We start from the raw sequence: 230,686 nt of genomic DNA, 5'->3' as shown, positions 1-230,686 counted from the left end.
ACGAGGACCAACTGTCCATCGGCGAATTCCAGAGCGTCATGATGGGCATAGACATTGTCGAGATCGACCTGTCTGAAGCGGGCGACACGGCTCTTCGTGCGGCTCGCCGGAAGGATGGGATAATTCGACTCGAACTTGACCTCATCATCGAAGGCGATTTCCGTTCCGGGGCGGAGGCACACCGCCACTCCCGGATTATCAAGAGCGGCAAAGCCCTTTGTCATGGAGTTTGGGAATCTCGACGAGATCAGCTTGTCGCCAGCTTTTGCATCTCTGGAGGCGACGTTCTCAAGACTGTAGTCGCACATGCCATGGTCTCCTGTACAAGCGGTGAATCACCGCGTCACAACAATTGACCCGTCCGAGCGAAGTTCCTCGAGAAACGCATTAAATCAGCAGGACAGAAAATAGGCAGGGCAGACTAATGCCCGCGCGCAGACGTATCTTTCGCGATGGCTTTGGCTGTGGCCGCCAGCTCGCGATAGAGATTGGCGAGAGCGGCATTCTTCTTCCGCGTCTCTTCCTCGACGGCGAGTTCTGCCAGCAGCTCATGATCGGCTGCTTTGCGTGTCAGGGTCTCGATATCTTGTACGGTCTGCATCCAGGCCCTCCATGGTCGAAGGACGGGAACGTCATGATCGCTCCCCTATCGTCGATGCGCCAGTAATCGAAAAGCAGCATGCACCCATTAGGCGGATCGTGCGCACCAACTTTTCGTGATCATTGCGGCAACTGCCCACCCAAATGTCATGTGCAGGTCACCCGCGAGTGGATGAACGCGTTATGACCAAAGCCCTGCCGGCCGCGAGCACGATTTGGCCATCGCTGTCATATTTTCTGCGTATTTTACGACGTTTCTTCTGGCGTACGAGCTTTCTCTCTTGCGTGGGCATCAGGAAAGAATAATTTGCTGCTAATGGGCGGCAGTTGGGGCGTGATGTTGAGGCGGTTGAGCAACACTCTGAGATGGCGGGCGGCGTGGCTGCTGTCGCTTGTCTATGTGTTGGCGACACTCGCGCCTGCGGCAGCCAACGCTCTGGCGATCTCGCCGACCTCGCTGGCGCATCATGCCGGAGCGCAGGCGATGCTGGCGCATTCAGAGCAAATGAGCGTCTATGCGCGGGCGAACGCCAAGGCAGACGGCCATCACCATCATCACGATCAGGCTCAGGTATCTCACCAGCAGGGCCATTCTCATGGGCATGACCATGCCCCAGCCAAGGGCCATCTAGGCGACCTTCAGTGCTGCGGTCTCGCCTGTATCAGTGCGCTACCCGCAAGCCTGTCGGGCGTGCAAGGACCCGACGTGCCGCAGAGTATCCGCCTTGCCCTGAGCATGGCCGAAGCTGACGGCCGTGCCCCCGTGCAGCTTTATCGTCCTCCGATTTCCTGACTGCTGATCTGTTCGCCCGTGCGCCCTTCGGGGGTGCGAACGCGTGTCCTGTCATCAGTCGAGGAAACTTTCATGTCTACGCCATCTTTGGCGGAGCGCGCTGCCGCCTTGCGCCTGCTCGGTCCGGCGATTGCTCTGCTGTCGGTGATGCTGCCTATCGCCGGCTGCGCGCCGCTGCCGCCTCCGTTTATCGGAGCCGACCCAATTGATTCTGCCTCGCCGGTCGCGTTGACCAGCTATCGCTCGGGCTTGAGCGGTTATCGTTCGCAGCGCCCGGTCGATCCCGGCTCATGGATCGAACAGAACCAGCGCGTCGCGCCGGAAAACAACCGGTAGGGCGCGCGATGCTGGATGTGATCTCCCATGTGATGCGACGCCGGAGACCGGTTCTCGCACTGGCCGCGCTATCCTCGATCTCGGTCGCCGGATGCGCACAATTTTCACCCGACGGCGGGATGGCCTTTGTGGCGTCAGCCGTGCAGCAGGAGACCGGCAAGAGCATTGCTCCGGTCAGGACGCAGGACGAGGCATACTCCGCGCGCGAAACAGTCGACAAACTCCTGAAGCGGGAGCTTTCGGCGGAGAGCGCCGTTCAGATCGCGCTCCTCAACAACCGCGGCTTGCAGGCACGCTTCAACGAGCTTGCCCTTGCCGAAGCGCGCCGGATCGGCGACAGCCTGCCGCCGAATCCGGGCCTTTCGCTTTCGCGGATGTCCGGCGCATTCGAGATCGAGATCGAACGTCGCATCGTCGCCGAGGTCATCGGTCTTGCGACCCTGCCGTTCCGGTCGGAGCTCGCGGCGGCGCGGTTCCGCGAGGCGCAGTTGCAGACGGTCCTTGCGACGTTGGGGACGGCGGTCGAAACGCGCCGCACCTACTACCGCGCCGTAGCGAGTCGCGAGCTGGTCAGGTTTCTGCAACAGGCGCAGGAGGCTGCAGCGACGACGACAAAGTTCGCCGCCCGTCTTGGCGAAACCGGCGCGATGAACAAGCTCGATCAGGCTCGCGAGCTTGCATTCTATGCAGAATTGAGCGGGCAGCTGGCCAGTGCGCGGCAGCGGGCATTGTCGGATCGGGAGGCCCTGATCCGGCGGCTGGGACTTTGGGGTGAGGACTTGGCGCTCAAGCTGCCGAACGCGTTGCCGGCATTGCCGCGAAAGGCGCGGTCGCTTGCGCATGTCGAGGTGGAGGCGATCCGGCGGCGTGTCGATCTGCAGATCGGCCGTATGGAGCTCGATGCATTGCGCAAATCGTACGGCCTGACGCAAGCCACCCGCGTCGTCAGCTTTCTCGATGCCGGCTACACCGAGAAGGTGTTGAAGGACAGGGCAACAGGCGAGCGGAACAGGGAGCGCGGCTTCGAGCTCGATCTGGAGATTCCGATCTTCGATTTCGGCGAAGTCAAAGTACGAGAGGCCGAGGCGATCTACATGGCCGGGGTCAACCGCCTGCTCGAACGGGCCGTCAATGCCCGTTCCGAGGCGCGCGATGCATATCGCGTCTATCGATCCAGCTACGATATCGCCAATCACTATACGCGGGAGGTGCTGCCGCTGCGCAAGATCATCACCGACGAAAGCCAGCTTCGCTACAACGGCATGCTGATCGACGTCTTCACGCTGTTGAATGAGGCTCGGCAGCGGATCGTTGCGACGACGGAAGCAATCAACGCCCGGCGCGAATTCTGGCTCGCGGCGACCAACCTTGATGCTGCGATCACGGTTGGCGGAATTGCCCCAGGCGAGAGCGGGGGTGTGCAGATGACGGCCGCTGCTGCGGCGGGTGCAGGACATTGAAGGAGAAGGCAGATGATGTCTCGACGCGGGTTATTGGGGTCTGCGGCGCTGCTCGCTGGTGCATCCGCCGTCAGCGGACGTGTACAGGCGGCCAGCATTCCGGAGGCGCCGACGACGACAACCAACACGATGCAGCCGCCCTTGGTGCCGACCACGGGACCTGACTATCAGCCGGTGGTGACGCTGAACGGCTGGACGTTGCCCTGGCGAATGAACGGCGACTGGAAGGAATTCCATCTCGTCGCCGAACCCGTGGTGCGGGAGATGGCGCCTGGCATGAAGGCGCATTTGTGGGGCTACAATGGTCAGTCTCCCGGTCCGACGATCGAGGCCGTGGAGGGCGACAAGGTGCGCATCTTCGTCACCAACAGATTGCCCGAGCACACGACCATTCACTGGCACGGCATGCTGTTGCCGAACGGAATGGACGGCGTCGGCGGATTGACCCAGCCGCACATCAAGCCCGGCAAGACGTTCGTGTATGAGTTCGAGCTGCGCAAGAGTGGTACGTTCATGTATCACCCGCACGCCGACGAAATGGTGCAGATGGCGATGGGTATGATGGGCTTCTTCGTCGTTCATCCGAAGGATCCGGCCTTCATGCGCGTCGATCGGGATTTCGTCTTCCTGCTCAGTGCCTACGATATCGACCCCGGCACCTACGTCCCGAAGGTTGCCGAGATGACCGATTTCAACATGTGGACATTCAATACGCGCGTCTTTCCCGGAATAGACCATCTCGTTGCGGCAAAGAACGACCGTGTGCGGGTGCGTGTCGGCAATCTGACGATGACGAACCACCCGATCCATATGCATGGTTATCATTTCGAAGTCACATGCACCGATGGCGGCTGGGTCCGGCCGGAGGCGCGTTGGCCCGAGGTAACGATTGATATCCCCGTCGGCGCGATGCGGGCATACGAGTTTGTCGCGACCGATGCAGGCGACTGGGCGTTGCATTGTCACAAGTCGCACCATGCGATGAACGCGATGGGACATGACATCCGCAATTTCATCGGCGTGCAGAAACGGGACCTCGTGCGTTCGGTCAAGAAGCTTGCTCCGGACTACATGGCGATGGGCAGCGCCGGCATGGCGGATATGGGCGATATGGAGATGCCGCTGCCGGACAACACGTTGCCGATGATGACCGGGTTCGGTCAGTTCGGTCCGCTGGAGATGGGCGGCATGTTCACGGTGATGAAGGTGCGCGAAGGATTGGCACGCAACGACTATGCCGATCCTGGATGGTTCAAGCATCCGCCGGGGACGGTCGCCTATGAAATCGACAGCCCCGCTGCTGCGCCTGTGCGCAAGAGCGAGCAAGGCAAAGACAAGAGCATCGAAATCAACGTGATGAAGCCAAAGGGCAATCACCAGCATCACCACTAAGAGGAATGACCGATGAAAATGAGCCTATCCATCGCGATTGGCGCTTATCTGTTGAGCACGGTTGCTGTGATCGCCGGACCTGGGCCTACCGGATCTGGGTCTGCTGGTCACCGCCACGGCCATGCCACCTTTTCCGCAGGCGAGCCTGGTGATCCGAAGCGGACGGCGCGCATCGTCCAGGTGGTGATGCGCGAAGCGGATGGGAAAATGCTGTTCGTGCCAGACCGGCTCGAGCTGAAGAAGGGTGAGCAGGTCAAGTTCGTGCTGCGCAACAACGGCGACATCGAGCACGAATTCGTGCTCGCAACGGCAGCCGAAAATCTCAAACATGCTGAGGCGATGAAAAAGAATCCGGATATGGAGCACGACGATCCGAATGCCAAGCGCGTCCAATCGAAGAAGTCGGATGAGCTGGTGTGGAAATTCACCAAGGCTGGCGAGTTCGAATACGGCTGCCTGATCCCGGGTCATCGTGAGGCGGGGATGGTCGGCGTCGTCATCGTCAAGTGACGTGTGGTCTTCATCAAACATCATAGGACATAGAAAAGGATAAGACATGAAACGTCGTATCGTTCTCGTTGTGTTGTCGTCTCTTGCTGCAAGCGTGTTCGCGTCCGCCGGCGCATCTGCGCAAACCGTGCTGGTCGACGGCTCCGTTGAAAAGATCGATCAGGCCGCGGCGAAGATCACCTTGAACCACGGCCCGATCAAGAATCTCGATATGGACGCCATGAAGATGGTGTTCCGCGTCAAGGATCCGGAGATGTTGAAGGGATTGAAGGTCGGGCAGCGGATCAAGTTCGAGGCCGACCGTGTCAATGGTCAGATCACGGTCACCCGTATCGAGCCGGGGGAGGGCACTACCCAGAAGAAGAAAGGCCGATGAGAGAGGCTTTGAACCGGAAGCCGGATCGTTTGCCGCGGTTTGTTGCGCTGTGCGGAACATGGGAGGCGGATGCGAACAGGCAGCCTGTTTTCCATGATCGATCCGGCGGTACCGATCGTGCTAAAGCATGACCTACACGAAGCGAGGTGTTCGCGGCCCGGTGTTTTTCCAGGCCGCGAACGAGGGGAGGCATAATGAAGCTGTTTTGGTCGTCACGGTCGCCGTTCGTCCGCAAGGTGATGGTCGCCGTCCATGAGATTGGCGTCGCTGATCGTATCGAGACCCAGCGGGTCGTGGTGTCTGCCAACAATCCGAATGCGGAGGTGATGGCGATCAATCCGCTGAACAAGATCCCGACGTTGATCCGCGACGACGGTTCTGCGATCTACGACTCGCGGGTGATCTGCGAATTCCTCGACCAGGTTTATGGGAAGAAGACGCTGTTTCCGTCCGACCCGGCTCGGCGCTGGGAGGCGCTGCGACGTCAGGCGCTGGGTGATGGCCTGATGGAAGTGATCGTGTTGCTGCTTGGCGAACGCGCTCGCGCCGAAGGGCTGCGATCCGAGCCACATTTGTCGACACACCAGCTCAAGATCAAGACGACCTTGGATTGTCTTGAGCGCGAAGCACCGCCACCGCCTGCCGATACGGTCGATATCGGCGATATCGCAATCGCCTCGGGCTTGTCACATCTCGACTTCCGTTTTGCGGCGGATAACTGGCGGCAAGGACGGGCCAAGCTGGCGGCCTGGCACGCGGCTATGGCTGGCCGGCCCTCGATGAAGGCGACTGAATTCGCCGATGTCTACTAAGCCGTGTGATTTGCACCCGCGCCCGGCGAGATTGCTGCCGAGGCGCGGGCTCTGAGCGGCGCTAGCTCTTCATTCTGAGCCTGCCCATATAATACCGCTTGCCGAGCGGCACGCCTTTCAAGCGCAGGATGTCGTAAGTCGTTGCGGCGTGGAAGTAAAAGTTCGGCAGCGAGAACGACATCAGGAAGTTCTCCGCCGTGAATGGCAGCGTGCGGTCTCCCATCTTGAACACCATGTCACGCCCTTCAAGCGCATTGACCGCATCGCGCGAGAGGTTGGACAGCTCTTTCTCCGTGTCGGTGACGAGCGCCTGCAAACCCGCGTAGTCGAGTTGGTTCATCGTCGGCGGCGTGAAGACACCGTTCTTCGCGGCTTCGATAGCACCGCGCGAATGATGGGCCACCGAGATGATCTGAAATCGAAACGGCAGCATGTCAGGCGCGAGGCGGGTTTCGACGATCTGCTCCGGATCGACATTGTTCTCGCGGAAATAGGTGAGGCCGCGGTCGAGCACCACGCTGACCGCGCCCAAGGTCTGAAGGTAATTCGCCACGCTGGCGTCGTAGAGTGAAAAGGCCATGCCCCCTCCCGATATGTTTCTGTCGGGGAGGATAATTTCAGCGTCTGCGCGGCAAATCAAACACGAAAGTGCCAGCGTGACCTATTCGATCGTCAATTTTAGGCTCTTGATCAGTGGGGACCAACGGTTTGTCTCCGCCAGGATGAAGGCATCCAGCTCGGCCGGCGTCGACGTCGCAAGCTCGATCGCCGTCAAGCGCTCACCGAGATCGGGAGATTTCAGGATGCGCTTCATTTCGGCATTCAGTTTGTCGATGATGGGGTTCGGTGTGCCTGCCGGAGCGAGCAGGCCGAACCATTCGGTCGTCACCACATCGAAGCCCTGTTCCTTGAATGTCGGGACTTCCGGAATCGAGGGGTATCGTGTCTCGGACGAGACGGCGAGCGCCTTCAAGGCGCCGGCTTTGTACTGTGGCAGCGCTTGACCGACGGTGCCGAACTGCATCGGCAGATGCCCGGCGATCAGATCGTTCATTGCGGGCGTGCCGCCACGATAGATGATGTGTGTCATTTCCACCTTTGCCGTGGCTTTGAACTGCTCTGCGGTGAGATGGGTCATAGTGCCGACGCCGGCGGAGGCGAAGTTCAGTCCCTTATCCTGGGTCTTGGCGTAGGCCACCAGTTCCTTCAGGTTGTTGGGCGGAAACGAAGGATGGGCATAGAGAACGACCGGCGCGCGAGCCAGCAGCGACACGGAGGCGAAGTCCTTCCGCGGATCGAACGGTAGTTTGGCACTGAGGCTTGGGTTGGTTGTGTGGCTGGAAACGGCGATCATCAACGTATAGCCATCCGGCGGCGCCTTGGCCAAGGCTGTGGTGCCGATGATGGTGCTTGCGCCTGCGCGGTTCTCCACCACCACCGGCTTGCCCCACGCTTCGTTTAGTTTCTGCGCGATTGTTCGGCCGAGAACGTCGACGGAACCGCCAGGCGGGAAGGGCACAATGATCTGAATGCCGCGTTCTGGATAGGTGTCGGCTGATTGCGCGGATGCTGTTGTCGCCACGATCGCTGCAGAGATCAGCGCCGCTGCGAATCCGATGATGCATCGTGCTAACGTGCCAATCGGCGTGAGCTTGCCTGCGACGAGATCATCCATCGCTGCTCTCCCTGATTGTCGTTTTGTTCGTTGTTCGCCGCTCGTTGTGTTTTTGCGGAGGCGTTGAGCGATCATGACTCAACTTTGTTGGTTGATCACCACGTTTCTCGCCAGTTTGATGGGTTCGTTTTACGAGGCGGCACAAAGCAAAGGGCCCTCGCATTGCGAGGGCCCGATGTTCGTCTGAATGTTCCTTGGGCTGGTCCGGGTTTACTCTGCCGCCTGCTGGCTCACCCCTTCAGGGGGCATGTGCGGCACGCTGCCGTGCAGCTTGAGCGGGCGGTTGCCGGTCAGCTTGCGGAGCAGCACGTAGAACACCGGCGTCAGGAAGATGCCGAATGCCGTGACGCCGATCATGCCCGCGAACACCGCGACACCCATCGCCTGTCGCATTTCGGCGCCGGCGCCGGTCGAGGTGACCAGCGGCACCACGCCCATGATGAACGCCATCGACGTCATCAGAATCGGGCGCAGCCGTAAGCGGCTCGCCTCGATCGCAGCCTCGATCGGCTTGCGCCCGGCGAATTCGAGTTCGCGGGCGAACTCGACGATTAGGATTGCATTCTTGGCCGACAGGCCGACCAGCACCATCAAACCGATTTGTGTGAACACGTTGTTGTCTCCATTGGAGATCCAGACGCCGAAGATGGCCGCAAACAGGCCCATCGGCACGATCAGAAGGATCGCAAGCGGCAGCGTGAGGCTTTCGTACTGAGCGGCCAGCACCAGAAACACCAGCAAGATCGCAAGCGGAAACACGATGATGGCCGAGTTGCCGGCGAGAACTTCCTGATAGGTCAGATCCGTCCACTCGAAGCTGAAGCCCTTCGGCAGGCTTTCGTCGGCGACGCGCTGGATCGCTGCCTGGGCTTCGCCCGACGAGTAACCCGGACTTGCGCCGCCGTTGACGTCCGCCGTGAGGAAGCCGTTGTAGCGCATCGCACGCTCTGGCCCCGCGCTTGCCTTCACGCGCAACAGAGCCGAGAGCTGGATCATCTCGCCGGATGCCGAACGAACCTTGAGCTGGCCGACGTCATCGGCCCGAGCGCGGAACGGAGCGTCGGCCTGGACGCGAACGGAATAGGTGCGTCCGAACCGGTTGAAGTCGTTGACGTACAGCGATCCGAGATAGATCTGCATGGTGTCGAACACGTCCGTCACCGGGATGCCGAGCTGCCGCGCCTTGGTTCGATCGATGTCTGCATAGAGCTGCGGGACATTGACCTGGAAGCTCGAGAACAGGCCTGCGAGCTCCGGTGCTTGCGCGGCCTTGGCGAGGAAGGCCTTGGTTGCATCGTTCAGCGCGTCATAGCCGAGGCCGGCCTGATCCTCGATCTGCAGCTTGAAGCCGCCGATCGTGCCTAGCCCTTCCACCGGCGGCGGCGGGAACATGGCGATGAATGCTTCCTGGATCGACGCGAACTTGACGTTGAGCGTCCGTGCCAACGCGTTGCCCGACAGTTCGGGCGAGCGACGCTCCGCAAACGGCTTGAGCGTCACGAACACGATGCCGGCGTTGGCGCTGTTGGTGAAGCCGTTGATCGACAGGCCGGGGAAAGCGACGGCGCTTTCGACGCCGGGCTCCTTCAGGGCGATGTCGCTCATACGGCGGATCACCTCCTCGGTCCGATCCAGCGTCGCGCCGTCCGGCAGTTGCGCGAAGCCGACCAGATACTGCTTGTCCTGACCGGGCACGAAGCCGCCCGGCACAGCCTTGAACAGACCGAAGGTCGCAACCAGGACGACGGCGTAGATCCCGAGCATGATCGCCTTGCGTGAGATCGCGCCGCGGACGCTGTTGCCGTAGGAAATGCCTGCGCTCCTGAAACCCTTGTTGAAGGCCCTGAAGAACCAGCCGAAGCCCTTGTCCATTGCGCGCGTCAGGGCGTCCTTCGGTGCATCGTGCGACCGCAGAAGCTGCGCCGCCATCGCCGGGGACAGGGTGAGGGAGTTGATCGCCGAGATCACTGTCGAGATTGCGATGGTGAGTGCGAACTGCTTGTAGAACTGGCCGGTAAGGCCGGTGATGAAAGCGAGCGGCACGAACACAGCCACCAACACCAGGGCGATGGCGATGATCGGTCCGGAAACTTCCTGCATGGCGCGATAGGTGGCTTCGCGCGGCGACAGACCTTCTTCGATATTGCGCTCGACGTTCTCGACCACGACGATAGCGTCGTCCACGACGATGCCGATCGCGAGCACGAGACCGAACAGGCTGAGGGCATTGATGGAGAATCCCAACAGGTACATGACCGCGAACGTGCCGACGATCGACACCGGAACCGCCAGCAGCGGAATGATCGACGCCCGCCATGTCTGCAGGAACAGGATCACCACCAGCACCACCAGCACGACGGCTTCGAGCAGCGTGTGGACCACCGCCTCGATCGAGGCGCGGATGAACTGCGTCGGGTCATAGACGATCCGGTAGTCCACGCCTTCCGGCATGTTCTTCTGGATTTCTGCCATCGTCCGGCGAACGTCGTCGGAGATCTGGATCGCGTTCGAACCCGGGGCCTGGAAGATGCCGAGCGCGACCGCCGACTTGTTGTCGAGCAGCGAGCGCAACGCGTATTCCGAAGCGCCAAGTTCGATACGGGCGACATCGCGCAGGCGGGTGACTTCACCCTGGGTGCCGCCCTTGACGATGATGTCGCCGAACTCTTCCTCGGTCTGCAGCCGGCCTTGGGCGTTGATCGACAGTTGCAAGTCAGTGTCGGGAAGGCCGGGCGATGCGCCGACCACGCCGGCGGCGGCCTGCACGTTCTGAGCGCGGATTTCCCGGACGACGTCGCTGGCGGACAGGCCGCGCTCGGCAACCTTCTGCGGATCGAGCCAGATGCGCATCGAGTAATCGCCGCCGCCGAACAATTGCACCTGGCCGATGCCGTTCAGCCGGGCGAGGCGGTCCTTGACGTTCAGCAGGCCGTAGTTGCGCAGATAGGTGACATCATAACGATCGTTCGGCGACAACAGGTGAACGACCATGGTCAGGTTGGGCGAGCTCTTGACCGTGGTGATGCCGAGGCGGCGAACCTCCTCCGGCAGCCGCGGTTCGGCCTGCGAGACGCGGTTTTGAACGAGCTGCTGCGCCTTGTCCGGATCGACGCCGAGCTTGAAGGTGACGGTCAGCGTCATCTGGCCATCGGTCGTGGCCTGGCTGCTCATGTAGAGCATGCCTTCGACGCCGTTGATCTGCTCTTCGATGGGAGTCGAGACGGTTTCGGCGATGACCTTCGGGTTGGCACCGGGATACTGCGCACGCACCACGACCGATGGTGGCGAAACCTCCGGATATTCGGAGATCGGCATGACCCGCATCGCCAGCAAGCCGGCCAGAAAGATCAGGACTGAGAGAACGCCCGCAAAAATCGGACGATCGACAAAGAATTTGGAGATGTTCATGACACGAAAGCCCCGCGGCGCATCTTCCTCGAGGCCATCCATTGGCCCTCGGTACGGAAGCTGCCCGAATGATCGGCTGGCGTGGCGATGGGCTTCACGAAGCCTGATCCGGCCGCGCCAGAGATGTGAATGTGCTGTTACGTCAGGCTGCCGCCTGACGCCTACTGTCCGGCTTGGACCGCAGCGACGGAGGAGCCGTCCATGCTGACCTGTTCGGGAGCCACCACGGCGCCAGGGCGAACCCGCTGCAAGCCTTTGACTACGATGCGTTCACCTTCCTTGAGGCCGCTGGTCACGACGCGCAGGCCTTCGGCCGTCTCTCCGAGGGTGATCTCCCGGTAGCTTGCCTTGTTGTCCGCGTCGACGACGATGACGAACTTCTTGTCCTGATCTGTGCCGACAGCTCGCTCGCTCACCATCAATGCCTGTTGCGGTTCGGCGTGCCCCATGCGAATGCGTGCGAACTGGCCCGGCATCAACGTACCGTCGGCATTGTCGAACTTGGCGCGAACGCGCACCGTGCCGCTGCGTACGTCGACTTGGTTGTCGATCAGTTGCAAGCCGCCTCGGTATGGCGTGCCGTCGGTCATGGTCGTGCCCATCTGCACAGGGATGCGTTCGATCCCGCGCAGAGCCGTGGCATCCACCCCATTGGACTGGAGCGCACGCATCACGACCCGTTCATCCGCATTGAAGCTTGCGTAGATCGGGTTGACCGAGACGAGTGTGGTCAGCAGCGGCGCGGTAGGGCCTGCCGCAACGAGATTGCCGACGGTGATCTCAAGCTTGCCGACGCGCCCGTCAACCGGCGCGCGGACCTTGGTGTAATCGAGGTTCAGTTGCGCTGATTGCAGGGCGGCCTGGGCCGCGCGCAGATTGGCTTCCGCTTCGCGTTGCGCGTTCACGCGCTGATCGTAATCGCGCTGTGAAATCGTTCGCGAATCCCAGAGCTGTTGACCGCGATCGAGATCGTTCTTGGTCAGGGCAATGCGAGCTTGCATCGCCAGCACCTGGGCTTGCGCGCGCTCGACCTCGGCGGCGAAAGGAGCCGGGTCGATCGTGACAAGCAGGTCTCCCTGCTTGACCAGAGCGCCTTCGCGGAAGTGGATTGCTTGAATGGCGCCCGCCACCCGTGGCCGGAGCTCGACCCGCTCGATCGCTTCGAGACGGCCGGAGAACTCATCCCAGGTCACGGCATTCCGCTTCTCGACGGTTGCAACCGAGACCGCAACGGCCGGAGTTGCCGCGGGCGGATTGTTTGCGTTCGCTGGGCTCTTCGGCAGGGCGAACAGAATGGCTGCGCTGATGCCGATGCCTGCCAGCACCGTTCCGAGCGCCCAATTCCGATAACGAGACAGATAAGACATGGTGGCTCCTCGGGGCGTCACGTTGGAATGAGTTGAGGGGATACCGACCGCCGCAACTGGGCTGCGCAATCGGAGAAAAAGTGAACGAACTGCTCGCGCAGCACGGAAGCCCAGCCCTGCGAGCTGCAATCGCAACAGCAGAGCGCTCCCGGCCAGGCTGTCGGAGCGGGAAGCACATGGCTGCGGACAAAGACACCCGATTGCTGCAAACGCTCGGCGTATTTCAGGCTCTCGTCGCGCATCGGATCATCCTGCGCCGTGACGATCAGCGCCGGCGCGATTCCGGCCAGGCGCGTGGCTTCGAGTGGGGCCGCATAGGGGTGTGAGGCCTTGTCGGCGGAGCCGAGATAGTGCTGCCAGCCGTCGGCCCATTTGCAGCCGGCGGCGCCCGCATCGGCTTGGCGGACCGAGCCGGTGGCAAGGCAAGGATCGAGCATCGGCGACAGCAGGATTTGTCCTGCGAGCCGCGGGGTGCGCTGGTCGCGAGCCATCATGGCGAGGCTTGCCGCGAGATTGCCGCCAGCTTCTTCGCCGGCCACGAAAACCCGCGACGTCTTTCCGCTCCAGCGGTCGCGGGTTTCGTGCAGGGTCTTGAGTGCGGCGAAAATCGTCTCCAGCGCCTCGGGAAACTGCTGCCGGGGCGCGAGCGGATATTCGGTCGAGACGACAACGGCACCCGCGTCCGCCATCAGCTTGGGGATCGCCGGATACTCGTCCATCGAGCCGTCGCAAAAGGCGCCGCCGTGCAAGTGGAGCACCAGTGGCGCCGAACGCGGCGCCTTAGGGCGGCGGTAGACGCGGGCTTCCAGTTGCCCGGCTTCCGCAACCTGAATGGCTGCCTCGGTTGTGGTGATCGCCATGATCCAGCCTTGCCTGACTGAACATCGCCATATTGCGATGCAGAATCGTGCTTAGGCGGAGAGAATTAATTGGCGCTGCAGATCCAATAAATATCGGTTAGAGAACATCATTGTTTCTGGATATAAACAATAGAGCATTTCTAATCGACGAAGAATGAATGTTACCTTGCGGCGCACAACAATGAAATCCTATTTCAGTTGCGCCGCCAAATGTCGGCGCGAGACTTGAGGTTTTTCCATGGACCAGCTTGCGGCCATGCGCGCGTTCATTCGGGTGGTGGAGGCCGGCACCTTTACATCGGCAGCCGAGTCACTGCGGATGCCGAAGCCCACCGTCACCAAACTCATTCAGTCGCTGGAGACGCATGTGAGCGCCAAGCTGCTGAATCGCACCACGCGGCGGGTGACCGTGACTCCCGATGGGGCAGCTTACTACGAAAGAGCGCTGCGGCTGATCACCGAACTTGAAGAACTCGACGGCAGCATGGCGATGTCGCGGCTCAACCCGAAAGGGCGGCTGCGCGTAGACGTCGGCACCTCGCTTGCGATCCTCGTCATTATTCCAGCCCTGGCCAGTTTCTACGAGCGCTATCCGGAGATTCAGATCGATCTCGGCGTCACCGATCGGCCGGTGGATCTGGTCGGCGAGAATGTCGATTGCGTCATTCGCGGCGGCAACCTGTCCGATCAATCGCTGATCGCGCGTCGTATTGCTGAGATGAATTTCATTACCTGCGCTTCGCCGTCGTATCTGCAGAAACATGGCGAGCCTCAGCATCCGTCAGACCTGAAGAACGGCCATCACGTCGTCAACTTCTTTCACCCGCGTTCCGGCAAGCCGCTACCGCCGGATTTCGTGCTGGACAATCAGCGCGTCGAGATCGATGCGAATTATCAGATCGCGGTGAATGACAGTCTCGCTTATGTAACGGCCGGCGTCGAAGGCCTGGGCATTGTCCAGGCTCCGTTCTTCATGTTGCATCAGGAGTTGCAGTCAGGGCGGCTGGTGCAGATCCTGAAAGGATGGAAATCCGAACCGATCAGCATCTACGTCGTCTATCCACCGAACCGGCATCTGAGTAACAAGCTGCGTGTATTCGTCGATTGGGTGGCCGATCTGTTTGCAAGCCATAGCCTGCTGCGCGTGAGCTGAGGGCGCGTCCGCGCTCTATCCGCGTTCAGGAACAAAAAGGGGCAGGCAAAAGAAAACGCGGGCCGTGATAGCCCGCGTTTTCCAGATTTCGTGCTTGCGAACGCGGGAAGACCCGCATTCAACCCGCTTAGCTGTAGATTTCGAACAGGCCTGCGCCGCCCTGACCACCGCCGATGCACATGGTCACGACGCCCCACTTGGCTTTGCGACGCGCACCTTCCTGCAGGATGTGGCCGGTGAGACGAGCCCCGGTCATGCCGAACGGATGGCCGATTGCGATCGAGCCGCCGTTCACGTTGTACTTGGCCGGGTCGATGCCAAGCTTGTCGCGCGAGTAGAGGCACTGGCTGGCGAACGCCTCGTTCAGCTCCCAGATGTCAATGTCATCGACCTTGAGGCCGTGACGTTTCAGAAGCTTCGGCACGGCGAACACCGGACCAATGCCCATTTCGTCCGGCTCGCAACCCGCGACCGCCCAGGCCACGAAACGGCCCATCGGCTTCAGGCCACGACGCTCGGCTTCCTTGGCTTCCATCAGGACCACGGCGGCCGCTCCGTCCGAGAGCTGGCTGGCATTGCCGGCGGTGATGTACTTGCCCGGGCCCTTGACCGGATCGAGCTTGGCCAGGCCTTCCAGGGTCGTGTCCGGACGGTTGCACTCGTCGCGGTTGACCTCGTAGTCGACGATGCTCTCTTCCTTCGTCTCCTTGTTGACCACCTTCATCTTGGTCTTCATCGGGACGATTTCGTCCTTGAACTTGTTGGCCTGCTGGGCGGCCGCCATCCGGCGCTGCGACTCGAGCGAGTACTCATCCTGATACTCGCGGCTGATCTTGTAGCGCTCGGCGACGATGTCGGCGGTGTCGATCATCGCCATGTAGATGTCGGGCGCATACTTCAGGAGCTCGGCGTCCTGCGCGTCCTTCGGCATGCCGCCGCCCGGAATCGAGATGCTTTCCACGCCGCCAGCGACGATGCAGTCGGCCCCGTCGGAGCGAATGTGGTTGGCAGCCATGGCGATGGTCTGCAGGCCCGACGAGCAGAAGCGGTTGACCGACACGCCGGCCGTGGTCTTCGGCATGCCGGCGAGCAACGCTGCCTCGCGACCGATGTTGCGGGCGCCGTGCGCGCAGTTGCCGAGGTAGCAGTCCTCGACATAATCTTTTTCCACGCCGGCGCGCTCGACCGCGTGCTTGATCGCGTGCGCAGCCATCGTCATCGGCGCGGTCATATTGAACCCGCCGCGGCCGGACTTCGCCAGTCCTGTGCGGGCATAAGAAACGATAACGGCTTCACGCATGTTTTTGATCTCCCTTCAGAAGACGTTGATTATGACTTGCCCGCCCAGCGCTGACAATTCAAAGGGCTGACAATTCGATCCGATTTGGCCGAAGCGACAAAATGTTGCGGTCAGACGACTGGCAAATCCCGGGCTTTCGTGGCGGGACATTGATGCCAACCGGTGTAAACGACAAGTCCCCTTTGGCGCATTGCGGTACGCAAATTTCCCCGGCAGTTTCGCCTGGCAAAACAGTTGTTGCGCGAGCCGGCCGTTCGATGTCCGCGCGGCGCGAGCAGACTTTCGCGTGGTCAACCCGCTGCCGGTCATTGAACAACTCCCGTCTTCGTTCCGCCGTCCGGGCGCATTCGCGTCTCCGAAATCGAAAATAGTCGAATGATTTGAAATCGTTCGACCGCGTCGATAGGGTCGTTGGAAATCGCTTCGACGGTCGGGTCAGGGCGAGTCATAGGGAGATCAAGAAATGTTCCGACGAGTGTTTTCTATTCTGCTCGCCGCCTCGGCGGCGTTGTGGACGAACGCGGTGTTCGCGCAGGATTATCCGACACGGCCCATCAAGATGATCGTGCCGTTCCCGGCCGGGGGGACCCGCGGATATCTTTGCCCGCGCGATCAGCCAACGGATGCAGGAGGTGCTGGGGCAGCCTGTCATTCTCGACAACCGAAGCGGTGTAGGTGGGGTGACCGGCATCGATGCGGTCGCGAAAGCGGAGCCCGATGGGTACACGATCGGGATCGGCAGCGCCGGGCCGCTCGCGATCAGTTCCAGCCTGCTGAAGACCGTACCTTACGACGCGACCAAGGATCTCGCGCCAATCGTCCTCGTGGTGCGTGTGCCTGAGATCGCCGTCGTCGCATCGAATGTTCCGGCGAAGAATTCGGCCGAACTCGTCGCCTTGGCTAAGGCTTCACCGGGCAAGATCAACTTCGCCTCCACCGGCACCGGCGGGACGACGCATCTGGCAGCCGAACTCTACAAGATCAAGGCGGGCATTAATATCGTGCACATTCCTTATCGGGGGGCAGCACCCGCGGTCACCGATCTGCTGGGCAATCAGGTGCAGATGATGTTTGCCGATATCCCGGTGCTGCTGCCGCATGTGCAGGCCGGCGTTCTGAAGCCGATCGGGATCGCCAGCGAAAGCCGCGCGCCGGCGCTGCCGGACGTACCGACCTTCACGGAGCAGGGTGTTCCGGGCGTCAATGCCGACAACTGGTATGGCCTCGTTGCGCCGCTGAAAACGCCGCCGGCCATCATCGCTAAACTGAATCAGGCCGTGAACGACGCGCTCAAGACCGCGGAGGTGAAGAAGCAGCTTGAGCCGCAGGGCGCCATCGTCGCGGGTGGGTCGCCAGAGGATTTCGGCAAGCACCTGGCTTCGGAAAAAGCCAAGTGGGCCGAGATCATCAAGGCTGCGGGCGTCGAGCTTCAGTAGCAAGACCGCGTTGGTCAACCCAGACCGCACTGGACCAATGACGCCGCGAATTCAGCCGAGTTCGCGGCGTCATGTTTTTGCTCCTTAAAAAACCTGACTTGAGAGGGGCGAGGAGTGAAGGGCCTCTGAACAGCTTAGAGCGCTTTGGCCTGCCGCAGCCGGGCGATTGCGGCGGCGTCGTATCCGAGCTCCTGCAGGACGGCGTCCGTGTCCGCACCCAGTGTCGGAGGCGGCGAGGTGATCTCCGCTGCGCCGTGGGCCAGCTTGAATGCCGCGGCGGGGACCGTGAATTCTCCCGCTACGCCCGGGACATTGTTGTGCCGGTGCAGGAATGGCCGGCTGCCGATCTGCGGATCGGATAATGCCTCGGGAAGGGCGCGCACGCGGGCGGCAGGGACGTGATTGGCCTGCAGAAACGCCTCCCACTCGTCTGCGGTTCGCGTGCGGAGGATGTCGGCAAGCTCCGCCATTTCGCGAGGCTTGTCGTCGTGCCGCTGGTCGTTGTTGTCCTTGGCCATCTCCGGCCGTCCCAGAAGCTGCCAGAGCCGCCGCTGCTGCCGCAGATTGCTGGCGCCGAGCATCAAGAGCCCGTCTTTGGTCTCGAAGCAGCAGTTGGTCGCGTGCGGATGGCTATTGCCGTTCGGTTGCGGCGGCTGACCGGTACGCAGGTAGCCGGTGACATGCGAGGCTGCCAGCATCAATGCGACATCGTTCATCGCCAGATCGATATGCTGGCCTTGCTGGGTGCGTTCACGTTGGAACAGGGCGCTGGACAGAGCGAATGCGGCCATCGTGCCGGTCGCATAGTCGATCGCCGGGGCACCGATCTTGATCGGATTGGTCTCGCGGGTTCCGGTCATCGCCATCAGCCCGGTGGTCGCCTGGATCACGAAGTCATAGGCGGTCTGATTGCCGCGCGGCCCGCTGTGTCCGAAGGCGGAGATCGAGCAGTAGATCAGCTTCGGTTGAATGGCGATGAGATCGTCATACCCAAGCCCGAGCGCAGCGAAGGCGCCGGGGCGGTAATTCTCGACCAGAACGTCTGCGGTCGCGATCAGACGCTTGAACACCTCGCGCCCCTGTTCGGTTTTCAGGTTCAATGTAACGGACCGCTTGTTCGATGCTTGCGACAGATAGTAGACGCCCATGCCCTCGCGGTTGAGCTGCCGGTCGCTGCCGCTCATGCGGCTTTGGTCCGGCTCGTTCGGGTCTTCGATCTTGATGACGTCGGCGCCGAACAAGGCCAGTTGATAGGTGGCGAACGGACCGGCCAGGACGTGAGTGGCGTCGATGACTCGAATGCCTTCGAACGGACGCATGGGAGCTCTCCTGTTCTTTCGTTCTTCTTGCTGCTGGAGCGCAGGATGGCCGCTTATAGCGAATGATTGGCAGTTGCGCTGCAAGGGAACGCCTTGGTGCCGCACCCGCCTTACATTCGGCATGGATAGTGTAGCAATATCGTCTGGTTTGCCGACCTTGGGGTTGACCTGGGAAAAGCTGATGACTACCCAGACAGAAGGCCGTAGGAACGCGCTTCGATGCGATTTGCTTTGAGCAAGCTTGAGACGATCCGCTGGCGTCCATGTGTGACGCTGGTGTGTCTCATTGCGTTCCTTGTCGTGGGCGTCGCGCATGCTGGCAGCCATCTCGACCTGACCGCCGGCAAGCCCTGCGCGGAGGTCGTGCTGAGCGCGAGCGGCGGCGATGCCGATGATAACGTTCAGGCCGCCGCCGAGGTTTGCCTGGTCTGCGTGCTTGCCGCGGTCGAAATCGATAGCTCTCCGGTGATTGTCGGAGAGATGGCGCCGGATGTTCAATCGCCGCCGCTGCCGGCCCTGCATGTCGTTTCGCGGCCGGCGGAAAGTCCTCCTCCCATAGCCTGAACTATCGCTCACGCCTGCGCATCTTTGCGCGCGTGATGCTGTGGCGTTCGATCGCTTAGGCGATCGGCGTCTGTCGCTCATTCCCAGATCTTTGGCGAAAGCGCAGGGTCATGGTCGCGCGTCTTCCAATAGCCTTATTCTGCCTCGCGGCAGCAACTGCCTTCCCTGTGCCTGGCCAAGCGTCCGATGCACCGCTCTCGCTGACGCGGGCCTTGCAGCGGGCGCTGGCGGCCAATCCGCGGTTGACGGCGGCTGAGCGCGACATCGGCATCGCTTCGGGGCGCCGAATCCAGGCTGGGGCACTTCCCAATCCTGATGCCTCGTTCGAGGTCGATAACGTCGCCGGAAGCGGGACTTACCGCGGAACGCGCTCTGCGGAGACCACCCTGCAGCTCGGGCAACTGGTCGAGCTTCCAGGAAAGCGCGCCGCGCGCATGGCAATTGGCGATGCGGAAATCGATAGCGCCCGCTGGCAGCGAGAGGCATTGCGCCTGGAGATTCTATCGGAAACGGCGACGGCCTTCTTCAACATCCTCGGCGCGCAGCGGCGTGTCCAGATCTTCAACACCCAGATTGCGGCGCTGGACCGTTTGACGCCACTGTTACAACGGCGCGTCGATGCGGGGGCCGCTTCGATCGCCGAAACCGCCCGCAGCCAGGTTGCTGTGGATCTCGTGAAAGCGGAGCGTGAGCGGGCGCGTACGGCGCTCGCCATCCATCGTCGCGAACTCGCTTCTCTGATGGGAAGGGACGCTCCTGATTTCGGACAGGCGCTGGGTGATCTGGTGCTGAACAGCAGCCTGCCGCCGTTCCGCACCATCCTCGCGACGCTCAGCAACAATCCGCAGCTGATCCGCTGGACCGCCGTCCGCGCGCAGCGTGATGCCGAATTGATTGCGGCGCGACTGAAACCCTATCCCGACGTCAGGCTGACGGCGGGGTGGCGACATTATCGCGACACCAACGACAATGCCGTGCGTCTTGGCGTTTCGATCCCGCTTCCCGTTTTCGATCAGAACCGCGGCGGCGTGATCGAGGCGCACGAAGCGCGCGCCAAAGTGGATGCGGAGCAGATGGCCGCGCGCGCAGCGCTGACGCTGACGCTCGGGCGTACCTACGAGACCATGGTTGGCTCGGCCAACGAGGTGAAACTGCTGCGCGGCTCGGCGATCGAGAATTCCCGGCGTGCGCTGGAGGCGATCGAAAGCGGTTATGCGCAGGGTCGCTTTACATTGCTCGAGTTGCTCGATGCGCAGGCCACAGCAACCCAGGCGTCACTGCGCGAGATGGAAGCGTTGATCAACTATCACACGTCTATTGCCGTTCTTGAGGGGCTGACCGGAGTGCCGCTCGGTCTCGGTCGGCGGGAGAGAGGCCGATGAGCAGAAGTCTTCGTAATATCATTGTCGTCGCGGCGATTGCCATCGCCGTTGTGATCGTCGCGTTCAGCCTCGCCCGCAATGATGGCACGGCGGCGATCGATCGCGGACACGGTGACCACGCCCACGGCGACGGCGTGGAATTGAGCGATGCGAAAGTAGCCGCGGCCAATATCGAACTGCTCAAAGCCAGTCCGCAGACGCTGCGCGACACGTTGGTCTTGAATGGGCTGCTGTTGCCGAATCAGGAGATGATGGTGCAGGTCTCACCGCGGTTCGCCGGCGTGGTGCGCGAAGTATCCAAGCGGATTGGCGATCGGGTCGCCAAGAACGACGTTCTGGCGCGTATCGAAAGCAATCAAAGTCTGACGACCTACGAACTCCGGACCTCGATTGCCGGCACGGTGATCGATCGCCAACTCGCGATCGGCGAATACGTTACCGAACAGAAGGCCGCCTTCACGGTGGCGGATCTGTCGACGGTGTGGGTCGATTTCTCCGTGCATCGGCGCGACACCAAACGCGTGCAGGTCGGCGACAAGGTGCTGGTGGACCCTGCGGACGGCGATGCACCGGCCGAAGCAACGATTTCCTATGTGTCTCCGGTCGGATCGACCGACACGCAAAGCACGCTCGCGCGGGCTGTGCTCGACAACAAGACTCAGCGTTTCAAGCCAGGTCTGTTCGTCACCGGACGCGTCACCCTTTCGGCAAAGAACGTACCTGTGGCAGTTCGCAACACGGCGCTGCAGACGGTCGAGAATCGGCCGGTCGTGTTCGTCCGCACCGGAGACAAGTTCGAGGCCCGCGACGTTGAATTGGGCGAGCGCGATAGCGAGTGGGTCGAGGTGCTGTTCGGCGTGCTGGAAGGCGACGTTTATGCTGGGCGGAACAGCTTCGTCATCAAGGCCGAGATCGGCAAGGGGGCTGCATCCCATGATCATTGACCGGCGCGGGTGGCATCTGCAGGAGCGGCCATGATCGAGCGCATTCTCGACCTGTCAATCCGCCAGCGCTGGCTGGTGATGCTGGTGACTCTCGGCCTGGCGATTTTCGGTGCGTGGAATTTCACCAAGCTGCCGATCGATGCGGTGCCTGACATCACCAACGTCCAGGTTCAGATCAACGCCGTTGCTCCCGGCTATTCGCCATTGGAGGTCGAGCAGCGGCTAACCTTCCCGATCGAGCTTAATATGGGGGGATTGCCGCACCTGAACTACACCCGCTCGTTGTCGCGCTATGGATTGAGCCAAGTGACTGTCGTGTTCAACGATGGCACGGACATCTATTTTGCGCGCCAGCTCGTCAATGAGCGGATTCAGCAGGCGAAAGATCAGCTGCCGGCGGGGATCGAATTGGCGATGGGGCCGATCTCGACTGGCCTTGGCGAAATCTTCATGTTCAGCGTCGAGGCGAAGCCCGGCGCGAAATCGCCGTCCGGTGCGCCGTTTACGCCGACCGACCTGAAGACCATCCAAGATTGGATCATCAAACCACAGCTTCGCACCGTTCCCGGTGTGGTTGAGGTCAATACGATCGGTGGCTTCGAGCGGCAGTTCCATGTGCTGCCCGATCCCACCAAACTGATGGCTTACAAGCTGGGCTTTCGCGACGTGATGACGGCGCTTGCCGCCAACAACGCGAACGTCGGCGCAGGCTATATCGAACGGAACGGCGAGCAGTATCTGGTCCGCACGCCGGGGCAGGTCGCTACCATCGACGAGATCAAGGACGTCGTGATCGGCTCACGGGGAGGCATCCCTGTCCGGGTCAGCGACGTCGCCGATGTTCGCGAGGGAACGGAACTGCGCACGGGGGCTGGCACGCTGAACGGCGAGGAGGCGGTGATCGGCACCGCGATGCTGCTGATCGGTGAGAACAGCAGGACGGTGGCTCAGAGAGTGGGACAGAAGCTCGATGCGATCGCCAAGTCGCTTCCGGAGGGTGTCGTTGCGCGCGCCGTCTACGACCGGACTCATTTGGTCGAAGCAACCATCGCAACCGTCGAGAAGAATCTTCTCGAAGGCGCGCTGCTCGTTATCGTGATCCTGTTCCTGCTGCTCGGCAATTTCCGTGCGGCGATTGCCACGGCACTGGTCATTCCGCTGTCGATGCTGATCACGATCACCGGCATGACCGAAACGAAGGTGTCCGCCAACCTGATGAGCCTCGGAGCGATCGATTTCGGCATCATCATCGATGGTGCGGTTATCATTGTGGAGAATTGTCTCCGCCTGCTGGCCGCGGAACAGCACAAGCGCGGGCGCCTGCTGAGCCAGTCCGAACGATTCAGGACGATCCTGGCCGGTTCGCGTGAGGTGATCGGGCCGAGCCTGTTCGGCACGCTGATCATCGCCGTGGTTTACCTGCCAGTCCTCACGTTGACCGGGGTCGAAGGCAAGATGTTTACGCCGATGGCGCTGACGGTGGTGATGGCGCTCGCGGCCGCGGCGGCGCTATCATTGACCTTCGTGCCCGCGGCGGTCGCGATCCTCGTCACGGGAAAAGTGTCCGAGCACGAGAACATGCTGATGCGAGGGGCGCGCCGCATTTACATGCCGCTCCTGACAGCCTCGATCCGTAACCGGGAGATCGTGGCAGCGATTGCCGCGGTGCTTGTCATTTTGACCGGTTTCGCGGCCTCACGGATGGGCGGTGAATTCATCCCGAGCCTGGATGAGGGGGATGTGGCGATGCATGCCATGCGCATTCCCGGCACCAGCCTGACGCAAGCCGTCGAGATGCAACGCGGCTTGGAGAAAGCGCTCCGGGATATCCCGGAGGTGAAGGAAGTTTTCTCGAAAATCGGGACGGCGGAAGTCGCAACGGATCCGATGCCGCCGAATGTGGCCGACACCTACATCATGCTGAAGCCCCGTGCCGAATGGCCGGATCCAAGGCGCAGCAAGGTGGATCTTGTCACCAGCATCGAGAAACGGATGGAGGAGATTCCGGGCAACGTCTATGAGTTCACCCAGCCGATCCAGATGCGCTTCAATGAGTTGATCTCCGGCGTGCGCAGCGATGTCGGCGTCAAGATCTTCGGCGACGATCTGGATACACTGTTGCAGATCGCGGGCCAGGTGCAGGGCGTCCTTCAGGGCGTGCCCGGAGCGGCCGACGTCAAGACGGAACAGGTGGCCGGTCTGCCGGTGCTGACGGTGAAGCTCGACAGGGCGGCCTTGTCGCGTCTCGGCATCAGTGTCGCAGATGTTCAGAGCCTTGTAGAGGTTGCAGTCGGCGGCAAGCAGACCGGGTCGGTGTTTGAGGGCGATCGCCGTTTCGATATCGTCGTGCGTCTGCCCGAACATTTGCGCTCGGATATCGAGGCGATCCGCCACCTGCCGATTCCGCTTCCTGAAGCCTCGGCCGGCACGATCCGCGCGAGCCTGAACAATTCACCGCTGACGCAAATCAGATACACGCCCTTGTCGTCCGTCGCGCAGATCGAGGTTGCGCCCGGGCCGAACCAGATCAGTCGGGAAAACGGTAAGCGACGTATCGTCGTCACGGCGAACGTGCGCAATCGCGATCTAGGCTCGTTCGTTATCGAGGCCGAGCGCCAGGTTGCGGAAAGGGTCAAGCTGCCGGCAGGATATTGGATCGGCTGGGGCGGCCAATTCGAGCAACTGGTATCCGCGACCCAACGGCTCGCGATCGTCGTGCCGGTCGCGCTGTTTCTGATCGCCCTGTTGCTGTTTCTCAGTCTGGGTTCGGCAGCGGACGCAGCGTTGGTGTTCAGTGGCGTTCCACTGGCTTTGACCGGCGGCGTCGCAGCCCTGCTGTTGCGGGGCATCCCCCTGTCGATCAGCGCAGGCATCGGCTTCATCGCGCTGTCGGGCGTAGCGGTGTTGAACGGTCTGGTCATCATCAGCTTTATCCAAAGGATGCGTGCCGAGGGAAAATCCGTGCTCGATGCGGTGGAGCAGGGCGCACTGACACGATTACGCCCGGTATTGATGACGGCGCTGGTTGCTTCCCTCGGTTTCATTCCAATGGCCATCGCAACCGGGCCTGGCGCTGAGGTCCAACGTCCGCTCGCGACCGTCGTGATCGGCGGCATCATCTCTTCGACCATTCTGACGCTTCTGGTTTTGCCTGCTCTCTACACGTTGTTCAGGCGCGATCGCCAAACGGCCGACGAATCCCTTACCGTCGTTGAACAAGGAGAAATGAAATGAGACGTGTTGCGATTGCCGTTGCTGCGCTGCTGTATGTGATGCCTGCGTGGGCTCAGCATTCGCACGGGGCGAAGGGCCCCAACGGCGGCAAGGTAGAAGACGTGGCGGGCGTGCACGCTGAACTCGTAACCTCCGGGACCACCATCATGATCAACGTCCTCGATGAGGACAACAAGCCGATTTCGGTCAAGGGCTTTTCGGGTTCAGTCCTCATCGTAAGCGGCGGCGATCGGGAGACGGTTACGCTCGCCCCGTCAGGCGATAGCTCGCTCAAGGGCGAAGCGAAGAAGGCGGTGGCTGGCAATGCCGCCGTCACGCTGATGCTCAAGACCGATAAGGGCAAGACGGGGCAGGCCCGTTACACGAAATAGCGCTGGCTCGCAGCATCGGCGTTCGTGACCGCGGGCGCCGATGCGATGGCTGCGCTGGATGGCGTGGTGATGCGCATCAACGGCGGCAATCTGGATCGCTTCCGTACACACCGTTTGATGTTGCGCACGAAAGGTGAAACGAACACCAAATAAAAGCCGATTCTAGAATTTTCAAAATATGGCGTCTTAAAGGAACGGCTTTAGACTCGTTCTCGATAATGATCCGGTTCCCGTTTGCTGCAATTTGCAGTGGCTCGGATTTTTTCAATGCTACCAGCAACCTGGGCGTCGTGCTGAACTGATGAGCAGCGGCGGTTCTTATGTACGCTGCGACGCAATGAAGCACTCAATATTTTTTGAGTCGCGAAAGTTCAACGATATCCGTTAATTAGCGCACTGATTTGCTTCACGACGATAGCATTGCTGCGTTGCGCTCGGCCAACGGCCGCAGCGGCGCGAAGCTTGCATTCATGTTTTTGCGGCACTCCTGCCGCGCCTGCGGCTTCGCTGCTTGCAGGGCACACCGACAACGAGGAAGGGACAGATGAGAGTTCACCTTGCCATGGCTGTTTTGACACTCATGGGAGCGCCTCTCGTTCTGGCAGGGTGCGACGATCGCAGTGTTGCGGCTGTCCCCCCAGCAGTCCCCGATGTCGGTGTCGTCACTATCAGCGCATCGCCGAAGCACATCGTCAAAGAGTTGCCAGGCCGCATTGCGCCAACGCGCGTCGCTGACGTGCGCGCCCGCGTGTCGGGAATTATCGTAGCGCGCCTGTTCGAGCAGGGCAGCGAGGTCAAGGCTGGCGACGCGCTTTATCAGATCGACCCGAAGCCGTTCGAGGTCGATCTGCAGTCTGCGGAGGCCGCTCTTGCCAAGGCTCAAGCCATCTTCGAGCAAGCCACAGCGCAAGCCAACCGCACCGCCTCGCTGATTAGCAAACAGGCGGCCTCGCTGGCCGAAAACGAGACCGCCATCGCGATGGCGCGCCAGGCTGCAGCCGACGTGGCCGCCCGCAAGGCCGATGTCGCCCGCGCCAAGTTGAACCTGGAATACGCGACCATTCGCGCGCCCATTAGCGGCATCATTGGTGCCGCGCTCGTCAGCGAAGGAGCGCTGGTGGTGCAGAATGATCCGACCAGTCTCGCATCGATCCAGCAGCTCGACACGGTCTACGCGGACTTCACCCAGTCCGCGTCGGACCTGAATAAGCTTCGGCGAGATTTCGATTCGGGCGAGCTTGAGCGGATCGAGCCGGATGCCGCCAAAGTGCGGCTGCTGTTGGACGATGGTTCGCTCTACCCGATTCAAGGTAGGCTGCTGTTCTCCGATGCGAAGGTGGATACCTCCACTGGACAGGTGACATTGCGCGGTGAGTTCAAGAACCTGAATCGCGAGCTGCTTCCGGGCATGTATGTGCGGGTGCAGATCGAGCAGGGGATCGACAACGATGCGATCCTGGTGCCGCAGCAGGCCGTTCAGCGCAATAGCGCAGGCGGCAGCGACGTCTACGTGCTCAACAACGAGAACAGGGTTTCGCTGCAGCCGGTCCGCGTTGGTTCGGTAATGGACGGAAACTTACTTGTCCTTGAGGGACTGAAGCAGGGCGACCGCGTCGTGGTCGAAGGTTTTCAGAAGTTCGCGGTTGGCGATGCCGTCAATCCCGGCAAGTGGCCGCAGGACGTCGCGACGGCTGACGTCTCCCGGCCGCGGGTGGAATAACGGGCCTCATTCATGCCAAGTTTTTTTATCGACCGGCCCATCTTCGCATGGGTCGTGGCGCTTTTCATTTGCTTGCTCGGCGTGATTGCCATCCCGCAATTGCCGGTCGCGCAGTATCCGATCATCGCCCCGCCATCGATCTCGATCAGTACGAGCTATCCCGGAGCGTCGCCCGAGAACCTCTACAACAGCGTCACGCGCCTGATTGAAGAGGAGCTCAATGGCGCGTCCGGCATTCTGAATTTCGAATCCACCAGCGATTCGCTTGGCCAAGTCGAAATCATTGCCAATTTCGTGCCTGGCACTGACACGAACCTCGCCTCGGTGGAGGTGCAGAACCGCATCAAGCGGGTCGAAGCGCGTTTGCCGCGCGCCGTGATCCAGCAGGGCATTCTGGTCGAAGAAGCATCCAGCGCGGTGCTGCAGATCATCACGTTGAAATCGACCGACGGAAGCCTTGATGAGATCGGCCTTGGCGATTTCATGATCCGCAACGTGGTTGGCGAAATTCGTCGTATTCCCGGCGTCGGCCGCGCGACGCTGTTTTCGTCCGAGCGCTCGCTACGCATCTGGATCGATCCTGCAAAGCTGGTCGGCTACAATCTCACGGCCGATGATGTGACCAAGGCGATCTCGGCGCAGAATGCGCAGGTTGCTTCCGGCAGCATCGGCGCCGAGCCGAGCCGAAACGGGCAGCCGATTTCGGCGCTGGTTCTGGTGAAGGGGCAACTGAATTCCCCCGACGAGTTCGGGTCGATTGTTCTGCGCGCCAATCCAGATGGGTCGACGGTACGGTTGCGCGATGTCGCCCGCATCGAGGTCGGCGGAATGAACTATCAGTTCACCACACGCCTCAACGGCCAGCCGACGGCGGGTCTGTCGGTGCTGTTGGCGCCGACCGGAAATGCGCTGGCCACCGCAAATGCGGTTGAAGCCAAGATGAAGGAGCTTTCACGCTTCTTCCCCTCGAACATCGCCTATGAGATTCCCTACGACATTACGCCCGTGGTGCAGGCATCGATCAACAAGGTGTTGATGACCCTGCTGGAGGCCGTCGTGCTGGTGTTCATCGTGATGTTCCTGTTCCTGCAGAGCTTCCGATACACGCTGATTCCGACCGTCGTCGTTCCGGTGGCCTTGCTCGGTACCTGCGCCGTGCTGCTGCTCGCAGGCTATTCCATCAACATGCTCACTATGTTCGGCATGGTGCTGGCGATCGGTATCCTGGTGGACGACGCGATCGTCGTCGTCGAAAACGTCGAGCGCATCATGGCCGAGGAGGGATTGTCGCCGAAGGAGGCAACACGCAAGGCGATGACGCAGATCACCAGCGCCATCATAGGCATCACGCTGGTGCTCGTGGCCGTGTTCGTCCCGATGGCGTTCTTCCCCGGTTCGGTCGGCGTCATCTATCGGCAGTTCTCAGTAACGATGGTTGCTGCCATCAGCTTCTCCGCATTGATGGCGTTGTCTTTGACGCCTGCGCTCTGTGCGACGTTCCTGAAGCCGGTTCAGGCAGGCCACGGCCATGCCAAGACCGGTCCGCTCGGCTGGTTCAACCGCAAACTCGATGCCATCCGCGATCGATACGGTGCGACTGTCGGCTGGATGCTGCAACGGACGGGACGGCTGATGATCGTTTATGCGGTGCTGCTGTTGGGCCTGGGCTTTGCTTTCGTGCGTATGCCCGGCGGCTTCCTGCCCGTCGACGATCAGGGATTCATGACCGTCGACGTGCAGACCCCACCGGATGCTTCGTATAACCGCACCCTCGATGCGGTCGAACGCGTCGAGAAATACCTGCTGCAGCGTCCAGGCGTCGAGGAGGTGACCTTCCTCACCGGATTCAGCTTCCTTGGGCAGGGCACGAACACCGCGCAAGCCTTCGTGACGCTGAAAGATTGGTCGGAACGCGGCAAGAACGATTCTGCTGCGGCTATCGTCGACGACACCAACAAGACGCTGTCCTCGATTCGTGATGCGAAGATTTCCGCGTTGCAGCCGCCGCCAATCGATAACCTCGGCAATTCGTCTGGCTTCAGCTTCCGCCTCCAGGACCGCGGGCAGAAGGGATACACCGCGCTGATGGAGGCGACGCAAACCCTGCTCACTAATGCCAACAAGAGTCCGATCCTCCAGAACGTGTTCGTCGAAGGTTTGCCGCCCGGCCCGCAGATCAGGCTCGCGATTGATCGCGAAAAGGCAGGCGCCCATGGCGTCACCTTTGAAGATATCAACAATACGATTTCGACCAATCTCGGCTCGGCCTATGTGAACGACTTCCCGAACCATGGACGTATGCAGCGTGTCATCGTGCAATCGGATGCTGCCGGTCGCATGCAGGCTTCCGATATCCTGAGCTACAACGTCAAGAACAGCCGCGGGCAGCTCGTGCCGTTATCGGCATTCGCCAATATCGAATGGGCTGTAGGCGCGTCGCAAATCGCCGGCTTCAATTACTACCCGGCGGTGCGCATCAGCGGCTCGGCGGCGCCGGGCTATACCAGCGGTGACGCTATTGCGGAGATGGAGCGGCTGGCCGGGCAGCTTCCACGCGGTTTCGGCTACGACTGGGCAGGACAATCACTTCAGGAGAAGCTCTCCGGATCGCAAGCGCCGCTGCTGCTCGCGCTCTCGGTTCTGGTGGTGTTCCTCTGCCTCGCAGCACTCTATGAGAGCTGGACGATTCCGCTCGCCGTGCTGTTGACCATTCCGCTTGGCATGGTTGGCGCGGTGTTGGCCGCCAGCCTGCGTGGACTTCCGAACGATGTTTATTTCACGGTGGCGCTGATTACGATCGTCGGGCTCGCGGCGAAGGACGCGATCCTGATCATCGAGTTCGCCAAGGATCTGCGCGCGCAGGGTAAGCCGTTGATCGCCTCGACCATTGAGGCTTGCCGTCTGCGATTCAGGCCGATCCTGATGACCGGGCTTGCGTTCGTCTGCGGCGTGCTGCCGATGGCGATTGCAACGGGGGCAGGCGGGCTCAGCCAGCAGTCGTTGGGAACCAGCGTGATGGGCGGCATGATCTCAGTGGTGGTCCTGGCGCTTCTGCTCGTGCCTGTGTTCTTCGTGGTGATCCAACGGCTGTTCTCGCGCGGCAAGGATCAAGACGTCGAGAGCGCCCAGGTTGCGGATCGGAATTCGAACGACGCGCCGTCGACCGGCTCGATTGCGCCCCATCACACGGCCTGACGTTTCTCTTTATCCGGACCTGTCATGTTGTTTCGCGTTGCCATACTTGCTGTGTCGCTGTCGGTCTATCCGTTCGGCGACGATGCCGATGCCCGGTCGGGTTCGACACTGACCTTGCGGGATGCCCTTCATCGTGCGCTTGCTTCCAATCCGAGGTTGACCGCGGCCGAGCGGGATGTCGGGATCGCAACGGGGCGCCGCATCCAGTCCGGGGCCATTGCCAATCCTGAACTGTCGGTCGATGTCGATAACGTCGCGGGCAGCGGTGCTTATCGTGGCGGCCGGTCAGTCGAAACGCTGCTGCAGATCAGCCAGTTGATCGAGCTTCCGAGCAAGCGTGCCGCGCGGATCGGCGCAGCGAGTGCCGGTCTCGATAGCGCGGCGTGGCAGCGGCAGGTGACCCGCCTGGAGATTCTGTCTGAAACCGCGATCGCCTATTTCTCCGTGCTCGGCGCACAGCGGCGTATCGAAATCTTCGACGAACACGTCGCAACCCTTGATCGCCTGACGCCATTGCTGCAGCGGCGGGTCGATGCGGGTGCGGCGTCGATCGCGGAAATCGCTCGCGGCCAGGTCGCGGCGGACCTCATTCGAGCGGACCGCGAGCGCGCCAAAGCCCAGCTTTCCAATGCGAGGCGGGATCTCGCGATCCTGATGGGAACGTCCACGCCGCAGTTTGCACGCGTGGCGGGGCGCCTGGCCGTGACCGGTTCTCCGCCGTCGTTCAAGTCGGTGTTGCAGGCGATCGATGCTAATCCGCAGTTGATCCGCTGGTCGGCCGTACGGGTTCAGCGCGAGCAGGAGCTGATCGCCTCGCGTCTGAAGGCTGTGCCTGATGCTCGCGTCGGTGTCGGTTGGAAACATGAGCGGGCCACAGGCGACAATGCCGTCCGTGTCGGTCTCTCGGTTGCGCTTCCGGTGTGGGATCAGAATCGCGGCGATATTTTCGCAGCCGAGCAGAACCTCGAGAAAGCGCATGCCGAACAGGCGATCAACAAGGCGCTGCTGATCTCGACCGCCGGTCGGGCTTACGACACTGTGACGGGCGCCCTGCGGGAGATTGCACTGCTGCGCGACTCGGCGATTCCGAACGCGCGCCGGGCGGCCGAGGCGATCGAGAGTGGGTACACCCAGGGCCGCTTCACGCTGCTGGAGCTGCTGGATGCGGTGTCATCGGTGGCTCAGGCGTCGCTGCGCGAACAAGAGGCTCAGCAGCAGTTCCACGTTGGCATCGCCACGATCGAGGGCCTGGTGGGTGACCCGTTTGTTCTATCCAGGGCGGGCAGGCGCTAAAAAGCGCGACGAAATCGGATGAATCGCCCTCGCGCTTTTGCTCATTGTTTAAGCATGTTCCTTTTCGGAAAACCGCGTCACANTTTTCCGGATCATGCTTTGATGCTTCCGTCTGCGTTTGCAGGCGGAAGCATCGGTGAAGGTCAGGAGACCTTCGACACGGTGTTACGCGGAACGTCGCGGAACGGCTTGTTGGTGTCGAGACTAATATCCTTTGGCATCTGCAGGATGCGTTCGGAGATGATGTTGCGCTGAATCTCATCGGTGCCACCGGCGATCGAAGTGGCCGGCGTCGAGATGAGGACCTCCGCGATCACGCCGTCCAACGTGCCATCACTGCCTGAGAGCAACGCGTTGGCGCCATCGATCGACGTGTGGACGCGCGCGGCCGCACGAGCGACGTGGCTGCCAACCAGCTTGCCGATCGAGCCCTCAGGACCCTGCGGACGGCCGAGCTGCTGGGCGGCCCGTGCACGAAGCGCGGTCCATTCACCGGTCTTGGACAGGATCAGAAGTTTGGCGATCTCCTGACGCACGACCGGATCGTGGATCTTGCCGGTTGCCTTCGCCTGCTGCATCACCAGATCGACGCGGCCAGCACGCTGCGGATACCACTTGTATGGCTCCATCGTGGTGGCGATTTCGGCCGCCTCTTCCTGATAGATGCGTTCGGGGCGGTTGGATGCGACGGCCCATGTGCGCAATGCGCCAGCGCCACGGCGCTCGTGCATCAGCGTGGTGGTGGCGATCTTCCAGCCTTCGCCGTTCTTGCCCATCTGCAGTTCGGGCTCGATCTCGGCGTCCGTGATGAACACCTGATTGAACGAGGCGTGATAGTTCATCTGCCGCAGCGGCTGAACGTTGACGCCCGGCTGACGCATGTTCAGTAGGAAGTAGGAGAGGCCCTTGTGCTTGGGCTGATCCCAATCGGTGCGGGCGAGCAGAAGCCCCCAGTCGGCCTTATGCGCGCTGGTGGTCCAGACCTTTTGGCCGTTGATGACCCACTTGTTGCCCTTGAGTTCGGCGCGGGTGGTCGCCGCAGCCATATCGGAGCCGCTGCCTGGCTCACTGAAGAGCTGGCACCAGGTGTCCTCGCCTGTGAGAATACGGCGTAGGAACTTCTCCTTATGAAGGTCGCTGCCATGATCCAGAATGGTCGCGGCTGCGAGCGTGCGGATGCCCGCACGGCAGACAGTGACCGCGCCGACCTTCTTGAACTCGTCGTCGACGATTTCGTTGAACTTCACCGGCAGGCCACGGCCATACCATTCCTTCGGATAGTGCGGTGCGCCCCAGCCGGATTCGATTAGCTTGGTGCGCCATTCAACCAGCCCGTATGTCGGTTTCCAGTTCGCCTTCAGCCATTCGCTGACTTCGGCACGAACGGATTGTTCAGTCACTTCGCTCATTATTCCGCACTCCCGTTCGCGATCATGCCCTGCATCATCAGTTCGCGATGATACGCCGCGTCGCCCAGCAGGACTTCCGAGCTTTTCGCGCGCTTGAACCAGAGATGCGCGTCTTCGTCCCAGGTGAAGCCGATGCCGCCGCGAATCTGGATCGCATGGATCGCAGTCTGCAGGTAGGCCTCGCTCGCGCTCGCTTTCGCCAGCGAGGCGGTGGTGGCCATGTCCGCATCGTTTTCATCGAGGGCGGCTGCAGCGTAATAGGCGGCGGACTTCGCAAGCTCGACGTCCACCAGCATGTCGGCGGCCTTGTGCTTCATCGACTGGAACGAGGCGATCGGGCGGCCGAACTGCATGCGCATCTGCGAATATTCAAGTGAGGTCTCACGCAGCTTGTCTGCGCCGCCGACCATCTCGTTGGCGAGGCAGGCGGCCGCCTGCACCATGGTCCTGGCGAAGGGCTCCGCGGCCTTGCCGGCTTCGCCCAGCAATTCCGCTTGGACACCCTTGAATGTCAGCCGCGCGAGCTTGCGCGTTTGGTCCATGGTCTTGAGCGGCTTGCGTTCCAGACCCGCCGCATCGGCCGCGACGGTGAAGAGCGAAAGTCCGTCGTTGCCTTTGCTGCCCGGTGCGCGGGCCAGGACCACGATCAGATCGGCGGTATGGCCGTCGAGCACGAAGCTCTTGATGCCGTCGAGCTTGTAGCCCTCACCGGCAGGCGTTGCCGTCATCGCGACGCTGGCGCCGTCCCACTGGCCGTTGTCTTCCGTGAAGGCGAGGGTGGCGGTGGTGTCGCCCGCGGCAATACCCGGTAGCAGCTTGCGTTTTTGAGCGTCAGTGCCTGCGTTCAGGATGGTGGTGGCGGCGAGCACGACGGAGGAGAAATAGGGGGCGCACAGCAGGGCGCGGCCCATTTCTTCGAGCACGATTGACAGCTCGGTGTAGCCGAACCCTTGGCCGCCGTATTCCTCGGGAATGTGGACGGCGGTCAGCCCGAGTTCCTGATTGAGCTTCTTCCAGCGGTCGCGCTCATAGCCGGCTTCGGTCTCCATCAGCCGCCGGACGTCGGTCGGCTTGGATTGAGCTTCCAGGAAGCGCCGCAAGATCGAGCGGAACTCCTCCTGCTCGTTGCTGAAACTAAATCGCATATAGTCGTTCTCCCGAAAGATTCTTGCCACCCTGGACGTGCATTTTGGATCGGTGATGGATATCCGGGACCGGCCGGGTGCGCCAGCCTTGGCGGCTGCCAAGGCTGGTCCGAGATCGGTCGCAGGCGAGGGCGGGAGAGCTGCCTCGCGCGACAGTTTCCCTTGATTTATCTTCGTTTGTGCGACGACAGCCCGAACAGCCTACGGTTAGGCAAGGCCGCTCCCCGATCTGTGCATGGGGGTCTGAATTTTCGGCGCGCGTCAGACCACGTGCCGGGCCGTTTGCCCGGGCGATCCAACATTCAGAACGTCAGTGCCCAGCGCTCGCGCCAGGGAGCTAATCCGCGCCTAGCCGATTCCTACATTGCGCCGTGGTGGCGGCGGTGCCGTGGGATCAACAATGGCTTGAGAATCGCGGATTGCGGCGTTGAAAACACCCTTCGCCATCAGCGTTCGCTCGCTGTCGGAGCGCTGCTTGTTGACTTCAATGCGGGTCCGGTGAGCCTCGGTGTTGGTGGGCTCTGCGCGGACCGCGAACTCCGCGAGATGGCCGGCGAGGCGAAGATCGCCTTTGGCCGCGAGTTCGCGCGCGCGTTGCGCCAGCTTCGATGCGCCGCCGGCAAGGTTCGCCAACTCGGCGGCAAGGTCATTGGTCGGGGCAGGCTTCAGGTGAGCCGGATCGCCGTCCCACCAGCCGCCGTAGAGGCGCCAGATGTTGCGGATCAGGAATTCCGGGTCGTCGTACGTCGGTTGCAGGTAAGGTCGTTCCAACAGATCGGTAGGCAGCTTTACGGTCTGCACGATTTCGTCGAGGGTCTTGCCCTCGTTCATCAGCGCCAGCACCTGATCGTGCATCGTATCCAGGAATGCGGCGCCATCGGCGAGCAGGGTGGCGACCCGATCCGCGCCGAAGATCGCCGGGCCGTGTCCGGGAACCAATGCATCCGCCTGCTTCGTCGCCATCGCCCGGAATGCTTCGGCCCAGGGCTTGGTGTAGCGCTGCACCTTCTGCGGGTTGCCACTGTTGGGTACGGCCCAGATCACGAAGTCGCCGGAGACGATGACCTTGCGATGTGGAATCCAGGTCCAGGTGTGATCGTCGGTTTCGCCCATGCCATGATTCAGTTCGAAAGTGACGCCGCCGACCGTGATCTTGAACGTGGCGTCGTAGGTGACGTCTGGCGTCCGGAATTGGGTCGGCCAGCGAAAATCCCGCACGCCGAATTGGCGGCTGTTGATGTTGCTGTTGAAACCGGCGGTTGCGACATAACGGGCGAAGCGCGCCGGCATGTTGCGCTGAGCGATGAAGCGGATCGGAGGCTCGCCGCGCTTCTTCGCTTCTTCCTCGAATAGCGCGGCGCCCATCACATGATCGACGTGGCCGTGGGTGAAGATCACGGTATGAATGGGTGAGGAGTCCCATGTCCGCAGCGTGTCGTAGATTTGCCGCGCGGTGGAGGCACTGCCGGTGTCGAACACCACTAGTCCCTCGCTGGTGCGGACGGCCGTGACGTTGCCAACCACACCACGGGTCGGGATGTAGATGATGTCCTCGGCCACTGGAACCACCTTCGACGTGCCGATGGCGCGATTCCAGTCGCCCGAATTGTAGGACGTCCAGCAAGCGTCGCCGATTGCGCGCAGATCTTCGGTCATGGTGATCTCCCTTGGTCGCTTGGGCTTCGTTCGCGAATTATTTCGCCAGCCGGTGCATCGTCACCCAGGAATCGATCTGGGTATCCCGGCGTTGTTGAAACAGGCTGCCCCAGACATTGCGGTTCGGTTGCACCTGGCCATTGGGCAACGGTTTCCAGTAGCGGCTCGTCTCCCATGCGGCGAGGTTCGGATAATAGACGATCATCAAGATCGTCGCTTCGTCGCGCTCGTTCCGCTCGCGGCACAACCAGAACCCGGTGATCCGCGCTTCGGTGTCGGCTTCCATCGATTTCCACGCTTCGACGCTCTGCTGGGTGACCGTCTCGACGTCTTCGGGACGAACCACGAACCAGCGGTGGGTGTAGGCACCTTCGCGTGTGCATGGCTCCTGGCCGCGGGCCAGCACATCGAAAAGACGGGAGCGGACTCCGACGATCGCATCATCCTTATAGGACGGCGCCGGCGGCTCGTCCGTCCAGTTCGTGGCAGCCGTCACGACGTTGACGCTGACCCCGATCATCGGCAGCCAGACGCCGAAGGTCTGGTGCGCGGCGCCTGCACCGTTGGCCTGAATCTGCCGCGCGATGTCTTCGCCACGGTTGCGCTGGACCGTCAGTTCGTCGAAACGCAAAACACGATATGTCTTATCGGACAAGAGTAGCTCCTCGAGGATAGATTAAGCCGTTACACGGATTGACGGCGTTCGATATCGGCAAAGCCGAGGGGATGATGGCAGGCCGCGAGGTGCGCCTCTTCCGAAGCTCGGAGTTGCGGCGGTTCACTGGCACAGCGTTCGGTCGCGCGGGTGCAACGGGTTCGGAAGCGGCAACCGCTCGGAGGATTGAGCAGCGACGGCAGATCGCCACTCAGCACCTCCTCATCCGGTAGCTTTTGGCCGGGAGCTAGCACAGAGCCGAGCAGGGCCTGCGTATAGGGATGTTGCGGGTTGCGGTAGACATCTTCGGTGCGCCCGATCTCGACGATTTTGCCGAGATACATCACCGCGACGCGATCGCAGATGTTCCGGATCACAGCCAGATCGTGACTGATGAAAATCATGCTAAGCGAGCGGCGGCTCTTGATGTCGAGCAGCAGATTCAGGATTTGCGCCTGCACCGACACGTCCAGAGCCGAGACAGGCTCGTCGAGCACCATCACGGTCGGCTCCAGCATCAATGCGCGGGCGATTGCGACACGCTGGCATTGCCCGCCGGACATTTCGTGCGGCCGGCGTGACCATACGACCTCGGGATCGAAGCCCACCTCGGCAAGCGTGTCGGCGATGCGCGTGCGGTTCTTTTCGGCGTTCCCGTTCCCCCAGATCGCCAACGGCTCGGCGACGACGTCGGCAATCCGCCGCCGTGGGTTGAGCGATGAGATCGGGTCTTGAAACACCATCTGCAGCTTGCGGCGGAGTTCGCGCCGGGCGGAGGGAGACAAACTTGCCAGGTCTTGTCCGGAAATCATCACGCTGCCGGACGTTGGCGGCGGCAGCTGCATCAGAGTGCGGGCAAGCGTCGACTTTCCGCACCCGGACTCGCCGACGAGACCAAGCGTTTCATCATGCTCCAGCGTGAAGCTTACATTATCGACGGCGGTGACCACGCGACCATCGGGCCGGCGGAAAGTCCGGACCAGGTGCGAGACTTCGAGGGCAGGTGTATGCGTCATGCGATATTGAGGATCGGATGGAAACAGGCGTAGCGGCGGTTGCCTTGGTCGCGGAAGGGCGGAAGGCTTTCACGGCAGTCCGGCTGCACGCGGCTGCAGCGCGCCGCAAAGGAGCAGCCTTTCGGCAGGGCGGTAAGATCGGGCGGCCGGCCGGCGATGGCCTGCAGCCGTGCGCCGCGCGGCGCAAACGGGTCGGGCCGGGCTTTCAACAGCGCCTCGCTGTAGGGCATGTGCCGGGCCTTGAAGAAGGCGTCGGTCGGCGCCTGCTCGACGAAGCGGCCGCCATACATGACGACGACCTCGTCGGCGATGCCGCCGACCGCGGCCAGATCATGACTGATGAAGATCATCGCCATGCCGGTCTCGCGCTGCTGCCGTTTGAGAAGCACCAGGATCTGCATTTGGATGGTCACATCGAGCGCGGTGGTCGGCTCGTCGGCGATCAGGAGCCGCGGCCGGCAGGCGAGTGCCATCGCGATCATCACCCGCTGACGCATGCCGCCGGACAGTTGATGCGGATACTCCTTCATGCGTTGTTCGGCGGCGGCGATTCCGACCGAGCGCAGAAGCTCGATCGTACGCCCCTTGCGTTCGGATGAATCAAGGCCGAGATGCAGTTCGAGCACCTCTCCAATCTGCTGCTCGATAGTGAGGACCGGATTGAGGGAAGACATCGGATCCTGGAAGATCATGGCGATGTCCTTGCCACGGACGTTGCGCAGTTTCTTTTCCGTCAGTGCGGTGAGGTCTGTCCCGTCAAACAGAACCTGGCCCGAACGTTCGGTCGTGGCCTCGGGGAGAAGCCGTAAGATCGCTCGCGATAGGACGCTCTTGCCGGAGCCAGATTCGCCGACAACCGCCATGGTCTGGCCGGGCATCAGATCGAACGACACATTGTTCACGGCATGCACCAGTCCGCGCGGCGTATCGAAGCGGATGGAAAGGTCACGGACTTTCAAGAGCGGTTCGGTCATAGCGACTGGGCCTTGATATCGAACAGGCGGCGCACGGCCTCGCCGAGCCAATTGATCGCGAGCACCGTGAGAAACATAACGGCTGCGGGGATGAATACGGCATGCGGGCTGTCGGCCAAGTTGCCGCGTTCGGTGGCAACCATACCGCCCCAGCTCGGTTGTGGCGGCCGCACCGACAGGCCGAGGAAGCCGAGCGCCGCTTCGGCAAGGATGGCGACACCGAGCATTACGACCGCATAGGACAGCAGCGCCGGCATCAGATTCGGCAGAATCTCGCGCATGAGGATGCGCGGTAGCCTCGCACCGAGCGCCTGCGCCGCCAGGACGAACTCGCGGCTCCGCAGGCTCAGCGTATTGGCGCGGGCAATGCGGGCGAATGCAGGGATGAAGATCACGCCGATGGCGAAGGTCACGTTGCCGACGCTCGGGCCGAGGCTGGAGACCAGCGCGATGGCCAGGATGATTCCCGGGAAGCAGAGCAGCACGGTCATCGCGCCCATTAGCAGCCGGTCCGGCCAACGGCCGAAGTAGCCTGCGATCAGCCCAAGCGTGCCGCCGAAGACGAGGCCGATGCCGACGCTGCCGAGGGCGACGGTCAGCGACACCTGCGCCCCATAGATGGCGCGGGCGAACACGTCACGGCCGAGTGAGTCGGTGCCAAGCCAATGCGCGGCGCTCGGGAGCGACAAGACTTCGGTGAAGTCGCCTTCGTCCGGGCTCTGGATGCCGATGTAAGGCGCGAGCACGGCCAGAATGATGACGAGTGCCATCCAGAGCAGCGCTAGGCTGATGCCGAGCTCGATGCGCCGCCGCTTCCGCGGCCGGGCTATGGGCGTTACATCAGCTATCGACGCCATGACGCACCCGTGGATCGAGCAGGGCATAAGCCATGTCGACGGCAAGATTGATGAGCACGAAGCCAGTGGCGACCACCAGCACCACGCCTTGGATCGCAAAGTGATCGTGCTGGTAGACAGCGTTCACCAGCATCTGTCCGATTCCGGGGATGGCGAACAGCGTTTCGATGATGACCGCGCCGCCGACCAGGCGGCCGAGATTGATGCCGATGACGGTGACGAGCGAGAGCGATGACGGGCGCAAGGCATGGCCGATCAGGATGTCGCGGACACCCAGGCCTTTTGCGCGCGCGACCAGGATGAAATCCTGTTGCAGCGTGGCGATCATGTCCGCGCGCAGCAGCCGCATGTAGACGGGAAACTCCGCAAGTGCCAGCGTCAGCGCGGGCAGGACCATGCTGTGCAGATTGGCGATGATGCCGTCACTCGGACGTACATAGCCTGAGGCCGGGAACCAGCCGAGTGCCACCGATAGCGTATAGATCAGGCCGATACCGATCACGAACGCCGGCATCGACAGCAAGCCGATCGAGACGCTGCCGAGCGCATGATCGACGCCGGAGCGGTTGCGATAGGCGGCGATGATGCCGGCCGGTACCGCAAGCCCGAGCGCGATGATCTGGGTCAAGATGATGAGCTCGATGGTGACAGGCAGCCGCTGGCCGATCATCACCGCGATGCTCTCGCGGGTGCGGTACGAGCGGCCGAGATCGCCGGTGATGGCGTTGCCGAGCCAGTCCGCATAGCGCACGACCAGCGGCCGCTCCAGTCCGAGCTCCTGACGCAACGATTGGATGTCGGCCTCGGTTGCCGTGTCGCCGAGGATGGCAACCGCCGCGTCGCCGGGCAGGATCTCGGTGACCGCGAAGGTCAATGCCGTCGCGGCAAAGACGACCGCGATCAACGTCAGGATCTGCGAGCGGATGCGGCGCATAGCCGGCCCGAAGCTCATTTGTCCTTCCACACCGAATGCAGGCGGAGCAGGCCATCGGGAATGGGTGTCAGGCCCTTTACCGCCGGGTTCACGAGCGAGATGTTGTCGAAATAAGTCAGGAACAGATAGGGCAGCTCCTTCGCAAGCAGGTTATTCACCTGACGATAGATCTTCAGCCGTTCGGCCTGGTCTGTCGTGGCGCGGCCGGCATCCAGAAGCTTGTCCATCTCCGGATTGTTGAAGTTCACGCGATTGACCGTGCCCTTCGAATGGAAGAACTGGTGCACGTTCTTATCGGGATCGGCGCCACCCGCCCAGCGATACAGCATGACTTGATAGTCGCGGGTGGCTGCTGCGCGAACCAGCTGCACCTGCTCGAGGGGGATGATCTCCGTCTCGATCCCGGCCTTCTTCCACATCTGCTGCAGGGCTTGCGCGGCGAGAGTGGAGACCGGCGCGGCATTGATCGACAGCTTGATCTTGATCGGCTTGCCGTAGTCCTGGACCAGCTTCTTCGCCTTGGCGAGGTCGTAGCTGGGATAACCGTCCACCTGCTCGTGCGGGAATAGGCCGGTGCCGAACGGCGTGTTGGCGATCTTGTACAGGCCGCGGTTGATGGCCTTGTTGTAGGCAACACGATCCAGCGAATAGGCTAGCGCCTGACGGACACGGATATCGGAGACGTCCGGAGCGCCCATGTTGATCTGCACGAAATTGGTCGCCAGACTGCCTGGGTTCAGCACCTGAAAACGCTTCTGCTGCTGCGCGTCGAGCACATCGCGGGCGGCGGCATTCATGACGATGTCGAGATTGCCGGCCTTGAGGCTCGCATAACGTGTCTGCTCGTCTGGCATCGGCCGCAGCACCACCTCATCGAGGTGAGCCGGCTTGCGCCAATAGGTCGGGTTGCGATCGAAGACGACCTGGGCACCGCGCTGCCACTCCTTCAGTTTGAACGGGCCTGCGCCGACGCCATGGTTGCCGAAATCCGCGCCGTATTTCTCGACAGCGGTCGGCGAGACCACCATGCCGGCAACGTCGGCCAGGGTCGCCGGGAAATGTGCCGACGGCGTCTTCATCTTGATCGATACTTCGAGCGGTCCGGTGGCCTCGATCTTATCGATGGTCGAGAGATCGGAGACACAGCGGCAGCGGTTCTTTGGATCCATGATGCGCTGGAAATTCTTCACCACGGCGGCAGCGTCGTAAGCGGTCCCGTCGGAAAAGGTCACGCCACTGCGCAGTGTCAGCTTGAAGGACATCACGTCGGGTGACGCTTCGATCTTTTCGGCGATATTGGGAACGACGTTGCCCTTGGGATCGATGTCAAGCAGCGTGTCGTAAAGGATCAGCCCAGCTTCACGGTCGTTGAAAGACGCAAAGCCCAAAGGATCGAGCGTCGGCAGATCGGACTCGAGCGAGATGCTGAGCGAGCCGCCCTGCTTCGGCTCGGCAGCTCTAAGGGCCGTGGCTGAGAGCAGCGCAATGCCGATGGCGGCCGCGGCCATAGAGACTTTAAACGCGAAGGGGCGGGATGACGCCATACTTCCTCCCTCGGCAGATCGCCGAACCATGATTGATTATCGGGGCGCGCCAGGGGGCCCATTCGTTATGATGCCAGCATATTAAATCTCATAATTGGATGCAAATAGATTGAATGAGGTCTTGTCGTCGCAGGGCATCGGCAGTATCAGGCTGGCTGTCGCAGTTTGCGGACATGAAGCGCAATTGCGAGTAAAGCCGCCTCATCCGGATTGCATCGATGCTTCTCGCCAAAGCAAAAGCGATTTTCGCACAGACCAACCAGGCGATCGCCGGGCTTTTGAAATCGTTCGATGAACGTTACGAGCCGTCGAAACATTACATGCGCGGTCCAGGGCCGAAAGCGAAGGCGGCCGCCATGCGCAAAGGTTCGGTGCGGGATCGATCGAAAGCTCACGCGTCTAGCTGATTGATCCTCTGGCGCTAATCGACGTCTCTGCCGGAAGGATGTCTATTCAGGAGCGCGATTCCTCAGGAGCCCTGATAAAGTCCCCAGACCGGAAAGCCTGAAGGAAAGCCTGTGATGCGCGGACCCACAAATAACGAGCGCGAAGCGTTGCTGGCGGCTTTTGCCAAGGCGCTGTTCGCGAAGGACATCGAGGCTATCTACCGGGTGGTGACCCCGGATTTCATTTGGTCGCTGCCTATCGGCCCAACGGCGCCATTCGGGCGCCAACTCGCCAGCCGCGAGGACCTCAAAGCCTATTTTGACGAGCGAGACCAGCTGTATTCCGCGATGCGCTTTCATGACACCGTCTTGCACCATGCGCCGGAAGTGACGCTGATGACGTTTCGTGTACGCGGGACGTTCCGCGCGACCGATGCGACGTTCGAAGCACTCGGCATGGAGCGATACGTCTTCCGCGACGGCCGGATCGCGCTCAAGGATGCGTACTGGAAGCAGGTCGCTGACGAACGGCGTCTGGCTGGAGCGTCGAAGGAGTGAGTGCGGCTTAACGCCGCGTTCCTGAGCGTGCCTCGTCTTCCATCTGCTTGAGGGCGGCCCCGAGCAGCAACGACAGCACCTCGCGGGCTTCGGCGACGCTGCGGCTCGGATAGGTGCGCAACGACTGCCACATTTCCCAGTCAACCAGCGTTGCGATGGCAACCAACCACTTGCGGCGGCTCTTGTCCGGCAAGGCATTGAGCTCTGCCTCGAACCATGTCTCGACTACGTTGCGATAACGCTGTCGTACTTTGACGCGGTGCTTCTGCAGCAGCGGTGACGTGGCGATCATCGAATTCGATGCGCGGCGATGCGGCGTCAGACCTTCAAGTTGGCGGCAGCGGATCTCGAGAAACTTGCTCATCCGCGCGTCCAGGGCGCCATGGGCGGCGAGCTCGGTCGGAGGCGGGTCGACCCGGTTGAGGCGGGTGAGCTCGTCGAGGACGGCATGGGTGAGCTGATGCTTTTCCGGAAAATGCTGAAATGCCGTCCGCAACGATACGCCGGCGCGTTCGGCGATCTGCTGCATCGATGGCCGCATATGGCCGTCGTTCTGCAGCGCGATCGCTGCATTCACGATGTTGGCGCGGGTGATCTGGGTCCGCTGACGGCGGCCGTCGATACGTTCCTCGGTAGCGCGTTCGGGAGAGCTGGTCATGCGCAGGTACAGGCTTTCCTCAGGACGATTCGGTGACGACTTTACAACATTGTGGGCGGAATATTATGTTGCATAAAACTATGCGATAATTCCGGGAAGCGTCCAATGCATCAAGCCGGTCGGTACCGCCTGCTCGGCGGGCCGGGTTCACCCTATAGTCTTAAGATGCGGGCGATTTTGCGCTATCGCCGGTTGCCGCATACCTGGGTCGTCCCATCGAAGCCGCGGTTCCGTGATCCCGAAGGTGAACTTGCCAGGGCTGACAAGGGCATCATCCCGGTGATGCAATTGCCGGACGGGCGCTACTGGGCGGATTCAACGCCGATGATCCTGGCGCTGGAGGATATGCATCCGGGCACGCGCAGTGTGTTGCCGGACGATCCGGCGGATCGATTTCTGGCGCTGCTCCTGGAAGACCTGGCGGACGAGTGGCTGGTCTTCGCGATGTTCGACTACCGCTGGGCCGAACCCGTGGACCAGCAGTTCTGCGCGCGGCGGCAGATGGCCGGCTGGTATGGGGCCATGCCAGCCGAGGAATTTGACGAGGTCGTCACCTTTTTTCTGAATCGACAGGTGAAGATGCTGGCCCGGGCGGGAGACCTCTCGGTCAATCGCCCGCTTTGGCAGGAGGGCTATCGCCGCGTTTTGGAGGCGATCGAGCTGCAGCTCCAGCACAGCCGCTATCTGTTCGGAAGTCGTCCGTCGATCGCCGACTTCGGCCTTTATGGTCAGCTTTCGCAGCTATCGATCGATCCCACGCCGTCGGACATTATTCGTCGCAGCGCCGTGCGGGCCTATCAGTGGACGCACGATCTGGATGATGCATCGGGCATCGAAGGCGAGTGGCGTGATCCGCATGAGCCATTGAGTCCCGGCGTCACAGCGTTGCTCGCTTTGGCTGGCGATACCTACCTTCCGTTTCTCGTCGCGAACGCTGCGGCGATTGCGACTGGCGCCAATCCCTACAATTTCGAGCACGGCGGTAAGAGCTATCCGAACCCGACGCGCTCGTACAAGCGGCGCTGTCTGCTGTGGCTCAAGGCCGGTTTGGCCGCCGTCGAGGGAGAGCCGCGCCAGCGGCTGGAGGCGATCCTCAGGCAGCATGGTTGCTGGGAGCCGCTGCAATTCAACCCAGGCGAACAGGACATGGTGCCGCCGCTAGTGCCGCTTTGAACCCGGACGTCGGTTCAAGTTTCAAGTCTCACGCAAGTTTCAAGTCTGATGAATGAAGAGCAAGGCCGGACCGACATGCATTTTCGATTTTCCGACAGATCCCTCGCGATGCAGGAAGAACTTGAGGCGTTCTTCCGCAAGGAAGTTCTGCCTCGCAATCGCGACTGGCATAACCATGTGTCGAAGCATGGCACAGCGCCGGCCTTTCTAGAAACGTTGAAAGCCGAGGCGCGTCGGCGCGGTTTGTGGAATCTCGGACTGCCAGACCTGAAGGACGACCAGCCGGGCACGCGACTGACCAATCTGGAGTTTGCTCCGCTTGCCGCGATCATGGGCCGGCTGCCCTGGGCGCCAATCGTGTTCAACTGCAATGCGCCGAACGTTCCGAACATGGAGATCCTGCAGAAGTTCGGCAGCCTCGAGCAGAAGCGGCAGTGGCTCGCCCCCTTGCTGGACGGAAAGATTTGGACGGCGTTCGGCATGACAGAGCCGGAGGTGGCGTCGTCGGACGCCCGCAACATTCGCACCCGCATTCGCAGGGACGGGAACGATTATGTAATCGACGGCCGCAAGTGGTTCATTTCCGGTGCCAACCATCCGGACTGCAAGATCGTGATCGTGGTCGGCGTCACTGACGAAGAGGGCGGCAGCAGCGCCCAGCACTCCCATGTCATCGTGCCGGTAGGGACACCCGGTATGGAGATTGTCCGCACGCTGCCGATCTTTGGCCGCGGTGAGGCGCTCGGTGCGCCATGCGAGATTGTCCTGCGCAACGTACGCGTGCCGCAATCGAACCGGCTGGGCGAGGAGGGGGCGGGTTTTGCGATGAGCCAGGCGCGGTTGGGGGTTGCGCGCGTTCATCATTGCATGCGCAGCCTTGGGAGCTGTGATGTCCTCATTCAGCTCATGCGGGAGCGATCGACAGCGCGCAAGGCGTTTGGCCGGCCGATCGGCGATTTCGCCAACATCCAGGACATGATCGCGCTGTCACGGATCGAACTGGAACAGGCGAAGCTGCTCGTCTTCAAGACCGCATGGCTTTTGGACGAAGGCGGGCCGGAGGCGGCGCGGCGTGAAGTGTCCATGATCAAGGTTGCGGTTGCGCGGACCTACAGCGCGATCGCCGATCGGGCGGTGCAGGTGTTCGGTGCCATGGGCGTGTCCGACGATACGCCGGCCTCGGCTGCGTACACGGCAGCGCGGGCGATGCGCATCTATGACGGCCCCGACGAGGTCCATCTGCGCACGTTGTTCCGGCTCGAACCTCGCGAGGTCGTTGGCGAAAGCGCCCATTATCTGCTCGGTGAAAGAGGACTTTGAGAGAAGCGATGACAAAGCAAGCAGCCTCGCTCGATACGTTGTTCCGGCCGAAGTCCATTGCGGTGATCGGCGCATCGGGAACGCCAACCAAGATCGGTGGTGTGCCGATCGCGCATTTGCTTCGCTATGGCTATCGCGGCGAGATTTATCCGATCAACCCGCAGTATCAGACGATCCAGGATTTGCGCGCCTACCCAAACGTGAAAGCGGTCGGCAAGGAGATCGATCTGGCGATCGTGGCCGTGCCGGCTGCCATTGCGCTCAACGCATTGGGGGAGGCAGCCGAGGCGAAGGTGAAGTCTGTCGTCCTGTTCACATCGGGCTTTGCCGAAGTGGGCGAAGAAGGCGCCAGGGTGCAGCAGCAGATCGGCGAACTCGCACGCACCAGCGGCATGCGCATCCTTGGTCCGAACTGTCTCGGTGTGATGAGCGGGGAGACGAGCGTCTATGCGACATTCAGCCCGGTGGCCGGTACGGGGATCGTCAAACAGGGCAATATCGGTCTGGTCAGCCAATCCGGGGCGTTCGGCGGATTCTCGTACTCGCTTGCACGCGAGCGAGGGCTGGGTCTGAGCCATTGGGTGACGACGGGCAATGAGGCGGATGTCGACATGTCAGACTGCCTCGATTGGATGGTCGATGACGAATCCACCAAGGTTATCCTCGCCTATATGGAAGGCTGCCGGAACGGCGCGAAGCTGATCCGTGCGCTTGAGAAGGCGCGCGCCGCGAAGAAACCGATCGTGATCGTCAAGGTCGGCCGGACCGATCTCGGCGCTGCCGCCGCCGCCTCGCATACGGCTGCGCTCGCCGGGGCCGATGCCATTTATGATGCCGTCTTCAAGCAGTATGGCGTGCATCGGGCAGCGACCATTGATGAGGCCTTCGACGTTGCCTATGCAGTGTCGATCGCAGGACTACCGCGGGGCCGTTCGATCGGCATGCTGACGGCGTCGGGTGGTGCTGGCGTGCTGATGGCGGACGAGGCGGCGAGTCTCGGCCTCGATGCACATCCGATGCCCGAGCATGCACAAAAACAGATCCTCGCCCGCGTGGCGTTCGCGTCGGCGCGCAATCCAGTCGATGTGACGGCGCAGATCACGACCGACGAAGAGCTGTTACCATTGTCCTACAAGCTGATGCTGGAGGACGCGAACTACGACAACCTCGTCATCTTCCAGTCTGCTGCAGGGCTCTCGCCGCGCGGTCCCGAGATTGTCAGGCAGGCGGTCGAGATGCGTGCGAAGTATCCGGATCGCGTGATTGCGCTGTCGAGCCTGTTCACGCCCGCGTTGCACCAGCAACTCGATGAGGGCCGCGTGTTGGCGTTCGCCGATCCAAGTCGCGCCGTGCGCGCGATCGCTGCATTGGCGGGATTTGCCCAGAGCGGCGGGCCTGCCGAGAAGACGGCAGACTTGCCCGCAATATCGTTTCCGGCGGCGACACTGAGCGAAGCCGGGGCTCTCGCCGCCCTGGAGACGGCGGGCATCCCGGTGATGCCGCACAAGGTTGCGACAACGGCTGCGGAAGCTTCCGCGGCTGCCGAGCGGTTTGGTTTCCCGGTTGTTGCCAAGATCGTCTCGCCGGACATCCTGCACAAGACCGAGATCGGCGGCGTCGCGCTCAATCTGCAGGACAAGGAACAAGTGGCGAGGGCATTCGATGAGCTGATCGCGCGTGCCAAGAAAGCCAAGCCCCAGGCCAAGATCGAGGGCGTATTGATTGCGCCGATGGTCAAGGGCGGCGTCGAGTGCATTCTCGGCGTCCAGCGCGATCCGGTGTTCGGTCCCGTCGTCATGTTCGGCCTCGGTGGCATTCTGGTCGAGGCATTGCGTGACGTCAGCTTCCGTCTGGCGCCGTTCGGCAAGGTCGAAGCGCATCGCATGATCGATGGCATTAAGGCGCGCGCCGTGCTGGACGGCTGGCGCGGAGCACCTGCGGCGGACATCGACGCGTTGGCTGAGGCGCTGGTCGCGTTGTCGCGTTATGCCGCGACGGCCGGCGATAAGCTTGCAAGCATCGACATCAATCCGTTCGCCGTGTTGCCGAAAGGCAAAGGGGCGATGGCGCTCGACGCGGTGCTGGTCGTGAATGGATCGATCAAATAGGACAATTTGGGAGTGCGCAGATGACAAGCAAGTTTGAAGGTACGATCGGACGCACGATTCCGGAATCCAAGCCCTGGTGGCCGGACTATCCGCGTCCGCGGGACGGGGCGCCGAATGTGCTGGTCGTGCTGTTCGACGATCTCGGCTTCTCGCATCTGGGGTGCTACGGCTCCTCGATCGAGACGCCGAACATCGATCGGCTCGCGGCGGGCGGGCTGCGCTATACCAATTTCCACACCACCGCACTGTGCTCACCGACGCGTGCGGCGCTGCTGACCGGGCGTAACCACCATTCGGTCGGCATGCGCGGGCTTGCCAACTGGAACACCGGCTTTCCGAACTGCACCGGTACGGTGGCGAAGAGTGCTGGCACACTGGCGGAGATGTTGCGGCCGAAAGGCTACTCGACCTTCGCGGTGGGCAAGTGGCATTTGACGCCGATGGAGGAGACCTCGGTTGCGGGTCCGTTCGATCAGTGGCCGTTGTCGCGCGGTTTCGACCGCTACTACGGATTTCTGCAGGGTGAGACCGACCAGTTCACGCCGGAGCTTTACTGCGACAACCATCCTGTGGACGCGCCGCGCACGCCGGAGCAGGGCTATCATCTGACCGAGGATTTGGTCGATCAGGCGATCACCATGGTCCGCAGTCAGAAGTCGGCGATCCCGGAGAAGCCGTTCTTCCTTTATCTCGCCTTCGGTGCGACGCATGCGCCGCATCAGGCGCCGCAATCCTACATCGATAAGTACAAGGGGCGCTTCGATGCGGGCTGGGATGCGATCCGCCAGCAGTGGTACGAGCGGCAGAAGCAGCTCGGCATCATCCCGCCGAACACGGAGCTTGCGCCGCGCAATCCGGGCGTGGAGCCGTGGGACAAGCTGCCTGATGCCCAGAAGAAGCTGGCGCTGAAGCTGCAGGAGGCGTTTGCAGCCTTTCTCGACCACACCGACGCGCAGATCGGCCGGCTGGTGTCGTTCCTCGGTGAAATCGGCGAACTCGACAACACGCTGATCCTGCTGATGTCCGACAACGGTGCGAGTCAGGAGGGTGGACCGCTGGGCGTGATCGACACCTTCAAATACTTCAACGGCATTCCCGAGACGCTCGAGGAAATCAGCGCCCGCATGAACGACATCGGCGGGCCAAAGTCGCAGACCAACTATCCGTGGGGCTGGGCGCAGGCGGGCAACACGCCGAACAAGCGCTACAAGCAGAACACCCATGGCGGCGGTATTCGCGATCCGCTGATCGCGCACTGGCCGAAGGGAATCTCCGATGCCGGTGGTATTCGCGATCAATTCCACCATGTCACCGATATCACGCCGACTGTGCTTGATATCGTCGGTGTTACTCCGCCGGACAGCGTGAACGGCGTGGCGCAGATGCCGATCCATGGCGTCAGCCTGGCCTATACGTTCCCCACTCAGGCAAAGGCCGAGCCGTCGCGTAAGGGCGTGCAGTACTTTGAGATGTACGGGCATCGCGGCATCTGGGCCGATGGCTGGAAGGCGGTCGCTTATCACCCGGGCGGCAAGCCGTTCGATGAGGATCAGTGGGAGCTCTATCACCTCGAGAACGACTTCTCCGAGTGCAAGGACCTTGCGAAGGAGAACCCTGATAAACTGAAGGAGATGGTTGACCTGTGGTGGTCGGAGGCAGAGCGTTACGGGGCGCTGCCGCTCGACGATCGCAAGGCGGAGCTCTGGCGGCCCACACCGCGGCAAGGCACGCCGCGCAATCGTCGCCGCTATGTGCTGTATCCGCCGGTCGCGCACATGACCGGTGAGGTGTCGCCGCCGCTTGGCAACCGCAGCTTTGTCGCAACCGCCGAAGTCGAACGCCCGACCGTCACGTCCGAAGGCGCGATTTTCGGCCTTGGCACTGGCAACAACGGCATGGCGTTCTACGTGCTCGGAGACCGGCTGGTTTTCGACTACAATCTATTCACCAAGCACTACAAGGCGATTTCGGATCGACCGATTCCGGCCGGCAAGTCGACGCTGTCGGTGCATCTGGAGAAGCTTGGGGACAAGGGGCGGGCAACGGTTTCGATCGATGGCGTTGCCTGCGGCAGTGTCGAGATTCCAAAGATCCTGCGTATGATCTCGTCCAACGGCATGGATGCCGGTTGCGACGGCGGCTCCGCGGTCAGCGATGATTATCAGTCGCCGTTCACCTTCCAGGGCAAGATCACGCGGTTGGTAATCGAGATGCCGGACCGCTCAAAGAAGGACGAGGCGGAAGCCATGGCCGTGAAAGCCAAGGTGGAGATGGCGCGACAATGACTGGTGCTCCGGCATCGTGCTGCGGTCTAGCCGCGGATGCGGTGCCGCGGCCTCTCGCGCATAGTAGGGTCACGCCCTCATCCGCGGTTGCGGGCGAGGGTGATGACGACATGGCCGTGGTCCCATGGGGCAGTTTCGCCTATGGCTGCGATCGTCGTGAGGGCAATCCGGCTGATGGCGAAGGGCCGTCGCGCTCGGTTCATGTCGATGCCTTCAGGATCGACCGCTACGCCGTAAGCAATGCGCGCTTCGCACGGTTTGTCGCTGCGACCGGCTATGTCACCGATGCCGAGCGGATCGGCTGGTCGTTCGTGTTCGCAGGGCTGCTGCCGGATGATTTCGAGGAAACGCGGGGCGTCGCTGCCGCGCCCTGGTGGCGGCAGGTCCATGGTGCAGACTGGCGGCGGCCGGAGGGGCCGCGGTCTGACATTTCGTCGCGACAGAACATTCCCGTCGTTCACGTCTCTCACGATGATGCATTGGCCTTCTGCGCGTGGGCCGGCAAGCGCCTGCCGACGGAAGCCGAGTGGGAAAAGGCGGCGCGCGGCGGGCTTGAGGGGAAGCGCTTTCCCTGGGGCGACGATGAAACGCCGGGCGGCGAACACCGCTGCAATGTCTGGCAAGGAACCTTCCCCAGCCATAACACCGGTGGCGACGGTCATTACGGTCTCGCCCCCGTCGATGCCTTTGCGGCGAACGGCTTCGGTTTGCACAACATGGCGGGCAACGCGTGGGAATGGTGTAGCGATTGGTTCACCAGCCGCCGTTTCGCGGAGACGGATGGGCGCGCGCTTGTGAATCCGTTCGGCCCGGCGAGCGGCACCCATCGCGTGATGCGCGGCGGCAGCTATCTCTGCCATCCATCCTACTGCTGGCGTTATCGCAACGGTGCGCGCTCGGCATCGACGCCGGACACCGCGACCGGACATGTCGGTTTTCGCTGCGTGCGCGATTTGCCGATCCAGGATACGCTCATCTCCCGGCAGGGAGAGCGCTACGTTTAGAGGGCAGGCAAGCCAGGCGGCGGCTTACGCATGCGGGTCGCCTGTTCGAAGGCATACCCCAGGCGCAGAAGCTTGTGTTCGCTCCAGGCCCGGCCGGCGAAGGTGACACCAAGCGGATAGTCGGGCGTATCCTTGCCATCGATTTCCGAGATGAAGCCTGCGGGCACCATGATGCTGGGATATCCCGCCTTTGCGGCGATCGCGGCACCCATACTGCCGGCAAACAGCACAGCGTCGAGCTTATGCTGGTTCATGTAGGCGTCCATGCCATGTGTCTTGGCGGAAAGCAGGTCCATGGCGCGCGCTGACTTGTACTCGCGCTCGCTTAGATCGCCCTTGGTGATATTAGCCGCGAGGAACAGGTCCTGGCCGAAGCGCAGCGCCTTGGCAGCATTCGCCTCGTTGAAGGCCACGATGTCGGCGATGGTTTTGATCCTGGTCTTGGTCGCCCAGTCCCTCAGATAGAGGTTGAGATCGCGCTTCAGCTCGTAGATGAAGACCACCGGCGGCATCACCGGATTGCCCTTGGTGCGGCTCAGTGGATTGCGATTAAGCACGGCCATGGTCGTGCCTGGCCCGCCAATCCAGCCGGCGGTCGGCATGTTGGCGCGCACGATGACGGCGCCCATATCCTCCAGCACCCCGATCACGCCGGCCATCACTTGAGCCCATTTGGGTGGGAGCTTGCCGTAATAGCGATCGTTGAGCGGGTCGGCGGGGTCGCTTGGCACGCCGATGCGCGCGCCCTTCAGCGCATCGGATGCGAGGTCGGCCGTGTAATCGGCAGGCCGCCGCTGCCGTTGCGTCGCCGGATCAAGCGGGTCCTTGGCTGCCAGCACATTCAGGAGTATCGCCGCATCGCGCACTGTCCGCGTGATCGGCCCGGCAGTGTCCTGGCTGTGCGAGATCGGCAGAATGCCGGCACGGCTGATCAGTCCGACGGTCGGCTTCACAGTGACGAGGCCATTTTGGCTGGCGGGGAACAGTAGCGAGCCCGAAGTCTCAGTGCCGATCGAAGCCGCGCACAGCCCGGCTGCCACAGCGACTGCCGAACCGGAGCTTGAGCCTCCAGGCGACACAACCGGATTGCCTTGATTGTCCATGAGCTCCGGCGCGTAAGGGTTCCTCACCTGACCGCCCAGCGATGAGTAACCCGCGGGCATGTCAATCGCGAGCATGTTGGAAAACTCCGTTAGGTTCGCCTTGCCGATAATCACCGCACCGGCGTTCCGTAGCAGCTTGACGACGGTGGCATCGCCCCTGGCATGGGCGCCCTCCAGCGCCAGCGAGCCCGCTGTCGTCGGCTGCTTGTCACCCGTTGCGATGTTGTCCTTCACCAGCACCGGGACGCCAACCAGTGGCCGTTTGACCGATGGCTTGGCGTTGTCGAGCTTGTCCGCGATCGCGATCGCGTCGGGATTGACCTCGCGGACGGAGTTGAGCTTGGGCCCGCTGCGGTCATACGCCTCAATGCGTGCGAGATAGCTCCTGGTCAGGGTCGGGGCGGTGACCTGTCCGCTCGCCAAAGCATCGATGATATCGCTCATCGGCGTGTTTTCGAGCTTCAGCATGGTCGGCGTCTCAGCCATGACGGGCTAGCATCGCGGTGGGCTGGCTTCTTCATGGCGGGCCTCTTGGGCTGGCCCATAGTCGTCTCGTTCAGCCCGTTTTGTCCACGTCCGATTAGGGGTGCGCTGGCTGTCCATCGCGGAGTGAAGCATGCGCTACGAATTCACGGCTTGTGGATGGGCTGCATGGTGCCGATGCTGTCGGGCATCGACGACACCGTTGCCCCTGATCTCGATGGACCGTGCTGAGGAACGGTAGCCGTCAGGCTCGCCAGCCGTGCCTGGTCGAATCCTGCTTCGGTTGGGCTGCCGGTTGATATCATTGAAAGGCCGAAGCGTTGAAGGGTGTTGGGGCAACTTCCCATCGCGATGCACAGCATCGGTGTGCGCACGGCTTTGAAGTTCTCTGCGCAAAGCGCTATGGGTCCGCATCGAGTCACGACATCGCACGATGTGTCGTGCCGGGTGACGGACCAGATCGACTGCGGAGACAAGCAGCCTATGACAATCAAGAACCGCGCGTTCATCGTCGGTGCCTACGAGCATCCGACGCGACATGCGCCCGACAAGTCGTTGATACAGTTGCATGCGGAGTGCGCGATCGGAGCCATTGCCGACGCGGGCCTGAGCAAGAGCGACATCGATGCGTTCTACTTTGCAGGTGACACGTCAGGCCTGAGCGCGCTGTCTCTCGTCGACTACATGAATCTCAAGGTTCGTCATTTCGACACCACCGAGACCGGCGGAACCTCGTATCTCGTTCACGTCGCACACGCGGCGGAGGCAATTGCGGCGGGCAAGTGCAACGCCGCGCTGATCACGCTTGCAGGACGCCCGCGTTCGGAAGGATCGAGCGGCGCGGTCCCGCGCGCCACCGCCTCGGATGTGCCCGAAGCGCAATGGGAAGCGCCGTTCAGCGCGACCACGGTCAATCTCTATGCGCTGTGTGCGCAGCGGCACATGTATCAGTATGGCACCACGGCCGAGCAACTTGCTTGGGTGAAAGTTGCAGCGTCGCATCACGCCCAGCACAATCCGGATGCGATGCTGAAGAAGGTGGTGACGGTCGAAGAGGTATTGGCGTCGCCGATGGTGTCGTCGCCGCTGCATCGGTTGGACTGCTGTGTCGTCAGCGATGGAGGCGGTGCGTTGATCGTCGCGCGTCCCGAGATCGCGAAGTCATTGAAGCGGCCGCTGGTCAGCGTGCTTGGCGCGGGCGAAGCGATCAAGGGGCAGAACGGTGGCGATATCGATCTCATGACGTCGGGAGCGGCCATGGCCGGTGCCGCAGCGTTCGCCGAAGCCGGCGTTACGCCAGCGGATATCAAGTACGCCTCGATCTACGACAGCTTCACCATCACGGTGATCATGCAGCTCGAAGATCTCGGTTTTTGCAAGAAGGGCGAGGGCGGCAAGTTCGTGGCCGACGGCAATTTGATTTCGGGCGTCGGCAAACTGCCATTCAACACGGATGGTGGCGGACTTTGCAACAATCATCCGTCGAACCGCGGCGGCATGACCAAGGTGATCGAAGCGGTGCGGCAGTTGCGCGGCGAGGCGCACCCGGCCGTGCAGGTGAAGAATTGCGACCTCGCGTTGGCACAGGGCACCGGCGGCCGGCTCGGCAGCCGACATGGCAGCGCAACTCTCGTTATGGAGCGGCAATAATCATGAGCAAGATTCCATCTCCGTCGGTCAACGTCGAGACCGCGCAGTTCTGGAGCCGCGCCAATGAGGGACAACTCGCCGTTCCTCAGTGCAAAGCATGCGGAAAATTTCATTGGTATCCGCGGGCGGTGTGTCCGTTCTGCATGAGCACGGATGTCGAATTGAAGCCGGCGAGGGGCACCGGCACGATCTACAGCTACAGCGTCTCCCGACGCGGCAAGGATTCTTACGTCATCGCCTACGTCACCTTGGACGAAGGCGTCACGATGATGACCAACATCGTCCATGCGGAGAACGACAAGCTGGCGATCGGCCAACCGGTCCGCGTGGCGATGGTGGCGTCGGAGGACGGGCAGAAGGTGCCCATGTTCGAGCCCGCCTGAGGCGGATGATCGAAAGCGCAGGCGTGCGGCAGCGCGTCGCCACACGCCTGCATGATATTTCTTGTGCCGTTTCGTGGCACAAATTATGGTGCGGCGCTGAGGAAGTCGCCGCATCCAGCCTATGCTCGTTCTCAACCATTGCCGCTAACAGACGATAATTAAATCAGAGGAGGAGACGTTCATGATGATTCGCAATCAGCCATCCGGCCTCACGCGACGCAGTCTCTTGTCCGGTGCGGCCGGAGCGGCGACGTTGGTCGCAGCGCCGCATTTGCGCTCGCCAGCGATTGCGCAGGCGGCTCCATTGAAAGTCGGCCTCATGCTGCCTTACACGGGGACTTACGCCAAGCTTGGCCAGTTCATCGATGCGGGCTTCCGTCTGTATGTGGAGCAGAAGGGAGGGAAGCTTGGCGGTCGTGAGATTACATATGTACAGGTGGATGATGAATCGAAGCCGGAGTCGGCCACCGACAACATGAACCGCCTGGTCGGCCGCGAAAAGGTGGACATGGTGCTTGGCACCGTCCACTCCGGCGTCGCCATGGCGATGGTGAAAGTCGCGCGCGATACCAACACGCTGCTGATCATCCCGAATGCTGGCGCTAACGATGCAACCGGCCCGCAATGCGCACCGAATATTTTCCGGACATCGTTCTCCAATTGGCAGACGACTTATCCCGCTGGCAAGGTGATGATCGATGCGGGACTGAAGAACGTTGCGACGATCACCTGGCGCTACACCGCGGGGGCGGAGATGATGGGCGCCTTTGCGGAGAATTTCACCAAGCTCGGCGGTAAGGTGGTCGAGGATCTGACGGTGCCTTTCCCGGAGGTCGAATTCCAGGCGTTGCTGACGCGGATTGCGACGCTGAAACCCGATGCCGTGTTTTCGTTCTTCGCGGGGGCGGGTGCGGTGAAGTTCGTCAAGGATTATGCCGCCGCGGGTCTGAACAAGACAATCCCGCTCTATGGCGCAGGCTTTCTGACCGACGGCACGCTCGATGCACAGGGCGAGGCTGCGAACGGCATCAAGACCACGTTGCACTACGCCGATAACCTGGACAATCCGGCGAACGTCGCTTTCCTGAAGGCATTCAAGGCCAAGACCAATCTGGAAGGCGATATCTATGCAGTGCAGGGATATGACGCTGGCGCGCTGTTCGATATCGGGTTGACGGCGGTCGGTGGTGACACCAAGGCGCGCGACAAGATGGTATCGGCGATGGGAGCTGCGAAGATCGACAGCCCGCGCGGGCCGCTGAGCTTCAACAAGGCGCATAACCCGATCCAGAACATATACCTGCGCGAGGTGCGCAATGGGCGCAACGAGTTTGTGTCCATTGCACAGACCAATGTGGATGATCCCGCGCGCGGTTGCAGAATGGCTTGATGATTGAGGAGCGGGTCGTTATGGCCCGCTCCGTCTTAGGGCGGGATGGGTATGGACCTTGTCACCTTCGGCGTTCAGTTGTTGAACGCCATCCAGTATGGAATGGTCCTCTTTCTCGTCGCCAGCGGATTAACGCTGGTGTTCGGTATCCTCGGCGTGATCAATCTCGCTCATGGCGCCTTCTATATGCTGGGCGCTTATCTGGCCTATGGCATTGCCGCAGCGACGGGGAGTTTCTGGCTGGCGTTGGTCGGCGGGATGGCGATTGCTTTTGTCGTCGGCCTGCTGCTGGAAAGCATCTTCATTCGCAGGTTATATGGCCGCGATCATCTTGCCCAGGTGCTGTTGTCGTTCGGCCTGATCCTCGTTCTTGATGAAGTTCGTCAGTTGTTGTTCGGCAAGGATGTCCATGCGGTGGCTCCGCCGCCGATGTTCTCCGGTACGATTCAATTGACTGAGAACCTGTCGTACTCGGTCTACCGTCTGGCTATTTGTGGATTCTGTCTCGCCGTCGCGGCGGTGATCTTCTACGTCGTCCAGCGCACCAAGATCGGCATGATCATTCGCGCCGGGGCGGAAAATCGCGAGATGACGCGAGCGCTCGGCATCAGCTTCGACACGATCAACCGCTATGTATTCGCGGTCGGCATCGCGCTGGCGGCGCTCGGGGGCATCATCGTGTCGCCGGTTTCTACCGTGTTTCCGGGGATGGGCGACGGCATGTTGATCCTGTCGTTCGTCGTCGTGGTGCTGGGCGGCATCGGCTCCATTACGGGCGCTGCGATCGGCGCGCTGCTGATTGGCCTCACCGATACCTTCGGCAAAGTGTTCTTTCCCAATATCTCGAGCATTCTGATCTATGTGCTGATGGCGGGCGTGCTGCTTTGGCGACCAAACGGCATCCTCGGGCGGCGCGAGGTTTGACCATGGCTGCCGCCCGCGTTTGGCTGATCCCGGCCGTGCTGCTCGTTCTCGCAGCCGCGCTGCCGTTTCTGGCGCCGACCTACTACATTCAGTTCACGGCCAAGATCATGATCATGGGCATCCTTGCGATGGCCCTGAATCTCGTCGTCGGCTATGGCGGGCTGGTCAGCCTGTGTCATGCGGCGTTCTTCGGTCTCGGCGGTTATGTGCTGGCGCTGGCGACCCCGAAATACGATCCGGTGTCGTTCTGGACATCGCTCCCGTTGGCGGTTGGTGTGACCGCTGTAGCCGCACTCATCATCGGTGCGCTCGCGCTGCGCACACGCGGCATCTACTTCATCATGGTGACGCTGGCCTTTGGCGAAATGCTGTTCTTCCTGTTCCATGACACCAAGCTCGCGGGCGGTTCCGACGGCGCCTTCATCAACTACAAGCCCGAGATCGCGCTCGCAGGGCAGGTGTTGTTCGATCTCGAGAAGCCGGCGGTGTTCTATTGGACTGTTCTGACGATTGTCGTGCTGACGGTTGCATTGCTGACGACGCTGGTGCGTTCGCCGTTCGGCCACGCACTCGCAGCCGCTCGTGACAATGAGCGCCGCGCTCGCTCGCTCGGCTTCCCCATTTTCCGACTGCGGCTGATCGCTTTCGTCATCTCAGGCGCTTTGGCGGGTATTGCCGGATATCTCGCGGCAGTGCAGTTTGGCTTTGTCGCTCCGCAGATGCTCGGCTGGCACCTGTCGGCGACGATCCTGGTCATGGTGCTGATCGGCGGGCTGCGATCGGTCGCCGGACCGCTGATTGGCGCTTTCGTCCTGATGGGGCTCGAAGAGGTGCTCAAATCCAGCACCGAGCATTGGAAGCTTGTCGAAGGGCTCGTCGTGATCGCGATCGTCCTGGTTCTTCCCAACGGAGTTCGTCATCTGTTGCGGGCTGTGCTCGGCGACGCCGAACGACCGCCGTTGCCGCAGGCGATCGATAAGGCCGCGAAGGTGAACCATGCCTGAGGCAGAAGTCCCGGAGACGGCGTCATTGCGTGCGGTCGGGTTGTCGCGCCAATTCGGTGGCGTGCATGCGGTGGAGCGCGTTTCGCTCGACGTGCATCAGGATGAAATCCACGCCGTTATCGGACCGAACGGTGCGGGTAAGTCGACGCTGATCAATTTGCTCTCGGGTGATATCCCGGTCAGTTCAGGCTCGATCGTTCTCGACGATGCGGACGTCACGCGCTTGAAGGCGGAGCGGCGTGCGCGGGCAGGAATCGGCCGTTCCTACCAGAAGACAACGATTTTTCCGCAGTTCTCGGTTTACGAGAATGTCCGGCTCGCCGCACAGGCGCATGGACGAAGGCCGCTGCGGATGTTCGGAAGCGCATTCTCCGATCTGAGCGTCAACCGCGCCGCTCACGAGGCATTGGAACGTACCGGGCTGATGCCGCGTGTCGATGCACTGGCGAGTGTGCTCAGCCATGGCGAGCAGCGGCAACTCGAGATCGCCATGGTGCTGGCGACGCAGCCGCGCATCATCCTGCTCGATGAGCCGCTCGCCGGGATGGGACAGCAGGAAGCGCGCGAGGTGATCAGCCTGATCGCTTCGTTGCGGAAGGGGCATGCGGTGCTGTTGGTCGAACATGACATGGACGCGGTGTTCGAACTCGCTGACCGGTTGACGGTGATGCAAGACGGCCGGGTGATTGCGTCGGGGATGCCGGGCGAAGTTCGGATGAATCCGGCGGTGCGTGCCGCTTATCTCGGTAGCCATGGAGAAGCCGCGTGAGCCCGCTGGTGACGGTGGAGCGGCTGGAAGCGTTCTACGGTGCGAGCCAGGTGCTGCACGGCATCGATCTGCAGCTGCATCGTGGCGAGCAGGTCGCTTTGATCGGCCGCAATGGAATGGGTAAAACCACGTTGCTGCGCTCGCTGATGGGACTTGTCGCGGACTGTCGAGGCAACGTCGTATTCGCAGGAAAAAGCATCACGCGGGCGGCGCCGGAGGCGATCGCGCAGGCGGGCGTTGCGTTCGTGCCTGAGGGACGCGGCGTATTCGGCTCGCTGTCAGTGGTCGAGAATCTCGTCATGGCCGCACGACCTGCGACCGACGGCCGTTGCACCTGGACGCTTGACCGGATCTTCGGGTTGTTTCCGCGGCTGCGCGAACGACGCAACAACGGTGGGCATCAGCTCTCGGGTGGCGAGCAGCAGATGTTGACGATCGGTCGTGCGCTGATGACGAACCCGGATCTGATCCTGATCGATGAAGCAACCGAGGGCCTCGCGCCGATGGTGGCGCAGGACATCTGGAATACGCTCGCGGTGATCAAGGGCGAAGGGATCGCAACCATCGTCGTCGATAAGGATTTCCGCAGCCTGTCACGCGTTGCCGATCGCGTCGTTCTGCTTTCCAAGGGCCGCGTGGTGTTCGACGGTACCCCGGCATCATTGCAGGGGCAGCCGGATACGCTGGAGCGTTATCTCGGCGTGTAGCCGCAACGGCAGTGCGGGATTCTGCGAAAGCTCGTTTAACGTCTTGTCGCCGTGCGGGACTGACTTCGCGCCACCATCGGTTTGACCGTTTCGAGCAGCCGTGCCGCGGCTTGTTCGACGCTCAATCCAGCGGTGTCCACTTGCGCGGACGCGCGCGCATAAAGCGGCTGGCGGCTCAGCAGGATTGTTCGCAGTTCCTGCATTGCCGAGCGGTCGTCGGCCATCGGCCGCAGATCGCCCTGGTTGCGCACGCGAGCCATATGTTCCTCCGGCTCGGCCTTCAGCCACACCGTGTAGAACGACGACAAGATCAGATCGAAGGTCAGCGGCTCGGAGACAATGCCGCCGCCGGTCGCGAGCACGATCGGCTCCTTACATGCGAGTGTTTGAACCAACGCGATCTGCTCCATACGGCGGAAGCCTTCCTGGCCGTACAGCGCAAGGATTTCGGCGACCGAAAGCCCGTTCTGTTTTTCAATTTCCTTGTTGAGCTCGACGAAACGCCAGCCGATGGTCTCGGCGAGCTGTTTGCCTAGCGTGCTTTTACCCGCGCCGCGCAGGCCGATCAGGGCGATGCCGATCGGCGCCAGCTTGCGAAGGGGAGGGGCATTGGCCTGTCCGATGATCGCTTCTTTGGCGGCGGCTATCTGTTGTGGCGTCGCCTTGCGCGCGAGGGCGCGGAGGACGGGCCAGTCGGGCGAGTCACTGCCTGGAATGATGTCTTCCAGCGGCGTTCCCATCGCGTGGGCCAGGCGGCGCAGCAACACGATCGAAACGTTGCCCTTGCCGCTCTCGAGTTGGGCGATGTAGCGCTCCGAAATCCCCGACACGTTCGCCAGAACTTTACGCGACATGCCATGCAGGCCGCGCGTGGTGCGGACCTGCTGGCCCAGCTGCTGAAGGAAGACGTCGTCGGAGCAGGGTCGTTCGGCCATGGCCGCCGTTGGATTTTCGAAATTCGACCGCGAACCATAGTGCTGGCTCTCATTGACAGCAACCCGTATGGCTGGCTTTATATGAATTATAATTCAATAGGCGGGCGGAAGCGCGACGGGCAAGGATATAGAGCCATGCCGTTCAAGCGGCGGCAGTTCGGTCCTGTGCTAACATGCGGGCGCCTCATCCCAGCAACGGCGGAGGGGCGCATGAGCTTGCCGGATCGCTATAATGCGGTGACGTATCTGCTCGACCGCAACATCGACGCAGGCCGCGCGAACAAGCTCGCTTTCACCGATCCGGCGGCGCGCCTGACCTATGGCGACTTGCAGCTTGAAAGCCGGCGTCTTGCCAATCTTCTGAAGCGTCTCGGTGTGCGCCGTGAAGAGCGGATTGCGATGATCATGCTCGACACGATCGCATTTCCCATCGTGTTTCTCGGCGCGATCCGCGCTGGCATTGTGCCGGTGCCGCTCAATACCCTGCTGACCGCGGAGCAATACGCTTACGTCCTCAGCGATTGTCGCGCGCGCGTGCTGTTCATCTCGGACGCGTTGTTGCCAGTGGTGCAGGAACTGCTCGGCCGTATGCCGGATCTCGCGCATGTGGTCGTGGTCGGCAAGGATGCGCAAGGGTACTTGAGCTTTGCCGATGAGGTTGCCCGCGAGAGCGAGGCCTTCGCGACGGCGGATACCCATCGCGACGAACCAGCCTTTTGGCTCTATTCGTCTGGTTCGACCGGCATGCCGAAGGGCGTACGACATTTGCATGCGAATTTGCAGGCGACGGCAGAGACCTACGCGCATCAGGTGTTGGGCATTCGCGAGGGCGACGTCGGTCTGTCGGCGGCGAAGCTGTTCTTCGCCTACGGTCTCGGCAATGCGCTGACGTTTCCGATGTCGGTTGGAGCGACCACCGTGTTGTATCCGGACCGCCCCACGCCGGCGGCGATGTTCGGATTGATGCGGCAGTACGGCGCGACGATCTTCTATGGTGTGCCGACGTTGTTTGCGGCCATGCTGAACGACGAGGGATGCAGGAACGAGCCGCGTTTTCCCAAGCTGCGCATCTGCACTTCTGCCGGCGAAGCGTTGCCGGAAGCGGTAGGGCAAGCCTGGAAGCAGCGCTTTGACGTGGATATCCTCGACGGTGTCGGTTCGACTGAGCTACTACACATCTTCCTCTCCAACTCGCCAGACGACATTAAATATGGTTCGTCGGGGCGTCCGGTGCCCGGCTATCGCGTCCGCCTCGTCAACGATGTCGGAGCCGATGTTGCGGATGGCGAAGTCGGCGAGCTGTTGGTCGATGCGCCGTCGGCTGCGGAAGGCTATTGGAATCAGCGCAGCAAGAGCCGGCAGACCTTCGAGGGCGGCTGGACGCGCACGGGCGACAAGTACGTGCGCGACGCGGATGGTCGTTACACCTTCTGCGGCCGCTCAGACGATATGTTCAAGGTTTCGGGCATCTGGGTGTCGCCGTTCGAGGTCGAGAGCGCGTTGATCACGCATCCTTCGGTCGCCGAAGCCGCCGTCATTGCGGCCGCAGACGGCGAGGGCCTGTTGAAGCCAAAGGCATTTGTCGTGTTGAAGCCCGGCGCATCGAACGAAGGTCTCAATGAGGCGTTGAAGGAGCATGTGAAGACCAAGATCGGCGCGTGGAAATATCCACGGTGGATCGAGGTGGTGGACAGTCTGCCGAAGACCGCGACCGGGAAGATTCAGCGTTTCAAACTGCGCGCTGCGTACTGACAGGGAGTTGCTGCGATGAGAAACTGGAATGCGTCGGGCCGGATTTCGATCGGTGCGAGCGAACTCGAGTATCGCAGCATCGGTCCTGCGCCCGAGGCCGCGCCGACGCTGGTCATGCTGCACGAAGGTCTCGGCAGCGCCGGGCTGTGGGGCGATGTCCCTGACAGGTTGCAGGCCAAAACGGGTGCCGGTGTATTCGTCTATTCGCGGGCTGGTTATGGTGGGTCGAGCCCGGCCGCGCTGCCGCGTTCGCTTGAATACATGCATCGCGAGGCGCTCGATGTTCTACCGAAGGTGCTGGGGGCCATTGGCTTCCGCCGCGGCCTGCTCGTAGGACATTCCGATGGTGCATCGATCGCGGCGATTTATACCGGGGGTGTGCAGGACCATCGCATTCGCGGGCTATCATTGATCGCGCCACACTTCGTCGTCGAAGATATTTCGGTGCGCTCGATTGCCGCAATCAAGGCAACCTACGAGCAGGGCGACCTGCGCAGCAAGCTCGCGCGCTGGCACAGCGACGTGGACAGCGCATTCTATGGCTGGAACGACGCTTGGCTCGATCCGAAATTCCGGGACTGGGATATTTCGGAGTATCTTGGCTACATCCGCGTGCCGGTGCAAATCGTTCAAGGAGAGCACGACCAGTACGGCACCGCGCGGCAGATCGAAATTGCCGAAGAGGAATGCTACTGTCCGGTCGATGTGACGATGATTGCCGGAGCGGGGCACGCACCGCATCGCGAGGCGGCGGACGTGACGCTCGAGTCGATCAGCGGTTTCGTCAATCGCATCCTCACGGGCCATGGCGAGGGAGCACTCGTCGATGCGGCCTGATGTAGCTCTATGCATTAAAATGCATAATCCTGCCGATATGACTGGACGATTTGCAGTTTATATGCATTATTATGCATATTTCGAGCTTGCCTCGCGATGTGGGTGCCGACATGGCTGTTGAGGAGCGAAAACTGGCAAACGGCGCCGGCCATATCGATTTTCGGACCGATCCCTCGCAGTATCGCCATTGGAAACTCGCAGTGGATGGTGATGTCGCCACGCTGACGATGGACGTGGATGAGAACGGCGGTCTGTTCGAAGGCTATCAGCTCAAGCTGAATTCCTATGACCTCGGTGTCGATATCGAGCTTGCCGATGCATTGCAGCGGTTGCGATTCGAATATCCGCAGGTGAAGACGGTGCTGCTGCGCTCCGGCAAGAACCGCGTCTTCTGCGCCGGCGCCAACATTCGCATGCTTGCCGGATCGACCCACGCGCACAAGGTCAACTTCTGCAAATTCACCAACGAAACCCGCAACGGTATCGAGGATTCCAGCGCGAATTCCGGCCAGCGCTTCATTTGCGTGGTGAACGGGACGGCGGCTGGCGGTGGCTATGAATTGGCGCTTGCGGCCGATCACATCATTCTCGCCGATGACGGCTCGGCGGCCGTATCGCTGCCGGAGGTACCCCTGCTGGCGGTTCTACCCGGCACGGGAGGGCTGACCCGCGTTGTCGACAAGCGCAAGGTGAGGCGTGATCGGGCGGATTTCTTCTGTACGATGGAAGAAGGTCTCAAAGGCAAGCGCGCCGTGCACTGGCGGTTGGTCGATGAGACGGTGCCGAATTCGAAGCTCGAAACGCGTGTCAGCGAGCGTGCCAAGGAATTCGCAGCGATGTCACCGCGGCGCGGCGAAGGCGAGGGTATCGCGTTGACACAGCTTGCGCGCGAGATCGAGGGCGACAGCATTCGCTATGGCTACGTCAATGTCGATATCGATCGCGCGGCGCGGATTGCCAGCATTTCCATCAAGGCGCCCGACACGCCGCCACCGACGGATGTTGCCGCCATGCGGCTGCAGGGCGCCACGTTCTGGCCCTTGCAAGTCGCGCGCGAACTCGATGATGCCGTCCTGCATTTGCGGTTGAACGAGCTTGAGATCACGATCCTGGTCTTCAAGTCTCATGGCGATGGCGCCAGCGTGCTGGCCTACGACACGTTTCTTGATGCCAACAAAGACCACTGGCTGGTCAACGAGGTGCGGCACTTCTGGAAGCGGGTGTTGAAGCGCATCGATGTCACGTCGCGAACTCTGGTGGCGCTGATCGAGCCTGGCTCCTGCTTTGCCGGCACGCTGGCCGAACTCGTCTTTGCCGCGGATCGCTCCTATATGCTGATCGGTCAACGCGAAGGCGACAATCGCGCACCGGCAGCCCTGATGCTCAGCGCCATGAACTTCGGCCCGTATCCGATGAGCCATGGACTGACACGGCTGCAGTCTCGCTTCCAGGCGGATCCGATCGATCTTCAGCGTGCGCGTGAGCGGCAGAGTGAGGCACTCGATGCGGAGATGGCCGAAGAGCTTGGCCTTGTCACCTTCGCCCTCGATGACATCGACTGGGACGATGAGGTGCGCGTGTTCTTCGAGGGGCGCGCCAGCCTGTCGCCCGACAGCCTGACAGGGCTTGAAGCCAACCTGCGGTTCGTCGGCCCGGAGACGATGGAATCGAAAATCTTCGCACGGCTCACTGCGTGGCAAAATTGGATATTCCAGCGTCCGAACGCGGTCGGTGAGGCGGGCGCGCTGCAACGCTATGGCACCGGCCAAAAGGCCCAGTTCGATATGACGCGCGTGTGAGCACCGAGGAGCCGGTCATGAATCTCATGAATGTCGATTACACGACGAAGATTCCGAACAACGTCGATCTCGCTCAGGATCGCCAGGTGCTGAAGGCACTGGAGAGCTGGCATCCCGGCTACCTCGATTGGTGGAATGATATGGGGCCGGAAGGCTTCCAGGAGAGCCTCGTTTACCTGCGCACGGCCGTTAGCGTCGATCCGAAAGGCTGGGCGAAATTCGATTACGTGCGCATGCCGGAATACCGATGGGGCGTCCTGCTCGCGCCGCAGGAGGAGGGGCGCCTCGTCAACTTTGGTCAGCACAAGGGCGAGAAGGCGTGGCAGGAGGTGCCCGGCGAGTATCGCGCGATGTTGCGACGTCTCGTCGTCATCCAAGGGGACACCGAGCCCGCCTCCGTCGAGCAGCAGCGTCATCTCGGCAAAACTGCCCCATCGCTCTACGACATGCGAAATCTGTTTCAGGTCAACGTCGAGGAAGGCCGCCACCTGTGGGCGATGGTCTACCTGCTGCAAAAATATTTTGGCCGTGACGGGCGCGAGGAGGCGGATGATCTGTTGCGCCGCCGCTCGGGTGATGCGGATGCGCCGCGCATGCTCGGCGCCTTCAACGAGGCGACGCCGGACTGGTTGTCATTCTTCATGTTTACCTTCTTCACCGACCGCGATGGCAAGATGCAGCTCGAGAGCCTGGCGCAGTCCGGCTTCGATCCCTTGTCGCGCACGTGCCGTTTCATGTTGACCGAGGAAGCGCACCACATGTTCGTCGGTGAAACCGGCGTGGCGCGCGTGATGCGCCGCACCTGCGAGGCGATGAAGGAGGCCGGGATCGAGGACCCGTACGATATCGCGCGCGTGCGGGCGCTGGGCGTGATCGATCTGCCGACCATGCAGAAGAAAATCAATCTGCATTACTCCTTGTCGCTCGATCTGTTTGGTTCGGAAGTGTCGACCAACGCGGCGAACTTCTACAATGCTGGCCTGAAGGGACGTTTCCAGGAGACGCGCCTGCGCGACGATCACCAGTTGACCAGCGATACGTACGCGGTGTTGAAGCTGGTCGACGGCAAAATCACGCTGGTCGATGAGCCGGCGTTGACCGCGCTGAACATGCGGTTGCGCGATGACTACACCAACGACTGCAACAAGGGCATCGAGCGGTGGAACAAGATCATCAGCGCGCTTGGCGTGGATTTCCGCTTCGAGCTGCCGCATACCGCGTTTCACCGTCAGATCGGCGAGTTCCGGAATGTCCAGGCGACGCCGAAGGGCATTCTGCTCTCGGACACGGAATGGACGAAGGTGCGAGACGACTACCTGCCGTCCACCGCCGATGGCGATTTCATCGCCTCGCTGATGCGGCCGGTATCGGAGCCGGGCCAGTTTGCAGGTTGGATTGCGCCGCCCAAGGTCGGTATCGACAACAAGCCGGGCGATTTCGAATATGTGAAGATCGCAGCCTGACGTAGCTGGTCGGAATGCCCGATGCATGCAGACTGATCCTTATCGGATCAATGCGTAGGCAGAATGCCGAAAAGGTGGTCTATACCTTTAACGGGTGCTAACCGGGATTGGAGCAAGGCGAAAGGTTGCGTTGACAACGTGCGACTTGCGCAAGACCTTGGATGCGGCAAATTCTAGGTCAGGCAGGTTCGTGTGTCGGTTGTCGTCGCCCTTCGCCATCTTACCCGCTACTGCTACGAGCGGCCTGTCGCGCTCGGCCCGCAGATCGTGCGGCTGCGGCCGGCGCCGCATAGCCGGACAAAGATTCTCGGCTATTCTTTGAACGTCGAACCGGCCGAGCATTTCATCAATTGGCAGCAGGATCCGCACGGCAACTGGTTTGCCCGTTTCGTATTTCCGAAGAAGGCCGACAAGTTCAGCATCACTGTCGATCTGCTCGCCGACATGGTTGCCGTCAATCCATTCGACTTCTTCGTCGAGCCGTATGCCGAGCAGTTTCCATTTTCGTATCCGGCTGAGTTTGCGCATGAACTGGTTGCCTATCTCACGCCGGAGTCCGCAGGCGAGAGACTGAAAGCTTTGCTGGCCGCCTTGCAGGTGTCGGACGTTCGCACGGTCGATCTGCTGGTTGCCCTCAACAGGCGCTTGCAACAGATGATCGCCTACGAAGTGCGTATGGAGCCCGGCGTGCAAGAGCCGGAAGAAACGCTGCAGCGTGCGTCAGGCTCTTGCCGCGATAGTGCATGGTTGCTCGTGCAGATAGCTCGGCACCTCGGTCTCGCCGCACGCTTTGTCTCAGGCTATCTGATCCAGTTGCGGGCGGATATCGATCCGTTGGACGGACCCAAGGGCCCTCAGCGTGACTTCTGTGATCTGCATGCTTGGGCCGAGATCTATCTGCCCGGTGCCGGCTGGATCGGTTTCGATGCGACATCGGGACTTCTGTGCGGCGAAGGACATATTCCGCTGTTCGCTACTCCGCATTACCGATCGGCGGCGCCTGTATCGGGCATGACCGAGCCGGTGCAAAGCACCTTCGATGTCGAGATGAACGTCACGCGGATGCGCGAGGTTCCGCGCGTGACGTGGCCTTTCTCCGAACAGGCCTGGGGTCAGCTGGACAAGCTCGGGGAGGCGGTCGATCGCGATCTGGTCGCGCAGGACGTGCGGCTGACCATGGGCGGCGAGCCGACATTCGTCGCGGCTGATGATTTCGAGAGTGCGGAGTGGAACACCGTGGCACTCGGTGAGCAGAAGCGTGTGCGTGCGGATGCCCTAGTTCGACGACTGCGCACGCGTTTCGCGCCTGATGGATTGCTGCATTATGGGCAGGGCAAGTGGTATCCGGGCGAAGCGCAACCACGCTGGGCGTTTGGTCTCTACTGGCGCAAGGACGGTGTGCCGATCTGGCGCGATGCGGATCTGATCGCGCGGGAAGATGAGCCACGGCATGCGACGTCACGGGATGCGGAGCAGCTGCTGACGGCGATCGCTCGTAATCTTGGGGTGGATGTCGCGTATGTCGTGCCGGCCTATGAGGACCCGGCGCATTGGCTGTTGCAGGAAGGGAAATTGCCGCTCAACGTCGATATCTCCGATCCCAAGCTGCAGAACGCGGATGAGCGACGGCGGATGCTGCGGGTCTTCGAACAGGGTCTCGGGAGCCCCGTCGGTTACGTGCTGCCGGTCCAGGTGAATGAGAGCGCGGCCGATGGACGATGGACGAGCGAGCACTGGCAGTTCCGGCGTGAAAAATTGTTTCTTGTGCCTGGCGATTCCCCGATCGGGCATCGCCTGCCATTGAGCGGCCTACCATGGCTCGCGCCAGAGGATTTCCCGTACGTTCATTCGCAAGATCCGACCGAATTGCGTGAGCCGTTGTCGAGCGAGAGTTCGTCTCACTCACGACCACTTGGGGTGGAGACACCCGCCGATGAAGGCGACATGAACGGCGCTGTCCGGACTGCCGTTAGCGTCGAACCGCGCGATGGTGTTCTGTGCGTGTTCATGCCGCCGGTGCAGCGCCTTGAGCATTATCTCGCGCTCGTCGCCGTCATTGAGCGGAGCGCGCGCGAGACTGGTTTGCACCTCCAGATCGAAGGCTACCCGCCGCCCGACGACCCGCGCCTCAACGTCATCAAGGTGACCCCCGACCCCGGCGTGATCGAGGTCAATGTCCATCCAGCGGCGAGCTGGCGGCAGGCTGTCGAGACCACCCAGGCTGTGTACGACAGCGCCCGGAAGACGCGATTGGGTGCCGACAAGTACATGATCGATGGACGTCACGTCGGGACCGGTGGCGGCAATCATATGGTGGTGGGTGGAGCGACGCCGGCCGACTCGCCGTTTCTGCGGCGCCCCGATCTCTTGCGGAGCTTGATCGTCTATTGGCAGCGGCACCCGTCCCTGTCTTATCTGTTTTCGGGTTTGTTTGTAGGCCCGACCAGCCAGGCGCCGCGCATTGACGAGGCGCGCCACGATTCTCTGTATGAAATGGAGATCGCGCTATCGCAGGTGCCTGAGGCGGATAACGGGACGATTCCGCTCTGGCTGGTCGATCGCCTGTTCCGCAATCTGCTGACCGACGTCACCGGCAATACCCATCGCACGGAAATCTGTATCGATAAACTGTACTCACCGGACGGGATCATGGGGCGGCTCGGTCTGGTCGAGTTTCGCGCATTCGAGATGCCGCCCGATCCGCGAATGAGTCTCGCGCAACAACTGCTGCTGCGCGCGCTGATCGCTTGGTTTTGGCGCGAGCCGCAGCAAGGCTCCTTGGTGCGATGGGGCACGGCGTTGCATGATCGCTTCATGCTGCCGCATTTCGTGTGGCAGGATTTTCTCGACATCCTGAGCGATCTCCGCCGCGCCGGTTACGCGTTCGATCCGCTCTGGTTCGAAGCGCAGCGTGAGTTTCGCTTTCCGCTCTACGGCTCGGTTCAACTTGGTAGCGTGATGCTGGAGCTGCGCCATGCACTGGAGCCATGGCATGTGATGGGCGAAGATGGAGCATCCGGCGGTACTGTGCGGCTGGTGGATTCGTCCGTCGAGCGCTTGCAGGTCAGGGCCACCGGTCTCGTGTTTGACCGTCATGTCGTCACCTGCAACGGCCGCAAGCTGCCGATGACCGGGACCGGGCAATCTGGCGAGGCGGTAGCGGGTGTTCGCTTCAAGGCCTGGAAGCAGCCGGCGGGATTGCATCCGACAATGTCATCGCATGCTCCGCTGACATTCGATTTGCTTGATCTCTGGAACAACCACTCGCTGGGTGGTTGTGTTTATCATGTCACCCATCCGGGTGGGCGCAACTACGACACATTCCCGGTCAATTCCTATGAGGCCCAGGGCAGGCGACTGGCGCGGTTCCAGGATCATGGCCATACTGGCGGCCTTGTCGATTCCCCCGCGGACGAGGTCAGTCGCGAATTTCCGCTGACGCTTGACTTGCGAAGGAAGCCGAACGGTTAGGATCTATGACATCCGCCACGAGTGGCATGACGACGCCGGTGACGATTGATGACGGCTGGGCCGCAGCCTTTGCGGATTATAAGGCTTTGCCCGGTGTACCGGATGAGTTCCTTGGCACGGACGGTCTGCCAAGATCGCAGTGGCGGCGCTGGATGGAATTGGTTGCCGCCAGCGATATCGATCGTTCGCTCGGTGTTGCCGAGCGGCATATCCGCGATCTGGGTATTTCCTATCGCGTGCGTGGTGAGGCGAAGGAGCGGACCTGGCCTCTCAGCGGGCTTCCCCTGCTGATCGAGGAGCGGGACTGGGCAGATATCTCGGCAAGCATCGTTCAGCGGGCCTCGTTGCTGGAAGCGCTGCTCGCCGACATCTACGGGCCGGCTTATCTCATCTCAGATGGAGTCCTGCCCGCCGCGGTCGTTGCCGGCAGTCCGGAGTTTCTGCGGCCGATGGTGGGCGTAACACCGCCCGGCGGACGCTGGATGCATCTTTATGCCGCCGACATCGCGCGCGGTCCCGATGGGCGCTGGTGGGTGTTGAACGATCGTGCGCAGGCGCCGCCCGGCGCAGGCTACGCTCTGGAAAACCGGCTTGCCATTTCAAGCGCCTATTCCGCGACCTATCAGCAGATGAACGTGCAGCGATTGGCGCCCTTCTTCCGAGAGTTTCGCAATGGGCTGAAAGCCATGGCGGAGCGCTCGCAGCCGCGTATCTGCCTGATGACGCCGGGCTCCTATAGCGCCACCTATTTCGAACAGTCGTATCTGGCGAAGTATCTCGGCTTCCTGCTCGTCGAAGGCGACGATCTCGTCGTTCACGGTGGCCAGGTGCATGTCCGCACCATTGCCGGGCTGAAGCGGGCCGATGTGCTGTGGCGGCGCGTGGATGCCGATTACGTCGATCCGATCGAGTTGAATGGCGCATCCCGCCTTGGTGTGCCGCGTCTGCTGTCAGCGATCCGCGACGGTAATACCGTGGTGGCCAACATGCCGGGTACGGGCTTCATCGAGTCTCGCGCCTTGCTGGGATTTCTGCCATCCGTCTGCCGTCACCTCCTTGGCGAGGACCTCGCCATGCCCAACATCGCGACCTGGTGGTGCGGGCAGGCGGACGCCCGCGCGTGTGTTCTGGCGGATCTGCAGACGATGTCGGTTGCCGGTGCGTTTGTCGATCGGGTCCCGGGCTTTGAAACCGAACAGCATGTGCTTCTCCCCGGAGAGATGCCGCCTGACGATCTGCAGCGCTTGCGGGCTGCGATCGCTGCGCGCGGCGTCGATTTTGTGGGACATGAGGTCGTTCGCTTGTCGACGACGCCGGTGTGGGAAAGCGGCCGGCTGCAGCCGCGCCCGTTCGTGTTGCGCGTGTATGCGGCAGCAACGGCCGACGGGTGGCAGGTGATGCCCGGTGGTTTTTGCTTGATTTCGGAGACGGCCGATGCGCGGGCTGTCAGCATCGGCGAAGGGGTGAAATCCGCGGATGTGTGGGTGCTCTCCGAGGAACCGGTCGTGCTGGAAACACTGTTGCCATCCGAAGAGGATGTCAGCATTCGACGAATTCTCGGCAATCTGCCGAGCCGCGCGGCTGACAATCTCTTCTGGTACGGCCGCTATCTGGAGCGGGCCGAAGCCGTGCTCCGAATCGTACGCTGCTTGTGTTCGCGCAGTCTAGAACCGGATCTGATGAGCAGCGATGGTCGGGATGCGTTGCGGCGACTCGGCCGGCTGTTGATTGCCTGGGGAACGACGCCCGAAGATTCCCCTGACGATGATTTGCTGTCGGTCGCGCGCAACGCGCTCGCTTCCGAGCGTGATTATGGTTCCGCGCTCTCCAATGTCCGGATGGCGTATGGCGCCGGCTCGGTGATCCGCGAGCGATTGTCGGTCGACAGTTTCAAGCTTATCAGCAGTCTCGACCAGTTGCTCGGCATGCGCGGACGCTCGGTTTCGAACTTTGCTGAGGCGTTCGAGGTGGCGGATCAAGGGGTGGTGTCGCTAGCGGCAATCTCCGGCCTGGCGCAGGAAAACGTCAACCGCGTCGCCGGCTGGCGATTTCTCGACATGGGCCGCCGGATCGAGCGTGCGATCAACACCTGCCGGTTCGCGCGCAGTTTCGGGGGCGATAAGGCCAGCGCCGACGACCTAGACATTCTGCTCGATCTGATCGACTCGCAGATCACCTACCGATCGCGTTATCTGACCGGCGTCGCGCTCGCGCCGGTGCTCGACATGGTGCTGCTCGATCCATTCAATCCGCGTTCGACGAGCTTCCAGGTCGATCAGATCCGCATGCATCTGGCTACGCTTCCGTCGCTGAACGACGATGGCTTACCTGAGGAGCCGAAGCGGATCATCGAGCTGTTCAGTGGCGAGATCGCCAGCACGTCGGCCCGCAAGGTCGATGTGCCGATGATCCTTGCCTTCGAACAGAAGCTGACGGGTTTCGCTGACGCCGTCGCTGCGCGATACTTTCTGCAACGGCCCGAAGGTCTAAAATCAAAGAGTGCGAGCGGGCTTGCGTGATTTACGATCTCCGTCATGTCACGAACTATGCGTATGAGGTGCCGATTTCGTCGGCGACCCTGTCTTTGCGGGTCACACCGCGCTCGGGCTTCGGGCAGCATCGTCTGGATCATGCGTTAGTGATCGATCCGCCGCCTGCAACGCTACGGGTAGAGCAGGATTTTTTCGGCAATACCGTAACGATGGCAACGATCGAGACTGGACTTGTTAGCCTGACCATCGAGGCGCAAGCACGTGTGGAGGTCTCGCGAGCAGCGCCACCTGTTGCGGCGCCGGCATGGACGCAGATCGTCGATCAGGCTGTCGCTGTGCGTTCGCTCGATGCGGAGGCACCAGCTCATTTCCTCTTCGCCAGTCCACATGTGGCGCTGTCCGCGCCGGTGACAGACTACGCGGCGGGGAGTTTTCCTCCGGGACGGTCGATCGTCGAAGGCGCGCGCGATTTGGCCCGGCGCATTCGCGCTGATTTCGCCTATTCACCGCAGGTCACCGATGTTTCGACACCCTTGGACGAGGCTTTCGCGCGGCGGCGTGGCGTGTGCCAGGATTTCGCGCATATCATGATCGCGGGCCTGCGCGGTCTTGGTTTGCCGGCGGCCTATGTCAGCGGATACATCCGCACGATGCCGCCAGCCGGGCAGGCGAGACTGGAAGGGGCCGATGCGACCCACGCCTGGGTATCGGTATGGTGCGGTGATGACATCGGCTGGTTCGGGATTGATCCGACCAATGCAATCGACATCGGCAACGATCACATTGTTCTCGCCGTCGGACGCGACTTCTCCGATGTCTCGCCAGTTTATGGCGTATTCGTTGGGTCGGGGGCCCAGGAGCTCGAGGTCGGCGTCGATGTGGTGCCGGTTCAAACCGCCTGCGAGCGCTAAAGCATGATCCGGAAAAGTGTGAAGCGGTTTTCCGAAAAGATCATGCTTAAACAATGGGCTAAAGCGCGAGGATAATTCATCGAAATCTCATCGCGCTTTAGCAGAGCTTGCTTCCGATCGACGCATGTTCGCCTGGGATCATGCTCTGCGGCCTACAAGATTTCCGCCCAGCGCCCGACGATCCATGGATCGAGCCTTTGTGGCGACAGCTCGAGGCCTGTGCCAGGTCCATCCGGAACGGAAAGTGTGCCGTCTGCATCGAGCGGCGGTGGCGGACAGAGCTGTAGCAGTGGGTTGTCCATCATATCGTATTCAATGAACGGATAAGGCGCGGGACCGCCACCGCGCTTACCTTCCAGGATCGCTGCCATCTGCATCGACGCATGGAAATTCACGGTTGTTCCGAACACATGCGGCATGACGGGAACATCGTAAGCGCGTGCCAGCGCTGCGATCTCCCGCAAGCCACTATAACCGCCGCAGACAGATAGGTCGGGTTGTAAGACTGCGAGGGTATTTGCGGCCAGGAATTCGCGGAACGCGCGGACGTTGCCCAGCGCTTCGCCGCCAGCGATCGCTTGCGGCACAGCGCGCGCGACAGTCTGATAGCCGCCGATGTCCTCAGGCTGGACGGGTTCCTCGATCCAAAGCAGACCAGCCTCTTCCATACGCCTGGCGGATTGAATGGCCGCATGGGCGGTATAGCCTTGATTGATGTCCACCATCAGCGCCGAATCCTTGCCGATCATGCGGCGCAGCCCCATCGCCATGGCGCCATCTGCATGCGGCGTGAACCCGGCGCGTGGCTTCAAGGCTTTGAAATGCTTCTTCAGATAGCCTTCCGCTTCGCGGTCGTATGCATGATAGGGATCGGAGCCTTCGCGAAAAAAGGGCCCGCTTGCGTAGGCGAACAGCTTGCCCCGCACCGCACCGCCCAAGAGGGTTGCGACGCTGATGCCATACATTCGGGCGGCCAGATCGTGGAGCGCCATGTCGATGGCGGAAATCCCCATCATTCCGGCGCCCCGTCGATCGTAGCCGAGTGCTGCGCACATGGTCAGATAGTGTCTGCCGAAATCGGCGGGCGATTGGCCGAGCACGAGCGCCGCCAGGCGTGTGCGGATGAAAGCCCCGGCCGCATGGGGAGAATTGCCGGCTTCTCCCCAGCCGGAGAGCCCGGAATCGGTGACGATCTGCACCAGCAGCGCGTCGCGCTTGCGGAAGAACGTCAGCGCATTGCCCTGTGGTTCGGCAAGCGGGAAGCTCAGGTGGAACCCGCGGATTTCAGTGATCTTCATCATCGACGATTGTTACGGCACGAGCGCTGCACTGCAAGCTGATGCACTGCAGGTCTGCCGCGTGCGGTTGGCATTCATGTGTTCCGGCGACGCCATGGCGGTGCGGCGGAGCCGGAAGCACGAGTGGTGTTGGTCCGATCAATCGAGACGAATGTTTGCTTTCTCGACCACAGTCTTCAATTTTGCCATGTCCTGCACGATGAAGTCGCGGAAGGCTTCCTTCTTCAGGCCGACCATCAGATTGGCGCCGTTGTCATCCGCATACTTCTGGATGCTTGGATCCTTCAGCATCTGCTCGAATGCATTGGCGAGCTTGTCGATCACATCAGGTGGCGTGCCTGCGGGAGCAAGCACGGAGGACCAGGCCGTCAGCCAGACGTCCGGATAGCCTTGTTCCTGGATCGTGGCGATCTCCGGCAGATGCTTCAATCGTTTGCGGCCGGTGACGGCGATGGGGATAACCTGGCCGGAGGTGATGAGCGGCGTGACCACCACCGAATAGTCGAGCACGAGATCGATATTGCCACCCATCAGATCGGTGATCTGCTGTGCCGATCCCTTGTAGGGAACGACAGTCGTTTTGACGTTGGCAGCCTGCTGCAGCATTTCCATCAGCAGGTGCGAGCCGGCTCCAAGTCCGGTGGTGCTGTAATTGAGCTTTTCCGGGTGCTTTCTGGCGTAGTCGATCAAATCGCTGAGCTTGCGGAAGGGACTGTTCGGCCGGACGATCATGATCATCGGCGATTCTGACAGCCCGTGCACCGGTATGAAATCTTTCAACGGGTCGAAGGTGAGCTTCTTGTAGAGCGAGGGGTAGGAGCCGAACGGGCCACTGGTGCCGTTGAGGATGGTGTAACCGTCGGGCTTTGCATGCGCCACATGTTCGGTGGAGATGATGCCGCCGGCGCCCGGCTTGTTCTCGATGATCAACGATTGGCCGAGGATTTCAGTGAGGACTTTGGCATAGGTGCGCGAGCCGATATCAGTAACGCTTCCCGGAGTTCCGCCGTTAACCCATGTGATCGGCCGGTTGGGATAATCTTGCGCCGCAGCAAATGTCGATGACAGAGCGACCGAGAGCGCAACGGCAAAGGCCGAGCGGGTGTAGAGCATAGTCATGCAAACCTCCCTGTTTTTGTTATCGTCGTTTGTAACGTTGACCGCTTCTCCCTGGTGGTCCGATTGCGAATGCTAGTGGAGGCAAAGATGTCGCGCCACCGTTTTACTGTCGCGGTGCTCCTGGGGTGATGACGCGCCGCGTCATACAGAACCAATGTCGCGGTTGAATTTCTCGGCAGCGCTGCGGATAACGTCACGCAGCATGTCGGAATATGCACCGGCGCCCAACAGGAGTGCGTTCTCTTGAAAACAGGTCCGATCGACCACGCGGTTTCGTGGAAGAGCCAGCGTACTCGTCGTCCGCTTGCATTGCGGCGGAGCGAGCCGTGATCGACAAGCTCGAAATGCTGCTCGCGTTGGCGCGGGAACGTCACTTCGGCCGCGCCGCCGAGGCGTGCGGCGTCACGCAGCCGACGATGTCCACTGGCATCAAGCAGCTGGAAGAAATCCTCGGTGTGATGCTGGTCCAGCGCGGCTCACGCTTTCTAGGCTTCACGCCGGAGGGCGAGCGTACGCTTGATTGGGCACGGCGCATCGTCGCCGACTCGCGGGCGATGAGGCAGGAGATCAACGCGCTGAAGCATGGTCTGACCGGCGAGATCCGGCTCGCGGTGATCCCTACCGTTCTCGGCATGGTCGCGTCGCTGACGACTCCGTTTCGGGCCAAGCATCCGGACGTGCGTTTCGAGATTCTGTCATGCACGTCGATCGAGACGCTCGCGCTGTTAGAGAATCTGGAGGTGGATGCCGGGTTGACCTACCTCGATAACGAGCCGATCGGAAAGGTCGAGACGGTGCCGCTTTATCGCGAGAGCTACCGGCTGCTGACGTCACCGGACGGGCAGTTTGGTGATCGCGATGTGGTGACCTGGAAGGAGGTCGGCCAGGTGCCGCTATGCCTGCTGACGCCGGACATGCAAAATCGCCGGATCATCGACCGCGTATTGCGTTCCGTCGGCGCCGAGGCGCAGCCGACGTTGTCTTCGAACTCGGTGATCGTCCTGTATACCCATGTGAAGACCGGGCGCTGGGCGAGCGTCATGCCGGCGAAGCTTGCCGACACGCTCGGTTTGCCCGATGCGATCCGCGCAATTCCGATTGTCGAGCCTGACGTCACCTACAGGATCGGTCTCGTGATCCTGCCACGCAATCCGATGACGCCGCTGATTTCCGCGCTGGTGCAAACTGTGAAGGAAATTGCTCCGGTGCTCGATGCATAAAGGGGCCTACGGAAAAGCGTAGCCATGCACCATTGCCGGGGCTTGTATTGTCTCTTTCAAATAGGTCAATAGGAAAAATCTATCGATTGAAGGCCTGTCGATTGCGATTCCGGATCGCCGCATGAGACTGCTTTATTGATTTCTGGACCTATTCTTATTCTCATCCCGCGCAAGGGCATGATTTTGCTGAGCGCGCGGAATGACGACAGTCAGAGATTGGGAACCGAACCAGGCTGCGGCGATTATCGCCCAACATGCGGGGCGCGAAGGTCCCACCCTGCTGATTTTGCAGGCCTTGCAGAACGCGTTCGGCTACGTGCCCGAGGCGGCGATTCCGATGGTGGCGCAAGCGCTTAACCTGTCTCGGGCGGAGGTCCACGGGGTCTTCAGCTTCTATCATGACCTGCGCGACAAGCCGGCCGGCCGGCGCGTCTTGAAACTCTGCCGGGCCGAGGCCTGTCAGGCAGCAGGCGGCGAGCATCTCGTCGCGCGCGCCGAATCAAAACTCGGAGTGGCAATCGGAGAGACCACAGCCGATCAGCGCGTGACGCTGGAGCCGGTCTATTGTCTCGGCCTGTGCGCCACGGCGCCGTCGGCGATGCTGGATGGCCGCGTGGTTGGTCGCCTTGATGACAAGCGCCTCGATGCCCTCGTAATGGAGGCGCAGCAATGACGGTGCGTATCTTCATCCCGGGCGATGCCGGCGCGATCGCCGTCGGTGCTGACGCGGTGGCGGACGCACTGTTGCACGCCGCAGCCCGACGCGACCTTGCGGTCGAGATCGTGCGAACCGGGTCACGCGGATTGTACTGGCTGGAGCCGATGATCGAGGTGCAGACGGGCAGAGGCCGCGTCGCCTACGGTCCGGTCGAGGCAGCCGATATCGAAGGTTTGATCGAAGCCGGACTGCTGGATGGGCGCGAGCATGCGCTATGCCTCGGCGTGGCCGAGGAGATGCCCTGGTTGAAGCGGCAGACGCGGCTGACATTCGTGCGCTGTGGCATCGTCGATCCGCGCTCGCTCGATGATTATCGCGCTCACGATGGTTACAAGGGGCTTGCGCAGGCACTCGCGCTTGGCACCGAAACCGTGATTGAGGAGGTCATACAGTCCGGCCTGCGCGGGCGTGGTGGCGCGGGCTTTCCGACCGGCATCAAATGGCGCACGGTCGCGCAAACCAATGCAGCGCAGAAATACATCGTCTGCAATGCCGATGAGGGTGACAGCGGTACTTTCGCCGACCGGATGATCATGGAAGGTGATCCGTTCGTGCTGATCGAAGGCATGACGATCGCCGGCATCGCCACCGGTGCCACCAAGGGTTACGTCTATATCCGCTCCGAATATCCGCATGCGATTGCCGCGATGGAGGCTGCGATTGTCGCTGCGCGGCGCGGCGGCATGCTAGGTCAGCGTATCGCCGGATCGACTTTTGATTTCGATCTCGAGGTGCGCAGCGGTGCGGGGGCCTATGTCTGCGGCGAGGAGACCTCGCTGCTGGAAAGTCTTGAAGGGCGGCGCGGCATTGTCCGCGCGAAGCCACCCTTGCCAGCGCATAAGGGTCTGTTCGGCAAGCCGACCGTTATCAACAACGTGCTGTCGTTTGCGACCATTCCGATCATCCTGGAGAAGGGTGCGACCTTCTACCGCGACTTCGGCATGGGACGTTCGCGCGGCACCATGCCGATCCAGCTGGCTGGCAACATCAAACGCGGAGGCCTGTTCGAGGTCGCGTTCGGCATCACGCTCGGTGAACTTATCGATGAGATCGGCGGGGGAACCGCAAGTGGCCGCCCGGTACGCGCGGTACAGGTCGGCGGGCCGCTCGGCGCGTACTTCCCGCGCGCGCTGTTCGACACACCGTTCGACTATGAAGCGTTTGCTGCGCGTGACGGATTGATCGGTCATGGCGGCATCGTCGTGTTCGACGACACCGTGGACATGGCGAAGCAGGCACGCTTCGCAATGGAGTTCTGCGCGTTGGAATCCTGCGGCAAGTGCACACCGTGCCGGATCGGTTCGACCCGTGGCGTCGAGGTGATCAATCGTATCATCGCCAACGAGAAGCGCAGCGATAATCTCGTCGTCTTGGAAGACCTCTGCAACACCATGAAGTTCGGCTCGCTCTGCGCGCTGGGTGGCTTCACGCCGTATCCGGTGATGAGCGCACTGACCCATTTCCCCGAAGATTTTGGCGGGGCGCATCCGGGCCTCCAGGCGGCGGAATAGGAGAGCGTGATGTCCCTCATCCAGGAAATCGACTACGGCACGCCGCATTCGAAAGCCGATAAGACCGTCACGCTGACCATCGACGGGCAACAGGTTACGGTGCCGGAGGGTACCTCGATCATGCGCGCAGCGATGGAGCTTGGCACCAAGATTCCCAAGCTTTGCGCCACCGATATGCTTGAGGCGTTCGGCTCTTGCCGCATGTGCCTCGTGGAAGTCGAAGGCCGCGCCGGAACGCCTGCGTCATGCACCACGCCGGTTGCCGAAGGTATCGTCGTGCGAACGCAAACCGAGCGGCTAAAGCGCCTACGCAAAGGAGTGATGGAGCTCTACATCTCCGATCATCCGCTGGATTGCTTGACATGTTCCGCAAATGGAGATTGCGAGCTGCAGGATATGGCGGGCGCTGTGGGCCTGCGCGACGTGCGTTACGGCTATGAGGGTGGCAAACATCCCAATCCGGGCAAGGACGAATCCAACCCTTACTTCACCTATGATCCGTCGAAATGCATCGTCTGCTCGCGTTGCGTGCGTGCGTGCGAGGAGGTACAGGGCACCTTCGCGTTGACAATCGCCGGCCGCGGCTTCGGTTCTGTCGTATCGCCGGGTATGGATGAGAGTTTCTTCGGCTCCGAATGCGTGTCTTGCGGCGCATGCGTGCAGGCCTGTCCGACAGCGACGCTGAACGAGAAATCGATCATCGAGATCGGTACGCCCGAGCATTCCGTCGTGACGACCTGCGCATATTGCGGCGTTGGCTGTGCCTTCAAGGCGGAAATGCGCGGTGAGGAAGTCGTGCGCATGGTGCCGTACAAGGACGGCAAGGCCAATCGCGGTCACTCCTGCGTCAAGGGGCGGTTCGCCTGGGGCTACGCCACCCACAAGGAGCGCATCCTCAAGCCGATGATCCGCAAGACGATCAGCGAACCCTGGCATGAAGTATCATGGGACGAGGCGATCGCTTACACGGCGTCTGAGTTCAAACGCATTCAGGCCAAGTATGGCAAGCGATCGGTCGGCGGCATCACCTCGTCGCGCTGCACCAACGAGGAGACGTTCCTGGTGCAGAAGCTGGTGCGTGCAGGATTCGGAAATAACAACGTCGATACCTGCGCCCGCGTCTGTCATTCGCCGACCGGCTACGGGCTGAAGACGACCTTCGGCACTTCTGCCGGGACACAGGATTTCGATTCGGTCGAGCATAGCGATGTGATTGTCGTGCTTGGTGCGAACCCGACCGACGGTCATCCGGTGTTCGCCTCGCGTTTGAAGAAGCGCTTGCGGCAGGGCGCGAAGCTGATCGTCATCGACCCCCGCCGCATCGATCTCGTGCGCAGCCCGCATATCGAGGCGGCCTATCATCTGCCGCTGCTGCCTGGCACCAACGTTGCGGTGCTCACGGCCTTTGCACACGTCATCGTTACCGAAGGGTTGGTGAACGAGGCGTTCGTGCGCGAGCGCTGCGACTGGGACGAGTTCCAGGATTGGGCGGCGTTCGTATCAGAGCCGCGTAACAGTCCGGAAGAAGTCGCCGAGGTTTCCGGCGTTCCGGCAGAGTTGATCCGCGGAGCGGCGCGGCTTTACGCGACGGGCGGCAATGCCGCGTTCTACTATGGCCTCGGCGTTACCGAGCACAGCCAGGGCTCAACGTCGGTCATGGCGATCGCAAACCTGGCGATGGCTACCGGAAATATCGGCCGCGAAGGCGTCGGCGTGAACCCGTTGCGCGGTCAGAACAACGTGCAGGGCTCCTGCGACATGGGCTCGTTCCCACACGAACTGTCCGGCTATCGCCATATCTCGGAAGATGCCACGCGGCTGATGTTCGAAACTCTCTGGGGCTCACCGCTCGATGATGAGCCGGGCCTGCGGATTCCGAACATGCTGGATGCTGCGGTCGAGGGCTCGTTCAAGGGTCTTTACGTACAGGGCGAGGACATTCTGCAATCTGATCCGAACACCAAGCATGTGGCCGCGGGATTGGCGGCAATGGAATGCGTCGTCGTCCACGACTTGTTCCTGAATGAGACCGCGAACTACGCGCATGTGTTCCTGCCGGGCTCCACGTTCCTCGAAAAGGACGGCACCTTCACCAACGCCGAGCGCCGCATCCAGCGCGTGCGCAAGGTGATGAGCCCGCGCAACGGTTTTGCGGACTGGGAGATCACGATGAAGCTCACCGATGCGCTGGGTTACCGGATGGCCTATGCGCATCCCTCCGAGATCATGGATGAGATCGCGCATCTGACGCCGACCTTCGCCGGTGTTTCCTACGACAAGCTTGAGCAAGCGGGCTCCGTCCAGTGGCCGTGCAACGAAAGGGCGCCGGATGGCACGCCGGTCATGCATATCGGCGGCTTCGTGCGGGGCAGGGGCAAGTTCGTCGTCACCGAATATCTCGCAACCGATGAGAAGACCGGCCCGCGTTTTCCGCTGCTGCTGACCACCGGGCGCATCCTCAGCCAGTATAATGTCGGAGCACAGACGCGCCGGACTGCGAACGTGGCCTGGCATGAAGAGGACCGGCTGGAGATCCATCCGCACGATGCCGAGCAGCGCGGCATCCGTGACGGCGACTGGATCAAGCTCGCGAGTCGCGCCGGCGAGACGACGTTGCGTGCGTTGATCACGGAGCGCGTCGCACCGGGTGTGGTCTATACCACGTTCCACCATCCGACCACGCAGGCGAACGTGGTTACCACCGACTACTCGGACTGGGCTACCAACTGCCCGGAATACAAGGTGACGGCGGTGCAGGTATCGCCCTCCAACGGTCCGACCTTGTGGCAGGAGCAATACGAAGACCATGCCAAGGAAAGCCGGCGCGTGACGGCGACCATCGAGGCTGCGGAGTAAGGCGATGCCGCTTCCCGTCACCCGTGTCGTTCGCTCCGCCTGGCACCGTCAGGGTGTCACCGGCGGCGACCGTGTCATTCCGGAGGAGACGCCGGTCGCCTTCACGTATAACGGCGGCACCCATGCGGTGATGATGGCGACGCCGCAGAATCTTGAGGATTTTGCCGTCGGCTTCAGCCTGACGGAAGGAATCGTTGCGACCGCCGCCGATATTCTCAGGCTCGAGATCGTCGAGCAGGAGGGGGGGATCGAGCTGCGCATGTGGCTCGGCGAGACGACTGCTGCGGCGCTGAGTGAGCGGCGGCGCCATCTCGCGGGGCCGACCGGCTGCGGACTGTGCGGCATCGAAAGTCTGAAGGAAGCAGTCAAGCCGGCCGCGCGGGTGGGCCATGGGCGCACATTCAGGCCATCGGACATCATGGCCGCGATGGAGGCGCTTGCGCCGTGTCAGGAGCTCAATCTGCTGACGCGTGCCGTGCATGCCGCGGCGTTCTGGCAGCCGGAGGTTGGGCTTGTCGCCGTACGCGAGGATGTCGGGCGTCACAACGCGCTCGACAAGCTCTGCGGCGTGCTCGCGCGTGAGGCGCGATCTGCCGAGGCGGGCCTCGTTCTGCTGACCAGCCGGGTGTCGGTCGAGATGGTGCAGAAGAGCGCTGCCATCGGCGCGCCGGTCGTGGCTGCTGTATCGGCGCCGACGGCGCTTGCGGTGCGGACCGCGAAGGCTGCGGGCATCACGCTGGTTGCGGTCGCACGCAGCGACGGGTTTGAGATTTTCACGCACCCGCATCGGATCGCGGATGCCGCTGAGGCGTATGGGACATGACCGCAGATGTCGCCTGACAAGCTCGTCTATATGGCCAACCAAATCGGAAAGTTCTTTGCCAGCCAGGGCAAGGACGAGGCGGTCGCGGGTACTGCCGATCATCTGAAGAAGTTTTGGGACCCCAGGATGCGCGCTGCGATCCTCGCGCATTTGGCAGCAGGGGGGGAGGGGCTCGATCCCAGCGTGCGCCAGGCCATCGAGCGACTGAAAGGCGAGGGATCGAAGGCTTAAAGCTTAGAAAAGCGAAGGCGCCGGTCGGGAGCGTCAAGGGGAGGAAGCTGATGACAACGACTGTAGAACAGGCGGGTGGTTATGTCGGCACGGCTGCCGGGATACTGGACCGCGAACGGATTATAGCCAAGGCCGGCTTCAATCGCTGGCTCGTTCCGCCCGCAGCGCTGTGTATCCATCTTTGTATCGGCATGGCCTATGGGTTCAGTGTGTTCTGGTTGCCGCTGTCGCGCGCGCTCGGCGTCACGCAGACCAAGACCTGCCCGGACATGACGCTGGTGCAGGAGCTGTTCACCACGACTTGCGACTGGCGTGTCGCCAGCATGGGCTGGATGTATACCCTTTTCTTCGTGCTGCTCGGCGTTTCGGCGGCAATCTGGGGCGGCTGGCTTGAGCGCGCAGGACCACGCAAGGCGGGAGTCGTCTCTGCATTGTGCTGGTGCGGCGGTCTCGTGCTCGGTGCCATCGGTATCTACTTCCATCAGTTGTGGTTGCTCTGGCTTGGATCCGGCGTGATCGGCGGCATCGGCCTGGGGCTCGGATACATCTCGCCGGTCTCGACGCTGGTGAAATGGTTTCCCGATCGGCGCGGCATGGCGACCGGCATGGCGATCATGGGCTTCGGCGGCGGCGCGATGATCGGCGCACCGCTGGCTGACATGCTGATGAACGCTTTCAAGTCGCCGACCTCGGTAGGCGCCTGGGAAACGTTCCTGGCGATGGGAGCGATCTACTTCTGCTTCATGATGATTGGCGCGTTCCGCTATCGGATTCCGCCGGCGGGCTGGCGGCCCGATGGCTGGACGCCGCGGGCGCAAGCCAATGCGATGATCTCGCAATATAACGTTCACCTCAACGACGCACACAAGACGCCACAATTCTGGCTGATCTGGATCGTGCTGTGCATGAACGTATCGGCCGGCATCGGCGTGATCGGCATGGCTTCGCCGATGCTGCAGGAGATCTTCGCAGGCTCGCTGGTCGGGCAGCCCGGGGTCAAGTTTGCTCAGCTCACCAACGAGCAGCGCGTCGCGATCGCAGCCATCGCTGCGGGCTTCACCGGTCTGTTGTCGCTGTTCAATATCGGTGGGCGATTCTTCTGGGCTTCGCTCTCCGATTACATCGGCCGGAAGAATACGTACTACTGTTTCTTCCTGCTCGGCATTGCGCTCTACGCGCTGGCGCCGACGGCCGCCGAGATGAGCTCTAAGCTGCTGTTCGTCGGCGCCTTCTGCATCATCCTGTCGATGTATGGCGGCGGCTTTGCCACCGTCCCCGCCTACCTCGCCGACATGTTCGGTACCCAGTTCGTCGGCGCGATCCATGGCCGCTTGCTGACCGCGTGGGCAACGGCGGGCATCATCGGTCCGGTGGTGGTGAACTACATCCGCGAGGCGCAACTCGCAGCCGGTGTGCCGCGTGACCAGCTCTACAACAGCACCATGTACATTCTGACCGGGATGCTGATCGTCGGCCTGGTCGCCAACTACCTGATCAAGCCGGTCAATTCGAAATGGCATATGAGCCAGGAGGAGGTGGCAAAACTGCAGGCGGCCACCGCGAAGGATGCGGCCGCCACGCCGACCGGTTCTTTCGGAATCGGCAAGGGCGGACTTGATGTGCAGGCGGCGTTGTTCTGGGCCTTCGTCGGCGTCCCGCTCGCCTGGGGCGTTTGGATCACGCTGCTGAATGCGGTGAAGATTTTCTGAGCCGCAACGTCTGATCATGCCTTATCGGATACGCGAGTTCACTCGCGCATCCCGTAACGAACAGAAACAAAACGCGGCGGTCACATGACCGCCCGCGTTGTCGTTTGAAGCTTGTTCAGCCGATCAGAGCAAATCGCCGCCCGCGGCCGAGGCCGTGGTGCCGTGCTTCTTATAGGCCTTGATGACGTTGCGGCCGACCTTCCACTTATGCACTTCGTCCGGGCCATCAACCAGTCGCTGCGAGCGGATCTGCGTGTACCACTTCGCCAGGATCGTATCCTGGCTGTAGCCCAGCGCACCGTGCAACTGGATCGCTGTGTCCACCACCTTATGCACCATGTGAGCGAGAAAGACCTTGGCGATCGAGTTCTCCTGGGTCAGGTCCATGCCACGCTCGGCCTTGTAGGCGATGTGCAGCAGCATCAAGCGCGCCATGTAGAGCTGGCTCGCGCAGTCGGCGAGCATGAACTGCACCGCCTGCCGGTCAGCCAGCAGAACGCCGAAGGTCGAGCGCTTGGTGACGTGGGCGGTCGCCATGTCGAGCGCGCGCTGCGCCTTGGCGATGTTGTGCATGCCGTGACGCAGGCGGCCGTAGGCGAGGCGGTGCTGGCCCATGTTGAAGCCGTTGCCTTCGCCGCCGAGCAGGTTGTCGGCGGGCACCTTGAGATCCTTGATCTCGATTTCCGAGTGGCCGCCCGACAGTTTGTCATAGTGTGCGCCTTCGATCGCCATGTTCTTGATGTTGCGCTTGATCCGGTATCCCGGATTCGGCAGTTCGACGATGAAGGTCGAGAATTGCTTATGGCGCGGCGCGTTCGGGTCGGTCTTCGCCATGACGATGGCGATGTCGGCGACGCTGGCTGACGAGGAGAACCATTTTTCGCCGTTCAGGATGTAGTTTTCGTTGCCGTCCTTGACCGCGGAGGTCTGCATGCCTGTGGCGTCGGCGCCGGAAGCCTTCTCGGTCATCGAGAAGCAGACGCGCTTTTCGCCATTGAGCAGCGGTTTGAGGAATTTCTCCTTCTGATACTCGGTGCCATGGGCGAGCAGCGTCATCATCGATGCGTCGTCCGGCCCTTGTGTATTCATGGACAGCGCGCCGAGCGAACTTTCGCCAAGCTCCATCTGCACCAGCGCATTTGCGAGCGGGCCGAGACCCATGCCGCCATATTCCTTTGGGATGAACGGACACCATAGCCCCTGCGCACGGGCCTTCTTCCGCAACGGGCCGAGCACTTCCTCAAGCGGCTTTGTGTCCAGTTCCTTTTCGGCGGGGATGCATTCTTCCTGCACCCACTTGCGAACCTTCTCACGGATCGCCTTCGCCTCGGCCGGAATTTCGAAATCGATCGACATGACACTCCCTCTTCTTATTCGCTTTTGGATCGCGATCGTCATAGCAGGAATTTGTCACCGCCGACAAAGTCTTTGCCCTGCGTTTTTGGAAAGGGCGTTTGTCTCCGTTTCAGCGAGCGCCATGCGCTACCGCGCTGGCCTGCAATGCAGCAGCGCCTTTGACTTGTTGCGGGCGGTCATGGAAACGTGCAGGTGTTCGAGAAAGCGTTTGAGGGAGTGAACCATGCGTGGGCTTGCCGGCCGCCGGGCTATTTTGACGGGCGGAGCCAGCGGCATCGGCCGGGCGACGGCCGTTCGTCTCGTCGAGGAAGGCTGCACCGTCGGCATCTTCGATCAGAATTTTGCCGGCACCGAGGAGACTGCGGCTCTGTGCCGAGGCAAGCCCGGACGCGTATTGATTTACAAAGTCGACATCACTGATCGCGATGCCGTGGCGACTGCGACGGACGTGTTCGAGCATGATGCCGGTCCGGTCGAGCTGCTTGCCAATGTGGCGGGTTGGGATCGTCCGATCCCGTTCCTCGATACGGATCGTGCGTTTTGGGACAAGGTGATCGGCATCAATCTCTATGGTCCGCTCAATCTGCATCATGTGGTGGTCAAGCGGATGGCCGATCGCGGTTTCGGCCGCGTCGTCACGGTGTCGTCGGATGCAGGGCGTGTCGGCTCATCCGGCGAAGCCGTGTACTCTGCGTGCAAGGGCGGCGTGATTGCCTTCACCAAGACGATGGCGCGCGAACTCGCACGCAACAACGTCACTCTCAACGTCGTTTGTCCGGGGCCGACTGATACGCCATTATTTGGAGGTTTCGTAACCGATATGCCGAAGCTTGCCGAAAGCCTTGCGCGCGCGATCCCGCTGCGTCGCCTCGGTGTGCCTGACGACTATCCGGGAATTATCGCATTTCTGCTCAGCGACGATGCGAGCTACATCACCGGCCAGACCATCAGCGTGTCCGGTGGCCTGACAATGCAGTGAGCTTGATCTGGGAAAGGTGGAAGCCGATTTTTGGGCGAGATCATGCTGAAGCAAGACCATTCATGTGGGAAGAGAGAAGGACGTGACTATGGAAGTCGTCGGCTTGGGTTTGTTCTATGAGGATCTTCCAGTGGGGCGGAAGTTCCGAACCGTCGGCCGCACCATCACCGAGGCGGATATCGTCAATTTCGTCAACTGCACAGGGATGATCGAGGTGCTGTTCACCGATCTCGAGTTCGTCAAGGCGCAGTCGGATATCAAGGGGCGGCCCGCACCTGGCGCGCTCGTCTACAGCTTCGCCGAAGGGCTCGTGCTGCAGGCAACGGCGCAGCATACGGGCTTCGCTTTTCTCAACATGAACCTCGATGTCAAAGGGCCGACCGTTGCGGGCGATACCATCCATGTCGAGTGCGAAGTGATCGAGGCGCGCCGCAGCAAGAACCGGCCGAACCGCGGGTTGGTGCGCACGCGCAATGTCATCGTCAAGCAGGATGGCTCGCCCGTGATGGAATATACGCCATTGCGCCTCATGGCTGCGCGCACCACCGGGTAATCACGATCCAAGGCAATAACAACAAGGAGACGACCATGGGCCGCTACGACATGCTGAACCTCATGCGGATCGAGATCAAGGATTACGTCGCCGTCGCGACGATGACCAATCCTCCGGTGAATGCGCAGAGCCGCGCCTTGCAGGATGAGATCTCGCTCGCCTTCGATTTGATGTCGGACGATGAGGACGTTCGCGTTATCGTGCTGACCGGGCAGGGCAAGGTGTTTTCCGCGGGGGCCGACATCAAGGGCCGCGCTGACATCGCAAACCTGCCAGCGGGGCAGCGGCAGCATCTGCGCAGCGCGCGCGAGAGCTATCACTCCATCGTCGAATGCAAGAAGCCGGTGATTGCGGCGATCAATGGCGCAGCTCTCGGCGCAGGCATGGCGCTGGTCGCCTCCTGCGATATTCTCATCGCCTCGGAGCAGGCGGCGCTCGGCTTGCCCGAGATCGACGTCGGCCTCATGGGCGGCGGCCGCCACGCCATGCGCTTGTTCGGTCATTCCCGCGTTCGGCGTATGGCGATGATGGGTTATCGCGTTCCGGGTCCGGAACTGTATCGCCTCGGCGTGGTCGAGGCTTGCGTGCCGGCCGATGAGTTGATGCCGACAGCAATGAAGTTTGCCACCGAAATCGCTTCCAAGGCGCCGCTTGCCGTGCAGTTGTTCAAGCAATCGCTCAACACCATTGAGGAGATGAGCCTTCGCGATGGTTACCGTTATGAGCAGGACATGACGGTGCAGATCGGTAAGACCGAGGATTCCAAGGAAGCGATCCGCGCTTTCGTCGAGAAGCGCAAGCCTGTGTTCCAGGGACGCTAAGCCACGGCATTGCACTATGGCAGAGATGCCGCACCGGCCCGGCGCGGCATCGGCGGTCCGTGGACAGACGTGTTTGCGCCTGCTGGTGTCGCCGAGCGGAACGGCGGTGCGACAACCGGCCTGCTATGCATTCCGCTGGTCGAAATCCGCAACGAAAGCAGAGCTAACCCCTTGAAATTAATGCATTCCACGGGCTAATCACGAACCTTGCGCGGGGCTTGGACCGACCTTGGGCCCGTCTTGCCCGCCAATAACAGCAACAGCCTGTTCAGACTTAGGGGAAACATTCCATGTCGCTTCCGCTCACCGGCATCAAGGTGCTCGATCTGACGCGCGTGCTCGCGGGGCCGCTGTCCGCACAGATGCTCGCCGATCTTGGCGCAGACGTCATCAAGATCGAACGTCCGGGCGGCGGTGACGACTCCCGCATCTTCGGACCTCCCTATCTCGTCGATCCGGATGGCAAGGCGAACAACAACAATTCGTTTTATCTCTGCGCCAACCGCAACAAGCGCTCGGTGGCTGTCGATATCGCCAAGCCCGAGGGGCAGGAGATCGTGCGCGAGCTGGCCAAGTCGGCCGATATCATGATGGAGAATTTCAAGGTCGGCGATTTGAAGCGCTATGGCCTCGATTATGAGTCCATCAAGAAGATCAATCCCGGTATCATCTATTGTTCCGTCACCGGCTACGGTCAGACTGGCCCCTATCGCGCTCGGCCCGGCTACGACGCGATTTTCCAGGCCGCCGGCGGCTTGATGAGCGTCACCGGTCATCCAGACGGCGAGCCAGGTGCCGGACCGATGAAGGTCGGCCCTAGTATCGCTGACGTCATGACCGGCATGAACGCGTCGATCGGCATTCTCTCGGCGCTGTTCCACCGCAAGGCCAATGGCGGCGTCGGCCAGCACGTCGACGTCTGCCTGATGGACACGGTGATCGCGTCGCTGTCGCACTATGCACAGATCTATCTCGTCAACGGCGAGACGCCACCGCGCCGCGGTACTGCCGGCAACGGCGGCGTGCCTGCGCGCGTCTTCACCTGCGCCGATCAGGATATCATGCTGGTGGTCGGCAACGACTCGCAATTCGAGAAGTGCTGCGGCGTGCTCGGTCACCCCGAGCTCGCCAAGGACCCGCGCTTCGTCAAGAACAACGACCGTGTCGTGCATCGCAATGAGTTGATGAAGATCCTCGAAGACTTGTTCATTCAGAAGCCTGCGAAATACTGGCTCGATGAACTGGAGCGTGTCGGCGTCCCGGCTGGTCCGATCAATGACTTCGCCCAGGTGTTTGCGGATGAGCAGGTCAAGCATCGCGGCATGGAGGTGAAGACCAAGCATCCGTTCCGCGAGGACCTGTCGCTGATCCGCAATGCACTGACGTTTTCAGAGACGCCGATCACCGAATATCGCGCTCCGCCGCTGCTCGGCCAGAACACCGAAGAGGTGCTCAAGGTTAATCTCGGCTACGATTCCGCGAAGCTGGAAGAGCTGCGCAAGAAGGGCATCATCCAGCAGGCCGGCTGAGACGCCCTGATACATCCGGAATTGAGAAAGCGGCTGCAACCGTCAGGTTGCAGCCGCTTTTCATGTTCGGGATCGCATCTGTCGGACGACCGCGGTCGCGAAGACCAGAGCGAACGCTCCGTCAGAGGATCGGCGGCGCGTACTGAATTCCACCCGCATTCCAGAGCTGGTTCAGCCCGCGCGGAATGCCGAGTTTCGACTGACTGCCGAGATTGCGTTCGTACACCTCTTCATAGTTGCCGACATGGCGGATGATGCGCACCGCCCAATCTTTCGTCAGCCGCATGGCTTCGCCATAAGCGCCTTCGTTGCCGACAAAACGCATCACGTCCGGCTTGGTCGACTTCAGTGCTTCGTCGATATTCTTCGAGGTGATGCCGAGCTCCTCGGCGTTCAGCATCGCGAAGAAGGTCCACTTCACCAGCAGCAGCCAGTCGTCATCCTTATGGCGGACCACCGGCGCGAGCGGATCCTTCGAGATCACGTCTGGCAGAATGACATGTTCGATCGGCTTGGTGAGACGCAGCCGCTGCGCATAAAGCTGGGAGACATCGCTGGTCACCGCGTCGCATTGACCGGAGTCATAGGCCTTCACCACGTCCTCGAGTTTATCGAAGACCTGCTCCTGATATTTCATGTTGTTGGTGCGGAAATAGTCGTCGAGATTGCGCTGGGTCGTCGTTCCCCGCTGCATGCAGACCTTGCTGCCGTCGAGTTCGAGCGCACCCTCGACGTTGCGCGAGCGGCGGACCATGAAGCCCTGACCGTCGTAGTATGAGACGGCCGCGAAATGCAGGCCGAAGCCGAGTTCGCGTGACAGGTTCCAGGTCGAGTTGCGCGCAAGCACATCGATCTTGCGGTCGCGCAGCTCCTTGAAGCGCTCGCTCGCATCCAGCGGCACGAACTTCACCTTGGTCGGATCGTCGAAGATCGCGGCTGCGATCGCCCGGCAGAAGTCGACGTCGAAGCCGCTCCAATTGCCCTTCTCGTCGGGATTGGAGAAGCCGGGCAGGCCGGTGTTGACACCGCAGAGCAGTTCGCCACGGGCGCGCACCTTGCGCAGCGTGTTGGCGTCGTAGCGGATGTAGGTCCAGGCAGCAGCCAGAATCGCTGCGGCGACGGCGAGGCCAATGGTCAGGCCGGTTCGAAACGTCTTTGTTATTGTCATAGATGGCTCGCTGTCAGAGTTCTGGGCGCTGGCGGACGACGACCTTGGTCCCGACCGGGACGCGTTCGAACAGATCGACGACGTCGTTGTTCACCAGGCGGAAACATCCCGACGACACGGCGCTGCCGATCGTCTGCGGCTGGTTGGTGCCGTGGATGCGATAGATGGTGGTGCCGAGATAGAGCGCGCGTGCGCCCATCGGATTGCCTGGACCGCCGGCCATGAAGCGGGGCAGGTAGGGCTGACGCGCGATCATCTCCGGCGGTGGCGTCCAATCCGGCCATTCCTGCTTGCGCGTGATCTTCAGCAGTCCCTGCCACTGGAAGCCCTCACGGCCGACGCCGATGCCGTAGCGCATGGCGCGCCCGTTACCCTGCACGAGATAGAGGTACCGCTCCGAGGTATGGATGATGATCGTGCCAGGTGGTTCGGTCGTGCGATAGAGCACCATCTGCCGCTGGAATTGCGGAGAAAGCTGCTCCTCGGCCGCGTTCGGCACGTAGCCGGGTTGATCTTCCAGGCCCATGTAGTCGCGCTGTGCCGCAGTTGGGGAGGGAAGGAGAGCCGCGCAGAGGGCCAGTGTTGCGGGTATCCAGGCTAGTCGTCCGAGTTTGATCATGTACCGGTATCTCGATCTGATGTCGCGTTCGTCCCGTCCTGGGCGCCGATTCTCCGTCTCCCGACGATGGCCGGCAGCAAATCGCATCCCCGGCAGGCTGACAAGCCTATATTGCAATTGACAAAATTGGATATTCTCAACGGTCGCGCCGGACAGCGTCGTGACTGGCCGAAGCCGCACGAGGCCGGGGCGAATTTTTGATGGACACCTTTGCTGTTCGGCTTCTAGGAGAAGCGATCCAAGGCTTTCCCACTCGCTCTTTGGTCCTCGCCATGTCCGATCGCCAGTTTGTCCTGACCTTGTCCTGTCCCGATCGGCCCGGCATCGTCGCGTCGGTTTCAGCTTTCTTGTTCAGCAACGGCCAGAACATCCTTGACGCGCAGCAGTTCAGCGACGTCGAGACCGGTCGGTTCTTCATGCGTGTCCTGTTCGGAAGCGCATCCGGCGCAGCATCGCTGGACCTGCTGCGGGAGCAGTTCACCGGCATTGCCGCGCCGCTGCAGATGGACTGGCAGATGCGCGATCGCGCGCAGGCGCGGCGGGTGATGCTGCTGGTTTCCAAATTCGATCATTGTCTCGCCGATCTGCTCTACCGCTGGCGCATTGGCGAACTGGCGATGCATCCCACTGCGATCGTCTCGAACCATGAGACGCACGATGGGTTGCAGTCGGTCGATATTCCTTTCCATTATCTGCCGGTGACGAAGCAGACCAAGCAGGCGCAGGAAGACAAGCTGTGGACGCTGATCGAGCAGACGCAAACCGAACTTGTCGTGCTCGCGCGCTACATGCAGATTTTTTCCGATGGTCTTGCCGGGAAGCTGAAGGGACGTTGCATCAACATCCATCATTCGTTCCTGCCTGGCTTCAAGGGCGCGCGGCCCTATCATCAGGCGCATGAACGTGGAGTGAAGGTGATCGGCGCGACCGCACATTACGTCACGGGGCAGCTCGACGAGGGCCCGATCATCGAGCAGGACGTCGAGCGCATCAGCCATCGCGATTCACCCGATGATCTGATCCGTAAGGGACGCGATATCGAGCGGCGCGTACTTGCGCGGGCGGTGCGTTATCATCTCGAGGATCGGGTCGTTCTCAACGGTCGCAAGACGGTGGTTTTCACCGACTGACATCGCCAAAGCTGATTGCATCTGATGCTGCAAAAATTTTTGCAGCGCGCATAACGTTTTGCGGCGCACTTAGTGCTGTTGCTACCACACCTCACATTCAATGTTGCATTCCGTACGCCGGCGTACGGAGAGGCCGAGTGCGCATTTCACAGACAGGCGCGATGTTTTTGCTGCGACCGGGAAGACATTCTCGAGTCGCATTGGGGTTTCGCCGACGCTGCTGCACAAACCATCAAAGTGTCCAAAGAGGCACGGAGTGGCCGGCGAACAAGAGGAAACTTGGAGGGTTACGATGAAGACGATGATTCGAAGCCTGCTCTTCGGCTCGGCGGCTGGTGTTGCCGCTTTGACGGCGGCGCAGGCGGCCGATCTTCCCGTGAAGGCCAAGCCGGTCGAATACGTGAGGATCTGCTCCCTGTACGGTGCTGGGTTCTATTACATTCCTGGCACCGACACCTGTATCCGCATCGGCGGTCACCTTCGTTCGGAAATCAGTTTCGGCAATGCGCGCGGCACTGGCATTCAAGGGTGGTTGATCAGCGGTGACGGCAACGCGACCGGTACCCGCGACCGGGACTACTTCTTCACCCGTCAGCGTGTGTTCCTGCACACCGACACTCGCACGCAGACCGGCTACGGCACCTTGCGCACCTTCTCGGTGATCCGCGCCGAGGTGAATACACCCGTCGGCACGCCGTCGACCGCGGGCATCATCGCGATCGATACCGGCATCATCCAGTGGGGTGGCTTCACGATCGGCCGTGCCGGCACGTCGTACTTCGATAACCCCTGGGCCTACGCTTACAAATGGACTCCGAATGGTTCGCTCGGCGTGCCCGATACGGCCGGGGCCCGTTTCGTCGTTGCCTATACCCACCAGTTCGGCAACGGCGTCTCCGCCACGCTGTCGGTGGAAGACAACAAGGAGCGCAAGCGCGGCAACTACAACGGTGCGAATGCATTGACGCAATGGGGATTAGCGCCGGGCACCGATACCCGCGGCGGCAATACCTGGCCGGAAATCGTCGGTCAGCTGCGGGTCGACCAGGCCTGGGGCGGCTTCCACCTGTCGGCGAACATCCTGAACAACCATGTCGCCTATAGTTGCGGTCCGTCGGGAGCGACCTGCACCGAGATCACGGGGCCGACTCCGTCGGACAAGCTCGGGGGTGGTGTGCACGCGGCGTTCAAGTTCAACGTGCCGACCGGCGTCAATGACGCGATCTACCTGGCCGGTACGTATGCGGTTGGGGCGAGCACGGACGTCTTCGCCAACATCGGTCAGGGTTCGGCGTTTGGTATCTTCGGCAGCAGCAACAGCCGCTACCAGAGCATCGCCGCCGGATACCTGTTCGATTCGGTGTACGACACGCGGACTGGCACGGGTCAGCAGCTCACCACCACCTATGGCGGAACGATCGCGTTCGAGCATGGCTGGAATAGCGAATGGCGCACGTCGATCTATGGCGGTGCCGAAGTCATCGACTACAACGCGACCGCCAACGCGATCCTCTGTTCGCGGATGACGCTTGCAGGCGGTGCGGGGGTTCTGTCGAACGCCGCCACCACCTGCAACATGGACTATCGCATCGTCGGTGTCGGCAGCCGGACCTACTGGAGCCCGGTCCGCGATCTGACGATCGGCGTCGAAGTGATGTGGACCAACCACCACTCCGGCAACAAGGGAGCGACCTACACCCCGCCGGCAGTGGCGGGTTACAAGCCCATCACCCCGTACGAGGTGAAGGACCAGAACGTGTTTGGCGGCATGTTCTCGGTGCGTCGCTTCTTCTGATCGCGATCATCTGACGAAGAGTCTGAGCCCCGGCGGGATTCCGCCGGGGCTTTTCCTTGCGTCGCATGCGGGCGCACCTGGGCTCCAGGCAGAATCTCGCAGTCTGCGTGGTGTGCAAGCAACAGCGTGGCGTTCCTGCAACATGTCGATGTCAAACAACGTACAGAGTACGGCATCGTACTGAGAGGCAAAGTGCGGCCAGGGCGACCATGCGCGATGGTTCCGCTGCGACAGAGGGGGGCATCCCGAGTCGTCCCGTCTGGGGGTTCGCTTGAGGCCGCTTGCGATTGTGCGGGGGTGCAAAGCAACGCGGCGGGTGAACAGAGCAAACTTGGAGGTTTGAGATGAAGATGGTTAAGAGCCTGCTGCTCGGCTCTGTGGCGGGTCTCGCTGCACTGACGGGCGCTCAGGCGGCCGATCTTCCCGTGAAGGCCAAGCCGGTCGAATACGTGAAGATCTGCTCTCTGTACGGAGCGGGATTTTATTACATTCCTGGCACCGACACCTGCATTCGCATCGGCGGTCACATCCGCGCTGAGTTGAACTTCAACGCGCGCGCGACCGGTCTGCAGTCGCACCTGATCAACGGCGACGGCAACGCGACCGGTACGCGTGATCGCGATTACTTCTTCGCGCGTTCGCGCGTGTTCCTGAACATGGACACCCGCACCCAGACGGGCTTCGGCACGCTGCGTACGTTCTCGGTGGTTCGCGCCGAGGTGAACACGCCGACGGGCCTGCTCTCGTCTGGCCCAGGTTCGAGCGCGGGCGTTGTCGCGATCGATACCGGTATCATCCAGTGGGGCGGTTTCACGATCGGCCGCGCGGGCACGTCGTACTTCGACAACCCGTGGGCCTATGCCTACAAGTGGGGCCAGAACGGCTGGCTCGGCAATCCGGATACCGCTGGCGGCCGCTTCGTTCTCGCTTACACCCACCAGTTCGGCAACGGCATTTCCGGTACGCTGTCGGTGGAAGACAACAAGGAGCGCAAACGCGGCAACTACAACGGCGCCAACACACTCACCCAGTGGGGCATGGCACCGGGCACCGAAACGCGCGGCGGCAACACCTGGCCGGAGATCGTCGGGCAGCTCCGCATCGATCAGGCCTGGGGCGGCTTCCACATCGCCGGCAACATCCTGAACAACCACATCGCCTATGCTTGTGGCGCGTCGGGAGCGACCTGCACCGAGATCACCGGTCCGACCCCGTCGGACAAGATCGGCGGTGGTGTCAATGCAGCGTTCAAGTTCAATCTGCCGACCGGCGTCAACGACGCTCTGTATATCGGTGGTACGTACTCGATCGGTGCCACCACCGATGTCTTCGCCAACATTGGCCAGGGCTCGGCGTTCGGTCTCTTCGGCAGCAGCAGCACCCGCTACCAGAGCTTCGTCGGCGGCTACCTGTTCGACTCGGTGTACGACACCCGGACCGGCACCGGTCAGCAGCTGACCACGGCCTACGGCGGCTCGATCGCTTTCGAGCACGGCTGGAACGCCGAGTGGCGCTCCTCGGTGTTCGGTGGTGCGCAGGTGCTGGACTACAACAGCACGGCTAACGCGATCCTGTGCTCACGCATGACCGCTGGCAACGGCGGCACGCTGTCGAATGCTGCAACCACCTGCAACATGGACTACCGCATGGTCGGTGTCGGCTCCCGGACCTACTGGACCCCGGTGCGTGACCTGACCATCGGCCTGGAACTGATGTGGACCAACCACCACTCCGGCAACAAGGGGGCCACCTGGACTCCGACGAACGTGCAGGGCTACAAGCCGGTCACGGCCTACGAGGTCAAGGACCAGAACGTGTTCTCGGGCATGTTCTCGGTNCGCCGCTTCTTCTGATCGAAGCGCTGGCCCTTACAGGCAAATTTGTCCCCGGCGGGTCTCCCGCCGGGGATTTTTATTTCTCGCTGCCGTGCGGGCTCGGATTGTTGAGTTATTCCGGTGATTTGCCTGTCATAAACCGTGTTGTTCCAGCCACACCTTGCCGAAAAGGCACGGCTCGGCCTGTGCAGCGCGGAAATCCGCCGTGCGCCGTTAAGACCCATGCGCTATGTACGCTTAGCGACGAAGGTTATCCTGAGTCGTTCGGGGGCTCGGGTTCTCTCGCGGGGGCGGGGGCATTCCGAGGCACGAGACGACGGGCGAACAGAGTGAACTTGGAGGTTCAAATGAAGTTGGTTAAGAGCCTACTCCTCGGCTCGGCGGCGGGACTGGCCGCTTTTACGGGGGCACAGGCAGCTGATCTGCCGGTGAAGGCTAAACCGGTCGAATACGTGAAGATCTGCTCCCTCTACGGAGCTGGCTTCTACTACATCCCTGGCACCGATACCTGTATCCGCATCGGCGGTCAGATCCGTGCTGAGGCTTACTTCAACTCGCGCGGCACCAACGCTCCGGCTTGGGGCATCACCGACGGTACCGCAACCGGCACCCGTGATCGCGACTACTTCACCACCCGTTCGCGCGTGTACCTGAACATGGACACCCGCACGCAGACCGCCTACGGCACCCTGCGTACGTTCTCGGTGGTCCGCGCCGAGCTGCAGACCCCGGTCGGCACGTCGTCGGCTGCTGGTGCGATCAACATCGACACCGGTATCATCCAGTGGGGCGGCTTCACGATCGGTCGCGCTGCGACGTCGTACCTGGAAAACCCGTGGACCTACGCTGCCAAATGGGGCTCCTACGGCTGGTTCGGCAACCCGGATACCTCGGGCACCGGCCGGTTCGTGCTCGCCTACACCCACCAGTTCGGCAACGGCATCTCCGCCTCGCTGTCGCTGGAAGACAGCAAGGAGCGTAAGCGCGGCAACTACAACGGCGCGCTGCCGCTCACGGCTTGGGGTGCAACGCTCGGCACTGACACCCGCGGTGGCAACACCTGGCCGGACGTCGTTGCTCAGCTCCGCATCGAGCAGGCCTGGGGTGGCTTCCATATTGCTGGCGGCATCACCAACAACCACGTCGCCTATAGCTGCGGCGCATCCGGCGCGACCTGCACCGAGATCACTGGCCCGACCCCGTCGGACAAGATCGGCGGCAGCGTGAACGCGGCGTTGAAGTTCAACGTTCCGACCGGCGTCAATGACGCACTGTACATCGGCGGTAGCTACTCGGTCGGCGCGACCACCAGCGTCTTCGCCGGTGCTGGCCCGAACTTCGGCGTCTACGGCAACAGCAACCTGTTCTACGGCAGCATCGCCGGCGGCTACCTGTTCGACTCGGTGTACGACACCCGTACCGGCACCGGTCAGCAGCTGACCACCGCTTACGGTGGCGCGGTCGCTTTCGAGCACGGCTGGAACCCGGAATGGCGGACCTCGGTGTTCGGTGGTGCGCAGTTCGTCGATTACAACGCGACGGCGAATGCGATCCTCTGCTCGAAGTTCACCGCGGCGACGCTGTCGAACGCCAACACCACCTGTAACATGGACATGCGGATCGTCGGTGCGGGTACCCGTACCTACTGGACGCCGGTTCGTGACCTGACCATCGGTGTCGAGTTCCTGTGGCAGCAGATCCACTCGGGCAACGAGGGTGCCGCGATGGCGCTCCCGGCGCAGGGCTACAAGCCGGCTGCGGTTTACGAGGTCAAGGATCAGAACGTGTTCTCGGGCATGTTCGCGGTTCGTCGCTTCTTCTGATCGAAGCGAACTGACGACATAAGAAATCCCCGGCAGGGCAACCTGCCGGGGATTTTTCTATTCAGCGATTGACGCTTTGTGGTTCGTTTGTGCTGAGAGCGGCGAGCAGGCGGCTGCTCGCGACGATCGGCGGCCTCGCGCGAGCCTCAACTCGTGGCCAACCAGCCGTAATTGACGTCCATGCGGTGTTCGTAGGTCTGCATCGTGCGAAGCCAGGAGAACTTCTCGTCGATGATTTTGTAGCACTCGCAGGCGTGAGCCTTGAGCGCCTGCTGGTCCACGATCCTCACCGCGCCGCGCGCCTTGGCGAGAACTCCCTTGGATTCGAACATGGCCAGGGCTTCGGTCACGCCAGCGCGGCGAACGCCGAGCATCATGGCCAGCAGGTCGTGGGTGACCTGGAGCTGGTTGCCCGATATGCGATCGTGCGCAAGCAACAACCATCGCGCCAGCCGCTTGTCGATCTCGTGCTTGGCATTGCAGAGCACGACCTGTGCCTTCTGCGACAACAAGAGCTGCACGTATCGCAGCAGGTGCTCCCTGATGGCGGGATGGTTGGTCATCACCGCCTGGAGATCGCTCGCCGAAATGCGGAGCGCGAAGCCGGGGATCTGGACCACCGAGCGCTGCAGCGAGATCATCGTGCCGAGCACCACCGAAATGCCGAGAAATCCATAACGGCCCACCATCGCCACTTCCACGGCGCCGTCGACTTGCGTTCGCGCAATGCGTGACACCACGCCGCTCTCGATAAAGTAGACGGCCTCGGCAGGTTTGTTGGCTTCGTTGATCACGGCGTGCCGCTTCAACTCGACGACCTTCAGAAAGGGGCGCAGCCGGTCGAAATCTTCCGGCGACATCGTCGCGAGGAATTTATTCTGAACGACGCTGGTCTTACTCGCAGCCTCCGTCGTCCGATCTCTGAATTTCAGCATTCATTGTCCCCAGTCCAAATCTTGATGCCTGCCGCTCGTCAATCGTACGCTTTCGTACGATAGGCCTCTACGAGCCTTGGACATTGCTCCCGATCGGTACGGTAGTTGCTAACGTCTGCCTTTACGCCGTGACCTAGTGGCGCACTATTGATTGCATAGTGGAGTGCAAGCACTGCACGCAGGAGCGCATGACGCAATTGTTTCGCGCGCGTCGTGCACGGCCTGATTGCAGTTGCGACGACGAATTGCGTTGTCATGGCAGCGTTTGGAGACAAATCACTCAACCTGACCGATCGGTCAGGACTTCGATCGACGGTCTTCGCGTGTTGCAGACCATGCGTCGGCGGTACCTTCGCTCTGCCGACGCGGACAAATGAGCGGCCGCGCCATGCTGACGCCGAATTGCGACGGCGATTCGTATGTGATTGTGCGCGAGATGAGGGCGGCCGCTGGCGTTGCGACGTTCGCATCCTGCGGCGGCAATGGTGTCGGTGAGTGGTGGCATCAAGCCCAAACCGCGAGTGCCGAGAGGCATTCCCGCTTTGGCATTCGCATCGAGAGACTGCGCCGCGATGCAGATGTCAGGCTCGCTGGACTACCGCGGTTCGATTTTCCCTAGCGCGGAGGCCCTGCGCCAGACGTCGATCTGCTCCTTGTTGAACACTCCAAGCTCGTGCGGGGTCGATGTGACGAGATCGTAGCCTGCCAGCGTCAAGGCTTTGATCACCTCCGGCTCCTGATACGCCGTCAATACGGCTTTGTGCAGTTTGTCGACAATCGTCGGCGGTAGCTTGGCAGGGCCGTACAGACCTGCCCAGGTGGTGAGCACCAGCTCTTGCAGCCCGGCTTCACGCATCGTTGGTAATGACGGCACCAGCGGGGAGCGGTTTTCTCCCGTGACAGCAAGGCCAGTCAGCTTGCCGTCCTGCACCAGCGGCGCGACATTGGCCTGGTCGCCGATCATCATTTGCACGTGCCCAGCAAGCAGGTCAGCGACCGCGCGCGGCGCTGACGCGTAATTGACGCGGACGATGTCGAGTTCCTTGAGTGCGCCGAGCCAGGCGGTTGCGACCGTCGACGTCGCGTTCGCGGTCGCGTAGCTCACCTTGCCGGGATTTGCCTTGATGTAGGCGATCAGTTCATCGAGCGTCTTCACCTGCAGCGACGGATTGACGGCGAGGATGAACTGCCCGGAAGTCAGCCGGCTGATCGGCGTGAAATCCTTAATAGGATCATAGGACAGCGACTTGAACAGGCTGACATTGGCAGCCTGCGACGTGTGCGTCGTCACGAACAGTGTGTAGCCGTCAGGCTCTGCGGTGGCGACGGCCTGAGCGCCGATCTGTCCTTCCGCCCCGGCCTTGTTCTCGATCACGAAGGGCTGGCCAAGCTGCTTCTGAAACTCCTTGCCGATAACGCGCGCAAGCGTGTCCGTGGATGCGCCAGCCGCGAACGGGACAATGATCTTCACGGAGCGGGCCGGATAATCCTGTTGCGCGGCTGCCGGAGAGATGACGGCAAGCACGGCGGCCGCGATCAGGGGCAGAAGGCGCATCGAACATCCTTTCAAGATCGTCACCGTTCGGTTGCTTCCGAGACAGTTTTACAAACGAATGCATTACGAGCTGCCAGTAACACCCGGACCGCCCGACACGGGCGATGCGTGGTCCGGCTCAGAATTTCTTGAGATCGGGATCGAGCGTCTGTCCGGGATCGAGTTGCACGCCGAACGTATTGAGAAACATCGAAACCTGCGTGTACTGACCCGCCGTGAACACCGCATCCATGCACTGCTTCTCGCTGAAGTGGTTCCGCAATGCGGTCCATGTCGCGTCGGTGATGAAATGATCGTGGTGCAGCTCCTCGCTGGCCTTGAGCAGGGCGGCATCGGCTTCGCTCCAGCCCGGCGCGGCGGAGCCGATCTTGATCCGGGCGATTTCCTCATCCGTCAACCCCGATTGCAGGGCAATCCGCTTGTGCTGTGTCCATTCGTAGCCGGACTTGCAGAGATAGCCGATGCGAAGAATGACGATTTCGCGCTCGCGGGGCGGCAGGTCGTTGCGGCGCGACAGGACGTAGTTTCCCCAGGCGAGAAAGCCCTTCGCCGCCTTCGGCGCGACCGCCATCGTGCGAAACACGTTCAGCACCCGGCCGGTTTTCAGCATCGGCGCCAGCACCTCGGTCTGGTCGGGGGTGAGATTGTCCTGCTGTGCCGGTTCGATACGCGGTTTTGCTAGTCTCATGGCACGTTTCGTCCCGTCTGTTATCGTTGCTTCTGGTCTCGCTGCGCACGAGAACGAGACGCATTCTGGACAGCCTTGGGTTCAAGGAAAGAGCGCAATGCGCTCCATGCTGTCGGCGTTGTGCAGGATGCAATGTGAAGGACTCCCCATTGCCGGGCACGCTTGCTAGCCTGTACCCACAAGAGCCCGTTTTAGTCCATGGGCCGGAACACCAAGGGAGCTATCGATGGTCGCCAGCAGCATCGCCATTCCAAAGAGCACGACCTCTGCCGAACCTCGTCCGGAGTGGCTGGCGCTGTACAGTGAAGAGATCATCGACCCCAACCGCCGCATCATCGATGCACACCATCATCTGTGGGATCGGATCGGCAGCCGTTACATGCTCGACGAACTCACAGACGATATTGCCATGGGGCATAACATCGTCGCGACCGTCTATGTCGACTGCCGTTCGATGTATCGGAAGACCGGGCCGGATGCCTTCAAGCCTGTAGGGGAAGTGGAATTCGCCAACGGTATTGCCGCGCAAAGCGCAAGCGGTGCCTATGGCCCAGCGGCGGTCTGCGCCGCGATCGTCAGTCACGCCAACCTGTCGCTCGGCGATGAGGTGAAGCCTGTGCTCGAAGCACAAATCCGCGCCGGTAACGGGCGTTATCGCGGCATCCGGCATATCTCGGCGTGGGACGCCGATCCGGCGGTTGCCGGGGCCTACGCGCAGCGGCCGAAGCACCTGCTGGGGGAGGAGCAGTTCCGCAAGGGCTTCGCTCATCTCGGCAAGCTCGGTCTGACCTTTGACGCCTGGCTTTATCATCCACAAATCCCGGAGCTTGCCGACCTCGCTCGCACGTTTCCGGACCAGACGATCGTTCTCGATCATTGCGGCGGTCCAGTCGGCATTAGCAGCTATGCCAACCGGCGCGAGGAGATCTTCAAGGAGTGGAAGGCATCGATCCAGGATATCGCCAAGTGCCCCAATGTGGTGGTGAAGCTCGGCGGACTGGCGATGCTGCTGCTCGGCTACGATTTCCACACCCGTCCCAAACCAGTTTCGTCGGAAGAGCTCGCCAAGGCGTGGAAGCCCTACATGGAGACCTGTATCGAGGCGTTCGGCCCGAACCGCTGCATGTTCGAAAGCAACTTCCCGCCGGACAAGGGGCAGTGCAGCTATCAGGTGATCTGGAATGCGCTGAAGCGCATCGCCGCTCCCTACAGCGAGAGCGAGAAGGCGCGCATGTTCGAGGGGACGGCTACTGACGTCTACAAGATCAGCCTGACGTAGTGGGCGCCGTCGTGACGGAGCTTCTCCCGGGCGCGATTACGACGGCCTATGCCGGCGGCCAGCTACTGCTGACCGCAGGCAGCGGCGTTGGTATTCTCACCTTCAACAATCCGGACAAGCTGAATGCGATCTCGGTGGAGATCGCCGAAGGGCTTGCCGATGCGTTGACCGCTTTGCGTGACGATCCGGCGGTGCGGGTCGTGATACTTACCGGCGCCGGCGACAGGGCGTTCATTTCTGGGGGTGATATCAGCCAGTTCGATAAGACCCGGCCGAACGCGGAAGTCGCGGCTCGTTCTGCCGAGCGCTTTCGGCAACGCCAGGGTCTGCTCGCCAATTTTCCGAAACCGACCATCTCCGCGATACGCGGCTATTGTCTGGGCGGCGGGTTGGGGACGGCGCTGAACACCGATATCCGTATCGCCGCCCACGGCAGCACGTTTGGAATTCCTGCCGCAAGGCTTGGCATTGCTTACGGCTTCGACGGTTTGAGCAAGCTGGTTTCGCTGGTGGGCCCGTCCCGTGCACGCCTCGTGCTCTATACGGGCATACGCTTCAGTGCGGAAGAGGCGCTGCAATTCGGATTGATCGATCGGTTGGTGGCGCCGGATGCGCTGTGGTCCACAACGCTGCAGATCGCGAGGCAGATATCCGAGAATGCGCCGCTCGCTATTGCTGCTGCGAAGATTACCATCCGCGAGATCCTGAGAGATCATGACAAACGCGATTTGCAGGCGATCAAGGAGATCGGCACGCAATGCATGGATAGTGAGGATTTTCGCGAGGGTCGTCGCGCATTCATGGAAAAGCGCACGCCGAAATTCACCGGCCGGTGAAGCATCGGGTCGTCCGGAACGGAATTACGCATATGACAGATATCAAATACGGGCGCGTGGTGCATCGGCGCGAAGATTTCCGCCTGACTCAGGGCAAGGGATTCTACGCGACCGACGTCGCGCTCGATGGCATGAACCGCGCTGTGTTTGTACGTTCGCCGCACGCGCATGCGCAGATCAGGTCGGTGGATACGGAGGCGGCCAAGCGGGCGGATGGTGTCGTTGCCGTTTTCACCGTCGCCGATCTCGATGCCGATGGCGTGCGTGATTTCAGCCTGCCGACGAAGATGCAACGGCCAGGGGGTGTCGAGATGCACGAAACGCCGCGCCCCGCACTGGTGCGTGATCGCGTGCGTTTTCTTGGCGAGCCGGTGGCGATGGTTATCGCCCGATCGTTGGCGCAGGCGCGCGATGCGGCGGAACTGGTCGAGGTCGATTACGATGAGTTGCCGGCAGTCGCGACCGTCAGCGAGTCGGTTGCACCAGGAGCGCCTGTGCTGTGGGACGTGGCTCCCGACAATGTCGCCTATTACTGGAGCAAGGGCGACGCGGCGGAAATCGAGAAGGCGCTGCAGGCCTCGCATCACACTGCGCGGCTGACCTTTGTATCGAGCCGGGTGTCGGCGATGCCGATGGAGCCACGCGCTGCGGTCGGTTACGTCGAGAAGGACAATCGCCCCACGCTGCACGTCAGCTACCAGAGCCCGCACAACCTGCGCGATGCGCTTGCCAGCATGTTCGGGATGGACAAGAGCGCGCTGCGGGTGGTTGCGACCGATGTCGGCGGCTCGTTCGGCATGAAGTCAGGACTCGTACGTGAAGAGTCGCTCGTGTTCTATGCGGCACGCAAGCTCAAGCGACCGGTCAAGTGGGTCGCCGACCGTTCCGAGGCGTTTCTGTCGGATGAAGCGGCGCGCGACATCGAGATCGACGCTGCGCTTGGGCTCGATCGGCGGGGACACTTCACCGCGTTGCGCGTCAGCTACCGCGTCAACATCGGCGCGTATTTATCGGCGCGTTCGGCATCGCCGATTGGCAACTTCGGCGGCATTGCAGGCGTCTATCGCACGCCGAAGATTTTCGGCGAGGCAACGGGCATATTCACGCATACCCAGCCAACGGCTCCCTATCGCGGTGCCGGCCGACCCGATGCCACCTACGCGATCGAGCGGCTGATCGATGTTGCGGCACAGGAGATGAATATCGATCCGTTCGCTTTGCGTCAGCGCAACCTGATCCCCCCGGAGGCGATGCCCTATAAGACACCGTTCGTCTTTACTTATGATTGCGGCGATTTCGCCAAGGGCATGGAGAGGGCGGCGGAGCTCGCGGATTATCAGGGGTTCGCGGCGCGCCGCAAGGATGCGAAGCGGCGCGGCAAGCTGCGTGGCATCGGCATTGCCAATCCGATCGAGGTTGCGTCCGGGCCGTTCGCAAGCCCGGCCACCGACTTCGCCTGGGTTGAGGCCAAGGCCGACGGTACCGTGCGCTTGCGGGCCGGGGCCATGTCGGTCGGGCAGGGGCTTGAGACGTCGCTGTCGGATATCGTCGCGCAGCGGCTGAACGTGCCGATCGATAGCATCGAATACATTTATGGTGATACCGACCGGGTGCCGCGCGGAAAGGGCAATGGCGGTTCGGCGGCGCTGACGCTCGGCGGTTCGGCGATTTCGCTAGGGATTGACCGGCTTTTGGAGAAGGGAAAGGAGCTGGCGGCAAACCGCCTCGAGGCCGCTGTCAGCGATATCGAGTTCGCCGATGGTCGTTTCCGCATTGCCGGCACCGATCGTTCGCTCTCCCTTGCCGACGTCGCGGCATTGGCTGGTGACGAGGGGCTGAGCGGGGCCGGAGAATTCAAGATGCCGCAACCGACCTATCCGAACGGCTGCCACATCTGCGAGGTCGAAATCGATGGGGATACCGGCCACGTGCAGGTCGTCAACTATGTCGGCGTCGAGGATGTCGGCAAGGTTCTGCATCCGGCTTTCGTCGAGGGGCAGATCCATGGCGGGGTCGCGCAGGCGATGGGCCAGGCGCTGCAGGAACTTATCGTGCACGAGGCGGGTTCGGCACAGCTCCTGACTGGCTCGTTCATGGATTATGCGATGCCACGAGCCGGCGACTTGCCGAATTTCGTTTGCGCCAACGTCGAGGTGCCGACTGCCCTCAATCCCCTGGGGGTCAAGGGCGTCGGTGAGGCCGGAACGGTGGGTGGGCTTGCCGCGACCATGAATGCCATTTGCAATGCCTTGGCCGATACCGGCGTCCGCCATCTGGATATGCCGGCGACGCCGGAGCGCGTCTGGCGGGCCATCCATGGGGAGGCTGGCGGGGCGTGACACGTCTGCCTCGCAGCGGGCCCTGCCGCGAACGGATGGGCGCGCCGAAGGCCGCGGCACCATCTTGCGAAGTTGCTCATTCTTAGGGACATTGCGGTCCATTGGCGCCGACACGACGAGTCGGTCCCGGCTGCAGACTGGCGATACGTTCTCTCGGAGGCTGGATTGCTCGATGCGATGTCCGCGTTGCCAGGCCGTAAGCCCCGCCGGAAAGAAATTCTGCGGCGATTGCGGTGCGCCGCTGGTAGGCTCGTCCGCGACGGATGTGCTCGATATTCCTTCCGACATCGCCGGTGCCCGTGATGCCGTGCTGCGTGCCGTTGCGGAGCAGCGCCAGGCGGAGGCGGATTATCGGAAAATCTTTGAAGGGTCGGTCGATGGCATCTACGTGACGACCCCCGAAGGGCGCGTCATCAATGCCAATCCTGCTCTCGCCCGGATGATGGGGTACGATTCGCCGGATCAGTTGATGAGCGATGTCACCGATATCGCCGGGACCATTTACGTCGATCCAGCTGCGCGTGAGGAGTATCTGCGGCGCATGCAGCACGACGGCATGGTGCGCGAGTTCGAATATCAAGTGCGCCAACGCAACGGAAATATTCTGTGGCTCTCCGACAGTGCCACGGCGGTCTATGACGAGACCGGGCGTGTCGTCCGTCACGAGGGCACGGTGCGAGATATCACGAGCCAGCGCCGGACCGAAGAAGCCTTGGCCGAAAGCCGTCGTCAGCTTCAAACCGTGATCGATAGCGTGCCTGCGGTGATCAACGTCAAGGATACGCGCTTTCGCTATATCCTCATGAATCAGTACATGGCGCGGGTGCTCGGTATCGATCCGGCCGAGGCGGTCGGGCGGACGACCAATGAAATCCTGGCCCGTTATGGCGCTTCGAAAGAAACCATCGGCGACCAGCGTGTGATCGAGACCGGTGACGAACTCGGCTTCTACGAAGAATCATATGTCGATGCCGCGCACAAGCTACGCTACTGGATGGCGAATAAAGTCCCGGTGAAGCGTGCGGATGGCACGATCGACTACATTGTTACGGTTGCGCTGGATATCACCGACCGCAAGCGCAGCGAACAGGACATTCAGCGGGCGAGGGAGGCCGCGGAGACCGCGCTCGACAATCTGCGTGCGACGCAGGATTCGCTGATCGAATCCGAGAAGCTCGCCGCGCTTGGCCGATTAGTAGCCGGCGTTGCGCACGAAGTGAATAATCCGGTCGGCATCGGTGTGACGGTTGCGACGGCGCTGCAGCGGCGGTGCCGTCTGTTTGTTGAGGAGATCGCAGCAGGCGAACTGAAGCGGTCGAGCTTGAATGCCTTCGTACAAGCCAATCTCGATGCGGCCTCCCAGCTCGTGTCCAATCTTAACCGTGCCGCTGAGCTGATCCAATCGTTCAAGCAGGTCGCGGTCGATCGCAACGTGCCGGACCGTCGCGAGTTCAATCTTGCGGATCTGACCGAACAGATCGTCACAAGTCTGAGGCCCGGTTTGAGATCACGAAATCTCACACTGACGGTCGATTGCGCGCCGGATATCCAGATGAACAGCTATCCCGGCCCTTACGGTCAGGTTGTCACCAACCTGTTCCTGAATTCCGTCGCGCACGCCTTTCCCGACGGCCGGGCCGGGGTGCTGACGATCGCAGCGCGGAGCATCGGCGAACGGCAGGTGGAGATCGTTTATTCCGACGATGGAATCGGCATGTCGGACGAGGTGCGGCGTCATGCGTTTGATCCGTTTTTCACCACGCGGCGGGATCGGGGCGGCACCGGCCTTGGCTTGAACATCGTCCACAACATCGTCACCAATCGGCTCGGCGGTCATATCGATCTCACCTCGGAGCCGGGGCAAGGGACGCGCTTTCGCCTCTTGTTGCCGCGGGTGGCGCCAGAGCTACCGATGGGTGAATAGCCCGCAGGACGTATGCGAGCCGAGACGGCTTTGCTGTTGCATTCCTGTCGTGCACGGCTGGCCTGCGCGGGCGGTTTGCGGCCATGATGATGACACGAAATCGGTGTTTCAGACCCCGCATAAAAGGCTTCTAAAGCGAGCTCTGCGAGCCAAATCACGTATTTACAATTGCGCGCAGGGCATTATGTAACTGTCTGCAATTGAACCCCTTCCGGCGAACGAGCGACACACAGGCAGACGCATATGGCATGAGTCTGGATCGACATCGCGCGGCATTGGCCGGAAGTAAAATCTTCTCCTGACAATCACTCCGACAAAACGAAACGCATGAGCGCCTTCAATAAAGAGCGGGTTCTTTCCGTGCGCCACTGGACGGACCAGCTGTTCTCCTTCACCACGACCCGCGATCCCGGCTTCCGGTTCCAGAATGGGCAGTTCGCCATGATGGGGCTGGAGATCAATGGGCGACCGCTGCTGCGCGCCTATTCGATGGCGAGCGCCAATCACGAAGAGTTTTTGGAGTTCTTTTCGATCAAGGTGGCCAACGGCCCGCTGACGTCGCACCTCCAGAAAATCCAGGAAGGCGACACCATTCTGGTCGGCCGCAAGGCGACGGGCACGCTGATTCCAGACAATCTGATCACAGGTTCGCGATTGCTGCTTCTGTCCACCGGCACCGGCCTCGCGCCATTTGCCAGCCTGATCAAGGACCCCGATGTCTATGATCGCTTCCAGACGATCGTGCTGGTGCATGGCTGCCGTCAGGTGTCTGAGCTCGCCTATGGCGAGCAGCTCGTCGGCAACCTGTCGCAAGACGAATTTTTCGGCCCGATCCTGGCCGAGAAGCTTGTTTACTATCCGACCGTGACTCGCGAGCCGTTCCGTAACCGCGGCCGCATCACCGACCTGATCACCACCAATCGCCTGTTCGCCGATTCCGAACTGCCGCCGCTCGATCTGGAAACCGATCGCATCATGATGTGCGGCAGCCCGAGTATGCTCGAAGACCTGCGTGTGATCCTCGAGGGCCGTGGTTTCACCGAAGGCAATCACAGCGAGCCTGGCCATTTCGTGATCGAGAAGGCGTTCGTCGAACGCTGATCGCTTTCAGTTTCATCCAAAAGAAAACTCCCGCGCAGATGACTGCGCGGGAGTTTTTACTTGATGGGCGGGAGTGCGTTCCAAGCGTCGTCCCTTCCTGGTTTGCTCCCGGCAATGGATGCGACAGACGCTGCCTTACTTTACTACCACGTACTTGCCGTCCTTCACCGTCAGCAGGATGCGTGCGCGGTCATCGACGCCGAAGCGATCCTTAGCAGTGAAGTTGTAGACGCCCTGGCTTGCGGGAATCTCTTTCTCCGAGATCAGCGCCGTACGGATGGCCTCGCGGAATTCCGGCGTGCCGGGCTTGGCAGTCTTGAGCGCAGCCGGGACGACGCGCTTCAGCACTTCGAAGGCATCGTACATGTGGGCGCCGAACTGGTTGCGCGAGTTCTCGCCATACTTCTTCTCATAGGCGGCGTTCAGCGCCAGGCCAGGCTTCTTGGTCAGGGCGCTGTCATCCTGGCCTTCCGGCGCCATCACCGGGCCGGACGCTATGATGACACCTTCAGCGGATCTGCCGGCGATGCGGATGAACTCGTACGTGACGGCGCCGTGTGTCTGATAGATGCGCCCGTTGTAGCCGCGTTCGCGCAAGGCGGCCTGCGGCAGCGCCGCGCCCGTGCCCGATGCGCCGATCAGGATCGCGTCGGGCTTGGCGGCAACGAGCTTCAGAACTTGGCCGGCGACGGACGTATCGGGGCGGGCATAGCGCTCCTCGGCGACGACCTTGATGTCCATCGGTCCGGTCTGAGTCTTGAGGTCGTTGAGCCAGAGGTCACCGTAGGAGTCGGAGAAGCCGATATAGCCGACCGTCTTCACGTTGTTCTTCTTCATGTGTTCGTACAGCACCTTGCCCATGATCGGCACCGGCTGCGGCATCACCACGGTCCATTTCTCGCGCTCGGCCGTGACCGGCATCGGCGCCAGCGAGAAGTGCGGCACGCCCGCTTCGTTGGCGACGGTGGAGATGGCGAGCGAGGGCGGGGTGGTGGAGGAGCCGATCAAAATATCGGCCTTGGATTCGGTCAGCAGACGGCGCGCATTGGTGGTCGCAGTGGTCGGATCGCCAGCGTCATCGAGGACGATGGTCTTGACTTTGACGCCGCCGATCTCGGTCGGCACGAATTCGACCACATTGCGCTCCGGAATGCCGAGCGCGGCAGCGGGGCCTGTGGTCGAGACGGTCACGCCGACGGTGATCTCCTGCGCCAACGTCGGCGCGGTCCATGCGGTCAGTCCGAGCAATGCGCCGGCTGTCGCGCTCAAAATTTTGGAAGTCATTGGCCGTTCCCTCTATCTCGTCGTTCTGGACGTGATGCCCCGTGCGCGGAATGCGCCTTGGGAACCTGTCTACCGCTCCATCCATCGGAGTCAATCTGGCGGTGCAGCGCACGTCAGGAGGCCCAAAACCGCTCGGCCCGGATGACGTCGACGAAAGCCTAGCCTTGGCGAGGTTCAGGCAAATGCGGACCAGTCGACGGGTCCGCGCACGTAGCCGTAGCGCAGGTTACTTCGGGCCGGGCCGCGCTTCTCGTACTCATCCTTCAGCCGCGCGAAGCGGTCGCGATCCGGGCCGATGTCGGTGCGCCTGCTCTTGTCGATGTTGTAGAGCCTGGCGTTGGTATCGCCGAAGATCATGCTCTTGACTGGTCCATCGGCCGCTCCCAGCGGCTTGAAGCCGTGTGTCTTCTGCATGTCTTCCGGGATTTCCAACCGGCGTAGCGCCTCGATCTGCCACTGCGGCGAGCCAGTCCACACAGCGTCGGTGCCCCAGACGACGCGCTCGTAGCCGAGCCCTTTGCCAAGGATACCCATCAGCGCGGCGCTGAGGCGGGGAGCCGCGACCACGCTTTGCGCGAACAGCTGGCCGACATCGGCATAGACGTTGCTGACGCCAAACTTTTCCGGAATCTCGGCGAGATCGGTGACCCATGATACTCGGCCGGTCTGTTCGAATTCGCGCCAGCCCGCGTCCGCTGTGCCGCCTCCGGCATGGCGATAACCGCCGTGATAGATGATGAAATTGAGCTGCGGCCAGTCCTTCGCGGCCTTGCCGACGTCATCGACCTTGGCGTAGGCGAGCAGGTGTGGCCAGCGTCTGGCGGTCGCCTCCGGGAATAGGCCCTTGTGTACGCAGACGTTCTTGATGCCGTGCTTCACGCACAGCTCGTAGGCCTTATAGGTGACTTTCTCGTCGTCCATGCGCCAGGGGTGTTTCGCCTGGTCCTTGTTGGTGTTGTCGCCGACCGTGTAGCCTTTGATCGATTCCGGTTTGCGCTCCAGCGAGCCTTCCAGGTGATCGAGCCAGCCATCCCAGCCCGGCGTGAAGATCGCATGCGCGAACATGCGCCGGGCGCCGGCCTCTTTGTTCACCTTGTCGCGGGCCTCGATCATCATCTCGTTGGTGAGAAACCAGTCGCGCGGGATTTCCGATGGTGACGAGGAGATCAGCGCGATTTTGGTGTCGCTATCGAGATAGATTTCCTTGAAGTAGTTGTTGAACTTGAGATCATCGAGCGTCTGCGGCTTGTCGACCAGCGCTGGATTCCAGCCGGCTTTGCCGACCGCCTCGCGCGAACGAACGAAATTCTCGAGCCGGGTGTCGTCGCGCAGGAAATGCGTGTGCATATCCATGATGAACTGGTCTTTCAGCGCCTCGGCGCGCTGCTGTGCCAGTTCTGGTGTTGCTGCCTCGGCGCGGCTCGCATCGAAGACGGCGCCGAAGGTATCGTTCAATGCGACGAAGCCCGCGGCCATCCCGGCAGCGCTCTGAAAGAACTGCCGTCGGCTGAGCCCTTGCTTGCGGCCGAGATCGTCGGCCATGGCCAACAGACGCGCCTCGACCTCCTGCTGCTGCGCACTCTGCGGTGGCGGCGTGTACTCATCGCTGGAGACGATCTGAGTCGGGATCGGCGTTGCATGCGGTAACAGCTCGGAAGGGTTCAGCTCAGCAATTTCCTGTTCGGTCAGAAAACCCATGTGCGCCTCCCTGAATTCATCCGCATCCGAACACCATTGCGGTATTAATCGGCAAAGGCCTTCGGCGGTACGAAACCTCCAAACGCCATCTCGATCAGTTCGGCGAGCTTGAGGGTGGTGCGATCCTCAAGCCATGGTCCGATGATCTGCGCGCCGATCGGCAGGCCCCCCGGCGAAGTTCCGATCGGAATCGCGGTTGCCGGCAGGCCGGGCATGGTCGCAACGCCCGGCCATACCAATTGATCCGAATAGGGATATGGTTTGCCATCGATGAGCAGGATGCGAGAGCCTTGATCCGGCGAATGGTCGTGGGGATAGGCGGCCGTCGGCATGATCGGGCAGATCACCGCATCGAACTCCTTGAACAGCGCGCGCCACTGCGCACGGTGTGCGAAGCGGGCGCCATCGGCGGCCACCCATTCGCGGTGACTGAGTACGATGCCGCGCAGCCGTTCGGCAGCAAGGCTCGTATCTTTCGGATCGAGCTTGGCGGCGTTTTCAGCGGCGCGGGCGACGGTTTCGGACGGGAAGCTGACGGCCAGGAACGAAAGCAGCAAGTGCATGTACAGTCGCGCGGCTCCTGCCAGATCCGGTAGTAGGCTGCTCTGACGCTGGACGGTCGCGCCGCTTTTGGTGAGATTCCCAGCGAGGGTGTCGATTGCTGTGCGGACGCTCGAATCTGTCGGCAGCAGCGGATGCGTATCGAGCACCAGGATACGGAACGTCTGCAGGCTGAGATGCCGTGGCGGCGGCAGCGCGAGCCGGTAGCCGACGCCGCTCTCCATCTCGTCGGGGCCGGCGATGACGTCGAGCAGCAACGCGAGGTCACTGGCGGTGCGTGCCATGGGGCCGACCACGGCGAGGTCGCGATCGACAGGCAGCGGCGGGAATGGCGGCGGGGTATGGCCGCGCGAGGGAACCAGCGCCAGGGTCGGCTTGTGGGCGCAAACGCCGCAATAGTGTGCGGGAACGCGCAGTGAGCCGCCGATGTCGGAGCCGAGCGAGAGCGGACCGTAGCCGGCAGCAAGCGCCGCCGATGACCCGCCGGAGGAGCCGCCGGGTGTGCGGGTTGTGTCGTAGGGGTTCTTCGTGACACCATAGATCGGGTTGTAGCTCTGCCAGTCGCCGAGGCCGACCGGCACGTTGGTTTTGCCGACAATCACAGCGCCGGCGTTCTTCACGCGCTGGACGGCCAGGGCGTCATCGGCCGCAACGAAGTTCTTCTGGGCCACGAACCCCCACGTCGTCGGCGTGCCGGCAAGATTGTAGGATTCCTTGATGGTCATCGGGATGCCTAGCAATGGCCGGGATACCCCGCGAGCTCGGGCCGCGTCGGCGGCGCGTGCTGCATCCATCGCACGCGAGAAGTCGCGGACACAGATCGCATTGATGTCGTTGTCGTGCTTCTCGATGCGGTTGATGACGTCCTGCGTCAATTCGACGGCAGAGACGGTCCGGTCGGCCAAGGCGGCCACGATCTCGGATGCGCTTTTGAAGGCCCAAGGTGATGCTGACACGGCGTATCTCCCCGATATCCCGCTTGTCCGCGGTGGCTTTTGATTGGATGATCGGACATGATCCCGCAGAGCGGACTTTCCGCTTTCGGAGCAGATCATGCCAAACAGGCTTTGATGATGCGCGGTTCTTACGCTTGTCGCAAGGCCGGAGACCACGTCAAAGCATCAACGATCAGTGTCGAGCGTCGGATAACCGGGATTATAATGGGATTTGTGCTGGACCACATGGTGATCGCTGTCGCGGACCTCGACGCAGCGGCTGCCGATTATCGGGCGCTCGGCTTCACGGTTTATCCGGGCGGGGTGCATCATGGCGGCGTGTCGCACAATGCCTTGGTGGTGTTCGCGGACGGCGCCTATTTCGAGCTGATTGCCTATCGACAAGCCGCGCCGGAGGTTCGCTGGTGGCAGGTGCTATCGAAGGGCGGCGAAGGTTTCGTCGACTTTGCGCTTTTGCCGGGCGATACGGCGCGTGATGTCGCGGCGGCGAGGGGCCGTGGCCTCGATCTTGATGGTCCGATCGCTGGCGGACGGCTGAGGCCGGATGGCGCACGGCTCGACTGGCAAATCGTTCGGCCGAAGACCACGGATCTGCCGTTCTGGTGTGGCGATGTTACGCCGCGGAGCCTGCGCGTTCCGGAGGGCGAGATGCGCAGCCACGCCAACGGCGCGACAGGCATCGCGTCGGTCACAGTGGCATGCCGGGATGTTGCTGCGAGCGCTGCGCGCTATGCCGCGCTTGCCGGTCCGCAGGCCGTCACGGAGGATGGAGGCGGTGCTCGCGTCACGATTGGCGAGACCGTGATCATGCTGGTCGGCGACGCTGCTGCCCAGGAGCACATCGGTCGCCGCGGCGAGGGGCCGATGTCGCTGGTGCTGCGCGGGCCGGCGGCGATCGTGCTGGATATCCGCCTGTCGCACGGCGCGCCGCTGCTGATTGCGGCGTGAGCGCAGGTACGATCCTAAAAGGTGGTGCCCGCTTTGGATAAAATGATGCCGATAAGGGCTCACCACGCCAGTTCGAGAATCTCCATGATCTGTGCGGCCGACGTCACTGGCTTTGGGTTGGTCTTCATCGGCGGATCGCGCAGCGATTTCTCGGCGATATCACCGAGCTGGTCGCGCTTTATGCCGACATCGCGGAGCCGCGTCGGCACGCCGAGCTTGGTGGCGAAAGCGAGCACTGCATCGGCGAGTTTGTCGCCGGAAACACCAATCACGGCGCCGGCATGGGCCTGTCGTTCGGCGTTCGCGTCATAGTTCCAGCGCAGCACCGACGGCAGGCAGACGCCGGTCGTGTGACCGTGCGGGACGCCATAGCCGCCGATCACATGGCCGATCGCGTGGCTGGCTCCGACCGGTACGCCGCTGGTCCCGCCAAAGATGGACAGCCACATGCCGAACTGGCAGTCCATTCGCAGCTTCAGATCGTCGTGCGCACCGCCGAGCTGCGGCAACGACGTGTAGAGCAGTTTCAGCGCCGAAGTCGACGCAGCGTCGGCCAGCGGCGGGGCATTCGGCGCACATAGCCGCTCCACCGCATGATCGATCGCCTTCATGCCCGTCGCAAGCAGGTTCGGAATCGGCGAGGCGAGGGTTGCCGCCGGATCGAGCACCACCACTTGCGGAACGAACAATGGGTTGGCGAACGACTCTTTCACCAGCCGCGCAGGCTCAGTGACGCCAGCATACCAGGTGAACTCGGCTGCCGAGAACATGGTCGGCACCGCCAGCATGCGGATCCGGCCCGCAGCGTCCGCCGGATAGTGACTCGGATCGCCCTGCCGGCCACCGCGGTATGGGTCCATGTCTTTGGTCTCGGTCAAATTGTGCCACAGGCACAGCAGCATGGCCTTGGTCGCATCGACCACAGAGCCGCCGCCGACAGCGACCAGCAGATCGGCGTTGGCCACGCGCGCAGCCGCGGCGCCATCGATCACACACTGCCGCGGCGTGTGCGCGGTGATGCCGGAATAGAGACCGGCGAATTTGTTGCCGAGGGCGCGGCCGATTTCGCCGGGGAGGGCGTTGTCGCCGGCGAGCGAGCCGCTGGTGGTGAGGAAGACGCGCGACTTGCCGAGCTTAGCGGCTTCCTCGACGATCACCTCGGCCGCGGGCCGGCCATGTACGACACGCTCCTGCAGGAAGTTGCGCTGGGTCCCGGGATTGAGCGAAGCGGCGGTGTCGGACATGGGCGTTTCCTTCTTCGTTGGCCGATACGCATGATGCAACAAACCGGCGGCGGCAACCAGACTGCGGGATGCAACGGCAGCCTTGCCCAGCAGCCAGCCTCGTAGCCGGCCTTGTCATGCCTCGTGCGGCTAAAGAGAAACGCCCGGCCTATGCCGGGCGTTCACGGGTCTGGAGCGAAGCAGGCTCAGTAGCCCATCTTCTTCTTCAGCTCCTGGTCGATCCACAAGCGCGAGTAGATTGGTCCAGGACGAACGGCGCCTGCGGTTAGTTCGCCATTGTAGTTCTTCACCCAGGGCCACCAGGCGGTTGCGGCCTTGGCCGTCGGCATCCAGATGTGCGGGGCCTTATCGAGAATCTCGCGGGTCAGCTCGCGGACCATGACTTGGCGTTTCTCTTCGTCGCGTTCTTGATCGACGGCATCCATCTTCTTGTCGAACTCCGGGTCGGACCACATGGACGGATTCCAGCGTTGGCCGGTGACGAAGTTCTTGCGCAACGCCAGCAGCGGCGTGGTGTGGCCGATTTGCATGAGATAGCCCGGAGCATTCGTCTTGGTGGTCATCACCGAAAGGAACGAGGTGTATTCCATCGGCTGGATCTCGATCTTGACGCCGACCTGCTCCAGATAGGCGGCCATCAGCGGCAGCAGGTCCATCAACACGGGGCTGCCGGAGGAAACCTGGACCTTGAAGCTGAAGCCATTCGGATAGCCGGCTTCGGCAAGCAGCTTCTTGGCCTTGTCCGGATTGTAGGTGAACAGCTCCTTCACCGAATCCGGCATCGCGCTCAGCGGTTCATAATAGCCGATGAAGTCCGGATGCATCGGGTAGGCGAACAGTTCGGCATTGCCGTTGTAGAATGACTTGACGATCTCCTCCTTGTTGATCGCCATGTTCAGCGCGCGCCGCACACGGATGTCATCGAACGGCTTGGTATCGGTGCGCAGCACCAGCATGGTCGCGTAGGAGGAGACCCAGTTGTTGAATTTGATGGCCGGATTGGCCTTCTTCAGTGCCTCTTGCTCCTCCCAGCGCACGACCTCCATGATGTCGAGCTTGCCGGTGCGGAACGCGGTCATCCGCGTCGAGTCATCCTTGATGATGCGATAGACGATCTTGTCGATGAACGGCAGCTTGTACTCCGTATCGCCGATCTTCTCCTTGTCCCAGTAATTCTGGTTCTTGACGTAGGTGTGCGCGTTGCCGGAGACGTAGTTCTCCAGCATGAAGGGGCCGGTGCCGGTGGCATTCTTCCAGTCGGAGGCGCCCGCATCCGCCACTTCCTTCGGCATAATCGAGGAGTTGTGTCCGTAGCCGATGCGGTAAGGCCAGTCGGCCATGTACTTGTTGAGGTAGAAGGCGACGGTGTGTTTGTCGAGCGCCTCAACCTTGGTAACTTCGTCGAACAGACCTTCGAGGCGCCGCGGGCTGTTGTAACGATAATAATAACTGAACACGACGTCGTCCGCGGTCAGCTCGCGCGCTTCCATCACGCCAGGCTTGGCCTGGAACATGATGCCCTTCTTGAGCTTGAAGACGATCGCCAGCGGATTGTCCTGGATGGTCCAGCTTTCCGCCAACTCGCCCTTGACGGCGTCGTTCGGCAACCACGAGTCGGCGGTGAACGAGTGTGGGCCGCCATTCTTCTTGCTCTTCGAAAGGTCGGCGACCAGCAGCTGTTCGTAGATCGTGCCGGCATCGTGATTGATCTTCCAGGGCCAATCCTTGTGATCGAAGCTGAGAGCCGACAGGGTGGCGAAGATAGTAGAGACTTCGAGCGTACCGCCATATTGCGGCTTCTCGGCGGTTTGCGCAGACGCTTGGCTCGATAGCGCAAGCGCGATCCCCAGCGCACCGACCTTTAACCATCGACCAAACCCCTGAGACATACGAGTTCCTCCACCCTTGCATTGTTCGGTGAGCCACTTCGGCGTGTGGCGCTTGCCGCAGATTAGCGCGTCTTCGGTGCAGGTGAATACCACCCGATGACCGAATGCGAGCAAAATCGCGTGGCGATCGCTTCGAAGCAAAGACGTCCTGCTTGATTGGGCGTCGTTAGTCTCGCAGAGCGAAACATGCGCAGCGTCCTCACCGTTATTTATCGCTCATGCGGTGTTGGTTGCGGCGAAGCGGATGCGTGCGTGGCCCTATGGCGTGCAGCAGGTTGTCGCAAGCAGTGGGCGCAGCGCTCTTGCGACGCAAAACCGTTCATTGCATCCTCGGCGGGCACAAGAAGGACAACGCCATGAGCCTCGCCGAGAACCTGATCTCCGACGCCGCCCTCGATGACGCCGTCAAACAGGCCCGCGCCGATTTTGTAGCCCGCAATCCTGCGAGCGCGGCGCAGTATCAAAAGGCCGTCGAGGTCATGCCCGGAGGCAATACGCGCACCGTGCTGTTTCACGAGCCGTTTCCACTGACGATCGTGCGTGGCGAGGGTTGCCGGGTGTGGGATGCCGATGGCCATCGCTATTACGATTTCATGGGCGAGTATACCGCAGGCCTTGCAGGTCACTCCAATCCGGCGATCGGGGATGCGATCAAGATGGCGGTTGCAGGCGGCCTCAGTCTCTCAGGGCACACGCGGCTGGAGGCGGAGTTCGCCCAGCTTGTCAGCCAGCGATTCCCGGCGATGGAGTTGCTGCGTTTCACCAACTCCGGCACCGAGGCGACCTTGCTAGCGTTGACGCTGGCGCGCATCGCCACCGGCCGCAAGAAGATCATGGCGTTCGATGGCGGCTATCACGGCTCAGTGTTCGTGTTCAAGGATGCCGTCAATCCGGTCAACGTACCCTTCGACTGGATATTCGCGCCCTACAATGACGCGGAGATGGCGGCGAAGCTGATCGCGCAGCACGCCGATGAACTTGCCGCCGTGATCGTCGAGCCGATGCAGGGGTCAGGCGGCTGTATTCCGGCCGAGCAGGACTTCCTGGATACGCTCCGCCGAGAGACACAGCGGATTGGCGCGCTGTTGGTGTTCGATGAGGTGATGACCTCGCGACTTGCGCCGGGCGGCTTGCAAACGCGCTTTAACATCACGCCGGATCTGATGACGCTCGGCAAATATGTCGCCGGCGGCATGTCGTTCGGCGCATTTGGCGGTCGCGCCGATCTGATGCAGCGCTTCGATCCGCGTCTGCCCGGTGCGCTCGGCCATGCAGGCACCTTCAACAACAACGTCATCACCATGTCGGCAGGTATTGCTGCGATGACCCAAGTGGTCACGCAGGAGGCGCTGGATGCGGTCAACGCACGAGGTGAGGCGTTGCGGCGGCGGCTGCAGGCGATGTGCCGCGAGCACCGGGCGCCGCTGTGCGTCACCGGCATCGGCTCGCTGTTTACGCTGCACGGCACCGAGGGGCCGGTTCGCTCCAACGCGGACCTTGCCGGTCAGGATCAGCGCATCAAGGAACTGATGTTCTTCGACCTGCTGGAACAAGGCATTTATTTGGCAAGGCGCGGGATGGCCGCACTATCGCTCGAAATCGGCGACGAGGCCTGCGATAGCTTTGTCGGCGCGTTCGACCGATTTCTCAAGCGGCGGGCGGCGTTGTTTGCTACAGACGCCTTGAGTCTGCGCGCCTCCCGCGCGGAGTAGTCTAGGAGAGTATCATGCGTTCTGATGTCAAATCCGAGGTCGCGCCGACCCGCCGTTCCGTGCTCGCGGCGGGGGCGGCTGCGCTATCGCTGCCGCTCATCGGCACTGCGCGTGCGCAGACCCAATGGCCGACCCGGGTGGTGAAGGTGGTGGTTCCGTTCTCCGCCGGCGGTACGACCGACATTCTCGGCCGGCTGATCGCGCAAAAGCTTTCGGAAGAATACGGCCAGCAGTTCATCGTCGAGAACAAGACCGGGGCGGGGGGCAATATTGGCGCCGACAGCGTCGCCAAGGCGGATCCGGATGGCTACACCTTCGTCATCGGCACGCCGGGCCCGCATGTCATCAACCAGTACATCTATAAGAGCCAGCCGTTCGACGGCGCGAAGGACCTCGCTCCGGTGATCGTCATCGCCCGCGTGCCGAACCTGATCTCGGTCAATCCGGACGTGAAGGCGAAGACGCTGCAGGAATTCATCGCGCTGGCCAAGGCCAATCCGGGTAAGCTGTCATTTGCGACGCCGGGCAACGGCTCGACCGGCCATGTGGCGACTGAACTTCTGAAATCGATGGCCGGCATCGATCTCGTGCACGTTCCATATCGCGGCTCGTCGCCGGCCCTGACCGACGTCATGGGTGGTCGCGTGGACATGTCGCTGGACAATCTGCCGGCGGTGCAGCCGTTCGTCGAAGGTGGCAAGCTGCGCGCCCTGGCCGTCACCACAGCCAAGCGCTGGCCGGAGTTGCCGGACGTCCCGACGGTGGCCGAAGCCGGCGTGCCGGGCTACGAGGCGTCGTCCTGGTTCACGATCGCGGCTCCCGCGAAGACGCCCGCCGACATCATCACCCGCGTCAACAAGAGCGTGAACCAGTACATGGCTGACCCGGACATGATCGCTCGCATGCGCAAGCTCGGCGCCGATCCGGTTGGCGGTTCGCCGGAGGATATGGCGAAACTGATCGCCGACGAAAACGTCAAGTGGAAGAAGGCGATCGAGTTCGCGGGCCTGAAGCCGGAGTAGACGTGCCTGTGGCCGTCCTTGGCGATAGCGAGGACGGCCATTGGCCTAGTTCGGAATTCTGGCCTTCAGGTCCGGAATGAACGGCAGCATATTCATGTCGAGGCATGCCGGTCCCGGCGCGTCGATGTCGATGATCTCCGTGCAGAGGGAGTCGAATGCGGCGCGGAAGTGGTTCTTGGCCTTCACGCACAGCAAGCGCTCCTTTTCGATGTCGATGCCGTGCAGGTGAAAGAACGCCGGATCATTGGCGGGCGTCACGAATTCAGTGACGATGATGCTGATGTTGCCGCTCTTGAGGACCGCGCTGTTGCCGCAGCGCAGTTCGATACCCGTCTCCATCGGGCCAATGTTGCGGTAGACGCCGTCGGTTAGCTTGACGACCTCGGCGTCGAGCTGCACGGGCGGGCCATAATCTTTCATCATTTTGCCGCCAAGCTCGATGCCTGTCAGCGTGCCGCCGACACCGGCCTTGCGTGCCATTGCCACCACATCGGGATCGGTGATCGCCGCAAACACCACATGTCGCGTGGGTTTGGCCGCAACCAGGGCGCGCAACATCTCCGGGGTATCGTTGATGCCGCCGGAGTAGGGATTGTCGCCAGGATCGGTGATGGCAAGCAGGCCCGGCTTGTTCGAGGTGAGCGCCCGCGCGATGCCGTCCGCAGCGCTTGGCAGTGAGATCATGAAGTCCGGCTGTCGCCGTTTCATCTCGTCATGGATGGTGCGGGCAAGGGCGTCGGCCTTGGCTGCGTCGCCGTCGGTCACCACCAGGGCGCAGCCGCCAGTGCCGGGCGTGTTGGCAAACGGGAAGCCGCCGAACAGGGTGGCTTCCAGCACGGCCGGATCCTTGCGCAGGTTCGCGGTAAACTCCTCCAGGTCCCGCATCGGTCCTTCCTTGGTGCGCATGTTGAAGCTCGGCAGCAGCAGCCCCTCGTTGAGGATACGGCAGACCGGCCTCACCTGGCCTGCGACCGTGCGCTCCAGCACGTCCAGCACACGCCAGGCCGTCTCGCGCATGTCGATGTGCGGGTAGGTGCGGTACACACTAGCCGTGGTCAGGTATTGCGCCAGCGCGTTTGCAAGGTTGCCGTGGATGTCGAAGCTTGCGCCGATCGGCACGTCCGGCTGAACGTTGCGGATGGCCCGCAGGAGATCGATCTCCGGATCTTCGCGCGTGGTGGTTACGCCGGCTCCGTGCAGGGACAGGTAGATGGCGTCGAACGTCTTGCCCGTGAGATCGGCGACGGTCTCCTCCAGAAATGCCGTGAAGATCTCGTCGTCGATCTGACCGGCCGGGGAGGCTGAGGCGCAACGGAACACGGTGACGTCCCAGTCCGGGTGCTTCGCCTTGAACTCGATCACGGCTCGCAGCTCGCTTTCCTCAGCAGCGCGGTCCAGCGCCTCCTGACCCTTGTTCCATTCGCGGCGCTCGAAAGCGGCGCGATCGGCGAGTGCCGGGCTGAAGGAATTGCCCTCATACCAGAAGCGGGCGACGGCGAGGCGGCGGCGAGGTTCGACCATTGGCGAGGTTCTTTAATCCACAGTAGGAATGCAGAATGCAAGTTCGCAGAGTGCGTTGTCGGGGGTGTTTGATATCCTAACCGAGCAAATTGCAACACCGGTCCAGCATGGCTGGAACGCCTGCGGCATGCGACTTGCTAGCCGATCCGTCTGGTGGAACCATTCATTGCGGTTGAGATACGACCTGGCGCGATCAGCGCTGCGGGAGAGATGAGAGATCAAGGCGGCGTGAGCCGTGACACGGGGCAGGGCCTCCTTGGGGATAACGGAAATCACAATCAGGCCGCCGAGATCGGCGGGTCACAGGTAAGGAGTGGGAGATGACATCGAAGCTGTTGACCATGGCGTTGGCTGCGGCCGGTACGGCTGCCGTGTTTGCGAGCGCTCCGGCGCACGCGCAGGCCCAACGGTTCGTCACTGTCGGAACCGGCGGGGTGACGGGTGTCTATTATGCCGTCGGCGGTGCGATCTGCCGCCTGGTGAACAAGGATCGCAAGACGCATGGCATTCGCTGTTCGGTCGAGTCCACTGGCGGCTCGGCCTTCAACATCAACACCATCCGCGGCGGCGAGCTCGACTTCGGCATGACCCAGTCGGATACCCAGTATCAGGCCCTGAAAGGCGAAAAGTCGTTCAAGGATGGCGGCCCCTACGGCGACCTGCGCGCGGTGTTTTCGGTGCATCCCGAGCCGTTCACGGTGCTCTCCCGCAAGGAAGCGAATGTCACCAAGTTCGAGGACTTCAAGGGCAAACGCTTCAATGTCGGCAATCCCGGCTCCGGCACCCGGACCTCGATGGAGGAACTGCTGAAGGAGATGGGCTGGAAGCTGGCGGACTTTTCGCTGGCGAGCGAATTGAAGGCCGACGAGCATGGCCCCGCGCTATGCGACAACAAGATCGATGGCTTCTTCTATGGCGTCGGCCATCCGAGCGCCAACATCCAGGACCCGACCACCACCTGTGGCGCCAAGCTCGTGCCGCTCACTGGACCGGCGGTGGACAAGCTGCTCAAGGAGAATAGCTACTACGCGAAGGCGACGATCCCCGGTGGCATGTATTCCAACAATCCGAATCCGACCGAGACCTATGGCGTGCTGGCGACCCTCGTCACCTCGGCGAAGGTGCCGGACGAGGTGGTCTACAACGTCGTCAAGGCGACCTTCGACAACTTCGAGGAGTTCAAGAAGCTGCACCCGGCTTTTGCTAATCTCGAGCCCGCCAAGATGGTCAAGGACGGTTTGTCGGCGCCACTGCATCCCGGCGCCGAGAAATTCTACAAGGAGAAGGGCTGGATCAAGTAGGCGACAATCCAAGCAGCCGGTGCGAGGCGCAGCCGCGCTTCGCGCCAGCCTTCCATACGGGAATGGATTCCAAACGGGGGTGAGACGATGGCTGCCAATGCTGCCCCAGCCAATGTCGATCTACAGGCGCTGGTCGCGGAAGCCGATACCGGGGCCCGCACGCCATCGGGGTTTGCCGGCAAGCTGATCTATGCTGTGGCGATCGCATGGTCGCTGTTCCAGATCTGGTACGCCTCGCCTTTGCCTTACATGCTGGGCTTCGGCATCTTCGGCGACACCGAGGCGCGCTCATTCCATCTGAGCTTCGCGTTGCTGCTGGCATTTGCCTGCTATCCCGCGCTGAAAACATCGCCGCGCGATCGCGTTCCGCTCTTCGACTGGCTGTTGGCGGCGATGGGGATCGCGGCGGTGCTGTACCTCGTCGTGTTTTACCGCGAGATTTCCGGCCGCCCCGGTCTGCCGACCCAGGGGGACATCCTTGCTGCCGTCGTCGGCGTGGTGCTGCTGCTGGAGGCATCGCGCCGTGCCGAAGGGCCATGGATGCCGATCATCGCCATCCTGTCGTTGCTGTACGTCTTTCTGGGACCTTATCTGCCTGGATTGATGGCGCATCGCGGCGCTTCGTTGTCGCGCGCGGCTTCGCATTTCTGGCTGACATCGGAGGGGGTGTTCGGCGTTGCACTCGGCGTCTCTACCAATTTCATCTTCCTGTTCGTGCTGTTCGGTGCATTGCTGGATAAGGCAGGGGCTGGCAACTATTTCATTCAGCTGTCGTTCGCACTGCTCGGCAAGTTTCGCGGCGGCCCGGCGAAGGCGGCTGTGGTATCGTCCGGCTTGACCGGACTGATCTCAGGCTCCTCGGTCGCCAACGTCGTCACCACCGGAACTTTCACCATCCCGCTGATGAAGCGCGTGGGCTATCCGCCGGTCAAGGCCGGCGCGATCGAGTGTGCGGCGGGCGTGAACGGCCAGCTGATGCCGCCGGTGATGGGCGCGGCCGCTTTCCTGATGGCGGAGTATGTCGGCATCACCTACGCAGAGGTCTGCAAGCACGCCTTTCTGCCGGCGATCCTGACCTATGGCGCACTGTTTTATCTGGTCGATCTCGAGGCGGTCAAAGCGGGCATGAGTGGTATCGAGCGCAAGAGCAAGCGGACGCTGAGCCAAGGGTTGATCAAGGCCCTGATGACGATCTGCGCGATCATCATCCTCAGCGGTATCGTCTACTACGGCCTCGGCTGGACAAAGACGGCGTTCGGTGAATCGGCGAGCTGGATCGCCTCGGCTGTCGTGGTCGCCGTTTACGTTGCGCTGATCCGCAACCGCGCCAAAACGCCGGATCTTGCCGCCGACGATCCGACCAAGGCATTTGTCACCGTGCCGGATTTCTATGAGGTCGCCCGCACGGGGTTGCACTACGTCATTCCAGTGGTGGTGTTGGTTTGGTGTTTGATGATTGAGGAGATGTCGCCGGGGCTTGCCGCCTTCTGGGGCGTGACGGCCATGGGCGGCGTGGTTCTGACGCAGCGCCCGCTGACTGCGCTGTTTCGCGGCGAGAGTGAGCTTGGTTCTCACTTCGTTACCGGATGGCGCGAATTTGTTGATGGTCTTGCCGTCGGCGCGCGCAACATGACTGCGGTCGGCATTGCCACCGCGACGGCGGGCATCCTCGTCGGCATGGTGACGCTGACCGGCATCGGTCTCGTCATGACGGAGATCGTTGAGACGCTGTCCGGCGGCTCGATCGTCATCATGCTGATCCTGGTGGGGGCCATCTGCGTCATTCTTGGCTCCGGTCTGCCGACCACGGCGAGCTACGTGGTGGTTGCCACGCTGATGGCACCGGTGGTGGTGGAGCTGGCCGCCGAAAATGACCTGGCGGTGCCGCTGATCGCCGTGCACATGTTCGTCTTCTACTTCGGCCTGATGGCCGACGTTTCACCGCCGGTGGGACTCGCGGCCTATGCGGCGGCTGCAATCGCCGGTGCCGATCCGATGAAGGTCGGCTGGCAGGGGACCTGGTATGAGCTGCGGACGCTGCTGCTGCCGTTCATCTTCATCTTCAATCCCGAGATGCTGATGATCGACATCGAAGGGCCGCTGCATTTCCTGATCGTGGTCGGGAGCGGGGCGCTGGCGATGATGGCGTTCGTTGCTGCCTTGCAGGGTTGGTTCTTCGCGCGCAACAGGCTCTGGGAAACAGCGCTGCTGTTCCTGATCTGCTTCACGCTGTTCCGTCCGCAGTTCTGGATGAACATGATCGTTGCGCCGTTTGATACCCTGCCGGCGTCGAGCATCGCGAAGGTGATCGACGCGACGCCGGATGGCGGCACGCTGCGGCTCAAGATTCTGACCACCGATATTTCCGGTGATGACGTGAGCAAGGCGGTGCGGCTGCAACTCGCCGCGGGGGCCGACGCACAGGCGCGGCTCGCGGCAGCCGGACTTGGCGTCAGCGGGCTATCGCTGCAACCGGTGATCTCCTCCGTGCGGCCAGGATCGGAGGCTGCGCGGTTGAAACTCAAGCCCGGCGATAAGATCGAGCAACTCAGCGTTCCGAGCGTAAACCGGCCAAACGCATTCCTGTTCGCAATTCCCGCGCTGCTGGCGCTGGCGTTACTGGCGTTGCTGCAACGGCGTCGCCGCGAGAATGATGCGAGACCAGTGCTTGCGTCGAGCTAGAGGCAAGCCCGTCCCTCTGACCGTGTCTCGTTCTGCGGAACAGCCAAGGGCAGAAACGGCTATCGCTTTGCGAGGCGATGGCCTAGATTGCTGTCGACCTCGGCCGCTGCTGTCTGTAGCGGCCGTCCTCCGCAACAACAACCGCTTCAAAAACGAGGAGACGCGCCATGGCGGCCATCAATTCCGTGATCGACCTTTCGAATGACGGCAACGTTGCCGTGATCTCGGTCAATTCGCCGCCGGTGAATGCGCTGTCGCAGAACGTGCGCGAGGGATTGCAGGAAGCCGTGACCAAGGCGCTGGCCGATTCCACGGTCGAGGCGATTGTCGTGCGCTGCGATGGCCGTACCTTCATCGCCGGCGCGGACATCCGCGAAATGGGCCGTCCGCGCAAGCCGCCTGGTTTGAAGGACTTCCAAGCGATGATGGATAACGCCAACAAGCCGATCATCGCGGCGGTGCACGGTACCGCACTCGGCGGCGGTCTCGAATTTGCGATGATGTGCCACTATCGCGTGGCTGTGCCCTCGGCCCGTTGCGGTTTGCCCGAGGTCAACATCGGCATTCTGCCCGGTGGCGGCGGCACACAGGCATTGCCGCGAATCGTCGGCGTTGAGCGGGCGCTGGAGATGATGACCACCGGTCGCCATGTGCCGGCGAAGGAGGCGCTTGAGCTCGGCATCTTCGACGCGCTCGCGCCCGAGGAGAAGCTCCGCGAGACGGCGATCGCGTTTGCCCGGAAGGTGGTTGCCGAGAAACGCGGGATCAAGCGGGTTCGCGATCTGACCGACAAGGTCGAGGCCGCCCGCAAGAACCCGGACCTGATCGCCAACTTCAAGAAGGCAAACGCGCGGCGGCTTCGCAACATGAACGCGCCACAGAACATCATCAAGTGCGTCGAGGCAGCCGTAAGCCTGTCTTTCGAAGAGGGCCTGAAGCGTGAAACCGAGCTGTCACAGGAGTTACATGCCGGACCGCAGGCGCCCGCGATGCGCCATGCCTTCTTCGCCGAGCGCGAGGCTGCCAAGATTCCGGATGTGCCCGACGAGACACCGGTGATTCCGGTGAATACGGTCGGCATCATCGGCGCGGGCACTATGGGTGGCGGCATTGCCATGAACTTCGCCAATGTCGGCATCCCGGTGAAGATCGTCGAGACTAAGCAGGAGGCGCTGGATCGCGGCCTGTCGGTGATCCGCAAGAATTATGAGCGCACTGCCCAGCGTGGCGGCCTGACCCAGGACGATGTCGAGAAGCGGATGAAGCTGATCTCGGGCTCGCTGGACATGAACAGTCTCAAGGACGTCGATCTCGTGATCGAGGCGGTGTTTGAGCGGATGGACATCAAGAAAGATGTGTTTGCCAAGCTGGACGCGATCTGCAAGCCGGGCGCTATCCTCGCGACCAACACGTCGGGATTGAATATCGACGAAATCGCCTCCGCGACCAAACGTCCCGAGGCGGTGATCGGGCTGCACTTCTTCTCCCCTGCCAATGTGATGAAGCTGCTTGAGATCGTGCGTGCGGACCACACCTCGAAGGAGGTGATCGCCACCTCAATGAAGCTTGCCAAGAAGATCGATAAGGTTGCGGCGTTGGTCGGGGTCTGCCCTGGGTTCGTCGGCAATCGCATCTTGCGGCAGCGTCAGGTCGAGGCGCAGAAGCTCGTGCTTGAGGGTGCGATGCCGTGGGACGTGGACCGCGTTCTGTATGAGTTCGGCTTCCCGATGGGACCGTTCGCCATGAGCGATCTTGCCGGGCTCGATATCGGCTGGGTCAAGGAGAATTCGAAGGGCGAAACATTGCGTGACGTGCTCTGCGAGATGGATCGCCGTGGGCAGAAGACCGGTGCCGGTTACTACGATTACGACGAAAATCGCAATGCCAAGCCGTCGCCCGTGACCGAGAAGATCATCAAGGACTTTATGGCAAAAAAGGGCATCAACGGCCGCAAGATCTCCGACGAGGAGATCCTCGAACGCTGCCTCTATCCGATGATCAACGAAGGTGTGCAGATTCTCGCCGACAAGAAGGCGATCCGCGCATCCGACATTGATGTGATCTGGCGTTACGGCTATGGCTGGCCGCACTATCGCGGCGGGCTGATGTACTACGGAGATCAGATCGGGGCCGACAAGGTGCTTGCAAAGATGAAGGAATTCCAGGCGACGATGGGCGATCAGTTCAAGCCGTCGCCGCTTCTGGAGAAGATCGTTGCGGAAGGCAAGAAATTTGCCGACATCAAGCCGGGAGCCTGAGAGGCGCTCGGGCTGGGCATGACATCGCGAACCGGAACATGTTTGCGGTTCGCATGTTCTCGCCCTGAGGTATGCCGGAAGGAAAGGGGGCGTTGTGCGATATCTGAAAGTGGTCCCCGCATTGTCAGTCGTGGTGTGGTCGTCCTGCACGTATGCGCAGGACGTGCCGGGCATTGAAATCTGCACGGCGGAAAAGACCATGGAGCGGCGGACGAGCTGCCTTCAGAGCAACGTCAACTTTCTGCAGCAGTCGTTGACGAAACAGTCGCTGGCCGCCCAGCAGAAACTGGACGCCGCGAACCGTGAGATCGAGTCTCTGAAAGGGCTTGTTACCGCGATGCGCAAGGAACTGGACCTGTTGAAGGCCGCCGGCGAGAAGAAAGAGCCGGTTGGGCAAAAGGACCAGAAGGAGCCCGCGAAGAAATAGCGTGGCGTGATGTCCCTCAGAGGCGCCCGCTTGCAGGCTGCATGATTTGTGGCAGCACATGAGGCAGGTCACCGATCAGGCCGATGGTCGTCTCGACCTCAAAAACGTCGCGCAGCATTGCACTGGTGATCGTTTCGCGCGGTGTACCCGACGCCGCGATCCTTCCTTTGCTGAGCACGACGATCCGATCGGCGAAGCGCGATGCCAAATTGAGATCGTGCAAAATGGCGATGACGGCCGTTCCGGCCTTTGCCCGCCGCTTGCCGAGCTCGACAAGGTTGATCTGGTAACGGAGGTCGAGGCTCGACGTCGGCTCGTCCAAGAGGAGCACGCCGGGACCGTGCTTTGCCTCACCGACAGCAAGCTGGAGCAGGACGCGGGCAAAATGCGCACGCTGCTGTTCGCCACCTGATAGCGTTGGCAGTTCGCGATGGCGCAACGCATTGAGGTCAATCTCGCTCAGCATCGCCTCCACAAGCGGCTGCGCTTTGGCGCGAGGGATTTCGCCTGCGCCCATCCGCACGACTTCCTCCACCGTAAACGGAAAGGAGATGGTCACATGCTGAGACAGCACCGCGCGATGGGCTGCCAGCTTGTCCGGCGCGTACGAGCGCAGTTCGGCCCCCTTGATCCGCACTGTTCCGCGTGTCGGCAATAGGTCGCCGGACAGGATGCGCAGCAGCGTGGACTTTCCGGCGCCGTTCGGGCCGACGATGGCGACGGTCTCACCGGGAGCCGCGCTGAAGTCGATGCCGTCCAGCAGCGTCGCCCCACGGATCGTCATTCCGGCGGAGGAGACTTCGATTGCCGGGCTCATGAGCCGACCAGAGCACGCTGCCGCAGCAGCATGTAGAGGAAGAACGGTGCGCCGATGGTCGCGGTCAGAATGCCGACCGGGATTTCGGCAGGCGCCGCCAGCACGCGGGCAAACGTATCGGCGAACACCATCAACGCCGCGCCAAACAACGCCGAGGCGGGCAGGAGCAGGCGATGGCCGGGTCCGATGGCGAGTCGCAGCAGATGCGGCACGACGATGCCGACGAAGCCGATCACCCCGCAGATCGCCACCGCCGCGCCGGTCATGGCCGAGACGAGGACAATGCTGATCATCTTCAGCCGCTCGACATTAATGCCGCTGTAGAACGCCTCCTGCTCGCCGAGCACCAGCACGTCCAACCCGCGGGCGATGAACGGCATGACCAAGCCAGCAATGATGACGAATGGCGCCAGCAGGGCGGCTTTGGACCAGGTGGCGCCGCCGAGCGAACCGAGCAACCAGAAGGAGATGTCACGAAGCTGACGGTCGTCCGCCATGAAGATCAGGAGGCCGATGGCGGCATTGGCGAGTGCGGCGATGGCGAGACCCGACAACAGGAACATCGCGACCGAGGTGCGCCCATCACGGCTGGCGATTTTGTACAGCAGCAGCGTCGTGATCAACGAACCTGCGAAGGCGGCCAGCGGCAGCAGCTCGAACGCATTGGCGGCGGCGTTCGGTGCGATCATGCTGTCGAGGATGACGATGGTGAAGGCGGCCGCGAAGGCGCCGCCGCTGGATACGCCGACCAGGGCCGGGTCGGCCAGCGGATTTCGAAACAGACCCTGCATGACGGTGCCGGCAACTGCGAGCAGGGCGCCGATCATCGCCGCGATCGCGATCCGCGGAATGCGAATCGACCACAGTACGAGCTGGTCTCGGGCGAAGGTCGCGGGATCCTTGGCGCCGCCGAAGCCCAGCGCCGGCCATAGGCGCTCGAGCGGGATGCCGGCTGCACCGAGCGTCGCCGCAAGCAGAGCCGTGCAGACGAGCAGCGCCAGCAGCGCTGCGAACACGGCAAAGGCTTTGGGGCGGCGTTTGGCCGCAGCGGTATGGGGGCTGGAAGCAGACACGGAAATCTCGGCGGCACTCATTGCCGGCAGTTCACGGACAGGATGGTCGGCTTGCCCATGGTGTCTTGTCCGGCAACCGCCGGATAGAGGGCGGCTGCGAGATCGCGCGCCGCTGCGGCGGTGCGCGGGCCGAAACCGAGCAGGTAAAGGCCGTCCATGGCGATGAATGTTTTGTCCTTCGCAGCGGGTGTCAGCGCGAATGCGGCATTGGAGAAGATCATCTCGGAGGTGACGGCATCGGTACCGCGCTGCATCACCAGGATCGCGTCGGGCTTGGCTGCGACGATCGCCTCCTCGCTGAGCGGCTTGTAGCCGTCATAGCCGTCGATTGCATTGGTCCCGCCAGCGAGCGCAATGATTTCGTCGGCTGCCGTCTTGTGTCCCGCGACGATGGCGCGGCCGTTGACGAGCGACATGACGAACATCACCCGCCGCTTGTCCTTGACGGTCTCGCGCAGTTTGCGCATCGCGGTGAGGTCTCTTTCGACCGCTTGGGTGAGGCAGGCTCCCCGCGTCTCGGCGCCGAGCTCACTCGCGACCAGCCGGATACGCTCGAGGATTCCATCTTCAGAAAAGGTTTCGGGTACCGTGACGATCGGTACCTTCGTTGCCGCGAGCACCGAAAGCGTTTCCTTCGGCCCGGCGCCTTCGGTGGCGATAATCAGGTCCGGGTTGAGGCCGAGTACCCCTTCCGCCGAGAGCTGACGCATGTAGCCGACGTTGGCCTTCTGCTTGAGGGCCTGCTGCGGGTAAAGGCTGGTCGAGTCGATGCCGACCAGCCGGTCCTCCAGACCAAGCGCATAAACGATCTCGGTGATGGCGCCGCCGACGGCAACAATCCGCTGCGCCTCGGCATGACGCAATTCGCTGGCCTGCATGGGGGCGCCCGTCAGCAATCCCGCAAGAGCGACGGCGGCCGCACTGAGGCAGAAGGGTATGCGCATCGCGTTCATTTGGTCAGGATCAGCTTGTTTTGCGCGGTCAGGCGAAGCCGGTAGGTCTCCTCGCCGTGAGCGATAATGATTTCGCGAGTCGCCTGGAAAATATCGCGGCTGTCGAAACGATTGCCGCGCAACGGCACGGCCCGGCTGTCGTTTCCGGCCGATGCTGCATTGCCGCCATCGGTACTGCTCGCCGGTGCGCCGTGTGAAGATGTCTGGCTCAAGCTCATCATGTCCGGAGAGAGAAGCATCGTGGTCTTTATAGGTTTCCCTCTGCGCCAACTCCAAGCCTTCCACTTTACAATCGTTTTAATGTCGGTTCCGTTCGGTTGATTTCGCGAGGCCTGCCAAGTACCAAGACCTTGATTGGTTATGCGTCCGGGGAGACGCATCCGTTAGCCAGCAAGCGCCACCTCGTGTGGCCGCCCGCCAGCCGCGGCCAGTTGAAAAGACGGCTTTAAAGACGACGGCTTGGGGAATTGACGATGGCTAATGGGGCCAGGAGCGCGCGCGCGCTCCTTGTAGGCGTGTCTGCGTTTGCGGTCGGTGTCTGCTGCAGTTCAGCGGGGTTCGCTCAGCAGGGCGAAGTGACGCAGGCGACGCAGAGCGCAAAACAAAGCAGCGCCAAGCGCAAGAAGCGGCAACAGGTCGCACAAGTCGTGCCTGCGCAGGCGCTGAATGCCAATGCCCAGGTGCAGGGTTCGACCCAGTCGCTCGACACCATTACTGTCGCCGCCACCAAAACCGAAGAGCGGGCAGTCGATGCGCTCGCGCCGGTAAGTGTCGTCACGCTCGAACAGATTCAGGGCATCCAGCCGAAACGTCTCGGCGACGTTCTGTATGCAGTTCCTGGTGTCTCGTTGCAGGACCGCGGTGACGATCCGGCGACTTCGGTGAACATTCGCGGCCTGCAGGATTTCGGCCGCGTCGCTGTGGTCGTTGACGGTGCGCGCCAGAACTACCAGCGCACGGCACATAGTGCGAACGGTCAGTTCTTCCTCGATCCGGAATTGGTTGGCGGCGTCGATGTGGTGCGCGGCCCGACCGCGAATATCTACGGCTCAGGCGCGATCGGCGGCGTGGTCTCGTTCCGCACAAAGGATATCGATGATGTCGTGCGTCCAGGCGAGCGCTGGGGCACCGAATGGGGCGTGATGGGCGGCACGAACAACATGCGTGGCATGGTGTCGGGGTTCGGCGGCGTGCGCGTCAATCCGAATGTCGACCTGTTTGCGGGCGGTTCGTGGACGGCGCAGTCGAACTACAAGGACGGCATGGGCGTGACGGTGGAGAACTCCGCCAACAAGACCGGCAGCGCGATCGCCAAGGCGACCGTGCGTCCGGCCGACGGCCATGAGATCAAGCTCGGCGGTATCTTCCAGGATTTCGACTACGACGTCGGCCAGCCGCGGCGTGCGCTCGGCTTGCCGTTCTCGCAGCCCGGCACCGCAGGCAACGGCACGTCAATCTACGCCACCAACGTCAAGAACTATCAGACGAGCCTTGGCTGGAAGTATCAGCGCCCCGAGGACAAGCTGTTCGACTGGGACGCGAAGATCTACTGGAATCGCACCGAGAGCGATCAGACCAAGATTGCCCATACGTCTACGGCTCCCGCGTTCGGGACGGCCTGCGCGTTGCGCGGTTTGCCAGGCAACGCGATCTCGGGCTGCATCGGCGATTCACGTAGCTATGTGATCGATACCCTCGGCTTCGATCTGCACAATACCTCGCGCTTCGAGCATGGCGACTGGCGGCACGCGGTCACCTATGGCGGCGATTTGTTCCAGGACGACGTGAAGACGACGGATTTCAGCGGTAACTCCAACGCGACGACGCCGGGCGGGCGTCGCACCGTGTCCGGAGCCTTCGCCCAGTGGAAGGTTGGCTACGCGAACTGGTTCGATCTCGTCAGCGCTGTCCGCTACGATAACTATCATCTGAGCTCGGGAGCCATATCCACGGATGGCGACCGTTTTTCGCCGAAGGTGACGCTGGCATTGCTGCCGACCCATGTGGTCACGCCCTATGTCAGCTATGCCGAAGGCTATCGCGCGCCGTCGATCACCGAGACATTGGTCGATGGTTCACACGTTGCCTCGGGGCCGGGGCAGGGCGATACGTCGCGCTGCGCGGACGGCTCGCGCGGTTTCTTCTGCTTCCTGCCCAATCCTAATCTGCGACCGGAGGTCGGCAAGAACAAGGAATTCGGCATCAACGTGAAGAAGAATGATCTCTTCACTGCAGGCGACTCGGTGCGTGCGAAGTTCAACGTGTTCCGCAACGACGTCAGCGACTATATCGACGGCGTGCAGTTCGCTGGACCGCCAGTGCCGAACCTGTACTTCCAATATCAGAACATCGCCCACGCCCGCATCGAGGGTTTCGAGGCGGAAACCTTCTACGATGCCAATCGCTGGTTCGTTGGCGTGTCGGCCACGTTCCAGCGTGGCGAGAACACGCAGACCGGTATCGGCCTCGTTACCGTGCAGCCACGCAAGATTACGACCACAGCCGGCGTGCGGTTGCTGGAGAACCAGCTGGTGATCGCCATGCAGTGGACATCGGTGGAGGCCAACACCAAGATCCCGGTGACCTATCTGGCCAGCACATCGTACGATCTGCTCAATGCCTATATCACCTATAAGCCGCACCGCGACGTCACTGTGAACTTCTCGGTCGATAACATCCTCAACGAGTATTATCGGCCCTACGCCGTTCCGCGTGCGGCGGACTTCACATCAAGCCAGAACGACGTGCTTTGGGCGAGTGCGGCGCCAGGTCGCGTCTTCAAGCTGGGAGCGCGATTCCACTTCGGCGGAGCATAAATGAAGGCTTGAGACAGCGAGAAAACGCTGAAGAGCCACGCCAGCGTCGGGCGTGGCTCTTTCATTCTTTCCTATTCAGACGTAAAAGAAACCCAACAATACGGGCAACATCAGGAGACTTTCATGTTCATCGCGATGAATCGCTTCAAGGTCAAAAAGGGATCGGAGAGCGCGTTCGAGAACGTCTGGGCGAGCCGGGAGTCGTATCTGGACCGTATGCAGGGCTTCGTCGAATTCCATCTGTTGAAAGGCCCTGAGGCGGAAGACCACACGCTGTATTCGTCGCATACGGTTTGGTCGAGCAAGGCGAACTTCGAGGCGTGGACTAAGTCCGAGGAGTTCCGCAAGGCGCATGCCCGTGCTGGCAACGACTCCTCGTCCGGCTCGCTTTATCTCGAACATCCGAAGTTCGAGGGCTTCGAGGTGGTGCAGACCCAGCGCAACACCAGCGCAGCAGCCTGATCCATCTGATCTCAAAGGACGAATGATCATGTTGAGCACCGATCTTGCCGAACTGAAGGCATTCATGGCCGACAACACCGGTGCGGTGATCGAAGACGTCGCGCGTGACCGCAAGGTGACGCCACGGGCGGTGATCGAGGCACTTCCGGAAGGCATGGTCCGTGTCGGCAAGGGCGACCAGTTCGTCCCGGTCATGCAGGACATCGCCGCATGGGGCGATGTCACGTTGATCGTGCATACAGATGATGCGATCTTCGAATTCTCCGGCGCGGTGCCACGCGGCGAGATCGGCCGCGGCTACTTCAACCTGATGCAGCCGAAGGGGTTGCATGGACACTTGCGCCATGAACGCTGTGGTGGTGTTGCATTCGTCGAGCGTCCGTTCTTCGGCAAATCGTCGGCGTTCATCGCATTTTTTAACGTTGATGGCGGCATCATGTTCAAAGTGTTCGTCGGGCGTGACGAGAACCGCGAATTGAAGGCGGATCAACTTGAACGCTTCCGCAAACTGGCGGCGTCATTGACTTAATTCAAGTTATTCCCTGGCGCAGAACGCAATGCGCCGATTGGCTTAACGGCCGGTGCCGGCGTGCGGCACCGGCCGTTTTTTGTATGCATCGTCTGTGGACGCGATCGCATCCTGTGCTAGCCTTTCAGCAACAAGAACACGGGAGGCTGCCTTGATCAAATCGATTTCGTTTTTGGCGCGGAAACCGGGGTTGTCGCGTGAGGATTTCGTCCGGCATTGGCTCGATGTGCATGTGCCGATGTGCCATGCGGTGCCCGGGCTGCGGGGTTACGCGGTGTCCGCCATTGTCGAGCAGCAATCGCGTCCCGATGTTTCGGTTCTGCCGATGGGTGAGTTCGATGGCGTTGCGCAAGTATGGTTCGATAGCCTGGAGGCGCGGGCAGCCGCCGGTGCATCGGCGGAAGGCAAACGCTGGCATGCAGACGGCGGCACCATTATCGGCGGCATCCGTATGTTCGTGACCAAGGAGTACGCCGTCGTGCCCTTGTCAGCAAACCGTCCACGTTACAAGACGCTATCGGTGATCAAGCGTCGAGACGGTTTGACGTCCGAGCAATTTCATCACGAGTGGCGCGACATTCACGCGCCGATGGCGCAGGCGGTACCTGAGCTGCGGGGCTTTACCTTATCGGAGGTGGTCGAGGAGCAATTTCGCGCTGACATCGCTCCGTTTAAGCTCGATGGTCCGGTCGATGGCTTCACGGAAAGCTGGTGGGACAGTCCGCAATCGCGCGCGCGGATGGTCGCGTCGGACGAAGGCAAGGCCTGGTTCGCGCACGGTTCAACCTTCATCGGTCATATCCGCAGCGTGCTGCTGGAAGAGCGGGTGATCGTACCGGTGCAGGCTAGCGCGGCGGCATAGCTTGCGGTTCAGGAGCGTTGCGCGTAAGATCGCACTCAAGGGGTTGATCGCGATTACCCCGTGAGGCGGCAGCCCAAACATCGCGTCCATACTCCCAATCACGGGATGGACGCTCATGCCGTCAAATACAGAAATCACCATATCGCAATTGATTCGCTTGGTCGGGCTGTCCACGGCGCCGACCATCATCGACGTCCGCTCCGCGGAGGACTTCAAAGGCGATCCGCGGTTGTTGCCGGGCGCTGTCCGTCGGGATGCCTTGACGGTGGCCGAGTGGGCCACCGAATGTGTTGGTCATCACGTTGTCGTCGTCTGCCAGAAAGGATTGAAGCTCAGCCAGGGGGCGGCGGCATGGCTGCGTCAGTTGGGAGCGAAGGCCGAGACGTTGGAAGGAGGATTCGAGGGTTGGCGCGCAGCCAAGGGCCTGTTGGTCAATTCCGACAAGCTGCCGCAGCGGGACGTGGCTGGGTATACAGTCTGGGTCACGCGTGCGCGTCCGAAGGTGGACCGCATGGCCTGTCCCTGGCTGATCCGCCGGTTCGTCGATCCGAGCGCCGTCTTTCTGTTCGTCGCGTCGTCGGAGGTGCTTGATGTCGCCGAACGTTTCCATGCAACGCCGTTCGATATCGACGATGTGTTCTGGAGCCACCGTGGCGAACGCTGCACCTTCGACACCATGATCGAGGAATTTGGACTTACGTCGGAGGCGTTGGGCCGGTTGGCGTTGATCGTGCGAGCGGCAGATACGGCGCGGCTCGATCTCGCGCCGCAGGCGGCAGGTTTCCTTGCCGCATCACTCGGTCTGTCGCGGATGTATCGCGACGACCTCGAACAGCTCGATGCGGGTATGCTGCTTTATGATGCCTTCTACCGCTGGAGCCGGGATGCGACTGAGGAGACGCACAACTGGCCTTCGGTACAGAAATTGGCGTAAGGAGTCGCGATGTCGATCACCGCTGCGACAGACACCGCCGCCGGTATACCCGCCGCGCCAACCTTCGCTGAGGCAACCAGGGTCTGGGCCAAGATCGGTCTTTTGAGCTTCGGCGGGCCTGCCGGCCAGATCGCGCTGATGCATACGGAACTGGTGGAGAAGCGTCGCTGGATCGGCGAGCGGCGGTTCCTGCACGCTTTGAATTATTGCATGCTGCTGCCAGGTCCGGAGGCCCAACAGCTGGCCATTTATATCGGCTGGCTGCTGCATCGCACGGCGGGTGGTCTCGTCGCCGGCATCCTATTCGTGCTGCCTGGCGCGGTCGTGATGCTCGGCCTCAGTATTCTTTACGGTTTCTATCGGTCGGTGCCGCTGATCGACGCGCTGTTTCTGGGTATCAAGGCCGCGGTTTTGGCGGTGGTGATGGAGGCGGTGCTGCGGATCGGGCGGCGAGCCCTGAAGAACCGGGCCATGATCGCGATTGCGCTTGGCGCTTTCGTCGGGATCTATGTCTTCCACATCCCGTTTCCGCTGATCGTCCTGCTCGCGGGATTGATTGGCTGGGTCGGCAGCCACGCGGCGCCGCGATTGTTCCTCGATACCGGCCATGGTGCAGGTGGCGTCGCGTCAGACGGCGGGGGTGTCGTCGATGGGATGTTCGAGCGCGGTGAGCTGGGCCATACCGACCCGTCGCTGAGGCGAGCGCTAGGGGTCCTCAGCGTCTGGCTGCCAGTGTGGCTTGGACCGCTCCTGCTGCTGTGGCTGTCCACCGGGGCGGACAGTGTCTGGACGCAAATTGGTGCGTTCTTCTCGACCATGGCGGTGGTCACCTTCGGGGGCGCCTACGCCGTGCTGGCGTATGTCGCGCAGGCAGCAGTGGATAATTTCGGCTGGCTGGCCGCGGGTGAGATGGTGGATGGTCTGGGTCTCGCGGAAACGACCCCAGGGCCGCTGATCTTGGTGCTGCAGTTCGTCGGCTTCCTCGCCGCGTTTCGTGCATCTGGAAGCCTCGATCCGCTCCTGGCGGGCTGTCTCGGTGCGTCCCTCACTCTCTGGGTAACGTTTGCGCCGTGCTTCCTCTGGATATTTCTGGGCGCGCCCTATGTGGAGGCCTTGCGCGGCAACCGGGCGATTTCAGCCGCCTTGTCAGCGATCACCGCGGCTGTCGTCGGCGTGATCATGAATCTGGCGCTGTGGTTCGCGCTACATGTGGTTTTTCGTGAGGTTCGGCCATTCGAGATATTCGGTTTAGGACCGGATATTCCGGTGCTGGCCTCGGCGGATTGGCGAGCGGCGCTGTTGGCGGTAGCGGCGATGATCGCAATGCTGCGTTTCAAGGTCGGCATGATCCCGACGCTGGGGGCGTGCGCGATGGCGGGCCTGCTGTTCGGCCAGCTGCCAGCCTAAGCTCGGGAGCGGATACAGCGCATATCGGTGAGAGCAAAGAGGAAACATCCATGTCCGACACTGTCAGGGCGGTCGTCGTCGATGCCAAGGCGGCGGGACGTCTATCGATCCAACCGACACCGCTTGCGCCGGCGGGGGCCACCGATGTGACGGTGCGCGTCACGGCGATCTCGCTCAACCGGGGCGAGGTCAAACGCGCGGTGACCGCCTCCGAGCCTGGCGCCCGGCCAGGCTGGGATTTTGCGGGCGTGGTCGAGGAAGCGGCCAAGCAAGGTGGCGGACCGCCGGTCGGCGCCCGTGTGGTCGGCCTGTTGCTTGGGGGCGCCTGGGCGGAGCGGGTTCGCGTACCCGCCCATGCGCTGGCCGTGCTGTCGGACGGAGTGAGCGATGCTCAGGCGGCGACGCTGCCAGTGGCAGGCCTGACTGCGCTGCACGCACTCCGGCAGGGCGGCTTGCTGCTCGGCCAGAAGGTGCTAGTGGATGGAACGAGTGGCGGCGTCGGCCACCTGGCCGTGCAATTGGCGGCAGCATCCGGCGCCATCGTTTGCGGCCATGTCCGGCGGCCGGAGCTGCGCGCATCGGTCGAGCGTTGGTGCAACGGTGGCGTGGCGGTCGGTCCATCGCTCGAAAGCGCAAGATCGCTCGGACCGTTTCACCTGATCCTGGATTCCGTTGGCGGCCAAACCCTGGCTTCGGCGCTGACCATGCTGCGTAACACTGGCACCTGCGTCACTTTCGGCGTCTCCGAAGCGCCCACCGCCACATTCGAGAGCGGCAACTTCTTCCGGATCGGCGGCGTCAAGCTTTATGGCCTGATCATTTTCGATGAGCTCGCCCGGGTGGAGCGGGCCGGGACCGGGCTCGCGCTACTAGCCGATCTCGTGCAGCGCAAGCTGCTCACCCCGCAGATCGAAGTGGAGACATCATGGAATGAGATCGGCAGGGTTGCCGCCGATCTCATGGACCGCAAGTTTACCGGCAAAGCCGTCCTGCACGTCTCGTAGTCGATATAGTGCGTCGTTATTGCTGGCCAGCCTGGGCCTGCGCGCGTTCGCGCGAGGAGATTTGCAGCTTGTTCATGCCGCGGATCCAGCGGTCATAGTCATCCGCCTTGAACTTCATATAGCCTGCGACTTCCTTGTGCGACAGGATCAGGAACGCCTCCCGGTCCAGCCCCTCAATCACTGCATCGGCCACGGTTTCCGCGCTCAAGATGCCATCACGCGATTGCGGTCCGGTGGGCACGGCGCGCAGCAGCGGCGTATCCACCGCCTGCGGGCACAGCATCGATACGCGGATGTTGTCGGCCTTGTGGGTGATGGCGAGGCTTTCGGCGAAGCCGACGGCCGCATGCTTCGTGGTCGAGTAGACCGGGCTGCCAACCTGCGACAGCAGGCCGGCGGCGGAGATCGTCTGCAGGAAATAGCCGCCGCCACGGGCTTTCATGCGCGGGATCAGGATGCGCGCTGCGTAGACGTGGGCCATCACATGGACCTGCCAGGCGAACGTCCACAAATCGTTGCTGTCACCGCCTGCGTTCTCGGTCAGCGGGTTCATGCCTGTGGCGACGCCGGCATTCGAACAGAACAGGTCGATCGGGCCGAACCGCTGCTCCACATCGTTGACGAGGTGGACGATGTCTTCCTCCTTAGTGACATCGGTGCGATAGGCGGCGCCGCCGATCGTAGCCGCCACGGCTTCGGCTTCCTTGATATCGATGTCGGAAACGATCACCGTCTTCGCATCTTCGCGATGGAAGCGCTCGCAGAGAGCCCTACCGATCCCCTTGGCGCCGCCGGTGACGACGACGACCTTGTCTTTAACCTTCATGTGGTTCTCCTGTTTGTCGCTTCCGGCTCTCTGACCGGTGTTGGTGATGATCCGCTTACGCGGAATCCGGCGCTTTGCGTGGCGGAGCCGTCGAGGCGCGAGCCTCGAACACGTAAGGAAACAGCCGTCGCAGTCGCTGCTGCTTGCGCGTGTGGCCGTTTCCATTGCCGAGGCGCTCGAACAGGTGTGCCGCGATTTCGTCTGACAACCGCTCGTAATCGACCCGAAGTGTTGAAATGGCGGGTACGTGGTTCTGGATGAAATCGGCGCGGCCGATACTCACCAGCGATAGATCGCGGGGGATGCGCAGGCCGAGCGTCGCGATCGCATTCAGGGTGGAGGAGAGAATTCCGGTACCTTGCACGACGATGGCCGTCGGACGATCCTTGCGCGACAGCATTTCGATGACACTGTCGTAGACGGAGCTCATCGAGGTCGGTGGCAGAACCAGATTCTCCTCGAGGATCTTCAATCCTTGGGCGCGCATCGCGCTCTTGAATGCGGAGATGCGGCGGCGGCCCGGGCGGCTCTTGAGATTGGCGGTGACGAGGCCGATCCGCTTGTGGCCGAGCCCGGCCAAATGCTCGACAACCTGAGTGAGTCCGCCGGCGTGGTCGAACAGGATCGTATCTGCCTTGACCAGAACCTCCCGGTCCAACACCAGATACGGCATTGGCAATTGGGCAAGGAGATCGTTCAGCTCGCGATTGCGCTCGTGCGCGGGAGCGACGATCAGCGCGTCGAGACCGCGCTCGGCAAGCAGTTTCAGCGAACGGATTTCGCGGTCGAGCTGGTTCGAAGTGTTGGAGATCAGAGTCATATAACCCTGCCGCTCCAGCCGGGTTTCCAGCATATCGAAGAGTTTGGCATAGAGCGGATTGGTCATGTCCGCGAACATGCAGCCGATGGTCTTGGTCGAGCGGGACCGCAGCGAGCGGGCTGCATGGTTCGGCTGATAGCGCAGCGAGGCCGCTGCCCGCTTGACCCGGGCGATCGTGTCTTCCGAGACGTTGTCGGCGCCGCTCAAGGCGCGTGACGCACTGCCCAGCGAGACCCCTGCAAGTCTCGCCACATCCTTGATCGTTCGCCGCCCAGCAGCCATCGTTCCTGTTCGTTCGTCTAGACCCCGGCGCTTCTAGCTTACAGGTGAAACCCTGTACATGTGGAAATCAGTTTAAGGTTTCCGCAGCGCGAGATGCGCTTTCGTGCCTTCGCCAAAAAGGTTGGCACGTTTCGTGCTGGTACATCGCCCGGATCGTTGCGCAGGGCTTAGGACCCGTGCAACGATAGGGGATGATCCCGGACCGTAGGGTACGCAAGGGTGGATACCGCAAGGATCAAACGTGAATATAGCAGGGCGCGCGAGGTGACCCGCGTCCGACTGGCGGTTCGCGATCCGAGCGCCGCCGGGAGCAGGCAATGGTCGCATTCCTGATCCGGCGCATCGGGCAGAGCATCTTCGTCATCCTCGCGATGGCAGCCCTGGTTTTTCTCGGTGTGTTCCTGATCGGCAATCCGATCGACGTCCTGCTCGCGCCGGATGCGGACCAGATCGAAAGGGCGCAAGCGATCGAGCGGCTCGGTCTCGACAAACCGCTCTGGCAGCAATTCCTGATCTTCCTGCTGGATCTCGCCAGGGGCGATCTCGGCACGTCCTTCGTGCATGGGACATCCGCCGTCGGGCTGATCCTCGAGCGTCTGCCTGCGACCATGGAACTTGCGTTCGTGGCTCTGACGCTGGCGATCGTGGTTGGCATTCCGTTGGGGGTCATCGCCGGCCTGCGACGTGAGAGTTGGCTCGGCCGGACCATCATGACCGGCTCGATCGTCGGCTTTTCGCTGCCGAACTTCTGGTTCGGCATCATGCTGATTCTTTGCTTCGCCGTGACGCTGCAGTGGCTGCCTGCCGGTGGCCGCGGACCGACCGGCAGCCTGTTCGGCGTCGAGCTGTCGCTGCTCAATCCGGCCGGCTGGCCGAACCTGCTGATGCCGGCTTTGACGCTCGCCATCTACAAGGTGTCGCTGGTGATCCGCCTCGCTTATTCAGGAACGCGCGAAGCGATGCTGCAGGATTATGTACGCTTTGCCCGCGCCAAGGGTCTGTCGCCGCAGCGCATCCTCGGCGTGCACGTGCTGAAGAATATCCTGATCCCGATCGTTACCGTGCTCGGCCTCGAACTCGGTTCCATGATCGCTTTCGCCGTCGTCACCGAAAGCGTGTTCGCCTGGCCCGGCATCGGCAAGCTCCTGATCGATTCCATTGCGCGGCTCGATCGGCCGGTGATCGTCGCCTATCTGATGATCGTCGTGGCGTTATTTGCGCTGATCAATCTGGTCGTCGATATCCTCTATTCGGTGTTGGATCCGCGCGTCCGCCTTTCGGATACGGGGAACTGAGCGATGTCCGATCTCAGCGTCAAGGCTGCGCCTCCCACCGTCGATATCGAAACGCCGTTTGCACGTTTTGCTGCCGATTATTGCGGAAGCTGGATCGCGATGGCGGCGCTGGCGATCGTCGTGGTGCTGATCGCGGTCTCGCTGCTCGCGCCGCTCATCGTCCCGCAGAACCCGTACGACCTGTCGCAGATATCCATCTTCGACAACATGCTAGCGCCCGGCGAACGCTCGATGGAGGGCAGGCTCTATCTGCTCGGTACGGACGACCAGGGTCGCGACATGCTGTCTGCCATGTTCTACGGACTGAAGCTGTCATTCTTTGTCGGCATCGTCTCCACCGCACTCGCGCTCGCGATTGGCGTCACGTTCGGCATAACGGCGGCCTATTTCGGCGGCCGGATCGATTCGACGATCATGCGGGTCGTCGATCTGCAGCTCTCGTTTCCAGCGATCCTGATTGCGTTGATCCTGCTGGCGCTGCTTGGCAAGGGAATCGACAAGGTCGTCATCGCCCTCGTGGCTGTCCAATGGGCCTACTATGCGCGCACGATCCGTGGCGGCGCATTGGTGGAGCGTCAGCGCGAGTACATCGATGCGGCGCAGAACCTGGCGCTGCCCGCGCATCGCATCATCTTCCGTCATCTGTTGCCGAACTGTCTGCCGCCGCTGGTGGTGGTGGCGACCATCCAGGTCGCACATGCGATTTCGCTGGAAGCGACGTTGTCGTTCCTTGGCGTCGGTGTGCCGATCACCGAGCCCTCACTGGGGCTCTTGATCGCCAACGGATACAAATACATCCTTTCGGGCAAATACTGGATCAGCGTCTATCCCGGTCTGCTGTTGCTGCTGACAATTCTCGCCATCAACCTCGTCGGCGATCGCTTGCGCGATCTGCTGAACCCGCGTCTGAAGGCATGAGGTGCTGTATGACGGCGGTTCTCGAGGTTCGCGATCTCAAGGTGCATTTCTTGACCCGCCGCGGCGTGATCGCCGCCGTTGATGGCGTGGACATTACCGTCGGGCGCGGGGAGGTGCTCGGCGTTGTCGGCGAGTCGGGTTCGGGCAAGACGGTGACGGGCTTGTCTATTCTCGGCCTGATCGATCCGCCCGGCCGTATTGTTGCGGGTTCGATCCGCCTCGACGGGCAGGAACTGGTCGGTGCGCGCGAGGCGCAATGGCGAGCATTGCGGGGGCGCAAGATCGCGATGATCTTCCAGGATCCGATGATGACGCTCAATCCGGTGCTGCGGATCGATACGCAGATGATGGAGACGATCTTCGCGCATGAGAAGGTTCCGGCTGAACTCGCGCGCCAGCGTTGCCGCGATGCGCTTGGCCGCGTTGGGATTCCGTCACCCGAGGAGCGCCTGAGCGCCTATCCGCACCAGTTCTCAGGGGGTATGCGCCAGCGTGTTGCGATTGCGATCGCGCTGCTGAACAACCCCGAGCTGATTATCGCAGACGAGCCGACCACCGCACTTGACGTGACCATCCAGGCGCAGATCGTGGCGCAGGTGCAGAAGCTTGCTGCGGAGACGGGCACCGCCATCGTCTGGGTGACCCACGATCTCGCCGTAGTCTCGGAGCTCGCGGATCGCATCGCGGTGATGTATGCGGGACGTATCGTCGAGGAGGGGCCGACGGTGGAGGTGCTGAATGCGCCGAGACATCCCTATACACGCGGCCTGCTGAGTTCGCTGCCGGCGCGCAACCCACGCGGAAAGCCGCTGAACCAGATCCCCGGTGCCGCGCCGTCGTTGCTGGCGCTGCCGCCGGGGTGTGCGTTTGCACCGCGCTGCGCGCGTGCGCTCGACATTTGTCGGCAGGTGGCGCCGGCGGAAACCGATGCGGGGCACGAGCGGCGGTTGCGTTGCCACAATCCTCTTGCGGCTGCGGGTGTTGCCGCGTGACGATACCCGTGATCCAAACCCGCCAAATCTCCAAGCGGTTCGTGCGCAAGCCCGATCTTGCAGGCAGGATTGCCGCGCTACTCGGCGTGCGTAGCAAGGATACGGTGATCCATGCGCTGGATCGGGTCGACCTTGCGGTTGCGCCGGGTGAGGTGGTCGGTCTCGTCGGCGAGTCCGGTTCAGGCAAATCGACGCTCGGCCGCATTATCGCCGGCCTGCAAGAGGCGAGCGACGGTGCCGTGCTATTTGAGGGCAAAGATCGCGCCGCTTTCGATCGAGACCAGCGCAAGCGAGCATTCCTGTCGGTGCAGATGGTTTTCCAGGACCCGATGTCGTCGCTCAATCCGCGCTTGCGGATTGCAGATATCATCGGTGAGGCGCCAGTGTTCCACGGGATCGTACCGGCGGCGAAGGCCCATGCCTATGTGCAGGAGCTGATGGAGACGGTCGGCCTCAATCCGGTCTATGCGGATCGTTATCCGCATCAGTTTTCCGGCGGTCAGAGAGCGCGCATCGGCATTGCGCGTGCGCTTGCGGTGAAGCCGCGCATGATCGTCGCTGACGAAGCGATTGCCGCGCTCGATGCCTCGATCCAGGCCCAGGTGATCAACCTATTCATGAAGCTGCGAGCGGATTTCGGCCTCGCTTACCTGTTCATCAGTCACGACCTCGGTGTCGTGCAGCACATCGCCGACCGCGTCGCGATCCTTTATCTCGGTCGCGTGGTGGAGATTGCGGCAGCCGAAGTCGTGTTGAAGACACCCAGCCATCCATACTCACGGGCTTTGCTTGCCAATATGCCGCGGGTGGAGGCGGGAAAGCATGCGTTCGCCCCGTTGGAGGGCGAGATTCCAAGTCCGATCGATCCGCCGCGCGGTTGTCACTTTCACCCACGCTGTCCATACGCGTTTGCGCGTTGCCGCGAGGAGGTGCCGCAATTGCGAGAGGTCGCTCCGGGTTGGATGTCGGCGTGCCATCTCAACGACACCGCCTGACAGTGCGAAGGTTTGAGCAGGTTTACGGGTGAATTTTGAGCAGGATTGCACGTTATTCGTGCCGGTTGGACAAAAGTGTCATCTGTGAAGCAGTTGCCACATGGCGACCGATTTGTTGGAATGCCGTTCGCCTCAAACACTTTGCGCTGGTGGCTGTTTGGCCGCTTAGCCGAATCTGACTTTGGTTCTGGAGCTCTGTATGCCGATCATCAACCGCATCCACGAATTTGCTGATGACGTGACGGCGTGGCGGCGTGACCTGCATAGGCATCCGGAGCTGCAGTACGATGTGCATCGAACTGCGGATATGGTCGCGCAGCGGCTGAAGGAATTCGGCTGTGATGAGGTCGTCACCGGCATCGGCAAGACCGGCGTGGTCGGCGTGATCAAAGGCCGCAAATCGACGTCCGCGAAGGTGGTTGGGTTGCGCGCGGATATGGATGCACTGCCGATCGAGGAGGAAACCGGCGCGGCGTACGCCTCGACGAACAAAGGCGTGATGCACGCGTGCGGCCATGACGGCCATACCTCCATGCTCCTTGGTGCTGCGCGCTATCTCGCCGAGACGCGTAATTTCGACGGCGCGGCCGTCGTCATTTTCCAGCCGGCCGAGGAAAATGGTGGTGCCGGCGCGCGAGCCATGGTTCAGGACGGGCTGATGGATCGCTTCAAGATCGACGAGGTGTATGGCATGCACAACATGCCGGGGATGCCGGTCGGCAGCTTCGCGCTGAAGTCAGGGGCGATGATGGCGTCGTCCACGCGCATCGAGATCGAGGTCGAGGGCACCGGCGGCCACGCAGCCAAGCCGCATCTGTGCGTCGATCCGTTGATCGTCGCAGCCGAAATCGCAACCTCGCTGCAGCTCATTGTGTCCCGCAATGTCGATCCGTTGGCTGGCACGGTTCTCTCGATCACGCAGATTCACGCTGGTACGGCGTTCAACATCATCCCCGATCGGGTCTATGTCGCCGGCACGCTGCGCACGCTGGACAACGCCACGCGGGAGCAGGCGGAAATCCGCATCCATGAGGTTGCCACCGGTATCGCCGCGGCGCATCGCTGCAAGGCGCATGTCACGCTGACAACCGGTTACCCCGTGACGGAAAATCATCCGGAGCAGACCGGAATCGCTGCCCGCGTCGCACAGGAGATCGCAGGAGCTGCGCGTGTGGATACTGCGATGCAGCCTTCAATGGGGGCTGAGGATTTTTCCTTCATGCTGCTGGAGCGGCCCGGTGCGTTCATCTTCATCGGCAATGGCGATACCGCGGGGCTTCATAATGCGAAGTACGACTTCAACGACGCGGCATCGCCCGTCGGCATGAGTTACTGGGCGCGGCTGGTCGAGACGGTGCTGCCGATCGCGTAAGGACGATGTCCGGAGATTATGGGAGACGACGCATGTTGAAGGGGACTGTCCGTTTGGTGGTGCTTGCGGCGCCGCTGGCGATTTCGCTGTTGTCGGCCGCATCGGCGCAGGAATTGCGGATCGGGCTCGCGGCGGAGCCGAGTTCAATCGACCCGCACTATCATGTGCTGACGCCGAACATCCAGGTGGCGACCCAGGTATATGAGCGCCTGACCGATCAGGACGAAAATCAGAAAGTCCTGCCGAAGCTTGCCGAGAGCTGGCGGGCCGTCGATGACAAGACTTGGGAATTCAAGTTGCGCAAGGGCGTGAAGTTCGCCGACGGGGGGGAGTTCTCCGCCCGCGATGTGATCTTCTCCTACTGCCGCGTGCCGAAGGTCGAGAATTCGCCATCGTCCTACATCGCCTCCACACGCATGGTTGAAACCATCACAGCACCCGATCCGCATACGATCGTGATGACGACCGCAACGCCGTTTCCGTTGATGCCGATCACCGTCAGCGGCGTTTCAATCATCTCGGCCAAGAATGCCGGCGCGCCGGAGGACTTGAAGTTCAACAGGGCGGGATGCGAGGGCGTGGCGCAGTGGCCGAAAACGGACGACTTTAACAAGTTGAAGTATGCCGGGACCGGGCCCTTCAAATACACTCAGTTTACGCCGGGCGATCGACTGGTGATGGAGCGGAACGAGGACTATTGGGGTGAGAAGCCGGCGTGGAAGAAAGTGATTTTGCGGCCGATCACCAATTCCGCGGCGCGCGTCGCTGCATTGCTCGCCAACGATGTTGACTTCATCGAAAGCCCGCCGATCCAGGATTTGCCGCGGATCAAGGCAAACCCGAATTTCACGGTTGCGTCGAAGCTGTCGAACCGGATCATCTACCTGCATTTCAACTATGTCGCCGACGCCCCGCCGGGCGTGACAGGTGCCGATGGAAAGAACCCGTTCCGCGACAAACGCGTGCGTGAAGCGATCTCGCTTGCCATCGACCGCGAAGGCATCGTCCAGCGCATCATGAGCGGTCAGGCACAAGCGGCTGCCGAGTTCCTGCCCAATCCGCTGGCAGGTACGAACCCAGGAATCCAGGCGGCTAAACCCGATCCGGAGAAGGCGAAGAAGCTGCTTGCGGAGGCAGGATATCCGAACGGCTTCGGGCTCACGATCGGCACACCAAACGACCGCTACGTCAACGATGCGCAAATTACCCAGGCTGTGGCGCAGATGCTCAATCGGGTGGGGCTAAAAGCGCAGGTCGATGCGATGACGGCCGCGACCTTCTTCGACAAGCGTACCAAACGTGAGTTCGGGATCTGGCTTGCGGGCTGGGGCGCCGATACCGGCGAGATGTCGAATCCGCTGCGAGCGCTGGCGGCGACGCCGGACCCGAAGCTTGGCTTCGGCACGACCAATCCCGGCGGCTACTCGAACAAGGCGATGGATGCGCTCCTGACCAAGGCACTGACGACTGTGGATGATGCCGCGCGCAATGCGATGCTGGCAGAGGCCTCACACATGGTGATGGACGACTTCGGTGTCATCCCGTTGCATTTCGAGGTGACGAGCTGGGCGTTCAAGAAGGGATTGAACTACATCGCCCAGACCAACCAGTACACGCGGCCGGACAAGATCACGCCGCAGAAATAGGCGTGCCGAGAACGCTCGCCTGTTACGGCGTGCGCTCTGCAAGTCACGTATCATACAGCGGTTCTTGCGCGCGCGGCCGCCTCGTGCGCCATCTCGGCACAAAGACCGATGTAACCGACCGGGTCGATCAGCGCGTCGATCTCCTTGCGTGTGAGGTGTTTGGTTACGCGCGCATCGGCGGCGAGCAGGTCGGCGAAGGACTTGCGCTCGACGAATGCGGCCTGCGCGGCGTCGTACACGATATCATGGGCGTGCTGTCGGCCGATCGTTTCGCCGAGCTTCAGCATGACGGCTTCCGCCATGATCAATCCGCCGCCGAGATCGAGATTGGCGCGCATGCGTGCAGGATCGAGTTGCAGGCCGGACATGACATAGTCTAACCGTACCAGCATATCGCCCATCAGAATGCAGGCGCGTGAGGTGGCTTCCCGCATCATCAAGCTGGTGGCGCGGTCTGCCTCGTGCTCCGTCATCGCGGCTTCCAGTGCGAGCGGCACGACCGATCGCAGCTCTGCTGACTGGGCGATGATCTCCTGGCAGACTTTCGGATTGCGCTTCTGCGGCATGGTCGATGATCCGACCGTGCCAGGCGGCACGGGTTCTTCCGCCTCGCCGAATTCGGTTTTCATTAGCGTGTAGATTTCCCTGCCGATCTTGCCGCCGGTGGCACCGATTAACCCAAGCAGCGTGATGTATTCGGCAAGGTGATCGCCAAGCGTGCGGGCAGGTACCTGCATCGGCGTCATGGCAAGGTACTTGGCAATGCCGGCCTGCACGGCAGGGCCTTGTGCGCCGAGCGAAGCATAGGTGCCGGCGGCGCCGCCCAACATGGCGACGAACACGCGAGGCTCGGCCTGGTGCAATCGCTCCAGGTGCCGCAGCCATTCGTCGATCCACACCGCTACCTTGAAGCCGAAGGTTGCGGGCACTGCATGCTGGCCGTGCGTGCGCGCAGGCATCACCATGCTCGCGCTGCGTTCGGCGAGGGCGGCCATCGCCTGCAGCATCTTCAGGATCAGTTTGACGAAAATCGCGTGGGCCTGCCGCAGCACCAAAAGGTCCCCGGTCTGCACGATGTTTTGCGTGGTCGCGCCCCAATGCACCCAGCCGCCTGCGGGATCGCCGACCACGCGCGACAGTTCCCACACCAGCGGAACGATGGTGTGTCCGGTCCGCCGATCCGCCTCGTCGATGCGTGCACGGTCGAGCAACTCCAGCTTTGCACAGCGAGCGATCTGCTCGGCGCAGTCCTTCGGCACGATGCCGAGATCAGCCTGCGCACGGGCTAGTGCCACCTCGACGTCGAGCCAAGCCTGCCAGCGGTTCTCCAGCGTGTAGAGCTTACGGATGCCTGCGTCCGGCAGCCTTGCGCCCTTCGGTGTGTCCTCATTCATTGCATTATTCCGTTTCTTATGGTTTTGCCGATGTTGATACCTGGAATGACTTTTAGATGTCGGGTGGCCGGGAAATTGTGCCCCATAGCGCTGCGCAGATCGCGTCGAGGCCATCGGTCAGCGCCGCGGGCCCCGGCTGCAGGATGACCGGCGATTTGATCTCGGCGATGCGCCCGTCGCGGACCGCCGGGATGGCGTGCCAGCCGGGGCGCTGGCCGAATGTCTCGGTCCGTACCTTCTTGCCGCACCAGGAGGCCAGGATGACATCGGGAGCACCAGCAACGACTGCGGAAGGTTCGACGATACGGGCCTTGGCGCTCTGCTCGTGCCGCAGATGGGGAAAGATGTCCTGTCCGCCAGCGATCTCGATCAATTCCGAGACCCAGCCGATGCCGCTGATCAGCGGATCGTTCCATTCCTCGAAGTACACCTTCGGCCGAGTGGAATGCTGCGCATTTGCGGTGGCCACCGCATCGATCCGTCGCTGCAGATGGCCGGCGAGGACGTCGGCTTTTGCCGACGCATCAACCAGCGCACCCAAGGTGCGGATCATCGCCAGGATACCAGCGATGTTGCGTTGGTTGAACAGATGCACCGCGATGCCGGCCCTTGCCAGGTCTGCGGTCAGTTGCCCTTGCAGGTCGGAAAATGCCAGCACCAGGTCGGGTTCGAGTGCAAGGATTTTCGGAATGTCAGCGGAGATGAAGGCTGAGACCCGTGGTTTCTCCTTGCGGACTTGCGGCGGCCGCACTGCGTAGCCGGAGACGCCGACGATCCGGTCCTGTTCTCCCAACAGGTACAATGTCTCGACAGTTTCCTCAGTAAGGCAAACGATGCGGCGGGGTGGAAACTGGCGCATACGATCGACGCTGCTTGGAGGAGATCAGGGGCGATGCTTGGTGAGCCTCTGCAATAGAGCAGGCATGCGCCAAAATCCACGACGCATGGCGAGCGCCTGATATGACAAAAGGGGGTCTGGAGGCGGAGAGCCCATTCCACTGGCTGGAATATTGCACCGCGATGGCGATGCCTGATGGGTGCGAAACCATTGCTCTCATCAGTAGCCGTGTTAGGCTCGCCGGGAAAAGATCGATCGAGAGAGCGCTGCAAGCGCCGCTGATCGCGATGATGGGAGGAAACATGGTGGGACGCGCTTTGGCCGCCGTCGTGGCGGTGCTGTTGTTTCTTGGCGGGAATGTCGGTTCCGCATTGGCTCAGAAACAGGGCGGCATCCTGCGTATCCCCCATCGTGACAATCCCCCCAGCGCCTCGACGCTCGAGGAAGCGACGATCTCGGTCACGATCCCTTACATGTCGATCTACAACAATCTCGTGCTGTTCGATCAGTCGAAACCCCATGAGAGCATGGAGACGATCGTCCCCGATCTCGCGACGAGCTGGTCATGGGACGATACGAAGACCAAGCTCACCTTCAAGCTGCGCGAGGGTGTGAAGTGGCACGATGGCAAGCCGTTCACCGCCAAGGATGTGCAGTGCACCTGGCACATGCTGATCGGCAGGTCGAACAACGATGATTTCCGCAAGAATCCGCGGGCGATCTGGTACCAGAACCTCGCCGAGGTGACGATCAACGGTGACTACGAGGCGATCTTCGTGTTGAAGCAGCCGCAGCCGGCGTTTCCGCTGTTGCTCGCCTCCGGGTACTCCTCGGTCTATCCCTGTCATGTGCCGCAGCGGGAGATGCGAACGAAGCCGATCGGGACCGGGCCGTTCAAGTTCGTCGAATACAAGCGGGGTGAATCCATCAAGCTCGTGCGCAATCCGGACTACTGGAAGAAGGGCCGGCCGTTTCTTGATGGTATCGAGTTCAAGATCGTCGAGAATCGTTCGACCCGCTTGCTGGCTTTCGCGGCAGGCGACTTCGACATGACATTCCCGTCCGACATTACGATCCCGCTCGGGCGAGACATGAAGTCGCAGGCGCCGAAGGCGATTTGTGAGTTCGGGCCGACCGGCGTCACCAACAACCTGATCGTCAACCGGAGCGCGCCGCCATTCGATAAGCCGGAAATCCGCAAGGCGATGTCGCTTGCGCTCGATCGTGCGTCTTTCAGCCGTATTCTGGCGGAAGGGCAGTCGAAGATTGGTGGCGCGATGCTGCCGGCGCCGCAAGGCGAATGGGGCATGCCGCAGGAGGTGCTCTCGAAACTGACCGGTTACGGCAGCGACGTGGAGAAGAACCAGGCCGAGGCGCGCAAAATCATGCAAGGGTTGGGTTACAGCGCTGAGAAGCCGCTGAAGGTGAAAATATCTACGCGCAACATCGCGGTCTATCGCGATCCAGCGGTGATCCTGATCGACCAGCTCAAGAAGATCTACATCGAGGGTGAGCTTGAGAACGTCGATACGCCGCAGTGGTACGCGAAGGTGGCGCGCAAGGACTATTCGGTCGGGATGAATCTCACCGGCGTCAGTGTTGACGACCCGGACGCCAACCTGGTCGAAAACTACGCCTGCAAGTCCGATCGCAACTACACCGAATACTGCAATCCGGAAGTGGATCGTCTGCTCTCGGAACAATCGAAGGAAGGCGACAAGGAGAAGCGCAAGAAGATCGTCTGGGAAATCGAGAAGCTGCTGGTGGATGACGCCGCGCGGCCGATTATCGATCACAACGTCGGTGGAACCTGCTGGCACCCCCACGTGAAAGGCTTCGTCGTTCACGATAACGCAATCTACAATAACACGCGCTTCGAAGACGTCTGGCTGGACAAGTAAGCGCAAAACGCCGCACGTGCGGCTCGCAGGCTCGGAAGCGCTTGCGCGCCGCCGTGTGATTGTCCAAAGAATCTATCCAGCAGATTCTTTTCAAGGATCGAGCGATAACAACCATAACGCCGCGAAGGTGGCGAGACATCGGGAGGTGACGATGCGCAGCGGGTCGCTGAGCTGGCTTGGAAACGTTTCCGGCGCATTGGCTGCTTTGGCTTGCCTTTTGGCGACACCGGCGGAGGCGCAGAAGCGCGGTGGAACCCTGCGCATGTACCACAACGACAACCCACCCTCGGCATCGCTGCTTGAGGAATCGACTGTATCCGCCACCGGACCGTTCATGGCGGTGTTCAACAATCTCGTCATGTTCGATCAGCTCAAGCCGCACGAAACGATCGACTCGATCGTGCCGGATCTCGCCGAGAGCTGGTCGTGGGACCCAACCAACACCAAGCTGACGTTCAAGCTTCGGCAGGGCGTGACGTGGCACGATGGCAAACCGTTTACGGCCAAGGATGTGCAGTGCACCTGGCACATGCTGATCGGTAAAAGCGACGTACAGGACTTCCGCAAGAATCCGCGCAAGATCTGGTACAACAAGCTGCAGGAGGTCACGGTCAACGGCGACCACGAAGCAACCTTCCATTTGAGTGAGCCGCAGCCGGGGCTATTGATGCTGCTGGCGAGCGGTTTCTCGGCCGTATATCCGTGCCATGTGCCGCAGCAGACCATGCGCACGAGGCCGGTGGGCACAGGCCCCTTCAAGTTCGCTGAATTCAAGCGCGGTGAATCGATCCGGCTCGTCCGCAATCCGGACTATTGGAAGAAGGATCGGCCGTATCTCGACGAGATCACGTATAAGATCATTGAGAACCGCTCGACCCGGCTGCTCGCCTTTACGACCGGTGAGTTCGATATCACGTATCCGTCCGATATCACGGTCCCCTTGATGAAGGATATCAAGGCGCAGGCACCGAAGGCTGTCTGCGAGCTTAACCCGTCCGGCGTGTCGAGCAACTTGATCGTCAACCGCAGCAACCCGCCGTTCGACAATGCCGACATCCGCAAGGCGATGTCGCTGGCGCTGGATCGCAAGGTGTTCAACACGATCCTGGCCGAGGGAACGGCGCGCCTCGGCGGAGGCATGCTGCCGCGCCCGACCGGCGAGTGGGGCATGCCGGAAGATATGGTCGCCTCGCTTCCGGGTTATGGGCCGGACACGGATAAGAACATCAAGCAGGCGCAAGCGATCATGGAGAAGCTTGGTTACAGCGCCCAGAAGCCACTGAAGCTGAAGATTCCAACACGCAATCTGCCGACCTATCGCGATCCAGCGGTGATCCTGATCGATCAGCTCAAGAAGATCTATATCGAAGGCGAACTTGAAATTGTTGATACGCCGCAGTGGTATGCGAAGGTCGCGCGTAAGGATTACACGGTCGGCTTCAACCTGACCGGCGTTAGCGTTGATGATCCGGACGGCAACCTGGTGGAGAACTATTCCTGCAAGTCAGAGCGCAACTATACGCAATATTGCAACGCGGAAGTCGACAAGCTGCTTGCCGCCCAGTCGCGGGAGCTTGATCGGGACAAGCGCAAGAAAATCGTCTGGGAGATCGAGCGCATTCTGGTGGAGGATGCTGCGCGGCCGATCATCCTGCACGGGCTGTCGGGCAACTGTTGGCACCCTCACGTGAAGGGGTACGTCGCGCATGACAACTCGATCTACAACAACACGCGTTTCGAGGAAACGTGGCTGGACAAGTAGTCGGTCCGATGTCGCCGGTCCGGCGCGTGCAGGGGCCGGCGGAACGGACATAGGTAGAAACCGAGAACCCAGCGCCCAGGGAGGGCGCCCAAGATGACCGGCTATCTGTTACGTCGTCTGGCGCTGATGCTGCTCACGCTGTTCGGCATGTCGATCCTGATCTTCCTGGTGATGCGATTGGTGCCGGGCAACATCGCCGATATCCTGGTGGACTCCGCCGGGATCGTCGATCCAAAGCAGAAGTTGAAGATAGAGCAGGAACTCGGCCTGGATCAGCCGTTGATGATGCAATATTGGCAATGGATCTCCGGTTTGATGCATGGTGATCTCGGCTATGCCTACGTCAGCGAGCGTCCGGCGATAGAGGAGATCGCACCGCGCATTCCGGTGACTGCCAAGCTCGCGTGTTTGGCGCTGGTGTTCTCGGTGCTGATCGGCATCCCGCTCGGCGTCATCAGCGCGGTCCGTCGCAACACGTTCCTTGATTACCTGCTGCGGGTCATCAGCCTTTCGGGGCTGTCGATGCCGTCGTTCTGGCTGGGGCTCCTGGTGCTGATGGCTTTCGTGCAGGTGCTCGGCTGGATTCCGATCTACAATCGTCAGCCAGATAGCGTTTGGGCGGAGATCGGTATGCTGACGATCCCGGCGCTGGTGGTCGGCTTCCGCAGCTCTGCGCTGGTAATGCGGCTGACGCGCTCATCCATGCTGGAGGTGCTGAAGCAAGACTATATCCGCACCGCGCGCTCGAAGGGGGCGTCGGAAAACGCCGTGAACTATGAGCACGCGCTCCGAAACGCGTTGTTGCCGGTCGTCACCATCATCGGCATCGAAGCCGCGTTTTTGATCGGCGGTCTGATCGTCACGGAGACGGTGTTCAATATTCCGGGCGTCGCCCGCTTCCTGGTCGAAGCGATCCGCTCGCGGGACTATCCGATCGTCCAGAATCTGGTGATGTTCATCGCAGCCGTGGTGGTGGTGGTGAATTTCCTGGTGGACTTTGCCTACACATTGCTTGATCCGCGGATCAGGCTGGAAGCATGACGGGAGTGCGGTCATGACCACGCTCGATCACAGCGCCGAACTCGCCAAGGCCGGCGCCAACGTTTCCACCCGCTGGCAGGCGCTAATGTTCCTGGCGCGGCGCTATCCATTGGGCGCCTTCGGAGCGGTTATTATCCTGCTGTTCGTATTCACGGCGCTGTGTGCGAACTGGCTGGCGCCTTACGATCCCACCGCCACCAATGCGCGTTCCTCGCTCGCTGTGCCGGGCACAGCGCATTGGCTCGGTGCAGACTTCATGGGACGTGACATCCTGAGCCGGATCATCGGCGGGGCACAGATTTCGCTCGCTGTCGGGATCGGCGCAACCGCGCTGGGGCTGCTGGTCGGCATTCCGATCGGGCTTGCCTCTGGTTACTTTGGCGGTTGGGTCGATCTGATCGTGCAGCGCTTCATCGATATCATGCAGTCGCTGCCGCTACTGGTAATGGCGCTGGTGATGGCGGCTTCGCTCGGGCCGTCGTTGCAGAACACCATCATTGCCATTGCCATCCCGCTGGTGCCGAGCATCGCTCGCATCGTCCGGTCCAATACTCTGGCATTGAAGGAGATGCCGTTCGTCGAGGCGGCCCGTGCCATCGGTATCGGCGAAACGTGGATCGCGGTGCGTCACGTGCTGCCCAATACGCTCGCGCCGCTGATCGTGCTGGCGACGGCGCAATTCGGCTCCGCCATTCTGGTTGAGGCGTCGCTGTCGTTCCTCGGTCTCGGCGTGCCGGAGCCATACCCCTCTTGGGGACGGATGTTGTCGGAGTCGGCGGCGGAATACATGCGCACCGCGCCATGGCTCGTCATCTTTCCTGGCGTTGCCATCAGCCTCGTCGTATTCGGTGCCAATCTTCTGGGTGATGCGTTGCGCGATCTGCTTGATCCGCGGCTACGCAGTTGATGCATGATCCATCTCGAAGCCGGTCTTCGGATCAGGATCATGCCCAAGAGGAGCGTTGAGGGTCTTGTATGTCAGTCCAATCGCTGCACGAACCATCTCCCCGGATGAGCGAGCCGTTGGCATCAGCCGATAGCGATAGACCGATCGCGGGCATTGCCGTCGCCGATCCGCTGCTCACGGTGTCGGACCTGAAAACCTATTTCTTCACCCGCAATGGCACGGTGCGGGCGGTGGACGGCGTGTCGTTTGCCATCGCCCGGGGTGAGACGCTGGCGATCGTCGGCGAATCCGGATGCGGCAAGAGCATGACGGCGCTCTCGCTGATGCGGCTGATCGCCGATCCGCCAGGGCGGATCGTCGGCGGCGAGGTGGTGCTGGAGGGGGTAGACCTGCTGAAACTCAGCGAGGAGGACATGCGGGCGATGCGCGGCCGCGACATCTCGATGATCTTTCAGGAGCCGATGACGTCGCTCAATCCGGTGATGACGATCGGTCGGCAGATCGGCGAGGTGCTGACCATGCACCAGACCATGCCGCGGGAGGAGTTGCGCAAGAAAGTCGTCGAGATGCTGGCCTTGGTGCGTATTCCGGAGCCAGCGCAGAGGGCCAAGGAGTATCCGCATCAGCTTTCCGGCGGCATGCGGCAGCGGGCGATGATCGCGATGGCGCTAGCCTGCAGTCCGAAGGTGCTGCTGGCGGACGAGCCGACCACCGCACTCGACGTGACCATCCAAGCGCAGATTTTGGAGCTGATCGCCGATTTGCAGCGCAAGCTCGGCACTGCCGTCGTGCTCATCACCCACGATCTCGGCGTCGTGGCGGAAATGGCGCAACGCGTGATCGTGATGTATGCGGGACGCAAGGTGGAGGAGGCGCGGGTCGAGGATTTGTTCGCCGACCCGCAGCATCCGTATACGCAAGGCCTGATGGCTTCGATTCCGCGGCTCGGGCTGATGCGGGGCGAAAGGACGGAAGCGGTCTCCCGTCTGCAGGAAATTCCCGGCATCGTGCCGCCGCTCTATAGCCTGCCGAAAGGATGTACGTTTGCGCCACGGTGTGCCCGTGCCGACGATAAGTGCCGGGCCGAGTTTCCGCCCTATGAAGAGAAACGCGCCGGCCATTGGGCTGCCTGCTGGCATCCGGGCAACGTGAAGGAGGGGGCTCATGGTTGAGGCAGCGACGATTGCCGTCGTCCGTCCACCGGTCCTGGAGATTGAAGGACTAAAAAAGCATTTTCCGATCCGCAAGGGGTTCCTGCGGCAGGTGGTAGGTCATGTGTTCGCGGTCGATGGCGTCAGCTTTACCATCAACGAGGGGGAGACCCTCGGCCTCGTTGGAGAATCGGGCTGCGGAAAATCGACGGTGGGCCGTGCGATTTTGCGTCTGATCGAGCCCACCGACGGCGCTATTCGTGTCGGTGGCCGAGATATCCGCGAACTCGGCAAGGCCGAGTTGAAGCCGTATCGGCGGCAGATGCAGATCATCTTCCAGGACCCGTATTCGTCGCTCAATCCGCGGATGACGGTCGGCGACATCGTCGGCGAACCGCTGAGCACACACGGGATAGCCTCTGGTGAGGCGCGGGAGGAGATGGTCGCCAAGCTCTTCGACCGCGTCGGGTTGACGCGCGCGCAGATGGCAAACTTCCCGCATCAGTTCTCCGGCGGACAGCGTCAGCGCATCGGCATCGCGCGGGCGCTTGCACTCAATCCAAAGCTGATCATCTGCGACGAGCCGGTGTCTGCGCTAGACGTATCGATCCAGGCGCAGGTGATCAACCTGTTGATGGACCTGCAGCGCGACCTTGGCCTGTCGTATTTGTTCATCTCGCACAATCTTTCGGTGGTCGAACACATCAGTCAACGGATCGCGGTGATGTATCTCGGCAAGATCGTCGAATATGCCGACAAGACCACCATTTTCACCAAGCCGGGCCACCCCTATACGGAGGCGCTCCTATCGGCGGTGCCGGTGCCGGACCCGAAAATCAAGCGCAAGAAGATCGTCCTGCAGGGGGACGTCCCAAGTCCGGTGAAGCCGCCGAGCGGTTGTCATTTCCATACCCGCTGTCCTTATGCGGTTGAGCGTTGCCGCCAAGAAACGCCGGTGTTGCGTGAAATCAGTCCGCGCCAATTCGTGGCGTGCCACCTGCGCTAATCATATGTTGCCGAAGCCGTCGGTGCTGCTAAGTTCGCGCCAGTTCATCTGAGCGCGATGCGGACGCCGATCCGGCTTCCTTCGTCGTGCTTCTAGCACGGGAACAGCATGACGCCCTTTCAACCCGATGCCTCCGGCCCCTTGCAGGGCGTTGTCGTGCTTGATCTGTCGCGCCTCGTCGCCGGCAACATGTTGTCGCTGCAGCTGGCCGATTTCGGCGCCGAAGTGATCAAGGTGGAAGATCCAGGCAAGGGCGATCCGCTGCGTGACTGGAAGATCGCAGGCAAGTCGTTCTTTTGGAAAGCCTACGCACGCAACAAGAAGAGCCTGACGCTGGACCTGCGAAAGGAACAGGGACGCAAACTGCTGCGCGCATTGGTCGACCAGGCGCATGTGCTGATCGAAAACTACCGCCCGGGCACTCTCGAGAAAATGGGGATCGGTCCCGATGTGTTGCAGACGAGCAATCCGAAGCTGATCGTCGTGCGGATCTCGGGTTGGGGCCAGACCGGGCCTTACGCTGGCAAGCCGGGCTTTGGCACGCTGGTCGAGGGGATGTCCGGATTTGCCGCCAAGACCGGCTTTGCCGATCGCGAGCCGGTGCTGCCGCCGACTGCGTTGGCGGACATGATCGCCGGCCTTTATGGCATGGCAGCGACGATGACGGCGCTGCGCGAGGTTGAGGTGAAGGGTGGCAAGGGCCAGGTGATCGATTTGTCGCTGCTGGAGGCGATGCATTCTGTCGTTGGCGCCGATGCTGCGGGCTATCGCGCGACCGGCCACATGCCGAAACGGCTCGGCAGTCGTTCCAACACGGCCAGCCCACGCAACGTGTTCAAAACGCGGGATGGCCGCTGGATTTCCGTCTCCGGCTCGATGCAGTCGATGGCCGAGCGGCTCTATACGATGATCGGCCGTGCCGACATGATCAAAGATCCGCGCTTTGCCACCAACAGCGCGCGGCTTGCCAACACCGACGAAGCGGAAAAGCCGATCCGGGAATACATCGCGTCGAAGGATTTCGACGAGTGCCTCGCCTTGTTCGAAAACGCAGAGGTGACGGCCGCACCGGTCTACGATATCGACCAGTTCGTGGACGATGTGCATGTGCGCGAGCGCGAGGTTGTGATCGAGGTTCCGGACGAGGAGGTCGGGCAGGTGACCATGCACAATATCCTGCCGCGACTCTCGGTGACGCCGGGAGTGTTGCGCTTGCCGGCCCCTGCGCTCGGCCAGCACACCGCTGAAATCCTCGCCCGCATCGGCGTTGGCGAGGATGCGTTGGAAAAGTTCGCGGCGGAAGGAATTATCTAGTGCGTGACCTGGAATGGTCGGGTCATGCGTCGGTAAAGAGTGGATCATCAAGGAAAGTATCAATGCCCGATATGCGTGCCGATCTGCCAGCATGGCGATCGTTGATGTTTGTTCCGGTCACGCGCGAGAAGTTTGTTACTACGGCACACCAGCGCGGCGCCGACGCTTACATCCTCGACCTGGAAGACAGTGTGCCGGAGGCGGAGAAGCCGCGCGGGCGCACGCTGATCCATGCCGCGGCCAAGGAGGTCAGCAAGGCCGGTGCCGATGTGGTGGTGCGCATCAACCGGCCCTGGCACCAAGCGTTTCTGGACATCGAGGCCTCGGTTGGCCCTGGCGTTTTGGCGCTGATGTGTCCGAAGACCGAGAGTCCGGAGCATCTGCAGGTCATTGCAGAACTGCTCGACACATTCGAAGCGCAGCGCGGTATGCCGGTTGGCCACACCAAGCTGGTGGCGCTGGTCGAGACCGCGGATGCGTTCTTCCGGCTGCGCGAGATCGCGAAGGCCACGCCGCGGCTGGTCGCCATGTCGCTTGGCGCGGAGGACTTCGCCCTTGCGCTGTCGATGGAGCCGATCGGTGAGACGTTGCAGCTGGCCAAGCAGACGATGATCATCGCAGCCCGCGGCGCCGGCATTTTGCCGCTGGGCTTCATGGGAACGGTCGCCGATTTCGCCGACCTGGATGCGTTTCGTGAGACCATCAAGCGCTCGCGCAAGTTCGGCTTCGCTGGAGGGACCTGCGTGCATCCGAGCCAGGTTGCGATCCTCAACGAGCAATATGGCTATTCGGCCGCGGACGTCGCGCGGGCGGAAGCCATGATCGCGGCATATGACGACGCAATGGCGAAGGGCCTCGGCGCGGTCACCTTCGAGGGCAAGATGATCGACGTGCCGGTGGTCAATCGTGCCCGCAACGTGCTGCGTCAGGCGGCGAAATACGCCGCGCGGCGGGCGGGATAGGGCGAGTCGCCCATGAAATCTCTCCCCGCGAAGCGTGGTGAGGGGGCGGCCAAGCAAGCCTCACGCCTGCGCTGGTGTGCGGTTGCGCCAATAGCGATCGCGCAAGTGGCGCTTGACGAGTTTGCCGGTTGGCGTGCGCGGCAGCTCCGCTTCGAAATCGATCGAGCGTGGACACTTCAGCGGTGACAGCCGCTCGCGGCAGAAGGCGATCAGCTTGGCCTCCAGGTCCTTGCCGGCGATCGCCATATCGCGAGGCTGGACCACGGCTTTGACCTCTTCCCCCATCTCTTCGTTCGGCACTCCGAACACGGCGACGTCGGTGACATCCGGATGGGTGATGAGCGCGTCTTCGGTCTCCTGCGGATAGATGTTCACGCCGCCGGAGATGATCATGTAAGCCTTGCGGTCGGTGAGGTAGAGGTAGCCATCCTGATCGACGTAGCCGACGTCGCCGAGTGTGGACCAACCGCGGCTATTGAATGCACCTTTCGTCTTTTCCGGATCGTTGTAATAAGCGAAGGGCCGCCCGTCGGCGAAGTAGATGGTACCGATTTCACCGGTTGGCACTTCGTTGTCGTCGTCATCCACGATCTTCAGTTTGCCGACGAGGGCGCGGCCGACCGTGCCGCGATGCGCGAGCCACTCCGTTGAATTGCAGAACGTCAAGCCGTTACCTTCCGAGCCGCCGTAGTATTCGACGATCACCGGCCCCCACCAGTCAATTATCTTGGCTTTGACCTCGGCCGGGCAGGGAGCTGCGGCATGGATCGCCACTTTCAGGCTCGATACGTCGTATGCTTTGCGCGTTGCCTCCGGCAATTTCAGCATCCGCACGAACATCGTCGGCACAACTTGCGTCACCGTGGCCCTGTGCTTCTCCACCAGCCGCAGAAAGTTCTCCGAATCGTAGTTTTGCATGATCACCGATGTCCCGCCGAGCGCGCCCATCATCATGTTCGCGACGAGCGGAGCCGCGTGATAAAGCGGGGCGGGCGATAGATAGATAGCATCCTGCGACATGCCGAAGGCGACGGTGGCCAGCATGTGAAATGCCGGATCGGTGGTCTCGACCGGCCCTTCCATCGGCTCGCGCTTGACACCTTTCGGGCGTCCGGTCGTGCCCGAGGAGTACAGCATGTCGCGGCCGATCGATTCGTCGGCGATGCGCGTGGTGGGCTGCGCGGCAAGTGCGCCTTCCCAGGATTGGAAGCCTGGTCGAGTCTCTCCGACCATGTAGAGATGGACGCCATCGAGCGCGCCGTCCACGAGATCCTTCACCTGCGCGTAGCATTTCGGAGATGTGATGAGCACGCGCGCGCCACAGTCCTTGAGGATGTAGGCGATCTCGTCGCGGGTCAGATAGTAGCTGATCGGCGTGAAGTAGAGACCGGAGCGCTGCGCCGCCCAGCAGATCTCCAGAAATGTCGTGCTGTTCTCCAACAGCATCGCGATATGATCGAAACGCTTCAGGCCGAGAGAGCGGAAGAGCTGCGCGCCCTGATTGGAGCGGTCCTCGAGCTGGCGATAGGTGATGCCCTGTCCGGTCTCCGCTATCAGATAGGCGGTCTTATCAGGGTGCGTGCGGGCATGAATCGACGGATGCGTCATGACGTGTCCCCCTTGGAAAATGGCCCGCCGGCTTGTCGCCGGTCTTGACGGATTTTACACATCGATTGGGAATGCTGTTCAAGCATTCTGCCTCGTCCCGAGCAGGCGGCGAAGCCGCCGTCTCGAAGGATGGCTGGTCGCGGGTTTGGCCTCATGGTTCGGGAGGTGGCGCTGGGCGCCGTTCCTCACCATGGTGAGGAGCCAATCCGGATACGCGCAGTTAGAGCCGTTCGACGATGGTCACGTTGGCCATGCCGCCGCCCTCGCACATGGTCTGCAGGCCATAGCGCTTGTTGCGCTGCTTCAGCGCATGTACCAGCGTCGTCATTAGCTTGGTGCCGGAGCCGCCAAGCGGATGGCCGAGCGCGATCGCGCCGCCATTGACGTTCAGCCGCGCCGGGTCGGCACCGGTATCTTTCAGCCAGGCGGTCGGCACCGAGGCGAACGCCTCGTTGACCTCGAACAGATCGATGTCGTCCACGGTCATACCGGCCTTTTGCAACGCGCGCTTGGTGGCAGGCAGTGGCGCCTCCAGCATGATTACCGGATCATGGCCGAGCACGCTCATGTGATGGATGCGTGCCATCGGCGCCAAGCCGAGCGACTTCAGCCCTTTCTCGTTGACAACGATCACGCCGGAGGCGCCATCGCAGATTTGGCTGGCGCTTGCGGCCGTAATCCGGCCGCCTTCGGCGATCAGCTTGACACCACGGATGCCGTCCAGACTGGCGTCGAAGCGAATACCTTCGTCGATCGTGTGGATGTCCTGGGAGCCATCGGCGCGGGTGATCGGCAGCGGCACGATCTCGTCCTTGAAGGCGCCAGCCTGGGTGGCGGCAATCGCGCGCTGATGGCTCTCATAGGCGTATTGGTCGAGTTCGTCCTTCGAGAGATCGTACTTCTTCGCCATCATCTCCGCGCCGGTGAACTGGCTGAACTCGATGTTCGGATAGCGCTTCTGGATGTCCGGGCTCATGTAGGTGCCGAACCCGTTCTTCGCCGGCAGCGAGGCGGGCAGGCCCATCGGCACGCGGGTCATGCTTTCGACGCCGGCCGCGATCACCACGTCCATCGACCCAGCCATCACTGCTTGCGCCGCAAAATGCAGCGCCTGCTGCGAGGAGCCGCACTGGCGGTCGATCGAGGTCGCGGGAACGCTTTCCGGCAGTTTCGAGGCGAGCACGGCATTGCGGGCGATGTTGGTGGATTGCTCACCGGCCTGCATCACGCAGCCCATGATCACGTCCTCGACCTGGGCCGGGTCGATCCCGGTGCGATCGACCAGTGTGTTCAGCACCTCGCCTGCGAGATCGGCCGGGTGCCAGCCGGACAGGCGACCGCCCTTGCGGCCGCCTGCGGTGCGCGCTGCAGCAACGATGTACGCTTCGGCCATGACGTTCCTCCCGGATATGTTTGTCTGATTATAAGTCGAGTGTCGCGTTGCTCCTGGATTTAGTCAATCGTTCAATTAATCGCTTGAGCGACCGGATTTGATCGGATTAGCTGGCGGCAGCCACGCTTGCCGGGATACCGATGCGAACCCACTCCTCAGACGCTGATAGCGCGCCCGCGGCATCCATGCTTGCCTCCCTAAAACGGGGGGCAGGGCAGAGCGCGACAGCCGTAAAGCTGCTGAAGGCGGCGGGCGAACTGATGATCGAGCGGGATACGATCGACATCTCGCTCAGCGAACTGGCGAAAAGGTCAGGTATCAATGCGGCGCTGGTGAAGTATCATTTCGGCAATAAGAACGGGTTGCTTCTGGCGCTATTGACGCGCGACGCGCGGTCGCAGATCGCCAAGCTCGATCATCTGATGCGGCAGCCGATTTCACCGACGGAGAAACTGAAGCTACATGTCGCCGGCGTCATCAATGCCTATGACCGCTACCCTTACCTGAATCGACTGATCCACCTCTTGTTGTACGAAAGCAGCCGCGAGGCAGCCGACGAAGTCGGTAACCTGTTCGTCAAGCCGGTTTTCGCCTTCCAGCGGAAGCTGCTGCGTGACGGGGTTGCGAGCGGCGAGTTCCGTGACGTCGACCCAGTGCTGTTCTTTACCAGCCTGATGGGGGCGTGCGCGCGGTTGTTCGACGGATGCGATGTGATGTCACGCGCGCTGGGCATAGGGGGTGTGACGGATGATGTGCGCCGGCGCTACGTGCAGCACATGACAGAGCTGATTTGCGGCGGCATACTGCAGCCGGCTCGCTCGAGAAAGGGAAGCCGGACAGCCAAGCGGCGTCCGGCGTCGGCAACAAGATCCACCGGGAGGAAAGCGTGAGCAAGAATACAGTCGCAAGTGGACCGTTGAGCGGCGTGCGGATCATCGAATTCGCAGGCATTGGTCCCGGTCCTTATGCCTCGATGATGCTGTCGGACATGGGCGCCGACGTGGTGACGATCACCCGGATTGGCCAGTGGAAAAGCGATCCGAACGCCTACGTCAACCGCGGCCGCCGGGTCGTGGAGTTCGATCTCAAGAATAAGGAGCATGTCTCCCAGGCGCTCGACCTGATCGCCTCGGCTGACGCGCTGATCGAAGGTTTCCGCCCGCAGGTGATGGAGCGGCTGGGGCTCGGTCCGGATGTGGCGCTGAAGCGCAATCCGCGTCTCATCTACGGTCGCATGACCGGCTGGGGACAGGAGGGCCCGCTGGCGATGGCCGCAGGTCACGATATCAATTATATCGCCATCACCGGCGCACTTGACTCGTTCCGCTCGCGCCAAGGCGATCCGGTATCGCCGCTCAATCTGATTGGCGACTTTGGTGGGGGCGCCTTGTTCCTGGTGGTCGGTCTGCTGGCTGGCATCATCGAGGCACGCCAGTCTGGCAAGGGGCAGGTGGTGGACGTTGCCATGTGCGATGGTGTCACCAACATGCTGACCATGTTCCATGCGCAGAAGGCGATGGGTCGCTGGACCGAGCAGGTCGGGACCAACACTCTCGACGGCGGTGCCCACTTCTATCGACCCTACAAGTGTGCTTGCGGCAACTACATGTCGATCGGTGCGATCGAACCTCAATTCTATGCGGAGCTTCGCCGGATCACAGGTATGACCGATCCTGCATTCGATGATCAGCTTAACCGCAGCAAATGGCCTGAGCTGCATCAGAAGCTCGAGGCGATCTTCCTGACCAAAACCCGCGATGAGTGGACCAAGCTGCTCGAAGGCACCGATGCGTGTGCGGCGCCAATCGTCGGTCTGTTCGATGCGCCGGAGCATCCGCATCTGAAAGCGCGCAAGACCTTCGTCGAGCATGACGGCCGCGTGCAGCCGGCGCCTGCGCCGCGCTTCTCGCGAACGCCGTCCGCGATCCAGCATGGGCCCGACGTCAAGCCGATGCCGGCGGCTGAGGTTCTCGACGGCTGGGCCGAGAAGCCCGCGCTGCGTTCGCGCGCTTGATATGGTTTGATTGAAGCAAAAGAGGCGGTTTTATGCAGCTCAAGGATGTGCCCGTCATCATCACGGGTGGCGGTTCCGGACTTGGCGCCGCCACCGCGCGTGCGATGGCGGCGAAGGGTGCGAAGGTGTCCGTGCTCGACGTGCGCAAGGAAAATGCGGAAGGCGTTGCCGGCGAGATCAAGGGCGTTGCCCTGGCCGCCGATGTCACCAATGAGGAGCAGGTGAAGGCAGCCATCGCCAAGGCGGAGGCTGCGCATGGCATCGCGCGCGTGCTGGTGAACTGCGCGGGTGTCGGCAATGCCGCGCGGACGATCGGCAAGACCGGTCCGTTTCCGCTCGATATCTTCACCCGCGTCGTCAGCATCAATCTGATCGGCACGTTCAACGTCCTGCGGTTGTTTGCTGAGCGGCTAGCAACTGTTGACCCGGTCGGCGAAGAGCGTGGTGTCATCATCAACACGGCGAGCGTTGCCGCTTTCGACGGCCAGATCGGTCAGGCCGCGTATTCGGCATCCAAGGGCGGCGTGGTTGGCCTGACGTTGCCGGTCGCGCGCGATCTCGCTTCGGTGTTCATTCGCGTCAATACCATCGCGCCGGGCCTGTTCCTGACGCCGCTGTTGATGGGATTGCCGCAGGAGGCGCGCGACAGCCTCGGCAAGCAGGTGCCGCATCCGGCACGGCTTGGCGATCCGTCGGAATACGCCGCGCTTGCCGTACACATTGTCGAGAACCCGATGCTGAACGGCGAAACCATTCGTCTCGACGGCGCCATTCGTATGGCACCGCGCTGATATCGTCCACGCTTGAAGAACAAGAACGGGAGAAGCCATCACCATGAATTTCGATTTTTCCGATGACCAGAAGCAGCTGCGCGATCAGGCGCGGCGGTTTCTTGCTGAGAAGTGCACGACCAAGCAGGTTCGGCAGGTGCTGGAAGGCAAGGATTCCTATGACCGCGCGTTGTGGAAGGGACTCGCGGAGCTTGGCTTCCTGGGCGTTGCCATTCCGGAGGAGTACGGCGGCAGCGGAGCGGGCCATCTGGAGTTGGCGGTGATCGCCGAAGAGCTCGGCCGGGCAGTGGCGCCGGTTCCGGTCGCCTCCTCGATCTATCTGGCTGCTGAGGCGATCATGATCGCTGGCACCGACGCCCAGAAGCGCAAGTACTTGCCGGGGCTCGCCTCAGGGGAGACGATCGGCACGCTTGCGCTGTTCGAAGGCAAGGGCAATCCTAATCCTGCCGCGATTAAGGCCAGCGTTTCGGGCGGGACGCTTTCGGGTGCGAAGACCCCGGTGGCGGACGGCGAGATTGCCGACTTCGCTGTCGTCGTCGCTCGCAGCGGCAACGCCGGCCGAGAGACCGATATCGCGCTCTACATCGTCGATCTCAAGGGCAAGGGTGTCAGCCGCCGTTCGCTGCAGAGCATCGATCCGACCCACAACCAGGCGGAGATCACCTTCAACGGCGCAGCAGCCGAACTGCTCGGCCGGGCCGAGGAGGGATGGAGTACGCTGAAGCAAGTGCTCGATCGCGCCGCGGTGCTGGTTGCTTTCGAGCAGGTCGGCGGTGCTGATCGTGCGCTCGAGATGGGCCGCGACTATGCGCTTGACCGCATGGCGTTCGGCCGTCCGATCGGCTCGTTCCAGGCGGTCAAGCATGTCCTGGCCGACATGTACGTCAATGCCACCCTGGCACGCTCCAATGCCTACTATGCGGCATGGGCGCTTTCGACCAACTCGTCGGAGTTGCCGGAAGCCGCCGCCGGCGCACGCATCAGCGCGACCCAGGCGTTTCAGCATTGCTCGAAGCAGAACATCCAGGTGCATGGCGGCATGGGCTTTACCTGGGAGTTCGACTGTCACCTCTACTATCGCCGTTCCAACGCCCTCGCGCTCGGTCTCGGCAGCCTGACCTATTGGGAAGACCAGTTGATCGACACCATGCGCGCCCGCAACACCGCAGCGGCCTGAGCGAGCCAATCGAGGATAGACCGATGAATTTCGACGATACCCCGCAAGAAGCAAAATTCCGTGCCGAAGTCCGGAGCTGGATCGCTGCCAATGCGCCGAAAGAGCTGGAAGCCGATCTCGCCAACAGCTCGGCGCGCGGCAGGATCAAGCTCGCCAACACCGATCTGCAGGCTGCCTCCAAGGCTTGGCAGAAGAAGAAGGCTGCCGCTGGCTGGGCCTGTTTGCAGTGGCCGAAGGAGTTCGGCGGTCGTGGTGCGACGCCGATCGAGCGTGTGATCTGGGATCAGGAGGAGGGCGTCTACAGCAAGCTCTCGGCGATGTTCATGATCGGCCAGGGCATGTGCGGCCCGACGGTGATGACTTACGCCAATGACGAGGTGAAGAAGCGTTTCCTGCCGCCGCTTGCATCGGGCGAGGAGGTGTGGTGCCAACTCTTCTCCGAGCCGTCGGCCGGATCGGACGTCGCCGGTCTTCGCACCAAGGCGGAGAAGGACGGCAACGACTGGATCATCAACGGTCAAAAGATCTGGACCTCGGGCGCCCACTATTCCGACTACGGCATTCTGATCGTTCGCACCGACCCGAACGTTCCGAAGCACCAGGGCCTTACCATGTTCATCTTGGACATGAAGGCACCCGGTGTCGAGGTGCGGCCAATCAAGCAGGCGAGCGGCGAGTCGAACTTCAATGAAGTGTACTTCACCAACGTTCGCATTCCCGATAGCCGTCGGCTCGGCAATGTCGGCGAAGGCTGGAACGTTTCGCTGACCACGCTGATGAACGAACGCTACTCGATCGGCGCACGGGTCGCGACCGGCTTCCCGGAAATGTGGGACTATTGCTCCAGCTTGATGCTCGACAGCGGTCCGGCAATCGAAGATCGCGCCGTTCGCTCCAAGCTCGCGACCTGGGCCACCCGCACCAACGGGCTGAAGTACACGACCTATCGCACCATCTCCGCGTTGTCGCGTGGCGACCGGCCGGGTCCGGAGAACTCGATCGGCAAACTGGTCGCGGGCAGCATGTTGCAGGACATCGGCATGTACGCGATGGAGCTTCAGGGCGCTGCTGGCGTGCTGGTGGAAGACGACCAGGCGGAAGGCGCCGGGCAATTCCAGAAGGTTGTGCTGTCGTCGCCGTCAGCGCGCATTGCGGGCGGCACCGATGAGGTGATGCGTAACATCATCGCGGAGCGTGTGCTGGGTCTGCCGGGTGACATCCGCGTCGACAAGAATGTGCCGTTCAACAAGATCCCGACTAAGGGACGGGCATGAGCGCCACCAGCACAAAGCCGTCGTCGAACCCGGCATCCAAGCAGGATGCCGGGGCGATCGATGTGTTGGAGGCGCTGCTCGCCGCGCGCTACTCCTGTCGGGCCTACAAGTCCGATCAGGTGCCGCGTTCGGTGATCGAGCGGATCGTTACCACCGCGCAACGCACCGCTTCGTGGTGCAACAGCCAACCCTGGCATGCGACGATCTTCAGCGGCGCTGAGACCGATCGTTTCCGCACGGCGATGTATACGGCTGCAAGCTCCGGCGGCGATGCGCCGACGGATTTCCCATGGCCACGGGAGTATCGCGACGTCTACTTGCAGCGTCGTCGCGAGAGCGGTTTCCAGCTCTACGATGCCGTCGGCATACCGAAGGGAGATCGAGCGGCGGGCGCGAAGCAGGCGCTGGAGAATTTCAAGTTTTTCGGCGCGCCGCATGTTGCGATCATCACCACCACCGAGCCGCTCGGCGTCTATGGCGCGGTGGATTGCGGTGCGTATGTCGCTAATTTCATGCTCGCGGCGCAGGCGCTCGGGGTGGGCTCCATCGCGCAGGCGGCCCTTGCACGCCGACCCGACGTGATCCGTGAGTACCTGAAGCTGCCGGCGGATCGTCTGGTAGTGTGCGGTATCTCGTTTGGCTATCCGGCACATGATGTACCGATCAACAGCTATCGCACTTCCCGTGCGCCGTTGTCCGAAGCGGTGACGTTCGTCGGGGAGTAGGGATACCTCGGCGTCATGCCCGCGCAGGCGGGCATCGAGTACGCCGTAAGGCTCTTGATGAAGACGCTGACGTTCTGGAAGGCTGTGTCCCCACTTTCGCGAGGACGCAGTCTTCTTCATTGGGCCACTAGATACGCGACAGCCTTCTCCTTCGACACCGGCGTATCGCTGAGCAACAGATCAGCCATCTCGCTCTCAGCCCTGCCTGCACCGGCTGCAAACGGATCACGCGCGGTGAGGTGGTGATCCACCACCAGCTTTGACAGTAGAAGGCGACGCGCATCGCCGCGCTTCTCCAGCACGCGTTCGGCCTCCCAGGCCATCACCACAGCGCTCGCCGTGTGATACAGCATGCTGGTGGCCCGGCGAGCATCCGCCTCGTTGTCGGCCTTGGCCGCAACCGTCTGGGCGAATGCGATCGCGCGGTCGGTGAGCTTGCGCAGGTGGTCGCGATAGGTTGCGGGCAGGGACGATGCTTCCTGCAACCGTGCGTGCAGGTCGGCGGCGAGCGCGCCTTCCGCATGATGGCGCCCGATGGCTCGGGTGATCGCATCCAACGCGATGATGTTGCCGGTGCCTTCCCAGATCGAGCCGAGATGCGCGTCCCGCAGCAGGCGGGCGGTAGCAAATTCCTCCACATAGCCGATGCCGCCGCGCATCTCGAGCGCATCGCCGCACACCTTGCGCGCATCGCGGGTGGAGCGGAACTTCAACACTGGTGTCAGGATGCGCAGCAGCGTTGCTGCTTCCTGGCTTCCCCCGCGCTCGGCGCGGTCCAGCGCGGCCGCAGTCGAGAAGCACATCGAGAGTGCCTGTTCCACCGGCAGCATGATCTTCAACAATTGCCGCTTCGCCAGCGGCAGATCGATGATGCGGCTGCCGAACACCACGCGCCCGCGTGCCACGGTCAATGCATCCTGCAACGCACGGCGCATCAGCGCCGTGGACTTCACGCCATTTGAGAGGCGTGACCAGTTCACCATCTCGGCCATCTGCAAGAAGCCGCGATCAAGCGAGCCGACTGCGTAGGCAATGGCGCCGTCAAATTTGATCTCGCCGGAAGCCATCGAACGGGTGCCGAGCTTGTCCTTCAGACGGACAATTCGGTAGTGGTTCGGCGCGCCGTCGTCGAACTTGCGGGGCATCAGGAACAGGCCCACGCCACGCGTGCCGGATTTGCCGCCGTCGGGGCGGGCGAGAAGCATGGCAATGCCGGCGTCGGCGTTCGAGCAGAACCATTTCTCACCATAGAGCCGCCAGTGATCGCCTTCCTGTTTGGCGACCGTGGTCAGGCTGCCGACATCCGAGCCACCCTCCTTCTCGGTCATGAACTGTGCGCCCTGCGTCAGCTTCGCCATATCGGTCTGCGTCAGGCCATCGAGGTATTTGTCTTGCAGTGCCTTGTCGCCGAACCGCGACAGCAGCATGGCGCCGCCATCGGTAACATTGATCGGACAACCGAGACCGAATTCCGCCTGATTGAACAGATAGGTGAAGGCGTGTTTGGCAGTCGCGGGATAGGTGTCGTTCCAGCCCAGGATGCCTTTGCGATGTGACATCGCGTGAATGCCGAATTCACCGAAGGCGACACGTTCCAGTTCGCGATAGGCGGGATGATATTCGATAGACTGCTCGTCGCGGCCAAAGCGATCGCGCTGATGCAGGATCGGCGTATGCCGGTCGGCCAACCGCGCACAATCGTCGAGGTGGCCGCCGGCCAGCGCACCCAGCCGGTCGAGATGCGGTTCGATATGCCGCCAAAGGTTCTCCGGCAGATGGATCTGCAGAATGTCCTGTAACGATTGATCTGCGCGAAAGAAGTTCTGCCCCGTCGTGTCAGGCGCAATGGCGTCGGACGATTGTCTGGCGGTGGCGGTCATTCAGGCTCCTCCCGAAGATCATCTGGTTCTGCAAGATGGTACGAACTTGCTCGACCGAGGTGGCAATTGCAATCGCTGAAACCGCCGCAGGCGTGCGGACCGGCCTGTGGAATAGCTCATGGCTGTGACGCAGCGAGAGGCGGCCAAGTGCCTGTCCTTTATGGGGATTGCTGAAACCGGTCGTGGTTGCGCGGGGGCTGTAGCTTGCGTAAGAGAGGAGAACAATAACCTCTGCCGGAGAAGCACGATGACCCGCCTGCCGATGATCGCCGAAGACAAGCTCACCGATGCGCAACGCAAGGCCATCAAAGCGGTGACGGCAGGCAAGCGCGCCGGCGTCCGCGGTCCTTTCCCGGCGCTGCTGCGCAGCCCGGAGCTGTGCCAGCACACGGCGACGCTCGGGGAGTTCCTGCGCTTCAACACGTCGCTGCCGCCACGGCTGTCGGAGATGGCTATCTGCATCACCGCCTATCACTGGCGCGCGCAGTACGAGTGGTTTGCGCACGCGCCGCTGGCGCTGAAGGGCGGGTTGTCGGAAGACGTGCTCGAAGCGATCCGCACCGGTCTGAAGCCCGCCAAGATGGCGGCCGACGAGGCGGTGATCTATGAAGTTTGCAACGAACTCTACAACACCAAGCGGCTGAGCGACGCGACCTACAAGAAGGGGGTCGATGCATTCGGCGAGAACGGCTTGATGGAGATCCTCGGCATCAGCGGCTACTACTCACTGGTGTCGATGGTGCTCAACACGGCGCAGGTTGCGTTACCGGAAGGCGAGACCAATCCGTTCCCGGAGTGAGAGGCCGAAGCGGCTCGCCACCCTAAGCATCATGCCCGCGCAGGCGGGCATCCAGTACGCCTTATTTTCTCGGCGCTATCGCAGGCGATACAGATGATCAGGTTCCAGCTGTCGTGGGACGACGGCTCATATTGGCGTCACGTGTCGATGCCGCCGTTGACGCCGATCATCTGACCGTTGACGAAGCCGCCGGCATCCGAGCACAGAAGCCCGCACATCGCTGCGATTTCCTCCGCAGTGCCGACGCGTCGCACCGGAATCTCTTTCGCCAGTTCGCCAAGCCGCGCCTGCCGCGCGGTGTTGCCACCGGTCGTGTCGATCACGCCCGGCGAGATCGCGTTAATGGTAATGCCTTGTGGGCCGAATTCGCGGGCCAGCGTCTTGGTCAGTCCCCACAATCCATGCTTGGCCACGGAGGTCGTGACATGGCCGGGGAAGCCGCGCATGGCGTTGCGGCCGGTCATCATGACGATGCGGCCCCAGCCCTGCGCGATCATGCCTGGAATGAAGGCTTGCGACAGATAGATCGCGCTCTCAAGATTCGTACCCATCACCCGCCGCCAGTCTTCCTCGGTGTTTTCAAGGAAAGGCTTGTCGGGACGGATCGCGGCATTGGCAACGAGCACATCGACGGTGTCCAGCAGGTCAAGCGCTTCCATGGCCGCTCGCTTAGCGTCCGCAGGAATGCCGACGTCGGCCATGATCACATGCGTCTTTACACCCTTCGCCGCCGCCTCCGCCGCGACGGCTTCGCAGGCAGCGCGGTCCTGCCGGCCGTTGACGATAACGTTGTAGCCGCGTGTTGCGAGATCGAGCGCAACCGCGCGGCCGATATTCTTGCCCGCGCCGGTGACGAAAGCCGTGTGTGTCTGTGGCATCGATGCCTCCCGTTGATTGTGCTTGCTGCAAAAGAAACGGCGGGCTTTCGGCCCGCCGTTTCGTTCTAGCGTTGCATGGGATTTAGCCGGCCTTCTTCAGGTCACCGGCCTTGACCGCGTCGGCCATCTTCACCGGCGGCACGACTGGGGTGACGCCGACCATGATCGTGCTCGGAACGCGCTCGATCAGTTCGTCAACGGTGAACAGCGAGCCGTCATTGTAGATCGCCCGATGATCGTCGCCATAGACGTAGGTGTTGATCAGTCCCTTTTCGACATGGAACACATGGCCGTTGATGATGTCGGCCTGGTCAGTCGCGAGATAGGCAACCATCGGTGCGATATGCTCCGGGCCACGGCCGGCAAAGAAGCGATCATATTGCTCCTGGCTGATAAGGCCGGCTTCGAGCTTGCGCTTCTGGTTGGCGATCACGGCGTCGTTCATCATCATGCGGGTGTCGGCGGCCGGGCAGATCGCGTTGGCGGTGATGCCGAACTTTGCGCATTCCTTGGCGATCGAGCGGGTGAGGCCGATAATGCCGGCCTTCGCTGCCGAGTAGTTGCACTGGCCGACCGAACCCTTGAACGCATCCGAGGAGAAGTTGATGATGCGGCCGTAGCCGGCGTTGCGCATGTACTTGATGGCGTGATGCGACATGTTCCAGTGTCCCTTGAGATGGACAGTGACAACCGCATCGAAATCGTCCTCCGACATGTTCCAGATCATGCGCTCGCGCAGCATGCCGGCGACGTTCACCAGGATATCGATCTTGCCGTAATCCTCGACGCACTTGCGCACCATGGCGCCTGCCTTCTGGTAATCGGCGACGCTGTCGTAGTTTGCCTGCGCCTTGCCGCCAGCGGCCTTGATCTCGGCGACGACATCATCAGCCGGGCGCTCCTCGGTCGCCTCGCCGCCACGGCCCACGCCCGGATCGTTGACGATGACGCTTGCGCCCTCCTTGGCGAGCAGCAGGGCGATGTCGCGGCCGATGCCACGGCCCGCGCCGGTGACGATCGCGGCTTTTCCTTTGAGATGCATGGGTTTTCTCCCTCTGTCGTTGGGCGTTGGATGGACTGTGTTTGATCCCGCTGTTGTTCCACATGCAGGTGGAACGTCAAGCGTTTCATCGCGGCGGAATTTCATAGTCCCCATGTGCCGGGATGCACCGGAAGCCTGGTTCGCATATGCAGCGTCCGTTTTCGGTTTCTCGGCAGGGGTGTGTTCCAAATCTTGGAAAACGGGTTCCAGCGAACGAACCTGCTCGCCCGGCTGAATGCGGGTTCATGTCTGCAACGAAATTCCGGCCCTCGCGCGATATTGCTGTGATGGCGGAAATGAACCGGAACGGCGGCATCTACGTGGCGTTAAGCGCGGGTGACGTGTTTGACCCTAGGGGCTCGTAACCATCCAAGGGAAACGACGATGAAAAGGATCAATGTTCTTTCGGCTATCTCTGCGGCCGCCTTGCTCGGCATCTCAAGCGTGGCATTGGCGCAAGGAACGGGGACCTCACCGGGGTCGAGTAGCACGCCTCCGGGCAACACCATGCAGCGCCAGCAGACCCCGGACTCCGGTGGTTCGAACGGGACGATGCAGAATGAGCGTGGCGGCGGTTCAATGTCGGGCGATCGGATGAGCCCGTCACAGTCCCAGGGACACACTCAAGGACAGGTCCCAGGACAAGGCCAAGGCGCGCAAAATGAAAAGGGCCAGAAGTCCAACCAGGCCCAGGAGCGAGGTCCGGCCGGAAGCAAGCAGCCCACGCAAGCGCAGGACCAGCGCCAGCCCGCGGGCAAAGCGCAGCCAAACCAGGCTCAGGACCAACACAGTCCAGCCAGCAAGTCACAGCCAAGTCAGGCTCAGGATCAGCGGGGCCCGGCCGGCGATAAGATGGGCGCAGACGCGAAAGGTGACAAATCGGGCTCGACTGTCGGTTCGGCACCGGCAGGTGGCGTCAATCTGACGACGGAGCAGCGCACCGAAATTCGCCAGACCGTGCTGACGGCGAACGCGCCGCGCGCGACGAACGTCAACTTCGCCGTCAGCGTCGGTACGGTGGTGCCGCGGAGCGTCCATGTGGTCGAGGTGCCGCAGACGATCGTGCGGATTCATCCGCAGTGGCGTGGCTATCGCTACTTCGTGGTGAATGATGAGATCGTCATCGTCGAGCCACGAACGCTGAAGATCGTCGCCGTGCTTGACGTTTAGGGTCCGGATACCGGATTCGGTCAGAGGCTCTGATCGATAGGAGGCGGCCGGCGGCTCGTCGGCCGCCTTCATTTGAGGAAGGCTTTACCTCGGATTTGTCTTATGAAGCCTTGGCGGATGCCGGTTCGCTCGGTGGAACTGGCGATTCCGAGCTGCCGGCCATAGCCCCGCCGTCGATGGGCAGGATCACTCCCGTTACCCAGCGCGACTCGTCGCTCGCCAGATACAATGCGCCGTAGCCGATGTCCCAGCCGGTTCCTTCGGTGCCGAGCAGTGTGCGGTTCTTGCGCGCCTCGCGCATCTCCGATGTCATGCCGCGCGAATATACCATCGGCGTATAAACGGTGCCCGGGGTGATGCAGTTGATACGAATGCCTTCGCGACCGTGATGGGCGGCCATCGCCCGTGTCAGGTTCACCACCGCGCCCTTCGACGTCGGATAGAGCAGGGACGGATGTCCACCCTTCAGTCCTGCCACCGAGGCGATATTGACGATAGCGCCACCGCCAGTCTTCTTCATCTCGGGGATGGCGTATTTCGACATCATCACCATCGATGAGACGTTGACGCGCATCGCCTTTTCCCAGGCTTCCATATCGACCTCGACCGCGTTGCCGCGCGGCCCGGTGATCCCGACGTTGTTGATCAGGATGTCGAGACGGCCAAAGGTGTCGATTGCTTTGGCGACGATCGATCGGCAAGCAGCAGCATCGGCCACATCGGCCTGAACGATGATCGAAGTGCCGCCCTCCTGTCCGATGAGCCTTTCGGTTTCCTTCGCCCAGTCGGCCACCATATCCACCAGCACTACTTTTGCGCCGTGCCGTGCCAGGACTATAGCGGTGGCGCGGCCATTGCCGATGCCGTCGCCGCGCGAGCCAGCGCCGGTGACGATCGCGACCTTGCCTTCGAGCCTGTTGTCCTTCCGTCCCATGTCCATCGTTGCCGTTTCCTCCGATTTACCGGGCGACACTACTGCAGTCTTGGCGCGACAGAAACTCGCCGGGGCACGGGAATGTTCTGGAATCTGGAACGAAAGCTTCCAAACGGGAGCTTTCCAGAAAAGGAAAAACCGGGTTTCCGTTTTGACCATGCCAAGGTGCGACCAGGCGTGATATCCGAATCATGAGCCGCACAGGGATGCCGCGGCCGGCCATAAAGCATCTTTCGGGGAGGGACCGACCTTGAACGAGGCCAAACCAACAGCCGCTGCTACCTCCGATCACCCGTTGCCTGATGATTTCTTTTGGCCGAAGTCTATCGCGTTGATCGGTGCCTCGCCGGACCAGCATACGATCCGCGGCCGGCTGATGCACTTCATCGTCAAGAACAAATTTCCAGGTAAGCTCTATCCGGTTAACCCGACCCACAAGGAGATCGAAGGCTACAAGACCTATCCGAGCGTGACGGCGATCGGCATGCCGGTCGATCTTGCGATCATCGTCATTCCCGCCAAGCTCGTGGTGGATGTGGTCGAGGAATGTGCGCAGGCCGGTGTGCGCAATGTGATGATCATTGCTTCGGGTTTTGCGGAGGAGGGTGGTGCCGCATCTGGTCTGCAGGAGAGGCTCGCCGAGATTTCCAACCGCACAGGCATCCGCATCGCGGGTCCCAATTGCGAGGGTTACTTCAACGCACTTGCGGACGTTGCTGCGACGTTCAGCCCGGTAGTGGAAAATCTCGCCAAAGAACGAGAAACCGTGTTCGAGATCGCACCCGACAAGCGGGTCGGCGTGGTCTCGCAGAGCGGCGGTCTTGGCTTTGCTCTCTATACGCGCGGGCGTGCTGCGGGCCTGAGCTTCAGCTACGTCATCTCATCCGGCAACGAGGTCGATCTCTCCACGGCGCACTACCTCGAATATATGGTGGGCGATCCGCATACGCAGATCGTCATGCTATTGTGTGAAACGATCCGGGACGGCGAGCGCTTCAAGCGCGCTGCGCGGGAGGCCGAGCGGTTGGGCAAGCCGATCATCGTTATCAAGATCGGTCATTCGGATGCAGGTGCTCGCGCTGCCGCATCGCATACGGCTTCGCTCACGGGATCGCAGACCGCCTATCATGCGGTGTTCGAACGTTATGGGGTCATCGAGGCAAACGATCTGGATGAAGCCGTTGCCATCGCGGCGGTGTTTGCGACATGTCCGCTACCTCAGGGGCGCCGTGTCGGTATCGTCACCGGATCCGGCGGGGGCGGCGCAATAGCCGCCGACATGTTGTCGGGTTTCGGGTTGCAGGTGCCGGCGCTGTCGGAAGCCGTACAGCGGACAATCCGTCCGCTAATCCCGCCCCATGCCTCGCCGCAGAATCCGGTCGATATCACCGCGCAAGGTGGGCAGACTGGACCGGTGATGATGACATGCATGGAGATCCTCGACGCCTGCGACGATGTCGACATGGTGTTGGTGATCGTCTCCACCGCTCGCGAGAATGGCGTCTCGCTGATCGCCGAGCGCATGCAGACGGTGTTGAAGCGGGGTGCATCGCCGGTGGTGATCTGGACCTACACGCTGCCCTCTGTGATCGGCCGTAAAACCGCGGCGCAGGCGGGTGCTGTGCTGCTGTCAGATATTCGTTTGCTCGCGCTCGCACTCGCTAAGCTTGCCGACTATGCAGAGCACCGTCGGAAGCTGAATCCTGAACGAGAAATTGGCGAGAAGCCACTGGCGCTGCCGACCGATCTGCCGCGCGCATTGAGCGAGCATCGGGTCAAGACACTCTTCGCGCCTTATGGATTGTCTTCGGACGGCGAAACGCTCGTTACCTCGGCGGAGGGCGCAGTGAAGGCCGCGACCAAGCTGGGATTTCCTGTCGTGCTGAAGATCCAGTCGCCCGATATTCTACACAAGACCGAGATCGGCGGCGTGAAACTGCATCTGAACGATGCGCAGGCGGTATCGATGGCGTATGGCGAGATCGTCCAGGCGGCGAAGGCGCACAAGCCGGATGCCCGTATCGAGGGCGTTCTGGTGCAGAAGATGGCGCCGAGAGGCCACGAACTCGTCATCGGCATGGTCAACGACGCGACCTTCGGGCCTATCATGATGGTCGGTTTCGGTGGTGTGACCGTTGAGTTGTTCGGCGACGTCGTGCATGCACCTGCGCCCTTGAGTGTCGATGAAGCCGCGGCTCTGATCCGGCGGCTGAAGTCGGCACGGCTGCTCGAAGGCTTTCGAGGCACGAAACCGGTCGATATCAAGCCCGCAGCCATGCTGGTCTCGCGCCTGTCGGAAGCCGCCGTTGCCAATGCCGGCCGCATCGCCGAGATGGAGTTCAATCCGGTCATCCTGCATGCGGATGGATCGGGTCTCAGTGTTGCCGACGCGCTGGTGTTGTTGAAGCCGACGGGCTAGAACGCGCGCAGTCAATCCAATCACCAGACAACCCAAGAAGAGGATGAAAGCCCATGGGCGATATCAATGTCAGCAAGAGTGGCCATGTGGCGACGGTGGAGATCAACCGCCCGCCAAACAATTTCCTCGATATGGATCTGATCGGCGAGTTGGCCTCGACATTCGAGGCGCTCGACAACGATGTGCAGTGCCGGGCCATCGTGCTCTGTTCGGCGGGCAAGCATTTCTGCGCCGGAGCCAATCTCGGCCAACGGCTGGCGAACGAGGCGGCCGGCAAGTCGGAGGTGCCAGGCAAGCACCTCTACCATGAGGCTAACCGGCTCATCCGCACCAAGAAGCCATTCATCGCAGCGGTGCAGGGGGCTGCGATCGGCGCGGGGTGCGGTCTTGCACTTGCCGCAGATTTCCGCGTCGGCTGTTCGGATGCGCGCTTCAGCGCCAACTTCACCCGCCAAGGTTATCATCCCGGCTTCGGCATGACACGGACTTTGCCGCGCGTGGTCGGCATTCAGAAGGCAACCTGGCTGTTCTACACCGGCGAGCGCATTGACGGCGAAGAAGCAATGAAGATCGGTCTCGTAGACCGGTTGGTCGCGCTCGACAAGGTGCGCGAGACGGCTCATGAGATGGCGGAGGAAATCGCCCGCTCTGCGCCGCTCGCCGTGGTTGCCACCCGCGCGACGCTGCGCCGCGAATTGGAGCTGGAGTTTGCGGCAGCGACCGAGCGTGAGTTCTTCGAACAAGCCTGGCTGCGCGCGACCGACGACTACAAGGAAGGCGTCAAGGCGATGAACGAGCGTCGTCTACCGAACTTCAAGGCGAACTGAGGGGCTTACCTCGCCCCCATTTGCGGGGAGAGGTCGGAAGCCGAGCGTCAGCGAAGTCTCCGGGTGAGGGCGTGTTCAGTGCAGCGCCATTTCTCCCTCTCCGCGCGAGCGGGAAGAGGGAGAAATGCGCATCGTCGTGCGTCCTATCATGAGATCAACGCCGCTTTCTCGAGCAGGATTGAAGTGCGCTAAGACTCTCACCGCGCATCCTCTAGGACCATCGCCGATCCCTTTTCGGCAATCATCGCGGTGGGCGTGTTGGTGTTGCCGGAGGTGATCGTCGGCATCACTGAGGCGTCGACGACCCGCAGGCCGTTCAGGAAATGCACGCGCAGACGTTCGTCTACGACAGCGCTGGGGTCTGTGACAGCGCCCATTTTCGCCGTGCCGACGGGGTGGAAGATCGTCGTGCCGATGTCGCCGGCGGCTTTTGCCAGCGCTGCATCCTCATCGCCGACCGCCGGACCCGGCAGAAATTCTTCCGGGTGGTACTTCGCCAGCGCCTGTTGCTTCATCAGTTTGCGGGTGACGCGGATTGCGTCTGCGGCGACCTGCCTGTCCTCGTCCGTGGCCAGATAGTTCGGCGCGATGATCGGCGCCGCGTCGATCTCGGCGCTGCGCAGCTTGATCGTACCGCGCGAGGTCGGACGCAGATTGCAGGCACTGGCCGTGATCGCAGGGAAAGTGTGCAGCGGGTCGCCGAACTTGTCGAGCGACAGCGGCTGGATGTGGAATTGAATGTTGGCACGCTCCTGGCGTGTATCCGAGCGGGTGAAGATTCCGAGCTGGGAGGGCGCCATGGTCAGGGGTCCGCGGCGGCGAAACGCGTAGTCGAGACCCATGAGCCCACGCCTGAACAGTGAGTGGTAGGTCTCGTTCAAGGTACGGACGCCACTCACCTTGTAGATCGCGCGCTGCTGCAGATGATCCTGCAGGTTACGGCCGACACCCGGCCGATCCAGCACCACGTCGATGCCGAGCGGGCTCAGCCATTCGCCAGGGCCGATCCCGGACCGCTGCAGGATCTGAATCGAGCCGATCGAGCCGGCCGCGAGGATCACCTCACGTCGGGCACGCGCCTGCTTCACCTCATTGCCGAGGCGGAAGTGTACGCCGGTGGCGCGGCCTTGCTCGATCGTCAGCCGATCGACGACAACGCCGGTGATCAGGCGCAGATTCGGACGATGCAGTGCCGGTTTCAAGAAGCCGCGCGCAGACGACCAGCGGCGCCCACGCTTCTGGTTGACATGGAAGTAGCCGAAGCCTTCATTGTCCCCGGTGTTAAAGTCGGGACGCGCGGGGATGCCCATCTCGCGCGCCGCTTCGCCGACCGCGTCCAGCACCGTCCAGGACAGGCGCGGGGCCTCGATCCGCCAGCCGCCTCCAATCCCGTGATGTTCGCTTTCGCCGAGGAAATGGTCCTCTAGCCGCCGGAACACCGGGCGTACGTCATCCCAACCCCAGCCGGTGAGCCCCAATTGCCGCCAGTGATCGTAGTCCGCCGCTTGGCCGCGCATCGAGATCATGGCGTTGATCGCCGACGAGCCGCCGATCACCTTGCCGCGTGGATAGGCGAGCGCTCGACCATTCAGGCCGGGCTCCGCCTCGGTCTTGAACATCCAGTCCGAGCGTGGATTGCCGATCGCGAACAGATAGCCGACTGGAATGTGGAACCAGATCCAGTTGTCGCGTCCGCCAGCTTCCAGCAACAGCACGCGCTTTGACGGATCAGCGGAGAGACGGTTGGCGAGAATGCAGCCCGCCGTGCCGGCACCAACGACGATGTAGTCGTAGTCACCGTCGAGGGCAGAGGCGGTCATCGTCGTCATTGATCAGGTTCTCTTTTCATCAGCTCCTCATGGTGAGCGCGAAGCAGCATCTCGAACCATGAGGCTCCGTTATATCTCATCTTGTGAAACGGCCGCCGTGCGGCCTTCTCAAGGCGAGGCCGTCACTGTTAGTTCGTGATGCCAAGAATTTTCTGCGCGGCGCGCAGGTGCGGCTTGTCGATCATCTTGCCGTCGATTCTCACCACACCTGCGGTCGGATCCTTCGCGAACGCCTCGACGATGGCCTTGGCATGCGCGACCTCCTCCTCGGTCGGCGTGAAGGCGGCATTCACCACGTCCACATGCTTTGGATGGATGATGGCCTTCGATAGGAAGCCGTCGCGACGGGCGGCGATCGCTTCCTCGCGCAAACCCTCCAGATCCTCGATGTCTGCATAGATCGTGTCGATCGGCACGACGCCGGCAGCGGCTGCGCCAATCAGACAGAGGTCACGCGCCAGCAGGTAAGGCGAGTGGAACTTGCCATTGGTGCGGTTGCGTGTGGCGCCGAGCGAGGCGGCTAAATCCTCGCCGCCCCACATCATCCCCCAGAGCCGCTTGCTGCAGCCGGCGAAGGTGTCGAGCTTCAGCACCGCCATGGCGGTTTCGCTTGCCACCGGCACGATGCGAATGTGGCCGTTCGGGAGGCCGTTCGCGGCTTCGAACGCATCGAGGTAGAGCGACAGCTTGTCGATGTCGGCGCCGCCCTCGCATTTCGGCAAGACGATGCCGTCCGGCTTGCCTGGCACGATTGCGGCCAAATCATCCAGCGTCAGTCCAGTGTCGAGCGCGTTGACGCGGACATAGAGCTTCTGTTTGCCGCCAATGCCCGCCTTCAGCATGTCACGCACGATGCCGCGTGCGCCCGCCTTCTGGTCCGGCGCGACCGAATCCTCAAGATCGAGGATCAATGCGTCGGCGTTGGTTTTGCGGGCGCTTTCGAACTTGCGGGTGCTATCACCGGGGACAAACAGGAAGGTGCGCATCGTTGTTTATGCCTTCGGCTTGCAGTGCATCAGGCCGGTGCGGCGACAGATCGCCACCACTTCGCCTCGCTGATTGGTGGCCGTATGCTCGAACTCGACGATGCCCTGATTGGGGCGCGACTTGCTCTGGCGTACGGAAATGATCTTGGTGTGCGCCTTCAGCGTATCGCCATGGAACACCGGCTTCGGGAAGCGGACATCGGTCATGCCCAGATTGCCGATCGTGGTGCCAAGGGTGGTGTCGTACACGCTCATGCCGATCATGATGCCCAGCGTGTAGATGCTGTTGAACAGCCGTTGGCCGAACTCGGTCCCTTCCGAGAAATGCGCGTCGATGTGCAGCGGCTGCGGGTTCAGGGTCATGAGGCTGAACGCGGTGTTGTCCGCTTCTGTTACCGTGCGGCTGAACGCATGGTGAAACTCCTGGCCGACGTAGAATTCCTCGAAGTAAAGCCCTGGCATCGCTCGCTCCGCTCAGTGTTGTTTTGCCTGATGGTCTTTCTATCGTCATTCCCAGGTGCGAGCAAAGCGCGGGCTCCCGGAATCCATAGCGGTCGCGGGATATGGAGACCTGGGGCCCGCAATGACGATATCTGGCCCGGGATAGTCGCCAGCTCGAAGCCGTTGCCTCAACCGGATCCGAATTTCAATAGGATTTCGGCATGCCGAGAACCTTCTCGGCAATGAAGCTCAGGATCAGTTGCGGGCTGATCGGTGCGATGCGCGGGATCAGGCTTTCACGGAAGTATCGCTCGACGTGATATTCGCGGGCGTAACCGAAGCCGCCATGGGTCATGACCGCCTGCTCGCAAGCACGGAAACCGGCTTCCGCCGCCAGATACTTCGCCGCATTAGCCGCTGCACCACACGACATGTTCTTGTCGTACTGCCAGGCGGCTGACATGCACATCAGCCACGCCGCCTCCAGCTCCATCCAGTTCTTCGCCAGCGGATGCTGAATGCCCTGGTTCTTGCCGATCTGCCGATTGAAGACGATGCGATTCTTCGCATAGTCACTGGCGCGGTTGAGCGCAACCATACCGAGCCCGACCGCTTCCGAGGCGATCAGGATGCGCTCCGGGTTCATGCCGTGCAGGATGTATTCGAAGCCGCGACCTTCCTCGCCGATGCGATCTTCGACCGGGATGTCGAAATTTTCGAAGAACAGCTCGTTTGAATCCACAGCCTTGCGGCCCATCTTCTCGATTTCGCGAGTGTGGACGCGCTTGCGATCGAAGTCGGTGTAGAACAGGCTGAGGCCGTTGGTCGGATTTTTGATCTCTTCGAGCGGCGTGGTGCGGGCAAGCAGCAGCATCTTGTCGGCGACCTGCGCGGTCGAGATCCACACCTTCTGGCCATTGACGACGTAGCGGTCGCCCTTGCGTTCGGCACGCAGCTTGAGTTGGGTAGTATTGAGGCCAGTGTTCGGCTCCGTCACCGCGAAGCAGGCCTTCTGCTTGCCTTCCACCATCGGCGGCAGCATACGCTTGCGTTGTTCGTCGGTGCCGAACACGACGACCGGATTGAGCCCAAAGATGTTCATGTGAATTGCCGAGGCGCCGGACATGCCGGCGCCGGATTCGGCGATCGTGCGCATGATAATCGCAGCTTCGGTGATGCCGAGACCGGAGCCGCCATAGGCTTCGGGAATGCAGATGCCGAGCCAGCCGCCGTCGGCCATCGCCTTGTGCAGCTCGTGCGGGAAACCGCCTTCCTTGTCTTTCTTCAGCCAGTAAGCGTCGTCGAAGTCGCGGCAGAGCTGGGCGATCGCATCGCGAATGGTTTCCTGGTTTTCGGTGAGGGCAAAGTCCATCGTCAGCTCCGCGCAGCGCGTTTCGGTTCGGTCGGCTCGTCTCTGACGACGATCTGCGCAATCTCGTCGTCGCTGAAGCCGGCTTCCTTTAGGATGTCCCGGGCGTGCTGATTCCGCTGCGGCGCCAGCCGCTGCGGGACGGCCGGAGTATCCGACCAGGTGACCGGGATGCGCATTGAGCGGATCTTGCCCTCGCTCGGATGCTCGACCACGGGGAAGAACTTGGTCGCCACCAGATGCGGATCGTCCAGAATGCTGGTGAGCGTATGCACCGGCATCACCGGGATGTCGGCCTTGACCAGCAGGTCAAGCCATTCGGCGGTGGTGCGGGTCTCGAAGATACGACCGAGTTCGCCGTAGACCGTGTCGATATGGGCGAGGCGCCCGTTGAAGGTCGCGAACATCGGGTTGTTGCGCAGATCATCGCGACCGGTGGCGTCGAAGAAGCTCTTCCACTGCTTGTCGTTGTAGACGATGACGCTGATGTAGCCGTCGCTGGTCTTGTAGGGGCGGCGGTCCTTGGCGAGGTGGCGCGGGTAGCCGCCTTTGTCGAGCGGCGGCTCGTAGGTGAGGCCGCCGAGATGATCGCCAAGCACGAAGCCGGCCATGGTCTCGAACATCGGCACGTCAACGCGCTGGCCTTTGCCGGTGCGGTCGCGGTGGATGACGCTGGCGAGGATCGCGCCTACCGCCATTAGCCCGACGACCCGGTCGGCCAGCGCAGTCGGCACGTAGCGCGGCGTGCCGTCGCCAGCCATCGCGATCAGATGCGACAGGCCGGAGGAGCCCTGCAGCAGGTCGTCATAAGCGGGCTTGGCCGCGTAAGGGCCGTCCTGCCCGAAGCCGAACAGGCCGGCATAGACGATGCGGGGATTGATCTTCGAAACCGTGTCGTAGTCGAGCTTCAACCGCGCCATTGCCTGCGGCCGCACATTGTAAACCAATACGTCGGCGGTCTCGATCAGCCGCAGCAGCGCGCTGCGGCCGGTCTCGCTCTTCAAGTCGAGAATGATCGAGCGCTTGCTGCGATTGCAGTTGAGGTACACCGGCCCCATGTCGGGGTTGCGGGCAGGGCCGATCTGGCGCGTGATGTCGCCTTCCGGCGATTCAACCTTGATGACGTCGGCGCCATAGTCGCCGAGCGTCTGCGTAGCATAAGGCCCCATCAAGACCGACGTCATGTCGATGATCTTGATGCCCTGCAACGGTCCCATTCCTCACCTTTTCTGATTGTCCGCTAAGAAAGCGTCTCTTGGTTAGATCGAAGCGCCTATAACGTCGTCATTCCGGAAGCCGCGTTGCGGCCCTCCGGAATCCGCACGTCCTGCGGTGAAGAATTCCAGACTCACTCGCGCCCCGGAATGACGGAAGCCAGCGAATTACTTCGCCGGCTCGAGGATCGAGACGTAGTTGGCGACCGCGGCGCCGCCCATGTTGAAGATGCCGCCGAGCTTGGCATCCTTGATCTGCAGGCCTTCCGGCGCTTCGCCGACGAGCTGCATCGCGGTCATCACATGCATGGAGACGCCAGTGGCCCCAATCGGATGGCCCTTGGCCTTGAGCCCGCCCGATGGATTGACTGGCAGCTTGCCGCCGATGTGTGTCCAGCCTTCCTTGATCGCGCGTGCGCCTTGGCCTTTCGGGGTCAGGCCCATGGCTTCGTACTCGATCAGCTCGGCGATGGTGAAGCAGTCGTGGGTCTCTACGAAGGAGAGGTCGGAGAGCGTCACGCCGGCCGCTTCCAGGGCGCGCTGCCAGGCAACGCTGCAACCCTCAAAGTTCAGGATGTCACGCTTGGACATCGGCAGGAAGTCCTGCGCATGGCCGGTCGCACGGATGTTGATCGCCTTCTTCATCGACTTGGCGGTTTCGTCACTGGTGATGACGAGGGCGGCCGCTCCGTCCGAGACCAGCGAGCAGTCGGTGCGCTTCAGCGGGCCGGCGACGAAGGGATTCTTGTCGCTCTCGGCGCGACAGAACTCGAAGCCGAAATCCTTCCGCATCTGTGCGTAGGGGTTCAAGACGCCGTTCTTGTGGTTCTTGGCAGCAATCAGGGCGAGGGCATCGGACTGGTCGCCGTAGCGCTGGAAATAGCCGTCGGCGATCTTGCCGAACACGCCGGCGAAACCTGCAGGCGTTTCGCTGTCTTCCGGCAGGTAGGAGGCGCGCAGCAGGTACTTGCCGATCTCTGGGCCGGGCGTGCGGGTCATCTGCTCGACGCCGACAACAAGCACCGTGCGCGCCGTGCCGGCCTTGATGCTCTTGATCGCCTGATGCACCGCCGCCGAGCCGGTCGCACAGGCGTTTTCGACGCGGGTCGCGGGCTTGAAGCGCAGGGCAGGGTCTGCCTGCAGCACCAGCGAGGCGGTGAAGTCCTGCGGCGAGAAGCCGGCATTGAAATGGCCGAGCACGATCTCGTCGATGTCGGCCGGGCCGACGCCAGCGTCGGCCATCGCGTCGGTAGCGGCCCGAACCACCAAGCTTTCAACGGTTTCGTTATCGAACTTTCCGAACGGGGTGTGGGCCCATCCGACAATGCTGGCGCTCATGAGACGTCTCCGGCTGACGGGGTTGGTCGGGCTGAACGAGCCGAAAGGAACCAGCCTTTCGGAGGCCAGCCCGAGAAGGGAGTCGCCCCAAATCTAATGAGTTGCACTCACCTTGCCAATGCGGTTCGGGCAGGTCGGACCCGTGTTTGCGGAACGGTTGGCAGACGCATATGCGAATGCCCTCCCGCTTGCGGGAGGGCGGTGTCCGAGCTAGCCGCGGACGCGGAAATTGACCCCGCCGAGGTGGAATGTATCCCGCTCCACGCGATAGCCGCAGCTCACCGCCCGCGACAGCGTTGCGGCCACATCCGTCACCTCCACCGCCAGTGCGCCGAGGCATTCATTCTCACCTTTGACGAAACGGATGGTGCCGTCCTCGAATGTGAGTTGCGGATTGCCGTCCTTATCCTTCACCAGCGGCGTTTCGATGATCTTCGACCAATGCGCGGCGAGATCGTTCGGATTCGGGCTTTCGATCTCGATGCCGAGCATGCGTTTGGTCTGGCCGGTGCTGATGAATGATTTCCAGTTCTCGCCGGCGGGTGTCCACGTTCCGCTGCGCTCGTCGCCGCCGACGGAGTGGCCGAACTCGATGAAGGCTGCGCGGCAGTCGCGCGGGTGCAGTTGCACGTTCTGATAGGCGTCGCGGTCGATTACATGGGCGACACGGACCCCGATCGTCTCCGCATGTTTTTGCCGGCGCCGTACGTCGTTCGCTTGAAAGATCGCCATGTAGCCGCCATGTCCCTTGGTGCGCTCGATGAAGCGGCCACCTGCAGTATTCGGCTCGGTCGGCGAGACGATCTCGAGGAAACCGTCGCCGATCACGAACAATGCGTTCTGCAATCCATACTTGGCGACGTTCGGATCACGATAGCAGACTTTGATGTCGAAGATTTCCTGCAGGTCGTCCACCAGACGGTCGAGTTTAGGGGCGGCGAGGCAGATTTGACGCAGGCGCAGGTAGTCGGCCATGACGGCTCCTTGTTGGTGCGTTTCCAAGTGTCTGTGGCAAAATCTGATTTGAAAACCGTCCCCGTTATCGGGATGCCCATTATTGCTTGCAACGGCTTAAAACGTATCAGACGAAGACGGACGTGTCGAAGGGCGTGAAGCTATTTGACATTCTGCGCGGTGCTTTGAAATACACCGTCATGCCCGCGGCACGCCACACTCTCAACTTCTGTCAAGGACAATGGCAAAGACGGTGCAACAGACAACCGCGGTGATCGGCGCCGGCCCAGCCGGATTGATGGCGGCGGATGTGCTCGCGCGCGCAGGCATAGCCGTCACCGTCTACGAGCGGATGCCGTCGGTGGCGCGCAAGTTTCTGCTGGCGGGGCGCGGCGGGCTGAACCTGACGCACAGTGAGCCGTTCGAGACCTTCACGACCCGCTACGGCGCGCGCAGCGACGTCCTGCATCCGGCCTTGGCAAGGTTCCCACCACAGGCGTTGCGCAACTGGGCCGATGGGTTGGGCGCAGAGACCTTTGTCGGCTCCTCCGGCCGCGTGTTTCCGAAGGCGATGAAGGCCTCGCCGCTGCTGCGCGCGTGGTTGCATCGCCTCGGCGCTGCGGGCGTGAGCTTGAAACTGAAGCATCGCTGGCGAGGTTGGCGTAGCCAGCGCGACGATGGGGTGGCGCCGCTCATATTCGAGACGCCCGAGGGGGAGATAGCCGTGCAGCACGATGCCACCGTGCTTGCGCTCGGCGGTGCGAGCTGGCCACAGCTTGGTTCCGATGGCGAGTGGACGGATTGGCTCACTGGTGCGCGGATCGTGCCATTTGCACCGTCCAACAGCGGTTTTTTGGTGGACTGGTCGGAGCAATTCCGGTCGCGCTTCGCGGGCCAGCCGGTGAAGTCGATTGCGCTGACATTCGGCGGTCGCAGCGTGCGCGGCGAGGCAATGATCGATGCCAATGGCCTCGAGGGCGGGGCGATCTACGCACTGTCCTCCGTATTGCGTGAGGCCGTGGCCGACAGAGGCGAGGCAACGGTGCATGTCGCATTGCGCCCCGGACTCGACATCAGTGATATCGAGAAACGGCTGGCGAAACCGCGTGGGAAGCAATCGCTCTCGACGTACTTGCGCAAAGCGCTGAACCTCTCGCCGGTCGCGATCGGCTTGTTACAGGAAGCGGCTGCGGGATCAGGCTCTGCGTTGGCGGCGCTCACGCCGCGTGAATTGGCGGTGCTGATCAACCAAGTGCCGGTTCGGCTGCTTGGCATTGCGCCGATTGGTCGTGCGATCTCGTCGGCCGGCGGAGTCAGCTTCACGTCGCTCGATAATGCCTTCATGCTGAAGCAGCGGCGGGGTGTGTTTCTGGCGGGCGAAATGCTTGATTGGGAGGCGCCGACCGGAGGCTATCTGTTGCAAGCGTGCTTCGCCACTGGCGTTGCCGCCGGCGAGGGCGCACTGGCATGGCTGCGCCAGCGCGATCGCCGTTGACAGTTAGCCTGTCTCGACCGGTAGCGACGGATCCTGCGCCCACTCGCTCATCGAAGCGTCGTAGAGGGTCAGCTTGTCGTAGCCGAGCTGATGCAGCACGAACAGGTCAAGGCTGGCGGCGATGCCGCCGCCGCAATACGCGATTACGGATTTGTCCCGGGTCACACCCTGAGCGTTGAACTTGGCTTCGGCGTCGGCAAGGGGCACGAAGGCCTTCGTCGCCGGGTCGGCGAGTGTCGCCGCTGGCACATTGACGCTGCCGGGAATCCGGCCAGGGCGGCCATAGCGGCTCGGCTCCACGCCCTTGTGGAACGTCGGAGATAGCGCATTGATGGTGACGCTATTTGGCTTGCCGATGGCATCCTGCACCTTCGTTCTGTCGACGAAGATTCCTACGCGCGGTCTGGGCGTGAGGGTTGCCGGTGGATGGCCCTTCGGCGGCCCGCTCTCGGTCGGCCGTCCTTCGGCGGTCCACTTGTCGAAGCCGCCATCCAGCACGGCCGCGTTGTCGAAACCGAGCGCGCGCAGCATCCACCAGAACCGGGTGGCCCACATCATCGAGCCGATGCTGTAGAGCACGACGCGGCTCTCCGCGCCGACGCCATGGCGGCCGAAGGCGGCGGCGAGGACGTCCGCCGACGGCATCATGAAGCGTAGCTTGGTGTCGGTCGCGGAGAATTCGCCCTGCAGATCGAGGAAATCGGCGCCGGGAATATGCGCGGCCTCGAACGTCTTGCGGCCGGGCACGGCGATATACGGATTATTCACGCCGGGCGGGGCCGGTTCGAGATAGGTGGTGCAGTCGAAAATGCGCAGGGCGGGATCACTGATGGCCGCTGCGAGCTGTTCGGTCGTGATCAGGGCGTTCGGATCGCGCATGTCGGCCTCCTTGAGGAGAAAGCATTGTGGCTTGAGAGGAGCCTATGCGCAATCGGTCAAGCTGCCTCAGCTTCGCTCGATCTCTTCCCGCAGCATCTCCAGTTCCAGCCAGCGCTCCTCCGCTTCGCTCAGCTTGGTTTGTGCGGCGACCAGTGCGGCCGACACCGTATCGAAGCGCTTACGATCCTTGGCGTAAAGCTGGGGATCATCAAGCAGCTTCTGGTGTGCGGCGATCTCTGCATGCAATGCCTCGATGATCGCTGGAAGCGTCTCCAGTGCATGCTTATCCTTGAACGACAGCTTCTGCGTGCGTGCCGGCGATGCGGCTGCCGCTGGCTTGTCCTCGCTCTTCCCCTTCGCTGCAGACGCCTTTGGTGCCGCGCGCACCACGTCGGCGCCGCGCTGGGTCAACATATCGCTGTAGCCGCCGGCGTACTCGACCCACCTGCCGTGGCCTTCCGGCACGATCACCGCGTTCACCACCCGGTCGAGGAAGTCGCGATCATGGCTGATCAGGATCACCGTGCCCTGATAATCGCCGAGCATCTCCTCCAGTACATCGAGGGTTTCGAGATCGAGGTCGTTGGTCGGTTCGTCGAGCACCAGTACGTTGGACGGCTTCGCCAACGCACGCGCCAGCATCAGCCGGCCGCGCTCGCCGCCCGACAGCACGCGGAGAGGTGTACGCATTTGCTCTTTCGCAAACAGGAAGTCTTGCATGTAGCTCACCACATGCTTCGGTTTGTCGCCGATCATCACTGTATCGCCGCGGCCGCCGGTCAACGCTTCGGCGAGCGTCGATTCCGGATCGAGACTTTCGCGATGCTGGTCGAGCGTCACCATCTCGAGATTGACGCCGAGGCGCAGCGCGCCTGAATCCGGGGGCAGCGCGCCGGTGAGCAGACTAACCAGCGTGGTCTTGCCGGACCCGTTGGGGCCGACGATGCCGATACGATCGCCACGTTGGATGCGGGTGGAGAAGTCGGTGACGATCGGGCGACCGTCGAAGGCGATGCTCAGATTCCTGGCTTCCAGCACCATCGCGCCGGACTTATCAGCCGCTGCAGCCTCGAGGCTCGCCTTGCCTGCGACGCCCTTATAGGTGCGCCGTGCCTCGCGCAGCGCCTGCAGGTTGGCGAGCCGCTTGACATTGCGCTTGCGCCGTCCGGAGACGCCGTAGCGCAGCCAGTGCTCCTCCATGACGATCTTGCGGTCGAGTTTATGCTGGTTGCGTTCCTCCTCCGCCAGCAGTTCGTCGCGCCACGCTTCGAAGCCGGCGAATCCCCGCTCGATCCGTCGCGTCTCGCCACGATCGAGCCAGACCGTGCTGCGCGAGAGATTCGAGAGAAAGCGGCGATCGTGGCTGATGATGACCAGCGCCGAGTTGCGACTGTCGAGCTCGCGTTCCAGCCATTCGATGGTGGGCAGGTCGAGGTGATTGGTCGGCTCGTCCAGCAGCAGGATATCGGGTGAGGGCGCGAGCACATGGGCCAGCGCCGCGCGGCGCGCTTCACCGCCGGACAGATGTGCTGGGTCTTCGTCGCCGCTAAGACCGAGCTGCTCGAGCAGGTAGCGCGCTGCGTAGTGATCGTCGGTCGGGCCAAGGCCGGCCTCGACATAGGCGAGCGCCGTCTTGGCATCGCCAAAGTCAGGCTCTTGCGCCAGGTAGCGGACGGTCGCGCCGGGTTCGATGAAGCGGGTGCCGCGATCGGCCTCGACGGCACCGGCGGCGATCTTCAGCAGCGTTGATTTGCCGGAGCCGTTGCGGCCGACAAGGCAGACACGCTCGCCCGGTGCTACGGTGAGCTCGGCCGACGTCAGCAATGGCGTGCCGCCGAAGGTCAGCGCGATCTCTTTCAGCTGGATGAGAGGAGGAGCCATCGCCGTCTTTATGAGGTTTGGTGAGCGCGCTGCAGACGCCGGATTGCCGTGTCGAGCGCGGAGAGAAAGGCTGAGCGGTCAGACGGCTTGAACGGGGCCGGACCGCCGGTGATGTCGCCGCTCGATCTTAGATCGTGCATCAGGTTGCGTATCGCAAGGGTCATGCCGATCGATTGCTCGGTGAACGGCTTGCCGTTCGGTGCCATGACGGCGGCGCCTGCCTTCACGCAGCGGCTGGCGAGCGGGATATCGGCGGTGATGACGATGCTGCGTGGGTCGGCTCGTTCAGCGATCCAGTCGTCCGCGGCGTCCATGCCGGGGCCGGCTGCGATCCGTTCAATCATCGGGTCTTGCGGCACGCGAATGAATCCGCCTGCGACAATAGTCACGGGCAGCTTATGGCGGGCGGCAACCTTGTAGATCTCCTCCTTCACCGGACAGGCGTCGGCATCGACCAGGATGCGGATGGAACTCGTAGATTGGGTCATTGGCTTGATTGAGTCCGCATGACATGGCCCGAAATCGGTTCCATCTTTCGGTGTCATGCTTTCCCGCCGCGATACACCATTTCGGTAGCTGCGGGCAAACCAATGTGGTGCGCGGGGACGGTGCCAGACATGCGATTGCCGTTCCGGGGCGCGCCAATCTGGCGCGGACTCGGAATCTATGCGCCCTGCGTCTGTGATTTATCTTGCGCCCGGATGACGCCGTGTTTGAGGACTACTTCCCTTTGAACACCGGTTTGCGCTTGGCCATGAACGCGGTGCGCCCCTCCTTGAAGTCCTCAGAGTCCATGCACTTGGTACCGATGTCAGCGATGGCCTTCATGTCGCGCTTGTCCGGATCCTTCAGGATCTCGGCAATGGTGATTTTCGCCGCCTGGATTGCCAGCGGTGCATTTTCGGCAATTTGCTTGGCGATATCCATCGTCGATTCCCACAGCACATCCGCGGGATGCAAACGATCGATCAGACCGATCCGCACCGCTTCCGTCGCGTCGATGCGCATGCCGGTGTACATGATCAGCCGTGCCCAGGAGGGCCCGACCAGCGACACGAGGTGGTTCAGGCCTTCGTAGCCATAAGCGATGCCGAGCTTGGCCGCCGGCACGCCGAATTGGCTGCCTTCGCCTGCGAAGCGCATATCGGCGCACATGGCAAGCGCCAGGCCGCCGCCCATGCAGAAGCCCTGGATGCAGGCGATGGTCGGCTTCGGATAGCTGACGAGCAGTTCGCGCGGTCGTCCGCTGCGCTTGGCGTATTCTTCGGATGCCGCAGCATTGTTGCGGTTCTTCTCGAACTGGCTGATGTCTGCGCCGGATACGAATGCCTTGCCGCCCGCGCCCACCAGCACCACGACACGCACGTTAGGGTCGTCGCGCATCTCGATCAGCGCGTCGGCGGCGCCCTCCCACATCTCCAGCGACATGGCGTTGCGCTTCTCGGGCGCGTTGAATGTCAATATGCCCACGCCGTTCGACACGCTCTGCAGGATCTTGCCGTCCGCATATTGCTTGGCGGACTGATTGGCGGCGACGTTCATAGGGCGGTCCTTCCGAGTTTGCGTGTTCTTGCGATTGTTCCGCTGTGCGGCTCTGGTTTCGGCTCACTTTAGCCGGAAACGTCGCGCTTGGCGACTGCCGAGACGTGCGCCGGGACAGGCTGACCCCGTGCGGATGAGCCCGACTAGCCAGCCGTCAGGCTATTCATCTTCACCGGCGCAGATGGCGCCGCCGCCTCTCCGCGAGGCGAGACATCATGCACATCAGTCGTTCGGAGCGCGACATTGACCGTTACATCCGCGGACCTACAATGACGACAATCAAGAAACGCCCCGGAGAGAACCCAGTGAGCAATGGGCCGACGCGATCATGAGTGCCGCTGCGCTCGCCGCCTTCCGGGTGCTGGATCTGAGCGAAAGCATCGCGGGCCAGTATTGCTGCCGTCTGTTCGCAGACTTCGGCGCCGATGTAACCTTGGTAGAATCTCCTGAAGGATCGGACATCAGGCGGGTCGCTCCCTTTCATCCTACCGACGGAGATTCGCTGCTGTTCTTCCATCTCAATCTTGGCAAGCGATCGGTCACGGTCGACCGTGCGAGCGAGGCGGGGCAAGCCGAACTTTTGGCTCTGATGCGGCAGGCCGATCTCGCGGTGGTCGGACTTGATGCGGATCGTGAGGCGTTGCAACGCGCCAATCCGCACGCCGTTGTCGCGCTGGTATCCGATTTCGGCGCCGACGGTCCTTACCGGCATTGGCATAGCTGCGAGATGATCGTGCAGGCTCTGTCCGGCATGATGCACGTCAACGGTGCCGGTGATCGCGAGCCCCTCTATGGTGCTGGGCACCGCGCCCATTATGCTGCCGGGGTCGGTGCGTATATCATGGCGCTCGCCGCGCTCTACGCACGACCGCGCATCGGTCGCGGACAGCAGGTGGCGCTCGATGTCGCCATGAACACGGCGGCCATGGCGCCGCCTGCCACGCTCGAATACGCCTACAGCGGCATGCAGGATCCGCGTGGCGAGCGGCGTTCGCCGTTCATGGTCGTGCAGTGCCGCGATGGCTGGGTCAGCACCTGGGTGCATCTGCATCTCTGGACTGGCTTCTGCCGGGCCCTTGAATTGCCTGCGCTCGAGCACGATCCGCGTTTCGCCCGCGGCAAGGAGCGGCAGGACAACTGGGCCGCATTGACCGAGATTGTGCAGAAGCGGGTTGCGGAATGGTCCGGCGACGATTGTCTCGCGCGGCTGCTGCGCGAACGGATTGCGGCGGCAAAGGCCTACACGCCGGTTCAACTCTGGTCCGGCACGCCACATTTGCAGCAACGTAATTATTGGGAGGCTGTACCGACGAAGTGGGGGGCTCGCCCCATTCTCGGGCCCGCGCATCGCTTCGGTGCCACGCCGCGACGCGTCCAAAGCGGCCCGCCGGAGCTTGGCGCGGATAACGGGCAGCCGTTTTCGTTGCTCCGCGATCGATCTGCCGCGGTGATTGATCCGCCGCACGAGGTGAAACCGGGGCATGGACCGCTTGCCGGCGTGCGGGTGCTGGAATTCACCACCGCATGGGCCGGGCCGATGGCCGGGCGGATTCTGGCTTTCCTCGGTGCCGAAGTGATCAAGGTGGAGTCCGCCTCCCGTCCCGATACCTGGCGTATGCACAACGCGGTCGTGCAGGCCAAGCGTTATCCGGACGGTGAGCCTGGCGCACGGCCCTATAACCGGGCGGCGTTGTTCAACTCGCAGAACCATAACAAGCTCGGGCTTACGCTCGACATCAAACACGCGAAGGGGCTGGCTGCGATGCAGAAGCTCGCGGCAGTGTCGGATGTCGTGATCTGCAACTTCACGGCCGGAACGCTCGATCGGATGGGCGCAGGTTATGGCACGCTGCGCAAGCTGCGGCCGGATATCATCGTCGTGGAAATGCCGGGCTTCGGCAATTCGGGCGAACTGTCGAAGGCAGCCGCAAACGGCGCGACCATGGAGATGGCTGCGGGCATGTGTGCAATGATTGGCTATCCGGACGGCGCGCCGACAACGACGGGGCAGGTCTATCCGGATCCGATGGGCGGTTATAACGGCGCCGCAGCCGTGCTGACCGCGCTGATGCACAGGCAGGCGACCGGCGAGGGGCAATGTATCGAGATGTCCCAGGTCGAAGCCTCGATGCAATTCATCGGCGAGGAGCTGCTCTATGCGATCGCAGCGAAGGAGGATCCGGTGCGTCACGGCAATCGTGTGCGCTGGGCCGCGCCGCACGATGCCTATCAAGCCGCCGGCGACGACGCGTGGGTTGCGATCGCGATCGCAACCGACGAGGAATGGCGTCGCTTCTGCGTCATCATGGGGAATGCCGCGCTTGCCGCCGACCGGCGATTTGCGACCTTCGAGGCGCGCTGGAAGCATCAGGATGTGCTCCGCCAGCCGATTACCGCGTGGACGCGCCAGCATGACAAGCATCTCATCGCAAATCGATTGCAGGCTGCGGGAATTCGCGGAGCGCCCGTCAACACGCCGAAAGACGTGATGGAAAGTCCCTATCTGGCAGCGCGAAAAGCATTCGTTCCGCTGAACCATCCAGAGGCGGGGCGTCATGCCTACATGACGCTGCCGTTCCGTTTTGATCTCACGCCGGGCGGACAGTATCGGGCCTCGCCATGCCTCGGTGCCGATACCCGGAAGATCCTGATCGATATTGCCGGGCTTTCGCCGCAAGAGGTTGATGAACTCGATCGGGAGGGTGTGACCTCCTCCATTCCAGCCTAACAAGGATCGACGATGAGCAGCTATCAGCACATCAAGTACGCGACGACACCCGCCGACTACAAGCACGTGAAATACGAGGTCGCCGATAAGATCGCGCGGATTACCCTCAATCGGCCGGAGCGGGTCAACGTGCAGAGCACGATTTTGCTGGAAGAGGTGGATCATGCGATCGACCTTGCCGGCAATGATAAGGACGTTCGGGTGATCGTCCTGTCCGGGGAGGGCAAGAGCTTTTCGGCCGGCCACGACCTTGGCACGCCTGAGGAGCAGGAGCACGTCAAGCAGTATCCGATCGAGGAGGGTACTCGCGGCATCTTCGAGCGCTCGTGGCGCCTCTATGTCGATACGCACTTGCGTTGGCGCAATGTGCAGAAGCCGATGATCTGTGCCGTGCACGGCTATTGCATCTTTGGCGGCTGGATGGTGGCGTCCACCGCTGACATCATTTTTGCGGCCGATGATGCACTGTTCCTCGGTTCGGCGTTCCAATACTTCTCGATTCCCTACGACATTCATCCGCGGAAGGCGAAGGAACTGCTGTTTCAGAGCCGCTTCATCGACGCGCAGCAGGCGAAGGAGCTCGGTCTCGTCAATCGCGTGATCCCGCGCGAGCGGCTGCTGGAGGAGACGCTCGCTTACGCTGCCGATGTTGCGCAGAACGATCCCTTCGACCTGCGCATGACCAAGCTTGCGATCAATCAGGCACAGGATGCGCAGGGTTTCACCGCACACATCCATGCGGCGCATTCGACCTACATTACGCGCCGCCTCGGCACGCTCGATCCGGGGTATGCGGTCGCCAACCCGCGGGATGCGGGCGTGAAGCGGATGCCGATGGTGCAGGTGGCGCTGGAGCGCTACAAGCGCGAGAAGGAAAAATCATCTGAAGGCGAAGGCTGAAGGCGAACCGGGCTTTCCTTGCGCGCGACTTGATGGTGAACTGCTTGTCTAACGGTTTGCCATGAGGTGCACGGATGCCCATCGTCAATCGCGTCGCTGATCTCCAGGCCGATATCGTCGCATGGCGGCGAGACATCCACGCCAATCCGGAGCTGCTTTACGAGGTCCACCGCACTGCGGGTCTCGTTGCCGAACAGCTCAAGGCGTTCGGTTGCGACGAAGTGGTGACCGGGATTGGCCGGACCGGCGTGGTCGGGATCATCAAGGGGCGGAAACCGGCCGCCGAGGGCCAGGAGGTGAAGACCCTGGGCCTGCGGGCCGATATGGACGCGCTACCGCTGGAGGAAATCACCGGGCTGCCATATCGCTCGCAGAATCCCGGCAAGATGCACGCGTGCGGTCATGACGGCCATACGGCGATGCTGCTTGGTGCGGCTCGCTATCTCGCCGAAACGCGTAACTTCGCGGGCTCGGTGGCTGTGATCTTCCAGCCGGCGGAGGAGGGCGGGGCCGGCGCTCAGGCCATGATCAGAGACGGATTGATGGATCGTTTTGCCATCGACCAGGTCTACGGCATGCACAACTCGCCCGGGCTTGCGGTCGGCAAGTTCGCGATCAAGCCAGGGCCGTATATGGCGTCGGGCGACCGGCTCAACATCACCATCGAGGGACGAGGCGGTCATGCTTCGCAGCCGAACAAGACCATCGATCCGGTGGTGGTCGGCGCGCAGCTCGTCATGGCGTTGCAGACGATCGTCTCGCGCAGCGTCGATCCGCTGGAGGCCGCCGTGATCTCGATCTGCCAGTTTCACGCTGGCAGCGCCAACAACATCATTCCGAACACGGCCAAACTTGGCGGCACCATTCGGACATTACGGCCGAAGGTGCGCGAACTGGTTGGCAAGCGGATCAAGGAGGTGGTGGATGGCGTCGCCGCCTTAACGGGAGCGACAATCCATCTCGACTATGCTCGGGGTTATCCGGTGCTGGTCAATCACGATGCGCAGACAGCAATCGCTGCGAAGGTGGCGGCGGATGTCGCTGGCGACAGTAATGTCAACGCCAACGCGGTGCCGATGCTCGGGGCCGAGGACTTCGCCTATATGTTGGAGGCCAAGCCCGGAGCGTTCATTTTCATCGGCAACGGCAACACAGCTGGGTTGCACAATCCAGCCTATGATTTCAATGACGAGGCGATCGTGTTCGGGACGTCGTACTGGATCAGGTTGGTGGAGACCCAGCTCGCGGCCTGACTGTCCGTCCGTTCGGGCGGACGATATCGCGCCACAGGTATAAAATAACAAGGCCCCCGGAGATTCCGGGGCCTTGTTATTTGGGACCGCCGTGCGGCTAGACGGCTGCAGGTGCTTTCGTTCGCCGCGACAGCAGGACGGCGACCAGGATCGTCGGCGCCAGGATGGCGATGCCAAGCGACGTTACCTGGATCTGCGAGAGCGGGTTGATGCCGCCACCTGGGGTCGCAACGATGAAGCCTCCGATCACCAACAAGATGCGGAGCGGCCATTCCAAGGCGCCGGTCTTGCGCAGGTCGCCGACGAAGGCCTGATAGCCCTGAATGCCGCCGCAGATGAACAGAGTACCGATGCCTGCAAGCGCCATCAGCCCGACTGCTTCGAGGTAATACCCCTGCAGCACCAGCGCCGGGTTCAGGACGAAGAAGAACGGGATGAAGTAGATGATGCTGCCGACCCACATCGATTCCCAGCCGGTACGCATCGCGGGTGAGCCCGCAATGCCGGCGGCTGCGAATGATGCGATGGCGACCGGGGGAGTGATCGACGACAGCATGCCCCAATAGAAGATGAACATGTGCACGGCCATCTTATTAAGGCCTGCCTTCTCCAGTGCTGGCGCGATCAGGATCGCCAGGAAGATGTAACAGGCGGTCGTGGTCAGGCCGAGGCCGAGGATCAGGCTGGTGATGGCGCACATGACCAGCAACAGGAATGCGTTGTCGCCGGCGATGCGCAAAAGGTCATTTGCGAGGCTGGAGACCACGCCGGTCATCGAGAACGCGCCGATCAAGAGGCCGCAGCCCGCAAGAATACCGATCAGCTCAACGAATGTGCGGCCGTTTACCTCGAAGAACTTGGCAATCGTCGCTCCCGTCCAACGCGTCTCCTTGGAGAATATCTGGTTCAGCACCAGCAGCAGTGCCGTTGCGTAGAACGGAGCATGGCTCTCGCGCTTGAAGTAGAGCAGCATCACGATCAACAGCGCGATGACGAAGACGTAATACCACCCCTCCTTGATGGTATCCCAGACACGCGGCAGCTCCGAACGCGGCAAGCCTTTCAGGTTATGCCGTGCGGCGTAGGAATCGACCTGCATGAACAGGCCGGCGTAATAGAGCGCTGCGGGGATGACGGCGGCGAGCGCGACCTCGGCATAGCTGACGTTCAGGAACTGAGCGATGATGAAGGCGGTTGCGCCCATCACCGGCGGTGCCAGCACTGCACCGGTCGAGGCGCAGGCTTCGATCGCTGCGGCATAGGAAGCGCGGAAGCCGGTTTTCTTCATGGTCGGGATCGTCATCGTGCCAGCGGTCAGCACGTTGGAGATGATCGAGCCGGACATCATGCCAAGCAGGCCGGAGGCAAAGATGCAGACCTTGGCGGCGCCGCCTCGGAAGGTTCCGCAGACCGCGAACGAGATGTTGATGAAGAACTTGCCAGCGCCCGTCATCATCAGCGCCGTGCCGAAGACGAGGAAGCCGATCACGGTATCGGCGAAGGCTTGCACCGGAATGCCGAGCAGGCTCTCGCCCGAGAGGACGTGATAGGAGGTTGCGAGATCGAGCGTCGACTGGGTGCCACGGAACGGTCCGAGCCAGCTCGCCTCGGCAAACAGCGGATAGACGGTAAACGGCAGTACGCTGAGCAGCAGACTCCAGCCGCCGGTGCGGCGCAGAGCCTCCATCAGCACGACCCACATCACGAGGCCGGCATAGATCACACCCTGCGGCGCTCCGCCGAACTCCCAGCCGTTCGCTGCGGCTGCCCGGATAAAGGTCATCAGGTAGATCGACGCGGCAAAGGTCACCGCAAACAAAACGAGATCATACCAGGGAATGCGATTGAGCGGCGCTGTCGTCGTTGCCGGGAAAATCAAAAACGTGAACGGCAGCATCAACGCGATCAACAGGTAGAAGTATTCGGTGTTGAGTTGCGTGTAGCCGATGAAGAAGCGCAGAGCGAACTGCTGGTTGATGCAAAGGATGATCGTCAACGCGGTGGCAACGATCAGCGCCCAGCGCCAGATGCCGCGCAGCGTGCGGACGCGCGTGACCTCGGCCTCGTTGAGGCCGGCGGCCTGTGCGTGCGGGTCGTCGAAAACGATCTTCTCGGGCGCCGCGCCGGAAGCGGCAGCCGCATGAGCGGCTGTCGCTTGCGCCGAGGGGCCGGTTGAGGACATGGATGTCATGATGATCCTAAAAGCTGGTCTGGGCCCTGGCAGTCCGATGCGGAACGCTTAATCGAAGCTGTCCGGCATATTGGCCTTCGCGAGTGCGGCCTTGCGGGCTTTCATCCAGCCTTCGTTGAATTTCTCTGGCTCCGAGGGCGGATTGGATTTCGTGTACTCGGTCCAGGCAGACTGGAGCGTTTCCTGACGCTTGTAGAGGTTGTTGTTGTGCGTCTCCTGATCGTCGGTCCAGGCGCCGGCTTCCTTGAGGGCCTTCACTGCGCCTTTATGGACGGGGACCGACCAATTCTTCGTCTGCAGCTTCACCGACATGCCGGTTGCTCCGGGAGCGCCATCCTTATAGGCATCGTAGCCGTCGATCATCGCCTTGGTCAGCATGTAGACGTCGTTTTCTGACTGGTTGGCGTAGACCGTGTAGATCGGATACGGGTAGTTGCTGAGCTGGATCGGCTTGTCCTTGGAGATGCCCGCACCGCAGGTCGCAACATGCGGATTGATGAATGGGGTGATCTTCTGCAACCGCGCCCAGCCGGCCTTGTCGTCATGCGGCGTTGGCGGCCAGACGATGCCGCGCGGCGATGTTTCCAGTTCCTTGGCGGGACCGGTGATGGTAGTGCCGTAGGCGGCATCGGCGTCATTGTTGACGACACCCTTCCACATCGCGCCATAGCTTGAGAACTCGACGACCTTGACGTCCTTGGCCGTCAGGCCCGCGAAGGCAAGCACGCCGAGGGTATTCTGATTGAGGGCCGGCGAGCCGACCACGAAGCCGACGCGCTTGCCTTTGAGATCGGCAATCGTTTTCACGCCGATGTCCCCGGCGACGCCAAGGCTGCCTGCGTTACAATCGACAGTGGTGAGTGTGGTCTGTACGGCTTGCGGCCCCCATTCCTTGGTGCCGAACTCGAACACGCCTTCTTGCGCGAAGTAGACGCCGGATCCCATGCCTGAAGCCGCAGCACGCCCGGTTCGCAGCGGCTGCAGCCGCGCCACGTCGTTGCCAGCAGGGAGGACGCGAACGTCGGTGCCGTACTTGTCCTTCATCATCTTGCCGATGGCGACAGTGATGTTGAAGCCGGCGGTACCGGTATCGTAAGCCGTCATGGTCAGTGTCGGCGGGAGCTTGACCTGTGCGACCGCGGCGGATGTCATCACCACGGTTCCGGCCAGCGCAATCGACACAATTCTGATGATCGGATTGATCATGTCGTCCCCTCCCGTTTCCCCTTGTGCGAATTTTTCGCAGCTTTTTTTGCCATGATGTCATTCGGTCATGACGATGGCAATCCAGCCATGCATTAACAATCGCGATGCGGTCAAGTATCCAAGTGTCTTCTATCGCACCGAGCGGGCGAAATAATCTGCCGCTCGGGGGCGCTGCCTCTCTTGAATGCACAGGTTGCGACGGGCAGAACGAGGCGGAATCGGCCTGACGGCAAGGAGTAAAAATCGTGCGGGACCAAGATGTTTCACGAAGCGGCGGACGCATTCTCGTCGATCAATTGCAGATCCAGGGCGTCGAGCGGCTGACCTGCGTTCCCGGCGAAAGCTTTCTGGCGGTGCTGGATGCCTTGCATGACGCATCGATCGACGTGCTGGTGTGCCGCCAGGAGGGGGGCGCAGCGATCATGGCGGAAGCATATGGCAAACTGATGGGGCGGCCGGGCATTTGCTTCGTTACGCGCGGGCCGGGTTCAATGAACGGCAGCCATGGAATTCATATCGCGGCGCAGGACTCCACGCCGATGATCATGTTCGTCGGTCAGGTCGAGCGCGGCATGCTGGAGCGCGAGGCCTTCCAGGAGCTCGATTACAAGGCGGTGTTCGGCTCGATCGCCAAATGGGTCGTCGAGATTGACAGCGCCGAGCGTATCCCAGAACTGGTGGCACGGGCCTTTCGGGTTGCAATGCAGGGCCGGCCGGGGCCGGTGGTGGTGTCGCTGCCGGAGGACATTCTCACTGAAGCTGCAAGCGTGGCCGATGCACCTCGCGTCGAGCCTGCGGATACGATTCCCGCCGACGATGACATGAGGCGGTTGGGCGAGATGGTGAAGGCGGCGAAGCGGCCGTTCATGATCGTCGGCGGATCGCGTTGGGATGCGCAGGCCTGCAAATCGGTTGCAGATTTTGCCGCGCGTGCCGGTATCCCGGTGGCGGCCTCGTTTCGCCGCGCCCAATTGTTCCCGGCCGATCATCCGAATTTCGCTGGCGATCTTGGCATCGGGCCGAACCCGAAGCTTGCGGCGCGGATCAAAGAGGCGGATCTGCTGTTGCTGGTCGGCGGCCGCATGTCGGAGACCCCATCGTCAGCCTATACGCTGATCGATGTGCCGGTGCCGAAGCAGACGCTGGTGCATGTACATCCGGGCGCGGAGGAGCTGGGTCGGGTCTATCAGCCCGCACTGGCGATCCAAGCGAGCCCGGTCGCATTCGCTGCCAAGCTCGCCACTCTCGATATCGGCAATCCGCGGGGCAATGCGGAGGAGGCCGCGACGGCGCATGCGGATTATCTCGCCTGGTCGGATAACCCGCGCAAGCTGCCGGGCCGCTTCCAGTATGGTGAGGTAATGTGCTGGCTGCGCGACAGGCTGCCGGCGGATGCAATCCTTTGCAACGGCGCGGGCAATTATGCCGGTTGGATCCATCGCTTCTTCCGGTTCAAGCAGTTCGGCACACAGCTCGCACCGACCTCTGGCTCGATGGGGTACGGTGTACCAGCGGCGGTATTGGCGAAGCGGCAGCATCCGGAGAAGATCGTCATCGCATTCGCAGGCGACGGTTGTTTCCTGATGAACGGGCAGGAGTTCGCGACCGCCGTGCAGTACGGGATTCCCTTTGTCACAGTGGTGATCGACAACGGCATGTACGGCACGATCCGCATGCACCAGGAGAACCACTATCCGCATCGTGTGTCGGGAACGGACCTGAAAAATCCGGACTTTGCCGCCTTGGCCAAGGCCTATGGGGGCCATGGCGAACGGGTCGAGACGACGGAGGAGTTCGCGCCTGCGTTTGAACGGGCGCTCGCCTCTGGCAAGCCGGCGATCCTGCACTGCCTGCTCGATCCGCAGGCGATCACCGCCTCGCGCACCATCGACGAATTGCGCCAGGCGACGACGAAGACCTAAGACGAGCCGATAGCGGTGATAGAGGAGATGCCATCTGCTGAGGCATCTCCACATCATTGATTTTATTTACATAATTCATTGACGGGGAGAGCGATTGACTCTTTCGCGCAGAGGTCATTTAATAGAACAAAAGGTGAACATGTAATCGCAAACAGGACGGGCTAATCCGCAGTCCGAAAGCTTCAGGAGCGGCGCGATCATGGCTGGCGCACGCATGGATAAACTTGTGTCCGGAGAGCAGGTGGCGTCTGCCAAATTGGCCTCTCTGCGTATGGAGGTGGAGCGGCTCGAAACATCCGGAGGCGAACGCGCCAGTGAGCATGTGCCCCTTGGGCATGTCATGGCGGATACGGCGCTGAGAGGCGGGCTCGCGCTCGGGGCGTTGCACGAGGTGTTCTCCGGACGTAGCGATCAGGCTGGGACCGCAACGGGTTTCGTGCTGGGTCTCGTACGGCGGGCCACGCTGAAGCGGCGCTTCGTGCTCTGGATCAGGCAGGATTTCTCGGCGTTGGAATCCGGCGATCTGGCGATGAACGGTTTTGCCGAGCTTGGTCTCGATCCCCGTCATCTCGTCGTTGTGCGCGCGCCCCATGCGGAGATGGTGCTGCGTATCGCCGCCGATGGCCTTGCCTGCAATGCGCTCGGCGCCGTGGTCGCCGAAATCTGGGGGGAGACGAAAGCGTTCGACATGGTGGCGAGCCGTAAGCTGACGCTCGCGGCGGGCACGTCTGGTGTCACGGCACTCATGCTGCGGCTGGGCGCGACACCGCAGGCCAGCACCGCCGAAACCCGTTGGGTCGTCCGGGCCGCGCATTCGCCGCCGGTGGCTGACTGGCAGGCTTGGGGGACGCCCTTGTTCGATGCCGAGTTGGTTCGCAACCGGCACGGACAGACTGGACGATGGATCATGGAATGGACGCGTGATGAGTACCTTTTCCGCGAACGGGCGACGCATTCTCAGCCTATGGCTGCCGCGTCTGCCGACCGACCGCTTTCGCCGCCAGCAGGCCCGCAATGGCGCCGCAGCGCATGACATTGCCTCTGCGCCGCTGGTTGTCGCAGCGAAGGTTGACAACGCCTGGCAGGTGACCGCGTTGAACGATGCTGCGGCCAGCCAGGGATTGGTGCCGGGCATGCCGCTGGCGACCGCACGGGCCATGTTGCCGGCGCTTGCCGTCATCGATGCCGATCCGGCCGCCGATGCCGAAGCGCTGGGAGCTATCGCTGATTGGTGCGATCGCTTCACGCCGTTGGTCGCGCTGGATGGTTGCGACGGATTATTTCTCGACATTACCGGTTGTGCGCATCTGTTCGGCGGTGAACGGGCAATGCTGCAAACGGTCTGCGCGGCGCTGTCGCGGCAAGGTCTGATCGTCAATGGCGCGATTGCCGGTACGGCCGTGGCTGCGCGTGCAGTCGCACACAGCAAGAGATGCGAGGTTGTCGCATCGGGCGAAGAGGCGAACGCTGTGTCGTCGTTGCCGATCGCCGCTCTTGGCGTCGATGATAGGATCGTACGCGGGCTCAACCGGGCCGGATTGAAGACGATCGGTGATGTCGCAAGCCGTATGCCGGCGGAGATCACGGCCCGCTTCGGAGCCGACGTCACCAGCCTCGTGCAACAGGCATTGGGGCTTGGCGACGCGCCGATCAATCCGCGCAAACCGGTACCGGATTATGTTGCAGAGCGCCGCTTTGCCGAGCCCGTGATGACGCATGAGACCGTCGCGGCGACCCTTGCATCATTGGCGCAAGTGCTGGTCGAGACGATGGAGCGGCACGGCAAGGGCGCACGTCTGCTCGAAGCGAGCTTCTTCCGTACCGATGGTGCCATGCGCGCGATTGTCGTCGAGGCTGGGCAAGCGATCACGCGTGCAAGCGTGGTGCAGCGTTTGTTCGCCGAGAAGCTCGCCGCATTGGCCGATCCGCTCGATCCGGGCTTTGGCTTCGACCTGATCCGTCTGGCCGCGATTCGTACTGTAAGCGTTGCCGCGGTTCAGCATGGCTTCGATACAACTGCGAATGAGGAGGCTGATATCGGCGAGCTGGTCGATCGGCTGGCGGCGCGGGTCGGGCGGCAGCGCATCGTTCGCTACCTGCCGCAGAATACACATATTCCCGAGCGTGAGTCTCTTGCCGTGCCTGCGCAAGAAGTCATGCGGCTTGCCGCCGAATGGCCACCCCCCATTCCGTACGAGCCGCCATTGCGTCCCTTGCGGTTGTTCGACCGACCAGAGGAAATCGGCGTGATGGCCGATTTCCCGGATGGACCGCCGGCGCAGTTCCGTTGGCGACGGCATCTGCATGTTGTCTCGCATGTGGAGGGACCCGAACGCATCGCTATGGAATGGTGGCATCATCGCAGCGGTGCGCCGCACGCGCGAGACGATGCATTTGCACGGATGCATCCGCCGCAAGGTGAGATCGAAGTTGCGCCGATCGACGGCAGTCTGCTGACCCGTGATTATTTCCGTGCCGAGGACAAGGATGGTGGCCGCTACTGGCTCTATCGGGAGGGGATCTATGGGCGCGAGGTCGCAACGTTCCGCTGGTTCATGCATGGATTATTCGCATGAGCTATGCGGAGATTGGCATAACGACGAACTTTTCATTCCTGCGCGGTGCATCGCATCCGCAGGAATTCGTCCATCAAGCGGATTTATACGGTCTGCACGCCATCGGTGTTGCAGACCGCAATACGCTGGCTGGAGTTGTTCGCGCCTATGGAGAATCGAGAAACGTCAAGCTTTTGCATAAGCCGAAGTTCCTCACCGGTGCGCGCCTTGTCTTCGTCGATGGTACTCCGGATATTCTCGCCTATCCGAAAGACCGCCATGCCTATGGCCGGCTCTGCCGTATCCTGACCGAAGGCAAGCTGCGCGCGGATAAGGATGAGTGTATCCTGCGGCTCGACGATCTGTTGCAGTTCTGCGAGGGACTTTTGCTTGTCGTGATGACGGCACACCGGTTCGTCGTTGCCGATACACTGCGCCTTCTCGATGTGCTTGGCCGCACGCGTGCCGAAGGCGTGTGGTTGGCTGCGAGCCTGTTTCATCGCGGCGATGACAAGCGCCGCTTGGCGCGGCTGCAACGCGTCGCCGACACGGCGCGTGTGCCGCTGATGGCCACCATCGATGCACTTTATCATGCACCCCAACGTCGCGCCTTGCAGGACGTACTGAGTTGCATCCGTGAGAAGACGACGGTCGAGAAGGCGGGGCGGCTTCTTGAAGCCCATGCCGAACGGCATCTGCAGCCGCCGCAGATGATGCGCAAGCTGTTTCAGGATTATCCGGAGGCTGTCGCGGAGACGGTGCGTTTCGCCGATCGCATAACGTTCTCGTTGGCCGAGCTTCGTTATCAATATCCCGACGAGCCGGTGCCGCCGGGCAAAACCGCACAGCAGCATCTGGAAGATTTGGTGCGGGAGGGCGGGCAGAAGTACTTTCCCGAAGGGATGGATAAAAAGCTGCAGGCGACCATCCGCAAGGAGCTTGATCTGATCGCCAAGCGGGAGTTCGCGCATTACTTTCTCACCGTGCATGACATCGTGCATTACGCGCGTTCGCGCAATATCCTGTGCCAGGGGCGGGGATCGGCTGCGAATTCCGTCGTGTGCTATCTGCTTGGTATTACCTCGGTGAACCCGACCGAGATCGACGTTCTGTTTGAGCGTTTTCTGTCGGAACAGCGGCACGAGCCGCCGGACATCGACGTCGATTTCGAACACGAACGGCGCGAGGAGGTGATGCAGTATGTGTTCGACCGCTATAGCCGTCGCCGCGCTGGCATCGTTGCCACCGTCATCCACTATCGTCCGCGCAGCGCCGTGCGCGATGTCGGCAAGGCGCTGGGCCTGAGCGAGGATATCACCGCGGCACTGGCCGGGACGGTGTGGGGAAGCTGGGGGGAGGCGATTGATGATCGGCAGATCGCGCAGGCGGGGCTCAATCCGACTAATCCGATGGTCCGTCGTGCGATCGAACTCACCGGCGAGTTGATCGGTTTTCCTCGCCACCTGTCCCAGCATGTCGGCGGCTTCGTACTGACCCAGGATCGGCTCGATACTTATGTGCCGATCGGCAATGCTGCGATGGAGAAGCGCACCTTCATCGAATGGGACAAGGACGATATCGACACGCTTGGCATGATGAAGGTCGATGTGCTGGCGCTTGGGATGCTGACCTGCATTCGCAAGTGCTTCGACCTCATCGCGCAGCATAAGGGCGAGCGTTGGGAGTTGGCGACGATCCCAAAGGGCGATGTAAAAGTCTACGACATGCTATGTCGCGGCGAGTCTCTTGGCGTCTTCCAGGTAGAGAGCCGTGCGCAGATGAACATGCTGCCGCGCCTGAAGCCGCGGACCTTCTATGATCTCGTCATCGAGGTCGCCATCGTTCGTCCCGGACCGATCCAGGGCAACATGGTGCATCCCTATCTTCAACGAAGGAAGATGAAGCCTGAGGAGATCGAATATCCCTATCCAAAAAATGGGGACAAAGACGAGCTAAAATCGATCCTGTATAAAACGCTAGGCGTTCCGTTGTTTCAGGAGCAAGCGATGCGCATTGCCATTGATGCGGCGCAGTTTACTCCTGACGAAGCGAACCAGCTACGCAAATCGATGGCGACCTTTCGTCATGCAGGGACGATCCACTTGTTTGAAGAAAAGATGATCCGTAACTTGACGGAGCGTGGATATCCGGAAGAGTTCGCCAAGAATTGCTTCAATCAAATAAGGGGCTTCGGTGATTACGGATTCCCGGAGAGCCATGCCGCGAGCTTCGCGCAGTTGGTCTATGTTTCCTCGTGGCTCAAGCATCATCATCCCGAGGTGTTCGCCTGCGGCTTGTTGAATTCGCAGCCGATGGGCTTCTATGCACCGGCGCAGATCGTGCGAGATGCGCGCGAGAATGAAGTCGAGATTCGGCCTGTCGATGTCTCGTTCAGTCATTCCGACAACACATTGGAGCCACCGACGTCTGTTTACGCGCAGTATCTGGCGCTGCGGCTCGGCTTTCGTCAGGTCGAAGGATTCAAGCGGCAGCCAGACGATCCGAAAGAGATTGACGCTGAGGATTGGACGCAGCGCATTCTTGCCGCACGATCACGCCGGCCCTTTGCCTCGCTGGAGGATTTCGCGCGCGATACGGGGCTGCCGAAACGGGCGCTGGTCGCGCTGGCGGATGCCGATGCGTTTCGTTCGCTTGGTCTCGATCGCCGGGCTGCCTTGTGGGCCGTGCGACGATTGCCAGACGATGTTCCGCTGCCGTTGTTCTTGAGTGCGACCGCGCGCGAACAACCGGACGAACAGGCGCGGCCGCTGCCGGCGATGCCGCTGTCCGAACATGTCGTTGCCGATTACCAAACCATCCGCTTGTCGATCAAAGGCCATCCGACGCAATTCTTGAGGCCGCTGTTTGCGCGGGAGGGGATCAAGACCTGCAAGGAGGCCACGAGCTTCAAAAATGGGGAGTTCACCCGTTGCGCAGGCGTTGTGCTGGTGCGACAGCAGCCGAGCACAGCCAAGGGCACAGTGTTTCTCACCATCGAGGATGAAACCGGAATCGCCAACATCGTGGTTTGGCCGAAGATGATGGCGCGCTTCCGCAAGGAGGTGATGGGCGCCCGTTTGATTCTGGTCGAAGGAACTGTGCAAAAGAGTGAGGAAGAAGTGGTTCATCTCGTTGCGCACAGGCTGATTGACCGCACCCATGATCTCGGCAGGCTGTCGGATGGATCGCTGGAGACGGCGGCCCTGCCAGAAGCCCACGCCGATGCCGAGCGCGCCCCCTGGCGATCCGAGCGCAATAGCAGTTCCGGTCGTCGCCATCCCCGCAACATCCGTATCCTGCCACGTTCGCGCGACTTCCATTGACGGTGCCGGAAACCCTTGTCGGGCCGCGGCAGTTGGGCGATGCTCTGCTGCTTCTTCTCTCTCAGTTCGGTTTTCGGATCCATCCACATGCGCACCAGCCAGGACGTTCTTCGCGATCTATGGACCTTGGCACAGGGCGATCTGGACGCGCTGGATGCTGTCACGCTGACCGGAACGCCGCCGATCCTGCCGTCCTCTTTCGCAGTCGATATGGCCGCTCAAGTCACTATCGCCGCTGCAGGCCTTGCAGCCGCCGAAATCTGGCGCGCGCGATCAGGACAATCGCAGCGAGTTTCGGTCGCACTTGAACATGCTGTCGTCGAATGCCGCAGCGAGCGCTATCTGCGCCTCAATGGCAACCCGCCACCGCCGGCCTGGGATGCCATCGCCGGCGTTTACAAGGTTCGGGATGGGTTCGTGCGGCTGCATACGAACTTCAAGCATCACCGCGACAATGTCTGCCGTGTGCTCGACTGCAAGCCGGAGCGCGACGAGGTCCAGGCTGCATTAAACCATTGGGAAGGGGAGGCGTTCGAAACCGCGGCCTATGCCGGGGGTTGTGTGGTCTCGTATATGCGATCGCACGAGCAATGGTCGAAGCATCCTCAAGCCCACGCGTTGGAAGGCCTGCCGCTGCTGACGATCGAAAAGATCGGTGAGGCCGCACCGCGGCCGTGGCCGCATGGGGATCGTCCGCTGGAAGGCTTGCGCGTGCTCGACCTGTCGCGTGTGATCGCAGGCCCTGTCGCTGGACGCACGCTCGCTGCGCACGGGGCCGATGTCCTGCTGATCTCAGGGCCTGAACTGCCGGCGATTCCATGGCTGACGATCGACACCGGCCGGGGTAAGCTGTCGGCGTTCCTTGATCTGAAAAGCGGCCCCGGTCGGGCGGCGCTGCACCTGCTGCTGGCGGAGGCGGATATCATCTCGCAAGGGTATCGGCCTGGCGCTCTGTCGGCGCTTGGCTTTTCGCCGGAGGACGCTGCCGCGATCAATCCCGGCATCGTCTACGTTTCGCTGTGCGCCTATGGGCACCAAGGGCCATGGGCTGGGCGGCGCGGCTTCGACTCGCTGGTGCAGACATCGACGGGTTTCAATCACGCGGAGGGGCAGGCCGCCGGTGTGGATGGTCCCAAGGAATTGCCATCGCAGATGCTGGACCATGCAACCGGTTATCTGATGGCGTTCGGCGCGATGATGGCCAAAGCGCGACAGGCCCGCGAGGGCGGCAGTTGGCATGTGCGCGTGTCGCTCGCCCAGACAGGCCGCTGGCTCTGGAACCTTGGCCGCATCGAAGGAGCGATGCGCCGGCCCGAATTGCCGCTGGATGCCGTCAAACCTTACACGTTGGCGGTACCGTCCGGATTCGGCGAATTACAGGCGGTGCGGCACGCGGCGATTCTGTCGAAGACGCCCGCGTTCTGGGCGCGCCCGGCTATGCCGCTCGGCTCGCACCAGGCGCAATGGCCGCCCCGCCACTGACGATTGGCGAGGCCGCTGGCGGCGCGCCACTAACGTCCCTGGAACACCGGCTTGCGCTTCTCGACGAAGGCCTTGCGGCCCTCCTTCACATCGTCTGCCGGGTTGGCGATCATCACCGCGAGTGAGGCGTCCTGCAATGAGCGCTCGAGGCTGAGGTCGGCGGACCGCTGCATCATGTGCTTGGCGAGGCGGACGGCGAGGGGCGCTTGCCCGGCAAGAGCGCGGGCAAATTCCATGGTCTCCGCTTCCAGCTGATCGTGCGGCACGACACGCGTGACGAGGCCGAGATGCTCAGCTTCGCTTGCGTCATAAACTTCTGCGAGCATCGTCATCTTCAGCGCCCTGTCCATGCCCATGAAGCGCGGGAACAACCACGCGCCGCCTTCGTCGGGGAGCAGGCCGAATTTGCCGCTGGTGTCGCCGAGCTTGGCTTTGTCCGAGGCGATGCGGAAGTCGCAGGCAAGCGCCAGCGCAAGACCGCCAGCGACACAGGCTCCATTGACCATGGCGATGACCGGCTTATCACAGCGAGCAAGTGCCAGGATCACCCGGTGCATGCCGTCGCGCATCTCGACGCCGCGGCCGATCTGCACGTTGATGCGCGCCATTCGTTCTTCTGCGGGTTCCGTGCCGCTGATGTCGCCGCCCGAGCAGAAGCCGCGGCCAGCTCCCGTGATGATCAGGCAACGTAATCCGTCTGACTTTAGATATTCTTCGATTGCGTCGGTGACTTCATGGCAGAGCACATGATTGTAGGCATTCAAGAACTGCGGGCGGTTGAGCGTGATACGGCGAATCATCGGCTCGACGTCGGAGACGATGATGGTCTTGTAGTCGTGCGACATGCTGTCCTCCCTTGTTGTTCTGCGACGGTCAGGCCTCGATCACGGCGACAACCTGCTCTTCCGCGACCATGTCGTCGATCTTGACGAGCACCGACTTCAGCTTGCCGGATGCCGTGGCGGTGACCGGGATTTCCATCTTCATCGCTTCGACGAGGAGGATGTCGTCGCCATTGTTGACGCTTGCGCCGATTGCGGTGGGAATCGAGCAGATACGGCCCGCCACCTCGGTCTTGATCTTGATTTCAGTCATAGCAGTCTCCTGTTTGAGCGTGCATGTCGTAGTGATCTACAACGGTTGGATCAGATGTGACGTGGGCGAGCGAACGCCTTATTTGCGGCAACTCGGCCGCTGCTATGCCGGTGCAAGCGTCCGCGATCGGCTGAAAAGCAAATGGCTTGCCGGGTCATAACCGGGACGCCCATCCGCCATGCGAGTTCGCCGACGCCAATGAGGCCCATAAGTTGAAGTGAGACCCGTGGGTTGAAAAGGCATTCGTTCCCCCGCGTACGCTTGGATCGCGCACCTCCGCCGCGTATGCGGCTTCTTCTTGTCGTTGAAGATCGCCTGCGCTAGCGTGAGCCGCAAGCGGAAATTCATTCCGCGTGTCAGAATGAAACCAGCAGTAATGCCGCATCCGGCGTCACGCCGCTCCACGATGCGTTCGCAGAGGCTACGTCGCTCGCCCGCATGCCCAGTTGCCAGCCAGCTTGTCGAATACCTCTGCCGCGGGTCGTGCGGTTCTGGTCGGCATCGAGGTCAGATGATGCGATGCCGACAAGATGCAAAAAGAAACGCAGGATGGAAACGGAGTTCCCTACATGAACTGGAAGCCCGAACTCGATGAACTCGCCCGGCGCAAGGCTTTTGCGTATGAGATGGGCGGGGCGGACAAGGTCAAGCGGCAGCACGATTCGGGCAGACTGACAGTTCGCGAGCGCATCGATAAGCTCGTTGACAAGGACAGCTTCCTTGAAACGGGGGCGATCTCGGGTCTCGGCGAATACGAGGCGAATGGCGATCTGAAATCGGTAACGCCGGCAAACTGCGTGTTTGGCCGGGCGAAGGTCGACGGCCGGCCCGTCGTCGTCGTCGGTGATGATTTCACGGTGCGCGGCGGTTCGGCCGATGCTTCGATCGCGGCCAAGCCGCTGATGGCGGAAGAGACCGCCAATGCCTTCCGGCTGCCGATCATCCGCGTTATCGAGGGCTCCGGCGGCGGCGGATCGGTCAAGACGATCGAGACCAAAGGGGCGGCGAATCTGCCTGGTGGTGTCGGCGGCACGCGCGGATTCTACTACATGACCGAGAACCTGTCGCAGGTGCCGGTGGTCGGCCTGGGCCTCGGCTCGGTCGCCGGTCTTGGCGCGGCGCGGCTCGCATCGAGCCACTATTCGGTGATGACAAAGAAATCAGCGATGTTCGTCGCCGGCCCTCCTGTGGTGGCACGGCTAGGCCAGCCATTGGAGAAGACCGAACTCGGCGGGTGGGAAATCCAGACACGCTCAGGCGCGATCGACCACGCCGTCGAAACCGAGGAGGAGGCCTTTGCTTGCGCGCGGCGGTTCCTGTCGTATCTGCCCTCATCGGTCTACGAGCTGCCGCCGACGATTGCATGCGATGATGATCCGGAGCGCGGCGATGATGCGTTGATGAACATCGTTCCGCGCAATCGTCGGCAAGTCTATAAGATGCGGCAGATCATCGAGCAGGTGGTCGACAAAGGATCGTTCTTCGAGATCGGTCAGAACTTCGGTCGATCGATTATTGCGGGGCTGGCGCGGTTCGATGGGCGCGCGGTGATGCTGTTTGCGAGTGATCCCTATAACTACGCCGGCTCTTGGACCGCGGACACCTGTCAGAAGGTCGTTCGCTTTGTCGATTTCGCCGAAACATTCCACCTGCCGGTGGTGTATCTGGCCGACTGTCCGGGCTTCCTGATCGGCCTTGAGGCGGAAAAATCCGCGACCATCCGGCATGGCGTACGGGCGATGGCGGCGATGAACCAGACGACCGTGCCATGGTGCACGGTGATTATCCGGAACGCTTATGGTGTTGCGGGCGCAGCGAACCAGCCGGGCGGGCGCCTGTCGCTGCGTTATGCGTGGCCTTCGGCCTCCTGGGGATCGCTGCCGTTGGAAGGCGGCATCGAGGCGGCCTATCGCGCGGAGATCGACGCTGCGGCTGATCCGAAAGCAAAGCTTGAAGAGATCGAGATCAGACTCAACAAGTTGCGATCGCCATTTCGCACCGCCGAGAAGTTCTGGGTGGAAGACATCATCGATCCGAAGAAGACCCGCTCGCTGCTGTGCGAGTTTGCACGTCTGGCCGAACCGGTGCGTACGCCGGGCAAGGTCAATTTCGCAATCCGGCCATAACGTAAGGGAAGCAGTCATGGCAAAGCGTTGGAAGCAGCGGCCGGAAGGTTCGAACTGGGGCGAGTTCGGTGATGACGATCAGCTTGGCAGCCTGAACTATATCGACAATGCCGCGGTTCTACGCGGCGTCAAGGAGGTGCAGGAGGGGCGATCATTCTGTCTCAGCTTGCCGCTTGATTATCCGGGCGGACGAGCGCTCGCGCCGATCCGTTTCCCGCCGATGCTGAAGCCGACGGAGCGCGACGGCAATCCGGTGTTCAATTCCCGTGTGAAAACCCAGACGCACTTCTTCTGCGACGTGGTTTGCGATGACACGGTGTTGATGTGCACGCAGTATTCGACGCAGTGGGATAGCTTTGCCCATGTAGGATCCACCTTCGATCTCGACGGGAGCGGCGAGGAGGTGTCGTGCTTCTATAATGGCTATCGGGCCGGCGTCGATGTGATCCCGCCCGAGCAGCGCAGCGACAACTATGCAATGACGCTCGGTATCGACAAGTTTGCCGTCAAGGCGGTCCAAAGCCGCGGCGTGCTGATCGATCTGGAGAAGCATTTCGGCCGCGCCGAAAAGACAGTCACGTTCGAGGAATTCCAGAATGTCATGACGGCGGATGGCGTGTCGGTCGAGCCGGGAGACATGGTCTGCATCCATACAGCATTTGCCGACGAAGTCCTGAAGATGGAGCGGACGCCTGATCCGGAAACGATCCATCACACTTGCACGGCGCTGAAGGGGAGCGATCAGGCGTTGCATAATTGGCTGACGGAGAAGAAGGTGTCAGCGCTTTGCGCGGATAACTTCGCCGTCGAGCGAATCGATGCGACGCCCGAAGCACGCGTGACGCACCGGCTGCCGCTGCATCAGCATTGTCTGTTCCGACGCGGCATCCCGCTGGGCGAGCTTTGGTATTTCACCGAACTCGCGATGCATCTGCGCGAAGCCAGGCGGAGCCATTTTCTTCTGACTGCGCCGCCATTGCGGCTGACCGGAGCCGTTGGGTCGCCGGTGACGCCGGTGGCGACCGTCTAGCGAGACGATCGTGCCTGCACCTGCGTTTCAGAATGCCGAGGCTGTCGTCGACAAGATCCTGAGCGATGTCGGTAACACTATCGTTCTGGGGTTGCCGCTCGGCCTCGGCAAGGCAAACCACATCGCCAATGCGCTGTTCGCGCGGGCGGCGGCGGATCGCTCGATCAAACTGTCGATCTATTCGGCGCTGACGCTGGAGAAGCCAAGGCCTTCGAGCGATCTGGAGAAGCGCTTCATCTCTCCGGTGATCGACAGGCTATTTGGCGGCTATCCCGATCTCAGCTATGCCAAAGCGTTGCACGCCGGCGAACTGCCTCCAAACATTGAAGTCACCGAGTTCTTCTTTCTTGCAGGACGTTGGCTCGGCTCGCCGCTGGCGCAGCAGAATTACATCTCCGCAAACTATACGCATGCCTTCAACTATTTCCTAGCACGAGGCGTCAACGTCGTCGCTCAGCTGGTCGCCAAGCGTGTCGTCGACGGCGCGCCCCGCTATAGCTTGAGCGGGAATACCGACATCACCGTCGATCTGCTGAAGGTGCGGCGGGCTGGAGGGGCTGCGTTCAAGATTTACGGGCAGGTGAATGCCGAACTGCCCTTCATGCCTGGCGACGGCGATCTGCCTGCGGGCGAGTTCGACGGGATCCTCGAGAGCCCAGATATCGAATTCCCGCTGTTCGCGCCCCCCGCAGAGCCGATCTCGGATACGAAATATGCCATCGGCCTGCATATCGCCGGCCTGGTGCGCGATGGCGGCACGTTACAGATCGGTATCGGTCAGATCGGCGATGCTCTGGCGCAGGCGCTAATCGTTCGCAACCGGGATGAATCCGCCTTTCGCGATATCATCGAGCGTCTTCTCGGCGGCGCGCAACCTGCTATCGCCCTCGAAACCGGCCGCTTCGAGCATGGGCTGTACGGCGTCAGCGAAATGTTCGTCGAGGCCTTTCTCGAACTCATCAAGGCCGGCGTCATCAAGCGGCAGGTCGATGGGGCGCTGTTGCACGCTGCATTTTTCCTGGGGCCGAAGGGCTTCTATCGTGCTTTGCGCGAGATGCCGCCCGAGCGCTTGCAGCAGATCCAGATGAAGGCCGTCTCGTTCACCAACGAGATCTTCGACCAGGAGGATGCCAAGCGCAGGGCGAGGGTGGATGCGCGGTTCGTGAACAGCACGATGATGGCGACGTTGCTCGGCGCGGCGATCTCGGACGGCCTGGAGAACGGCAGGATCGTCAGCGGTGTCGGCGGTCAATATAACTTCGTGGCGCAGGCGTTCGCCCTCCAAGGGGCGCGTTCGGTGCTGGCGCTGGAAGCGAGCCGGCAGAGTGGAGGGAAGGCCGAATCCAATATCCGCTGGTCTTATGGGCATCAAACGATCCCGCGCCATTTGCGTGATGTATTCGTGACCGAGTACGGCGTTGCCGATGTGCGTGGACGCTCCGATAGCGACGTGATCGCAGCGATGCTGGCGATCTCAGACTCGCGCTTCCAGCCTGAACTGATCCGGCAGGCGAAGGATGCAGGCAAGCTGAAGAAATCGTTCGAGCTTTCCGCAGTTCATCGCGAGAACTATCCCGAGCGCATCGTCGAGGCGTTGAAGCCGTTCCGGACAAACGGCCGGCTGCCGCAATTTCCGTTCGGATCGGATTTCACGGAGGTCGAGCAGCGCCTCATTCCTGCGCTACAGATCCTGAAAGAGGCTTCGGCTTCGCCCTGGTCTGTGCTGAAGCTGGCCTTGAGCGCCGCAATTTCAGGGGCCGCCACTGACCAAGCCGCGCTCGCGCGGCTTGGTCTTGACCGCCCCAAGACGATGACGGAGCGGTTTTATCGCCGGCTTGTCAGCGCTACGCTATCGCGCGGCGCCTAAGCGGAAAGTGCAGTTGGGACTTGCGGGACTGCCTCCGATGTTTGCAGACGCTACTCGCCGGGGAAGTGCCGGGAATAGTTCTTAGCGACCCTTGAAAGCAGGCGGGCGTTTGGCGATGAACGCCGCCATACCTTCGGAGCGGTCTTCGAGCGCAAACGTGCCGTGGAACAGGTTGCGTTCAGCGTTCAGACCCTCCGCAAGTGTAGTTTCGAGGGAGCGGTTCACCGCTTCCTTTGCAGCCATTGCGGCAGGTCGCGACATCGACGCGATCTTTTCAGCCATGGCAATCGCCTCGTCCATTAGCTTGTCGGCCGGAACGATGCGGCTGACCAGACCCGAGCGCTCGGCCTCGGCTGCATCCATCATCCGCCCCGTCAGGCAAAGGTCCATCGCCTTGGATTTACCGATTGCGCGCGTCAGCCGCTGGGTGCCGCCGAGGCCCGGGATGGTGCCAAGGGTGATTTCCGGCTGCCCGAACTTTGCGGTGTCGCTGGCAATGATGATGTCGCACATCATCGCAAGCTCGCAGCCACCGCCGAGGGCGAAGCCGCTGACAGCGGCGATGGTCGGCTTGCGGCATTCTGCAACCCGGCCGCCACCAATGGCGATGAAGTCGGCGTTGAACATGTCGATGAAGCCTTTCGGCTGCATCTCCTTGATGTCGGCGCCGGCGGCAAACGCCCGCTCGCTACCGGTGACGATGATCGCGCCGATCTCCTGATCCGATTCGAAATCGTCGATCGCGCGGCCGATCTCCTTGAAGACGTCGAACGACAGCGCATTCAGCATCTTGGGGCGGTTGAGCTGGAGAATGCCGACCGCGCCGCGGCGTTCGACGAGAATATGTTCGTAAGTGCTCATGGTCGCCTCTTCATCCATTGAAAATCGGCGGCATACCGCCCGTTTCGGGCGCGACTGTGCCTCTATTGGACGAAGGCTGCAAGGCGGCAGTTGGTCAGGCCAGGAACATCCGAATTGCGGAGCCGATTGTCAGCAGGGCGCCGAAGACGACGAAGATTTTGCCGATGGTGGATGTCTGTGCCCATTTCGAATCGTCGTCACGCATCTCCGCGCGGCTTTCCAGCAACGCAGGCGTGGTGGATTTAGTCTGAACGGCAGCATCCCAGGCGGCGCGGTCGAGATCGTTGAACTCGTCGGCAGCCATCACCTGCGAGGGGGGAGCGTTCTCTGCAGGCGCCGCCTCGGTAGGCGCTGCTGGCGTGTCGATCTTGAGAAGATCGCTGGACGCTGCGTTGTTCCGGTCTCCGCCGTCGAGAAGTTCGGCGTTGGCGTCGGCGACGGCCGGGGCAACCGCAGGAGTAGGAGTGGATTTGCGGCTTTGACTTGCTTCTGCATCTTTGGTCGTCTTACGAACGAGCCGTTGCGATGCAGTATGTCTTCGCGATTTTCGTGCAGAACGGCTCTTGGATTTGGCATACCGCTTGAGGGAGATTGGTTTGCCGACTGCCTCGGGTTGCGCCTGCTGACTTTGCGCTGCGGGCTGCGCCTGTGCGACCACCAGCCGTGAAGCACAATTGGCTGAATCGCAGGCGAGCAAGGGTGTTGTGGATACTGCTGCGCCCACCGTCAGCGCCGACGCAAAGACCAATGCTCGCATTCTGCTTACGTTGCCCATGCTGATCTCCCCAAAGGGTCTGTCCCAGGGAAAATCTGCACCCGTGCTGATGACGGTAAGCAGGCAAAAACGGGAAAGATTCCGGTTGTCTCAAGGCAAAAACGGGGCAAATTCGCTTGAATTTGCGTCGATAATGGTGGGATTCCCACTTTGCCTGGAGCCTATTCGAGGGGCGCCTTCGGCTCCAGGGCCCTCATTTCAGTGTAACAAACGGGCCGTGGCCCCGTAATTGAGGCAGGAACAGGTCAGCGTGCACGGACGACGAGAGTGGACGGAACTGATGCGTGCGGCCAATGCCGGCGACCGCGCGGCGTATGCCCGTTTGCTTGCGGCGATAGCACCCGTACTGCGCGCTGCGGCGCGTCGTGGGCTTGCGCAGGCTGGCCAGCCCACTGATCAATGTGAGGATATCGTGCAGGAGATTCTGCTGGCGGTGCACTTGAAGCGTCACACCTGGGATGCGAACGCGCCGTTCGGACCATGGCTGTTCGCAATCGCGCGCAACAAGCTGATCGACGCGTTGCGCAAGCGCGGCCGGCGGGTGTTCATCGATGTCGACGATCTCGCCGACACGCTGCCCGCCGAACAGCCGCGGGAGCAGCTCTCGGCCAATGAGATCGACGGGCATCTGCAGCGGCTGCCGCAACGTCAGCGGGACGTTCTGCAATCGATCGCGGTCGAGAGTGGTTCGATCCGGGAAACTGCCGAGAAGCTCCGCATCAGCGAGGGAGCCGTTCGGGTTGCGCTGCATCGCGGGCTTGCAAAGCTCGCCGCATGGCTGCGGAAGGACTGAGAATGGATACCGAGCAACTGATCCGTAGTCTTGCTGCCGACCATGGCTGGACGGTCCGACGCGTCGGCCTCTTGCTCGCGGGCGTTCTGGGGGCAGCCCTTGTCTGTTCGGTTGCGATATTTTCGCTGACGTTGCACATGCGTCCCGACATCCACACGGCGATGGGGGCGCCGTTCTTTCTGCTCAAATTTGCGGTGACGATGACTCTGGCCGCAGCATCGCTGATGGTGGCCCTCCGTCTCGTGACGCCGGCTGCATCTGTCCGAACGCTGCGATGGCTGTTTTTATTGCCAATCGGCCTGCTGGTGGCAGGTATTGTTGCGGATCTCGTCGTACCGCAAACGTCGAGTTGGAGTGCGCGGCTGATCGGGGCCAATGCGCGTGTTTGCCTCGTAGCCATCCCCGTGCTTTCATTGCCGCTGTTGATCGCGGCTATCGCTGGCCTGCGCCATGGAGCGACAATGCGCCCGGCTGCAACCGGCGCAGTTGCGGGCCTGCTCGCCGGCGGCGTCGCTGCAACGCTCTACGCGTCGCACTGCGCTGACGATTCGCCGCTGTTCGTTGCGACCTGGTATACGATCGCGCTGGCGCTGGTGGCGTTGTTAGGGGCGCTCCTGGGGAAACGCTTCCTCAAGTTCTAGCGCGCGCGTCATTCGATGCGTTGTCTTCAGGCCGATCGGCACCACTTCGCTGGCAGAGGTTTCATTCGGCGCAGACAGGGACCGCGCATTCTGATACGGCTCGTGCCCGCGCGGGNTGATAGACCTCGATCGCATCCAGTACGGCACGCCCTAATCCTGTCAAAACGACGATCGTGCCGCGTGCGCCGATGTTCTTGCGAGTGACTAGGCCCTCATCCACGGCATCCTCCCAGACCGTTAAACGCGGGCAGGAGGTTTTCCAGGCATCGAGGACCTCGGCATAGGTTCGGGGTTCTCGCGCAACCCATTGCACCAGATCGAGAACGAGAGGATCGTAAGTTTTCATCGATAGCCTCCTTGCATCTCAAGCACCGAGCCGCGGTGCGACCAACAGAAAGCTCCCGTGCCCGACATAATAGAGCGCGATGGTGGTCACGATGCGATTGGCCCAGAGGCGATATTGGCCGTCGCTCATCGCTCCCAACGCACGTCCGGACAGTGTTGTGCCCAGCATCGCAGCCGCGATCGCTAAGCCCGCAATCACCGGGTCCAGTGAGCCTCCTTGATCGACGATATTGCCGAAATAGGCGAGCTTCACCGTATGGCCGAACAGTTGGCATCCCGCTTTGGTCGCAACGATCTCGCGGCGGTCGAGCTTGCCGCCGAGAAAGAACGTATCGAGCAGCGGCCCTGCGACTCCGGTCAGGAGAAGCAGGCTCATGCAGATTGCTCCGTAGATGGTTCCCTGAATGGCGCTTTCCGGATTGGCCTTGAAACCGCTCGGTAGCAGCCTGGCCAGGAAGGGGGTCACGCCTAGCATAAGCAATGCTGTCGGTGCGTCCGGCACGTATTGCGTCATCGACCAGATCGCGAGAGCGACGAAACAGCCGGACATATAAGCCGCGATCGGGTGCCAGCGGATGTAGCGAAACCAAAGCAGGCCGCGCCAGCCATTGGAGGCCATCTGCGTCACTGCATGCAGAACCATCGCCTGGGGCAACGGCAGCATCGCCAGTAAGACGCCGATCAGGATCATTCCACCTGCCATGCCGAAAATTCCGGACAGGAAGGATGTCGCGATCATGGTCAGACAGAGCAGGGCGACCAGCAGTGGACTCATGGATACCTCTGACAGTGGTGTTGATCCTGTTTGCGACAGGGCGCAAACTGAGTTATCAAGGTCTCAGCATTAGATTTCCTGATGGTATGGTCGGATGCGAAAGCTGCCATTTCTCAATGGCGCGAAGGCCTTCGAAGCTGCCGCGCGCATGGGCAGTTTCGCCAAGGCTGCCGACGAGCTGCATGTCACACCGGCTGCGATCAGCCGGTTGGTGCAGCTGCTGGAGGCGCGGATCGGCGTCAGCCTGTTCGAACGGCGTGCGAACCGCCTCGTTCCGACGCCTGCGGGGCGGGCGTACCAAGCCGGCCTTACCCCGCTGTTCGATGCGCTTGCCAATCTGACGGCCCAGGTCTCGGCGATGGCCGGGGCCCGCGTGCTGACGGTCGGCGTCGGGCCGACCTTCGCGATCCGTTGGCTTATTCCTCGGCTCGCGGAGTTCCAGCGTGCGGCGCCGGACATCGAGGTGAGATTTGCGACGGGCGGAGCTGCTGCCCCTTTTAGCGACGACTGGACCTGCGGTATCACGCTTGGCGACGGTGAGTGGCCGGGTTTCGCATCCGAACGTCTGTTCGCGGCCGACCTGACGCCGGTTTGTGCGCCGGCGATTGCGCGTAAGCTGAAGCGTCCAGAGGATCTGAGGGCGGCGACCTTGTTGAGAGTGCGTCATGCCCGCGAGGACTGGCCGCGCTGGATCAAGGCGGCTGGGCTGTCGAAAATGCCGGTGAAGGGGCCCGAATTCGAGTTCTACGGATACGCGTTACAGGCCGCTCTCGATGGCGTTGGCGTGGCGATGGGGATCAGCCCTTATATCGACGATGATTTGCGTGCAGGCCGTTTGGTCGCGCCGTTCCAGGTCAGCGTCAGCAAAGGCAAACACTGGTACCTGATCTATCGCGATGCACGACGCGGGGAGCCAGGCTTCACCGCGTTTCGCGCGTGGCTGATCGAAACCGCTGGCAGCAAGACACTATAGAGCAGGACTTGCGGATCGGCTCTGCTGCATCTTGTGGAAGCGCAAGATCTGCTGAGCGGTGGCAATCTTCAGCCGTTCGTAGCTGATCTTCGAGAATGCGTGATCGCCCACTGACGAGCCCTGTAGGTCGGCTCGCATATCGAGGATCGTCTGCACCGTAGCCCAGGAGAAGTTGAGCACTTTGGACAGAACCATAACGCCTTCCGAGCGCGTCTCGATCATCATCGTTTCGACGGTGGCGAAGGGAACTTTGGCAAGGTGCGAGATCGCCGCGTTTACTTCGTTAAATCTCCGTTCGTGTGCAAAGCGGGCGATCCTGGTCTCGTTGAGCTGCCCCGTCTGGCGCAACCCATTCACGAGGGCGAGAGCCGCGATCACGTCGGGATCGTCGGCGGCCGACGTATGCTGAGCACGTTGCGCGATCTGCCGGACCGCACCGGCGACTTCGAACTGCGTATCCGGATGGGTCGCCTGAAGTTTCTTGCGGACCGCTTCCGAGGCCCGGACGATCAGCCTCAGCAGGTGATGGCGTGGAATGTTGGCGCGAGAGCCGACGCTGACCGCAAGCTCCTCGCTATGCTCCGATCGTGCCACCAAGCGCGTGTAGCCGTGTTCGGAGAATTCCGCACCCGGATTCGCTGCCGCAGATGTCACGACGTCGATATTGCCTCGCTCAACCAGTGTGTCCGTTACGGCTTCGCTGAGGCGCTCGCGCTTGGAGATCGCCAGCAGATGAGCCTGGCTCTTGGTGCGGGCGTTTTCGATCAACGCCGCGTCTTCGAGACGGGACGAGCTCGTTAGCACGGGGCCTGCAACGTCGATGGTATTGTCAAATGCCAAGGCATGAATGATGCGTGGCGGTGCGGCTGGATGCTGCGACAGCCGGCGTGCCAACAGGGCTTTGGCTGAAATCTCGATATTCTGCACGAGGCAGGCAAACACGTCGTCGAACAGACCGAGCTGGGCATCGGAATAATCGATGTTGCCGGCTAGGAACAGGTCGGTAATGTTGCGAAGGATCTCGACACGGCGCGCGACGGTTCCGTTGACGAGCGTGTCTTCCAGTTCGTCAAGCAGGTCGGTTGCGAGAGCGGTCGTGTGACGGGGCATTTCGGCAAATGATTCCAATGGGTGGTCAGTTCGCGAGAACGCGATTTCGGCCACTTTCCTTTGCACGATAGAGAGCGGCGTCGGCGCGGGCGAGGAGGGTGTCAGTCGTGTCGTCGAGGCGCATTGCGGTGATGCCTGCGGACATCGTCACCGACATGCTGGGAGAGATCGCGGCCCAGTCCGCTTCGGCGATGATCTCACGCAATCGGTTGAGCGTATTGACCGCCGCTTCCTCGCTGGTATTCGGCAGCACCAATAAGAACTCCTCTCCTCCATAACGTCCAAGTTTATCGATGTCCCGGATGTTGGCGAAGATGGTGATGGCGAATGTTCGCAAGGCTTCGTCGCCGGCAGGATGGCCGAAGGTATCGTTGATCTTCTTGAACCAGTCGAGATCGATCAAGGCGATCGCATAGGGCAGCTCAGCGCGTTGAACGCGAACGAGATCCTCGTCGAGCTTCTGCATCAGGAATCTGCGATTGAGCGCGCCCGTCAATTCATCGAACTGTGCCATCGTCTCGATGCGCTGGTTTGCCTCCGCGAGTTGTCGGCTCCGCTTGTAGAGCGTTTCGCGGATCGAGACCGAGAACAGGCTGACAAATACACAGTAGCCGAGCGTCGTAACCAGGAAGAGCAGGGTGACGACGCGCTCCTCCCAAGAACTGCTTGGTAATCCGATCGGTTTGTTCGTGAACAGCAGGATGCCTGCGAGTCCTGCGGCAAACAGCGTCCAGAGGACGCCGGCCTGCTTCTCGTTCGTACGCAGGGTCGCAAAGGAGAAGATTACGAAGACAATGCAGCAGAAGGCGAATCCGACCTCTGGTGCGAGATAGATTCCGCCGAGTGCGATGATCGTCGCGCCGATACCTTGCGGGACGGTCAAATAGTGGTCTGCAAAGCGATCGTTGAAACCTGTTTCCGACAGGGCGAGCAGCGACAGCAGCAGCCCCATCCCGCTGATGCCGAAATACAGCGGCGTGGTCATCGCCGTGGTTCCCGCGAGTGCAAACAGATAGAACAGTCCGATATCGATGATGCAGTTCAGCATCATGACGAGCAACATGTCGCGCCGATTGCGCTTGCGACGCGCGCGGATCGGCGGCGTCAGCTCGACGTCTGGTCCATCGGCATGAGCGAGCGGGACGGAAGTTGCTGCGGCAACGCGTTGCATCGGAAGTTCAGAAGCTCCGTTGCCGGAACTGTAGGTACAAAGCCTTTAGGTTTGGTATCGCCGGTCGTGCAGATTGCGCCGGTCGGAAACTGGTGGCCTCTTCCTTTCAAATAAAATGCCAGCGATTTCAATGCCCTACAGGATTAATCCGATTCTCGGAAAGGACCTCCTGGGTTGGATCGATACCCGGCCGATCGCAGGCGGTTCGAAGGAATGAGCTGTTTGAGCGCGAAAAGGCCTCATGCTGTGTGAGGCAGCCCCCAACTCTTGCCCCTCGTGCGCGTTCGGAGGCACTTTGTGTGCGCAGAATCACAGATGGTTGGCGCTCTGCGGATAAACTAAGAAGATTTTTACGTTGTGATCGAACCTCCCAGAACACCCCCACGACCAACTCTGCGAGCCGTACGTTGAGTGCAAATCTTGCGGCATCGGACGAAATCCTGATCGCCAGGATCGCCCAGGGTGACAAGCTCGCGATGCGCGTGTTGTACGGGCGGCACCATGTGCGGGTTTATCGATTTGGGCTGCGACTCTTGCGGGACGAACAGGTTGCGGAGGATCTCATCAGTGAGGTTTTCCTCGACGTCTGGCGGCAAGCTGGACGCTTCGAAGGGCGTTCTGCCGTTTCAACGTGGCTGCTGGCAATCACACGGTTCAAGGCCTTGTCCATTCTCCGCAAGAGAAAGGACGTGGAACTTGACGACGATGCTGCGGCCGCGATCGAAGACGGCTCTGACGATCCGGAGATCGCGACCCAGAAGAAGGATGTTGGAAACGTCTTGCGCCGGTGCCTCACCGCACTTTCGCCAGACCACCGGGAAATCATCGATCTCGTCTACTACCACGAGAAGTCCGTGGAAGAGGTAGCCGAGATCGTCGGGATTCCGGAGAACACCGTTAAGACGCGGATGTTTTACGCGCGCAAGAAGCTCGCCGAACTGCTGAAGGCAGCCGGCGTGGAGCGAGGTTGGCCATGAATGCGTTGAGCAAGCTGCCCGATATGCATCCCGAGGAGGTCGAGGCTCTGCTGCCTTGGCACGCGGCAGGCACGTTGAGTGCACGCGATGCGCGGCGGGTCGACGAAGCGCTGGCTAACAATCCGGCGCTGGCTAAGCAGTATGCAGTGATTCAGGACGAGTTCGCCGAGACGATTCACTTCAACGAGAGTCTCGGGGCGCCGTCATCCCGGGCGATGCAGCGCCTGTTCGCGGGGATCGATGCCGAGCCTGTCCGCGAGCCGTCGTCTGCGTCGACATTTGGTGCCCGGATTCTGGAGTTCTTTGCGAGGCTTTCGCCGCGAGCCGTCGCTTACTCCGCAGCGATCGCGACCTTGGCGGTGCTGCTGCAGGCCGGTGTCATCAGTGCCGTCTTGATGCGGCAGCCATCGACGTTTCTATCGGCTGCCTATGAGGGACAGGCCGAGGGCGGCGCACGCGCACTAGTCCGTTTCTCGCCGGATGCACGTTTGTCAGACATCACGCAATTCCTCGACACTTACAACGCTTCGATCGTTTCCGGTTTGAAGGCTGGTATGTTCCGTGTCCAATTTGGTGAGAAACCGATGACGAAGGACGAAGTTGCAGGTCTCATGAAGAAAATCGAAGCAGACAAAATCGTCAGCTTCGTCGCCCCGGCGCAATAGCAATCATGTCGGCGGCCCGAGGCATTGTCGAGCCGGGTCTTGTCAATCGCGTCGCCTGCGAGCGTGGGAACTAGGTGGCGGCACTTGCGTAAGGCTCCGATTCTCCTCGTCCTGATCGCCATTTTTTCAACAGGTGGTGAAGTTGATCGCGCGGGCGCACAAAGCATCAACGCGCTGGTCGGTGCTCCGCGTCTGACGCCGCCTGCACCGCAGCCCGGAATCAATCGCCCGATCGCGATTTCATCGGGTGTGCAGCCGGGCAGCCGACCCGGAATCGGCCCCGGCTTCGGTGTGGGCGCGGGAGTTTCCTCGAATGCGCTGCCGACGGTCGATCGCTGGCCTACAGTTCAGGTGCCGCGCCGTTTGCCGGAGCGTTCGGCCGAGCCGGTAGATGTTGGTGGCGCGCCGAATGCCGCATGCAGTTCGTATCGCAACTTTGAAGGTTTCGCCGGGCGCCCTTGCAGGTCGGTTCGCCGGCTTGCGGCAAAGTCGCGTCATCCAGGTCGCCCGCAGACGCCAGTACGCTCCGCAAAAGGACAACCGTCGCGTGTAGCGCTCGCAGCAGATACCGCGGTGCCGGACGAGATCATCATCGAGATCGAAGGCGCGGTGACGGAGCCACAGTCGATTGCGCTGGCGCAGCGCCACCGGCTCACTCGCGTGGAATCGCAAGCTTTCCCGCTGCTCGGCGCCACCATGTTTCGCTGGCGGATCCCCGATGGACGATCGATCGACACCGTATCCCGTCAGTTGATCGCAAGCGGCAATGTGAAATCCGCCCAGCCGAACTATCGTTTCACGTTGCAGCAGCAGAACGCTGGCAAAGAGGAGGGCGGGAGCGAAGCGCAATATGCGGCCGGCAAGCTGCATTTGCAGCAGGCCCATGCCTTGGCTCGCGGCAGTGATATCAAGATTGCAGTGATCGATTCCGGCGTTGATCTCACGCATCCGGAGCTTGCCGGTACCATTGCCGGTACGTTCGATGCGCTTCGCAGCACCGAGGGAGCGCATACGCACGGTACCGGCATCGCCGGCGCTATCGTAGCGCACGCCAGGTTGACAGGGAGTGCGCCTGCAGCACGCCTGCTGGCGATCCGCTCGTTCGGGACTACATCCAGCGGTGCGGAAAGCACGTCGTTTGTGGTGCTGAAGAGTTTCAACTATGCCGTCGAGCAAGGCGCGCAAATCGTCAACATGAGTTTTGCTGGCCCCAGGGATCCCTTGCTCGCGCGAGCCCTTACGGCCGCGGCCGCGCGCGGCATCGTGCTGATCGCCGCTGCTGGCAATGCAGGCCCGAAATCGCCGCCGCTCTATCCGGCCGCCGATCGCAATGTCATCGCCGTCAGCGCCACCGACGCGAAGGACCAACTCTTCAAGGCCGCAAGCCAGGGCCATCACATTGCACTCGTGGCTCCTGGCGTCGATCTGCTATTGCCGGCTCCGGAGGAGAAATACCAGGTCGTTTCCGGCACGTCGTTCGCCGCTGCCTATGTCAGCGGCCTCGCAGCACTCATTCTGGAGCGGAACCCGGGCATATCACCCGATATGATCAGGAAAATCCTGGCCGAGACCGCGACTGATCTCGGCCGCAAGGGGGCGGACGACCAGTTCGGGGCAGGGGCTTGCGGACGCATGGGCCGCGGTTCAGGCGGCGCGTCCGGTGACGGCCGGCCCCAGCGTGCGGGCTGTCGGCGTTTCCCGCTAAAATCTTGAAGTTACTCATTTTACTCTCCAAAAACTTTTCGCAAGAAATTTTGGCGGTAGCTTGAACCTTTGCTTTGCTGTCCGGACCAATGGAGGCGAGGGAGCCCAATCCCTCCCAGAAAGGCTGTGTTCGGCGCGAGCGCCCATCCACCCCAAGCGCCAATACGGCTGGCCCGTCCGGTTGTCCCCCCGGACGGGCCTTTTCGTTTCAACGGGCACTTCGAGCGAGCCCTTCAGGAGCGGCATTGTTCGATCACTGCTGTACGGCACGCCCTTGAACCTGGAAGGTTCGTGCTGAGACCCATGGCAGGGTGGAGTGTCGGAAGTGCCGTTTGAGTTCGTCGTGGAAGGGGCATCCAAATATTGTTCGGCGTTGCGAGGCGTGGCGGCAGGCGTCGCCGCTCTTGCAGCGATCATTGTGTGCCCCGTCGATGGTGCCCGGGCACAAACGCCGCCGTCCGATCCGGTGGCGAAAGCGGCTTTTGACGTGCTCGATAAGCACTGCGCGCGCTGTCACCAGGAGGGACGGCTGATCGATCGCGAAAAGCCCGCCAAGAATTTCGGCAACATCCTCAAGCTCGAGGAGATTGCCGCTTCGCCGCACTACATCCTCGCTGGGAATGCTCTCGGTTCGAAGCTGTTTCGCCAAATTGCCGATCGCGAAATGCCCTACGACGTCGTCTATGAGGGAGAGACGCGATACCCGCATGTCACCGCCGATGACCTGCAGGCCCTGGAGCGATGGATCGCTTCGCTCGGCGCGAACGCGGCATCGGTCTGTGCGAACCGTACGCCGATTACCCCGGCTGCGCTGGCGGGCGTGATCGCCGCCGATCTCGAACGTCAGCCGATGGGACGCAAGATCACGACGCGCTATTTGACGCTGACCCACCTCGTCAATCGATGCGTCGACGCTACCGCGATGAAGGTGTACTGGCAGGGTGCGATCAAGTTGATCAATTCGCTGAGCCGTTCGCCGAACGTGGTGAAAGTGGAAACGATGGACCCGGATGGTGCGGTCTTGCGGCTCAATCTCGCCGACATCGGCTGGGCGGCTCAGGACTGGGAGACGCTGCTGGCCATCTATCCCTACGCCATGCAGCCGCCGGGACGCGCGAGCGAATCCATCGTCAGGATCACGCAGACGCAGGTCGCTGCCGTTCGTGCCGACTGGTTTGCCCACGCAGCGTCGCAACCGCCGCTCTACAACGATCTCATGCGCCTGCCGAACAGTCTGTTCGAACTGGCGCGGGATGAGAGCGTAAACATCGAGGCCAACATCCGCAACTTCGTCGCGCAGCGAGCCGGCTTCCAACGCTCGGGCGTCAGCCAGAACAATCGCATGATCGAGCGGCACACCTCCCGCCACGGCTATCTGTGGACCTCGTATGACTTCGCAGGAGGCCGCAACAATCAGGATATCTTCGCGTTTCCGCTCGGCCCTGGTCTGAATGGATTTCAGCATGACGGCGGTGAGACCATCTATAGTCTGCCGAACGGCTTTCAGGGTTATTTCCTAAGCATGTCCACCGGTAGCCGTCTCGACAAAGCACCGACGACAATCGTACGCGATCCGTCGCGCAAGGATTCGACTGTCACGAACGGCATTTCATGCATGGGCTGTCACGATCAGGGAATCCGTAAGGCGCGCGATGAGGTTCGCGATGTCGTTGTCGGCGCGCGGATGTTGCCGCGGGATATCCGCGATAAGGTGGAGGCGCTGCATCCGCAGCATGCACGAATGGATGCGCAGCTCGAAGCGGACGGAAAGCGTTTCGTCTCTGCGATGGCGCGTGCCGGCCTTGAATCGTCTCTAAAGCTCAATGGCGTTGAGCCAATCAATGCGTTGGCTAAGCGCTATGAGGACGATGTCGACCTGGCGCTGGCGGCGTCCGAACTTGGCGTTGGCCGTGAAGTTTTGAAGTCATCGGCCGTCGATCCGAAGTTCTATGCGCTCGTGCGCAGGATGGAGCAGGGGGCTGTGCCTCGCGATCAGTTCGAGCAGGCCTATAAGGTTCTTGCTGCTGCACTGACCGACCAGAAGGTCGTTCAGACCGCAGGCACGCGCTCCGAGCCGCTACCGCAGGCTGTGCGGACCGACGAACTCAGCTTGACGTCGGATGCCGACTATTACCGTCCAGGCGACGGCCCGGTCTTCACCATCACCTCCACGCGCGATTGCTACCTGACGTTGACCAATGTCGATGAGAAGGGTGAGGGGACTGTCCTGCTCCCGAACCGGTTTCAGCAAGACAATTTCATTCGCGCCGGTGTGCCGGTCAGGTTTCCGGGCCCGAACGCGCCGTTTCAATACCGCATGAAAGACAAGGGGCTTGAGAACGTTGTCGCGGTTTGCTCCATCCGGTCAGATGGTGCGGATGGCATCGCGCACGATTTCACGCGGGCAGCGTTTACGTCCGTCCCGAACTATACGCGTGCGCTCGGGCGCGCAATCGAAGTCATCCCTTCGGCAGCCAGCGAGGCTGCGGTTGCAGGTGCCGGCAATCCGCCGAGTATCAACGTGCGGGCATCGATCCGCGCAGCGATCCAGGTGACAGTGCGATAGAAGCTG

184 protein-coding genes and 1 pseudogene (1 of these 185 only partly in view) are annotated in these 230,686 nt (G+C 61.8%); 115 read left to right on the top strand and 70 right to left on the bottom strand.

Annotation, left to right across the window (positions count from 1 at the left end; translation table 11 throughout):
* Together X566_RS16195 and X566_RS16190 are read right to left on the bottom strand one after the other, a co-directional pair.
* Positions 1 to 308 carry the 5' portion of a hypothetical protein gene (locus tag X566_RS16195; RefSeq protein WP_051444258.1) on the bottom strand. The gene continues 124 nt to the left of window position 1, outside the view, so only the first 308 of its 432 coding nucleotides appear in the window; its start codon is at positions 306 to 308; its stop codon lies beyond the left edge, outside the window.
* Between the two features lie 113 nt (positions 309 to 421).
* Positions 422 to 601: a hypothetical protein gene (locus X566_RS16190; protein WP_034469353.1), complete on the bottom strand. Its 180-nt coding sequence runs from the start codon at positions 599 to 601 to the stop codon at positions 422 to 424.
* A gap of 348 nt (positions 602 to 949) precedes the next feature.
* Between X566_RS16190 and X566_RS16185 the strand changes: the two genes are divergently transcribed.
* From X566_RS16185 to X566_RS16155, 7 genes are all read left to right on the top strand, one after another.
* Complete coding sequence (locus X566_RS16185) at positions 950 to 1,393, top strand: hypothetical protein (protein ID WP_152539935.1); 444 nt, start codon at positions 950 to 952, stop codon at positions 1,391 to 1,393.
* 72 nt (positions 1,394 to 1,465) lie between these two features.
* Positions 1,466 to 1,729 (top strand): hypothetical protein, encoded by a 264-nt coding sequence (locus X566_RS16180; protein ID WP_152539934.1) that lies wholly within the window; start codon positions 1,466 to 1,468, stop codon positions 1,727 to 1,729.
* 119 nt (positions 1,730 to 1,848) lie between these two features.
* Positions 1,849 to 3,189 carry a TolC family protein gene (locus X566_RS16175; RefSeq protein ID WP_244434806.1) on the top strand — a complete coding sequence of 447 codons (1,341 nt, stop codon included), beginning with the start codon at positions 1,849 to 1,851 and terminating at the stop codon, positions 3,187 to 3,189.
* Between the two features lie 12 nt (positions 3,190 to 3,201).
* Positions 3,202 to 4,581: a multicopper oxidase family protein gene (locus tag X566_RS16170; protein ID WP_034469345.1), complete on the top strand. Its 1,380-nt coding sequence runs from the start codon at positions 3,202 to 3,204 to the stop codon at positions 4,579 to 4,581.
* Positions 4,582 to 4,593: 12 nt separating this feature from the next.
* Entirely contained in the window at positions 4,594 to 5,091 is a 498-nt protein-coding gene (locus X566_RS16165) for a plastocyanin/azurin family copper-binding protein (RefSeq protein ID WP_173402592.1), read from the top strand.
* A gap of 46 nt (positions 5,092 to 5,137) precedes the next feature.
* Positions 5,138 to 5,467: a copper-binding protein gene (locus X566_RS16160; protein ID WP_034469343.1), complete on the top strand. Its 330-nt coding sequence runs from the start codon at positions 5,138 to 5,140 to the stop codon at positions 5,465 to 5,467.
* A gap of 194 nt (positions 5,468 to 5,661) precedes the next feature.
* Positions 5,662 to 6,279 (top strand): glutathione S-transferase family protein, encoded by a 618-nt coding sequence (locus X566_RS16155; protein ID WP_034469341.1) that lies wholly within the window; start codon positions 5,662 to 5,664, stop codon positions 6,277 to 6,279.
* A 61-nt stretch (positions 6,280 to 6,340) separates the two neighbouring features.
* On the opposite strand, the gene X566_RS16150 is transcribed toward X566_RS16155, so the two are convergent.
* The 5 genes from X566_RS16150 to X566_RS16130 all read right to left on the bottom strand — a co-directional run bounded on the left by X566_RS16150 (position 6,341) and on the right by X566_RS16130 (position 13,589).
* Positions 6,341 to 6,859, bottom strand: a complete 519-nt coding sequence (locus X566_RS16150; protein WP_034469339.1) for a DUF1993 family protein — start codon at positions 6,857 to 6,859, stop codon at positions 6,341 to 6,343.
* A gap of 81 nt (positions 6,860 to 6,940) precedes the next feature.
* A complete protein-coding gene (locus X566_RS16145; protein WP_051444256.1) occupies positions 6,941 to 7,954 on the bottom strand; it encodes a tripartite tricarboxylate transporter substrate binding protein in 1,014 nt (337 codons plus the stop codon).
* A 210-nt stretch (positions 7,955 to 8,164) separates the two neighbouring features.
* Complete coding sequence (locus X566_RS16140) at positions 8,165 to 11,362, bottom strand: efflux RND transporter permease subunit (protein WP_034469792.1); 3,198 nt, start codon at positions 11,360 to 11,362, stop codon at positions 8,165 to 8,167.
* A gap of 161 nt (positions 11,363 to 11,523) precedes the next feature.
* Complete coding sequence (locus tag X566_RS16135; protein WP_051444255.1) at positions 11,524 to 12,729, bottom strand: efflux RND transporter periplasmic adaptor subunit; 1,206 nt, start codon at positions 12,727 to 12,729, stop codon at positions 11,524 to 11,526.
* Positions 12,730 to 12,746: 17 nt separating this feature from the next.
* Complete coding sequence (locus X566_RS16130) at positions 12,747 to 13,589, bottom strand: alpha/beta hydrolase (RefSeq protein WP_051444254.1); 843 nt, start codon at positions 13,587 to 13,589, stop codon at positions 12,747 to 12,749.
* Positions 13,590 to 13,827: 238 nt separating this feature from the next.
* Between X566_RS16130 and X566_RS16125 the strand changes: the two genes are divergently transcribed.
* The gene (locus X566_RS16125; protein ID WP_034469333.1) at positions 13,828 to 14,742 is read left to right on the top strand and encodes a LysR family transcriptional regulator; all 915 of its coding nucleotides are present in this window, start codon (positions 13,828 to 13,830) and stop codon (positions 14,740 to 14,742) included.
* Positions 14,743 to 14,869: 127 nt separating this feature from the next.
* Here the strand turns inward: X566_RS16125 and X566_RS16120 are convergent, their stop codons facing one another.
* On the bottom strand, positions 14,870 to 16,042 hold the full coding sequence (locus X566_RS16120) for an acetyl-CoA C-acyltransferase (RefSeq protein WP_034469330.1): 1,173 nt from the start codon (positions 16,040 to 16,042) through the stop codon (positions 14,870 to 14,872).
* A 632-nt stretch (positions 16,043 to 16,674) separates the two neighbouring features.
* Here X566_RS16120 and X566_RS16115 point away from each other — a divergent pair.
* Complete coding sequence (locus X566_RS16115) at positions 16,675 to 17,478, top strand: tripartite tricarboxylate transporter substrate binding protein (RefSeq protein ID WP_343213096.1); 804 nt, start codon at positions 16,675 to 16,677, stop codon at positions 17,476 to 17,478.
* A 134-nt stretch (positions 17,479 to 17,612) separates the two neighbouring features.
* On the opposite strand, the gene X566_RS16110 is transcribed toward X566_RS16115, so the two are convergent.
* Positions 17,613 to 18,797, bottom strand: coding sequence for a CaiB/BaiF CoA-transferase family protein (locus X566_RS16110; protein WP_051444253.1), 1,185 nt, complete (start codon positions 18,795 to 18,797; stop codon positions 17,613 to 17,615).
* A 219-nt stretch (positions 18,798 to 19,016) separates the two neighbouring features.
* Between X566_RS16110 and X566_RS24010 the strand changes: the two genes are divergently transcribed.
* From X566_RS24010 to X566_RS16070, 9 genes are all read left to right on the top strand, one after another.
* Positions 19,017 to 19,361, top strand: a complete 345-nt coding sequence (locus X566_RS24010; protein ID WP_152539932.1) for a hypothetical protein — start codon at positions 19,017 to 19,019, stop codon at positions 19,359 to 19,361.
* Positions 19,362 to 19,471: 110 nt separating this feature from the next.
* Positions 19,472 to 20,743: a TolC family protein gene (locus X566_RS16100; RefSeq protein WP_051444251.1), complete on the top strand. Its 1,272-nt coding sequence runs from the start codon at positions 19,472 to 19,474 to the stop codon at positions 20,741 to 20,743.
* Positions 20,740 to 21,687: a divalent metal ion exporter adaptor subunit IhpB gene (gene ihpB / locus X566_RS16095; protein WP_034469327.1), complete on the top strand. Its 948-nt coding sequence runs from the start codon at positions 20,740 to 20,742 to the stop codon at positions 21,685 to 21,687. Before X566_RS16100 ends, ihpB begins: the two co-directional genes overlap by 4 nt.
* A gap of 30 nt (positions 21,688 to 21,717) precedes the next feature.
* Positions 21,718 to 24,921 (top strand): efflux RND transporter permease subunit, encoded by a 3,204-nt coding sequence (locus tag X566_RS16090; protein ID WP_034469324.1) that lies wholly within the window; start codon positions 21,718 to 21,720, stop codon positions 24,919 to 24,921.
* Complete coding sequence (locus X566_RS16085) at positions 24,918 to 25,292, top strand: hypothetical protein (protein ID WP_034469323.1); 375 nt, start codon at positions 24,918 to 24,920, stop codon at positions 25,290 to 25,292. Before X566_RS16090 ends, X566_RS16085 begins: the two co-directional genes overlap by 4 nt.
* Before the next feature lie 24 nt (positions 25,293 to 25,316).
* Positions 25,317 to 25,445, top strand: coding sequence for a hypothetical protein (locus tag X566_RS25465; protein ID WP_275451029.1), 129 nt, complete (start codon positions 25,317 to 25,319; stop codon positions 25,443 to 25,445).
* Positions 25,446 to 25,836: 391 nt separating this feature from the next.
* On the top strand, positions 25,837 to 27,012 hold the full coding sequence (locus X566_RS16080; protein ID WP_081740270.1) for an efflux RND transporter periplasmic adaptor subunit: 1,176 nt from the start codon (positions 25,837 to 25,839) through the stop codon (positions 27,010 to 27,012).
* 12 nt (positions 27,013 to 27,024) lie between these two features.
* Entirely contained in the window at positions 27,025 to 30,207 is a 3,183-nt protein-coding gene (locus X566_RS16075; RefSeq protein ID WP_034469320.1) for a multidrug efflux RND transporter permease subunit, read from the top strand.
* Positions 30,208 to 30,231: 24 nt separating this feature from the next.
* Positions 30,232 to 31,500 carry a TolC family protein gene (locus tag X566_RS16070; RefSeq protein ID WP_034469318.1) on the top strand — a complete coding sequence of 423 codons (1,269 nt, stop codon included), beginning with the start codon at positions 30,232 to 30,234 and terminating at the stop codon, positions 31,498 to 31,500.
* 143 nt (positions 31,501 to 31,643) lie between these two features.
* Here the strand turns inward: X566_RS16070 and X566_RS16065 are convergent, their stop codons facing one another.
* From X566_RS16065 to X566_RS16025, 9 genes are all read right to left on the bottom strand, one after another.
* Positions 31,644 to 32,909, bottom strand: a complete 1,266-nt coding sequence (locus X566_RS16065) for an acyl-CoA dehydrogenase family protein (RefSeq protein WP_034469315.1) — start codon at positions 32,907 to 32,909, stop codon at positions 31,644 to 31,646.
* Positions 32,909 to 34,054 carry an acyl-CoA dehydrogenase family protein gene (locus X566_RS16060; protein WP_034469314.1) on the bottom strand — a complete coding sequence of 382 codons (1,146 nt, stop codon included), beginning with the start codon at positions 34,052 to 34,054 and terminating at the stop codon, positions 32,909 to 32,911. Before X566_RS16060 ends, X566_RS16065 begins: the two co-directional genes overlap by 1 nt.
* Before the next feature lie 348 nt (positions 34,055 to 34,402).
* Positions 34,403 to 35,710 carry an alkyl sulfatase dimerization domain-containing protein gene (locus X566_RS16055; protein ID WP_051444249.1) on the bottom strand — a complete coding sequence of 436 codons (1,308 nt, stop codon included), beginning with the start codon at positions 35,708 to 35,710 and terminating at the stop codon, positions 34,403 to 34,405.
* 37 nt (positions 35,711 to 35,747) lie between these two features.
* Positions 35,748 to 36,365 carry a hypothetical protein gene (locus X566_RS16050; protein ID WP_152539931.1) on the bottom strand — a complete coding sequence of 206 codons (618 nt, stop codon included), beginning with the start codon at positions 36,363 to 36,365 and terminating at the stop codon, positions 35,748 to 35,750.
* Between the two features lie 29 nt (positions 36,366 to 36,394).
* On the bottom strand, positions 36,395 to 37,381 hold the full coding sequence (locus X566_RS16045; protein ID WP_051444248.1) for an ABC transporter ATP-binding protein: 987 nt from the start codon (positions 37,379 to 37,381) through the stop codon (positions 36,395 to 36,397).
* On the bottom strand, positions 37,378 to 38,355 hold the full coding sequence (locus X566_RS16040) for an ABC transporter ATP-binding protein (protein WP_034469312.1): 978 nt from the start codon (positions 38,353 to 38,355) through the stop codon (positions 37,378 to 37,380). Before X566_RS16040 ends, X566_RS16045 begins: the two co-directional genes overlap by 4 nt.
* The gene (locus X566_RS16035) at positions 38,352 to 39,212 is read right to left on the bottom strand and encodes an ABC transporter permease (RefSeq protein WP_160170486.1); all 861 of its coding nucleotides are present in this window, start codon (positions 39,210 to 39,212) and stop codon (positions 38,352 to 38,354) included. Before X566_RS16035 ends, X566_RS16040 begins: the two co-directional genes overlap by 4 nt.
* Complete coding sequence (locus X566_RS16030; protein WP_244434805.1) at positions 39,196 to 40,164, bottom strand: ABC transporter permease; 969 nt, start codon at positions 40,162 to 40,164, stop codon at positions 39,196 to 39,198. The genes X566_RS16035 and X566_RS16030 overlap by 17 nt, the downstream gene beginning before the upstream one ends.
* Positions 40,161 to 41,690 (bottom strand): ABC transporter substrate-binding protein, encoded by a 1,530-nt coding sequence (locus tag X566_RS16025; protein ID WP_160170485.1) that lies wholly within the window; start codon positions 41,688 to 41,690, stop codon positions 40,161 to 40,163. Before X566_RS16025 ends, X566_RS16030 begins: the two co-directional genes overlap by 4 nt.
* A 521-nt stretch (positions 41,691 to 42,211) precedes the next feature.
* On the opposite strand from X566_RS16025, the gene X566_RS16015 reads away from it, so the two are divergent.
* Positions 42,212 to 42,634, top strand: coding sequence for a nuclear transport factor 2 family protein (locus tag X566_RS16015; protein ID WP_034469305.1), 423 nt, complete (start codon positions 42,212 to 42,214; stop codon positions 42,632 to 42,634).
* 7 nt (positions 42,635 to 42,641) lie between these two features.
* Here X566_RS16015 and X566_RS24005 read toward each other — a convergent pair whose 3' ends face one another.
* Positions 42,642 to 43,292 (bottom strand): TetR/AcrR family transcriptional regulator, encoded by a 651-nt coding sequence (locus X566_RS24005; protein WP_051444246.1) that lies wholly within the window; start codon positions 43,290 to 43,292, stop codon positions 42,642 to 42,644.
* Between the two features lie 105 nt (positions 43,293 to 43,397).
* Between X566_RS24005 and X566_RS16005 the strand changes: the two genes are divergently transcribed.
* The 5 genes from X566_RS16005 to X566_RS15985 all read left to right on the top strand — a co-directional run bounded on the left by X566_RS16005 (position 43,398) and on the right by X566_RS15985 (position 51,182).
* On the top strand, positions 43,398 to 44,465 hold the full coding sequence (locus X566_RS16005) for a glutathione S-transferase family protein (protein ID WP_081740267.1): 1,068 nt from the start codon (positions 43,398 to 43,400) through the stop codon (positions 44,463 to 44,465).
* A gap of 108 nt (positions 44,466 to 44,573) precedes the next feature.
* Positions 44,574 to 45,785, top strand: coding sequence for an acyl-CoA dehydrogenase family protein (locus X566_RS16000; protein WP_244434804.1), 1,212 nt, complete (start codon positions 44,574 to 44,576; stop codon positions 45,783 to 45,785).
* A gap of 8 nt (positions 45,786 to 45,793) precedes the next feature.
* Positions 45,794 to 47,893, top strand: coding sequence for an acetate--CoA ligase family protein (locus X566_RS15995; RefSeq protein WP_034469302.1), 2,100 nt, complete (start codon positions 45,794 to 45,796; stop codon positions 47,891 to 47,893).
* A gap of 20 nt (positions 47,894 to 47,913) precedes the next feature.
* On the top strand, positions 47,914 to 50,178 hold the full coding sequence (locus X566_RS15990) for an arylsulfatase (protein WP_034469299.1): 2,265 nt from the start codon (positions 47,914 to 47,916) through the stop codon (positions 50,176 to 50,178).
* A gap of 110 nt (positions 50,179 to 50,288) precedes the next feature.
* The gene (locus X566_RS15985; protein WP_051444244.1) at positions 50,289 to 51,182 is read left to right on the top strand and encodes a formylglycine-generating enzyme family protein; all 894 of its coding nucleotides are present in this window, start codon (positions 50,289 to 50,291) and stop codon (positions 51,180 to 51,182) included.
* On the opposite strand, the gene X566_RS15980 is transcribed toward X566_RS15985, so the two are convergent.
* Entirely contained in the window at positions 51,179 to 52,771 is a 1,593-nt protein-coding gene (locus X566_RS15980; RefSeq protein ID WP_051444243.1) for an amidase family protein, read from the bottom strand. The genes X566_RS15985 and X566_RS15980 overlap by 4 nt on opposite strands.
* Positions 52,772 to 53,251: 480 nt before the next feature.
* Here X566_RS15980 and X566_RS15975 point away from each other — a divergent pair, with 480 nt between their 5' ends.
* The 7 genes from X566_RS15975 (at position 53,252) to X566_RS15945 (ending at position 59,595) form a co-directional block, all read left to right on the top strand.
* Complete coding sequence (locus X566_RS15975; protein WP_034469297.1) at positions 53,252 to 54,418, top strand: thiolase domain-containing protein; 1,167 nt, start codon at positions 53,252 to 53,254, stop codon at positions 54,416 to 54,418.
* A gap of 2 nt (positions 54,419 to 54,420) precedes the next feature.
* Positions 54,421 to 54,801, top strand: coding sequence for a Zn-ribbon domain-containing OB-fold protein (locus tag X566_RS15970; RefSeq protein WP_034469294.1), 381 nt, complete (start codon positions 54,421 to 54,423; stop codon positions 54,799 to 54,801).
* 181 nt (positions 54,802 to 54,982) lie between these two features.
* Positions 54,983 to 56,191 carry an ABC transporter substrate-binding protein gene (locus tag X566_RS15965; RefSeq protein ID WP_409337833.1) on the top strand — a complete coding sequence of 403 codons (1,209 nt, stop codon included), beginning with the start codon at positions 54,983 to 54,985 and terminating at the stop codon, positions 56,189 to 56,191.
* Positions 56,192 to 56,242: 51 nt separating this feature from the next.
* A complete protein-coding gene (locus X566_RS15960; protein ID WP_034469292.1) occupies positions 56,243 to 57,115 on the top strand; it encodes a branched-chain amino acid ABC transporter permease in 873 nt (290 codons plus the stop codon).
* A 2-nt stretch (positions 57,116 to 57,117) separates the two neighbouring features.
* Positions 57,118 to 58,119, top strand: a complete 1,002-nt coding sequence (locus X566_RS15955; RefSeq protein WP_051444242.1) for a branched-chain amino acid ABC transporter permease — start codon at positions 57,118 to 57,120, stop codon at positions 58,117 to 58,119.
* On the top strand, positions 58,112 to 58,888 hold the full coding sequence (locus X566_RS15950) for an ABC transporter ATP-binding protein (RefSeq protein WP_034469289.1): 777 nt from the start codon (positions 58,112 to 58,114) through the stop codon (positions 58,886 to 58,888). Before X566_RS15955 ends, X566_RS15950 begins: the two co-directional genes overlap by 8 nt.
* Positions 58,885 to 59,595 carry an ABC transporter ATP-binding protein gene (locus tag X566_RS15945; protein WP_034469287.1) on the top strand — a complete coding sequence of 237 codons (711 nt, stop codon included), beginning with the start codon at positions 58,885 to 58,887 and terminating at the stop codon, positions 59,593 to 59,595. Before X566_RS15950 ends, X566_RS15945 begins: the two co-directional genes overlap by 4 nt.
* 35 nt (positions 59,596 to 59,630) lie before the next feature.
* Here X566_RS15945 and X566_RS15940 read toward each other — a convergent pair whose 3' ends face one another.
* Positions 59,631 to 60,620 carry a helix-turn-helix transcriptional regulator gene (locus X566_RS15940; protein ID WP_409337835.1) on the bottom strand — a complete coding sequence of 330 codons (990 nt, stop codon included), beginning with the start codon at positions 60,618 to 60,620 and terminating at the stop codon, positions 59,631 to 59,633.
* A 120-nt stretch (positions 60,621 to 60,740) separates the two neighbouring features.
* Here X566_RS15940 and X566_RS15935 point away from each other — a divergent pair, with 120 nt between their 5' ends.
* The 7 genes from X566_RS15935 (at position 60,741) to X566_RS15905 (ending at position 73,255) form a co-directional block, all read left to right on the top strand.
* Complete coding sequence (locus tag X566_RS15935; protein ID WP_034469284.1) at positions 60,741 to 62,282, top strand: benzoate-CoA ligase family protein; 1,542 nt, start codon at positions 60,741 to 60,743, stop codon at positions 62,280 to 62,282.
* 15 nt (positions 62,283 to 62,297) lie between these two features.
* Entirely contained in the window at positions 62,298 to 63,119 is an 822-nt protein-coding gene (locus X566_RS15930) for an alpha/beta fold hydrolase (protein WP_034469281.1), read from the top strand.
* 110 nt (positions 63,120 to 63,229) lie between these two features.
* The gene (gene boxC, locus X566_RS15925) at positions 63,230 to 64,918 is read left to right on the top strand and encodes a 2,3-epoxybenzoyl-CoA dihydrolase (RefSeq protein WP_034469762.1); all 1,689 of its coding nucleotides are present in this window, start codon (positions 63,230 to 63,232) and stop codon (positions 64,916 to 64,918) included.
* Positions 64,919 to 64,935: 17 nt separating this feature from the next.
* Positions 64,936 to 66,381, top strand: coding sequence for a benzoyl-CoA 2,3-epoxidase subunit BoxB (gene boxB / locus X566_RS15920; RefSeq protein ID WP_034469760.1), 1,446 nt, complete (start codon positions 64,936 to 64,938; stop codon positions 66,379 to 66,381).
* A 192-nt stretch (positions 66,382 to 66,573) separates the two neighbouring features.
* Entirely contained in the window at positions 66,574 to 69,852 is a 3,279-nt protein-coding gene (locus X566_RS15915) for a DUF2126 domain-containing protein (protein WP_034469278.1), read from the top strand.
* Between the two features lie 5 nt (positions 69,853 to 69,857).
* On the top strand, positions 69,858 to 72,371 hold the full coding sequence (locus tag X566_RS15910) for a circularly permuted type 2 ATP-grasp protein (protein WP_081740265.1): 2,514 nt from the start codon (positions 69,858 to 69,860) through the stop codon (positions 72,369 to 72,371).
* Positions 72,368 to 73,255, top strand: a complete 888-nt coding sequence (locus tag X566_RS15905; RefSeq protein WP_034469275.1) for a transglutaminase family protein — start codon at positions 72,368 to 72,370, stop codon at positions 73,253 to 73,255. Before X566_RS15910 ends, X566_RS15905 begins: the two co-directional genes overlap by 4 nt.
* A gap of 152 nt (positions 73,256 to 73,407) precedes the next feature.
* Here the strand turns inward: X566_RS15905 and X566_RS15900 are convergent, their stop codons facing one another.
* Together X566_RS15900 and X566_RS15895 are read right to left on the bottom strand one after the other, a co-directional pair.
* The gene (locus X566_RS15900) at positions 73,408 to 74,556 is read right to left on the bottom strand and encodes a mandelate racemase/muconate lactonizing enzyme family protein (protein ID WP_034469272.1); all 1,149 of its coding nucleotides are present in this window, start codon (positions 74,554 to 74,556) and stop codon (positions 73,408 to 73,410) included.
* 135 nt (positions 74,557 to 74,691) lie between these two features.
* Complete coding sequence (locus X566_RS15895) at positions 74,692 to 75,672, bottom strand: tripartite tricarboxylate transporter substrate binding protein (protein WP_034469270.1); 981 nt, start codon at positions 75,670 to 75,672, stop codon at positions 74,692 to 74,694.
* 326 nt (positions 75,673 to 75,998) lie between these two features.
* Here X566_RS15895 and X566_RS15890 point away from each other — a divergent pair, with 326 nt between their 5' ends.
* From X566_RS15890 to X566_RS15860, 7 genes are all read left to right on the top strand, one after another.
* The gene (locus X566_RS15890) at positions 75,999 to 76,892 is read left to right on the top strand and encodes a LysR family transcriptional regulator (protein ID WP_034469269.1); all 894 of its coding nucleotides are present in this window, start codon (positions 75,999 to 76,001) and stop codon (positions 76,890 to 76,892) included.
* 199 nt (positions 76,893 to 77,091) lie between these two features.
* The gene (locus X566_RS15885; RefSeq protein ID WP_034469268.1) at positions 77,092 to 77,565 is read left to right on the top strand and encodes a formate dehydrogenase subunit gamma; all 474 of its coding nucleotides are present in this window, start codon (positions 77,092 to 77,094) and stop codon (positions 77,563 to 77,565) included.
* Positions 77,562 to 79,121, top strand: coding sequence for an NADH-quinone oxidoreductase subunit NuoF (locus X566_RS15880; RefSeq protein WP_034469266.1), 1,560 nt, complete (start codon positions 77,562 to 77,564; stop codon positions 79,119 to 79,121). The genes X566_RS15885 and X566_RS15880 overlap by 4 nt, the downstream gene beginning before the upstream one ends.
* Positions 79,122 to 79,130: 9 nt before the next feature.
* Positions 79,131 to 81,977, top strand: coding sequence for a formate dehydrogenase subunit alpha (fdhF, locus tag X566_RS15875; protein WP_034469264.1), 2,847 nt, complete (start codon positions 79,131 to 79,133; stop codon positions 81,975 to 81,977).
* 4 nt (positions 81,978 to 81,981) lie between these two features.
* Positions 81,982 to 82,800 (top strand): formate dehydrogenase accessory sulfurtransferase FdhD, encoded by an 819-nt coding sequence (gene fdhD / locus X566_RS15870; protein ID WP_034469262.1) that lies wholly within the window; start codon positions 81,982 to 81,984, stop codon positions 82,798 to 82,800.
* A gap of 6 nt (positions 82,801 to 82,806) precedes the next feature.
* Positions 82,807 to 83,031 (top strand): formate dehydrogenase subunit delta, encoded by a 225-nt coding sequence (locus tag X566_RS15865; RefSeq protein WP_034469259.1) that lies wholly within the window; start codon positions 82,807 to 82,809, stop codon positions 83,029 to 83,031.
* A gap of 50 nt (positions 83,032 to 83,081) precedes the next feature.
* Positions 83,082 to 84,740: an OFA family MFS transporter gene (locus X566_RS15860; RefSeq protein WP_034469258.1), complete on the top strand. Its 1,659-nt coding sequence runs from the start codon at positions 83,082 to 83,084 to the stop codon at positions 84,738 to 84,740.
* Positions 84,741 to 84,863: 123 nt separating this feature from the next.
* On the opposite strand, the gene X566_RS15855 is transcribed toward X566_RS15860, so the two are convergent.
* A complete protein-coding gene (locus X566_RS15855) occupies positions 84,864 to 86,096 on the bottom strand; it encodes an acyl-CoA dehydrogenase family protein (RefSeq protein ID WP_034469256.1) in 1,233 nt (410 codons plus the stop codon).
* A gap of 223 nt (positions 86,097 to 86,319) precedes the next feature.
* On the opposite strand from X566_RS15855, the gene X566_RS15850 reads away from it, so the two are divergent.
* From X566_RS15850 to X566_RS15835, 4 genes are all read left to right on the top strand, one after another.
* Positions 86,320 to 87,075, top strand: coding sequence for an SDR family oxidoreductase (locus tag X566_RS15850; RefSeq protein WP_034469254.1), 756 nt, complete (start codon positions 86,320 to 86,322; stop codon positions 87,073 to 87,075).
* Positions 87,076 to 87,163: 88 nt separating this feature from the next.
* Positions 87,164 to 87,628, top strand: coding sequence for a MaoC/PaaZ C-terminal domain-containing protein (locus X566_RS15845; RefSeq protein WP_034469252.1), 465 nt, complete (start codon positions 87,164 to 87,166; stop codon positions 87,626 to 87,628).
* A gap of 35 nt (positions 87,629 to 87,663) precedes the next feature.
* Positions 87,664 to 88,449, top strand: coding sequence for an enoyl-CoA hydratase/isomerase family protein (locus X566_RS15840; RefSeq protein WP_034469251.1), 786 nt, complete (start codon positions 87,664 to 87,666; stop codon positions 88,447 to 88,449).
* Between the two features lie 290 nt (positions 88,450 to 88,739).
* The gene (locus X566_RS15835) at positions 88,740 to 89,978 is read left to right on the top strand and encodes a CaiB/BaiF CoA-transferase family protein (RefSeq protein ID WP_034469249.1); all 1,239 of its coding nucleotides are present in this window, start codon (positions 88,740 to 88,742) and stop codon (positions 89,976 to 89,978) included.
* Between the two features lie 121 nt (positions 89,979 to 90,099).
* Here the strand turns inward: X566_RS15835 and X566_RS15830 are convergent, their stop codons facing one another.
* Both X566_RS15830 and X566_RS15825 read right to left on the bottom strand, forming a co-directional pair.
* The gene (locus X566_RS15830) at positions 90,100 to 91,146 is read right to left on the bottom strand and encodes an amino acid ABC transporter substrate-binding protein (protein ID WP_034469247.1); all 1,047 of its coding nucleotides are present in this window, start codon (positions 91,144 to 91,146) and stop codon (positions 90,100 to 90,102) included.
* Positions 91,147 to 91,159: 13 nt separating this feature from the next.
* Complete coding sequence (locus X566_RS15825) at positions 91,160 to 91,765, bottom strand: L,D-transpeptidase (protein ID WP_034469244.1); 606 nt, start codon at positions 91,763 to 91,765, stop codon at positions 91,160 to 91,162.
* Between the two features lie 272 nt (positions 91,766 to 92,037).
* On the opposite strand from X566_RS15825, the gene purU reads away from it, so the two are divergent.
* The 4 genes from purU to X566_RS15805 all read left to right on the top strand — a co-directional run bounded on the left by purU (position 92,038) and on the right by X566_RS15805 (position 98,348).
* Positions 92,038 to 92,895: a formyltetrahydrofolate deformylase gene (purU, locus tag X566_RS15820; RefSeq protein ID WP_034469242.1), complete on the top strand. Its 858-nt coding sequence runs from the start codon at positions 92,038 to 92,040 to the stop codon at positions 92,893 to 92,895.
* Positions 92,896 to 93,187: 292 nt separating this feature from the next.
* The gene (locus tag X566_RS15815; protein ID WP_034469239.1) at positions 93,188 to 94,690 is read left to right on the top strand and encodes a porin; all 1,503 of its coding nucleotides are present in this window, start codon (positions 93,188 to 93,190) and stop codon (positions 94,688 to 94,690) included.
* 344 nt (positions 94,691 to 95,034) lie between these two features.
* Entirely contained in the window at positions 95,035 to 96,543 is a 1,509-nt protein-coding gene (locus X566_RS15810; RefSeq protein ID WP_034469236.1) for a porin, read from the top strand.
* Positions 96,544 to 96,872: 329 nt separating this feature from the next.
* Positions 96,873 to 98,348: a porin gene (locus tag X566_RS15805; protein WP_034469234.1), complete on the top strand. Its 1,476-nt coding sequence runs from the start codon at positions 96,873 to 96,875 to the stop codon at positions 98,346 to 98,348.
* Positions 98,349 to 98,494: 146 nt separating this feature from the next.
* On the opposite strand, the gene X566_RS15800 is transcribed toward X566_RS15805, so the two are convergent.
* The 3 genes from X566_RS15800 to X566_RS15785 form a co-directional block, all read right to left on the bottom strand.
* Positions 98,495 to 99,283: a Crp/Fnr family transcriptional regulator gene (locus X566_RS15800; protein ID WP_051444239.1), complete on the bottom strand. Its 789-nt coding sequence runs from the start codon at positions 99,281 to 99,283 to the stop codon at positions 98,495 to 98,497.
* 595 nt (positions 99,284 to 99,878) lie between these two features.
* Positions 99,879 to 100,838: a tripartite tricarboxylate transporter substrate binding protein gene (locus X566_RS15790; RefSeq protein WP_034469230.1), complete on the bottom strand. Its 960-nt coding sequence runs from the start codon at positions 100,836 to 100,838 to the stop codon at positions 99,879 to 99,881.
* Between the two features lie 118 nt (positions 100,839 to 100,956).
* Complete coding sequence (locus X566_RS15785; RefSeq protein WP_034469229.1) at positions 100,957 to 101,526, bottom strand: carboxymuconolactone decarboxylase family protein; 570 nt, start codon at positions 101,524 to 101,526, stop codon at positions 100,957 to 100,959.
* Between the two features lie 226 nt (positions 101,527 to 101,752).
* Between X566_RS15785 and X566_RS15780 the strand changes: the two genes are divergently transcribed.
* The 5 genes and pseudogenes from X566_RS15780 to X566_RS15760 all read left to right on the top strand — a co-directional run bounded on the left by X566_RS15780 (position 101,753) and on the right by X566_RS15760 (position 109,005).
* Entirely contained in the window at positions 101,753 to 102,805 is a 1,053-nt protein-coding gene (locus X566_RS15780; RefSeq protein WP_034469227.1) for an amidohydrolase, read from the top strand.
* Positions 102,806 to 102,816: 11 nt separating this feature from the next.
* On the top strand, positions 102,817 to 103,641 hold the full coding sequence (locus X566_RS15775; RefSeq protein WP_034469756.1) for an enoyl-CoA hydratase: 825 nt from the start codon (positions 102,817 to 102,819) through the stop codon (positions 103,639 to 103,641).
* Between the two features lie 32 nt (positions 103,642 to 103,673).
* On the top strand, positions 103,674 to 105,980 hold the full coding sequence (locus X566_RS15770; RefSeq protein ID WP_034469224.1) for a xanthine dehydrogenase family protein molybdopterin-binding subunit: 2,307 nt from the start codon (positions 103,674 to 103,676) through the stop codon (positions 105,978 to 105,980).
* A gap of 295 nt (positions 105,981 to 106,275) precedes the next feature.
* Positions 106,276 to 107,904 (top strand): annotated as a pseudogene (locus X566_RS15765) (PAS domain S-box protein); the annotation flags it as partial.
* Positions 107,905 to 108,231: 327 nt separating this feature from the next.
* Positions 108,232 to 109,005, top strand: coding sequence for a ferredoxin--NADP reductase (locus X566_RS15760; RefSeq protein WP_034469221.1), 774 nt, complete (start codon positions 108,232 to 108,234; stop codon positions 109,003 to 109,005).
* Positions 109,006 to 109,140: 135 nt separating this feature from the next.
* On the opposite strand, the gene X566_RS15755 is transcribed toward X566_RS15760, so the two are convergent.
* The 3 genes from X566_RS15755 to X566_RS15745 form a co-directional block, all read right to left on the bottom strand.
* A complete protein-coding gene (locus X566_RS15755; protein ID WP_034469220.1) occupies positions 109,141 to 110,289 on the bottom strand; it encodes an ABC transporter substrate-binding protein in 1,149 nt (382 codons plus the stop codon).
* Positions 110,290 to 110,463: 174 nt separating this feature from the next.
* Positions 110,464 to 111,987, bottom strand: coding sequence for an amidohydrolase family protein (locus tag X566_RS15750; protein WP_034469217.1), 1,524 nt, complete (start codon positions 111,985 to 111,987; stop codon positions 110,464 to 110,466).
* A gap of 44 nt (positions 111,988 to 112,031) precedes the next feature.
* Positions 112,032 to 113,504 (bottom strand): amidase, encoded by a 1,473-nt coding sequence (locus X566_RS15745; protein WP_034469214.1) that lies wholly within the window; start codon positions 113,502 to 113,504, stop codon positions 112,032 to 112,034.
* Positions 113,505 to 113,708: 204 nt separating this feature from the next.
* Between X566_RS15745 and X566_RS15740 the strand changes: the two genes are divergently transcribed.
* Positions 113,709 to 114,452 (top strand): VOC family protein, encoded by a 744-nt coding sequence (locus tag X566_RS15740; RefSeq protein ID WP_034469212.1) that lies wholly within the window; start codon positions 113,709 to 113,711, stop codon positions 114,450 to 114,452.
* A gap of 59 nt (positions 114,453 to 114,511) precedes the next feature.
* Here the strand turns inward: X566_RS15740 and X566_RS15735 are convergent, their stop codons facing one another.
* Both X566_RS15735 and X566_RS15730 read right to left on the bottom strand, forming a co-directional pair.
* A complete protein-coding gene (locus X566_RS15735; protein WP_051444237.1) occupies positions 114,512 to 115,696 on the bottom strand; it encodes an iron-containing alcohol dehydrogenase in 1,185 nt (394 codons plus the stop codon).
* Positions 115,697 to 115,881: 185 nt separating this feature from the next.
* Positions 115,882 to 117,585 carry an ABC transporter substrate-binding protein gene (locus X566_RS15730; protein ID WP_034469210.1) on the bottom strand — a complete coding sequence of 568 codons (1,704 nt, stop codon included), beginning with the start codon at positions 117,583 to 117,585 and terminating at the stop codon, positions 115,882 to 115,884.
* 356 nt (positions 117,586 to 117,941) lie between these two features.
* Between X566_RS15730 and X566_RS15725 the strand changes: the two genes are divergently transcribed.
* Together X566_RS15725 and X566_RS15720 are read left to right on the top strand one after the other, a co-directional pair.
* The gene (locus X566_RS15725) at positions 117,942 to 119,297 is read left to right on the top strand and encodes an aspartate aminotransferase family protein (protein WP_051444297.1); all 1,356 of its coding nucleotides are present in this window, start codon (positions 117,942 to 117,944) and stop codon (positions 119,295 to 119,297) included.
* 14 nt (positions 119,298 to 119,311) lie between these two features.
* Positions 119,312 to 120,319 (top strand): tripartite tricarboxylate transporter substrate binding protein, encoded by a 1,008-nt coding sequence (locus X566_RS15720; RefSeq protein ID WP_034469209.1) that lies wholly within the window; start codon positions 119,312 to 119,314, stop codon positions 120,317 to 120,319.
* 45 nt (positions 120,320 to 120,364) lie between these two features.
* Here the strand turns inward: X566_RS15720 and X566_RS15715 are convergent, their stop codons facing one another.
* Positions 120,365 to 121,840, bottom strand: a complete 1,476-nt coding sequence (locus tag X566_RS15715; protein ID WP_034469208.1) for a M81 family metallopeptidase — start codon at positions 121,838 to 121,840, stop codon at positions 120,365 to 120,367.
* Between the two features lie 320 nt (positions 121,841 to 122,160).
* Here X566_RS15715 and X566_RS15710 point away from each other — a divergent pair, with 320 nt between their 5' ends.
* The 4 genes from X566_RS15710 to X566_RS15695 all read left to right on the top strand — a co-directional run bounded on the left by X566_RS15710 (position 122,161) and on the right by X566_RS15695 (position 128,508).
* On the top strand, positions 122,161 to 123,141 hold the full coding sequence (locus tag X566_RS15710; protein WP_034469207.1) for a TAXI family TRAP transporter solute-binding subunit: 981 nt from the start codon (positions 122,161 to 122,163) through the stop codon (positions 123,139 to 123,141).
* Between the two features lie 87 nt (positions 123,142 to 123,228).
* Positions 123,229 to 125,823, top strand: a complete 2,595-nt coding sequence (locus X566_RS15705) for a TRAP transporter permease (RefSeq protein WP_034469205.1) — start codon at positions 123,229 to 123,231, stop codon at positions 125,821 to 125,823.
* Between the two features lie 176 nt (positions 125,824 to 125,999).
* Positions 126,000 to 128,081, top strand: a complete 2,082-nt coding sequence (locus tag X566_RS15700) for a 3-hydroxyacyl-CoA dehydrogenase NAD-binding domain-containing protein (protein WP_409337834.1) — start codon at positions 126,000 to 126,002, stop codon at positions 128,079 to 128,081.
* A gap of 94 nt (positions 128,082 to 128,175) precedes the next feature.
* On the top strand, positions 128,176 to 128,508 hold the full coding sequence (locus X566_RS15695) for a hypothetical protein (RefSeq protein ID WP_244434803.1): 333 nt from the start codon (positions 128,176 to 128,178) through the stop codon (positions 128,506 to 128,508).
* Between the two features lie 16 nt (positions 128,509 to 128,524).
* On the opposite strand, the gene X566_RS15690 is transcribed toward X566_RS15695, so the two are convergent.
* The 4 genes from X566_RS15690 to X566_RS15675 are packed head-to-tail and all read right to left on the bottom strand — an operon-like array spanning position 128,525 to position 131,569.
* Positions 128,525 to 129,325 (bottom strand): heme ABC transporter ATP-binding protein, encoded by an 801-nt coding sequence (locus tag X566_RS15690; RefSeq protein WP_034469201.1) that lies wholly within the window; start codon positions 129,323 to 129,325, stop codon positions 128,525 to 128,527.
* On the bottom strand, positions 129,322 to 130,419 hold the full coding sequence (locus X566_RS15685; RefSeq protein WP_034469198.1) for an iron ABC transporter permease: 1,098 nt from the start codon (positions 130,417 to 130,419) through the stop codon (positions 129,322 to 129,324). The genes X566_RS15690 and X566_RS15685 overlap by 4 nt, the downstream gene beginning before the upstream one ends.
* Positions 130,416 to 131,351: a hemin ABC transporter substrate-binding protein gene (locus tag X566_RS15680; RefSeq protein WP_034469194.1), complete on the bottom strand. Its 936-nt coding sequence runs from the start codon at positions 131,349 to 131,351 to the stop codon at positions 130,416 to 130,418. Before X566_RS15680 ends, X566_RS15685 begins: the two co-directional genes overlap by 4 nt.
* Entirely contained in the window at positions 131,348 to 131,569 is a 222-nt protein-coding gene (locus tag X566_RS15675) for a hemin uptake protein HemP (RefSeq protein WP_034469751.1), read from the bottom strand. Before X566_RS15675 ends, X566_RS15680 begins: the two co-directional genes overlap by 4 nt.
* A gap of 255 nt (positions 131,570 to 131,824) precedes the next feature.
* On the opposite strand from X566_RS15675, the gene X566_RS15670 reads away from it, so the two are divergent.
* The 7 genes from X566_RS15670 to X566_RS15640 all read left to right on the top strand — a co-directional run bounded on the left by X566_RS15670 (position 131,825) and on the right by X566_RS15640 (position 139,365).
* Positions 131,825 to 134,167 (top strand): TonB-dependent hemoglobin/transferrin/lactoferrin family receptor, encoded by a 2,343-nt coding sequence (locus X566_RS15670; RefSeq protein ID WP_034469191.1) that lies wholly within the window; start codon positions 131,825 to 131,827, stop codon positions 134,165 to 134,167.
* A 123-nt stretch (positions 134,168 to 134,290) separates the two neighbouring features.
* Positions 134,291 to 134,629 carry an antibiotic biosynthesis monooxygenase gene (locus X566_RS15665; protein WP_034469188.1) on the top strand — a complete coding sequence of 113 codons (339 nt, stop codon included), beginning with the start codon at positions 134,291 to 134,293 and terminating at the stop codon, positions 134,627 to 134,629.
* A 28-nt stretch (positions 134,630 to 134,657) separates the two neighbouring features.
* Positions 134,658 to 135,158 (top strand): heme utilization cystosolic carrier protein HutX, encoded by a 501-nt coding sequence (gene hutX, locus X566_RS15660; protein ID WP_034469750.1) that lies wholly within the window; start codon positions 134,658 to 134,660, stop codon positions 135,156 to 135,158.
* A 151-nt stretch (positions 135,159 to 135,309) separates the two neighbouring features.
* Positions 135,310 to 136,020 (top strand): EthD family reductase, encoded by a 711-nt coding sequence (locus tag X566_RS15655; protein WP_034469185.1) that lies wholly within the window; start codon positions 135,310 to 135,312, stop codon positions 136,018 to 136,020.
* A gap of 115 nt (positions 136,021 to 136,135) precedes the next feature.
* A complete protein-coding gene (locus X566_RS15650) occupies positions 136,136 to 136,954 on the top strand; it encodes a sulfurtransferase/chromate resistance protein (RefSeq protein WP_034469182.1) in 819 nt (272 codons plus the stop codon).
* A gap of 9 nt (positions 136,955 to 136,963) precedes the next feature.
* The gene (gene chrA, locus X566_RS15645) at positions 136,964 to 138,361 is read left to right on the top strand and encodes a chromate efflux transporter (protein ID WP_051444235.1); all 1,398 of its coding nucleotides are present in this window, start codon (positions 136,964 to 136,966) and stop codon (positions 138,359 to 138,361) included.
* A gap of 50 nt (positions 138,362 to 138,411) precedes the next feature.
* Complete coding sequence (locus X566_RS15640; RefSeq protein ID WP_034469178.1) at positions 138,412 to 139,365, top strand: zinc-binding dehydrogenase; 954 nt, start codon at positions 138,412 to 138,414, stop codon at positions 139,363 to 139,365.
* Positions 139,366 to 139,381: 16 nt separating this feature from the next.
* Here X566_RS15640 and X566_RS15635 read toward each other — a convergent pair whose 3' ends face one another.
* Together X566_RS15635 and X566_RS15630 are read right to left on the bottom strand one after the other, a co-directional pair.
* Positions 139,382 to 140,191 carry an SDR family oxidoreductase gene (locus X566_RS15635; RefSeq protein ID WP_034469174.1) on the bottom strand — a complete coding sequence of 270 codons (810 nt, stop codon included), beginning with the start codon at positions 140,189 to 140,191 and terminating at the stop codon, positions 139,382 to 139,384.
* A 55-nt stretch (positions 140,192 to 140,246) separates the two neighbouring features.
* Positions 140,247 to 141,293, bottom strand: a complete 1,047-nt coding sequence (locus X566_RS15630; protein WP_051444234.1) for a LacI family DNA-binding transcriptional regulator — start codon at positions 141,291 to 141,293, stop codon at positions 140,247 to 140,249.
* A gap of 317 nt (positions 141,294 to 141,610) precedes the next feature.
* On the opposite strand from X566_RS15630, the gene X566_RS15625 reads away from it, so the two are divergent.
* From X566_RS15625 to X566_RS15600, 6 genes are all read left to right on the top strand, one after another.
* A complete protein-coding gene (locus X566_RS15625; protein ID WP_034469172.1) occupies positions 141,611 to 142,588 on the top strand; it encodes an ABC transporter permease in 978 nt (325 codons plus the stop codon).
* Between the two features lie 3 nt (positions 142,589 to 142,591).
* Positions 142,592 to 143,506: an ABC transporter permease gene (locus tag X566_RS15620; RefSeq protein WP_034469170.1), complete on the top strand. Its 915-nt coding sequence runs from the start codon at positions 142,592 to 142,594 to the stop codon at positions 143,504 to 143,506.
* A gap of 8 nt (positions 143,507 to 143,514) precedes the next feature.
* Positions 143,515 to 144,498: an ABC transporter ATP-binding protein gene (locus X566_RS15615; RefSeq protein ID WP_034469167.1), complete on the top strand. Its 984-nt coding sequence runs from the start codon at positions 143,515 to 143,517 to the stop codon at positions 144,496 to 144,498.
* Complete coding sequence (locus X566_RS15610; RefSeq protein ID WP_034469166.1) at positions 144,495 to 145,493, top strand: ABC transporter ATP-binding protein; 999 nt, start codon at positions 144,495 to 144,497, stop codon at positions 145,491 to 145,493. The genes X566_RS15615 and X566_RS15610 overlap by 4 nt, the downstream gene beginning before the upstream one ends.
* A 199-nt stretch (positions 145,494 to 145,692) precedes the next feature.
* On the top strand, positions 145,693 to 146,865 hold the full coding sequence (locus X566_RS15605) for a M20 aminoacylase family protein (protein WP_034469164.1): 1,173 nt from the start codon (positions 145,693 to 145,695) through the stop codon (positions 146,863 to 146,865).
* 32 nt (positions 146,866 to 146,897) lie between these two features.
* Positions 146,898 to 148,511, top strand: coding sequence for an ABC transporter substrate-binding protein (locus tag X566_RS15600; RefSeq protein WP_034469163.1), 1,614 nt, complete (start codon positions 146,898 to 146,900; stop codon positions 148,509 to 148,511).
* Positions 148,512 to 148,561: 50 nt separating this feature from the next.
* On the opposite strand, the gene X566_RS15595 is transcribed toward X566_RS15600, so the two are convergent.
* Positions 148,562 to 149,905: an adenylosuccinate lyase family protein gene (locus X566_RS15595; protein ID WP_034469161.1), complete on the bottom strand. Its 1,344-nt coding sequence runs from the start codon at positions 149,903 to 149,905 to the stop codon at positions 148,562 to 148,564.
* A gap of 52 nt (positions 149,906 to 149,957) precedes the next feature.
* Positions 149,958 to 150,764 carry a cobalamin-binding protein gene (locus X566_RS15590; RefSeq protein ID WP_034469158.1) on the bottom strand — a complete coding sequence of 269 codons (807 nt, stop codon included), beginning with the start codon at positions 150,762 to 150,764 and terminating at the stop codon, positions 149,958 to 149,960.
* Positions 150,765 to 151,045: 281 nt separating this feature from the next.
* Between X566_RS15590 and X566_RS15585 the strand changes: the two genes are divergently transcribed.
* The 8 genes from X566_RS15585 (at position 151,046) to X566_RS15550 (ending at position 160,787) form a co-directional block, all read left to right on the top strand.
* Positions 151,046 to 152,644, top strand: a complete 1,599-nt coding sequence (locus X566_RS15585; RefSeq protein WP_034469156.1) for an ABC transporter substrate-binding protein — start codon at positions 151,046 to 151,048, stop codon at positions 152,642 to 152,644.
* A gap of 151 nt (positions 152,645 to 152,795) precedes the next feature.
* A complete protein-coding gene (locus X566_RS15580; RefSeq protein WP_034469154.1) occupies positions 152,796 to 154,406 on the top strand; it encodes an ABC transporter substrate-binding protein in 1,611 nt (536 codons plus the stop codon).
* A gap of 93 nt (positions 154,407 to 154,499) precedes the next feature.
* Positions 154,500 to 155,447, top strand: a complete 948-nt coding sequence (locus X566_RS15575; protein WP_034469153.1) for an ABC transporter permease — start codon at positions 154,500 to 154,502, stop codon at positions 155,445 to 155,447.
* Between the two features lie 13 nt (positions 155,448 to 155,460).
* Positions 155,461 to 156,354, top strand: a complete 894-nt coding sequence (locus tag X566_RS15570; RefSeq protein WP_034469151.1) for an ABC transporter permease — start codon at positions 155,461 to 155,463, stop codon at positions 156,352 to 156,354.
* Between the two features lie 104 nt (positions 156,355 to 156,458).
* Positions 156,459 to 157,526 (top strand): ABC transporter ATP-binding protein, encoded by a 1,068-nt coding sequence (locus tag X566_RS15565; protein WP_051444233.1) that lies wholly within the window; start codon positions 156,459 to 156,461, stop codon positions 157,524 to 157,526.
* A complete protein-coding gene (locus X566_RS15560; RefSeq protein ID WP_051444232.1) occupies positions 157,519 to 158,511 on the top strand; it encodes an ABC transporter ATP-binding protein in 993 nt (330 codons plus the stop codon). Before X566_RS15565 ends, X566_RS15560 begins: the two co-directional genes overlap by 8 nt.
* A 108-nt stretch (positions 158,512 to 158,619) precedes the next feature.
* A complete protein-coding gene (locus X566_RS15555) occupies positions 158,620 to 159,825 on the top strand; it encodes a CaiB/BaiF CoA-transferase family protein (RefSeq protein WP_034469149.1) in 1,206 nt (401 codons plus the stop codon).
* Positions 159,826 to 159,887: 62 nt separating this feature from the next.
* A complete protein-coding gene (locus X566_RS15550) occupies positions 159,888 to 160,787 on the top strand; it encodes a CoA ester lyase (protein WP_206538709.1) in 900 nt (299 codons plus the stop codon).
* A gap of 60 nt (positions 160,788 to 160,847) precedes the next feature.
* On the opposite strand, the gene X566_RS15545 is transcribed toward X566_RS15550, so the two are convergent.
* Positions 160,848 to 162,395 (bottom strand): acyl-CoA synthetase, encoded by a 1,548-nt coding sequence (locus tag X566_RS15545; RefSeq protein WP_034469146.1) that lies wholly within the window; start codon positions 162,393 to 162,395, stop codon positions 160,848 to 160,850.
* A gap of 220 nt (positions 162,396 to 162,615) precedes the next feature.
* Entirely contained in the window at positions 162,616 to 163,788 is a 1,173-nt protein-coding gene (locus X566_RS15540; RefSeq protein WP_034469143.1) for an acetyl-CoA C-acetyltransferase, read from the bottom strand.
* A 185-nt stretch (positions 163,789 to 163,973) separates the two neighbouring features.
* Between X566_RS15540 and X566_RS15535 the strand changes: the two genes are divergently transcribed.
* The 6 genes from X566_RS15535 to X566_RS15510 are packed head-to-tail and all read left to right on the top strand — an operon-like array spanning position 163,974 to position 169,769.
* A complete protein-coding gene (locus X566_RS15535; RefSeq protein ID WP_081740261.1) occupies positions 163,974 to 164,678 on the top strand; it encodes a TetR family transcriptional regulator in 705 nt (234 codons plus the stop codon).
* Positions 164,675 to 165,802, top strand: a complete 1,128-nt coding sequence (locus X566_RS15530; RefSeq protein ID WP_034469140.1) for a CaiB/BaiF CoA-transferase family protein — start codon at positions 164,675 to 164,677, stop codon at positions 165,800 to 165,802. The genes X566_RS15535 and X566_RS15530 overlap by 4 nt, the downstream gene beginning before the upstream one ends.
* A 32-nt stretch (positions 165,803 to 165,834) precedes the next feature.
* Positions 165,835 to 166,593: an SDR family NAD(P)-dependent oxidoreductase gene (locus X566_RS15525; protein ID WP_034469137.1), complete on the top strand. Its 759-nt coding sequence runs from the start codon at positions 165,835 to 165,837 to the stop codon at positions 166,591 to 166,593.
* Between the two features lie 43 nt (positions 166,594 to 166,636).
* Complete coding sequence (locus X566_RS15520; protein ID WP_034469134.1) at positions 166,637 to 167,770, top strand: acyl-CoA dehydrogenase family protein; 1,134 nt, start codon at positions 166,637 to 166,639, stop codon at positions 167,768 to 167,770.
* Between the two features lie 23 nt (positions 167,771 to 167,793).
* Positions 167,794 to 169,044, top strand: a complete 1,251-nt coding sequence (locus X566_RS15515) for an acyl-CoA dehydrogenase (RefSeq protein WP_034469124.1) — start codon at positions 167,794 to 167,796, stop codon at positions 169,042 to 169,044.
* Complete coding sequence (locus X566_RS15510) at positions 169,041 to 169,769, top strand: nitroreductase (RefSeq protein ID WP_051444231.1); 729 nt, start codon at positions 169,041 to 169,043, stop codon at positions 169,767 to 169,769. The genes X566_RS15515 and X566_RS15510 overlap by 4 nt, the downstream gene beginning before the upstream one ends.
* Positions 169,770 to 169,885: 116 nt before the next feature.
* Here X566_RS15510 and X566_RS15505 read toward each other — a convergent pair whose 3' ends face one another.
* Positions 169,886 to 171,649, bottom strand: coding sequence for an acyl-CoA dehydrogenase family protein (locus X566_RS15505; RefSeq protein WP_034469120.1), 1,764 nt, complete (start codon positions 171,647 to 171,649; stop codon positions 169,886 to 169,888).
* A gap of 247 nt (positions 171,650 to 171,896) precedes the next feature.
* Between X566_RS15505 and X566_RS15500 the strand changes: the two genes are divergently transcribed.
* Entirely contained in the window at positions 171,897 to 172,448 is a 552-nt protein-coding gene (locus X566_RS15500) for a carboxymuconolactone decarboxylase family protein (RefSeq protein WP_034469118.1), read from the top strand.
* A 137-nt stretch (positions 172,449 to 172,585) separates the two neighbouring features.
* On the opposite strand, the gene X566_RS15495 is transcribed toward X566_RS15500, so the two are convergent.
* A complete protein-coding gene (locus tag X566_RS15495) occupies positions 172,586 to 173,326 on the bottom strand; it encodes an SDR family NAD(P)-dependent oxidoreductase (RefSeq protein WP_034469116.1) in 741 nt (246 codons plus the stop codon).
* Positions 173,327 to 173,408: 82 nt separating this feature from the next.
* Entirely contained in the window at positions 173,409 to 174,368 is a 960-nt protein-coding gene (locus X566_RS15490; RefSeq protein WP_051444230.1) for an SDR family NAD(P)-dependent oxidoreductase, read from the bottom strand.
* Positions 174,369 to 175,220: 852 nt separating this feature from the next.
* Between X566_RS15490 and X566_RS25040 the strand changes: the two genes are divergently transcribed.
* The gene (locus X566_RS25040) at positions 175,221 to 175,538 is read left to right on the top strand and encodes a DUF1236 domain-containing protein (protein ID WP_051444229.1); all 318 of its coding nucleotides are present in this window, start codon (positions 175,221 to 175,223) and stop codon (positions 175,536 to 175,538) included.
* Positions 175,539 to 175,638: 100 nt separating this feature from the next.
* On the opposite strand, the gene X566_RS15475 is transcribed toward X566_RS25040, so the two are convergent.
* Positions 175,639 to 176,478 carry an SDR family NAD(P)-dependent oxidoreductase gene (locus X566_RS15475; protein ID WP_034469112.1) on the bottom strand — a complete coding sequence of 280 codons (840 nt, stop codon included), beginning with the start codon at positions 176,476 to 176,478 and terminating at the stop codon, positions 175,639 to 175,641.
* Between the two features lie 244 nt (positions 176,479 to 176,722).
* Here X566_RS15475 and X566_RS15470 point away from each other — a divergent pair, with 244 nt between their 5' ends.
* On the top strand, positions 176,723 to 178,891 hold the full coding sequence (locus X566_RS15470) for an acetate--CoA ligase family protein (RefSeq protein WP_081740258.1): 2,169 nt from the start codon (positions 176,723 to 176,725) through the stop codon (positions 178,889 to 178,891).
* 53 nt (positions 178,892 to 178,944) lie between these two features.
* The gene (locus X566_RS15465) at positions 178,945 to 179,718 is read left to right on the top strand and encodes an enoyl-CoA hydratase/isomerase family protein (protein ID WP_034469108.1); all 774 of its coding nucleotides are present in this window, start codon (positions 178,945 to 178,947) and stop codon (positions 179,716 to 179,718) included.
* A gap of 197 nt (positions 179,719 to 179,915) precedes the next feature.
* Here the strand turns inward: X566_RS15465 and X566_RS15460 are convergent, their stop codons facing one another.
* The 7 genes from X566_RS15460 to X566_RS15430 all read right to left on the bottom strand — a co-directional run bounded on the left by X566_RS15460 (position 179,916) and on the right by X566_RS15430 (position 187,870).
* Positions 179,916 to 181,538: a GMC family oxidoreductase gene (locus tag X566_RS15460; protein ID WP_034469733.1), complete on the bottom strand. Its 1,623-nt coding sequence runs from the start codon at positions 181,536 to 181,538 to the stop codon at positions 179,916 to 179,918.
* A gap of 137 nt (positions 181,539 to 181,675) precedes the next feature.
* Complete coding sequence (locus X566_RS15455) at positions 181,676 to 182,533, bottom strand: CoA ester lyase (protein WP_034469106.1); 858 nt, start codon at positions 182,531 to 182,533, stop codon at positions 181,676 to 181,678.
* Positions 182,534 to 182,539: 6 nt separating this feature from the next.
* Entirely contained in the window at positions 182,540 to 182,995 is a 456-nt protein-coding gene (locus X566_RS15450) for a MaoC family dehydratase (RefSeq protein ID WP_034469104.1), read from the bottom strand.
* Positions 182,996 to 183,179: 184 nt separating this feature from the next.
* Entirely contained in the window at positions 183,180 to 184,346 is a 1,167-nt protein-coding gene (locus tag X566_RS15445) for an acyl-CoA dehydrogenase family protein (RefSeq protein ID WP_034469101.1), read from the bottom strand.
* A gap of 2 nt (positions 184,347 to 184,348) precedes the next feature.
* Positions 184,349 to 185,560, bottom strand: a complete 1,212-nt coding sequence (locus X566_RS15440; RefSeq protein ID WP_034469098.1) for a CaiB/BaiF CoA-transferase family protein — start codon at positions 185,558 to 185,560, stop codon at positions 184,349 to 184,351.
* 165 nt (positions 185,561 to 185,725) lie between these two features.
* Positions 185,726 to 186,895: an acetyl-CoA acetyltransferase gene (locus X566_RS15435; RefSeq protein ID WP_034469095.1), complete on the bottom strand. Its 1,170-nt coding sequence runs from the start codon at positions 186,893 to 186,895 to the stop codon at positions 185,726 to 185,728.
* 210 nt (positions 186,896 to 187,105) lie between these two features.
* On the bottom strand, positions 187,106 to 187,870 hold the full coding sequence (locus X566_RS15430) for a VOC family protein (RefSeq protein WP_034469093.1): 765 nt from the start codon (positions 187,868 to 187,870) through the stop codon (positions 187,106 to 187,108).
* Positions 187,871 to 188,090: 220 nt separating this feature from the next.
* On the opposite strand from X566_RS15430, the gene X566_RS15425 reads away from it, so the two are divergent.
* Entirely contained in the window at positions 188,091 to 189,344 is a 1,254-nt protein-coding gene (locus X566_RS15425) for a TIGR03862 family flavoprotein (RefSeq protein WP_034469090.1), read from the top strand.
* 3 nt (positions 189,345 to 189,347) lie between these two features.
* Here X566_RS15425 and X566_RS15420 read toward each other — a convergent pair whose 3' ends face one another.
* The 4 genes from X566_RS15420 to X566_RS15405 all read right to left on the bottom strand — a co-directional run bounded on the left by X566_RS15420 (position 189,348) and on the right by X566_RS15405 (position 193,646).
* A complete protein-coding gene (locus X566_RS15420; RefSeq protein WP_034469086.1) occupies positions 189,348 to 190,223 on the bottom strand; it encodes a sulfurtransferase in 876 nt (291 codons plus the stop codon).
* A gap of 66 nt (positions 190,224 to 190,289) precedes the next feature.
* Positions 190,290 to 192,104, bottom strand: a complete 1,815-nt coding sequence (locus X566_RS15415) for an ATP-binding cassette domain-containing protein (RefSeq protein WP_034469083.1) — start codon at positions 192,102 to 192,104, stop codon at positions 190,290 to 190,292.
* Between the two features lie 8 nt (positions 192,105 to 192,112).
* Positions 192,113 to 192,592: a YaiI/YqxD family protein gene (locus tag X566_RS15410; protein WP_034469081.1), complete on the bottom strand. Its 480-nt coding sequence runs from the start codon at positions 192,590 to 192,592 to the stop codon at positions 192,113 to 192,115.
* Between the two features lie 232 nt (positions 192,593 to 192,824).
* Positions 192,825 to 193,646 carry an enoyl-CoA hydratase gene (locus X566_RS15405; RefSeq protein ID WP_034469078.1) on the bottom strand — a complete coding sequence of 274 codons (822 nt, stop codon included), beginning with the start codon at positions 193,644 to 193,646 and terminating at the stop codon, positions 192,825 to 192,827.
* Between the two features lie 328 nt (positions 193,647 to 193,974).
* Here X566_RS15405 and X566_RS15400 point away from each other — a divergent pair, with 328 nt between their 5' ends.
* From X566_RS15400 to X566_RS15390, 3 genes are all read left to right on the top strand, one after another.
* Positions 193,975 to 196,374 (top strand): CaiB/BaiF CoA-transferase family protein, encoded by a 2,400-nt coding sequence (locus X566_RS15400; RefSeq protein ID WP_034469075.1) that lies wholly within the window; start codon positions 193,975 to 193,977, stop codon positions 196,372 to 196,374.
* 12 nt (positions 196,375 to 196,386) lie between these two features.
* The gene (locus X566_RS15395) at positions 196,387 to 197,274 is read left to right on the top strand and encodes an enoyl-CoA hydratase-related protein (RefSeq protein ID WP_051444227.1); all 888 of its coding nucleotides are present in this window, start codon (positions 196,387 to 196,389) and stop codon (positions 197,272 to 197,274) included.
* Positions 197,275 to 197,348: 74 nt separating this feature from the next.
* Positions 197,349 to 198,527 carry a M20 aminoacylase family protein gene (locus tag X566_RS15390; RefSeq protein ID WP_034469073.1) on the top strand — a complete coding sequence of 393 codons (1,179 nt, stop codon included), beginning with the start codon at positions 197,349 to 197,351 and terminating at the stop codon, positions 198,525 to 198,527.
* Positions 198,528 to 198,624: 97 nt separating this feature from the next.
* Here X566_RS15390 and X566_RS15385 read toward each other — a convergent pair whose 3' ends face one another.
* Both X566_RS15385 and X566_RS15380 read right to left on the bottom strand, forming a co-directional pair.
* Positions 198,625 to 200,718: a TRAP transporter permease gene (locus tag X566_RS15385; RefSeq protein WP_081740257.1), complete on the bottom strand. Its 2,094-nt coding sequence runs from the start codon at positions 200,716 to 200,718 to the stop codon at positions 198,625 to 198,627.
* 48 nt (positions 200,719 to 200,766) lie between these two features.
* On the bottom strand, positions 200,767 to 201,924 hold the full coding sequence (locus X566_RS15380; protein ID WP_034469071.1) for a TAXI family TRAP transporter solute-binding subunit: 1,158 nt from the start codon (positions 201,922 to 201,924) through the stop codon (positions 200,767 to 200,769).
* A 245-nt stretch (positions 201,925 to 202,169) separates the two neighbouring features.
* Here X566_RS15380 and X566_RS15375 point away from each other — a divergent pair, with 245 nt between their 5' ends.
* The 5 genes from X566_RS15375 (at position 202,170) to X566_RS15355 (ending at position 211,206) form a co-directional block, all read left to right on the top strand.
* Positions 202,170 to 203,846: a thiamine pyrophosphate-binding protein gene (locus X566_RS15375; protein ID WP_152539929.1), complete on the top strand. Its 1,677-nt coding sequence runs from the start codon at positions 202,170 to 202,172 to the stop codon at positions 203,844 to 203,846.
* Positions 203,847 to 204,045: 199 nt separating this feature from the next.
* Positions 204,046 to 204,879 (top strand): ImuA family protein, encoded by an 834-nt coding sequence (locus tag X566_RS15370; RefSeq protein WP_034469067.1) that lies wholly within the window; start codon positions 204,046 to 204,048, stop codon positions 204,877 to 204,879.
* Positions 204,770 to 206,422: a DNA polymerase Y family protein gene (locus tag X566_RS15365; protein ID WP_034469065.1), complete on the top strand. Its 1,653-nt coding sequence runs from the start codon at positions 204,770 to 204,772 to the stop codon at positions 206,420 to 206,422. The genes X566_RS15370 and X566_RS15365 overlap by 110 nt, the downstream gene beginning before the upstream one ends.
* Positions 206,419 to 209,724: an error-prone DNA polymerase gene (locus X566_RS15360; RefSeq protein ID WP_034469063.1), complete on the top strand. Its 3,306-nt coding sequence runs from the start codon at positions 206,419 to 206,421 to the stop codon at positions 209,722 to 209,724. Before X566_RS15365 ends, X566_RS15360 begins: the two co-directional genes overlap by 4 nt.
* Before the next feature lie 87 nt (positions 209,725 to 209,811).
* Complete coding sequence (locus X566_RS15355) at positions 209,812 to 211,206, top strand: CoA transferase (protein WP_034469060.1); 1,395 nt, start codon at positions 209,812 to 209,814, stop codon at positions 211,204 to 211,206.
* Positions 211,207 to 211,235: 29 nt separating this feature from the next.
* Here X566_RS15355 and X566_RS15350 read toward each other — a convergent pair whose 3' ends face one another.
* A complete protein-coding gene (locus tag X566_RS15350; RefSeq protein ID WP_051444226.1) occupies positions 211,236 to 212,051 on the bottom strand; it encodes an enoyl-CoA hydratase/isomerase family protein in 816 nt (271 codons plus the stop codon).
* 28 nt (positions 212,052 to 212,079) lie between these two features.
* Positions 212,080 to 212,301, bottom strand: a complete 222-nt coding sequence (locus X566_RS15345) for an acetyl-CoA carboxylase biotin carboxyl carrier protein subunit (protein WP_034469058.1) — start codon at positions 212,299 to 212,301, stop codon at positions 212,080 to 212,082.
* A gap of 569 nt (positions 212,302 to 212,870) precedes the next feature.
* Here X566_RS15345 and X566_RS15340 point away from each other — a divergent pair.
* From X566_RS15340 to X566_RS15330, 3 genes are read left to right on the top strand one after another with little or no spacing between them, the layout of a single operon-like run.
* A complete protein-coding gene (locus X566_RS15340; protein ID WP_034469055.1) occupies positions 212,871 to 214,427 on the top strand; it encodes an acyl-CoA carboxylase subunit beta in 1,557 nt (518 codons plus the stop codon).
* Positions 214,428 to 214,443: 16 nt separating this feature from the next.
* On the top strand, positions 214,444 to 215,457 hold the full coding sequence (locus tag X566_RS15335; RefSeq protein ID WP_034469052.1) for a cyclase family protein: 1,014 nt from the start codon (positions 214,444 to 214,446) through the stop codon (positions 215,455 to 215,457).
* 10 nt (positions 215,458 to 215,467) lie between these two features.
* Positions 215,468 to 217,324, top strand: a complete 1,857-nt coding sequence (locus X566_RS15330) for an acetyl-CoA hydrolase/transferase C-terminal domain-containing protein (RefSeq protein WP_034469049.1) — start codon at positions 215,468 to 215,470, stop codon at positions 217,322 to 217,324.
* Positions 217,325 to 217,405: 81 nt separating this feature from the next.
* Here X566_RS15330 and X566_RS15325 read toward each other — a convergent pair whose 3' ends face one another.
* Both X566_RS15325 and X566_RS24755 read right to left on the bottom strand, forming a co-directional pair.
* Positions 217,406 to 218,185, bottom strand: a complete 780-nt coding sequence (locus tag X566_RS15325) for an enoyl-CoA hydratase (protein WP_034469726.1) — start codon at positions 218,183 to 218,185, stop codon at positions 217,406 to 217,408.
* 94 nt (positions 218,186 to 218,279) lie between these two features.
* Entirely contained in the window at positions 218,280 to 218,960 is a 681-nt protein-coding gene (locus X566_RS24755) for a hypothetical protein (RefSeq protein ID WP_152539928.1), read from the bottom strand.
* Positions 218,961 to 219,210: 250 nt separating this feature from the next.
* On the opposite strand from X566_RS24755, the gene X566_RS15315 reads away from it, so the two are divergent.
* Both X566_RS15315 and X566_RS15310 read left to right on the top strand, forming a co-directional pair.
* The gene (locus X566_RS15315) at positions 219,211 to 219,753 is read left to right on the top strand and encodes a sigma-70 family RNA polymerase sigma factor (protein WP_034469722.1); all 543 of its coding nucleotides are present in this window, start codon (positions 219,211 to 219,213) and stop codon (positions 219,751 to 219,753) included.
* Positions 219,754 to 219,755: 2 nt separating this feature from the next.
* Positions 219,756 to 220,394, top strand: a complete 639-nt coding sequence (locus X566_RS15310) for an NrsF family protein (protein ID WP_034469043.1) — start codon at positions 219,756 to 219,758, stop codon at positions 220,392 to 220,394.
* A 61-nt stretch (positions 220,395 to 220,455) separates the two neighbouring features.
* Here the strand turns inward: X566_RS15310 and X566_RS24380 are convergent, their stop codons facing one another.
* Both X566_RS24380 and X566_RS15305 read right to left on the bottom strand, forming a co-directional pair.
* Positions 220,456 to 220,740, bottom strand: coding sequence for a hypothetical protein (locus X566_RS24380; RefSeq protein WP_244434801.1), 285 nt, complete (start codon positions 220,738 to 220,740; stop codon positions 220,456 to 220,458).
* 18 nt (positions 220,741 to 220,758) lie between these two features.
* Complete coding sequence (locus X566_RS15305; RefSeq protein ID WP_034469040.1) at positions 220,759 to 221,514, bottom strand: sulfite exporter TauE/SafE family protein; 756 nt, start codon at positions 221,512 to 221,514, stop codon at positions 220,759 to 220,761.
* A gap of 94 nt (positions 221,515 to 221,608) precedes the next feature.
* Here X566_RS15305 and X566_RS15300 point away from each other — a divergent pair, with 94 nt between their 5' ends.
* A complete protein-coding gene (locus tag X566_RS15300; RefSeq protein ID WP_034469038.1) occupies positions 221,609 to 222,487 on the top strand; it encodes a LysR substrate-binding domain-containing protein in 879 nt (292 codons plus the stop codon).
* On the opposite strand, the gene X566_RS15295 is transcribed toward X566_RS15300, so the two are convergent.
* On the bottom strand, positions 222,482 to 223,597 hold the full coding sequence (locus X566_RS15295) for a DUF2336 domain-containing protein (RefSeq protein WP_034469036.1): 1,116 nt from the start codon (positions 223,595 to 223,597) through the stop codon (positions 222,482 to 222,484). The two genes, X566_RS15300 and X566_RS15295, sit on opposite strands and share 6 nt — an antisense overlap.
* A 25-nt stretch (positions 223,598 to 223,622) precedes the next feature.
* The gene (locus tag X566_RS15290) at positions 223,623 to 224,768 is read right to left on the bottom strand and encodes a GGDEF domain-containing protein (protein WP_034469033.1); all 1,146 of its coding nucleotides are present in this window, start codon (positions 224,766 to 224,768) and stop codon (positions 223,623 to 223,625) included.
* A 407-nt stretch (positions 224,769 to 225,175) separates the two neighbouring features.
* On the opposite strand from X566_RS15290, the gene X566_RS15285 reads away from it, so the two are divergent.
* The 4 genes from X566_RS15285 (at position 225,176) to X566_RS15270 (ending at position 230,680) form a co-directional block, all read left to right on the top strand.
* Positions 225,176 to 225,745: a sigma-70 family RNA polymerase sigma factor gene (locus X566_RS15285; RefSeq protein WP_034469031.1), complete on the top strand. Its 570-nt coding sequence runs from the start codon at positions 225,176 to 225,178 to the stop codon at positions 225,743 to 225,745.
* On the top strand, positions 225,742 to 226,410 hold the full coding sequence (locus tag X566_RS15280) for a zf-HC2 domain-containing protein (RefSeq protein ID WP_034469029.1): 669 nt from the start codon (positions 225,742 to 225,744) through the stop codon (positions 226,408 to 226,410). The genes X566_RS15285 and X566_RS15280 overlap by 4 nt, the downstream gene beginning before the upstream one ends.
* Before the next feature lie 39 nt (positions 226,411 to 226,449).
* The gene (locus X566_RS15275) at positions 226,450 to 228,123 is read left to right on the top strand and encodes a S8 family serine peptidase (protein WP_244434800.1); all 1,674 of its coding nucleotides are present in this window, start codon (positions 226,450 to 226,452) and stop codon (positions 228,121 to 228,123) included.
* 316 nt (positions 228,124 to 228,439) lie between these two features.
* Entirely contained in the window at positions 228,440 to 230,680 is a 2,241-nt protein-coding gene (locus X566_RS15270; RefSeq protein ID WP_051444296.1) for a DUF4384 domain-containing protein, read from the top strand.
* Positions 230,681 to 230,686: the final 6 nt, after the last annotated feature.

It is taken from the genome of Afipia sp. P52-10 (assembly GCF_000516555.1).
In the GTDB taxonomy this organism is placed as follows: domain Bacteria; phylum Pseudomonadota; class Alphaproteobacteria; order Rhizobiales; family Xanthobacteraceae; genus P52-10.
This window is presented reverse-complemented; position numbering and strand designations above follow the sequence as displayed.

Coding starts and splice junctions, on each gene's coding strand:
- X566_RS15600 (WP_034469163.1), top strand. CDS start 146,898: ATGTTGAAGGGGACTGTCCGTTTGGTGGTGCTTGCGGCGCCGCTGGCG.
- X566_RS15730 (WP_034469210.1), bottom strand. CDS start 117,585: ATGTCTCAGGGGTTTGGTCGATGGTTAAAGGTCGGTGCGCTGGGGATC.
- X566_RS15380 (WP_034469071.1), bottom strand. CDS start 201,924: ATGATCAATCCGATCATCAGAATTGTGTCGATTGCGCTGGCCGGAACC.
- X566_RS15805 (WP_034469234.1), top strand. CDS start 96,873: ATGAAGTTGGTTAAGAGCCTACTCCTCGGCTCGGCGGCGGGACTGGCC.
- X566_RS15705 (WP_034469205.1), top strand. CDS start 123,229: ATGGCTGCCAATGCTGCCCCAGCCAATGTCGATCTACAGGCGCTGGTC.
- X566_RS16150 (WP_034469339.1), bottom strand. CDS start 6,859: ATGGCCTTTTCACTCTACGACGCCAGCGTGGCGAATTACCTTCAGACC.
- X566_RS15845 (WP_034469252.1), top strand. CDS start 87,164: ATGGAAGTCGTCGGCTTGGGTTTGTTCTATGAGGATCTTCCAGTGGGG.
- X566_RS16075 (WP_034469320.1), top strand. CDS start 27,025: ATGCCAAGTTTTTTTATCGACCGGCCCATCTTCGCATGGGTCGTGGCG.
- X566_RS15370 (WP_034469067.1), top strand. CDS start 204,046: ATGGCTGGCGCACGCATGGATAAACTTGTGTCCGGAGAGCAGGTGGCG.
- X566_RS15685 (WP_034469198.1), bottom strand. CDS start 130,419: ATGAGTGCCGCCGAGATTTCCGTGTCTGCTTCCAGCCCCCATACCGCT.
- X566_RS15930 (WP_034469281.1), top strand. CDS start 62,298: ATGAGAAACTGGAATGCGTCGGGCCGGATTTCGATCGGTGCGAGCGAA.
- X566_RS15325 (WP_034469726.1), bottom strand. CDS start 218,185: ATGAGCACTTACGAACATATTCTCGTCGAACGCCGCGGCGCGGTCGGC.
- X566_RS15885 (WP_034469268.1), top strand. CDS start 77,092: ATGACGACAGTCAGAGATTGGGAACCGAACCAGGCTGCGGCGATTATC.
- X566_RS15290 (WP_034469033.1), bottom strand. CDS start 224,768: ATGCAACGCGTTGCCGCAGCAACTTCCGTCCCGCTCGCTCATGCCGAT.
- boxC (WP_034469762.1), top strand. CDS start 63,230: ATGGCTGTTGAGGAGCGAAAACTGGCAAACGGCGCCGGCCATATCGAT.
- X566_RS16030 (WP_244434805.1), bottom strand. CDS start 40,164: ATGAGCTTCGGGCCGGCTATGCGCCGCATCCGCTCGCAGATCCTGACG.
- X566_RS15550 (WP_206538709.1), top strand. CDS start 159,888: ATGCCCGATATGCGTGCCGATCTGCCAGCATGGCGATCGTTGATGTTT.
- X566_RS15300 (WP_034469038.1), top strand. CDS start 221,609: ATGCGAAAGCTGCCATTTCTCAATGGCGCGAAGGCCTTCGAAGCTGCC.
- X566_RS15540 (WP_034469143.1), bottom strand. CDS start 163,788: ATGGCCGAAGCGTACATCGTTGCTGCAGCGCGCACCGCAGGCGGCCGC.
- X566_RS15425 (WP_034469090.1), top strand. CDS start 188,091: ATGGCAAAGACGGTGCAACAGACAACCGCGGTGATCGGCGCCGGCCCA.
- X566_RS15510 (WP_051444231.1), top strand. CDS start 169,041: ATGAGCGCCACCAGCACAAAGCCGTCGTCGAACCCGGCATCCAAGCAG.
- X566_RS15670 (WP_034469191.1), top strand. CDS start 131,825: ATGGCTAATGGGGCCAGGAGCGCGCGCGCGCTCCTTGTAGGCGTGTCT.
- X566_RS16060 (WP_034469314.1), bottom strand. CDS start 34,054: ATGCGATTTAGTTTCAGCAACGAGCAGGAGGAGTTCCGCTCGATCTTG.
- X566_RS15385 (WP_081740257.1), bottom strand. CDS start 200,718: ATGACATCCATGTCCTCAACCGGCCCCTCGGCGCAAGCGACAGCCGCT.
- X566_RS16035 (WP_160170486.1), bottom strand. CDS start 39,212: ATGGCGTCGATAGCTGATGTAACGCCCATAGCCCGGCCGCGGAAGCGG.
- X566_RS16165 (WP_173402592.1), top strand. CDS start 4,594: ATGAAAATGAGCCTATCCATCGCGATTGGCGCTTATCTGTTGAGCACG.
- X566_RS15515 (WP_034469124.1), top strand. CDS start 167,794: ATGAATTTCGACGATACCCCGCAAGAAGCAAAATTCCGTGCCGAAGTC.
- X566_RS15620 (WP_034469170.1), top strand. CDS start 142,592: ATGTCCGATCTCAGCGTCAAGGCTGCGCCTCCCACCGTCGATATCGAA.
- X566_RS16040 (WP_034469312.1), bottom strand. CDS start 38,355: ATGACCGAACCGCTCTTGAAAGTCCGTGACCTTTCCATCCGCTTCGAT.
- X566_RS16005 (WP_081740267.1), top strand. CDS start 43,398: ATGCATCAAGCCGGTCGGTACCGCCTGCTCGGCGGGCCGGGTTCACCC.
- X566_RS15965 (WP_409337833.1), top strand. CDS start 54,983: ATGATGATTCGCAATCAGCCATCCGGCCTCACGCGACGCAGTCTCTTG.
- X566_RS15665 (WP_034469188.1), top strand. CDS start 134,291: ATGTTCATCGCGATGAATCGCTTCAAGGTCAAAAAGGGATCGGAGAGC.
- X566_RS15895 (WP_034469270.1), bottom strand. CDS start 75,672: ATGACTATGCTCTACACCCGCTCGGCCTTTGCCGTTGCGCTCTCGGTC.
- X566_RS16175 (WP_244434806.1), top strand. CDS start 1,849: ATGGCCTTTGTGGCGTCAGCCGTGCAGCAGGAGACCGGCAAGAGCATT.
- X566_RS15955 (WP_051444242.1), top strand. CDS start 57,118: ATGGCTGCCGCCCGCGTTTGGCTGATCCCGGCCGTGCTGCTCGTTCTC.
- X566_RS16025 (WP_160170485.1), bottom strand. CDS start 41,690: ATGGCGTCATCCCGCCCCTTCGCGTTTAAAGTCTCTATGGCCGCGGCC.
- X566_RS15630 (WP_051444234.1), bottom strand. CDS start 141,293: ATGGCTGCTGGGCGGCGAACGATCAAGGATGTGGCGAGACTTGCAGGG.
- X566_RS15790 (WP_034469230.1), bottom strand. CDS start 100,838: ATGCGCCTTCTGCCCCTGATCGCGGCCGCCGTGCTTGCCGTCATCTCT.
- X566_RS15575 (WP_034469153.1), top strand. CDS start 154,500: ATGACCGGCTATCTGTTACGTCGTCTGGCGCTGATGCTGCTCACGCTG.
- X566_RS16100 (WP_051444251.1), top strand. CDS start 19,472: ATGGTCGCGCGTCTTCCAATAGCCTTATTCTGCCTCGCGGCAGCAACT.
- X566_RS15415 (WP_034469083.1), bottom strand. CDS start 192,104: ATGGCTCCTCCTCTCATCCAGCTGAAAGAGATCGCGCTGACCTTCGGC.
- X566_RS15505 (WP_034469120.1), bottom strand. CDS start 171,649: ATGACCGCCACCGCCAGACAATCGTCCGACGCCATTGCGCCTGACACG.
- X566_RS15835 (WP_034469249.1), top strand. CDS start 88,740: ATGTCGCTTCCGCTCACCGGCATCAAGGTGCTCGATCTGACGCGCGTG.
- X566_RS16140 (WP_034469792.1), bottom strand. CDS start 11,362: ATGAACATCTCCAAATTCTTTGTCGATCGTCCGATTTTTGCGGGCGTT.
- boxB (WP_034469760.1), top strand. CDS start 64,936: ATGAATCTCATGAATGTCGATTACACGACGAAGATTCCGAACAACGTC.
- X566_RS15595 (WP_034469161.1), bottom strand. CDS start 149,905: ATGAATGAGGACACACCGAAGGGCGCAAGGCTGCCGGACGCAGGCATC.
- X566_RS15740 (WP_034469212.1), top strand. CDS start 113,709: ATGGGATTTGTGCTGGACCACATGGTGATCGCTGTCGCGGACCTCGAC.
- X566_RS15680 (WP_034469194.1), bottom strand. CDS start 131,351: ATGAACGCGATGCGCATACCCTTCTGCCTCAGTGCGGCCGCCGTCGCT.
- X566_RS15815 (WP_034469239.1), top strand. CDS start 93,188: ATGAAGACGATGATTCGAAGCCTGCTCTTCGGCTCGGCGGCTGGTGTT.
- X566_RS15735 (WP_051444237.1), bottom strand. CDS start 115,696: ATGTCCGACACCGCCGCTTCGCTCAATCCCGGGACCCAGCGCAACTTC.
- fdhF (WP_034469264.1), top strand. CDS start 79,131: ATGTCCCTCATCCAGGAAATCGACTACGGCACGCCGCATTCGAAAGCC.
- fdhD (WP_034469262.1), top strand. CDS start 81,982: ATGCCGCTTCCCGTCACCCGTGTCGTTCGCTCCGCCTGGCACCGTCAG.
- X566_RS15615 (WP_034469167.1), top strand. CDS start 143,515: ATGACGGCGGTTCTCGAGGTTCGCGATCTCAAGGTGCATTTCTTGACC.
- X566_RS15465 (WP_034469108.1), top strand. CDS start 178,945: ATGGGCGATATCAATGTCAGCAAGAGTGGCCATGTGGCGACGGTGGAG.
- X566_RS15585 (WP_034469156.1), top strand. CDS start 151,046: ATGGTGGGACGCGCTTTGGCCGCCGTCGTGGCGGTGCTGTTGTTTCTT.
- X566_RS15675 (WP_034469751.1), bottom strand. CDS start 131,569: ATGAGCTTGAGCCAGACATCTTCACACGGCGCACCGGCGAGCAGTACC.
- X566_RS15410 (WP_034469081.1), bottom strand. CDS start 192,592: ATGACCCAATCTACGAGTTCCATCCGCATCCTGGTCGATGCCGACGCC.
- X566_RS16135 (WP_051444255.1), bottom strand. CDS start 12,729: ATGTCTTATCTGTCTCGTTATCGGAATTGGGCGCTCGGAACGGTGCTG.
- X566_RS15460 (WP_034469733.1), bottom strand. CDS start 181,538: ATGACCGCCTCTGCCCTCGACGGTGACTACGACTACATCGTCGTTGGT.
- X566_RS15935 (WP_034469284.1), top strand. CDS start 60,741: ATGAGCTTGCCGGATCGCTATAATGCGGTGACGTATCTGCTCGACCGC.
- X566_RS15750 (WP_034469217.1), bottom strand. CDS start 111,987: ATGGGTTTTCTGACCGAACAGGAAATTGCTGAGCTGAACCCTTCCGAG.
- X566_RS15495 (WP_034469116.1), bottom strand. CDS start 173,326: ATGCCACAGACACACACGGCTTTCGTCACCGGCGCGGGCAAGAATATC.
- X566_RS24755 (WP_152539928.1), bottom strand. CDS start 218,960: ATGGGCAACGTAAGCAGAATGCGAGCATTGGTCTTTGCGTCGGCGCTG.
- X566_RS16145 (WP_051444256.1), bottom strand. CDS start 7,954: ATGGATGATCTCGTCGCAGGCAAGCTCACGCCGATTGGCACGTTAGCA.
- X566_RS15960 (WP_034469292.1), top strand. CDS start 56,243: ATGGACCTTGTCACCTTCGGCGTTCAGTTGTTGAACGCCATCCAGTAT.
- X566_RS15345 (WP_034469058.1), bottom strand. CDS start 212,301: ATGACTGAAATCAAGATCAAGACCGAGGTGGCGGGCCGTATCTGCTCG.
- X566_RS15830 (WP_034469247.1), bottom strand. CDS start 91,146: ATGACAATAACAAAGACGTTTCGAACCGGCCTGACCATTGGCCTCGCC.
- X566_RS15860 (WP_034469258.1), top strand. CDS start 83,082: ATGACAACGACTGTAGAACAGGCGGGTGGTTATGTCGGCACGGCTGCC.
- X566_RS24010 (WP_152539932.1), top strand. CDS start 19,017: ATGCGATTTGCTTTGAGCAAGCTTGAGACGATCCGCTGGCGTCCATGT.
- X566_RS16065 (WP_034469315.1), bottom strand. CDS start 32,909: ATGAGCGAAGTGACTGAACAATCCGTTCGTGCCGAAGTCAGCGAATGG.
- X566_RS16085 (WP_034469323.1), top strand. CDS start 24,918: ATGAGACGTGTTGCGATTGCCGTTGCTGCGCTGCTGTATGTGATGCCT.
- X566_RS15535 (WP_081740261.1), top strand. CDS start 163,974: ATGCTTGCCTCCCTAAAACGGGGGGCAGGGCAGAGCGCGACAGCCGTA.
- X566_RS15445 (WP_034469101.1), bottom strand. CDS start 184,346: ATGGACTTTGCCCTCACCGAAAACCAGGAAACCATTCGCGATGCGATC.
- X566_RS15455 (WP_034469106.1), bottom strand. CDS start 182,533: ATGCGCACCTTCCTGTTTGTCCCCGGTGATAGCACCCGCAAGTTCGAA.
- X566_RS16180 (WP_152539934.1), top strand. CDS start 1,466: ATGTCTACGCCATCTTTGGCGGAGCGCGCTGCCGCCTTGCGCCTGCTC.
- X566_RS15395 (WP_051444227.1), top strand. CDS start 196,387: ATGAGCAGCTATCAGCACATCAAGTACGCGACGACACCCGCCGACTAC.
- X566_RS15335 (WP_034469052.1), top strand. CDS start 214,444: ATGGCAAAGCGTTGGAAGCAGCGGCCGGAAGGTTCGAACTGGGGCGAG.
- X566_RS16160 (WP_034469343.1), top strand. CDS start 5,138: ATGAAACGTCGTATCGTTCTCGTTGTGTTGTCGTCTCTTGCTGCAAGC.
- X566_RS15635 (WP_034469174.1), bottom strand. CDS start 140,191: ATGAAGGTTAAAGACAAGGTCGTCGTCGTCACCGGCGGCGCCAAGGGG.
- X566_RS16000 (WP_244434804.1), top strand. CDS start 44,574: ATGCAGGAAGAACTTGAGGCGTTCTTCCGCAAGGAAGTTCTGCCTCGC.
- X566_RS15310 (WP_034469043.1), top strand. CDS start 219,756: ATGGATACCGAGCAACTGATCCGTAGTCTTGCTGCCGACCATGGCTGG.
- X566_RS15390 (WP_034469073.1), top strand. CDS start 197,349: ATGCCCATCGTCAATCGCGTCGCTGATCTCCAGGCCGATATCGTCGCA.
- X566_RS16080 (WP_081740270.1), top strand. CDS start 25,837: ATGAGAGTTCACCTTGCCATGGCTGTTTTGACACTCATGGGAGCGCCT.
- X566_RS15625 (WP_034469172.1), top strand. CDS start 141,611: ATGGTCGCATTCCTGATCCGGCGCATCGGGCAGAGCATCTTCGTCATC.
- X566_RS16170 (WP_034469345.1), top strand. CDS start 3,202: ATGATGTCTCGACGCGGGTTATTGGGGTCTGCGGCGCTGCTCGCTGGT.
- X566_RS15825 (WP_034469244.1), bottom strand. CDS start 91,765: ATGATCAAACTCGGACGACTAGCCTGGATACCCGCAACACTGGCCCTC.
- X566_RS15590 (WP_034469158.1), bottom strand. CDS start 150,764: ATGCGCCAGTTTCCACCCCGCCGCATCGTTTGCCTTACTGAGGAAACT.
- X566_RS15855 (WP_034469256.1), bottom strand. CDS start 86,096: ATGTCGATCGATTTCGAAATTCCGGCCGAGGCGAAGGCGATCCGTGAG.
- X566_RS15605 (WP_034469164.1), top strand. CDS start 145,693: ATGCCGATCATCAACCGCATCCACGAATTTGCTGATGACGTGACGGCG.
- X566_RS15640 (WP_034469178.1), top strand. CDS start 138,412: ATGTCCGACACTGTCAGGGCGGTCGTCGTCGATGCCAAGGCGGCGGGA.
- X566_RS15360 (WP_034469063.1), top strand. CDS start 206,419: ATGAGCTATGCGGAGATTGGCATAACGACGAACTTTTCATTCCTGCGC.
- X566_RS15560 (WP_051444232.1), top strand. CDS start 157,519: ATGGTTGAGGCAGCGACGATTGCCGTCGTCCGTCCACCGGTCCTGGAG.
- hutX (WP_034469750.1), top strand. CDS start 134,658: ATGTTGAGCACCGATCTTGCCGAACTGAAGGCATTCATGGCCGACAAC.
- X566_RS15400 (WP_034469075.1), top strand. CDS start 193,975: ATGAGTGCCGCTGCGCTCGCCGCCTTCCGGGTGCTGGATCTGAGCGAA.
- X566_RS15715 (WP_034469208.1), bottom strand. CDS start 121,840: ATGGTCGAACCTCGCCGCCGCCTCGCCGTCGCCCGCTTCTGGTATGAG.
- X566_RS15800 (WP_051444239.1), bottom strand. CDS start 99,283: ATGCTGAAATTCAGAGATCGGACGACGGAGGCTGCGAGTAAGACCAGC.
- X566_RS16130 (WP_051444254.1), bottom strand. CDS start 13,589: ATGGCGATCACCACAACCGAGGCAGCCATTCAGGTTGCGGAAGCCGGG.
- X566_RS15365 (WP_034469065.1), top strand. CDS start 204,770: ATGAGTACCTTTTCCGCGAACGGGCGACGCATTCTCAGCCTATGGCTG.
- X566_RS16015 (WP_034469305.1), top strand. CDS start 42,212: ATGCGCGGACCCACAAATAACGAGCGCGAAGCGTTGCTGGCGGCTTTT.
- X566_RS15405 (WP_034469078.1), bottom strand. CDS start 193,646: ATGAACGTCGCCGCCAATCAGTCCGCCAAGCAATATGCGGACGGCAAG.
- X566_RS15545 (WP_034469146.1), bottom strand. CDS start 162,395: ATGACGCATCCGTCGATTCATGCCCGCACGCACCCTGATAAGACCGCC.
- X566_RS15780 (WP_034469227.1), top strand. CDS start 101,753: ATGGTCGCCAGCAGCATCGCCATTCCAAAGAGCACGACCTCTGCCGAA.
- X566_RS15865 (WP_034469259.1), top strand. CDS start 82,807: ATGTCGCCTGACAAGCTCGTCTATATGGCCAACCAAATCGGAAAGTTC.
- X566_RS15785 (WP_034469229.1), bottom strand. CDS start 101,526: ATGAGACTAGCAAAACCGCGTATCGAACCGGCACAGCAGGACAATCTC.
- X566_RS15970 (WP_034469294.1), top strand. CDS start 54,421: ATGAGCAAGATTCCATCTCCGTCGGTCAACGTCGAGACCGCGCAGTTC.
- X566_RS15980 (WP_051444243.1), bottom strand. CDS start 52,771: ATGGCTGAGACGCCGACCATGCTGAAGCTCGAAAACACGCCGATGAGC.
- X566_RS16070 (WP_034469318.1), top strand. CDS start 30,232: ATGTTGTTTCGCGTTGCCATACTTGCTGTGTCGCTGTCGGTCTATCCG.
- X566_RS15910 (WP_081740265.1), top strand. CDS start 69,858: ATGACATCCGCCACGAGTGGCATGACGACGCCGGTGACGATTGATGAC.
- X566_RS15525 (WP_034469137.1), top strand. CDS start 165,835: ATGCAGCTCAAGGATGTGCCCGTCATCATCACGGGTGGCGGTTCCGGA.
- X566_RS15755 (WP_034469220.1), bottom strand. CDS start 110,289: ATGACTTCCAAAATTTTGAGCGCGACAGCCGGCGCATTGCTCGGACTG.
- X566_RS16110 (WP_051444253.1), bottom strand. CDS start 18,797: ATGCGTCCGTTCGAAGGCATTCGAGTCATCGACGCCACTCACGTCCTG.
- X566_RS15690 (WP_034469201.1), bottom strand. CDS start 129,325: ATGAGCCCGGCAATCGAAGTCTCCTCCGCCGGAATGACGATCCGTGGG.
- X566_RS15450 (WP_034469104.1), bottom strand. CDS start 182,995: ATGCCAGGGCTTTACTTCGAGGAATTCTACGTCGGCCAGGAGTTTCAC.
- purU (WP_034469242.1), top strand. CDS start 92,038: ATGTCCGATCGCCAGTTTGTCCTGACCTTGTCCTGTCCCGATCGGCCC.
- X566_RS15520 (WP_034469134.1), top strand. CDS start 166,637: ATGAATTTCGATTTTTCCGATGACCAGAAGCAGCTGCGCGATCAGGCG.
- X566_RS15350 (WP_051444226.1), bottom strand. CDS start 212,051: ATGTCGCACGACTACAAGACCATCATCGTCTCCGACGTCGAGCCGATG.
- X566_RS15435 (WP_034469095.1), bottom strand. CDS start 186,895: ATGAGCGCCAGCATTGTCGGATGGGCCCACACCCCGTTCGGAAAGTTC.
- X566_RS15280 (WP_034469029.1), top strand. CDS start 225,742: ATGAATGCGTTGAGCAAGCTGCCCGATATGCATCCCGAGGAGGTCGAG.
- X566_RS16120 (WP_034469330.1), bottom strand. CDS start 16,042: ATGCGTGAAGCCGTTATCGTTTCTTATGCCCGCACAGGACTGGCGAAG.
- X566_RS15490 (WP_051444230.1), bottom strand. CDS start 174,368: ATGCATCTCAAAGGAAAAGCCGCGATCGTCACCGGCGCGGGCCGTGGC.
- X566_RS16155 (WP_034469341.1), top strand. CDS start 5,662: ATGAAGCTGTTTTGGTCGTCACGGTCGCCGTTCGTCCGCAAGGTGATG.
- X566_RS16045 (WP_051444248.1), bottom strand. CDS start 37,381: ATGACGCATACACCTGCCCTCGAAGTCTCGCACCTGGTCCGGACTTTC.
- X566_RS16190 (WP_034469353.1), bottom strand. CDS start 601: ATGCAGACCGTACAAGATATCGAGACCCTGACACGCAAAGCAGCCGAT.
- X566_RS24005 (WP_051444246.1), bottom strand. CDS start 43,292: ATGACCAGCTCTCCCGAACGCGCTACCGAGGAACGTATCGACGGCCGC.
- X566_RS15760 (WP_034469221.1), top strand. CDS start 108,232: ATGAGCGCCTTCAATAAAGAGCGGGTTCTTTCCGTGCGCCACTGGACG.
- X566_RS15710 (WP_034469207.1), top strand. CDS start 122,161: ATGACATCGAAGCTGTTGACCATGGCGTTGGCTGCGGCCGGTACGGCT.
- X566_RS15500 (WP_034469118.1), top strand. CDS start 171,897: ATGACCCGCCTGCCGATGATCGCCGAAGACAAGCTCACCGATGCGCAA.
- X566_RS15430 (WP_034469093.1), bottom strand. CDS start 187,870: ATGGCCGACTACCTGCGCCTGCGTCAAATCTGCCTCGCCGCCCCTAAA.
- X566_RS15900 (WP_034469272.1), bottom strand. CDS start 74,556: ATGATGAAGATCACTGAAATCCGCGGGTTCCACCTGAGCTTCCCGCTT.
- X566_RS15580 (WP_034469154.1), top strand. CDS start 152,796: ATGCGCAGCGGGTCGCTGAGCTGGCTTGGAAACGTTTCCGGCGCATTG.
- X566_RS15555 (WP_034469149.1), top strand. CDS start 158,620: ATGACGCCCTTTCAACCCGATGCCTCCGGCCCCTTGCAGGGCGTTGTC.
- X566_RS15950 (WP_034469289.1), top strand. CDS start 58,112: ATGCCTGAGGCAGAAGTCCCGGAGACGGCGTCATTGCGTGCGGTCGGG.
- X566_RS16125 (WP_034469333.1), top strand. CDS start 13,828: ATGGACCAGCTTGCGGCCATGCGCGCGTTCATTCGGGTGGTGGAGGCC.
- X566_RS15295 (WP_034469036.1), bottom strand. CDS start 223,597: ATGCCCCGTCACACGACCGCTCTCGCAACCGACCTGCTTGACGAACTG.
- X566_RS15340 (WP_034469055.1), top strand. CDS start 212,871: ATGAACTGGAAGCCCGAACTCGATGAACTCGCCCGGCGCAAGGCTTTT.
- X566_RS15570 (WP_034469151.1), top strand. CDS start 155,461: ATGACCACGCTCGATCACAGCGCCGAACTCGCCAAGGCCGGCGCCAAC.
- X566_RS15840 (WP_034469251.1), top strand. CDS start 87,664: ATGGGCCGCTACGACATGCTGAACCTCATGCGGATCGAGATCAAGGAT.
- chrA (WP_051444235.1), top strand. CDS start 136,964: ATGTCGATCACCGCTGCGACAGACACCGCCGCCGGTATACCCGCCGCG.
- X566_RS15985 (WP_051444244.1), top strand. CDS start 50,289: ATGGCCGTGGTCCCATGGGGCAGTTTCGCCTATGGCTGCGATCGTCGT.
- ihpB (WP_034469327.1), top strand. CDS start 20,740: ATGAGCAGAAGTCTTCGTAATATCATTGTCGTCGCGGCGATTGCCATC.
- X566_RS15720 (WP_034469209.1), top strand. CDS start 119,312: ATGCGTTCTGATGTCAAATCCGAGGTCGCGCCGACCCGCCGTTCCGTG.
- X566_RS15475 (WP_034469112.1), bottom strand. CDS start 176,478: ATGGACATGGGACGGAAGGACAACAGGCTCGAAGGCAAGGTCGCGATC.
- X566_RS15355 (WP_034469060.1), top strand. CDS start 209,812: ATGCGCACCAGCCAGGACGTTCTTCGCGATCTATGGACCTTGGCACAG.
- X566_RS15305 (WP_034469040.1), bottom strand. CDS start 221,514: ATGAGTCCACTGCTGGTCGCCCTGCTCTGTCTGACCATGATCGCGACA.
- X566_RS15990 (WP_034469299.1), top strand. CDS start 47,914: ATGACAAGCAAGTTTGAAGGTACGATCGGACGCACGATTCCGGAATCC.
- X566_RS15850 (WP_034469254.1), top strand. CDS start 86,320: ATGCGTGGGCTTGCCGGCCGCCGGGCTATTTTGACGGGCGGAGCCAGC.
- X566_RS15420 (WP_034469086.1), bottom strand. CDS start 190,223: ATGCGCGATCCGAACGCCCTGATCACGACCGAACAGCTCGCAGCGGCC.
- X566_RS15565 (WP_051444233.1), top strand. CDS start 156,459: ATGAGCGAGCCGTTGGCATCAGCCGATAGCGATAGACCGATCGCGGGC.
- X566_RS15770 (WP_034469224.1), top strand. CDS start 103,674: ATGACAGATATCAAATACGGGCGCGTGGTGCATCGGCGCGAAGATTTC.
- X566_RS16090 (WP_034469324.1), top strand. CDS start 21,718: ATGATCGAGCGCATTCTCGACCTGTCAATCCGCCAGCGCTGGCTGGTG.
- X566_RS15880 (WP_034469266.1), top strand. CDS start 77,562: ATGACGGTGCGTATCTTCATCCCGGGCGATGCCGGCGCGATCGCCGTC.
- X566_RS15650 (WP_034469182.1), top strand. CDS start 136,136: ATGCCGTCAAATACAGAAATCACCATATCGCAATTGATTCGCTTGGTC.
- X566_RS15975 (WP_034469297.1), top strand. CDS start 53,252: ATGACAATCAAGAACCGCGCGTTCATCGTCGGTGCCTACGAGCATCCG.
- X566_RS25040 (WP_051444229.1), top strand. CDS start 175,221: ATGGGCGCAGACGCGAAAGGTGACAAATCGGGCTCGACTGTCGGTTCG.
- X566_RS16055 (WP_051444249.1), bottom strand. CDS start 35,710: ATGACCGAAGATCTGCGCGCAATCGGCGACGCTTGCTGGACGTCCTAC.
- X566_RS15995 (WP_034469302.1), top strand. CDS start 45,794: ATGACAAAGCAAGCAGCCTCGCTCGATACGTTGTTCCGGCCGAAGTCC.
- X566_RS15725 (WP_051444297.1), top strand. CDS start 117,942: ATGAGCCTCGCCGAGAACCTGATCTCCGACGCCGCCCTCGATGACGCC.
- X566_RS15440 (WP_034469098.1), bottom strand. CDS start 185,560: ATGGGACCGTTGCAGGGCATCAAGATCATCGACATGACGTCGGTCTTG.